The organism is Thermostichus sp. MS-CIW-36, from assembly GCF_054059035.1.
In genome coordinates, this window is the sequence record NZ_JBSSBR010000003.1 from 1 (window position 1) to 177,997 (window position 177,997).

Genomic DNA, 177,997 nt, shown 5'->3' on the forward strand with positions numbered 1-177,997 from the left:
CTACTATATCCCTCTCAATGACTTTTGCCAAACCGCCTAAAGCTCAGTAAATTCAGCAAAGTTCAGGGTTTTGGGGGTTAGAGGCATGCTCTCCGGCAGGGGGTGGAAGCCTGAACTCCTTTCCTGCTGATCTGGGAACAGTCTAGCCAGGAGTGGCGTGCCCTCAAAGGGTATCCTTATCGCGTTAGCAGGACGAAGTCTCATTGGGGTGGGGCGAAGCGCGGCGAAAGTTTTTGTTAAGCATACACCTTAGTTCCGGACTGGGAAGATTTCAAGCGCTTTTGCACAGGTTTGGGGAGGCTCTCGTTCATTACCTTGGTTGGTTAAGCAAGTGCAGGGGTGGGATCCCTTTGTCCACCTACCTGTCCCTATGCCTATTGTGGGAGCAACTTGACGATGCGAGCGCGAACGGCCTTGCCGCTGCTGTGTCTTTCTTTGCTGTTAACTGCCTGCCGAGCTGGAAGGCCGCCCCAGGAGATGGAGGGGGACGGCCAACCCCCCACGCCAGTGGGAATAGGAGTGGTGGAAGAACGGATGATTGAGGAGGCGTCGGAATTTATCGCCAGCCTCGGATCCCAGCAGGTGGCCAGCATCCGGCCCCAGGTGAGCGGACAGGTGACTCGGGTGTTGGTGCAGTTGGGATCCCAGGTGGCTGCTGGGGCACCTCTGTTTGAGATCGACAGCCGTCAGCAACAGGCGGCGGTGGCCGGCCAAACGGCGGGGATTGCCGCGGCCCAAGCCAACCTGGAGAGCAGCCGTGCTCTGCTCAGCCAGTTGCGGGCGGATCGGATGCGCCTAGAGGCAGCGGCGGAGTTTGCCCGGGATCTGCACGAACGTAACCTGCGCCTATTGGCGGAGGGGGCCATCAGCCAGTTGCAGGTGGATCAGTCCAGCCGCGATCTGCGCCAGGCGGAGGCGGCTTTGGCAGCGCAACAGGAGCAGATCCGCGCCCAGGAGGCAGCGATTTTGCGGGCAGAGCGAGAGGTGCAGCGGGCCCAGGCAGAGGCGGAGCGGCAGCAGGTGCAATTGCAGTTTTTCCAGGTCACGGCTCCCTTTGCGGGCATTGTGGGGGATGTTTTGGTGAGGCAGGGAGACTACGTGACACCGCAAACGGTTTTGACTACCCTGACCCAAAACCAGGCACTGGAGATCAACCTCAATATCCCCCTGCAGCGGGCCCCGCAACTGCGCATCGGCACCCCAGTGCAGCTCCTGGACAGCCGCGGCGAGGTGATCGGCACCAGCCAGATCTCCTTTATTGCTCCCGAGGCGGAAGCCAGCACGCAGTCGGTTTTGGCCAAGGCCCTTCTGGAGAATCCAGCCGGGCAGTTGCGCTCGGCGCAGTTTGTGCGGGCTCGTGTCATCTGGGAGGAGCGACCGGCCTTGCTGATTCCGGTGACAGCGGTGGCCCGCTTGGGAGCGCAAACCTTTGTCTACACAGTGCAAACGACGGAGCCGCCAGCAGAGGGCATGCCCCCGGGGGCGGTGGCGGTGCAAAGGCCGGTACGGCTGGGATCCATCCACGGGAACAGCTATGAGGTGCTGGAGGGCCTAGAGGCCAATGAGCCAATTGTGCTCACTGGCCTGCAAAAAATCCGCGATGGCGCACCGATTATTGATGAGGTGATCCTTCAGCAGAGGGGGCAGCAACAAGGTGGAGAGGGGGGATCCCCGCCCTAGAAGAGGCTGTGCATTCTCAGCAATTCTTATTTGCCCCAGTTTTGGCCCAGTCATCCAAGCTTCAACTTGAAGGGCGACCAGCTCAACCGGTATCTCATCGCAGCGGATCCTTAGACTTATGTTCGTTGACTTTTTCATTCGCCGTCCTGTTTTCGCTACCGTCTGCTCCATCATCATTGTGCTGGTGGGGGCGGTGAGCATTCCCCTACTGCCGGTGGACTACTACCCTCAGGTGGCGCCGCCAGCCGTAACTGTGACAGCCGTTTACCCTGGGGCCAATGCCGAGACGGTGGAGACGACGGTGACCAACGTGCTGGAGCAGGAGATCAACGGCGTCGAGGGCATACGCTACCTCTCTTCGGTGAGCAGCAGCAACGGTACCAGCCAAATCACGGTCACCTTCAGCCCCGATCGGGATCTGGACATAGCGGCTGTGGATGTGCAGAACCGAGTTGCCCGAGTTCAGGCGCGGCTGCCGGCAGAGGTGATCCAAAATGGCGTCAGCGTCCAAAAAGCCGGCGACAGTGCTTTCGTGCAGGTGGTGGCGCTGCGCTCAGAGGCGGGGGAATACGACGAGCTGTTTTTGAGCAACTACGCGGAGCTGTTTGTGCGGGATGCTTTGCGGCGCATCCGGGGCGTGAGCGATGTCATCATCTTTGGAGAGCGCACCTATGCCATGCGCATCTGGCTGGATCCGACGCGGCTGGCCAGCTATGGTCTGACAGCTCTGGATGTGGTAAACGCAGTGCGCCAGCAGAATATCCAGGTGCCCGCCGGCCAAATTGGCGGCCAGCCCAGCCCCCCGGATCAGGAGTTTCAGATCAGCGTCCAGGCAACGGGGCGGCTCTCACAGCCGGAGGAGTTCGCCCAGATTGTCCTCAGGGCCAACCCCGATGGCAGTTTGGTACGCATTGCCGATGTGGGTCGGGTGGAGCTGGGAGCGCAAAGCTATGATACGTTCTTCCGCCTCGGGGGACAGGAGGCGGTGGGGATCGCCATTACCAAGCAGCCGGATGCGAATGCCTTGGAGGTCTCGCGGCAGGTGGAGCAGACGTTGGAGGAGCTCTCCCGCAACTTTCCGCCCGGCTTGATCTACGAGATCCCCTTCGATGCCACCCTGTTCATTACCGAGTCGGTGCAGGAGGTGATTTTCACTCTGTTGCAGGCGATTGGCCTGGTGGTGTTGGTGCTGTTTATCTTTTTGCAGGATTGGCGCATCACCCTCATTCCCACCATCACCATCCCGGTAGCGCTGCTGGGTACTTTTGCTTTTGTGCGCCTGTTTGGCTTTTCCATCAACACTCTGACCATGTTTGGCCTGACTCTGGCCACCGGTCTGGTGGTGGACGATACCATCGTGGTGGTGGAAAATATCTCCCGCTATATCCGTGATCGCGGCATGCGGCCTCTGCAGGGGGCCTCGGCGGGGATGAATGAGGTGTTGGGGGCGGTGATTGCCACTACGTTGGTGCTGTTGGGGTTATTCCTGCCGATTGCCTTTTTTCCCGGCACCAGCGGTCGCATCTATCAGCAGTTTGCCGTCACCATTGCGGTGGCGGTCTCTCTGTCCACGTTCAATGCCATTACTTTGGCCCCGGCGTTGTCGGCACTGCTAATTCGCCCCCGCTCAGAGCAGATGTTTTGGCTGTTGCGCTGGTTTGACCGGTTGGTGGAAGGGATCCGAGCGGTCTACCGCCGCCTGCTGGAGCTGGTGGTGAGGCTGCGGCTGCTGGTGGTGGCTGGATTTGTCGCCTGTTTGGGCCTCACCTACTGGCTGTTCCAGGTTGTGCCGACGGGGTTTGTGCCGGATGAGGATCAGGGCTTTTTCATCACCATTGTTCAGGGGCCGCCGGGGGTTTCCCTCAACTATACCGACAGGGTGATCCGGCAGGCCGCCGCTATTTTGGAGGGGATCCCTGAGATCGAAAATCGGGTGATCGTGGGGGGGTTCAGCTTTACTGGGCCCTCGCCGGGGAATGGGCTGATCTTTGCCACCCTCAAGCCCTGGGAAGAGCGGCGGCAACCGGAGCAATCGGCGCAAGCGATTGTCAACCGGCTATTTGGGCCTTTTTTGGGCGGGATCAGCCGCGCATTGGTGATCCCGATCCTGCCGCCGGCCATTCCCAATTTGGGGGTTGCGGGCGGGTTTACTTTCCAGCTTCAGGATCGGGGGGTGAACGATTTCAACCTCTTGGAGCAGACGGCCAACACCCTGTTTTTTGTGGGCAACTCGCCGCCCCAGCCGGGCCAACCTCCCTTGGGCCTGCGGGTTAACCCGCCCACTTTCAACGCCAATTCGCCGCAGCTAGAAGTACAGGTGGATCGGGAGATGGCCCAGTTGTTGGGGATCCCTCTGTTGGATGTCTTCGGCACGCTGCAGACGCTGCTGGGGGGCACCTACGTCAATGATTTCGACCTGTTCAACCGCAACTACCGGGTCTATGTGCAGGCGGATCAAGCATTCCGAGGTAACCCGGAAAGCATCGGCCAGTTCTACGTGCGGGGTGGGCAGGGGCAGCTCTTGCCGTTGAGCACCCTGGTTCAGGTGGAGGAGACCACCAGCCCGGCCATCATCAACCACTTCAACCTCTTCCGCTCGGTGGAAATTCAGGGCAGCGCCCTGCCGGGCTTTAGCTCAGGGCAAGCGATTCGGGCTATGGAAACTCTAGCCGCCCAGTTGTTGCCGCAGGGGTTTGGCTTCGAGTGGTCGGGCCTGTCGCTGGAAGAAATCGAGTCGGGAGGACAGGCGCCGCTGATCTTTGCTTTGGGCTCGGTGTTCGTCTTCCTGGTGCTGGCGGCGCAATTTGAGAGCTATGTGGATCCCTTGATCATTTTGCTGGCGGTGCCGCTGGCGGTTTTTGGGGCTCTTTTGGCGCAACTGCTGCGGGGCTTGGCCAACGACATCTTCTGCCAAGTCGGGTTGGTGATGTTGATCGGGCTGGCCAGCAAAAACTCTATCTTGATTGTGGAGTTTGCCAACCAGTTGGTTGCCCAAGGGATCCCACTGCTCAAAGCTGCCACCCAAGCAGCCGAGACGCGCTTCCGCGCCATTCTGATGACCGCCCTGAGCACTATCCTGGGTATTTTCCCTCTGGCAGCGGCCACGGGCGCAGGGGCAGCCAGCCGTCAGTCGCTGGGCACGGCGGTGATCGGCGGTATGCTCGTTTCAACGGTGCTCAGCTTGCTGATTGTGCCGGTGCTCTACCTGGTGATCAAAGGGATCCAGGCGCAGATTTTGGGGGGATCCCCTTCGCCTGTGGATCTGGCGCATCTGCCCCCACCGGAGGATCCCAAGGATCTGCTGCCTGGTGGCGACAGCGTTGGGTAGCAAGAGGGATCTGCTTGCTTCTTCTCTTCTGGCGGAAAAGCGAGTGGGGGAAGGGGGCACCTTTCATCCACCGAGGGCCCTGTCTTCGAGCAGTTCGAGCTCGGCTCCGCCGGGCATTTTTTCCCAGAACTGAGCCAGGTGTTGCAGGCCCACAAAGCCCAACTGCCAGAGGATCAAGGCTAGAGGGCCGTGCTGCTGCCGTTGGATCTTCAGGGCCAGAGCCAGTTGTTTGGGCTTGAGGAGCTGTTGCTGCTCAGCAAACTGGCAGAACTGTCGATCCCATTGGCTAAGGGCTTGTAAATCCGGCAGGGTCGGTTCCATAGGTTTGGCCGGGCAGGAAAGGATTGAATGTCGAGGATCGGGATCCTCGTACTGATTCTGGGGATCTTCTTGCGGATCCCTTGCAACAGGTTTCTTCCAGGGTATGTGACCACCCAGGCCCTCCCAAGGCCGGTTAGGGCAGAGAGGACTGAGCTTTGTCGCAAAGCTGGCTTATAGATCCTGGCAGGACGGTCTATCCCCAGGGGTCGTCGTCGAAAGGACTATCTGACCAATAGCCACTCTGCTGGGGTGGAGGGGGCTGTTGGGGAAGGGGCGGCGTGTAAGCAGGAGGCGGTGTTGGGATGGGGGTGGGTTTTTCCAGATCCTCAAGTCGAGGCAGGTCGGCGGGCTTGGGCTCGACACCAAGGCTTCTCAGCTTGGCTTGCGTTTCTTGCACTTGCGCATTGAGCTCTTCCAGGTAGGCGCGGTAGTGGTTGGCAGCTTCCAGGTACTGCTTGGCTTTCTTTTCGTTTTCCTGGACGACCGCCTCCAGTTCTTTGGTGCGAACGGTGTAATCGGCCTCTTGGTTGGTGAGGTTTTCGATGGCTTGGTTGAGTACAGCCCGCCGTCGCTCCAGTTGGGCTACAATTTCCGACAACTGTCGTTCTCGCTCGCTAAGGCTGCGTTCCCGGTTTTGAATTTGTTCCAGTTGAAAGCTGGCCTGGCTGAGCTGCTCTCGCAAATACATCACCTGGGGCTCCGTCTCGTTGCGTTCCTGTTGCAACTCAAAGACCCGCGCTTCCAAGTGATCTTTTTCCTGCTGCAACACTTCCCGCTCGTTCAAAAGACGGGTGTAGAGCTGGTTGAGAAAGTCCACCTCCATTACCACTTGGCTAAGCTGAGTGGCGTATTCCCCAACCAAAGCCAACTCCCGAGCGAGGTTTTGGGTTTCACTGGTGGCTTGATCGGTGAAAAACTGGGGAAGTTGGGTGGTTTCTCTGAGGCGTTGGGTAAATTGCTTGAAGCGGAAAGAAAAGTTGCTCGCCATTGCCGGTGCGGTAGCCTCGAAGATCAGGGGAATGCCGATGGTTGGATTTCACAGGGCTTGGATTGCTTCCAATCTACTTGGATTGCTTCCAATCTAACATTGAGCTACAGCTTTTGCGGAAGCTTGCCTTAGGTGGGATCGGGGGGAGTTTCAGGGGCCGGCATGGCAACTTCCCCAGAGGGATCCCGCTTCTCGGATTCCGGCTGGGGGTTTTCTGTCGCTCTGTTTTTATCCTTGTCTTTTTGGTCTTTCGAGGTGCCTTCTGAATCTTGGCCGGAGATGCGGCGCAACAGCCGTTGCAGGAGTGGGCTGCGGCGATCGCCGAGGACGGAGAAGCGGCTTTCGATCTCTTCGACGGGGACGGGATCCATTTGGGCCAGCTCCGGCTCGCTGAGGAGGAGTACCCGTATCGTTGCAATGGGGATCTGCAAGAACAGGTTGGATCCCCAAAATCCAAAGGCAGCTATGGCTAGGCCTGCCAGACGGGTGCCGTTGCCAGGGGTGAGCGGGGCAAAGAGGGGGGCAAAGTCGTAGAGGCGCTCACCGACTTCCAGCATCAGGATTGCCGCCAACAGCGTCAAAATCTTATGTTCGGGGCTGAGGAAGGCGGCCAAGATGCGGCGCTGCTCGAGGGTGAGTTCTTCTGGGGGGACAGAAGCCACCCACACGCTAAAGATGTCAAACGGTTTGCGCCACTGCATAGCAAAGACCGGCCCAATGCCCACCACGGCCACCCAAGCCTGCTCCGCCCCCACCGGCAGGAGTGGATCCCCTGTGGCCAGCCCGATCAGGGTCAGCCCCACCCACAAGGGGAAGAGGAGGATGCCGGCGGCATGGATCCAGAGGAAAGGTTCCTGCCAATGGCTGCGCATGGGGAGATGCCAAAAGGGACAGGGGAGAGCAGGGCTAGGGGCGGGATTTGTCCACCACTTCCAATTCTGTGAGGCGGAAGGTGACTAATTTGTCCCAGTTGCCGCCTTCAAAGAGGACAGCGGCATGGTTGTCGGTAACCCGCTGTACCTGGCCCTCAAAGCAGTAGTAGGTGTCGTTGGGGTTGATGACCCGCACGGCAACGCCGGGGTAGATCGGGGGAAGGGCTTCGAGGAGAGTTGGGGTTGGAGTCGTGTTCACGTTTCAGCTATCCTCTTTTTTGCAGAAACTCTGCCTTACTATTATGGGGGAAAGCCCCTCTCTTGCCGAGTCTCCCCCTCGTTGAGCTTCTTCCCACAGCGGTTCGCCGAGGGTTGGGCAATGGCTGAGGTGTGGCTGCCAGCCCGCTAACGGGAAAGGAGCCTGTACTGCAACTTCGACGGTCAACCCAGCTCCCCCTCAAGGCCCCAGACCATGGCTACCGGCGCACAGTCTTCCCCCTCCCAAATCTGGCATGTGTTGGTGATCGATGATGAGCAGGGACGGCGGGCTGTGGCCCTCAGTGCTGCCACCTATTCCATCGGCAGGGATCCCAGCAATGCGATTGTCATCGATTCGGCGGCGGTTTCCCGGCAACACGCGCTGCTGCTGCGGCTACCCCAAAAAGATGGCCAGTATACCTACCGGCTGCTGGACGGCAATATCGAGGGCAAGCGCAGCACCAACGGCGTCTCGGTGAATGGGCAGAGATGTTTGAGCTGGGATCTCAAGGATGGGGATCAGATCCTGTTGGGGAATCAGGTGCGGATGCAGTACTGCATTCGCCAGTTGTCAGACGAAGATTTTCAGCGGTATCTCCAGTCTGTAAGCTTTCGCAGCGTGAAGGCGGAGGTGGTGGATCGACGCTCCACAACCATGCAGCGGTTTGATCCGCCCTCGATGCAGGCAATTTTGCCCCAAGAGGAGACGACGGAGAGAATTGACGTGAAGCCTCAACGCCGCAATCCGCTGCGGCTGCTGTTGCAGACGCTCTGGGGGCGTTTGAGGGGGAAGCTGAGATAACTTAACCCTCGGGGATGCCCACCCGTTCTGAGTCTGGGAGCGATGACGCGGTCTCGTCGGTGCTGTCTTTGCGGTCTTGCTCTGACGCTTCTGCCTGCAAGTCCAGGAGGGAGGGGGGGGAGTTGGCTTCCCCAATCAACACTCCCCGCAGCCAGAGGGGAGCGACAAAGGTGGTGGCAATCACCATGACGATGATGCTGACATCGAGGGCATCGGAGAGAACCCCACTGGCGGCCCCCACACCGGCAAACACCAGGCCCACCTCACCCCGGGGAATCATGCCCACCCCGATGGCGTAGCGGTTGATGCCCGGCTTGCCAAAGGCCCCCAAGCCCGCTGCTAGCTTGCCCACAATGGCAACTCCGATCAAGAAGACGGCAATGATCAGCCCCTCTCGGTTGACGGGGAGGGTGGGGTTGAGTACGGCAAGGTTGGTTTTGGCCCCGACGCAGACGAAGAAGATGGGCACCAATAGGTCGGAAATGGGCTTGATCTGTTCTTCCAGCTCTTGCCGTTTCTCGGTTTCGGCCAAGATCAGGCCAGCGGCAAAAGCGCCCAAAATCGCTTCTAGATGAATGATTTGCCCTACATAAGCCAGCAGAAAGGCCAGCACAAGGGCGGGCAGAAGGGGGTTACCTCGGGTCTTCAGGCTGTTGAGAAGGGCAACAAAGTAGGGGCTGAGAAGGCGCCCCAAAACAATGGAGCCGACCAAGAAGACGATGGCACTGAGGATGATGATGCCGATATCGGAAAGGTTGACTTCTCCGTTTTTGGCCAAGCCCGCCACCACGGCCAAGATGATGATGCCCAACACGTCATCCAAGACGGCGGCGCCGATGATCACCTGTCCTTCTGGGGAGGTGAGTTTTTGCAGCTCGGCCAAGACGCGGGCGGTAATGCCGATGCTGGTTGCTGTGAGGGCAGCGCCGGCAAATACGGCGGGGATAACGGGCACATGAAACAGGTAGAGTAGGCCCAGTGTTCCGGCCAGGAAGGGCACAGCAACGCCGATGATGGCTACGGCTGCGGCTTGAGGGCCAACCCGCAACAGCTCGGCCAGATCCGACTCGAGGCCGATTTCAAACAAGAGGATGATCACCCCGATCTCGGAGAGGATGTCGATGATCTGGCTTTGGGAGGAGAACACCTGTACTAGGGATCCCTCGTCGAGTCCGGCAGTGGCTTGCAGAAATTGCATCAGTGCTGAGGATTGAGCCAAGGCGTGCAGCTCTTGGCCGGAAACTTGTCCTTCCGGGAAGACCAACAACCCCAGCGCGGAGGCCCCTACCGCGACGCCCCCCAGCAGCTCTCCCAACACGGGGGGAAAACTCAGGCGGACGGCAATTTCTCCGGCGATACGGCTGGCCAGATAGATGACCACTAGAGCCATCAGCACCGCTACCAGGATCAGGGGCGAAAGATTGGCAGCTCCTTCAATGGGGGCAGCGGCTTCGACGGCAAGCAAAACGGGATCCCAGCAATTCAACAGCAAGATCTCAACCTCAGGTGGACTGCTTTTTGTCTTGGGTTGGCACAAGCAGAGCGGCTCTGTTCAGGCAATCGCTCTGCCAGAAGACTGTTACAAAGGCTAACCCTCATGGCGATCCGCTTGCAATGCCTGCATCGGCACTTTATGAGGACTCTGTCCCGCTGATGCCAACAGAATGGTTTCCGATGAAGTTGCTCTGGTTGGCAATGGCTATATTTTTATGGCGGTGCGGGTTCTCAGCTTGGGATCCCAGGTGCCGTGCACTCTGTCTCGATCTACCGCGAGGATTAACGGTGATATCTCCTCTACGCACGCTGAGTGAACGCTGGCTACCCATCCTCCTGACAGGGATCCTACTGCTGCTGGTTTGGGATCCCTTGGCGATTTGGGCGAACAGCCCGGCGGCGCAACGCCTCTTGGAGCAGGGCACTGCAGACTGCAGCACGGTCAGGGAGTGTGCTCGACTATTGCGCAACCCGATCCTGCCTTCTTTGGGTCAATTGGCGGAGGGCTTGAGAAATATGGCGTTCCCCCTCACTTCCACGAGCGCAGTTGGGTATAACGCTCTGGTCACGGCAGCAGAAACGCTGGTGGGGTTGGGGCTGGCTTTGCTGGTGGGGTGGGCAACGGCGGTGGCGTTGGTGTTTTCGCGAGCTTTTGAGCGGATGATGCTTCCCTGGATTGTTGCTTCCCAGAATGTGCCAATTGTGGCTTTGGCGCCGGTGCTGGCGGTGGTGCTGGGGCAATATGGGGTGCGGGGTCTGTTGCCGAAAGCAATCGTGGCGGCCTACATTGCTTTTTTCCCGCTGTCGATCGGCATTGCCAAGGGGTTGAGCAGTGTACCGCCTCTGCAATTGGATTTGATGCGCACTTACCATGCCCACCCGCTGCAGGTATTTCGCTGGGTGCGGATCCCGGCGGCTATGCCGATGGTGTTTACCAGCCTGAAGGTTGCGGTGGCGATGGCTCTGGTGGGGGCTATTGTGGCAGAGATTTCGATTGTTAGCTTTGCAGGGCTGGGGCCGATGTTGTTAAGCCGTTCCTATTACGGCGACATGGTGGGGTTGTGGGTGATCATGCTGGTGGCGGCAGCTTTGGGGATCCTCTTGGTGCAGGGGATTGGCCTGCTGGAGAACATCTGGACGCGGTGGCGGCGACCCACTCCGTAACCCACTCAACACTGGGGATCGACGGGGCTTTGGATCTGATTTCGCGATTGGGGTTTCGTGGGCTGCTCTGGTTCCATCGGTGGATAGTCCAGATAATTGACACTTATCTGGACTATCATCTTCACAGCCGCTCCCCTGAGCAGGACGAAGCGTTTATTGCGCCCTCTCCTGGAAGACCCCTCGGAGCCGGCAATCCAGGACAAGCTGCTCCTTAGGAGGAAGCCTCGCCTTGGCCCGGTGCAGGATTGGATCCATCCGGATCGGACGGTGGCCCAGACAGATCCAGAGGATTAAACCGGTTCATGGCCGTCATCAGTCCCTCTTGCCAGCAGCACTCCACGGCCTCTACCGCCGTATTCAACACCCGCTCCAGCACCTCTTGTTCTGCAGGCGCAAATCCCCCCAACACATGCCCGACCACATCTTGGCTGCCCCTGGGTTTGCCCACCCCCAAACGCAGCCGCGGAAACCCTTCGCTCCCCAAGTGCTGAATGATGGACTTCATGCCGTTGTGCCCACCGGCAGAACCGGATCCCCGCAGGCGCAGACGACCCAGCGGCAGATCCATATCGTCGTACACCACCAGCACAGAGGCGAGATCTAACTTGTACCAATCCAGCACCGCCCGCACCGATTGGCCGGAACGGTTCATGTAGGTTTCCGGCTTGAGCAAGCGTCGCTTTCCTCCCAGGGCAAGCCCTTCTCCGTAGCTACCTTGGAATCGCTTCTCCAAAACCAACGGGATCCCCCAGCGCTGCGCCAGCCGATCCACCACCATAAAGCCGCAATTGTGGCGGGTATTGGCGTATTGAGGGCCGGGATTGCCCAAGCCCACAACGAGCTGCAGGGAAATCTCATCGGTTCCCTTGGGCTTGACCTGGGTCACAACGTTTCTCGCCTCCTCGAGCTAAAGTAAGGCATCGCTGCTTTGAGTGGTGTTGGCGTGTTTTTGGGCTGCTGGTCGCCCCGAAGGTGTCAGATACCCAGCCGGACTGAGTCGGGACAGCGGTGAGGATCCCTGGGGGCAAATGGCTCGCCGCCCATGACTCTGCCATTGTTTATTGTCAACGCTCATTGTGAACGCTTCTGACCAACCCTGCTATGAGCCTGCCCACCCCCTTCGGTCTTCACCCCAGCACAACCGAATTCGATGCCTCGGATGCCCTGCGCCTCAGCCAGCGTCTGATTCAAGTGGGGATCGCCCTCTCCTCAGAAACAGATCTGGGGCGGCTGCTGGAGTTGATCGTTGCTCAAGCCCGAGAACTGACCCACTGTGATGGGGCCAGCCTTTTTGTCCGAGAGGGGGAGGAACTGCGGTTTTTCGTGGTCAACCGCCATGAGGAGCTGCGGGATCTGCGCTTGCCCCTCAGCCCTTCCAGCATTGTGGGCTACGTGGTGCTCACCGGGGAAAGCTTGAATTTGCCGGATGTCTACCGCCTGCCCGCCGACCGGCCCTATGCCTTTAACCCACAGGTGGATCGGCAGACCGGCTATCGCACCCGCTCCTTGCTCACTGTGCCCATGCGGGATCCCTCAGGAAAGATCCTCGGCGCCCTGCAACTGTTGAACCGCCTAAAGCCGGATCACCCCACCCCCCTAGCTCCTGACCAGGTGGCTGAGTGGAGCCAACCTTTTTCTGAGCTGGAAGTCAGCGTGGCAGAAGCCCTAGCCTCCCAGGCGGCGGTTGCCTATCAAAACGTCCAATTGCGGGAAGAGCTCAAATCTGCCCACTTCGAGACCATCTTCTGTCTGTCTGTGGCCGCAGAATACCGAGATCAAGATACCTCTTTTCACCTGAAGCGGATGAGCAACTACTCCCGCATCATCGCCAAACAGTTGGGCCTCTCCAGCCATGAGCAAGAGCTGATCTTCTACGCCAGTCCTATGCACGATGTGGGCAAAATCGGGATCCCCGATGCCATCTTGCAAAAGCCGGGGCGCCTGACCCCAGAAGAACGGCAGATCATGAACCGTCACCCTGAGATTGGTTATGAGATCCTCAGCAAGTCCGACTCCGAGCTGATGCAAAAGAGCGCCATCATCGCCCTTACCCACCACGAGAAGTTCGACGGCAGTGGGTATCCGCGCGGCCTCAAAGGAGAAGGGATCCCTCTAGAAGGGCGGATTGTGGCCTTAGCCGATGTCTTCGATGCCTTGGCCAGCCGTCGCCCCTACAAAGAAGCCTGGGCTTTGAATGAGGTCTTTCAGTTTGTAGAAGACAACAGCGGCAGCCATTTCGACCCGCAAGTGGTGGCCGCCTTTAACCGAGGACGCAGCGAAATTCTGGAAATCTACCACCGCTATCCAGAAACCCGCTAAATCCAGCTCCAGATCAATCAGGGATCCAAGATACCAACCCAGAACATTCAGCTCCAAAGGGATCCGTCCCAGCAAACCGCAAAGAAGGGATCCCAGGCCATCCTTTCCGTACAATCCCGCAGAATCTTATGGGCAAAAGGTGGGATCCCAGGGCAAACTGAAGGTGGTCGATTTTCTGCAGGAATCACCCCATCAAAGGCCGATTTAGGGCCGACTTTTTGTGTTGCTCTACACATTGGCATCCAACCCATCTGTACCCAACGTGTGCCGAGGATCCCTGTGATGGCTACCCTGACAAATCCACCCACTCCTACCCTATTGATCAACACCAAGCTGCGCGATTTGGCCTTGGTGGAGTTTCAGGTGAGCGAGTCCACCCCTTGTGAGAACGTGGTGCGCCGCCTAGAAGATGACAGCAGCCTTTCAGGAGTCATCGTGCTGGACGAGCGGTCACAGGTGCGGGGAATGTTGACCCGCCGCGCCATTCTGGAGTGGATGCTTAGCAAGCCCTACGGCCTGGATGTGTTTTTGAAGCGGCCCATCAGCTCCATGGTAGAGTTCCATAGCCGGGATTTTCTCTTGCTCCCCCTCTTGCTCCCCGGCGACTGCGATGTCATCCAAGCAGCCGACCGAGCTTTCCAACGGCCCGAAGAGACCGTCTACGACCCAGTGGTGGTTCAGCTGGGATCCCAGGACTACCGCCTTCTGGATGTGCCGGTGTTGTTGGTGGCCCAGGCCCAGGTGCATCTGGCCACCCAGCGCAAGCTACAAGAGCAGCAGGAAGAGATGAAAAGGATCTTGGCAGAGCTGGAGCAGGAAAAAAACCGCAGCCTCCAGTATGCCCGGGATCTGGAGCGACAAAAAGCCGAGATCCTCAACCAAAACCTGGCCTTAGACATGGAACGTCGCCGGGCCCAACAGCGCTCCGAGGAGTTGGCTCGCCTTAACGCCCGCATCATTGAAATCAGTTCTGTGCTCTCTGAGAGAGGCAAATCCACCTTTGCCGCCACCTTTGCTGGGGTAGAAGCGGTGCGCACCCTCTTCCAGGAAATTGCCGACAACAACCAGGAGCTATCCCGCGAACTCAAGGAGATCAACACCATCGTGGATTTGATTGTGGAGGTGGCAGGATACATTCGCCTGCTCTCCTTTAACGCGGCTGTAGAGGCCAACCGCAGCGGTGGTGCCGGTGGCTTTGGAGCCATTGCCCAGGAGATCCGCAAATTGGCCGGGCGAACCACTGAAGCCAGCAACCGCATTCGCGGCCTAGCAGATCGCATCCAGCGACAAAGCCAATTCACCCTGCAATCGGCTCAAAGCAGCGCTGAGGTGGTGCAATCCCTTTACCAGCAGGCCCAGTCGGCTCAGTTGGCCCTAGAGGAGCTGCAAACCCTGTTGGAACAGGCCCAGATCTAGCCTCCCTTTTGGGTTTGAGATTCTTTTGGATCTGTCTGATCCCTAAGGTTGCCATGGTGGCTAGGGGTCAACTTTCCCCTCTCGAATCTCATAAGTATAAAATTGCCCAGCCACGGCAAGGGTTTCAAAGTGGTAGGTGGGCAAGGAGATCCCCAGTGGGCCAAAGTTGAGCAACGACAAATCGGTGGTGTAGAGGCTGAAAAGGATAAAATTCTGCCGGCGGGTTTGGCGCATGAACAGAGCTTCTAGTTCGGGCTGGAGCTCTCGGACAAGGGCATGACATTCCTCAATCAAAGTGACCAAGAAAGACGGGATCTGAGCGCAGTATTCTCGCGTAGCGTAGGCAGCCAGTTGTTTCCCTGCATAGGTTCCGTACTCTTCTAAGGTGGGATTGGTGATGGCCAAAGCAGCCACTCCTCCCGCCAAAACCAGCCCGGAAAGCAAGGAAAAGACCTTCAGCATCGCAGCCTCCGAAACCGAATTCTTTATTCTGCTATAGGCTTGAGCCACCTCAACAGGGATCTTTCGGCAGAAGCCAAAGGACTCCGTCCTGCCTCTGGCGGGGTTGTTGCTATGGACAAGGGATCGCAATGCTGTTGCAATGGGAACGGCCAGGAACTGCCCCACAGAAGGGCTCCATCCCTTGATTGAGTTGCCGGCCCACAGGTTAGGATGGGATCCGACGCGCAAACAGCTTGCTGCTCTCTATGGAACTTGCCGATCTAAGACGCACCCTAGAATCGCTCACCTTGCGCCTGAGCAACGCTCAGGACTATCTTTGACCTGCCCCACTTGGAGCAACAGATTGCCATCCTAGAGCAAGAAGCCTCGCAGCCGCAGTTTTGGAATGATGTAGAGGCAGCCCGCCGCCACCTGCAAAAGCTCAACAGCCTCAAGGCCTCCTGGGATCAGGTGCACCGCTGGAAGGATCGCCTGGAAGATGCCGTCAGCGCCCTTGAGCTGCTCCAAGAAGAGCCCGATCCAGAACTCCTAGCCGAGACAGCGGGATCCCTGGCAGTGGTGGAGCGGGAGTTGGGCCAGTGGGAGCTACAGCAACTGCTCTCCGGCCCCTACGACAAAAACGGTGCCATCCTCACCATCACCGCCGGCGCAGGGGGAACCGACGCCCAGGACTGGGCGGAAATGCTCCTGAAAATGTACACCCGCTGGGCCGAAAACCAGGGCTACAAGGTCAGCCTCTCGGAATACTCCGAAGGTGCCGAAGCCGGCATCAAGTCCGCCACCCTGCTGATCGAAGGCCCCTACGCCTATGGTTATCTCTCTGCCGAGAAGGGTAACCACCGCATGGAGCGCATCAGCCCCTTCAACGCCAACGGCAAACGGCAAACCAGCTTCGCCGGCGTAGAGGTGATGCCGATCCTGGAAGAGGAAAGCGAGTATGAGCTGAAGATGGAAGATCTGGAGTTCGAGACCTCCCGCTCAGGTGGGGCAGGTGGCCAAAACGTGAACAAAGTGGAAACAGCGGTGCGGGTGATCCACAAGCCCACCGGCATTGCTGTGCGCTGCACCGAGGAGCGCTCCCAACTGCAAAACAAAGAGCGAGCCATCCAGATCTTGAAGGCCAAGCTGATCGAGATGGAAGAAGAAAAACGCAGACAAAAGCTGGCCGAGATCCGCGGCGAGATGGTGACTCAGGGCTTTGGGGGGCGTATTCGCACCTACACCTTCGATCCTTACAAGTTGATCAAGGATCACCGCACCAACGCCGAAACCTACAATGTCGAGGCCTTTATGAACGGTGAGCCGAGCGAGCTGATGCACTTTATTCAAGCCTACTTGCGGCAGGAAAATGCCAAGCAAGCCGCTGCCGTTTAGAGTCGGCTCCAGCGCTCCCACACTGCCTGCATCAGAGCAAGCCGCTCCTCCGGTGAGGCCATTTGGAGCTGAACGGGATCCCCTTCTGGAAAGACCCCCCCTACCCCCCACCCCACAGCTCTGGGGCAAGCCGTCTTCTCCTGCAGGGATCCCGCCCAAGCCAACCCGTGCCAGGCGCCGATGGGAGTCTCCAGCGCCGAAGAAAAGACCAGATCCAGGCCGGGATGGCGGCTGAGATACTCTCGCAGCGCAATGCAGGAGCCCACCAAAGATGGCTTCACCACCAGGATCCCTTTCCATCCTGACCGATGGATCGCTTGCAACTGTTCCAAACAGGCCACCGATTCATCCAAAGCAACGGGGGTTTGGTACTGGCGGCTGAGCTCCACCAAATGGGCGTGCTGATCCGGCGGCAGAGGCTGCTCCAAAAACTCAATCTTGCCCGGCGAGTCCTGGTTGAGCCGATCACAAACCATCAGCCACCGGTGGGCCTCCGCAAGCGTTAACCCCCCATTGGCATCCAAACGCAGATGGGATCCTGGTGGCAACCGCTCCAGCCATTGCTCCAGCTTCTCCAACTCCTGCTGCATGGGATCCCTCCCCACCTTGAGCTTGTACACCGACCGCGTGAGTGGGACGGAGTCCTTGTAGGAGTCCTTGTAAGATTCCGGCGGCAGGGTCTCCCCCAAAAGTTCACAGAAAGAGAGTAGAGAGAGATCCTTGTTCAACCAATCGGGATCCCGACAGGCCAGCCAAGCGCCTTCCAACCCAAACCGGCAGGCCGGCAGTGCTTCTGGGATCCCCAAAATATACGCCTCCGACAAAAGAGGGGGCAGCTGCCGACAAAACGCCAGAGCCTGCTCTAAGGTCTCGCTGCCAAACCAAGGGATGGGAGCAATTTCCCCATATCCCTGACAGCCTGTCTCCCGATCTGTAAGTCGGATCAGGATCCCTTCGCGCACGGACCACAGTCCGTGGTGGGTACGCAGGGGCCGCCGAAAGGGACGCCAGTAGGGGCAAAACGCAAAGGAAAACCGCTCTTCCAGCCGCCCAAGCGGCACGGATCCCTCTTTCTGGGTATCCCCTGCAGATGATCTGCTGTGCCTACCAGCCACAAAAAGCTCAAGCAAGATAAAGAAAGGAAAAACGCCAGTTTTCTCAGAGGGCTGCTATTCAGAAACGATCCCCATTGTTTTCTTGGACATCTCGAGATTGACCCACAATCGTGACCTCAATCCAGAGTTATGGTTACTTCAGGCCAGGGTGAGACACATGGGCTCCTAAAAAAGCTTTCCGGCACTGCGCATTCAACATTTTCAACATTTTTTATTTAGGTGTTTTATTGAGGTGTGGGCGCAATGTCCCCGTTTGAATCGAAATGGCCATGTTTGCCAGATCTTAGTTTTCCTCATGGTTTGCTCAGCTTAAAACACCAGCTCAACCTCTGCCAAGGCGGCTTCCGGCCCCACCAGAGCAATGGCCGGGGGGGTCAGGTAGGTCTTTGCGGCTTGGTGGAGCTGCTCTGGGGTGAGCTGCCTGACCCCCTGCAAATACTGCCGGTCAAACTCCATGCCCAAGCCCAAAATCTCGTACCAGCCCGCCAGTTGAGCCACCTGGGCATTGGTTTGTTTGCTGAGGGCATACTGGCCCAGAAGTTTGCGCTGCGCCATTTCCACCTCTGCCAGGTCGAGCGGATTGGCCTGCAGACGGTGGATTTCTGCTTGTAGGCGCTCCAGGGCCACCTGGGTGTTCTCTGCTGCAGTGCCCATGTAAACCCCAAAAGGGGCGGGATCCCGGCGGGTGGCAAAAAAAGCCGAGACCTCATAGGCCAGGCCACAGCGCTCCCGCAGTTCCACGAACAGACGGCTGGATAGACCGCTGCCCAAGTAGGTGGCCAACAGTTTCAGGGCCGGATAATCCGCAGAAGCAGCAGGGGATCCGCGAAACCCGATCAAGATCGTCGTCTGCTGAGTGGGCTGGGGCAACCTCAGCAGTTGGGGATCCCTCAGAGGGGGCAGGGGAACATCCCGATCCTCTGGAGAGGGGCCGGGAACAACCCAGTCCCCCAAAGCCGCTTCCACCTGGGCAGCCATTTGCTCCGGCGGCTCTGGGCCGATCACCACCATCACCATTCCATTGGGACGACAGTAGGCCGCGTGATAGGCCACCAAATCCTCGCGGGTCAGGGATCCCACCGTCTCCAGCCGTCCCAACCCCGGCAGGGCGTAGGGATGATCCCCATAGAGGGCCTGTCGCACCTGATCGAAAGCCAAGCTGAAAGGCCGTTCCTGCTGGGCGCGAATGGCTTGCAGCATCAACCCCTGCTCTCGCGCCACCTCCTCTTCAGGAAAACTGGGATCCCGCAGCGTCTCCGCAAGCAAATCCAGCAACTCCGGGAAATCGGCAGCCACACAGCGCAGGCTCACCTCGAAATAGTCGGCAGAACTGTCCACCGATAGCGAGGCTCCCAGCGATTCCACCGCAGCAGCAATGGCCTGGGAGTTGCGCCGATGCGTGCCTTTGGTGAGGACAGCCGCCATCAAGTGGCTCACCCCCGCCTGTTGCGGCCGCTCTGCCCGGCTACCACCGCGGAAAAAACAGTGGGCAGCCAAGATCTCCACCGTTGGGTTCTGGCCCAGCAACAGCGTGATGCCATTGGCCAAAAGGACGCGCTGTAAACGGCCACGTTGGGTGGCAAGCAGAGCAGAGTTCATGCAGGCAAGGGATCCCGTCCAAAATCCGAAAATCAAGAGTCCGGAGCGCCAAGGCGGCGCTTAACGGCAAGCCAGTTGCAGCTCCGAAGCCGCCGCTGTATCCAGGGCAGTCGGCTTGAGAACGGTGACCACATAGGCCTCCAAAGACAAGTACTGCTGGGCCAACTCCCGGATCTGAGCCGGAGTAAAGGATTGCACCAGCTCCAGGTACTCTTGAATGCGCTGCACCCCGCCCAACGTCTCGTAGTAGCCATAGATGCCCGCCAATTGGCTGGGGGACTCGGCGGAGAACAGAAACTCATGGATGAGCATACGCCGGGTGCGATCCAACTCTGCTTGGCCGATGCCATCCTGCTGCAGCTTTTCAATCTCGTGCAGGATCGTCGCCTCCACCCGCGCCACATCCTTCGGCTCCAGCTGAGCGCCGATACAAAACAGTCCCCCCTCCTTCAGCACCAGCGAAGAACAGCCAATGGCCCTCACCCAGCCCCGCTGTTCCCGCAGCAGATGCACCAGCCGCGAAGTACGGCCATCTCCCAGCACAGAAGCCAACATCTCCAGGCCACAGGCTTGTTGCCAATCGTCAATGCCAACGGTAGGCCAGGCCAATTTCAGACGGGCTTGCTCCAAGCGGGCATGGTCGCTCTCCCGGCGCAGGATCCCTTGGGGACGAGGCTGGGGCGGGATGGGGGGGCTGGCCGGTGCTGGCCCGGCGGCAGGGCCGCCAAACTGCTCCTCCACCAAGGCCAACGCCCGCTCGGGATCGATGCCACCCGTCACCACCACCGTCATGGATTCAGGCCGATACCAAGCGCGGTGGTAAGCGCGCATCACCTCAGGGGTCAGTTGCATCAAGCTTTCCGGTGTGCCCAACACCGGTCGTCCATAGGGATGCTCCCCATAGGCGGTCTGCATCAAAAGCTGATAGGCCGTGTAATCAGGGTTGTCGGCGGCGCGGCGAATTTCCTCCAGAACCACCTGCCGCTCCCGCTCAAACTCTGGATCCGGGATCCCGGCCCGCAAAACCACCTCTGCCAAGTAGGGCAAGGTATCCGCTAGGTCAGCAGCAGCCACCGTAATGTAGTAATGGGTGTAGTCTTGGCCGGTGGCAGCATTGGTAACTCCGCCCCGTCCTTCCACGGCCCAATCCAGCTCACCAGGGGCCAGCCGCTCGCTGCCCTTAAACACCATGTGTTCCAAAAAATGGGATAGGCCCAGCCACTCCGGCGGCTCATGGCGTCCACCTGTCCGTACCCAGACGTCAACGGTTACAGAATCGGCAATGGGGATGGGATGAACGATAACGCCTAGCCCGTTGCTCAGTCGGTGGGTGTAGGCGGGCAAGAGACGAGGAAAGCGGTTCAAAATTCTTAATTGATGGAGAACAGTCTTAATTGTAGATGGAGAGGGTCTCCCGGAAATAGTATCTGAGACTACTTTTCTTGGTCTTCTCTCCCCGGCTTGCGGAGGCAAAACGCTCCGCCCCTTTTGGGGAACCTTTTGTGGAAGAGGAAGAACCTAGGCGCCTTGGGCCGCCCCCTGTCCACCCATCTCCCCAACTAAGGCTCTTGATGGAAATCCGGGGATCCCTGCCAAGCCAGACTGGGGGATCCCTCTCCGGCCAGATTGTCCTCCACCTGAAATCCAGGGGGCCATTCTTCGCTATCGCGCACCCGCTGCACCACCTCTTGGGGCAGCACGACCCCCAACTGCCGGGCAGCCATGGCCACCACATCCCCCCGGTCGATCAAGCCAGCAATGGCGCCGGTGGGCGTGAAAACCAAAATGCGGCGGGGTTCTGCCTGGCGCATCATCTGAATTACCTGGGGAATGGGGGTCTCTTCTCGTACCCCCTGCAGTTGCTCCATCGGCTTGAGAATAGCCTTGAGGGTGAGGCGATCCCACTGGCTGCGCTCGATGTCGTTGAGCAATTCTGGCCTGACCAGCCCACGGTAGCGGCCATCTTCCTCAGCAAAATAAACCTCCGCCGGTTGAGTTGGGGCTTCCGGCCTGAGAGAAGAAGGCACCAGATAGCGATCCACAAACTCCCGCAGGCTCATGTTCGCGTCCAAAACCCGAAACTGGCGGGTCATCACATCTGCAGCTTTCAGGCGGGCCAGCACCTGCTGCAGTTGCGCGTACTGGCTGTAGCGGCGGGCGGTGTTCAAAATAAACAGGCCGATCAACCCCACCCAGAGGCCGTTGAGGCTCCCCCAAAATACCACCAGCAGACCTAGCCCCACCAAACCCCAGCCCACCCCCTGGCCGGCTCGGGCCGCCCACAGCATACCCTTTTGCCGATCCCCTGTCCAACCCCAGATGGCCGCCTTGAGCATTTGCCCCCCATCCAGAGGCAGGCCCGGCAGCAGGTTAAACAGGGCAATCGTCAGGTTGATGGCAGCCAAGCTGGTGAGGGTTGAGGCCAGCATCGACTCCGGCACAGCCCAAGCCCGGGCCACGCTGAAGAAAACAAACAGACCCAAGCTGAGGAGAGGGCCTGCCACCGCCACGCAAAAAGCCCCAAGGGGGCGGGGAACTTCCCGCTCAATCGCTGCCATACCCCCAAAAATAAACAGGGTGATGGAGTTAACCCGTACCCCATAGGCGCGGGCCACCAAGCTGTGGGCCAACTCATGGGCCAGCAGAGAAAGAAACAACCCCATCGCCGTCAACACCCCGTAGGAGAGCACCAGCAGGAGGGCCGCCGGGAACCAGGTGTAGTCGATGAAAAAGGGGATCCCCCACAAGCTACCGATGCGCAGGCGACTGGTCATGACGATACAACTCCTTACACAGCTCTCACTGGGGAGAAGGCCCAGGAAGGTGCCGTTGAAGACGACAAGCAGCCCCTTAACTTGGGATCCCTCTCCTCCACTGTAGCCCTTCTGCCGGGCCTTCCGTTCCCTTGCGGCTCCCCCGGCAGACAGCGGGCCTGCCCTATCCCTAGAGGCTCTTAAAGATCTTCTCAGAGCACAACACTACCTACAACACCAGATCCCCGAAGATTGTGATAACGTGGTTGGGCATTGGGTCGGCGGGGTTGCCAACCGTCGCTCAAGAGTCGGAACTACCGAGCTTTAGCAGGGGAGCTTTGCAGGAGGGGTGTGGCTATGGTGTGGACTTCGTCCCACTCAGGCGAACAGAGCAAAGAAGTACAGGGACTTGATCCCGCCCAGACGATGGGAGCCGCGCCTCCAGGCGAGTTTCCGGCCACAGCCCCGGCGGCCAGCCCGGTGTTCTACCGCACCTACAGCCGTCGCCGCCCAGATGGCAGCCGCGAGACTTGGAGCGAGGTTTGCGATCGCACCTTGGCCGATATTGCCCGGTTGGGGCGCTTCACCCCTCAGGAGCGGCAGTTGGTAGAACGTCTGCAGCGGCAGTTGAAGGCGTTGATCTCCGGTCGAGCCTTGTGGGTGATGGGCACCGACTGGATCCAGAAGCCGGAAAACTTCTCCGGCGCCTACAACTGCACCAGCACCACCGTGGTGGACTGGCAGGCTTTTGGCCTGATGATGGATTTGGCCATGATGGGCTGCGGCACAGGAGCGGTGCTGGAACCCCAGTTCATCCGCCAGTTGCCCCCCATTGTCAACCGCCTGCGGGTTCACGTGAAGGGATCCATCGGCGCCACCCCTCCCGAAGAGCGGCAGGAGCACACCCGCATCCAACGGCAGGGATCCCAGGTGCACATCCAGGTGGGGGACAGCCGCCGCGGCTGGGTGGAGTCCTACCAAGCGCTGCTGGAGCTGGCGTCGGATCCCAGCTTTGGGGGCCAGGTGGAAGTGACAGTGGACTTGAGCGATGTCCGCCCGGCTGGGGAGCGGCTGAAAGGGTTTGGGGGCGTAGCCAACCCCATTAAGCTGCCCGGCTTGTACGAGCGCTGTGCCGCCATCCTCAACAGGGCGGTAGGTCGGCAACTGAACTCGGTGGAGTGCTGTTTGCTCATCGACGAGGCGGCGGTGGTGGTGGTGGCGGGAAACATTCGTCGTAGCGCTGGCATTCGTCAGTTTGCTGCCGACGACCAGCTGGGATCCACCGCCAAAGACAACTTGTGGCAGCAGGACGAAAACGGCAACTGGAGAATTGACCCCGAGCGAGATGCCCTGCGCATGGCCAACCACACGCGGGTGTTTCACCGCAAACCAACGCGGGAAGAATGTGTTGAGGCCGTGCGGAAGCAGTTTTACTCAGGCGAGGGGGCCATCCAGTGGGCCGGGGAAGCCGTAGCACGGGCCAATTGCGACCTTATCCCACCCGACCTAAAACCCGACTTTCTCAAAGCCTATGAGGCAGGAACGGCCCGAGAATGGCTAAAGGGACGGGATCCCTCCCTAGGGGAAGAGGAACTTCAGGATCGCCTGTGGCGCTATGGGCTGAATCCCTGCGTGACAGCCGATACCTGGGTGCACACGGGCGATGGGCCGCGCCAGGTGAGAGACCTGATTGGGAAGCAGCACAGCACCTATGTCAATGGAGAACTATTCAGTACCACACCGGAGGGGTTCTTCTACTCCGGTACCAAGCCTGTGCTGAAGCTTTTGACCAAGGAAGGGTTCTCTCTGCGGCTGACAGGCAACCATCGGGTTCTCAAAGTCACCGCTCAAACCCAAAAGGCACAATACACCGAGTGGGTACCGGCAGAAAGCCTACAACCGGGCGACCGCATCCTGCTGCACAACCATCGCGATCTCACCCCGTGGGATGGGGCGGGTACCTGGGAAGAAGGCTGGCTTTTGGGGAATTTGCTGGGTGACGGTAGCCTTACGGCAACCCCGTGGAACGACACGGCTTTATTACGCTATTGGCAAGATACCCAAGCCGAAATGAGCCAGTATGCGATTCAGCTTTTGCAAACGGCAGTGGGTTACGAGCCCCGCCAGCCAGAGGCATATCACTATGCGCAGCTTGGGTTGCGGGTTATCGGCTCCAGGGGGTTGGCAAAACTGGCGGCCCAGTTCGGCATGAGGCCCGGACAAAAGCAGATGACAGAGGCGCTCGAAGCCACCAGCTTCCAGTTTCATCGAGGCTTCTTGTGCGGGCTCTTTGATGCGGATGGCAGCGTGCAAGGTAATCAGGAGAAAGGGGTTAGCGTGCGGCTCTCTCAAAGCCATCTGGGTACTCTCAAAGCGGTTCAGCGCATGCTGGCGCGGCTGGGCATCATTGCAGTTTTGTATGAGAATCGCCGTCCTGCTGGATATCGCCTGCTGCCGAACAGTGCTCGCCAACCTGCACCATACGCTTGCAAAGCCCAGCACGAATTGGTTATTGCCAACGACAACTTGCATCTGTTCCAGGAATGGGTCGGCTTTCGGGAACCGCACAAAGCCCAAAAGCTAGAGGCACTGCTGAATGGCTACAAGCGCCAGCTCAACCGAGAGCGGTTTGCTGTGACGGTTGCTGCCCTTGAGGCAGACGGGGTAGAGCCGGTGTATGACTGTACTGTCCCCGGCCCAGCGTGCTTTGATGCCAATGGGTTTGTTGTCCACAACTGTGGCGAGATTATTGGCCACACATTCCATTGCAACTTGGCCGAGATCCACCTCAACCGTTTGGATCCCCAGAACTGGCAGGAGCAGGAAGACGCCTTCACGGCGGGAGCCCTCACGGTGGCAGCCCTACTCCACCACCGCTTTGTGGAACCCCGCTTTCAGCGTTCGCGGGAATGGGATCCCATCGTCGGCGTCTCGTTCACAGGCCTGTTCGACTTTTGCGTCAAAGCCTTTGGGGTTGAATGGCTGCGCTGGTGGCAGGAAGGGAGACCCGATACCCCCATCGGGAAGGAATTCAAGCAGCAGGAGCGGGAATACCTCAGCCGCTGGAAGGAGATCGTCCACCGCGTGGTCTGGGACTACTGCGACCGCCACAGCCTGCGCCGCCCCAACCGCTGCACCACGGTTCAGCCCGCCGGCACCAAGTCGCTGCTCACCAACGCCTCTCCCGGCTGGCACCCGCCCAAAGCCCAACGCTACATCCGCCGCATCACCTTTGCCAAAAATGACCCGGTGGCGCTGGCCTGTCTGGACTATGGCTACTCGGTGGTACCTGCTCAGGCGGACAAAGATGAAAACGGGAACTTGCTCAACGACCCCTTTGATCCCCGCTGTACCGAATGGCTGGTGGAACTGCCTGTGGAAGTAGAATGGGCCAACCTGCCCGGTGCTGGCCAGATCGAGATCGAGCAATTCTCGGCCCTGGCCCAGTTTGACTTCTATATGCAGGTTCAGAAGTACTACACCACCCACAACACCTCCGCCACCATCGAGCTGCGGGAGGACGAGGTGGAAGCTCTGGGATCCCGTATCTACGAAGCCATCCGCGACGACGAGGGCTACATCAGCGCAGCGCTGCTGGCCCGCTTCGATGCCCCCTTCCCCCGCCTGCCTTTTGAGAAAATCGACAAGCCCACCTACGAACGACTGGTGGCCGAGGTCAAAAAGAGACGGCGGACAGATAACTTCTTCGCGGCCCTGGCCCGCTACGACCGCAACTTTACCTTGGCAGCAGAGGGACCGGCAGGGTGTGACGCTCTGGGGTGTCTGTTGCCAGATTCGGCGCCTCAGAGCTAGTTCCCCAAAAGGGTTCCCCCTGCTGCCGACCAACCCCATCGGATGCAAAGGCGCGACCGAGCTCCCTCCTGTGATACCTTTGTAGGGACTCCTCACAACCCCAGGGATCCCTTCTGCCCTTGGAATCGGCCCCATGCAAGACGAAAAAGACACGCTTCGCCAACAGCTTCTCACCCTGCAAAGCGAGGCCCTCGCCCAAGTGGAACAAGCTGACGGTCTGGAGGCTCTGGAGCAGATCCGCATCGACTACCTGGGCAAGAAAGGTAAGCTCTCCAAAATCTTGGGGGGAATGGGGAAGCTGCCCCCAGAAGAACGGCCTGCCATTGGCGCTTTGGCCAACACCTTTAAAGAGGCCCTCCAATCCAGTCTGGAGCAGCGCAAACAGGCCCTTGGTGAAGCTCAACTGCTGGCCCGCCTAGAAGCAGAGCGCCTGGATGTCACTATGCCCGGGCCCCGTCGGCCTCTGGGGCGGATCCATCCGCTGCAGGCCACCATCGACCGCATGCTCGATATCTTTGTGGGAATGGGCTACACCGTGGTGCATGGGCCTGAGCTCGAGACGGAGTACTACAACTTCGAGGCCCTCAACACCCCTGCCGACCATCCGGCGCGGGATATGCAGGATACCCTCTACCTGGCCAATGGCTACCTGATGCGTACCCAAACCTCCTCGGTGCAGGTGCGCTACATGGAGCAACACCAGCCGCCGCTGCGCATTGTGCATGCCGGTCGGGTGATGCGCCGCGATACCGTGGATGCCACCCACTCCGCTGTGTTTCACCAGATGGAAATTTTGGCGGTGGGCGAGAACCTCACCTTTTCCGACCTGAAGGGCACCCTCAACACGTTCATCACCCGCCTATTGGGCAAGCGAGAAACCCGCTTTCGGCCCAGCTATTTTCCCTTTACCGAGCCTTCTGCTGAGATGGACGTGCGCTTTGGCTCGAAATGGCTGGAAATCTTCGGCTGCGGCATGGTGGATCCCAATGTATTTCAAGCGGTGGGCTACGACCCGGAGCGCTACACCGGATTTGCGGCAGGGATCGGCATTGAGCGGATGGCCATGCTCCTCCACGGCATTCAGGATATCCGCCTGTTTTATACCAGCGACCTGCGCTTTCTGTCTCAGTTTTAGGTGGCTATCTTATCTGAGGAACAAAACCCTCGTCCTGAGCCCTGCAAGACCTTCAGAAAACCCTCTTTCAGGAAAAGGTTTGCTTGTAGATCAACTGCAATTGTTCTAGCTCATCTTGGCGGGCAGCACGGCGCAGCAGGCGCATTTGCTCCTCGATGAGCTGGCGAGCCTCATTACGGCTAATCGGATCGAAGACCAACTCCTCCATGGCAGCAGGATCCCCGCTGTTATCCGGCGGCCTGAAGTAAACCCGAAAAAAGAGCCTTTGGGCGTAGAGAGTGGTGAAGAGAGCCTGATTTTCGTCGACCTGACACAGGCTGTAGAGCAGACCAAATGTGGGGTGATTCAGATACAACTCATTCATGCCCAATAGCGTATCACTCTTGGGGGAGAGGAGAGACTTTTCTTCCCGGTCGGTGCCAGAGAAAGTTCTGGAAATGATGTGGCTATGGCTCTTGAGACCAAGGGCTTAAATCACAAGTTCCGCCCAGCTCGATTTTGGCCGTTGCAACTGGATTCAACATTAGCAAATTAACAAAGTTTTTAGACATGGGTCAGGCCGTTATCGCCGCTGCTGTTCCCGCACCTTCCTCTTCGTGTCATTCAATTCGTTTTCCACCTCTAGCTGACGAAATTGCTCTTCCAATTCATCCCAAGCCTCGAAAGGTTTTCCCCAAGGGCTGAAATTCCGGTCCGGGTTGTCGATGCCTTTGGCTTGTGCGGCTTTTACCTCCTGCAGCTTAGCCTTCACTTCTTGGCGGCGCTGGCGAATCTGCGGCAGCAGGGCTTCCATTTGTTGGATTTTCTCCTTTTGGGCTTTCATTTGACCCCATAGCTGGCTGCCCCTCTCCAACAGCTCAGCCTCCCGGCGTCGCGCTCCTTCGACCAGATCGGGACGATTGGCCCGCTGCGCCTTCTCAATGCGAAAGTGCCAGGTTTTAATCTCCTCGGCTAAGTTGAGAATGCTTTTTTGGAGAGCTTCCTCTTGGGCGCGGCTTTCCTGCAACAGCCGCAGGGTATCGGATTCCTGCTGGCGCAACTGCTCATCGAGGGCTTGCAGCTCGATCTCAGGGTGGGCCCTGAGAAATTCTTCCAGGCGGGTTTCCAAAAACCGGATGATATCTTCGATCAGTTTCATCGATGGATCCTCTTCCCAAGCCCTCAGTTGCGTTTAGAGTAGCCTAAGCCGGGCCGTCCTAGATAGGGTCGTTTGAGACATTCCCTTTGACCTTCACCCAAAGGGAGAGGGAAGCCAGGGATCCATCCAGCAGGCAAGTTCACTGCAACTGGGAACCGCCCAACTGCCCCCAGGCGGATCCCTCTCAATCCAGCAAACGGCCATCCCCAACCCGGATAATGCGCTGGGCGGCCTGGGCTACTTCAAGGTCATGGGTGACCACGACCAGGGTGATGCCCTGCCGGTGGAGCTCCGCAAAAAGGTTCAGCACTTCCTGGCCGGTATGGCTATCCAGAGCCCCAGTCGGCTCATCAGCCAGCAACAGTTGGGGTCGGTTGACAATGGCACGAGCAATCGCCACCCGCTGCTGCTGGCCGCCGGAGAGTTGGGCCGGACGCTGCTGCAGTTTGCTCCCCAAGCCCACTTGTTCTAGGGCTTGCTTGGCCCGCCGGCGTTGCTCCGGCTCCGGGATCCCAGCATAGGCCAAGGGCAGCATGACGTTCTCCAGCGCTGTCAGGACGGGCAGGAGATGGAACTGCTGGAAGACAAAGCCGATTTTTTGGTTGCGAATGTGGGCCAAATCGCGATCGGTCAGGGTGGAAACTTCCACCCCATCCAGCCAGTAGCGCCCTGAGCTGGGCCGATCCAAGCAGCCGATGAGGTTCATCAGGGTGGATTTGCCGGATCCAGAGGGCCCCATAATGGCGCAATACTCTCCCGGCTGGATCGCCAAGTCGATATCGTAGAGGGCCTGAAAACTGCCCTCCGGCAGTGGATAGACTTTGTTCACCCCAACCATCTGCACTACGGGCGGGCTGGCCGCAGCCAAGGCCTCGGCTGGGCGCTCCAGGGATCCGACCGGCCCACGGCGATGATTTGCCCAGGAATCTTGCTCAAGCATGGTTGGCACCGCGACTTGCCCCATTCTAGCCTTTGGGCTTCCCTGGCTTGACGGCTAACCGGAAGAGCGGATCTCCTGCGGCTGATGGTAGGGGCAGCTCCCCTGGGGATCCACCCTGAGGCGGTAGAGGGGAGAGCGTTCCTGATCGCAGCGAAAGGCTTGGGCTTGGGAAGTCAAGATCTGGCGGGCAAAGCGACAATTTTGGCACTTTTTGCCACCGTGATGACTGGATACAGAAGGCTGTTTTGGACGCGGCACGATCCCTGCTGGAGAAGGGGCAGCCTCTGCCGGGCGGATCAGCTCCCGTGGAGAAAGGCCGCGCAGCACCAGTTCGGATCCCTGCCAGCGGGCTTCCACCAGGCCGGTATCGGCCCAGGCCAGCCAACGGGGATCCTGGGTAATCTGGGGCGGCAGACGCACCTGTACCCCCGCCAAAGTCCGCGGCGACCCCTGCTCCTGCCAAACTTCTTCCACCTCCCCCTCGTAGCGCACAGCGGGATCCCTGATCTCGGCGGGGGAACCGGCCTTCAGCTCCGCGAGCCTAACTGGGGTTTGTAGGTGCCCATCGGGCAACTCCAGCCAATGCCCAGGCTGAGGGCAGTGGACATGGTAGCGATTGCACAGCTCCGGCAGATCCGCCAGATCCTGAGCCTGCTTGGGGTCGGCGTGAACCAAGACCAAATGCTGGGGGCGAAAGGTGTGGATGATCTGGGTGAGATGCCCGACATCGTTGTGGCTGTGCCAGGTTATCCATTCAACGGCAATGCGGGAGCGCAGCGGCGCCGGCCAACGCTCAAACGGGGTAGCCAGTTCCACCTCTGGCAGCCGCACCAGCAGACAGGAGCGCTGCGGTTGGGCCAGCAATCTCGACCAGATGGGATCCCAAGCCTCAGGCCCGGCATCGGCGTCGCACAGCAGCAAGCCTTGGGGCAGAGGATCCGCTTCGGTAAGGGGCTGAACCCGCGGCTGCAGGCGGTCTTCCCAGAACAAGGGCTGGTAGGTGGCGAAATTGCGCACCGGCTCCGGCAGGTAGGTGAGCAAGCGCTCGTAGAGATTGCAGCCTGCCGCCAGCCCCGGCGCCACCCATATCTTGAGCTCTTGGGGGGCTTGGGTAAAGCGGTGGTGGGCTTTGAGGAGAAAGATCAGCTCCTGCCCCAACCCCAACACTGGCAGGGGAAACAGCACCGTTTGCCCCGCTTCCAAGGCGCTGAGCAACCGCTCCACCAGGCGATTTTCCAGGTGACGACGGGGTGGATGGCGGGTGGATCCCAGCGAAGCCTCGATGAGCAACACGTCCGGCTGCCAGTGGCGCAAAGCAATGAGATCCAAGCCGGGGGCAAAGCGAGTTGAGGCCAGGGAACAGTCGCCCGTGTACACGCAGGCTTGGGCCGGAGTGGTTTGGGTATTTTGCAGCAGGGTTGCCGCCGCTCCCGGCAGATGCCCAGCCGCAAAGAAAGTGAGCATCAGATGGGGCAAAATCTCTCGCGCCCGGCCCAAAGGCAGCGCCCGAAAGGGGGGAAAGCGAATGTCCCGGTCGTAGCCTGGCCAAACGCCACACTCCCACAGACCAGCGGCCAAATGAGCAGTCACCGGCGTGGCGTAGAGAGGTACCTGAGGGTAACGACGATGAAAAGCAGGCAGCCCCTGCACATGGTCAAAGTGAGCATGGCTGCAGATTACCGCATCCGGGATCCCTGGCAGAGCCTTAAAGAGAGCAGGAGCGGGCAACCCACAATCGAGAAGCAAGCGGTGGCATCCGATCTCCACCCAATAGGCACAGCCCTGTTGACGGGGATCCGTACCCAGGGGTAGCAGTCGCAGGGGCGGTCTCTCTGACTCCACAGTTGCGTCGTTTTTACCTACAAGCCTACAAGACCACTTAAAGCCTGAAAAAACGGTTGGGAACTCAGACAGGGACTCCCCCCAGCGCTTACTAACGCACTCTCTTTTCTAGCAAATCAACTCGGCGTCGTTTTATGTTCTGGGTCTCTACAGTCCTAATGAGTCCCGATTCTAGGTCAAGCTAAGATACCAATCTAGATTCCAGCATAGCTTTTGCCATCCAACCCTTTCCACATAGCAGAGAGATAGAATCCCAACAGCCAGGTTCCGGAGAGGGTTGCCAGCTCAGGAGCAGATCGTCAGTTTGGACGCGGGCTGTCTTGGCTCTGCACCCCTAAGAATCTCCGCTCGTGCCAGCGGTGCGAAGCCCTTACAGTCGCTTCAGTCTGGGGTGAGACACCCGGACTACTGAGAAAAACCTTCTGACCCGGTGCATTATTGCTCCGCAACGTTATTGCTCCGCAACGCTGACGCGAAGACGAGACCCATGTTTCAGGTGTGAGCGCAGTGCCTTAGTTTGAATCCAGATGACCGTAATTCTCCTCTGCCCACTCGGCGGTGCGGTTGTTGAGCAGGGCAAGGCCGGCAAAATCGTGATCGTCGGGGCGCACCGTCAGGATCATCAGGTTGTAGAAGGCCCAGACCAAGCCAAACAGCAGCTCAGGCCAAGAGGGATCCCAACTGCCGGCAGAACGCAGGGATCCCACCCCCATAGCCAGAAAAGTCAGCACAATAGCCAGAGCCTGAGGCCCCAAGGAGAGCTGGGAAGGCTGCTCGGGATAGGGGGGCACTCCCTGCAGACTTTGCACCAGCGCCTGGATGGACTGAAAAAACTGGCTGCCCGTCTGCCGTTCCGACTGCCAAGCTGCCCCCCACAAATGCGGGGGAAAGGCCAAGAGCCAACTGATGCGCCCTAGGAGAGCATAAGGCAAAAACCACGCGAAGAAGACCCGGTCAAAGGCCGGCACCGGCATCCACCCCGTGCAGAGAAAGACCATCGGCACCGCCAAGTAGACCAGCTCCGCCATCCCACCGGCAGCCCAGAGGGCCAGCCACAGGTATTGAAAGCGCTGCTGCTGCGTGGTCGGCTTGCCCCAGAAGGGATTTTCCCTCAAGGCCGAAAACAAAGCCAGCAAAGCAACGCGGCGGTTGCGCAAGGGCAACAAAACACCCGTAACCTGGGTTTGGCGAACCAATTGAGATTGCCAGCCACGGCAGTGCATCTGACACCCCAACTGCACAGGGCGACGAATGTCGATCCGCGGGATCCCTTCCAAAGCCTTGCGCCGGATGAGACAGCCAGAACCCAACAGGGGTGCCGCCTGGTAGCCCTGGGATCCCACCGCCAAGAGCTGCTGCAGGGGGTGAACGGCTCTGGGCTGGCCTAGGGTGCGCAGCATTGCCTGCACAAAGCCAGTTCGGTTGACAATTGGAGCCCGCTCCGGCGAGTCGTAAAAGCGGGGCAAGGTCTGCCACAGGAAGTCCCGCTCGAGAAAATGGCCCGGCTGTACTAGGAGGAGATACTCCCCTTGGATATGAGGGGATCCCATCGCGTAAGCCAGGGGGTCGGCTGTGGGGCTAGGGCAGGCCCAGTATTCGCAGGGAATGGCCCGGGCCGCCTTGGCCATCTCCTCATCCTCTACCCGATCCACAATGTGGACAAACAACCGCTCCCAAGGGTAGTCGAGGTGCAGAGCCGAGAGCACCGTCTGCCGGGTTGCCTCTACGGAATCCCACTGGCGCATCACCAGCACATCCACTCGCGGTAACTGGAAAAACGACCGCCGCAGAACCTCCGGGGATGGGATCGTCTCTCTCGGCACCTGGGGATAGCGGCTGAGGGTAAAGCCCACCGCCGCCAGCCAAACATACAGCTCTGCCCCCCAAAACAAAAGGGATCCCAAATCCATCAACCCGGCTGTCAGTCGCCAGTAGAGGTACATCACCCCGGCAATGAGGTGAAGCAACCCTGCCCAGCGAAACAGATACACCCGCATCAGCTTTCTGCCTTCCACGCTTTTGCCATTTTCGCCCCTAAGTGGTCAGGGATCCCTAGCTCCTCTTCTCTTCCGGCTGGCCCCAATCCTCAAGAACGAAAAAAGTTCAGGAATCAGCAACAGCAAAACCCTGCCTGCTCTGGAGCAGACAGTTTTCAGCCCGGCAAGCAGCTTGGTCGACAGAAGCGAGAATCTTCTCTTGCGGAAGAAACTCTCCCAGGCAGTTTCAAAGCTGGGCCTTTCCCTACTGGGCAGCCACCTCAGCTGGGTAGACACTCACCTTTTGCCGCCACTTGCCATAGCGCTCAAAAGTCACAATGCCGGTGACCACAGAATACAAGGTGTCGTCGCCGCCGATGCGCACGTTCACCCCTGGGTGAAACTTGGTGCCCCGCTGCCTGACCAGAATGTGGCCGGGATGCACCAGCTCGCCCCCATAGCGCTTCACCCCCAGCCGCTTGGCATTGGAATCTCGACCGTTGCGAGTGCTGCCCGTTCCCTTCTTATGAGCCATAACGCCTCCTATGCAACTGCGTGATCAACAGAAACGAGATAAAAAAATCGGGATTCAGGACACGTAAACTACCCGACCCTGACTGCTTCGCAGTACAGGGCGGGCTTTCGGTAGCCCTGCAGTTGGCAAGCCAACCACGAACCTCTAGGCTGGTTTACAGCAGCCCCCAAAAGCGCAATCACATTCGCACCATTCAAATCCGCATCCCCTTCCCATCCACAGTGTCCACACTTAAACTTCTTTCCACTGCGGTAGGATTGCGCAGGGTCGGGATGGATGTGCAAACACCGGTGGCAGGTCTGCGACGTGTAGGCAGGCGGCACAAGAATCAGAGAAACCCCTGCAGCCCTCGCCTTGTATTCCAGAAACTGACGTAGTTGGTAGAACGCCCAACTGTTGGCCCTGCGCCGCTCGGCTTTGCTGCGTGGCTGTTGATTGACCCTTTCCCGAATCCCTGTCAAGTCTTCCAGAGCAATAGCGCTGTTTGTGGTCTTTGCCCTAGAGACAATAGCTTTGGAGATGCGATGATTGACCCACGTTTTTGCTACGCAACGCTGACGCGACTGAAAGCGTCTCTCCTTGCCAGACAGCCGTTGCAACAGTTCTCTGCATCTGCGCCGCGAACTGCGGGTGCCCTTACTGGCTTTGCGTTGAAGTACCGCCCTCAACCGCGAGTGATGGTCTCGGACTTTGTTCAACTGCTGTCCATTCCAGTTATCTCCTTCCGATGTATGAGCAATATCCGTCCTTCCCAAATCCACCCCCAGCACTCTATCCGTGCGTTGCGGTGGGCACGGTTCCGTTTCCACACAGATCTGAATAGAGTAGGAACCGTCTTTGCGCTTGACCAGAGTGGCAGATTTGGGATTGGAGCCTGCCAACTGTTCTCTCTGGTAACGGCCAATCGCCAGCTCAAAGCGCTCTCGACCCCCAACCGTGGTCAGCGACACCGTCCAGTCTTTCTCGCGAAACGAAAAGATACGGGCATCGTAGGTCGCAAAGCCTCTCTTGAACGCTTTGACCGGACGGTTTTTCTGTCGGGCAACTTTACGGGCACCGGCCAGCCGTCTGCAGACCTGCTGAGCCAAGTTACTGGACAAGCCAAACCGAGCGCGAATCTGGTAATAGCAAAGGGACTGGAGTTTGACTGCGTTGACTACTTTTTCTGGTGTGTTTTGGTTGACCCAGTTCAACGCCTGCACAAAGGCATCCATTGTCGCATCCAACTTTGCGGCTTGCGACTGGGACACCTTGAGCTTGCAGGGGACAGTCAGGACTTGGGTCATGGTTCTATCATAACTTCCGCATTCCTCCCGACACTGACCCTACGGGTACAGTGCGGGGCTCCTGCGATTTCTAGCTGAGTTCAGAGTTTATTCCTCATCCGCAGGGATCCCTGTCGCCGCTGCCGAAGGGGCTGCCTCTGGGTTAGACTCTGGAGCCGCTTCCGTACGGGATGGTGCCGTGGCTAGGGGCACCCCATTGAGTTCAATAGACTCGATCAGCAGACGGGTCAGCGGTTGCCGATGGCCCCTCTTTTTGCGGGTCTTTTTCTTTGGCCTCATCTTGTAGACGATGATTTTATCGCCGCGCCGATGCTGTAAAACCCGTGCCCTGACGACCGCCTCCGAAACGTAGGGATGCCCCAACGTGATTTGTCCCTCGTGGTTGATCAATAGCACACGAGACAAATCGAAGGGGCTGTTCTCCTCCACTTCCGCCAGGCGATCGACCTCGTAAAAACGCCCCGGCTCCACCCAAAGCTGCTTACCGCCGGTTTCCACAATTGCGTAAGTCATCTTTCTCCCTGCCGTACAGGTGCCCTGCGGGGGTCTTGAAACCTGATCCGAGCATTGACAGCGCTCCCAAATCCTAGCGGAAAAGGCCGCCATCTGTCAGCTAGAGTTGGGCGAGGGTGGCCATTTCCAACGGGTTTGCAACAGTTCCGACGGCGCAGTGGGACGGAATCCCCCTGCTGCTGACCCTCACCCCCAGCCCCCTTAGAGGGAGAGGGGAGTTAAGAATCAACTTCGCAGCATCTGTAGCGACCGTAGGCTAGAGGTTGAAAAATTATTCGGTCAGCTTCTCCCAAGCAGCCTGAAGGGCAGCCTGCATGCGCTGAGCGGCGCGGCTGAGGCGGTGTTGCCAGGTTTCCCACTTGTGTTGCAGAAACTCTGCCGCCTCGTCCAGTAGGGAGAGATCGAACTTGCCCCCTTTGGCCAGCTCGTCCCGCACCTGCTTCACCTTAACGCGCACCACCTCCGGCGGATCCTGGGGGCCAACCAACGCCTTGAGGCGATCCCCCATGCGCTGGATAAGCTGTTTCACCTGCCGAGATTTTTCGCTCCAAAAGTTCTTTAAGCCTTCCGCTTCCGATTTCAGCCGTTGCGGAGCATCCTCCTTAACCACCACCGCGTCCACATCAATGGCTTCCACGTCCTCAGGCAGGAGAACGGCGCGCCCCCCCCAAGGCTCGGCAATGCTGCCACCCAGAATATAAGCGGCAATCGCTCCAGTCTCCCAGTCAAAGAGAAAATCCTCAATCCAGCCGACCTCTCGATTCCCAATGCGCACTGTGCGACGGTAAAGAGAGCTGATGGGGGTTAGGGGGGTAGCAAAAACGGTAGAGTAGGTCAGCAGCGCGTCTGGCCCGATGAGAGAAATCTGCTCCAGGGGGGTGTATCCCTGCTGGCTGGTGAAGTAGCATACCCGCCCTGTTGGGTCAACCCAGACTTCTTCTACAGTGCCCAAGGCGGTAGCAGTGCTGCCATCGAGGGCCAGCAGGCCCACCACTTGGCTACGTCGGATGATCTGTTCCATAGGGTTCATCGAAGTTTATCTCCTTGATGGGTTAGCTGGGCAGCCTCAAAATCCGCGGTAATGGCGCAGTTGCCCCCTGAGCCGGGCAATTTCCTGAGCCATGTCCAAGACCATCGCTGCCCCCGTCCAGTTAAGCCCCAAGTCTCGGTGTAGGCGGCTCATTTGCAACAACCGCCTGAGCTGTTGGGGGGTCAGGTAGCTGCTCTCGGCCTCCACTAAGCCTTGGGCCAGCAGCCATTCCAGCAGGTGGGGAGGGATCCCCAGCAGTTCCGTGGCCTGCTCGAAGGTATAGAGCCGTTCTTCTACCCGCACAATGGCCAAACTCATAGACTCACCTCCTGCAAGTGGGCGCGGGGATCCCAGCTACGGCTTTGGCGCAGCTTTTCGTAGAGATCCCGCTCGGTCTGGGAAAGGGATTTGGGTGCCACCACCTTCAGCCGCACCAGCAGGTCGCTCCGCTGGCCTTGGGGATCCCGCCAGCCTTGGCCCCGCAGCCGCAGGGTTTGGCCGCTGTCTACCCCGGCAGGGATCCTCAGTTGCACGCGACCCGTGGGGGTGGGAACTTCCGCCGTCCCTCCCAAAGCCGCCTCGTCAGGAGTAATGGGCAGCTCGCAGAGCAGGTTGTCTCCGTCAAAGCGGAAGAAGGGATGGGGGGGCAGCTCCAGAGTGAGGTAGAGATCCCCTCTTGGCCCGCCAAAGGGGCTGACCTGGCCTTTGCCCTTGACGCGGATGCGACTGCCCGGCTTGGCACCGGGGGGAATGCGGATGGTTAGCGTTTCTCCATCTAGGTTCAGCCGTTTCTGGGTGCCGTGGAAAGCTTCTGCCCAGCTGAGACCCAGAGTGCCCTCCACATCCTGCCCCGGCAAATCCACCGAAACAAACGGCCCAAAGCCGCCGGCGAAGCCCTGGAACCCGCTGCGGCGGGAGCCCATACGGCCCAGCAGCTCGTTGATAAACTCCTCGAAGCTGGCGTATTGGGCGAAGCCCTCCATGCCCGGCATTCCAGCAGCAGAACCAGTACCCACCCGCTGCCAGTACTGCCCAAACTGGTCGTAGCGCCGCCGCTTCTCTGGATCAGAGAGCACCTCGTAGGCTTCGTTGATCTCCTTGAAGCGCTCCTCTGCCGCCTTATTCCCAGGGTTGACATCGGGGTGATACTGGCGGGCCAACTTGCGATAGACGCGCTTGATTTCCTCGGCAGAGGCATCTCTGCTGACGCCCAGGATCTTGTAGTAATCCTTGAAGTCACTCGCAGCCATAGGCTCACCCCTGCAAGGTTAGGTTAGAGTTTTTCGGGCTATTCTCAGGATATAAGGTTGCAGCTAAAAAATTGGAGCAGACCCAGAACACGTACAGGCAGAGCGGCGAGATGGCGCTTTACTGTGCTCTCGCTACTTCGGAAACTTTTTGGGCTAGGGCTTGCGTTTGGAGAAGATCCCTTTCTCATCTCGTGTGAAAATTTGCTTGACCTTTTCCCAAGCTTTGAGGAGTGCATGAGTGGAGTTATTGCTCTCTTGTTTGGCTTGGTTGTAGGCTTCCACAAAGGTTTGCTGCGCTTCTTCCGAGAGGTCAGCGCGGATTTCCGGCGAGATGCTCTCTGGGGTTAAGTCTCCCTCTGGCTCACCGGGCAAGTTCAAGTCGGCAATGGAAACTTCCTCTCCGCCAGCACTCTGCAGCAGCCAGTAAATTTCGCCCGACTTCTCTTCCGGTACTTGCACCACCAACAAGAACTCGCCCGCCTGTACCCGGGTTTGGTAGATGGCGGCTTTCTCCTGCGGCATACCCAAGGCAATCAGGGCGGATCCCAGGCCCGCTCCCAGTGCTCCGTACAAAGCGCCGCCCGTTGCCCCCAACAAAGCGGCTCCCAGAGGCCCAGCGGCCACCACTGCCCCCAAAAAGGGAATGAACAGCACCCCCACGCCAGTGAGCAGCCCCAGCAGGGATCCGAACAGGGATCCATAGATGGCCCCATTGGTCAGACCGTCCAGAACCACCTCTTTGCGGGTGATAAACCCGGTAATTTTGGCTTCGGTTTGAAAGTTGCGGCCAATAATGGAGATGCGATCGTTGGGAATGCCACGGTTCAAAAGCCGCTGGATACACTCTTGCAGCTTGCCCTCTTCTTTGAAGGCGGCGGAAACACACTTTTTGGGAGCTTGGGCAAAAGCGCTCATACGCAATCTCCTGCTGAGTTTTACAGTGCCAAGGCAGGTTTTTTAACCTTTTCCCTGCTACTACTCTCGTCTTACTACTCTCGTCTATTGTCTCCCCTCTTCAGCAAAGGACTCGGTCGCAGAATCGCGAACCCCCTGGAGAAATCTCCGTACTGAGGATGCCAATTCCATCCTTACCCCCAGCCTCCTTCCAGGAGAGGGGAGTTGGGATTCAACGCATGCTACTTGCTGCCGGAATGACTGGGGGGTTTGGAGGAGCTACAGCAAGCGGATCCCGGCCATCAAGCCCTGGCAGACCCCCGTCAGGAAATCTGGATCTAGGGTTTCCAAGGTATCGCTCAGCTTGTGGTAGTGAGGGTTGCGCAAGAAAGCGGTGTCGGTAACCATAACGGCGGCGTAGCCCGCATCCCAAAAGGGGGAGTGGTCGCTCAGGCGAGTGGCAGGCAGGATTAGGCCCCGCTGCCCGGCCAGCAGCCAGCAACAAGGGATCCCCGCTTTTTGAAAATCACGCTGCAGCTTGAGCAGATCCCCCCAGGTGGGCCAGTTGCCAATAAGGCCAATGTAATCTCCCCGGTTGGGGTAAAGCTTCTCAAGGCCAGCGGGATAGTCCTGGGATCCGGGGGTGGGATCCCGGTAGCCCAGCATTTCCAAAGACAGCATCAGCCGTAGGGATTGCCTCTGACGTTGAAGAAACTGGGCGTAAGCCCCACTGCCCACCATCCCCCGCTCCTCCAGGTCAAAAGCCACCAGCCACAGGGGGGAAGGGGCAGGGTTGGCGGCAAAATGGCGGGCCAATTCCAGCAACACCGCTATGCCGCTGGCGTTGTCGTCTGCTCCAGGGGTTGCCGGGGCAGCGTCAAAGTGGGCTCCGATGAGGATGGGTTGGCGGCCAGAACGGGATCCCGGCAATTTCAAGATCCAGTTGCGGTGCAGGCGGCCACCGGCCTCAAAGGGGAAGGACTCCAGGGATCCCCACTTAGAAAGCTGCTCTTGGATGTAGCGCTCCACTTGGCTATGGCCCAGGGGCGACCAGTCGGGATCCCGCGGCTGGGCCACTTGCTGCAGATGAGCCTCTAGGCGCTGCCGCAGGTCTTGGAGATCTGACGCCATCATGAGCTTCCCACTCCAGACCGGGCAACTTGAGCATGGATCTGTCGGGCCAACTCCAGGGTGAAGTAGCGGTGGGATCCCACCGTTCCCGCCAACACCCGAAACGGATCCTCAGGCTCCCCCAGGTGATCCAACACCAGAGCCGCCCCGGAAAAATCCTGATCCCGGGTATAGTCGTTTACCGTCACCACAGTGGGGACCCCCGCTTGTTGGGCAGAGCGCAGCCCATTCTCCGAGTCTTCAAAGGCCAGGCAGGCCTGGGGGGGCAGCCCCATCTGTTCCAGGGTGTAGAAGTAGATGTCGGGGGCGGGCTTTTTGGCGGGGACAATATCGCCGGCAGCGATCACTTCAAACCAGCTTAGGCTCTCCGGCAGTGTGTGCTCCAAAAGGGCTGTTACATTTTCCGGCGTGGTGGTGGTGGCAATGGCCAAGCGGATCCCAGCAGCTTGGGCCTCCTGCAGTAGCCGCTTGACACCGGGGCGCAAAGGGATCCCGCCTTTGGCCAACAGAGCCGTGTAGTGGCGGGTTTTGGCCTGGTGCAACCGGGCAATCAGAGCCACCAGATCTTCCCCAGGGAGCAGCGGCGGCTGAATGGTGTCGATAAAGTGGCGAATGCGCTCTTTACCTCCCGTAATGGCCAAGAGCTGGCCGTACAGCTCCACCGACCAGTGCCAGTCCAGCCCTGCCTCGGCAAAGGCAGCGTTAAAGGCCACGCGATGACCATCCCGCTCCGTGTCCGCCAGCGTGCCGTCCACATCGAAAATCAAAGCTTGCAGTTCCATGCGTACCCCCGCTCCCCCCCAGCTACAAGCGACCCTATGCTACCCCATGGTTTGGGTGCTCTCAGCCTGGTTTCTGGGAAGGCCGACAAGATGAGAGAATGAAGCACCGGTTATCCAATCTCGCCATGAGCTTCGATTTTGACTTGATCATCATCGGTGCCGGCGTCGGCGGTCACGGCGCTGCTTTGCATGCTGTCGAATCCGGCCTGAAAACCGCCATCGTCGAAGGTGCAGAAATGGGCGGCACCTGCATCAACCGCGGCTGCATCCCCTCCAAGGCTCTGCTGGCCGCCTCAGGACGCCTGCGGGAACTGCAACACAGCTCTGAGCTGGGCATCCAAGTGGGATCCCTTCAGGTGAACCGAGAGGCTATTGCCAATCATGCTGCCCAAGTGGTGGAGAAGATCCGCGCCGACATGACTCGCTCGCTGGAGAAGCTGGGGGTAACAATCCTGAGAGGGCGAGGCAAGTTGGTGGCACCCCAGCAGGTGGAAGTCCAGGAAGAGAAGGGATCCCACACCTACACGGCGCAGGATGTTATTCTTGCTACGGGCTCCCGCCCCTTTGTGCCCCCTGGCATCGAGGTGGATGGCCGGACGGTGTTCACCAGCGACGAGGCGGTGCGGCTGGAGTGGATCCCGGAGCGCCTAGCGATTATCGGCAGTGGCTACATTGGCCAGGAGTTTGCCGACATCTACACTGCCTTGGGATCCCAGGTCATCCTCATCGAAGCCCTAGAGACCCTGATGCCGGCTTTCGACCCAGACATTGCCCGCCTGGCCCAGCGAGTGCTGATCAAGCCCCGCTCCATTCAAACCTTTGTGGGCGTGCTGGCTCGGCAGGTGATCCCCGGCCAGCCGGTGACCATTCACCTCTCCAACGGCGAGACGCTGCAGGTGGATGGCTGCTTGGTGGCTGCCGGTCGGATCCCGGTCTCAGAGGGGCTGGGCTTGGCCGAGCTGGGCATCGACACCGGCAAACGGGGGTTCATCCCCGTCGATAGCCGCATGGCCACCGATTTGCCTCACCTCTGGGCCATTGGGGATGTGACCGGCAAAATGATGTTGGCTCACGCGGCGGCAGCTCAGGGGAGAGTGGCCGTGGAAAACATCTGTGGCCGTACTGCCTACATGGACTACCTCAGCATCCCGGCCGCGGTGTTCACCCACCCGGAAATGGGTTTTGTGGGGCTGACCGAACCTCAGGCCAAGGAGGAAGGCTACAGCGTGGGCACGGTGCGCACCTACTTTGGCGGCAACTCCAAGGCCATTGCTTCGGGAGAGACAGAGGGCATGGTCAAGCTGGTCTTTGACAAGAGCACCGGCCTACTGCTGGGATCCCACATCTTGGGGGCACATGCAGCGGATTTGATCCACGAGGCGGCTCAGGCCATTGCTCGCCGGGCCACGGTGCGAGAACTGGCCGGCTTGGTGCACGTTCACCCCACCTTGGCAGAGACGCTGGAGGAAGCCTACAAGCGGGCAACTCACGCTCTGGCAGGGCCTTAGCCAACGGCTCGGCAGAGGGTCGCCTGCCTCACTCGGTTTTGTGAGGACTCCGTCCCGCCCGCTCTGCCTCCGGCGGGGTTTACAACCAGGCTGTGAAGGGCCAGGTTCTCAGACGGGCAACCCAGCAAGATCTCCCGGCTCAAAGCGTCAAGAAGACCTTAGGATGGGGGGGAACGCGTGGGAGGAAGTGCTTTTGGTGAGCGAAGCCGAGATTACCCGGGCGGTGCAGGCCCAGTACGAGACTTTCCCCTATCCTCCTATTCCTTACGACCGGCCCTTTGAGGGCTTCTCCAGTCTGGGCAGCTATACCTTGGCGCAGTACGCCCGCACCCGCACCTTGCAAGAGCCCACAGGATCCAGGTTTTTGGTGGCCGGGTGTGGCACCGGCTGGGAAGTGCATGGCATTGCCGCCAGCAACCCCGGCTATGGGTCGGTGGTCGGGATCGACATCAGCCGCCCGGCCCTGGAGATGGCCCAGAAGCGAATTAAGCACCACGGCCTGCGCAACTGTTCGGTGCAGTACGGGGATCTGATGGATCCCTCTACTTGGCCCGAAGGCAGCTTCGACATGATCAGCTCCTACGGCGTGATTCACCACACTGCAGATCCGGTGAAGGCTTTGAGCAATCTGGCATCGCGGTTGGCTCCCGATGGGGTGATGGCGCTGATGCTCTACAACCGTTCAGGCCGTTGGCATCTGTACCGCATTCGGCGAGCCTTGGAGTTGTTGGGCATCACCCCACCTGCAACCCCAGAAAAGATCGAATTTGTGCGGCAACTGCTGAAGGGAGCCAGCCCCAATTCCCTTTTGGCCAAGCACGCCAAGGCTCACCAAGAATACTATGGACAAGATGAAAACATTGTCGATAATTTCTTCCATGCCAATGATATTCCTTTCGACATCGGCGAGATTCCCGACTTGCTTGCCCAAGCCGGGCTGGAGTTTATCGATGTAGCCCCCTACTTGGACTATTGGAATGCCAGGCCGTTGATTGCCGCCACCCACCCGGAGTTCCATCGCCGCTACGAGGCCCTTGCTCGCATCGACCAACTGCGGGTCATGGAGTATCTGGAGCCTCTGTATCACACGCAAAATCTCTTCTGGTGTTGCCATCAAGGGAAAAAGGTGGACCACTGGGATCCCTTTACAGTCGAATTTTTTAAGAGCTCCCGCTGGCAACTCAACCCCTTGTTCGTCCGCTATGGCAGCGTGCGCTACTGGGATCAAAAAATCCCCTTTTCAGATCTGTTGGGCAAGCTGGATCCGGCCCAGATCCTGACCCAGAAGATGGATATTTTCTGGCCCGTCGCCCGCATCCCGGGCAAGATGATGGCCTCTACCCGCTACCAAGTGGTGGAGCTGCTGCTGCCCTTGGCCAATCAAGCCCGTTCTGGCGCTGAGATCCTGGCTGCCCATGAAGAGAGAGCCGACCACCTTCTCAACCTATTTCGACAGTGGGAAGCAGACCGGTTAGTCCTGCGGGTTGCCTAGCTTCTGGTTATTCCAAACAGTCCAAATCACCAGGGTCAAAGTCTGTTCCATGCTAAGGTTGTATCATGCATGACCGAGGACGGTGCTTCTCCCCAGGCATGTTTGCGCCGGCGGTGCGGAGCACCTCTACTGGGACATCTTCGCCACAGCTTTCCCTGTGAATAGAGCTGGCAGATCTGGATCCCGATCAACATCCCTGACAACCCCAACGCCAGAGCATGCCTCTAACCCCCAAAACCCTGAACTTTGCTGAATTTACTGAGCTTTAGGCGGTTTGGCAAAAGTCATTGAGAGGGATATAGTAGACCAAGTTTCCCCCTGATCCTTGAGTCCACCGCAACGGTTGCCGGGAAGTGAAGGGGGAAAGCGCTCGGGGGGTATTCCTCAGGGCTTTGCGGGATACCGCCTTCCTGCTCAGAGATAGGCAGGATGCGATCGCTTCTTTCCTGAACCATGTTCAGGAGAGTTCAGCGTGAATGTATCAGCTGGTAGGAGGCAAGGATGGCTGACTACAATCGCGGCATTATGAAGTTCAAGGGGGCAGATAGCCCAATTGTCGTTTTGATCTCGGCAGGAATTGTGGCCGGTGTGGTTTCGGCCCTGATCTGGTGGGCTTTGCACTTTGCTTACGCGGCTTGAGTCTCAGCCCATATCAGAAGCCGAGGTCAGTTTTTCCTACATTGCCAGCCTTCCGAGCAAAGGAGGGGAGTGGGACGAGGCTTCTTTGCAACGCTTGCGGCAGTCTCTTCAGCGTTGGTACCGTGAACACGGGCGGGATCTGCCCTGGCGCCGCACCCGGGATCCTTACGCCATTTGGGTTTCGGAAGTGATGTTACAGCAAACCCAGGTGGCAACAGTTATCCCCTACTTTCAGCGCTGGATGCAAACCCTGCCCGGGATCCCAGCATTGGCGGCAGCCCCCCAGCAGCAGGTGCTGAAACTGTGGGAGGGCCTAGGCTACTACCGGCGGGCCCTGAACTTGCACAAAGCCGCCCAAATCCTGGTGCGGGAACGGAACGGCGAGTTCCCCAGGGATTTGGAGCAGGTGCTGGCTCTGCCGGGGATCGGGCGCACCACAGCCGGCGGCATTCTCAGCGCTGCCTTCGATCAGCCTTTGCCCATTTTGGATGGCAACGTCAAGCGGGTGCTGGCTCGCTTGGTGGCTTTGCAGCAGCCTCCGTCCCAGTGTCTGTCCCTGCTGTGGCAGCTTTCCCAGCAATTGTTGGATCCCGTGCAGCCACGGGCTTTTAACCAAGCCCTGATGGATTTGGGAGCTACCGTCTGTCGTCCCAAAAAGCCTCACTGTGGCCGGTGCCCTTGGCAAGCGGATTGCAGCGCCTACAATCGAGGTCAACACCAACAATTGCCTATGTCTGCACCCCGTGCCTCTCGTCCTCACAAGCAAATCGCGGTTGCCATTGTTCTGCGGGGAAAAGAAATCCTTATCGATCGACGACTGGAAAGCTCGATGCTCAGTGGGCTGTGGGAGTTTCCCGGAGGCAAAATCGAGCCGGGAGAAACGGCTGCCGAGTGTGTAGTACGGGAGGTAAAAGAAGAAATCGGCATCGACATCGAGGTGGTCGCACCGCTGGCCACCATCGAACATGCCTATACCCATTTCACCGTTACTCTTATTGCTTTTATCTGCCGCTACCTGGGCGGAGAAGCCCAAGCCCTGCAATGTAGTGAGGTGCGCTGGGTCAGCCCGGCGGAGCTGTCGGAATTTCCCTTCCCGGGAGCCAATCAAAAGTTGTTTCCCCACTTGCATGCTTGGCTGGCAGAGCATGGCAACCCATGATGAACCCACCCAATCCGCCAAATGGCTTAGACCCTTCTGGAACGTTTGCCCCAAGACATTCGATAGGATAGTAGATGTCCTGCTGCCGTGAGCTACGGATATGCTTGTCACTCTGGAAAAAGCGGGGGAGATTCTGGCTAAGGGATCCCATACAGCCATCACAACCACAGATGGCAAGATCGCGCTGGTGCCCAAAGGAAAAGAAACCCTCAAACTGACGGCCAACGAAGCCATTAACCTAATGTTTTATGTCGTCCGCTCCGCTGAACCGGCAGAGACGGTGATGGCCCAACTGGAGGAGGCAGTTGCCAAAGCTCAAGCCCCCGATCCAGCTGAGGAACGGGCCAGAAAATATCGAGAACTTCGTGGCGTCTAAAGGGGTGGCATTCGTGCCGGGTGGAGCCTTTCGCCAACTGGAGAGCATGCCTCTAACCCCCAAAACCCTGAACTTTGCTGAATTTACTGAGCTTTAGGCGGTTTGGCAAAAGTCATTGAGAGGGATATAGTAGACCAAGTTTCCCCCTGATCCTTGAGTCCACCGCAACGGTTGCCGGGAAGTGAAGGGGGAAAGCGCTCGGGGGGTATTCCTCAGGGCTTTGCGGGATACCGCCTTCCTGCTCAGAGATAGGCAGGATGCGATCGCTTCTTTCCTGAACCATGTTCAGGAGAGTTCAGCGTGAATGTATCAGAGACTCCAAAACTTAAAAGCAGGAGGAGCTGAGGGCGACAAACTTCCCATCGGTGGTCCACCCCAGCAACATTGGCTCCTGCGGTTGAATGGCCCGTCCGGTGAGAGCGCAGCATTGGGCTTGGTGGGCCGTGGCCGGGAAGCTGGCCCGAATATCCTCAGGACTGAGGGCAGCAGCCCCTTGGGAGTGGCGTAGGACATAGCTCCAAAGAATTTCCCGTATGAGGGCCTGGTAACCCTGATTTCCGGCCAACGCCTTCAGTCGCTGCTTCAGCTCACGTTCCAGCCGAATGCTGGTCACTTCCATCTGGGTCGTGGGAATGGGGGAATGGGCGCGAACGGGCATGCAGGGATCCTCCCTCGAAAAGCCTATACTACTCCTGTAGCATAGCTGGCTTACCGCCTGAGCGGGGATCCTGGCCTGGGTGAGATGGCCCAGGTCAAAATGGGCCTAAGCTGTGCAGCTCTAACCGCTGAGGCAACGTCAGTATCCTGATGGTATGGTTGAGTTGATCCCGTCCCGCCGTCGTGCCTTGGAGCATTTGCTGGCTCGTCTTGGATTCAGGGATCCGGCTTTGCTGGAGCAGCTGCGTTGGGATCTGCTGGATCAGGCTCTGATTCACCCTTCTCTGGATGGCCGACGGAACAACGATCGGCTGGAGTTGTTGGGGGATTCTGTCCTGCGGATTTTGGTTACGGAATTCTTGTTTCAGTCCTATCCCCATCTGTCGGTGGGAGAGCTGACCGCGATTCGCTCCGACCTGACCAGCGATGCTTACCTGGCAGAACTGGCGGATCTGCACGGCTTGGATCGCTACCTCGAGGTGGGATCCAGCTCGCAAAACGACTTGGCCGGACGGGGTCGGCGGCTGGCGGATGCTTTCGAGGCTCTGCTTGGGGCTTTTTATCTCAGTTGGGGTATTTACACGCTGCCCAGGCTGCATCCCTGGCTGGATCCCTACTTACACCGACGAGTGGAGCAGTGGTTTCAAGACCCCACTCGGCGCAACCCCAAAGCAGCCCTGCAAGAACTGACCCAACGCCTTTGGGGCAGCCTGCCGGAATACCGCCTGGTGGCCGCCCAGGAACATCCCCCCCATTTCACCATGGAAGTTTGGGGGCAAGGGCGGTGCTGGGGCCGCGGTGAAGGTCGCTCGAAAAAGGCTGCGGAAATGGCCGCCGCTGCCCAAGCCTACAAACACTTGCAGTCGGAGCAGACATGAGAGGCAGCCACCGCTACGAGTTGGCCAGTTGGTTGTTTTTGCTGGGGAGCAGCCTGTTTGCGGCGAGCGAGGTGATGACCTTGGGTAGCGACCCCCCTCCGTGGGATCCAGCAGCTCCAGCCTTTCTCAATCTCAAGGTTGTCCAAACCCTGCTGGGGATAGGAGCCAGCCTCCTGTTCGTCGTAGGTAGTGCTCTGTTCATCCTCGATGCCCGTCACCGCTGAGATGTGCACCCTACCCAAAACCACAGCAGCCCTTCTCCGAGAGCAACAGAGGCGAATAGATGAGAAGCTTGCTAATAGGGACTTCTTCCGGCTACGGGATCCGCAGGCGAGAGACTTTCTTCCTGTGGCAACCCTTCCGGCTCATTTGAAGAGCCATTCGGACGAGAGGAAAAAGATGGCTCTGGGCTGCTCGCGTCGGCAGAATCCATCCCCGGCAAAGCCAAAGAACCGGCAGCTTCGGTAGCCCGAGCGCGTAGTCTAGCTCGAACCTCTGCCTCCTGCTTGGGCTTCAGATAGAGGTTCTCCAGCAGCACCGCCATACCCGCCACCCACGGGGGGGCGATCACCGCCCCAACAATACCCAACAACTGGGTGCCCCCCAGCACCGCCAGCAACTGATACAAGGGCTTCACCCGCACCGAGGATCCCACCAACAGAGGATCCAACACATAGGTTTCCAGGTTTTGAACGGCAACATATAGGATCAGCACCCACAAAAAAGTCCAGCCCCCCTGAACGATTGCCACCACCAAGGCGGGCAGGGATCCCAGTACTGGCCCGATAAAGGGAATCAAGTTGGTAAACCCGGCGATCACCCCCAGCGCCAGAGCGAACTCCGACAGGCCCAGAAAGCGAAGCGAGACGGTGATCATCACACCCAAAATGGCAGAGACCAGCACCCGCCCCTGAATGTAGCCCCCCATGCGCTGGGCCATCGGGTGTACCTGCTGAGCCAGCCGGTCATTCCAGGGATAGGGAAACAACTCCACCAAGCCCCGCACCAAGTCAGAGCCGCTCACCAGCATGTAGCCGGAAATGAAGAGGGTCAGCACCATGGTCAGCAGACCGCCCAGCAAACCACGGGTGAAGTCGAAAGACTGCACCAGCACCCGTTGTCCCGAGCGAACCGCCCAGCTCATCAACGACTGAGGGTCGAGCAACTGGTTTAAGTAGTCCAGCGCCGCCGGATCCACCCCCGCCAGATCAGCAATCCAGGTATCCACCAACAGTTGCAACTGCTCCAGATAGAAAGGCAGCCTCGTCAGCAACCGCTGGGTCTGAGTCGCCACCGTCGGGCCAATAAGCAGAGCCAAGCCGGCAATCCCGGCAATTAAGCTCAAATACACCAGCACAACCCCCAGCCAGCGGGGGATGCGTAGTCGCTCGGCCAGATCCACCAAGGGAGCCAGCGCTGCCGCCACCACCACCGCGATCATCACCGTCAGCACCAAGCTGCGCAGTTGCCACAGCAGCAACAACAGCATCCCTGTGGCCACCACCAGGGCTACGGAGGATACGGAGATGGTCAATTGTCTTCGGCTCATCATCTGGCTGGGTTCTCTTCAGGGGGCTAGGTAACAGACGGCTCTACCATCCTGGCTTGCCCTAGCTGGACTTGCCAAACGCTCTTGGGCAAAGACCCTAGACCCAGAACTTCCCTGCCCAGTCGGCCAGACCAAAGATCCGCAGCAAAAACCCAGCCAGAATTGCAGCTACCGTAGCAGTTCCATCCGTACCGCTTCTGCATATTCCAGCAGCTCCGGGGATCCCGTGCCGGAAGCCCGCCACAACATCAAAGCGCTACCCAAATCGGAAGCGGCACCAGCCCTATCCTCTCCCTGGTAAGCGCGCGCCATACCCCGGTAGTAGTACACATCACCTTGGTAAGGCTGCAACTCAAGAGCTCGGCTGAAATCTTGAACGGCCAAATTGAAGTCGCAGATGCTGGCCCACATCAGGCCGCGATGGACATAGGCCTCGAAAAGATCGGCAGCACTTTGATTTTGCTTGGCCAGCTCAATCGCCAGATGCGACACATCAAACGCCGATTCCAGATGGCCTTGTTCGGCCCAGATGCGAGAGCGGATCAAGTGCAGTTGCGGGTTGTGATAGGCAATCCGATCCAGAGGAGACAAGGTTGCCAGAGCCTGCTCAGGTTCTTGCAAACGCTCGTGTTGGATTTTGGCCTTGAGCAAATAAGCTTCAGCCAGATAGGGATCCAAAGCAATGGCAATATCCAGATCCCGCAGAGCAGAGCGCATCAAGCGAGCAATGGCAGAAGCATGCTCAGGCTGCGGTAAAGCAGCAGGATCTTCTTGAGACTGACGCCAGAAGTATTGCGCCCGTTGCAGATAAAGCTGCGCATTTCCCGGCTCCTGTTGGATGGACTGGGTTAGCCGCGCCAGCTCATTGGGAAGATCCGCCGGAGCAGAGGATTGAGAGAGAGTGGGATCCTGACGCCGAGGCCGTGCCGGCACGGCAAGGCTTGGGTTGGAACGGCCAACAACCCCGGCGGGCTGGGGAGCTGCCTGCTGTACCAGCAACTGATGAGCCTGCTGCTGGTGAGCGAGAGAGCGCTGCTCAAGCTGTTGTACCCGTTCTTGCAGTTGGGCTTGCCGCCTGAGCCAAGATCCAGAACCTGGTTCATCTTCAAACAAGGTCTGGGATGACGGCAGAGAGTGCTCCCAAGCTTGCAGAGAAACCTCAGTGGCCGCACTCCGCCCTTTCCGAGACGAGGTCAACCAGCCACATTCGCCAATCAAAAACGGCAAAGACAGCAAACCCAACAGCGCCGAGCCGGAGAACAAAAGACTGGGCCTAAGCATGGATCCCACCCCTTGAAATAGCTTAGAAGTAAAGAGTTGCCTCTAAACTAGTTCGCCGCAGCCGCAGTGTCCAGAGTTTCGGCGATACCCGTCCTGCCCCAAGACCTGGAAACTCCCCTCTAGGGGATTTTGCCACCCGCCAGATCCACCAACTCCACGCGGCGATTCTTCGCCCGGCCTTCCTCAGTGGTGTTGCTGGCCACAGGAGCAGAGAACCCCACACCAACCGGATAGAGTCGACGTTGCTCGATACCCAGCTGAACCAACCGGTTGACAACCGCCTCGGCCCGGCGCCGCGAGAGACCTAGGTTGTAGTCGAAGCTACCGGTTGCATCAGTATGACCGACCACGAGGATGCTGAGGTCGGTGCGCTCGCGCATCAGCTTGGCGATCTCGGCAAGGGTGGGCTCGGCAGCCGCTTCAATCTGATCCGAGTCATAGGCAAAGAGAATGCCGTAGAGGGCGATCCGGCCATCGCGGCTGATGGCTTGATTGATCTCGCCGCTTGTGATGCTTTCAACCAGCTCCAGGCGTTGCTGGCGGGGCTTGACATCGACGACATCCACTCGCCCCAGAGTAATCCCGGTCGGGATCGGTCCACTGCCGCGGGTGATCTCCCAGTCATCGGTATTGACCACAAAGTAGGCGCTCACGAATCGCTCATCGCCTTCGGGGGACTTGCCACGTGCGGCTAAATAGGCAGCAGTGTTTTCTCTGGCGTTTTGAAACGGCCACTGGGCCCGTTCTTCCGGCGTGCTGTAGGTGCCCTTCATATCCAGGATCTCGTCAGCAATCTGGTTGTTGTAGCCGAGGGTCTCAATCTCCTCCCCCAACCCGGAGAAGAGGATCTCAAAGCCAGACTCTTTCAGTTCGGTTTCGTAGTTGAGCAGCGCCTCAAGAGGGGCAACCCGCTCCGGCAGTCGGTAATAGGTCGTGATGCGACGCCCTTCGACAGTTTGAGACCGGTACGGCTGCACAGCTCCCATCGCGCCACTGAAGACGATTTTTTCAAGGGCCAACTTAAAGCGGTCGTAATCGGCCCGCGATTGAAACACAATGCTGGATCCTGCGAAGCGCTTAAGCCCTGGGGGATCCGCTGTCCCTGGCAGATCGGCCCGAGCTGGCCCCGCCTGGACAAGCAGCGCTGTTAGCACAGCGAAGGCAAAACGCTGTAAATCTGCGCGAAAAGACATAGCCACTCCCTAGTTTTTCCAAAATCTTTACGGGGCCAATGCCTAGAAGCTTAGCTCAGAAATGCAAAGGGATTAAGGGCAAACCTTTCTTTTAGTGTGTTAGTTTACGAACCATTGTTAGTACTTAGGATATGAAGCACTTAAAAATTAAGAGAAAATGCTAACCCGTAGTCGAGCTGAATATTCGAGACAATGCTCTGGCGCTCCCAGCTACCAAGGCGAACTCAAAAAGCGTTCATAAGCATTCATACCCTTTGTAACAGATTGCAAGCAAACCTTCACAAACAGATCACTGCACCTGAGCCAGAGTTAGATTTTCTACAGGAGGCGAGTGACTATGAGACAAGACTACACCCACATTGCCGTCATCCTCGACCGCACCGGCTCGATGGCAGTCATCCGAGACGACACCATTGGCGGATTCAATACCTTTCTGCAGCAGCAAAAAGCAGAACCGGGAAGTGCCACCCTTACCTTGGTTCAGTTCGACTCCCAGGATCCCTATGAAGTCATTCACCGCTTCAAGCCAATTGCCGAGGTCCCTGAGCTGACCCGCGAGACCTACGTGCCGCGAGCTTCTACTCCCTTGCTGGATGCCATGGGGCGCGGCATCATCGACCTAGAAAAGAGCCTCAGCGAACTCAGCGAGGCAGATCGCCCGGCCAAGGTTGTGATGGTTGTGGTAACCGATGGGTAAGAGAATGCCAGTCGCGAGTTCCGCAAAGAGCAAATTGAGAAGATGATCAAGGAAAAAACCGAGAAGGAGAGCTGGCAGTTTGTCTTCTTAAGCGCCGATCTGGCTGCCATTGGGGATGCCCAAACCGTTGGCTTCGCTCCCAGCGCGTCCTTGCTATATCAGAAGTCTAAATTGGGCAGCGCAGGAGCGTGGACTTCTCTCTCTCGGCGCACCTCCGAGTACCGATTGGCTGTTCGCCAGAGGCTTATGTTCCTTGATGAAGACCGACAGCATCCCGACGATCCGAACAAGGGCAAGGAAGAAAGCTAATCCCTCTGCGGATAGGGCTTTGTGGGCAGGTTGACACGGGAAGCCCCTCGGATCCAGGGAAAGGGGAAGTATCGCAATGACCTCTGGGCCAGGGGGGATCCCTTCAGCGCCGTCGTCTGGAGCAGCGACGCAGTAACCAACTGGCGGCGGCCCGGTCGCCTTCATCCCATGCCAACCGCTCCACGGCCACCATCACCATCGAGGTGATCACAGCTTCACTTAAATGGCGAGAACGCAAATGCTGCACGGCTGAAGTGGCGGCCTCCAGGTCGCGTCTGCGGATGGCGCGGAGCAGCTCATCAGACATAGACCAAGCCAACGAGCCTCACTTCCTTTCTGCCCCCTTTCTACCCCAAGAGCCAGAAACTTCCCCTTTCCTTCACCTGCTTGTCAGATAATGCAAAAGTTCGTTTTACTTTCACGAAATATCTCACAAGATGTCTCATGAATTGTTACACTTTTTGCCCCTGAGCCGACTAGGCATGTCAGACAGCAGGGAGGACCGCAGGGGAGCACGGGATCCCTTTGATAAGCCGCTCCATTTCTGCTTGTAAATCTTGGGTGAGGGCTTGTACGGCTTGTCGGCGGTTGGCCTGGTAGGCGGGCCAGCGTTCGGAAACCGAGAGGGGATCCCCAATGCTGAAACGCGCCAGGCGGGGGCCCAAGCGGGGGGGAGCAGTTCCGACGGGATTTTCTCCTTTGATCCAAGCCAGCAGACTCCAGAGGCGCAGGGCGGTTTCCGCCAACTCATCCAGACTCAGACTGGGCTGCTCGGGCATGGGGCGCACCGCAAACACCATCAAGGTTTCCGCCAAGCGCATGTGCCAGAGGTGAAAACTGGCCTCAGCAGCCACTCGATTGGCCAGCCCCCTTTCCAAAGCCGAGAGAGCAGCAATATCGGCAATATCTTCGCGGTAGATCCAGGCCCAGCCCGCCTGTTCGATGCGGTGCCGCCGCTCGATGAAGTCTCCTTGAGGCTCTAGGCCGAAATGTTGCTCGGCCACCCGCAGGGCCAGATCTGACAAGCTTTGAAGACGCGCCAACAGATCCCCCTCTTTAACTTGGGCTCTATCTGCAGCAGGAAGAGCAGGGGCATAGAAGCGCTCATAGAAGGTCTGCATGACCTGGAGCAGGTGTTCTCCCAAGCGAAGGATACGGGCCAGCAAAAAGGCTTGACCGGCGTGAGCCGAGCGCGTGGGCGGCAGCTTGCAATCGGCCTCCATGCGGCTGAGCAATCTATTCAGAGCGGCACTGGGATCCCTCAGGTAAGAATAGCGAAGGCCCACCGGCAGGATCAGCACCTGCTCTGGCCGTCCCGCCTTGTGCAGATCCTCCACCGCCCAAAAGCTCATCTGGGCTACCCCCGGCTCCAACGGGTTGAGAAGACTGCTCATGCCGTTGATCGTCCCTTCTGGAGCTACCGCCAGCGGATATTGGCCCGATACAAACTGCTCACGAGAACTTTTTAGCCCTGCCCGATCCAGACGGCCTCGCAAAATCGGGATCCCGCCCAAGCGCGGCAAGCCCCAACGGGCAACGGATCCCAGCCACAGAGGTAGGCCGCGGTCGTAGACAAACAAAACGTGGGGCCGGCCCCGAAAGCGGATCCCCTGGCGTTGGGCCACCTGCGGCAGGAGATGGGCGAACAAGTACATCAAGCAGGGGGGATCATCGAGGGTCGGGTGTCGAAACGCCACCAACAGGCGAATCTTGCCCGCCTCAAACTGCTGATAAAGCTGAGCCAAACGCTCTCCCCCCTCCACTTCAACGCGAGGGATCCCTTTGGTCCATCGCAACCAAAGGGGCAAGCCTGCTTGAGCAAAACGAACGACCCAAGGCGTCAATCGCGGTGGCAAAAACTTGAGGGGTGGCTGAACCTTCTGTTGCATAGGGATCCTTATCTAGGGTCAGCAAGATCGGTGAACCTAGGCTTTGGATCCCATCTTAAAGAGGGCAAGGCAAGAAGAAAGCCACACAGTGACAGTTCGTCAACTGGATCCCTTCTCCTCACTCCCGGCCCGGCAGCGGCTCAAGCCCCAGCAGTTTTTTTCCGGCGACCGCGAGTCGCTTTGGGGGAAGCTTCTTTACTTGGGGTTGACTCCTCCACCACCTGGCCGTTTAGCACTTGCTTGAGGTGAATGTGCTTGTAACCTAGCTGAATCTCGAACTCATCCCCGGGTTTGAGATTCATTTTTTCGGTGTAGGCCGACCCAATGATCAACTGCCCATTTTTGTGAACGCTGACCCGAAAGGTTGGCTCACGACCGCGCTTGTCCCGGCTGGAACTTGGGCTGAGACTCAGACCTTTTGCCGCCAGCACCGCGTCATAGAACTCATTCAAGTTGACGCGAGGCTTGTTGGTCTTGGTCATGGTTACATAGCCACATCGCTTTGCCGTTTCTCGGCGCGGAAGATGCCCCAAAGCTTCGACCTTCTGCAGCAGAGCCTTCCCGGTTAAAGGTTGTGGTGGTATATCTGACATTTTTTAATGTCCTACATCCTTCTCTTAAGATCATACCCTTGTGATGTACTCCTGCAACCGAAAGTCGGAGGCTTTTTTGAAGACAGGTTTTTCTCCTGTTCCTTGAGCCGGCAGCTCGGAAGGAAAAGCCTCTTCTCACTCAAGAGATGTTCCCGCTCTTGCCAAAAGGTGATGGAGGCAAAAAGAACTCAAGCGCTGAAGGCTGCTGGGGTTTGCGTGGAGGGAGCTGACAAAAGATTGCCGTTGGAATAGGGGTGGTGCCGTGGCGCAGATGCAATTGACCGCCTTTGAGAGGGGAAAGCAATTGAGACTTCACCCCATGGCCGAAGGCGCGCAGGGGATAGGCATTGCTTGGAGACAACCTCATCCTCACTCGTCAGGTGCCCCGAACTCTGATCACGTCTTCTGCAACTTCCGCCAGAAAACGGGCTCGATCTTCCCAAAAACCGCCATAGAGACGGGCACGGCGATTGCCATTGCCTTGCGGAAATGGGTCGAAAAGATAGCCAGAGCGGGTGTGAAGCTGGATGCCATCACACCTGGCCCGGCGGTCACTTTCCCCTCTTGGCAAAGGCCGGTCACATCTGAGTAGTGGCTGAGGGATCCCCTCTTCGACATTTCTTTAGATAGGAGACCAGTGAGCGCGAGTTGCCCAAAGCAAGTTATTCATTCAGGATCCACTCGATTGGCCACCGCTGAGACAACGATGATCGGCAAGCTCACCAGCAGACAAAAGCCCCATTGCTCCCAAGACAGGGGTGCTGTGTCGAAGATAATGTTGAACAAGCTCCACTGGCTGAAGAGGATCTGCAGCAGGATGGCCGCCCCAATGCCGATGGCAATGGCTGCTGTATCCATGAGGCGCTCATGGTGTTCCAATTGGCTGGCACGTCCACGGCCCAACAGGGTAGGAATGGCCTGGCTGAGGCTGAGCAAGTAGAAGATGCGCCCGATCACCAACGCTTGGATGGCCATGGTGCGGGCCAGGTTAAGGTTGCCGGTGGTTTGTTCGATGTATTCAAAAACCCCGAAGATCAAGATCCAGTTGAACACGGACACCAGCAGGATGCGCTGCAGCAGCCTAGGAGAGAGCAAGTTGGCCTCCGGATCCCGCGGTGGGCGAGTCATCTCTCGGCCTGTGCTCGGCTCAAAGGCAAGAGGCACCGTCATGGTGATGGAGTTGATCATGTTGAGCCACAGCACTTGAATGGCCAGAATGGGGAGCTCGCGGTTGAGCAGCACGCTGAGGAGAATCGTCATCGATTCCCCCCCGTTCACCGGCAGGATGAAGGCAATGGCTTTGAGCAGGTTGTTGTAAACCGTGCGCCCCTCCTCAACGGCTGCCTCAATGGAGGCGAAGTTGTCATCGGTCAGGATCATGTCGGCAGCAGCTTTGGCCACTTCGGTGCCGCCTCGCCCCATGGCAATCCCCACATCTGCTTGCTTTAGGGCCGGAGCGTCGTTGACGCCATCGCCGGTCATGGCCACGATCTGCCCCCGCGCTTGCAGAGCTTCCACCAGGCGCAGCTTTTGCTCTGGCACCACCCGCGCGAAGACGGATCCCCGATTGGCAGCTTCCACAAATTCCTCCGGGCTGAGCTGCTCCAGATCTCGACCGCTGTAGGCTTGCACAGGTTTTCCACCCCCCAGGCCCATCTGCTCGGCAATGGCTTGAGCCGTGAGCACGTGGTCGCCGGTGATCATCTTCACCTGCATCCCAGCCGTTTGACAGGAACGCACGGCGGCAATGGCCTCCGGCCGCGGCGGGTCAATCATTCCCTGCAAACCGAGGAAGATTAAACCCTCCTGCAGATCTGGGTGATCCACCCGAGTTTGGCTGCTGGGGACGGTTTTTTGGGCAAAGGCCAGAACTCGCAGCCCCTGCCGTGCCAAGGCCTCCACCTGCTGGCGAATCCGCTCCTCTTCTAGAGACTGGATCTCCCCCTGGGATCCCATCTGGCTATGGCAGCAGGACAAGAGAGCCTCTACGGATCCCTTGACGTAAATGCAATGCTCCTCCGGCCCCAATCTGTGTAAGGTAGCCATGTACTGAAACTGGGATTCAAAGGGGAGGGTATCTAGGCGAGGGCGGCAGCGCTGCAGATCTTCTCGATCCAAGCCCCCTTTCTGAGCCGCCACAAGCAGAGCCGCCTCGGTCGGATCCCCTACAACTTCCCACTGGCCCTTGTCCTTGGGTTGGAGGCGGGTGTCGTTGCAGAGGCAGCCAGCTACGAGGCAAGCCTCAAGAGCAGGCAATTGATGGATTTCGATGGGGGAATCAGCCGCCTGGAACAGGATCTGGCCCTGGGGGCTGTAGCCGCTGCCGGTAACCCGGTAGAGCTGGGATCCGGCGTAGATGGCCTGCACCGTCATCTGGTTTTCCGTGAGGGTGCCGGTTTTGTCAGAGCAAATTACCGTAGCGCTGCCCAGGGTCTCCACCGCCGGCAGCTTGCGGATAATGGCGTGGCGTTTTGCCATGCGGGAAACCCCAATCGCCAAGGTTACAGTGACTACCGCCGGCAAGCCTTCGGGGATAGCACTCACCGCCAGCGCCACTGCCGCCTCAAAGACACTGGCCGCCCCCTGTCCCTGAGCCAATCCCACCAAAAAGGTGAGCCCGGCCAAGCTGAGGATGATCCTGAGCAGCATGAGGCTGAATTCCTCGAACTTGCGAGTCAGGGGGGTTTGCAGGGATCCCCTTTCCTCGATCAGCTCAGAAATGCGGCCCGTCTGGGTTTGGTTGCCGATGGCCACCACCACTCCTGCCCCTTGGCCGAAGGTGACGAAGCTGCCGGCGTAGGCCATGTTCTGGCGGTCCGCAAGAGAAGTCTCCTCTGGCAGGGATCCCAGCCGTTTTTCCACCGGCACCGACTCCCCTGTCAGGGCCGATTCATCCACCTGTAAGTTGCGCACGCTTAGCAAGCGCAGGTCGGCGGGCACCTTATCTCCCGAACTCAGCAGCACCACATCCCCCGGCACCAGCTCCCGCGAGGGCACCCGCAGTTTTTGCCCATCCCGGATGACCGTGACCTCCGTCACCACCGACCGAGCCAGAGCGGCAATCGCTTCCTCCGCTTTGGACTCCTGGATGTAGCCGATGAGAGCGTTGATTACCACCACCGCCCAGATCACGATGGCATTGCGCCAGGATCCCAAGAACGCCTTGATTGCCCCGGCCACCATCAAGATGTAGAGCAGGGATTGGTTAAACTGCTGCAGAAACTTCACCCAAGCCGGGGTAGCTGTCTTGGCTTTGAGTTCGTTGGGGCCATGTTGCTTCTGCCGTTGGATCACCTCAGCCTGAGATAGACCCCGCTCCAAAAGCGCTGCCAGAGGCAGTTCCTCTGCAACAATTTGGCGGGCAACATCCTCTTCGGGCAGAGCGTGCCAGGGAGCAACCGGCAATGAGCCAGCAGGGATGGATTTTGCCATCGTGATGAAGGTCTCCAGTTGAATCGCAACAGAACTTGAAGGCCAGCCGTGAACCCAGCGGCAAATCCTTCGTACATTCCACAGCCTAGCGGATGCTGCTCATCCTCCGAGATGCCACTGCTGCCACCAGCGTCAACAAAGCCTAAGTCCCAGGCTAAGATTTGCCTCAAATGTTCGACAACTCGAAAAAATGGCTATATTCTTATCAAGTGTTATGGTTACAATTGTTCCACACCTGCAGCGCCCTGAAGACTGGCGATCCGCAGAGTCTTCTACGGATTGCCGGTTCAAGGTTGTTGCTTGTCATTTAACAGGCTCTTCCGTATTAAACTAAACAGCTTCTTGAGCTCAAGTTCAGTTCTGTTTGAGGAAACTGCTGTGTCAACGACTACTAAGACGATGGAACTCAAAACCCAATCCCCACCCGCCTCTACCCAAACGAACGGGCGCCCCAGCGTGGAGGGATCCGTCTCCAGAACTTCACAGCCTGTCATTCACCATCAGATTGTTGTGGTGGGAGGAGGGGCTGCTGGCATCAGCGCAGCGGCCCAGTTGCTGGAGCGCAAGCGCAACCTCGACATTGCGATCATCGAGCCATCCGACAAGCATTACTATCAGCCGGGCTGGACGCTGGTGGGCGGGGGAGTTGCTCCCCTGGCCAAGTTCATCCGGGACGAAAAAACAGTGATCCCCAAGGGAGCCACCTGGATCCAAGCACGCGTGGCGGAGTTAGATCCGGATCACAACCGCGTGATCACAGAGAGCGGGCAGATCATTCAGTATGACTACCTCATCGTTGCCCCAGGGATCCAAATCGACTGGCACTTGATCGAGGGCTTGCCGGAGGCGCTGGGCAAAGGAGGAGTAACCAGCAACTACTCCAAGGACTACGCCCCCTACACTTGGGAGACCATCCGCAACTTCAAGGGGGGAACAGCCATCTTCACGTACCCGGCTACGCCAATCAAGTGCGGCGGCGCCCCCCAAAAAATCATGTACCTAGCCGACGACGTTTTCAAGAGCAAAAGCGGCGTTGGCGTCAACACCAAGGTTCTCTTTTGCACAGCCACTCCCACTCTCTTTGCCGTGCCGGAGTACAGTGCTGCCCTGGAGAAGGTGGTAGAGCGGCGAGGGATCCAGGTGAAATTCAAGCACAACCTCAAAGCCATCCGGCCTGAGACTCAGGAAGCCATCTTTGAAGTCACCACCGACAATGGCAAAGAAGAGGTGAGCCTGCACTATGACATGATCCACGTGGCTCCGCCCATGAGCGCTCCGGACTTTGTCAAGCGCAGCCCCCTGGCCGGGCCGGGAGGATGGGTGGATGTGGATAAGGCAACGCTGCAGCACACCCGCTACCCCAACGTGTTTTCCTTAGGGGATGCCTCCTCTCTGCCAACGTCCAAGACAGCGGCTGCCGCCCGCAAGCAAGCGCCGGTACTGGCCGAAAATCTCTTGGCTGCCATGCAGTCCAAGCCCCCGGTGGCCCAGTATGATGGCTACACCTGTTGTCCCCTGATCACAGGCTATAACTCCCTAATCATGGCGGAGTTTGCCTACGGGGGGAAACTGGCTCCCTCCTTCCCGCTGGATCCGACGCGGGAGCGCTACTCCATGTACCTAGCCAAGGTGCATCTATTACCCTGGCTCTATTGGAACCGCATGCTCAAGGGCAAAAAGTTTGAGGCAGACATCTTCAAGCCCATCAACAAGCTGGTGCACCGCTACTAGGGCTTTCTATCCCCTCACTCCCCAGCCCCTCTCCCTTTGGGAGGGGGGAGTTTTTTACAGGCAGGCTTTGAACTTTTTCAATACCGCCCGATCCAGCATCAGCAGCGCCGCACGTAGGCCACCTGAGTAGCCCCAAAAAAAGCCCACTGGCAGATGACCCTTGGGCGCTGCCAGACGGGTTGTGAGCTCCCCATACCCCAGCCAGCGGCCCTGCACCTGCCAGCCGACTCTTTCCCCCATGCAGTCTTCGCGGGGCAAGGCTGAGAAGGAGCCCGAACGGATCCCTCCTCTTCCCTCCGGGTCACACTCCTGCCAAAGTTGCTTCTGGACGGTAAAGCCAAAGCGCCCATGGCTGGCCCGCACCCACAGTTGGTCAATCAGCCGCAGCATGGGGCAGGGGAAGGCCTGAACATCCTTGGGATCAAAAAAGCCCACTTGCAAGCGCCCAGCAAGCTTCAGCATCAGGGCTGTCGTCCAGCGATCCGCCTCCCCCCACTGCCCCGCTCGCAGCCGATCCCACAGACCTTGCAAGGCAGGGGCTGCTTCCCCCACCCACTCTGGCCAAGAGAGAGTTCCGGGCAGGGATCCCTCTCGACTTCCCTGCCCTTCTGGACAGACTTCCGGGAAAATCAGGGATCCGGGCCCTGTCTCTCTTTTCACCGTCGGGGGGGTGGGCGGTGCCACCAGTTGCTCTAGCTCTTCCGCCGAGTGCCGGGACAGGAGCTGTTCCAGCTCGTCTTGGGGTTGTGGAGGCTGGGCCAAGATCTGCTCCAGCTCCCTCAGCTCTTGGGTGCGGATGGCCGGCTCAAAAGCAACCCGCTTTCTCTCTTCTTGAGAGGCTTCTGCCGGCAACAGTGCCAACCATTCGGCCATGGTTTGTGGGCGATCCTCTGCCTTGAGAGCCATTCCCTTGAGGATGGCCACTTCTACGGCCTCTGGAATGCTGGGGTTGAGGCTACGGGGGGGATCCAACTGGCGACCGGTGGCCCGCACCGGCGCACACAGGGGCACCATTCCCGTCAGCAGGGTGTAGAGGGTAGCTGCCAAGGCGTAGACATCGATAAAAGCGCCACGGCGGCGCAAGCTGTCGTATTGCTCCAGCGGGGCATAGCCGTCAGTGCCATAGGAAGTATGGCGTTGGATCAGACCTTGGGAGTAGCCGCGGGCCAGGCCGAAGTCGATCAACACCGCCTGCTGGGATCCCTCCCGCACCATGATGTTGGATGGCTTCACATCCCGATGCAGGATCCCCTGTTCGTGCAAGGCCATCAGGGCAGATCCCACCTCCCGCGTCAGGCGCAGGGCTTCCGGCAGGGGCAACGGCCCTTTTTGCCGCAGAAGCTGGTGCAGAGTCTGGCCGCGGATGTACTCCATCACAATACACCAGCGCTCCTGCTCCCAGATCACTTCTTCCACCTTCACCACATGGGGGTGGCGGCAGCGGGCCAGTTGCAGCGCCTCATTCATGAAGTTCTGCTGGAAGTGGGGATATTCGGGATCCCGACTGATGCTGTCGCTTAAAACTTTGATGACCACCTGGTCGGCACGGACGTTATCCCAGGCCCGGTAGGTAATGCCGAAGCCCCCCTCTCCTAAGATGGCCTCAATGCGGTAGCGCCCCCCCTGTAGTCTTTCGCCGACTGCCCAAGCCATACCTGACCCCCGCCTCTAGGGCCATTGTGTCACGGGGATCAGTAAATTGACGGCACATAAAACTGCTTAGAAGTCTACGGGCAGCACTCCCGTCTTCACCTGGAAGGTGCGTGCCTGTCCATTTCGGATGACCCGCAGCGTCAGCGTATTGCCCACCCCAGCGGCTTCCACCAACTGCTGCACCTGCTCGGCATCGCGGATGGCCTGCCCATTGATTTCAGTGATCACATCCCCCTCCCGCAAGCCAATCTCCTCAGCCGGGGATCCCGAAATCACCTGCCCGATCAAGACCCCTTCTTCCACTGTCAGCGTGGTGGGACGAGCGGGGTCGCGGTTGAGGCGCGCCACAATGTCAGGGTTGAGGGTGATCATGCGAATGCCCAAGAAAGCGTGCTCTACCCGACCATTCCGGATCAATTGCTCGGCAATTTCCATGGCGCGGTTGATGGGGATGGAAAAGCCGACGCTCTGAGCTCGCTGGAAGATGGCCGTATTCACCCCAATCACGCGGCCTTCCGCATCCAGCAACGGGCCGCCCGAGTTGCCGGGGTTAATGGCCGCATCCGTTTGCAGGAAAGTCACCCGCTTGTTGACAGCCCCAATTTGCCCGGAGGAGCGCCCAACAGCACTGATGATCCCGGCAGTTACGGTATTGTCCAGGCCCAGCGGGTTGCCAATGGCAATAGCCCAATCCCCTGGTCGCACCAAGTCAGAGTTACCCAGGGTAACCGTGGGCAGATTCTCCCCCTCAATTTTGATCACTGCGATATCGGTAACCGGATCTGAGCCCTTCACCTCCCCTTCAAAGGTGCGCCCATCCAGCAGATGAACCCTGACCCGCTCGCTGCCTTCCACCACATGGGCGTTGGTGAGGATCAGGCCACTGGCGTCGATGATAAACCCCGATCCGGTGCCTTCTTGCCGAAACTCCTGCGGCAACTGCGGTAGTTGATCCCCAAAGAAGCGGCGAAACAGGGGCTGGTTGAACAGTTCTGGGTTGACCCCCCTCGACACGGTGCGGGTGGCATCGATGCGCACCACCGCTGGGCCGACCTTTTGGGCAACGGCGGCAATAAAATTAGAAGGCCGGACGGCATCGGCGGGAGGGGCAGAATTCGCAGCCTCAGGGCGGGGCTCAGACCAGGGCAAAAGGGATCCCACTCCCTCACTGGCCCGTCGCGTCCAAGTGACCAGGGGAGTTTGCTGTAACCACTCCTGCCCCGCTCGAGACGATAGCCAGACCCCACCTGCGACGCCTCCACCAAACAGAGCCATCGCCAAAAGTGTATGCCGTAGAATCCGCGCCATGCTCCCTCCCAAAGCTAAGCCGTATCGCCAAGACTCAAAAGGCGTGAACCCGCTCCCCCGACTTACGCCATCAAGACCCAGTTCACTCCTGGTCTATTCTATCTATTCCTACTCTTTACTTTTGATTCCTACTCTTTACTTTTGGATGTTCGGGGTATGTGTGCTTACCCTAGCAAATCTTGCGGACAGAGGCAGTGCTCGAAACGCCCAAAATGATCGGGGATCCGAGTATGCTCCATTCCTCCGAGCCACAAGGGCGGGATCCGTGGCAGCGCCACCGCGCCTGGATGCAGTTGGCCTTGCGAGAAGCTAAGCAAGCGGGAGAAGCCGGAGAGGTGCCGGTGGCCGCTCTGGTGGTGGGGCCAGGGGAAAAGTTGCTGGCTTTGAGCAGCAACCGGCGGGAACGGGATCGGGATCCCACGGCCCATGCGGAGATTCTGGCCCTACGGCAGGCAGGGCAACGGCTGGGAGATTGGCAACTGCGGGGCTGTCGGCTGTATGTGACCCTGGAGCCCTGCCCCATGTGTGCCGGGGCCATCAGCCAATCGCGGCTGGCCCAGGTAATCTACGGCGCCGATGATCCCAAGGCCGGGGCTTTGCGCAGTGTACTCAATTTGCCAGCTTCTGCCGCCAGCTTCCATTGCCCGGAGATCATCGGCGGAGTTTGCGAGGTCGAGTGTCGACGCCTATTGCAGCAGTGGTTTTGCCGCCGCCGCGGGATCCCCTCTGAGCCGGCTGAATCCTGACCGAGAGACTGGGGGCGGAAAATTCTGGGTTGAAGTCGTGCATCTGCAGGATGTTTTTGATACTGTCATAACGGGTTCGGCTGGCCCTTGCCCGGGATCCCGCACCAGCCTCAAAAAAGGCTTTCCGAGTGCGGGATCTCTTGAGCCCAACGGTGGCCGCTTGGGTTGTTGAGGGTGCGTCGGCCCTATGCCTGGATTCTCAAAACCCGACTTGTCTGGGATCCCTCGCTGGCTATGCCCAGCGGCGGGTAGTCTTTCACAGAGGATTGGTGTGTGACTATTGCCCTCTCCTTTTCTCCTCTCCCATCAGCTTGGCTTAGGAGTATTGCCCTTCTGGTTTGGGCTTGGCTGTGCTTGACCTTTCCGGTGCAGGCACGGGTGCTGCTGCGGGTAGGTATTGCCGTCAACAAGCCCCAGGTCACCGTCGGCAGCTCTACCGGGGCCCGCCTATTGAATGCCCAGGGACAGCCGCTGGCAGAGGTGCAGGCCATGCAACCGCTGCAGGCCAGCCGTTCGGGTTCAGCAGTCAGTTTGGCCGGCCAACAGGGAGAACGTCTTTACCTACAGCCCACCACCTCCGATGGGTTAGTGTTTATCGACCAGAATTGGTACCGCGGCTGGGTGGAGTTGATCCCCGGCGAGCGTGGGGTGATTGCCATCAACCAAGTTGGCTTGGAGGACTACGTTTCCAGCGTGGTGGGCAGCGAGATGGGACACCGTTTTCCCATGGAGGCTCTCAAAGCCCAAGCCGTGGCCTCCCGCACCTATGCCCTCTACCACCGCAGTCGCCGTTCCCAGCAGCCTTTTGACTTAGGAAACGGGATTGATTGGCAGGTTTACAAGGGAGTGGCTGCCGAATCCAGCCGTACCCAAGCGGCTGCCCGTGAGACCGCCGGGCAGGTTCTCATCTACCAGGGGCAGTTGATCAATGCGGTTTTCCACTCCTCTGCGGGGGGACATACAGATGATGCAGGCAACGTCTGGTTAGAATCGCGGCCCTACTTGCAGGGGGTGCCCGATTTCGATCACCACTCACCCGTGTTTAGCTGGACGGCCACCGTTCCTGCCCAGCAGATTCAGCAGTTGGCTGCCGGGATCGGGGCTATTCGTTCTGTTGAGGTGCTGCGCAGCTCCCCGTGGGGACGGGCAATCACGGTGCGCTTGACGGGATCCCAAGGGATCAAAGATCTCAATGCCGGCGATTTTCGTCGGGCTCTTGGGTTGCGCAGCACAAAGATTGCCATTAGCCCGCGCGGGGAGGCCACCACTACGGCCAGCCTGGCTCCTGTGGCAGGGACATTCCCGGCTTTCTTTGAGATTCAGGGGCGGGGCTACGGGCACGGGGTGGGCATGAGCCAGTGGGGAGCTGCCGCCCTGGCCAGCCAAAACTACTCTTACCAACAGATCCTCAGCCACTACTACCGCAACACCAGTCTGGCAGTGGTGGAAGGACGTTAAGGCTCAACTTCAAGGAGAAGCCAACAAAATCATCGATTGGTAGCAAAAGTAGCTGCAGTTTTTAAGAGCTTATGAGAAGCAGCATTTTAATTAAACCGGAGGGGTTTCCCAAGGGTTCGTTGGGGTTCTGTAGATTTTGTTAACTTTGAGTTAACTCTAATGTTGCACCATCTCTTACGATAGACGGGCAGCTTCTAGACGGGCAGCTTCTGCCGGAATCGAAAGCTGGGCTGCCTGCGACCCCTGTTTTTGAAGGCTCCGCGCTGCTGTGGCAAGATCGGGAGAAGCCCTGGAAAATTTGGGTTACGTCCCCTGAAGATTTTGTAGAGATCTTGAATTCCCCCCTCAGAATCCTCAGGATCGGCTCAATAATAATTGAGATACGTTTACCAGGATCGACCTCTACCTCTTCTTTTTCGAGCCCATAACTTTAACCCCAGGTATCTGTCCTATGTCCATTGCCACCTTAGCTCCTGCTTTTCCCGAACGTTGTCCGGTGCTGCCGGAAGCGCTCACGCCCCTGTGCGAGATCGCCCGCAACTATTGGTGGACCTGGAACCCCGATCACCTCACCATTTTCCGGGAAATGGATCCCGCCCTGTGGGAAAAAACCTCCCACAACCCGGTGCGCATGCTGGAGGAGGTTTCCTACTTGCGGTTGGCAGCCTTGGCCACCGATGTGAACTACCTCAACACGTTGAACCGGATGGTGCAGTCCTATCGGAAGTACATGGCGGCTGAGGATACCTGGGCCAAGCGCACCATGAAAACCTACGACTGGCAGCGTCCCATCGCCTATTTCTGTGCCGAATACGGCTTGCACGAGTCTTTGCCCACCTACTCTGGCGGGCTGGGTATGTTGGCTGCCGATCACCTCAAGTCGGCTTCAGATTTGGGAGTGCCCCTGGTGGCCATCGGGTTGCTCTACCGTCAGGGCTACTTCCAACAGCGCCTGGACAACAATGGCTGGCAGGGGGAACTTTACGAAGACTCTGAGTTTGAGTCTCTGCCGTTGACTTTGGTGCGTCAGCCGGATGGCAGCCCTCTGTTGGTGGAAGTGGCGATGCGGCAGCGGTTGGTGAAGGCGCGTGCCTGGCGAGCAGACGTGGGCCGGGTGCCGCTCTTTCTGCTGGACACTGACCTGCCGGAGAACGACCCCATCGATCGCTGGATTACCGCCCACCTCTACGGGGGCAGCACCGATACCCGCATCGCCCAAGAGTGCATTCTAGGCATCGGTGGGGTGCGTCTGCTGCGCCAGTTGGGTTTGGATCCCATGGTCTATCACATGAATGAAGGGCACGCTGCTTTCCTAACGCTGGAGTTGCTGCGGGAGGAGGTGGCGCGGGGCACCCCCTTCGAGACGGCGGAGGCCAAGGTGCGGGAAAAATGCGTGTTTACCACCCATACACCAGTGCCGGCTGGCCACGATGCCTTTAGCCCCAATGAGATGGATGCGTTCTTTGCCTCCTTCTGGCCTCAACTGGGCCTGACGCGGGAACAATTTTTGGCCTTGGGAGCTCGGCGCACCGGGGATCCCTGGGAGCGCTTTAACATGACGGTGCTGGCTTTGCGGTACGCGCGGGCAGCCAATGGCGTAAGCAAGCTCCACGGACGGGTTTCTCGCGAAATGTGGCATGTGCTCTACCCTGAGCGATCGGTGGATGAGGTGCCCATCAGCTCCATTACCAATGGGGTTCACGCCCGTACCTGGGTTTCCCCCCTCTTCTGGAACCTCTACGACCAGTACTTGGGCCCCGATTGGCCGGAGCGGGTGTCAGACCCGGAACTGTGGGCCAAGGTGGAAGAGATCCCAGATGAAGAACTGTGGCGGCGCAAAGAGGCTCTGCGGGAGCGGCTGGTGTCTTTTACCCGTCACCGGGTGTTGCGGGCCCGGCGCAATCGCGGCGAAAGCAATGAGCGCATCCAAGCGGTCAACCAGTTGCTGGATCCCAAGGTCTTGACGATTGGGTTTGCCCGCCGCTTCAGCACCTACAAGCGAGGAGATTTGATCCTGCGAGATCTGGAGCGAATTACCCGCATCTTCACCAACAAAGAGTACCCTGTACAGATTATCTTCGCCGGCAAGGCCCATCCCCGGGACGAAGGGGGCAAGCGCCTGATTCAGCGGGTGGTGGAATGGTCCAACCGGCCTGAGGTGGCCAACCGGGTCGCCTTCATCGAAAATTACGATGCCTATGTCGCTCGCAATTTGGTGCAGGGGGTCGATGTGTGGCTGAACAACCCGCGACGCCCTCTGGAGGCCTCCGGCACCTCAGGACAAAAGGTGGGCTTCAGCGGGGGATTGAATTTGTCGGTGCTGGATGGCTGGTGGCCGGAAGGTTACAACGGTCGCAATGGCTGGGCTATTGGCCAAGAAATCGAAGGTCTGGATCCCGCTGCCCAAGACGACTTGGACGCCAACTCCCTCTACGACTTGTTGGAGTATGAGGTGATCCCCATGTTCTACGACCGGGATGAGAAAGGGATCCCGCGCCGCTGGATTGCCCGCATGAAGGAGGCCATCCGCACCCTCAACCCCGTTTTCAACACCGACCGCATGGTGGCCGAGTACGTGCTGAAAATCTACGAGCCTCAGCCCCTGGAAGCAGAGGCGAGCCGGACTTTGTTGGGTTCGGCTGTTGCCGGCTAGGGTGGACTCCCCCTCTCCCAGCGCAAATCATACAAAACATTGGGATCCCTCTCTCCTCAAGAGGAAAAGCAGGGATCCCGGGTTTGCGCTTGGGGACAAGAGACTAGGCGCTGGCGTTGACGGCCATAGGCAGAGTCAGCGGCTCTGGCTCCTCTTCGGGGGGCAGCATCACCACCTCAGAGTTGTCGATGATGGCCTGCAGCTCTTCCCCATCGATGGTTTCGGCCTCCACCAAACGACGGGCGATCCGATCCAAGAGGGCGCGGTTTTCTCGAATCAAGTAGGTAGCCCGTTGGTAGGCCTCGTTCACCAGCCGCCGCACCTCTTCGTCAATGAGGGCCGCTGTTTCCTCCGAGAAATCCCGTTCTGCGGCGATTTCCCGGCCCAGGAAAATGTTGGTGTACTGGCGACCTAGGGCTACATTTCCCAGGCGATCGCTCATACCGAAGCGGGTCACCATGTTGCGGGCGATGCGGGCCACCTGCTGCAGGTCGCTGGCTGCCCCTGTGGTGATCTCCGACTCTCCGTAGACCACTTCTTCGGCCACGCGCCCACCCAAGGCAACGGTCATCATGTTCTTCAGATGGGCACGGGTGGTTAGTCCCATGTCGTCATCGCTGGGCATGAACCAGGTGAGGCCACCTGCTTGTCCCCGGGGGATGATCGTCACTTTTTGGATGGGATCGTAGTTGGGCAAGAGGGATCCCACCAGGGCATGGCCCGCCTCATGGTAGGCCACCAATTCCTTGCGCCGCTCGCTCATCAGCCGATCCTTCTTCTCTGGGCCGGCCAACACCCGATCCACCGCGTCGTTGATCTCGTCCATGGAGATCTCGGTGAGGTTGCGGCGGGCTGCCAGAATGGCTGCTTCGTTCAGGAGGTTGGCCAAATCGGCACCGGTAAACCCAGGAGTACGGCGGGCCAACTTCTCCAGATCCACATCGGCAGACAGGGTTTTGCCGCGGGCATGCACCTTGAGGATTTCTAGCCGGCCCTGAAAATCGGGGCGATCCACCGTAACTTGGCGATCGAACCGGCCAGGCCGTAGCAGCGCTGCATCCAGCACATCCGGTCGGTTGGTGGCCGCAATGACGATGATGCCGGAGTTGCCCTCAAAACCGTCCATCTCGGTGAGCAACTGGTTCAGGGTCTGCTCCCGTTCGTCGTTGCCACCTCCCAAGCCAGCTCCCCGCTGGCGACCGACCGCATCAATTTCGTCGATGAAGACGATGCAGGGAGCATTTTGCTTGGCCTGCTCGAACAGATCCCGCACGCGAGAAGCGCCGACCCCGACAAACATCTCCACAAACTCAGAGCCAGAGATGGAGAAAAAGGGCACACCTGCTTCTCCGGCTACGGCGCGGGCCAACAGGGTCTTACCGGTGCCGGGCGGGCCCACCAGCAGCACCCCGCGGGGAATCTTGGCTCCCAAAGCGGTGAAGCGCTCTGAATTTTTCAGGAAATCCACCACCTCTGCCAGCTCCAGCTTGGCCTGATCGATGCCGGCCACATCGTTGAAGGTAATCTGGGTTTTCGGCTCCATTTGCACCCGCGCCCTGGATTTGCCAAAGTTGAGAGCTTGGCTGCCTGGGCCATTTTGAGCCCGCCGCAGCAGGAAAAAGAGCCCCAGCAAGAGCAAAACCGGCAGGAAGAAGGTGCTGAGAATGCGCCCGAGTAGCCCCTCCTCTTGGACAGGACGCACGGCCAGCTCCACCCCGTTGGCAACCAGGGTGTTCTCAAACTCGGGGGTAAGGGGGGGCAGATTCACCTGCACTTGGGTGGCGCGGTTGTTGATTTCTGCCTCGGCGATGGCAACCTGGCGACCATCCGGGGCCGTCTCCACCAAAACTTTGCTGACCTCGCCCCGTTCAACACGGCTGATCAGGTCGGAGTAGCTGATCTCCAAACGCTCAGCCGGGCGGGTACCCAAGAAGGTGGTGGCTAAAGAGATCAAGACGATGGCCAGTAGCGCATATAACCCCGCGCTTCTCCATTTCTTGTTTTTACCTTTCTGACTCACGGAAGTGTTTCCTCCCAAAGGGTGTTTTTGAATCGAACTCGCAGATGGTGACCTATGGGTAACAATCTGGGGTCGGGTGGGTTCTTGCAGCAACAGACTGTTAATTAATATTAACCTGACTGAGAGGGTTGCCGGGGATCCCTGCAATCCCGCTCTTCTGGCCGGGAGTTTGGGGATAGGATTGAGAGACCAAGGCTGGACCGTCAGTCAGAACAGGTGGTGTTTTTTCCATTCTCATTCCAGCTTGCCCAGGGATCCCTATGCTGACTCAACTGCGCGAACTGAGCATCACTGCCGACGGGCGCTATCTCAGGGATGAGGAGCTGCAGTTCATGGAGACCTACCTAGCCTCCTTTGACCTACGCCTGAGCGCCTATCGCAAGATCCAGGCGGCGGAAGCCCAGATCATCCGGGATGTGGAGATGAAAATGCGCGCGCTGGATCCCTACTTGCTCATGCGAGGGGTGGAAGACTTCAGCAACAAGTGGAAAGCTGACACCGTGCGGGTTCTGCGCCTCTCGGCCTTAGCCATGCTCTTGGATGATGAGCAGCGCTACAAAGATCGATTTCTCTACTGGTTCCAAACACTGATGCGAGCCTTCCGCACCCAACGCAGTTGCGAGGCCACCTATCGCTTCCTACAAGAAGTGATAGCCAATTACCTCACCCCCGAAGAAACCAAGTTGATCAGGCCGATTCTGGAAACCAACCGCACGCTGTTGGGCCTCAACTAGGCAGCCGTCCCGGCGGGCTCTTCAGAGTTGGCCGGCTCAACCACCTCTAGCTCATCAGCTTGGAGATGCGCACGGAACTTGTTGTCAAACTGCACCTGAAAGGGAAAGTTGGCGCTGATCGGGCGGCCATTCCAATCCCGAATCACGGCCTTCAGCTCCCCTTCCATGCCTTTGAGGTCGAAAGGTTGATTGCGATGTTCCGGGTGGTGATAGACAATCACGCTGGTACGCACCCGCACCCGATCTCCAACTTTCATGTCTTGCCCTCCTGAAAAGGCAGCATACTGCAGGAACCGACTGGAAACACTCTAACTCAATCTCTAAGCAAGCTTTCCGGATGTGGAGAAGTGTGTGGAAACTGAAACAGTAGTTTGCATTTTTCTCAAGTTCCCTCTCACTTTGGATGACCCGAGAACATTCCCTCAAACTCAAGCCATGAGCCCGACCCAAGGGATCCCCCTGACTGGCCACTGGATCCCTGCATTGTATACATCCTTCCAGAGAACTTTAGGGTGTGGCAAGGAAAATCAAATGAGGGCTTTCAACCTCATGGGATCCCTATTGGGCAGGAGATAGAGCTCAGTTTCGGAGGAAAAGGCAGCACCTATCCAATCTCAGCTTCCACCGGGATCTGGGAAAGAGAGAAGGCGACCTTTTGTTGCTCCACCAAGCGGTCGAATTCTCGCTCGAAGGTGACCAAGGCCCGGTTGGTTTTGCCCCCCAAGTAGAGCCCCGTCTCCGTTTGCAAAGCCCAGATTTGGCTGTAGCTGAAGTAGCTCATCACCACCCCCACCATCAACAGGCCAAATCCGAGATACACCGCAGGGATCCCCGGATCCGATTTAATTTGCAGTCCGGTAGCGCCGATCACCTCATCCAGATGCAGAGTGAGGGGGTTGGGGAAGCGTTGGGGAGCGACCTCGTCGAGGGCCAAGCTCATGCCTTGGCGCAGGGATCCCATCCATTGCCCTTCAGTGTCGTAGAGGAGGGCTGTCCCCTGCAGATCCGGCAGCAGCAGCGTGAGGCCCTGGCTCATGTCCGGCTGGGTGGGCACAAAAGCGCCCCAGAGTTTGTTGCCTGCCTCGGTGCGCACCGGCACCACCGGGATTTGAAAAGAGGGGCTATTGTTGATGCGGATGCGGATGCTGTCGATGCTCCAATCGGCTTGGTAAAGGGTCACACCCCGGTAGGAGAGAGGATGGTTGACGGAAATGGTCTGACGTTTGACCTCCTGACCCTGATCCAAGATCGAGAGGTCGGAATAAAACTGCTTGACACGGCCATCGGCAGCGTAGTCAATCCAGAAGCGATTGGCCCGAATTTGCCAGGTAGGCAAGTGAGCGCGAGCCAGATCCCCTGCTCCGGTCAAGTGTTGAATGGAAGCCACGCCGCCGCTGGGAATGAGTTCTTGGGCCTTGAAGCCGCTAATGCTGCCCCAAATCGCCCCCAGCAAGATCAGCAGCATGCTGACATGCACCAAGATGGGGCCGATCCTGCCGATTAACCCCTTGCGGGCGTAGAGGTAATGGCCCTCCTGAAACACCAGATAGCCCTGTCGGCGCAACCGCTCCGGCAGACCTTGTAAGGATTGCTGAGGCAGATACGTCCGAAACGGCAGGCGCTGAAAAGACTGCGGACGGGTGAGATAGCTCCAACGGCGAGCCACCTTGAGCATTGGCCACTGGCGCGTAAAGGAACAGGCGATAAGGCTGCTGCCGAACAGGATCAAAATGGCCAGAAACCAAGGGGTGCGGTAGACGTGATCCAATCCCAAGCTCAGGATCACCCGCCAGGTGAGAAAGCCAAACAGGGCCGGATGCTCTGGATAGTGGGCTTGATAAAAAGCCGCTGTTTCCTCTTGCTCAATTACCGTGCCGGTGGCGCTCAAAACCGCAATCGCCAACAAAAGGCCGATGGCCAGGCGCAGATCCGCCAGCAGCGGCAGCAGCTCATGACGAAAGTATCGCCGCAGCGAGGAAACCCAGCGGGCAAGCGGGAGAGAGTATATGACCATGAGAAGTTTGTCGGCTTAAGATTCAGACCGCTGCTCTTGCCAGGCAAGGTGCAGTCCCCAACAGGGTGCTGTAGGTGTAGCCCCATCTTAGCCTGCAGCAGCAGGGATCCCTTAGACCCAGGCCGACAGGATCGTTACGCTGCCGAACCCCACCAACATCACCCCACTGGCGTAGGTGAGCCAGCCCGACCAGCGCCGCAAGGCCAACAGTTGCTTCACCGCTCCGGTAAACACCCCCGCCAGGAGCAGAGGAAAGGCCAATCCCAGCCCGTAAGCCAGCAACAGCCCACCCCCTACCCATGGCTGCCCTGTGGTGGAAACCCAAGCCAGCAAAGCCACCAAAACCGGCGTACTGCAGGGAGAGGCCACCAGGCCAAAGGTTAACCCCAGCAACACTGCCCGACCCAGCCTGGGCCATTCTCCGGGAATCTCGAGGCGGTTAAACCCATCGGGAAAACGCAGGGGGAGCACCTCCAACAAGTTCAGCCCCATCAAGATGGCAATTCCCCCCGCCACAGTGGGCCCAAAGGATCCCGTTTGTCCGTAAACGTGACCCAGCAAAGCTGCCGACAAACCCAGCAGGGTCAGGGTAAAAGCCACGCCAGCCGCAAAACCCAAAGATTGAGCCCAAACTTGCCGCCGCCCTTCCCCAGCCGTTTCCTCAGAAGCGGGGGTGTAGCCGCCGATGTAGCCGATGGTCACCGGCAGCATAGACAACGTGCAGGGGGAAAGACTGGTGAGCAAGCCGGCCAAGCCCACTACCAGCAGACTGACGGGAGAAAGGTGCTGCAGTTGAAACTGAACCAGCTCAGTTGCCCATTGTTCCAGTTGGTAAAGCCAAAGCTGAGCCGTGCTCAACATAAGCTCAATCTGTCAACATAAGCCCAAGGTAGCATGAAGGATCCCCGAGCCCGTTCAAGATATCTTTGCTATCCATTCCCACCGCCCAGGTTGTGGAGAATTTCGCGAGGATGGTTGACCGGGAACTGCTGCCATTCCTGTTGAGTTCGTTGCAGCACCAGGAGCAATTCGTCCCACTTTTCGCCATCGATCAACCGCTCTATCTGTCGTAACTGGGCTTGGTAGCTGCTCAGGGCAGTCAGCAGCGCCTGTCGGTTGTGGCGGGCCATTTCCAAACCCAATTGCGGGATCCCTCCGCCAACACGGCTGGTATCGCGGAATCCGCTGCTGGCCAAAGTGCGGGCCAATTCCAGAATCGCGGGATCCCCTTCTTGGCTAACCGCTGCGATCAAACTGGCGCTGACCATAACTGGCAAATGGCTGATCCAGGCCACCGCTCGGTCATGGCGGGCGGGATCCGTGAGGACAGCTTCTGCGCCAACAGCAGCAATCAGTTCTTTCACCGCATCGAGAGCCTGAGGTTGGGTCTCGGCGATGGGAGTGAGCACGTAGGGCCGCCCCCGAAACAAGTCAGCTTCTGCCGCTTGGATCCCTTGCAGGCTTTTGCCGGCCATGGGGTGCCCCCCCACAAACCAGGGCCACAATTCGGTTGCCGGAGCAACGATGGGCTGCTTAACCGAGCCGACATCGCTCACCACGGTTTCTGCCGACAAATAAGGCAACAGGGCGGCTAGCGTGGTCAACACCTGCTCCAGAGGGGTACAGATCAGCACCATTTGCGGATCAAAGCGAGCCAACTGGGCCAACTCGGTTCCACAGCCTTGGACAGCACCCCGTTCCAGAGCCTGTTTGCAGGTGGCCGGGTTGCGGCTTATCCCCCAGACGGGATATCCCTTTTCGGTCAGTTTGAGGGCCAGGGATCCGCCAATCAACCCCAACCCGACAATGGCAATGCGCATAGTATCTCAGTAAGTCAGTGAAACTCCTTTTTGGACACCACCAACAACCGCTTCCAGGTGTAGTAGGAGGCTGCTCCCGTAGCTCAGCGATACTCGCCACCGGCGGGCAAGCCTAGTTCCTTCCGAAGCTCCCGCCGCAGCAGCTAAATTCTCGGCCAGGGACTGTCCACTTGCCCATTTTTAAGTCAATATAGGGGTAACATCCGGCCTTGCTTGCCCTGCGGATTCGTGGTAGCCAAACTGGCCTCCGACAGGAAAAACAAGGGCAGGCCTTGGATGTATTAGCAGGAGCTCGGCCCGCTGTGGACTGCTGTTGCGCCGAAGGGATCCCAGCCTTTCGTGCCGGCTCAGCGCAGTTCTTCTTCGCTTACTCAAGAGCAGGTGTCCCTCTTCTCAGCGATTCTCCAGAACTGTACCCATCGAGCCACTTTCACAGCGGGCTCGGCTTTTGGCCTGCGAGTTCCCGCTTTAACCCCCGTTGGGGAGCACTCTGTCGTTTAGGAGATTCTATGCCTAGTGAACCCAAAACCCGCAAGAGCCGTGAAAGCACTAACCCGCGCCCGCGCGACCGTCGTCGTGAATCGGCCAAAGGGAGCAAAGGGGCAGTCTCAGCCACCCATCTCTCCTTGCCGAAGTTAATTCAAGAGAATGCGGTGCTCCAATCTCGCAGCCAGTTGTTGTTGATGTACAGTGACTTCCAAACCGAAATGCCCAACGATGGCAAAACCGGTGTGGGCACCTGGCTACAGTCTCGACTCAAGGAGCACGGCATGCCCAGCCTGCTGCGTTTTGGCCCCCGCTCCCGCCCCCAGGTTTTCCGCCGCGATGAATTTTCCGAGTGGATTACGCTGGCTCTGGCCTCTGTTAACCCCAACAGCGATACTGCCCCCCAAGAGCACCTGAGCTAGGCCGGAAGGGGAAGTTGAGCGGTAGAAGCAGAGGTTGCTGGCCCAGGGATCCCGCCACGCCCGTTGAGGGAAGAGGGTGAACTGGGCTTTTCTGTATCCGGCAATAGCAGGTCGCGGATGAGGCGGGCTGCCGAGCGTTGCAACCAGCGGGAGGCCAATTGACGGCCCAGTTGTTGGGCTTCGGGCTTGGCAGCCACTTTGGCAACAATCGGCAGAAGCTGCAGCGGCTGAAAGCTTGGGTTGCTGCTGAGGAGTTCCCACAGACGCTGCAAATGAGCCAAGCCATCTGAGCCGCCCTGGGATCCCGAGCTGGAAAAGAGCACATCCACTAGGCGCTCCCGCAGGAAAGCGCCCCGCTCAGAAAAGATAAAATCAACGGCCTTTTCCAGGGATCCCTGCAGGTCAAAATCCTCGCTGTTGACGGCGTTGCGCAGCAGGTTCTCCAGGCGGTTCCAGCGAAATTGCCCCTGGTTAAACAGCAGCTCCCGCAGAGATACGCGCAGCTCCGGGGCCGGGTCGGTGAGCAGGCGCTGAGCCACGTAGGGATAGGCCACGCTCAACACCTTAAAGTTGGGATCCAGGCCGATGGCGATCCCTTCCAGGGTGAGCAAAGAGCGGATGATCAAGGCGTAGTAGGCGGGAACTCGAAAGGGAAAGTTGTACATCACCCCCGAGAGCCGATCGGTGATGCTCTTGAAATTCAGTTCGGAGACCGATTTGCCCATCGCTTCGGCGAAGACAGCTTCCAGAGCAGGGATGATGGGAGTCAGGTCGGTATCTGGATCCAGGAACTCCAAGTCCACGTAGTCTTGGGCCAGCCCGGCAAAGTCTCGGTTTACCAAATGCACAATCGCCTTGATCAGGCCGTAGCGCTGATGGGGCGCGATGGTGCTCATCATGCCGAAATCGATATAGGCCAGCCGCCCGTCGTACATGGCCAAGAGGTTGCCCGGGTGGGGATCGGCGTGGAAAAAGCCATTTTCCAAAAGCTGCTTGAGGGAGCAATTGACACCGATCTCGATCAAGTGCCGTCCATCCAGCCCCGCAGCAGCGATTTTGTCAACCTGAGTCAGCTTGATGCCATCAATCCACTCCATCGTCAGCACCTTGGTGCGGGTGTACTCCCAGTAAATTTTGGGAGCGTAGATGGAGGGGTGACGGTACAGCGCCAGGAACCGCTCGGCATTGCGGCCCTCCTGCGTGTAGTCCATTTCTTCGTAGAGGCGCCCGGCAAACTCATCGACGATGCCCACCAGGTCGCTGCGGATGCGGCGGAAAGTGCGTTTGGCCCAGGCGGCCAGGCTGCGGACAATATACATGTCGAGAGAGATGCGCCCAATCAAGTCGGGCCGCTGCACCTTGACGGCGACTTTCTCCCCGCTGTGCAAGTAGGCCTGGTACACTTGCCCCAAGCTGGCGGCGGCAATCGGCTCGGGGCTGATTTCTCGAAAGATTTTGTCTACGGGTTTGCCGATTTCCGACTCGATGAGGGCAAAAGCGATGGCATTGTCAAAGGGGGGCAGCTCATCCTGCAGTTTGGCCAGCTCCTCCAGAAACAGGGGCGAAACCAGATCGGGACGGGTGGAGAGGGCTTGGCCGATTTTGATGGCCGTCGGCCCCAATTCCGTGAGGATCTCCCGTAGCCGGGCCGCATGTTTCGGGCGATTCTTCAGTTCTACTCCCCGCCAGCGATCCCAAAACACCCAGGCCAACAAGCCCAAAAAGGGGGTGATCAACTGAAACAGGCGCCGCACCACCAGATCCCAGCGCCCTCGATATTGCTTGGCCAACTGTTCTGGGTCATAACGCAGGCTCAACTCCGGTGCCACTCCCAGATTTGCTGGCGGGATGGTCATAACCGGAGAGTCCGCCGCTGCGGAACCCAAGTTATGCTGCCTCGCTGCTGTTGTCACTACCGGTGTTGACGGTGTTGCGCCCATAGATGCCCCAACGGATTCCGTAACACATCTTAACTTGCTGGCTCAGCCTGGCGACTCTTGGAGGCGGCCACCGGCCTGCTCGATTGGGCTTGAAAAGGCGGGACGAACCTTCGGAATAAGGATCTTCAGTCTTCTCCCTGAGGAGTTGACAGCAGCCCACCTCTGGGGATCCCCGCCAAACCTAAAATGGGAAAACCGCGCTCTCTGCCTTTGTGTCTGGATCTCCCCCTCTACGGCCTGCCGAGCCGAGTGTGACCGGATTTGCAGCCCTTAAGGCGCGCCACGTGCTGTTGGCCTTCTTGGTGATCAACCTGGGGGTAGGCTTGGGAGCCATCGCCTTGGCCCAGCTGTTTCATCTCCCATCTGACGATCCTCTGCTGGCCGACTTTGTCTATTGCGCTACATTTGTCCTCACCTGTATCTGGAGCTGGCGACGGGGGCAGCAAGCCCATCTGCAGATGAGACGGCTGTGGGGCAACTGGCGGGCTGCTATTCCTTGGGGATCCCTGCTGCGGGTGGTGCCGGCTTTGGTAGTGCTCTCCATCGGCACAACTTTACTGATGATCTACCTGATATCTTGGCTTGCACCAGAGCTGGCGGAGTCGATGCTGCACTCACTGGGGGAAGAGGATAGGGAAACGGCCTGGCCGCAGATGTATCAGGGGTTGCGCTGGCTCTCGATTGGGGTGGTGGCCCCCATAACGGAGGAGTGGCTGTTTCGCGGCATCTTGCTACACCGCTGGGGCCTCAAGTGGGGCCTCTCCAGAGGTCTGCTGGCTTCTTCTGGGGTATTTGGCCTGCTGCACCCCAACCCCGTCGGGTTGACGGTGTTCGGCCTGGTGATGGGCCTGTTCTACCTGCAGACTCGCTCCCTGACCTTGCCTGTCTTGGCTCATGCCTTGAACAATCTCTTGGCCTTAGCGCTGGGATCCCTGGCAGGAGGAAGCCCAGAACCAGCCGCTCCGATTGGGGTCTTTCACCTCTACTTTGGCCTGTGCTGTCTGGCGATGGCTGGGCTCATTTTGGTTCCCTTCGTCCGCTTCCATTGGCCGGAGCGTGGGGCTCACTTGCCCTATTTTCTAAACCGCTGAGTACTGACTTCACCGGGCTTCTGCTCCCACTTTCCCCGTTGTCTGATAGAAGAGCGCTGCCGTGGGATCCCCCCTGGGAAGTAGCGGGGGTTTGCTAAGGAATGCAAAGAAAACGCCAAAAACTGTCACCCGATCTCGCGAAAAAGCTGTGTGGATGGGGATATCCTGAAATAGGCAGCAACAGATTCCAGTGCAAAGTTTAGCTGTGGCTCGCTGGCCGATGAGGTAGTCGTTGGGCCGGGGGTCAGCCCAGAGGGTCAACATGGAAAGGCGGTCTTTTCTGCAAAAACTCCTCCTGGTTGCTGCCGGTCTTGGCCTATCCCCTGGCTGGTTGAGGGGCCGGGCTGAGCGATATGGGCAAGCTTTGGCGGCTGGCTCCCGCAAGCTGGCTGTTCTCATCGGTATTAACCGCTACCTTGGCGAGGGATCCGCGCTACAAGGGTGTTTGACAGATGTGGAGTTGCAGCGGGAGCTACTCCTCTATCGCTTTGGTTTTGACCCGGCAGACATTCTCACCCTTACCGATGGGGCAGCCACGCCGGCTGGGATCCAATCGGCCTTTGCAGAGCACTTGGGGGGTCAAGGTCACACGGCTGAAACGGTAGTGGTGCAGTTTAGCGGCTATGGCCAGTGGCGGCTGGGATCCGCGCCCAACTGTTGGCAGCCGGTGCTGCTGTTGTCTAGCTCTGAGGGAGTGGCAGCAATGGAGCTAGACAGCTTTTTCCGGCTTTTGGAAGGCTTGGGCACTGCCCAGATCACCACCCTTCTGGACTGTGGCTTTACCTATGTCTCGCCGTCGGTGCGAGGCAACTTGCAACTGCGTTCCCGTCCCCCAGCCGCCATCCCAGACTCCTCGGAACCCCAGCGGGTTTGGCCGTCTCCGCCCAAGGGCTTGCTGATTTCGGCCACCACCCCGCAAGACTTGGCAGCAGAAGCCGCTTGGCCGGGATTCTATGCTGGGGTACTCACCTATCTGCTGACGCAGTACCTGTGGGAAACCACGCCTGCCACTCGTCTGCTGGTGGCCTTTAACCAAGTGGTTAGCCGGCGAGAGCTGGGCCTCTTCGCCTGCCAACGCCCCACCTTGGAAGGCAAAGACACTGCTCGACACATCCACCCCTATTTTCTCATGCCCACACCGGCAGGGGTCAGCGGGGTAGTTCAAGAAGTGAAGGGAAATCGGGCTCAGGTGTGGTTAGGCGGGATCCCATCGGCGGCGCTGTGTGGTTTGCAGCCAGGTACTCTCTTGGCTCCCATTCCCGCCGATCCTTCCGCCTCTTCGCCGACGCCGCTGCTGGTGCGTTCTCGAAGTGGGCTGTTGGCTCAGGTTCAGGTGGCCAGCCCGGAAGGGCAGTTTCCCCCTGTGGGCACACCTTTGCGGGAGCAGCTGCGCGGCCTCTCCAGCACGCTCAAGCTTTTGGTTGGCCTAGAAGAGAACCTGGGCCGCATCGAAAAGGTGGATCTGACCAATGCCATTGCCGGCTATAGCTGGATGGAAACGGCCAACCCCCGCGAGCGACAGGTGGACTGTTTGTTGGGCCGCATCACCCCGGAAATGGCCGCTGCTTTTAGGACTCCGTCCCGCTGGCGCGAACGGTCGGACACCCTGCTCAAGCCTCTGGAAGTGAACAGCTACAGCCTGTTCTGGCCGGGGCGAGAATTGCTCCTGAATTCTTGTGGCCCGGCAGGAGAAGCCGCAGCAATGGCCGTCCAGCGGTTAGCTCCCCGTCTTGCCCATCTGCTGGCTGCCAAACGTTTGCGCACCACTCTCAATGCTGTTTCCTCTTCCTTGGCAGTGGTGGCGGAGTTGGCCGTCAAAGGTAAAGCTGCCAATCGCGCCAGCGGGACGGAGTCCTTAGCTCCCCCGTTGGCAGCACGCCTTGTCCAGTCTGTAGCCTCTGCTCCTGCTGAGGTGGGTATGCAGCGGTTTATGCGGGGGGATCCCTTGCATCTCACCCTTCGCAACAACAGCGAGCAAGATCTCTACGGCTACCTGTTGCTGATCGATCCGACCGGACAACTGCACCTGCTTGCCCCCACGCCTCAGGACAACTTGGCCGCACCTCTTCGCCTGGAAGCCAAGGGCAGTTTAACTTTGCCACCCTTGCCGGAAGTCGATGGGGAGCTGCGCTCTGCTGTGAGCTCTGACTTGCTCACCTGTCATGCCCAAGGGCTGACGGAGCTGTTGTTTGTGGCCAGCACCCGCCCCCTGTCCGCCAGCTTGGAAGCCCTCAAGGCTATGGCCCGCAAACTGGGGGTAGCCCGTTCGCCGATGTTGCTCAATGGGCCGCTGGAATGGACGCAAACGCTCCTCGAGGAGTTGACTCAGCGTGCCTCCGATCGCGCCAGCGGGACGGAGTCCTTAGGGGATCCCGACTTGCGTTGGCTGGATCCCGCCCAATCCATCACCCTTTCCCTTACCTATTTGCTGGTTTAGCTCAGCAGCAGGGCAAACAAGCCACAGAGGGCAATACCATCGAAAACCCCGGCCCCGCCAATGCTGAGAATGCCTGAGCAATTGCGCCGCAGGACTTCTGGCAGATGCAGGAGATCTGCCCCGATCACCGTGCCCAAAACTCCACCAGCAAAGGCCACTGCCGGTGCCTGGTCCCCTGCCCAAAACAGAGCGGCCAAGGCTGCTGTAGCTGGGGCAATTAGAGGATTCATCTGAATGCCGATCCCGGGCACCACGTGGGAAGCATAGTAGCTGACCAAGGTTACCAGCGCCGTTACCGCCAGGATCAGCACGCTATCGGCCCGCCCAAATTGGTATAGGGCCAAGAGCACCGGGATCAGCCCCCCGCCCACGTTTAAGGCAATCACCGTCTCCTGGGAAAGCTTGGTCAAAGGGATCCCCCAGAACTGCCGCATCCACAAGCTAGCTAGGTCTTCTACCAGCGTCACCTCGCATTTCACCCGATAGAGGGGAATATTGACCGAGCTGCCCACCAGGATGGCCAGCAGCAGTAACAGCGCTCCCTCCCGGGAGAACCCCAGCTTTCCCACCGCCAGCGCCACCACATCCACCGCCAACCCCAACCAAACCAGCGGCAGCAGCAGCAACAGCACTACAAACAACAACAGCGAGACCGGTAAGTAGAACATGGCAGGGATCCCTGGCGCTCGGGTGTCAGCTCCAGCCTATCAAGACTGAGTGTGATTTTTTCGGGCAAGGTCTGTAACCAGTGGGATCTCTATCCTTTGAATGAGAAATAAGTCTGCAATCGGCTTTACTCAGTCTATAGGCCGAAGATTTTGTTGCGAATATCATGAGCGATTTCAAGACCGGCACGCCAATCTCCAGCAGTCTTAGACAGGGTAATCAAATAACGTCGATCCCCATAAAAGCAAATCTTGATGTGAGGGGATTCTGAAACAAGCTCAAAACCAAAATTCTGAAGCTCTTTTTCGGCACGATTACTCCATTTTCGGTAGTCACAAAACCAGTGGTCTACAAATTCTCTAATGCTTTGGCGGCAACTGTCGCCCTCACATGCATCGTTACTCTGGATTAAGTCTTTAAGGATATGCTGAACTCGACTTTCTTGGTGCACTTGGTTAATTGCCCTGCGTAGAATTTCCAGGATAAAGCTCTTAGCCTCTTATGGGTAAAAGTCTCTCTCATTTTCTAGCCTTAATACTATATCACATTCTGATAAGATCTGCTCTCTGTAACGTTTATCCCCTTTGCATTGGTACTGCACAGACAGAGTCTTTTGAAAACCTTCTACACTTAAATTAAGAAAATCTCTCTCCTCTTCAAGACTCTTGATCTTTTGGTTCCGGTCTTCTAGTTCTATCTCTAATTCTTGTAGTTTTTCATCTTTCTGTTGAAGCTGGCGTCGCAGATCTGAAAGCTGCCTTTCGTAACTTTGCCGCCACTGTTCTTTCTCCTCAATTTGCTGAAAGAGATCCCTGGCTCTTTGATCTTGGAGTTGGAGCTTCTCAATCAGGCAGTTTTGCTCAGCTACCCGAGCTTCCAGGCTTGTGACTTGCTCGTTCTTCCGCTGGAGCTGAGCTTGTAGTTCAGAGAGCTGGCTTTCGTAATTGCGTAGTTGCTGCTTCCTTTCTTCTATTTGCTGAGAGAGATCCCTGATTCTCTGCTCCTGGAGCTGAAGCTTTTCAATCGAATGAGCCTGCTGAGCCAGTTGCGCTTTCAGAGCCTGGATTTGCTCATTGCTCTGCTGAAGCCGAGCTTGTAGCTGTGCAAGTTCGTCTTGCTTACTACGCAGCAGATGCTCTTTTTCCTGAACTTGCTGAGACAAATTTGTAGCGGACTGCCGCCATTTTTGCAGATCCACTAACAGTCTTTGGATCTCTTCCTCTTTTTGTGCAGCTTGATTCCCCGGTTCCAGGTTCTCTGCCTGAGCGCTTCGTAGCTGCTCTGGTGCCTGTCTCTGGGTTTCCTCATCCTTCTGTAGAAGCTGATCCTCCGTTTCCTGAAATTGCTCAAAGGAAGGACGAGGCAGCTCTAAGACAACCTGACCTCTTTGAGCCTGGGATCCTGCCAGTGATTTGTTACGCTCTACTTTCTGAGCCGCTACACTGCCAGCTCCTGCTACAAGAGCCACCGTGAGAGCTCTCCTAAAAGCTGGCTGAGGCAGAGAGGCAATGGCGGCAGCCGCGAGAGCAGTAACGATGTGGACGTTAAAGGGCTTAGCCATGACAACAGAGAGCGTTGGGCGAGAAGGAGTTGGAACTAAGGATAACCGCTGATGCCAGAATCGTGAAAGAAATACAAAAATTCTATATAGTATAATATTTTGAGGAGGAGTCCTTTGGAGCTTTGTTAAGTTTCAAAAAATCAGAAGGAAAAACAACGAACTTCACCGTTGCCGCATTTGCGGATCCAAGGCATCTCGCAATCCATCCCCGACAAAATTGATGCTCAGCACGGTCAAAAAAATCATCAGTCCGGGGAAGAAGGCCATGTGGGGCGCTTGCTCCAGGTAATTGCGGGCATCGAAGAGCAATCTGCCCCAAGTGGGCACATCCGGCGGGAACCCCAGCCCCAAGAAGCTCAGCGTTGACTCGGTGATGATCGCCGTCCCTACTGATAGCGTCGCCGCCACAATCACAGGGCTGAGCACATTGGGGAAAATATGCACCCAGATCAGCCGACGGGCCGGAGCCCCAATGGCGCGAGCCGCCAAGACAAAATCCATTTCCCGCACGCTCAAGAAGCTGGCCCGTACCAGCCGCGCCACCGACATCCAATTCAAGCTGCCGATCACCAGCACCACCAGGATAAAAATCCCCGTTTCTGGCCCTGCCAAGCGTCGCAAGCTCTCTCGAAACAGAAAGATCACCAACAACAACAGCGGCAATTGCGGCAAGGAGAGAAACAAATCCGTAAACCGCATCAGGGCCACATCGATCCAACCCCCATAAAACCCCGATATCGCCCCGATCAAGGTGCCCATCGTAATGGCCACCAGCATTGAAGTAATGCCCACTGAAAGCGATACTCGCCCGCCGCGCAACACCCGCGCCAAGACATCTTGTCCCAGGTCGTTGGTGCCAAAGGGATGGGCCCAACTGGGGGGCAGTTGAGAACGAGAAAAGTCGATCTGGCTGGGGGAAGCTGTGTAGATCAGCGGGCCCACCACACATCCCAAGATGATGAGCAGCAAGGTGGCCGTCCCAAACAGGGCCAGCCTATCCCGACGAAAGCGCCGCCAGGCATCCCCCCACAGGGTACGCGGGGGGCGTTCCTGAACGTTGGCTTGAGGGGGAGCAGGGATCGAAGCAGACATCGGACACCTCTAGAAGTTTGAGGGTGAAAGATTGTTGAAGAGCCGGATCCCTAGCGGGTATACTGCACCCGCGGATCCAAAATGCTGTAGAGAATATCCGCCACCAAATTGAAAATCACGATCAAGATGGCGTAGATAAAGGTGATGGCCATCACCACCGGCGTATCGCCCCGGAAGATGGAATCCACCAACAAAGCGCCGATCCCAGGTACGCGAAAAATCTGCTCTGTAACCAGCGCTCCGGTAAACACGGATGGAATATCCAGGGCCACCAGGGTTACCACCGGGATCAAGGCATTGCGCAAAATGTGCCGATTCACCACCACCCATTCTTGCAAGCCTTTGGCCCTGGCCGTCCGCACGTAATCCCGGTTCATTTGCTCCAGCATTGAGGCTCGCACAAAGCGCATCAGCACCGCTGCCTGGAACAACACCAAGACTGTCACAGGCATGATCGATTGGCGCACCTGGGCCACAAAACTTGCCCAATCGGTTACCCGCAGCGTGCTGTTGTAGATGAAGGGGAACCAGCGCAGTTGCACACTGAAAATGATGATGAACAAAATACCCGTAAAAAAGGTGGGCAAGGAAAAGCCAACAAAAGCCAGCGTCGTCACCACTTGGTCGAAGAGGGTGTAGCGCTTCAGGGCAGAGATCACGCCCAAAGGCACCGCCAGCAATGCGCCGATAATATATGCAGTGCCAACTATCCAAAGAGTGGTGGGCAACCGTTGCAAAATCAAGTTCAACACGGGGCTGCGGCTGGTAAAAGAAAAGCCCATATCCCCCTGCATAAAAGCCCACAGCCACTTCACATAGCGGATGTAAATCGGCTGATCTAGCCCCAAAGAACGGCGAATGTTCTCCCGTACTTCCGCAGTGATGGCAGGATTGGTGGCAAATTCTGCCATGGGATCCCCAGGTGCCAAAGCCAAGATGGCAAACACCACGATGCTGATGGCCAGCAAGGTGGGAATGGAGATCAACAGGCGATTAATCAAGTAGCGCGTCATAAAGGCAAAGAGACAAAAATGAAAGCAATGCCATCATGGTAGGGATGTTGGCAGCAAAATGTTAGGGGAAAGCCTTTCTTGCCCAGAGAGGAAAAAAAGAGGCAAGGGATCCCTCCCTCACCCCCGCCCCTCCCCGACAGGATCCCCTAGGACTTGCGAGTCCAATCTTTGATGTTCCAAGGTTCCAGATCCCAGGGGGTGAGATCGATCCCTTCCAGGCTGTTGGCCGCTGCCGCCGGGCTGGAGCGGTCGATCAAAGGAATCACCGCCACATCTTCTACTGTCAGGAAGTTGTTCATTTTCTTGATCTGCTCCTCCCGTTCTTTGGCATCGGTCATCGCCACCAGCTCGGCAAACATGGCGTCGTAGGTGGGGTTGCAATAGCGGGAGTCGTTGGACTTGGCCCAGTTGTTTTCTTTCTGGGCAATCTCCTCGCAAAGGTAACGGCGCAGGTAACTCGTCGGATCCGGGTTATCGTTGCCAGTGGTGTACATCTGTAGGTCAGCGTAGAAGTGGCCCAGGTTGTCGGGGTTGTTGGGTTCGCTGTCGAAGAAGATGCTGGCATCGATGCTCTTCAGCTCCAGGTCGATGCCGATCTTGCTGAAGTCTTGCTTGATGATCTCCTGAGTTTTCTGGCGCACCGGGTTAACAGAGGTTTGGAAAACCATGCGCATCTCTACACCACCTTTGTCCCGAATGCCGTTGTTGTTGCTATCTACCCAACCGGCTTCATCCAGCAGCGCTGCAGCTTTCTCCAGGTTGAATTCCCAGGGAGCGTTGGCCCGCAGGTTTTCGGGAGATAACACGTAGTCATTGGTGGGGGTACCGGCCACGCCGTAGATCTGATCGGCGATGGTTTGCCGATCCACAGCCAGGCTCAGGGCTTTGCGCACGTTCAAGTCCGTCAGGAACGGATGGGGCACATCCTTGTGGGAGCGTTGCCCGTCTTTCTCTACGTTGGGGTCGGAGAAATTGATAACGATCCGCTCCATGCTCGGGCCAGGCTTGGGAATGACCCGACCAATGCCTGTAGCCTCTAGCTGAGCGAGCACTGCAGCTTCTACCTGGGTGTTCCAGGCATAGTCGGCATCGCCGGTTTGCAGCACCGCCCGTGCCGCAGAGGTGGCATCTCCACCTCCCTTCAATTCCACGCGCTTGAAGAAGGGCTTGCCCTCTTCCCGAAAGTTCTTGTTGGCCACATAGACGATCACATCCCCTGGCCTCACCTCTTCGGTAATGTAGGGGCCAGTGCCAATGGGGGCCAGGTTGGCAGGGGCCTCGCGGGAGTTAGGGCCGTTGTAGTCTTTGAAGATATGTTTGGGAATGATCATGCCGTTGCTGCCGACAAAGGGCACAAACCAAGCCACCGTCGGCTTTTTGAAGGTGATTTTCACCGTGGTCGGATCCACAGCTTCCACCGAGGCAACATCGGCATAGTATTCGGAGGTAATCGCCCCCACTTCTGGGTTGGAAACGTACTCGTAGGTGAAGACCACATCTTCAGCGGTGAAGGGTTCTCCATCCGCCCAAGTGACCCCGCTCTTCAACTTCCAGGTGACAGAGGTCAGATCTTTGGCAACGCCGCCGTTTTCAATGCTGGGGATTTCTGCTGCCAAAAAAGGCACCATTTCACCACGGGCATCAAAGCTGGCCAGAGGCTCATAGACCAAGCGGCTGGCTTCAAAGTCTTTGGTTCCTGTGGAGAGGTGAGGGTTAAGCAGAGTTGGCGCTTGCCAGTACAGCAACCGCAGGGTGTCGTCGGCTTGGGCCTGGACGGGTATCCAATGCTGGTGAACCAGCAACCCTCCCACCACAAACAGGGGAATCAACCACAGCCGCAGCTTGACCAACCGCAGTCTCAGACGTTGGAAAGGATGAAAAGACATTTACACTTACCTCTTGTAAACAGACTCAGCTAGGGGACTGGCGCTATGGCCTCCAAGTCATCCCAGAGATTTTCAGCCTTTGACTGGCAAGAACCGGGTAAGGTTCCCCCCCGGCGGTCCGATTGAGGTCAACTTTGTTGGATGAGGGTTTGCCTCAATCAAGACCTCTTTTAGGTTTAGGTTTCAGCAAGGTAGCAGATGGACGGGATTTTTCTGTAATTCGTTACACAGTATTGCCAGATCCCGCTTGCAGAGCCCTAGAGGGTTGGATTGCTGGGAATGGGGTTCCCCCGTTTGGTGCAAATGGATACGCAAATGTCTGTAGAGATGAGCAAGAATGGTGGCAGGGTTTCGTCAACCCTTAGGTGCTGCTCCTCTTTAGGGTTGGACTTGAACTCGGTCGGGATTGAGCTTGAATTGGTTTGTGTCTAAATGGTTCTAAGGGATGCTGGATTTTTCTGGAAAAATTCGCCATATAAGGGGAAATCCTTTTCCTTTGCTGTAGCGGTGACAAGGATCCCAGGAGCATGGCGCGATTGTTAGAAGTATGGCGGCTGGAAACGCGGTTCTATACCCAGGATGGAGTGGTGAAGGCCGTCAACGGTTCCAGCTTTCACGTGGACGAGGGGGAAACTCTGGGCATTGTGGGGGAATCGGGATCCGGCAAAAGTGTCACCATGCTCTCGGTGATGCGGCTGATCCCAACACCGCCGGGCAAAATTGTGGGGGGCGAGGTGCTGTTTGCCGGCCAAGACCTGCTCAAGCTGAAAGAATCGGAAATGCGGCGCATCCGGGGCAACCAGATCGCCATGATCTTTCAAGACCCCATGACCTCCTTGAACCCTGTCTTGCGAGTGGGCCAACAAATTGCCGAGGCTCTGCAGTTGCACCTGGGCATGACTCCTGCCCAAGCACGGCAGCGGACTATTGAACTGTTACAAATGGTTGGGATCCCGGCAGCAGCCGAGCGGGTGGATCACTATCCCCACCAATTCTCCGGGGGGATGCGGCAGCGGGTGATGATTGCCATGGGCCTGTCCTGCCGCCCAAAGCTGTTGATTGCCGATGAGCCCACCACCGCCTTGGATGTGACGATCCAAGCCCAGATTGTGGAGTTGATCAAAGCCTTGCGCGAGGAGATCGGCATGGCGATTATCTGGATTACCCATGATTTGGCCTTTTTGGCGGGCCTGGCCGACCGGATCTTGGTTATGTACGCCGGCCAGATTGTGGAAGAAGCTCCGTTGCACCAGCTTTACAAAAATCCCCGTCATCCCTACACCATCGGCCTGCTGCAGAGCATCCCCCGCCTGGATGAGCGCCGCCGCGAAAAGCTGCAGCCCATTGAGGGCATGCCCCCGGATTTGGTCAACTATCCCAAGGGTTGTCCGTTTGCGGCCCGTTGTCGCTTCGTCATCGACCGCTGCTGGAGCGAAAATCCAGAGCTGGAGTCCGTTGGATCCCAGCATGCGGTGGCTTGCTGGGTAAAGCCGGAAGGAAAAGCCCATCTGCGGTCAGTGGCCGGTGTCGGCGGGGACGGTGAATCGCTGGAGAGGACGGCCCATGGTTGACCCCCCTTCTTTCCCGGCCAGCGCCTCTGTCGATGCTTGCCCACCTGAGACCGGCCAAGCCACCTTGGTGCGCGTCGAAAACCTAAAAGTGCATTTTCCCATTCGGCGGGGGCTAATCCTGCAACGACAGGTGGGATCCGTCAAGGCGGTGGATGGGGTGAGTTTTGCGGTGCGGCGGGGAGAAACCCTGGGGCTGGTGGGAGAATCGGGCTGTGGCAAGAGCACCCTTGGGCGAGCCATTTTGCAGTTATATCGGCCCACCGCCGGGAACGTGTATTTTGGGGGTGTCGATCTGACCCAGCTCAGCCCGGAAGAGCTGCGCCGCATGCGGCAACGCATGCAGATGGTGTTTCAGGATCCCTATGCCGCTCTGAATCCCCGCCAGACGGTGGGGGCAATTGTGGGGGAGCCCCTGACAGTCTTTAGGGTGGCCGGGGGCAAAGCGCAGCAGGAGCGGGTCAGGGAGCTGCTGGAGGTGGTCGGCCTCAATGCCAACTTTGTCAACCGCTATCCCCACGAGTTTTCGGGCGGGCAACGGCAGCGGATTGTCATTGCCCGTGCCTTGGCTTTGAAGCCGGATTTTATTGTCTGTGATGAGCCGATCTCGGCTTTGGACGTGTCGATTCAGGCCCAGGTGATTAACTTGCTGCAGTCTTTGCAAGAGCAGTTCGGCCTCACCTATCTGTTCATCGCCCATGACCTGAGCGTGGTGCGCCACATTTCCGACCGGGTGGCGGTGATGTACTTGGGCAAGGTGGTGGAGCTGGCGGATCGCGACGAGATTTACCAAAATCCTCTCCATCCCTATACCCAGGCACTGCTCTCGGCAGTTCCCATTCCCGACCCGGAAGTGGAAGCCAGGCGCAAGCGGATCATCCTCAAGGGCGATGTGCCTAGCCCGGTCAACCCGCCCAAAGGATGCAACTTCCACACCCGCTGCCCTTGGGTAACAGAGGCGTGCCGTCAAGATCCACCCCCGGCCTCTCGCGAGGTGAGCGCGGGGCATTTTGTGGCTTGTCACCTGGTGCCCTAGGTAGCCCTCAAGGGATCCCGGCCACGCCGGTTTGGCGGGCAGCCTGGATTACCGCAGCGGCCACCTGAGGAACCACCCGCCCGTCGAAGACCGAGGGGATGATCCACTGGGGATCCAACTCTTCGGCAGGGATCAAGGCAGCAATGGCTTGAGCGGCAGCCAGGCACATCTCGGTGTTGATCTGCTTGGCGCGGCAGTCGAGGGCGCCGCGAAACACGCCCGGAAAGGCCAGCACGTTGTTGATTTGGTTGGGGTAGTCGCTGCGGCCCGTGGCCATCACTGCCACCCGATTGCCCACCAGCTCCGGCTGGATCTCGGGCACCGGGTTGGCCAGGGCAAAGACGATGGGATCCGGTGCCATTTTTTCTACCATCTCCACTGTCAGGGCATTGGCCACGCTCACCCCAATAAACACATCCGCTCCCACCAAGGCTTCCGCCAGGGATCCCTTCTCCTCGACGGCAATGGCCGCCTTCTCGGGGGTGAGATCGGAACGGGAGCGGCTGAGGATCCCTTGGCGGTCGCAGACCAGGATGTGGGCTGCCCCGGCCCGCCGCAGCAGTTGCGTCACGGCAATGCCGGCTGCCCCGGCCCCGTTGAGGACAATGCGCACCTCGTCTAGGCTCTTTTTCACCACTTTCAGGGCATTCAGCAGCGCCGCCAGCACCACAATGGCGGTGCCGTGCTGATCGTCGTGAAACACCGGCAGGTTGAGGCGGGCCTTGAGCTGAGACTCAATGGCAAAGCAGCGAGGGGCGCTGATGTCTTCCAGGTTAAAGCCGCCAAATCCCGGCGCCAGGCGCACCACCGTCTCTACAATTTCCCCCACCTCCTGAGTGGCCAGGCACAGAGGAAAGGCATCGATATCGGCAAAGCGCTTGAACAGCGCCGCCTTCCCCTCCATCACCGGCAAAGCTGCCTCCGGGCCGACATTCCCCAAGCCCAGCACCGCACTGCCATCGGTTACAATGCCTACACTGTTGCCCTTGATGGTGTACTCATAGACCGCGGCGGGGTTGGCAGCAATTTCTAGGGAAACCCGCCCCACCCCCGGCGTGTAGGCCATGGCCAGATCGGCGGCGCTCTCCAGGGGGCTTTTGGCCACCACCTGCAGCTTTCCCCCGCGGTGCAGCTCAAAGGTGCGGTCCACCGCCCGCTCCACCTTCACATTGGCCAAGGAGGCAACGGCGGCGTAAATTTGCTGAGCATGCTCGCTGCTGACGGCATCCACCGCGATCTCCCGTACCGTCTCCGCAGGGGATTGGTGGATGAGATCGATCTGGCTGAGGCTGCCTCCCACTTCCGCAATGGCCTGGGTGACGCGGGCTAGGGCTCCCGGCTGGTTGAGCAGGCGAATGCGCAGGGCAATGCTATAGCTAGAGCTGGGGGTAAGTTTTGTCATAGCTCCCTATGGTAGACGAAAAATCCGCTTCCGACTTGCACACCCTGGCCAACTGGCTGGAGGGCTACTACAGCAACCGCACCCAGGCGATGGCAGAGCCGGTGTGGTTTGTGCCGGTCAGCCTTTGGTACGTGCGCCTTCCCCACCTGTTCTCGGAGGGGATCGGCTTTTTTACCGAGCAATTTAACCAGCACACGCCGGGCCAGTTTTATCGCAGCCGGGTGCTCCAGGTATTGGGGGATCCCTTGCGGATCGAGAACTACAAATTGCGGGATCAAGCAGCTTGGGCAGGTGCCTCTCAGGATCCGCAGCGCTTGGCGCAGCTCTCCTTGGCCGACCTGGAGCATTTGCCCGGTTGTCGCATTTTGGTGGAAAAGCGCCCAGACTGCTACCACGGCGAAATGCTGCCAGGCGGAGAATGTCGTCTGAACCCCGGGGATAGCACCTATATCCACATCGAGTTCGACCTCACCCCCAGCGAATTCATCACCTGGGATCGGGGCTTTGACGCCGCCACTGGCCAACAAACCTGGGGATCCCGCGCCGGACCCTACCGCTACCAAAAAGGGATCCCACCGGCCTCTTCCCCTCGCCCTTGGGGAGAGAGGGACAGGGGGTGAGGGCCAGAAAACAGTCAGGGGAACAAAAAAGGCAACAGATCTCGAAATCCTTTGCGCAGCCTGAGCAAAAAGATCAGCCGTTCCACCTCGGGGGAGACGGATCCGGTTTTGGGCCGAGCTGCCAAGGCTTCCTGGAGTTCTAGAGCTTCGTCGGCGGTGAGGGGCTGATTATCGACCGGAGAGCGAGCCCGCAAATCTGGCTGCGCCCGCAGCACCTCTTCCGGGATCTCATCGGCAGGGGGCAGTGCCCAAGCTTCCGGCCAAAGCAGCAGCAGACCCGCGCAGCAGCCCAGTCCTGCACTCCAGAGCCGTTGGCCCATCCGACCGGTTCTCCTAGCGTTGTCCACTGAACTCCACCCCTTGAAGGGATCCCTCCCAACCTTTCCCAACCCCTCGACCTGTTGCTGGGGGAAAGGGGGGGATCCCTTTAGCTGGCCATGGCTTCCGAGCGCTCTTGGATCACCCGATCCACGATGCCGTAAGCCTGAGCTTCTGTGGCCGAGAGGTAAAAGTCTCGCTCCACATCCCGCTCGATTTTCTCCAGCGGCTGGCCGGTGGTTTGTGCCAAGATCTCGTTCATGCGCCGTTTGACCCGCAGCGTTTCGCGGGCGCGAATTTCAATGTCGCTGGCTTGGCCTTGGATTGTGCCCAGGGAAGGTTGGTGAAGCATGATACGGGAGTGGGGCAGGGCAAACCGTTTTCCCTTAGTGCCGGCAGCCAGCAAAAAGGCTCCCATTGAAGCTGCTTGGCCCACGCAAACCGTAACGATATCTGGCTTGATGTGGTTCATGGTGTCGTAGATGGCCATGCCCGCCGTCACAGAGCCACCGGGAGAATTGATGTACATCACAATGTCCTTTTGCGGATCCTGCGAGTTGAGGTAGAGCATCACCCCCACGATGGTATTGGCCAAGCTATCGTCAATGGGCTCGCCGATAAACAAAATCCGCTCTTGGTACAGGCGATCGTCAAGGCTAATCCACTGGCTATAGGGCTCGCCGGGCAAACGGTAGGGAACCCGAGGCACTCCAATCGGCATAAGTTTCTCCTGGCAAAGTATGAAACACAGAACGACGCGCTTGTAAGATATCTTCCGCGCTCAAATCCAGCTGGGGCAAAACCGAGGAAACAATGCGTCCAGATCCAGTTTTGACCTCGCCTTCGTATTCTCCGCCAACCCAGCGCACCGCGGAAACGGACTGCTTGGCTGGATCCACTGGGATCCCACGGGCAGCGTAATCTTTGCGCTTGTCTTGATCATCGTGTTTTTCATTGTCTACTCCGGGGGAAACGACTTCCACCACCAACAGCGGCAGGGGCATGTGCAGGCAAGGATTCCGCAACCGTTTCCCAGCAAGCTCACATAGCGGGATGCAAAGCCATCACCTCTGGATTGCGCAACCGAGCCTTGGCTGCGGGCACTTCGACCTCAACTTGGCCCAAGCTCAGGCGTTGGATGGGCAAAAACTTGGGCAATTCCGCAACCAGAAACAGCTCAATGAGGGTGTCCATACGCTCCTCGGCTTCCCGAATGGACCCGTCTTCAGGTTCAACCCGTCCTTCATAAAGCCCGTCCGTGAGGCGTAGGTACTCCCCCACCGTCAAAGGCTGTACGGGAACTTGAACCATCGACGGATCCCTCTGCTTTAGTTTTTGGCTGCTGCCAACCTCGGCAAGACTTTGGAACTGGTCAACACCTGATCGATGAGGCCGTAGGCTTTGGCTTCCTCTGGTGTCATGAAAAATAGCCGCTCCGTGTCCTTCTTGATGCGCTCCATAGGCTGGCCCGTGCTGCGGGACAGTTGCTCCAGCATCATGTTGCGCAAAGTCAGAATCTCGCGGGTGCGAATTTCGATGTCGCTGGCCTGTCCACGGGTGCCCCCATAGGGCTGGTGGAGCACGATCGTGGCATTGGGCAGACTGGCCCGAAATCCTTTGGCTCCTGCTGCCAATAACATGGCCGCCATCCCAATGGCATTGCCGATGCAGATAGTATGCACAGGCGGCTTGATGTAGTTCATGGTGTCCAGAATGGCAAAGGCCGCTGTGTCGTAGTTATAGGTGCCCGTCGAGTTGATGTACATCTTGATCGGCTTTTCCCGATCCTCGTACTGCAGATACAGCAGTTGCTCGATGATCAGCTTGGTGACGTTGGCATTCGACTCCTCTGCAAGGGGCAAGCCCAGGTAGACAATGCGCTCCTGCAGCAGCAGCGAAGCCAAATCTGGGGGTGGGGTACGAACCGGAGCGCCGCCATAGTAGTAGTAGGTCGATTGCACCATGCCAGAGATCTCCTACGCCTGGGTCTGTTCAACTGAAAAACACCAGAAAAACAACACTTGAGGACCACAAGGGATCCGCAGCATCCCAACGGATCCCTTGCAGTCTGAGGACCTCTCAAAGCCAGCTTTACTCCGCCCCTTGAGGCAAGAGAACCCGCTCCGGCTCCGTGACCAGCACCTTGGGCTTGCGCTCCTCATCCACATCGATGAGCACCTCCGATCCCTCCCGGACATGCCCAGTCAGGATCTCTTCCGCCAGGATGTCTTCCAGCAGGCGTTGGATGGCGCGGCGCAGCGGGCGTGCCCCGTAGCTGGGGTTATACCCCTCCTCCACCACCAAGTCTTTGAAGCGGTCGCTGACCGTAAGGCGGATTTTCTTCTCCGTCATGCGGTCAAACACTTCCTTGAGCAGAATGTCGGCGATCTGCTTCACTTCGTCCTTGGTCAGTTGGCGGAAGACGATGATCTCGTCCACGCGGTTGAGAAACTCCGGACGGAAGTACTGCTTCAGCTCTTCGTTCACCAGGTTGCGGATGCGGTTGTAGTTGGCATCCTCATCGTTGGTGTTGAACTCAAAGCCGAGGCTGCCACCACCCTTCTCGATGACCTTCGAGCCGATGTTGGAGGTCATCACCAACAAGGTGTTCTTGAAGTCCACCGTGCGGCCTTTGGCATCGGTCAGGCGGCCATCCTCCAGGATTTGCAGCAATAGGTTAAACACATCCGGGTGCGCCTTCTCGATCTCGTCGAAGAGCACCACCGTGTAGGGGCGACGGCGTACCGCCTCGGTGAGCTGACCTCCCTCGTTGTAGCCCACATAGCCCGGCGGGGATCCGATCAGCTTGCTGACCGTGTGCCGCTCCATGTATTCCGACATGTCGAGGCGGATCATGGCCGACTCAGAACCGAAGAAGTAAGCTGCCAAAGCCTTGGTCAGCTCGGTTTTGCCCACCCCCGTCGGGCCGGAGAAGATGAAGCTGGCGATGGGGCGGTTGGGATTTTTCAGCCCCACCCGAGCGCGGCGGATGGCCCGGGAGATGGCCCGCACCGCTTCGTCTTGGCCGATGATGCGCTGGTGCAGGGTTTCTTCCATGTTCAGCAGCTTCACTGACTCGCTCTCGGTCAGCTTGGCCACCGGCACCCCCGTCCAGGCGCTGACCACTTGGGCCACGTCCTCTTCGGTTACCTCAGGCATTTCGCTGCGGCTGCTCTCCTCGGCTTTTTTGGCAGCGGCAATGGCGCGGATCTGCTGCTTGATCTCCATCTCCCGATCCCGCAGCTCACCAGCCTTGTCGAAGTTCTGGGCCCGCACCGCAGCGTCTTTCTCCTTGAGCACTCGCCGCAACTCTTGATCCAGCTCCCGCGCCGCCGGGGGCAGTTGAGAGTTGATCAGGCGCACCCGCGAAGCAGCCTCGTCGATCAAATCGATGGCCTTATCTGGCAAGAACCGGTCGGAGATGTACTGGTCGGCCAGCTTGGCTGCCGCATCCAAGGCGGCATCGGAGATCTTTAGCTTGTGGTGCTGCTCGTAGCGCTCCCGCAAGCCAAACAGGATCTCGATGGTCTCGGAGACCGTCGGCTCGCCCACCATGATGGGCTGGAAGCGGCGCTCCAGAGCAGCATCCCGTTCGATGTGCTTGCGGTACTCATCCAGGGTGGTGGCGCCGATGCACTGCAGCTCGCCGCGGGCCAAAGCAGGCTTGAGGATGTTGGCGGCATCAATCGCCCCTTCCGCAGCCCCGGCCCCGATCAGGGTATGCACCTCGTCGATGACCAGGATGATGTTGCCGGCATTGCGGATCTCATCCATGATTTTCTTGAGGCGCTCTTCAAACTCGCCGCGGTACTTGGTGCCGGCCACCAGCAAACCAATATCCAGGCTGATCACCCGCTTGTCGGCCAAAATATCCGGCACATCCCCCTGCACAATGCGCTGGGCCAAGCCTTCGGCAATGGCAGTTTTGCCCACCCCTGGCTCGCCAATGAGGACGGGGTTGTTCTTGGTGCGGCGGCCCAAGATCTGGATCACCCGCTCGATCTCCCGCGTCCGACCGACCACCGGATCCAGCTTGCCCTCCTGGGCCAGTTGAGTTAGGTTGGAGCCGAATTCGTCCAGGGTGGGCGTTTTGGTGCGACTGGAGGATCCCCCCCCTGCCGTCACTTCGGCAGTCTCGCCCAACATGCGGATCACCTGGGTGCGCACCTTGGACAGATCCACCCCCAGGTTTTCCAAGACGCGGGCTGCCACCCCTTCCCCTTCTCGGATTAGGCCCAGGAGCAGGTGCTCAGTGCCAATGTAGTTGTGGCCGAGCTGGCGGGCCTCTTCTAGGGAGAGTTCCAGCACTCGCTTGGCGCGGGGAGTGAAAGGGATCTCGACGGCCACAAAACCGGATCCCCGACCGATAATTTTCTCGACTTCAATGCGGGCGTCCTTCAAGTTCACTCCCATGGACTTGAGAACTTTGGCGGCGACCCCAGTGCCCTCGCCGATTAACCCCAACAAAATTTGCTCGGTGCCAACGAAATTGTGACCTAACCGTCTGGCTTCTTCTTGGGCCAGCATGATCACCTTGATGGCTTTTTCTGTAAAGCGTTCAAACATGATCCTCGGGCTCCCTACGCCTGCATCAAGGCGGACTTGATAGGGGTAATCCTAGCACAAGTTCTGGCGAAACCAAGGGACGGTAAATACCCCAGACGGAAGCTGTCTGGGGCCAAAACGCGCCTGGAGAGATTTGAACTCCCGACACCGTGGTCCGTAGCCACGTGCTCTAGTCCACTGAGCTACAGGCGCAAAAGGGGCGGGCCAACCACGGTTGACTGTCTGTCCATACTATCTGTCCATAGTTACTCAGATACTATCCAGTACTATCCAGAGACAGAGATGGACATCTATCAATGTGGCTTAGGCATTCTAGCACAAGAGCGTTTTTTGGAAAGTCCAACGGGGGTGTAGATATCCGCCAGCGTTAACATTGCCCTTGCCAAGGTTGCCGGACTTCTCCCCCCACTTCCAGGCCGGCTTGGGGGCTGGTGGCCTTGATCACCGGCGTCCAGACTTGGCCGTTGCGCTGCCAAAGCTGCAGGTGCAGATGTCCTGCCAGGGTATCCCGACAGTTGCGCTGCATCCCTTCTGGGCCAGGGGCGAATACAGTTTGGCCAGGCCGCCGCGTGTGCCCTTCCAGCTGAATACACCAGAGGGCACTTTCTCCCCAGATTCGCCAGGATCCCCAGGGATCCACTTGCCAGGTCAGCCGAGCGGATCCGGGTCGCCATTCCAAAAAGGGCTGGGATCCCCATCCATGCAAGCTGATCAGGGCCACTTCTTCGGGGCGGGTGAGCACCTGCCGCTCAGCTCCGGCACAGGTGAGGCTAAGGCCGGGATGTTGGGGAAAGGCGTTGCACTGGATCCAAAACCAGCGGCGAGGAAAGCTTTGGCCCCAATTTTTTTCGGCGTAGGCGGGAGCCTGCTGAAATGCATAGCGCCTGCCTCTCCACTCCACCCAGCCGGTGGCCAAGCCATGGCTCATGAGGATCTGCCAGCCCGGCTCAAAGATGGGCAGATAAGACCAGGCTCCCATGGTGGCTCGGGGTGGGATCCCATAGGCAAAACGAGGTTGAATGCGGTAGAGCCAGCGAATGGGCTCAGAGCCCAAGGGATCCGGCAAAATCCCCTGATTGAGGTGGGCGGTGTATTGGTAGCCACTGGCGGTGCGCTGGAAGAAGGTGAAGGGATCCTGAAGGCCGCGACAGCCGGGGCCTGGGATCCCTGAGTGCCCCAAGGCCAGATGGGTTGAGCTGGCCCAAAAGCGGCGGGGATTGGGGAAGGTGCGCCAATGCAACTCCTCCTCCGGCCCCAACACCTGCGCCATGCCCCCGCGCTTGGGATCGATGGCGTACATGAAGGCAAAGCTGATGGGCGGATCCCCGGGCAAGGTGACGCGGCTGTACCAGCCCTCAAAAAACCGCTCTGTGCAGCCATCCCAGTGATAGCCGGCATGGGGCAGGGATCCCCAATCTGTTGAGTTGTTTTGCCCAGAGCAAGCCGCCGTTGGAGGAAACGCCATTGAGACCTAAGCCATCGCAACAATGATAAACGGAAGTCTATGCTTACCAAAATAATAATTGTATTGTTTCTATATTTATTTGCCCTTAGGATATCAACCAAGCTGAGATTTAAGGATTTCTTGAGATTTCACGAAGGAAATCCATGGGTCAGGCGACTTGAACTGGAAAGCTTCCATCTTGCCTTCACATATCCTTTCGATGAGGTGAGCATGACGTCACGTCGTAACTTTTTGCTGTCTGCGGGTGCGGCCACCGTGGGTGGACTCGTGAGTGGCAGCTTAGCACGGGCCAGCACAGGCTACTGGGTTGCCCAGGCCAGCGGCCCAGAAACCCCCAATCTCAGGTTAGGCTTTATACCGATTGTGGAGTCTGCCCCCCTGATCATCGCCAAGGAAAAGGGCTTTTTCGACAAGCATGGCATGACCGGTGTAGAGGTGTTGAAGCAGGCCAGTTGGCCGGCAGCCCGTGACAATGTGGTCATCGGCTCAGCGGGTGGGGGAATCGACGGTGGCCAGTGGCAGATGCCGATGCCTCACATGATCCACATTGGCGCCATCACCAACAATCAGCCGGTGCGCATGGCAGTTCTGTGTCAGTTGATCACCCAAGGCAACGGAATTGCCATTGCTGGAATGCATGTTGGCAAGGGTTTGGGGCTGGATATCTCGGGAGCCGCGGATTACATCAGAAATTTCAGCGCCAGCAACGGACGCAAATTCAAGGCCGCTCATACCTTCCCCAACGTCAATCAAGATTTTTGGATCCGTTACTGGTTTGCTGCTGGGGGGGTAGATCCGGATCAAGACATCGACCTGTTGGCGGTTCCCTCTGCCGAAACGGTGCAGGGGATGCGCAATGGCACCATGGATGCTTTTAGCACCGGGGATCCCTGGCCCTACCGGATTGTGGCCGATGGGATCGGGTTTATGGCGGCCCTTACCCAACAGATTTGGCCCTTTCACCCCGAAGAATACTTGGCCATTCGCGCCGATTGGGTAGAGCAAAACCCCAGGGCCACACAAGCCACTTTGATGGCGGTGATGGAAGCGCAGCAATGGTGCGACGATCCGGCCAACCGAGAAGAACTGACACGCATTCTCTCAGGGCGTGCCTACCTGAATGTGCCGGTTGAAGTTCTCACCCCTCCCTTTCAAGGCAACTACGAATTGGGAGACGGCAAGCCAGCTGTTCAAGATTTCAATGCCGGGCCCTTGTACTGGGAAGATGGCCGGGGCAGCGTCTCTTACCCCTACAAGAGCCATGACCTTTGGTTCCTGACGGAATCCCTGCGTTGGGGCTTTCACGCTCGCTTCCTTCCCGATCTGGATACTGCCCGTCGTCTGGTGGATGAAGTGAACCGTGAAGATCTCTGGCGTGAGGCCGCCCAGGCACTGGGGGTGAAGAACATCCCCAACAACACCTCGCGGGGAACAGAGCGTTTCTTTGACGGTGTGGTGTTTGACCCACAGGATCCGCAGGCTTACCTGAACAGCCTGAAAATCAAAAGGGTCTAGCTGAATAGCTTGATTGGGCCAAGTTCCTCACCTTCTTTCGCAGGAAGTCCATGGCTTACCGTTCCCTTGTTCGAATCTCTCGCGCGACAGGGATCCTGCCTACCTGTGGGATCCCACGAGGTCGAAAAAAGCGGTGCCGAGCTTTCTGCCCAAACGATGGAAAGTTGATGGATGCTATGAGCCTCGCACTTTTTGAATAACTTTAAATGCCATGTTGAGGATCGGCTATGTTGGCTCTACTTCACGTTCCGCGCGAACTCTTCAGGGATCCTCCTTTTGAGAGGCCGGCCCGGCCTCGCTGGGACAAGCTCATCCTTTCAATAGCCGTAGGAATCCTGAGTTTTCTGATTGTCGTGAGAGTTTTGTTGAGTTTGCAATCCCTGTGTTTGCCCATCCAAAGAAAAGGCAAGGCCAATCCCAGTTCATGCTCTGTTTCCAACACGGTGTAGAACCCTGCGGCTGGAATGTTCTGAGAGCGCGACAACAGAGAACCTTGTAAAACCCTATCCTCCTCTAGGAGCTATGACGACAACACTTTCTTCTCCGGCAAAATCTGCAACGGCGAAGTTCGATTTGGCGAAGTACCGAGATCAGATTCTCCCCCCTGTGGTGGGTATTGTTGGATTCCTGCTCATCTGGCAGCTCTTGGCCAGTGCCAACCTTATTCGGCTGCCGGGGCCCTGGGATGTGTGGATGGATGAGCGCAGCCGGTATCTGATCCTGCATCCTTTGTATCGCAACAGCGACCTTGACCAAGGGCTGCTGCGCCAAACCTTGGCCAGCTTACAAAGGGTGGCCATCGGCTATTGCAGTGCCGCTTTGGTGGGCATCACGTTGGGCATTTTGGTGGGAAGCAGTGTGTGGATCAACCGAGCTTTGGATCCCATTTTCCAATTTTTGCGCATGGTAGCTCCCTTGGCTTGGGTGCCCATATCTTTGGCTGCTTTGCAACGCAATGAGCCGGCTGCCCTGTTCGTTATTTTTATTACCTCAATTTGGCCCATTCTCATCAACACGGCTGTGGGGGTGAGACAGATCCCGGAAGACTACATCAACGTCTCCAAAGTGCTCAAGCTCTCCAAAGTGGACTTCTTTTTTAAGGTGTTGCTGCCCTCAGCCCTGCCCTACATGTTCACAGGTCTGCGCATCGGCATCGGCCTGTCTTGGCTGGCGATTATTGCCGCAGAGATTGTGATGTCGGGTGTGCCGGGGATCGGCTTTTTCATCTGGGATGCCTACCAGCAGAACTACGTTACGGAGATCATCGTTGCCGTCATCTACATCGGAGCGGTGGGATTGCTTTTGGATCGCCTGATGTCTGTTTTGCAAAACAAGATAGCCAACCAATGATGTGTTGGATGTTTTGTCAGTATGTGGTTGGTTTGAGGCTAGGCGGGTGATAGGTTGGGAGGTTTTCTGTGTCTGTATTGGTCAGTGTGGAGCAGGTGGAAAAATCTTTTGCTCTGCCCGGAGGGCAGGAATACCTTGCTCTGAAAGGGATCGATCTGCAAATCCATCGAGGGGAGTTTGTCTCCTTAATCGGCCACTCCGGCTGTGGCAAATCCACCCTATTGAACATGGTGGCGGGGCTGTCTTTGCCTACGGGGGGGATCGTGGCTTTGGATGGGCATACCATCACCGCTCCCGGCCCCGATCGCATGGTGGTGTTTCAGCATTACTCGCTTTTGCCTTGGCTAACGGTTCGGCAAAACATTGCGCTGGCGGTGAATGCCGTTCTTAAAAACCATTCTCCGGCGGAGCGTCAGCAGATCGTAGAAGAGCACATCGATCTGGTGGGTTTGCGCCATGCCGCAGATAAGCCCCCAGCCCAATTGTCCGGGGGGATGAAGCAGCGGGTGGCCATTGCCCGTGCCCTGGCTTTGCGGCCCAAAGTGTTGTTGTTGGATGAGCCGTTTGGCGCTTTGGACGCGCTCACGCGCGGGAACTTGCAAGAGCAGTTGATGCGCATCTGCGAAGAACATCAGATGACCACCCTCATGGTCACCCACGATGTGGACGAAGCGGTTCTTCTGTCAGATCGTGTGGTTATGCTCACCAACGGGCCGGGATCCCGAATTGGGAACATTTTAACCATTGACATTCCTAGGCCCCGCCGTCGGCTGGAGGTGGTCAACCATCCCAGCTACTACAGCTACCGCAGCGAGATCATCTACTTTTTGAACCAACAAAAACGCATCAAGCAATGGCGTGCTCGCCGCAGCACTGTGGTGGCCAGGCATGGCTTGGAAAAGATCAACCTGGAGATTGGCTTTGTGCCCCTCACTGCCTGCGCTCCCTTGGCTGTGGCCAAAGAAAAAGGGTTCTTTGCCAAACACGGCTTGGAAGAAGTGAATTTGGTGCGGGAAACCAGTTGGCGAGGGATCCAAGACGGCATTCAGGGAGGTTATCTGGATGCGGCCCAAATGCCCGCCGGTATGCCGGTGTGGATGTCCTTGGGTGGAGGGGATAACCCGCCTCAGCCGGTGGTTACTGCCCTCACCTTGACCCGCAACGGCAATGCCATCACCTTGCACAAGCGGTTCTATGAGCAAGGGATCCACACCCTCAGCCAGTTGAAGGCTTACATTCTGGATAGTCCCAGCCGTCGGCTCACCTTTGGAGTGGTGCATCCCAGCTCTATGCACAATTTGCTGTTGCGCTACTGGCTGGCAGCCGGTGGGATCCACCCGGATCATGACGTGGTGCTGAAAACGCTGCCCCCGGCTCAGATGGTGGCCAACCTAACAGCCGGCAACATCGATGGGTACTGTGTGGGAGAGCCCTGGAATTTGCGGGCAGCCTTAGAGGGCAGTGGCTTTACGGTGGCTACAGATCTGGAGATTTGGCTGGGCCATCCCGGCAAAGTGTTGGGGGTGCGAGAAGATTGGGCCAGAGCCTACCCCAACACCCACATTGCCTTGGTGAAAGCGCTGTTGGAAGCCTGCCGCTACTGTGAAGACCCGGCCCATCACGACGAGATTCGCGAGCTGCTCAGCCGCCGCGCCTACCTGAGCACCGACCCCTCCTACATTCATCTGGGGGATCCCCAGCGTCTGATCTGTGACTTGGACAGGCCGATGCGGGAATATGCCCACCACCGCTTCTTTCTGGGAGCCGGCAACCGTCCCAGCCGCACCGAGCATCTGTGGATGATGACCCAAATGGCCCGCTGGGGGGATCTGCCCTTCCCCCGCAACTGGGTGGAGATCGTGGAGCGGGTATGTCAGGTGGGGGTATTCAGTACGGCAGCCCGCGAGCTGGGGCTGGATGTGTCTTACCAGCGGCAGCCCATTCAGTTGTTCGACGGGATCCCTTTTAATGGCGAGGATCCCCTGGCCTACCTCAACAGTTTGGCGATTAAGCACGATATTTATGTAGCCGAGGTTGCCTTAGATCGTCGTCCTGTGTTGCTCTAGATACCCACTTGGGCGCCCTTGCAAAAGCACATTCCCCGTTGTGAGAAAATCATGAGTTGGAGCACCCTACGATGACTGCCCTCTTGACAACCTCTACCCCAGCGAACGTAGCCGCAGAACCCTACCTAAGCCTTGAGAATGTCAGCAAGACCTACTCAACTCCCAAGGGGGATTATCCCGTCTTGCGAGATATCAACCTCAGTGTGAACGAGGGAGAGTTTGTCTGCTTGGTTGGGCATTCCGGCTGTGGCAAAACCACCCTGCTGAATATGGTTTCCGGATTTGCCCAGCCCACCAGTGGCTCGGTGAAGCTGAAAGGGCAGCCGATTACAGCTCCTGGCCCGGAGCGCATGGTAGTGTTTCAAGGGTATGCCCTGTTGCCTTGGCTCACGGTTTATGAAAATGTTTATTTGGCCGTTCGGTCGGTATTTCCCCAAAAGAGCCAGTCGGAAAAGCATCGAATTGTGGAAGAACATTTGGATTTGGTGGGGCTGGGGGAAGCCGCTCAGAAATATCCCTCGCAAATTTCGGGAGGGATGAAACAACGAGTAGCCATTGCCCGTGCACTGGCCATCCGCCCGGAAGTGCTGATTTTGGATGAACCTTTCGGAGCCTTGGATGCCATCACCAAAGAGGAGCTGCAAGAGGAGCTGTTGCGCATTTGGGATGAACATCGCTGCACGGTTTTGATGATTACCCACGACATTGATGAGGCGCTGTTTTTGGCCGACCGCCTGGTGCTGATGACCAATGGCCCTGCAGCCACCATCGGGCAGATCGTGACCATTCCCTTCCCGCGCCCCCGGGATCGCGAGCGGATTCTTGAAGATCCGCAGTACTACCGCCTGCGCAACTCGGTTCTCAGCTATCTCTACGGCCATGAAGCCAACCCAGAGGCGGCTTACCGGTAAATCCAACCTGGAGCAGTTGACGGAGCGAGAGGGCGACAAGGCAACCCAAAACCCAAAAACCACACACCTTGGCCATCAGGTGCAGCCCCTGGGCAGGCGATCCGCAAACCTCTCTTGGAACTCGCACACAACGCCGTGCAACCGCTCGTCCAAAACGGCCAGCGTCCGGGATGCGATATATGCTGACCCGCCCCTCCAATTCTGAACCTGCAGCTCTAGTGAATGAGGCGGCGCACCGCCCGAAGCAGCTCCGCGGGGGGAGGAGAGTTGGGATCCCAGCGAATTTCCAACTCAGGTGAGTCTTTGAGCACTTGAGGAGGGCCGGGCGAGGTGTGCAGGATGGCCACACAGCGCAAATTGCCCCGGTCTCGACAAAACTCGTGCCAGAGAGGGATAGCCTCGGGATCCCGGCTGACCACCAGGTAGTGGGAGCAGGCTTCCAGGATCGGCTGCTTTTGCGGATCCACCTTGCCGCCCACATCCACAATCACCAAACTCTTTTGCCGGCGCAAAGCCAGAATGGCCTGGGCATGGAAGCTGAAAAATTCGGGGGTAAAAGAGCCCCGGTACTGGTGCTTGAGGATCTTCGCCTCTTCTGGTGGCAAGTCTAAAGTCCAATTGCCTTCCCCATCCCAATGGGCCCGTTGCAGATAAATATCGGGATGCTCCGGCAGCAGAGCTTCGAAGAGGGCGCGGGCAAGACGGCTTTTGCCACTGTCGGGGGGGCCCACCACCATCACCGCCGCTGCCAATTCTGTTCGCGTCAGCGGGCCGTAGGCCTTGCCCGGCCTTCCCTGCACCCAGGGGATGACCTGGCCCACCCGCACTTCGGGGGTATGGCTGGAGACCACCACCGCGCCCAAGCGTGGGTCATAACAGGCCACCCAACGGGTGAAGTGGCACTCATGCACCAGCCAGCCATACAGCCAAATGGGGGCCCGCCCCGTTAGAACCACCCCCAGCTGGGCATTGATCCCGGCAGGCAGCTGAAGCTGAGCCAAATCCTCTGGAAAAACCAGGCGATCCGGTCGAGTCAGCTCAATTTCGATGACCTGAAAAGACAGTTCCGAAGAATGGGATCTTCGAGGGTCCAAGGACTCCGTCCCGCTGGCGCGAGCGGCCAGACAGCCGGAAAGCAAATGCAGTGCCACAGCAGCCATGGGCAGATTTGACGAGACAGGTTGACTTCAGTATGGAAAAGATTGGAAGTGGGGGATTCCAAATCGTGGCAGAGTGGTCAGGCTCTCGTTTGCGCCTTACTTCAAAAAAATCCCTGGCCTGGAGTGCCATCAACTGGTTGACCTAAGAACCGAGGGAACTGTCGGATGAGCGGATTTGAGCTGCCTTTGACGGTAGAGGTGTTGCGCTGGCTGGCCGGCGGGCAGTTGGCGGAGCGCCTGGAGCGGGCCATGCGCCTGTGGGTACTGCTCCACTGCCTCTATGGCGAAAACCGCTGGCCAGACCTGCCGGAAACCTTTGGCTACACCCACATCCGGGATCGCTTGCTCTCACCACGGCACCCCAAGCAGGATCTGGCACAAGGGATCCCTTCACCCTGTCCTGATGTTGACTGCATTTGCTGGAAACCCTTGAGGTTTTGGCTGAAGGATCCCAACCTATTGGCCGCCTTAAAAGCAGAAGTTCCCGATCTGGAAACGCTGCTAGCTGCCCGACCCTTTCACAAGACCCATCGCACACTGCGCAAAGAGCTGGATTACCTGGCTGCCCGGGGTTGGCTGCAACAAATTCAGGCCAACTCTAGGCGGAGAGATAATTTTCGCTGCCGTGCGCCGGGGGATCGTCCCCAACTGCCCGTATCTTCATCGGCTTTGACCTTATCGGGCCATCAACTGGAACAGATCTATCACATCCTCAGCGATGTGGCCTTTGTACATCCAGATGTGCAGGTTTTGCTGGATGAAATCTGGGCCAACCAAAGGACTCCGTCCCGCTGGCGCGAAAGGACTCCGTCCCGCTGGCGCGATCAGCACTCGCAGCGGCGGCTTTTTGTCTGGTTTGAGTACATCCTCTCGGACGAACAGCAAGAACGGGTGGACGAATATCAAAACCAGCTGGAAGCCTTTTGGGCCAACCCAGAAGCAGGGGTGATCGGTTTTGACTACGCCACCCGCCAACATGGGATCCGGCGTATTCTCACCTATCCGGTCTGCCTGTTTTATGCCCGCCGCGCCAAGTATCTGGCAGCCTTTGGCCAGCTCCCCACCCCCGAGGGATCCCTGGGCTGGCACAATTTTCGGCTGGATCGGATCCAGTCTGAGCGCCTGGCGGTGATTCCCTGGGACGCTCCTTCCATTCCGCCAGAGCTGGCAACCCGCAAACGGCAGAGGAAGCTGCCCAGCCCAGAGGAAGTCCAAGCAGCATGGGAAGAAGCCTGGGGATCCGATTTTTACCTGCCCAAGGCATTGTTGATCCTTCGATTTTCCCCGGAGTTTGCCCGTCGCTATGTGGAAAGCACAGTGCGACATCCCACCTTCCAGCCCATTGCCTACGAGCGGATCCCGGCTTTGGTGCAGCAGGCAGTGGCGGATGTGCGGGAACGCCAACAGATTTTGAACATTCTCCGGCAAAGGCCAACCAGCGACCGGTACTTCCGCGCCTGGGTGCGGGTGGGAGATACCAATTTCACCATGCGTTTGCGCGACTGGCGGCCCAACGGCGAGGTGATCGCGCCACTGGCCTACCGGGAACAGATGGCTCGGGAAGCCCAGGCAGAGCTGCAGTTTTATCGCCCCGACCTGAAGCTTTCTTGACCTTCCTGCCCATGACCACCCTCTACCTAACCGAGCCGGGGACTGTGGTTCACTGCCAAAACCAAACCCTGCTCATTCGCCGCCGTGGTCAAGAGCAGCTTTGCCGCCTTGCGGAGGTGGAGCTGGTGGTGGTGTTGCCCGGGATCCAATTGACCAGCGCAGCCTTGGCCCAACTGCTGGATCGAGGCATCGAAACCATTTTTTTGCGTGCGGATGGCGGTTTTCGCGGTCGCCTGCAGGGATCCTTCTCCACCAACTCTGAGATCCGTCTGGCCCAGTATCAGCGGGCCTACTCCCCCTGGGGGCTGAGGTGGGCCAAGGTGATTGTGCGCGGCAAGATTCGCAACCAACGGGCAATTCTACAACTGCACAACCGGGCTACCCGCGGCCAAATTGCCCCCTTACAGGAGGGTATTGATGTTATCGCCGCCTACCTGCAACAGTTGGATCGCTCCACCACTCCTCCGGATCGAGAAGCGCTGATGGGCCTGGAGGGCATTTGCGCCCGCACCTACTACCAATCCCTGCAACATTGCTTTCCGCCTGAGTGGAACTTCACTGGCCGCAACCGACAGCCGCCGCTCGACCCGATCAACGCTCTGCTCAGTTGGGGCTACGGGGTGCTGCTGGCCCGCGTGTTCTCGGCAGTGGTGATGGCCGGGTTGGATCCCTATCTCGGCTTTTTCCACGCCAACTTGCCCTACCGCCCCAACCTGGTGCTGGACATGATGGAGGAGCATGCCTCTAACCCCCAAAACCCTGAACTTTGCTGAATTTACTGAGCTTTAGGCGGTTTGGCAAAAGTCATTGAGAGGGATATAGTAGACGAAGTTTCCCCCTGATCCTTGAGTCCACCGCAACGGTTGCCGGGAAGTGAAGGGGGAAAGCGCTCGGGGGGTATTCCTCAGGGCTTTGCGGGATACCGCCTTCCTGCTCAGAGACAGGCAGGATGCGATCGCTTCTTTCCTGAACCATGTTCAGGAGAGTTCAGCGTGAATGTATCAGTTGGAAAACAAGCTGGAACAGTCGTGGTTGCCCCTGCTGAATCTCAAGGAAGACAGTCTGCGGGCCTACCCTTTGGATGCCGCGGCCAAGAAGCAGGCCAAAGTCTTCGGGGGGCCTCCCCCCTATGAGCCGCCGGACTACCTGATCTTCTGAGGCTCTCCACCGGGCCGAAATTGTAAAGTTTTGTGCGCGATCTGTCGGGGCGAGCCATCACCAGCCTGACTCTGCCGGCACGAGATTTTAAGGGAAACTTTAGATCTTTTGCCCCGATTGGCCCAAAAACGTGACATGATGGCCGTAGCAAGCTCAATTTCCCCGCTTGCGCTTGGCCGCGAGGACAATGTTAATATCTGTGTCGAGGAATCTCCGTACTCCCTCGCGAACGCACCTTGAAAACCTCATGAATTCAGGCTTTTCCGAGGGTAGGGTTGATCCCTACCTTTTCCCCGCAAGGGGACGGAAACGTTCAGCACCATCATAGAATTCACTGATGGGGCCAACTAAGTTGATCCCTACCTTTTCCCCGCAAGGGGACGGAAACCTTCCCTGCGAGAAGGGAGGTATACGTACTCGCATACGTTGATCCCTACCTTTTCCCCGCAAGGGGACGGAAACACCGCATTTTTGCGGCCTTTGTCGTCACGAAACCATAGTTGATCCCTACCTTTTCCCCGCAAGGGGACGGAAACCCGCTGCGTGTTTTTGCGAGATGACGCAGGCCTGTACGTTGATCCCTACCTTTTCCCCGCAAGGGGACGGAAACCCAAGAAACCCCCGGAGGATCTTGGGATACGAGACAGCACGTTGATCCCTACCTTTTCCCCGCAAGGGGACGGAAACTACAGCTACTCCACACCCTGCATGTGCGTGTATGTGTTATGTGTGTGTTGATCCCTACCTTTTCCCCGCAAGGGGACGGAAACGTCTGCTATCGTCGATGGGGTGCCCATGTTGTGGTGGGCAGTCGGTTGATCCCTACCTTTTCCCCGCAAGGGGACGGAAACAGTCCAAAGCCCTCAATACCTCTGCGAACCTCCCTGCAGCGGTTGATCCCTACCTTTTCCCCGCAAGGGGACGGAAACATGGTTTCCCAGTCGGCTGCGTTGACGTAAACAACCTGTTGATCCCTACCTTTTCCCCGCAAGGGGACGGAAACTCCCATTGCAGGTTAGTGAGCATCCAGTTGATTTCTTCCTGGTTGATCCCTACCTTTTCCCCGCAAGGGGACGGAAACTGGGTATAGTCCAGGGAATCGACCGTGTAGTCGTCACGTTGATCCCTACCTTTTCCCCGCAAGGGGACGGAAACCTATCGGTTACTGTGTCAGGTATCCGCCAACGATCTGGTTGATCCCTACCTTTTCCCCGCAAGGGGACGGAAACGCATCATGACGAGAGAAGAAGTAGTTGTAAATCATGGTGTTGATCCCTACCTTTTCCCCGCAAGGGGACGGAAACACCATGTAATATTGCTCAGCGTAACCAGGGTAAACCGTTGATCCCTACCTTTTCCCCGCAAGGGGACGGAAACCTGACAATGAGTTTAGGCAACTCATGCAAGACTTTAGGTTGATCCCTACCTTTTCCCCGCAAGGGGACGGAAACCCAGAGGACGGAGGGTTTGGGAAGTTTTGTCCTTACGCGTTGATCCCTACCTTTTCCCCGCAAGGGGACGGAAACACTAATTCCTCTCCTCTATCAGCCAATACAGTGTCTGGTTGATCCCTACCTTTTCCCCGCAAGGGGACGGAAACGTCCATGGCGGACAGGTTAGCTTGCATATTCAATTGTCCGTTGATCCCTACCTTTTCCCCGCAAGGGGACGGAAACGAATTAGTCGGAGCCGCTTCCCGAGATTTATTACAGGTTGATCCCTACCTTTTCCCCGCAAGGGGACGGAAACGCCCCGCACGAACCAGCATGTCTTTGGGTAGAATCACTGTTGATCCCTACCTTTTCCCCGCAAGGGGACGGAAACCTCCACAGACACGTCCCTGCAAACCGCGGTGAACAACCGGTGTTGATCCCTACCTTTTCCCCGCAAGGGGACGGAAACCACACCTGGATCTGTGCGGGCTTTATCTTGGCCGACAGGCTGGTTGATCCCTACCTTTTCCCCGCAAGGGGACGGAAACGGCACATGCCAGTCGTAGCGGTCCTCAATCATCCAGAAACCGTTGATCCCTACCTTTTCCCCGCAAGGGGACGGAAACATTGTGCAGTATGGATACTGCACCGGAGGGATAGGACCGTTAGTTGATCCCTACCTTTTCCCCGCAAGGGGACGGAAACCCTTTGTAAATATTGAGCTCAGTCTGGAGCGAGACCCAGTTGATCCCTACCTTTTCCCCGCAAGGGGACGGAAACTTGTCCAGGACTCCGACTTCCTCTAGGTACCACCCGTCGTTGATCCCTACCTTTTCCCCGCAAGGGGACGGAAACGACAGCCGGACTACTGACCGATGCCAATATGGCGTCGACCATTGATCCGTTGATCCCTACCTTTTCCCCGCAAGGGGACGGAAACTAGAGAGAAGCGAGTAATGAGCAAAGAGAAGTGAGGTTGATCTCTACCTTCTCCCTGCAAGAGCATGCCTCTAACCCCCAAAACCCTGAACTTTGCTGAATTTACTGAGCTTTAGGCGGTTTGGCAAAAGTCATTGAGAGGGATATAGTAGACCAAGTTTCCCCCTGATCCTTGAGTCCACCGCAACGGTTGCCGGGAAGTGAAGGGGGAAAGCGCTCGGGGGGTATTCCTCAGGGCTTTGCGGGATACCGCCTTCCTGTTTGGACTCCGTCCCGCTGACGCGAACAGAGATAGGCAGGATGCGATCGCTTCTTTCCTGAACCATGTTCAGGAGAGTTCAGCGTGAATGTATCAGGCTCAACAAAGTACCTCAAGTCATCTAGGGAAGACTGCTCGACGAGTAGTCCTGGGATCCAGACTGGAGAGAGCGGCGGGCCAGCTTGGCATAGGTCTTCACCGTCTCGTAGGGCATCTCCAAATCAGCGGCGATCTGTTGTAAGCTCTCTCCACCTTCGCGGCGGGCCAGGATCGTCGCCCACAGTTGGGCAGTTTTTTCGGCGCGGGATCCCCCTTGTCGTTGCCGCTGGCTGAGAAAGAGGGCGCTCAGCTCCTCGATCCGCTGGGCCACCTGCTCTTCCCGGGAAGGGACAGGGGAGGCGGGTAGCTCTTCGGCCAACCAACCCAGGCGGGTTTGCCCTAGCCCAAAGGGGGTTTTGTGGCCGGTGCCGCAGTAGGGGGCAAGGTGGATCAGGGCTTGGAGCTGCTGCTGCAACAGCTCAGGCGCACGGGAGGAGACAGCCAACTGCACACAGCCGATGAATCCCGTCACGGATCCCTGGCGACCTGCGGTGGTTTTGACCGATTCCAGACGGTGCCGCTGGATGATCACTTCCCCATCCACCCAATCCAGAAAAGGCTCCGCCTCGATGGGCAGACCGGAAAAATCGTTCCAACGGCGCAGATAGCTGTGGAACAGGTTGCGAGGGATCGGCAGCGGCAGATGGTGGCCCCGGTGGCGAAAGCTGGTGGGCGAGACGAAGGAAAGGCTCCAGGAGCGGGGGGAAAGAGGCTGCTCCAACAGTTGACGATAGGTGCGCGGGGGGATCGAGATCTGCCATCCCAGGATCTGCAGCGGGGATCCCCGCAATTCCAGCCAGGTGGGCAGCCGTTGGCACCACCCTCGCAGCCACTCCACCACCGGCGGGTTGAGGCCGGTGATCCACCAGCGGAAGGGGAGATGAGGCGGGATCAGCGGTCGCCCCCCCTGCTCGCGGAACGGCCCCATCAGCCGGGAGAGGGTAAAAGGTTTCTCCGATTCTCCATCGTGCAAATAGGCCGATAGCTGCGGGTCTGTCTCTTGCACCTGGCTCAAGAACCAGGCGTGCAGCCCTTTGGCATAGTGGGGATCCAGCAGGTAAGACCGAGGAGCCTGAACTTCCAAGGTGATCCCCACCAACTCGGATCCCGTCGGCCACTTGCCGTTCGCTTCTCTATCAGCAGATAGCTCTGAGAAACTCAGCATAGGCACAGCCCATTCCCAGTCCACAGCAACAATCAACACAAAACCCAACTTTCCATTGAGAAAATTTTAGAAGGGATCCCTTCTTATTGGGTTTACTCTCGAATTGCCCGTTGTACAGGCAGAAAAAATCTCACAATCTGAAGAAAGCCTTGAAATCGTCTGCAACCCATCGCACTCGATCTATACTGCTAGCAAGCTAGAGGACTGAAAACCATGAGGCGAGAGCGTTTATCGGATATGGCTGAAACAATCGGTAACCTCAATGGCATCTCTCGGCTTGATTCGATTGGTTACCCACCCAACCGGCAAACCCTTTTTTGAAGGGCTTTGGTCTTCCGCGAAGGATTAAAAATCGAGGCCAATTGCCCCCAGCCTTTAGGGATCTGTCCGTCGCAGCCGATGGAAGCCCTGTCCAAGACTTGTCTTCCTTTTTCGCATTCCGCAGGTGCTGCTCATGACCCCTACTTCTGCTCCCTCTCCCGTTCCTGTTGCCTTGGCCTGGTGCCTGGCGTGGGGAGAACAGCGGGATCCCCAGTTTGCCCTGGAGACCTTGCAGCAGATGCGGGCCGCCGTTCGCGCCGACAACGAGGCCGGGATCCCAGAAGAGCTACGGCCCATTTTGGCTCAGGTGCGCCAATTTCAGGAGAGCATGGCGGCGAAGACCTTTCCCAGAACCCCGGCGGAGCTGCAATCCCGCTACCCGGAGCTGTGGCAGCAGACAACCCGCATCGGCTTGGTTTACGGGGGGGCCACCAAGATCAAGAGCTATGTCTTCGAGTCGGCCAAGCTGTCGGAAATCCGCGGGGCCTCCGCTTTGTTGGATCGCATTAACCTGGTGGATCTGCCCGCCTTTTTCGGGGATCCCGAGCAAACCTACCTGGGATGGGAAGGTTTGGGGAAAGAGTCTCAAGCAGAGCTGAGGGCCTATGTGGCCGAGCAGATCCGGCCTTGGCTGCAGCAGCACTACCCGGCTTTGGCGCAAGCCCTGATCCCGGAGCTCATCATCTACTCCACCGGGGGCAATCTCCTGGCCTTTTGCCCGGCGGCCCATGTGGACGATCTCTGTGAGGCCATCGAGCGGCGCTACACCGAAGAAACCCTCACCGCTAACGCCTGCGCCGTGGGATCCGCCTTTCGGCTGCTGGAACTGCGCTACGGCCTGTTGCGGGATCCCATCGAACGCACCCCCTGGCTGGATTGGCTGGCGCAACACAAAACCCATCCCCTGGTGAGAGCCTATTTTGGGGATGGCAGCGAAGCCAGATTTCAAGACCGCAAAAGTTTCAACGAGTTGGTGGGTTACCTGGCCGCCCGCTTCAACCACCGCCGCAACGGCAATCCGGATCCCGGTCGCCCCAGCCGCGCCCATCCCGCCTTTTTTGAAACCCATCCCTACCTGCGCCGCGACAGCACCGACCGTCGCCCTGCCATCGCCAAAGCCGACCTGGTCGATCAGCCCTGGCTCTCGGAAGCCACCGCTCGCAAAGCCCTGGTGGGTCGCCAGGCCAAGCGCATTGAAACAGGCAAGCAAGGGTGGTTCCGCAAGTTCCCCACCTGGGATCCCGGCTTTGTGGAAAGCTGGGTAACGCGATTTGCCCGCTTTCTCAACTCTCCCGCCGGCGAGCCCTACCGGGAGCGCTATTTGCAGCCCCATCAGGGATTTGTCCAGGGGATCGGCGAGGCCCAATCTCTACGGGAAGTGGCCAACGCCAGCCTGGGCAGCCAGGGCTTTGTGGCTTACCTTTACGCCGATGGCAACGACATGGGGGGCTATGTGCAGCAGATCCAAACCCCAGAAGCCTACCGACAATTTAGCCGGGATGTTTCCGAGGCAACGGAAAAAGCCGTTTACCACGCCCTCGCCCAGCACCTGCAGGCCCATCGGCTGCACGGCCTATCCCCAGATCCGGAAACCGGCAGAGACCGCAACGGCGAGTGGATCCACCCCTTCGAGATCCTGACCATCGGCGGAGACGATGTGTTGGTGGTGGTGCCTGCCCACAAAGCCCTGGAAATTGCCGCCACCTTCTGTGAGCAGTTTGAGCAGCTCCTGCTGGACACCTCGGCAACCTATGCAGCTCAATCTTCCGGCAAGGTGCCTCACCGCTACCCGGCGGCAGATCGGAAGCTCTGTCGGCTCTCCGCCTCGGTGGGGGTGCTGATCGCCTCGGAAGACACCCCCATTTACTACGCCGAAAAGCTCACCGAACAACTGTTGAAATCCGCCAAGAGCTACGCGAAAAAGCTGAAGCCCAAAGACAAGGACTGCTCTGTGGCCACCATCGACTTTCTCTCGTTGAAGTCGGTCGCCCTGGTTGCCTCCAGCATCCAGGATTTTCGTCGGGAAGCTCTGGAGATCCGCCAGAACAGCCACACCCTCAAGCTCTACGCCGGCCCCTATACCGTCCCGGAAATCCACGGGTTGCTGAGAACGGTACAAGCCCTGCAGGAGGCCAATTTTCCTCGCTCCCAGCTTTATCAGATTCGCAGCTTCTTGGAAAAAGGCAAACGCACCGCCACCCTCAACTATCTCTATTTCCGCAGCCGCCTGGGCAAAAAGGGGCAGCCGCTGATGGAGGCTTTTGAGCGCACCTGGTGCAAGGCCAAAACCAACGACGGCCACCTTCCCCCCTGGATGTATGTTGAGCCACAGGTATCCTCGTCAACGCCAACCTATGAAACCATCTGGCGGGATCTGGTGGATTTGTACGCCTTTGTGCAAAAACAGCCCCAGGCCGAGGGTCGGCCCGTTCTGGCGGAGGTGGAGTGATGGTGAGACTGGCAGAGCTGCCCCAAGCGGGGCGAACGATCACCTCTATCCCTTTGAGGGCCACCCTCGCCTCTGCCCTGGCGGTGGGAGCCGGCGGCTCCAGCGGCTCCCTGGCGGATAAGCCCCTGCTCAAAGATGCCTTTGGCAGGCTGATCATTCCCGGCTCCCAACTGAAGGGGCGGCTGCGCCACGAGTGCGAGAAACTGGCCCGTGGCCTGGGCTGGGCCATTTGCCGCTCTCCCGACCCAGAGCGCATGTGTCCGCAGCGGGAGGGCAGCGCAGGAAATTTCCACCGCCCCGAATACCAGGTGGAGGGCTACGCCGGATCCCATTGTCTGGTCTGCCAGATATTCGGCAATCCGGCCCTGCCTGCCCGCCTGTGGGTGGAGGATCTCGTCTGCGAGGTGCCGCCAGCAGCTCTGGAACCAACCCTTCGCCCTGGGGTCACCCTCAACCGCCGCCGCCGCACCGCCGAGGATCAGCGGCTCTACCTCATTGAGACCTCTCCCGCGGCTGAGCTGACTTTTTCCGGATCCCTGCAGCTTTTGCCCGATTGCCCTTCCTGGGGCAAAACTCTCCTGTTGGCGGCCCTGCACCACCTGATCGCGCTGGGGGGCAGCAAATCCGCAGGTTTGGGCTGGCTGCACTGGGATCCTGGATCCCTGCAGGCTCTCCAGCCCACCGCAGCCGATTGGGCTTTCTTGGCCCAGGGAGGGAGCTGATGGAAGCCATTCAACTCACCCTAACGGCTCAGTCTCCCTTGGCCATCGGTCGGCAAAAGCCGGGCGGCTCCATCAGCGAGGCCCAGGATTACATTCCCGGCAGCGTGATTCGCGGTGCTCTGGCCGACCTCATGCTCAGCCAAACCCAACATCGCCCTGCCGAGGCGCTGCAAGGAGATTTGGCCGCCCTGTTTACGGCAGCTCGGCCTGCTGTGTTTACCCACGCCTATCCGGGATCCGGCAGCAAGGTCTTGCCGGCCACGGCCTTCAGCTCGAAAAACAATCCCGGCTTCCGCTCAGAGGCGGGCAAAACGGGGGTGTTCGACACGCTCCTGGATCGCTTCTGCTCACAGCGGCTGGGGATCCCGTTCGATCCCACAGAGCCGGACGGTTCCGGGGGAAGAGTGGAGCCCTTCGGGGGGTTCTACAGCCAGCAGGAGTCTGACCTGGGGCCCCGCTACGAACGAGCTGCTGTGTCCAAACGCCTGCTCACGCGGGTGGGGATCAACCGTCGCCGCGCCACTGCTGCCGACCAAATCTTCTACAGCCTAGAGGTGATGAACGAGGGCAAAGCCCGCCCCAATGGGCATCTGGAGCGCTCCCTTTTCAGCGGCTACATCTACCTGCGGGATCCCGAGCTGGCCAAGACCCTCACCCGCTACCTCAACGCCCACGCCCACCTGCTGCGCTTGGGAGGAGGGGTGTCGCGGGGATTGGGCCGGGTCAACGTCACGGCTCGGCGTCTGGCTGCTCCCCGGCCTTCCCTGGCCCAGCGGGTGGAAGCCTTCAACCAAAAGCTGCGGCAGCGCTGGCAACAATGGCAGGTGTTCGGGGATCCCTGGCAGCCCCTTCCGCCGGAGCGGCAGTATTTCTCCATTGGGCTGCAGTCGGGGGCCATTCTCAAAGAGCGCTGGCAACGCACCACCGTGCTCACCCCCCAGATGCTCCAGGAAGAGGCCAACTGCGAAGATGGATCCCTGGCTTTGGAGCTGGCCTTCAGCAGCTACGCCTATGTCTCCGGCTGGAACGCTGCCTGGGGTCTGTTCAAAGATGTAGAATTGGTAACCACGCAGGGCAGCGTCTTTCTGCTGAGCACCACGCAACTGGAGCGTTGGATCCCGATTTTGGCGGAGATGGAATACTGGGGGATTGGCGAACGCACTGCTGAAGGATTCGGCCAAATCGAAGTTTGCAGTCCGTTCCATCATCATTTCTGGGAGAACCCGCTATGACCTTCGCCACCAGCGAGATCACATCGGAACAAGAGCTCAAGATCCAACGGCAAATCCGGCTGGCCGAAGATGATCTGGTCGCCAGAATTCAAGCCGCCTTGGATAACTTCAGAGGTCTCAACAGATTGGAAGAGGCCCAATATCGCAACCTATTGCACGTGGCAGCTTCCACCGAAAGCTCAGAGGTGATCAAGAACTTTTTGCGCTACCAGGTGGGGCGCGATGACAAGTGGGGGCGGGGCAAAGACTCTTTGGCAGAAGCCATCATCAAAGACATCGACAACTGGATTCATCAAAGGGCTATAGCCATCGCCAGGGAAGCCGGAATTGAAAGAGCATCCCCCAAAGTCAACGAGATCAAAATTGACTTGATTCGGCGCTACCTGGGCTATGGGGCCCGCTACCTCAAGTACAAGCGAGAGGGAGGAGGATCCTAGACCGTGACCTACAGCAGTTTTACCCTTGAGAGAGCCATTTCGACCTTTCAGCTCAGGTCAAGAATCATCCATGGCCTGTTTGCAGAGGTTCCACCGACTGAGTGCTCCGATTACTTGAAAATAACCCTAGATCGCTATCTCGGCTTGGCCACCTCGGTCAACAGCGAAAAAGCCCGCTCCGAGTTTATCATCGCCCCTGTGCTGGGAGAGGTGAAGTACCTATGTCGGGATCAAATCTCGCTGTTTTCCGGCAAGGAATTCAACGTGGATCCCGAGAGGGGGTTGGTGGGCCTATGCGACTACATCATTTGCCTATCCCCTCTCCAACTCTACATTCAAGATCCGGTGGTGATTATCGTTGAGGCCAAAAAAGAAGACTTGATCGGGGGTCTGGGCCAGTGCGTTGCCGGTATGGTGGGGGCACAGGTCTTTAACAAGAACTCCAATTCTCAAGTAGACAGTGTCTATGGAGCAGTAACCTCAGGAACCAACTGGCGATTTGCAAAACTCGAGGGTGACCAACTCTTTATCGATGACAGGGAGTACTTTATCTCAGAAATTGCTCAGATCCTAGGGATCCTCTTGAGTTTTATTAAGGGCTCCGTCTCGCTTCGGGAATGGCAAACCTCTGCAGTACAAGCCTTAACTTGAGCAGCCATTTGAGGGAACAATGTTCGACGTTTTCAAAAACCGCTTGGAAATCACCGGCACCCTCACCACCGTGACCGCTCTGCACATCGGGGTGGGCCGCTCCACCGAACCCATCGGCTCGGATTTGCCGGTTCTCAAGGATGCGCTGGGCCGTCCGCTCATTCCCGGCTCCAGTTTGAAGGGGGCGATGCGCTCTCGCCTGGAAAGTTTCTTGCGGGGCATCAACCCAGAGCTGGCCAGGGATCCCGGCGAATTGACCAGCAGCGAGCAATTTCAGATCATCAACCAAATTAAAAATGACTACAAAGGGGACGATGCGGCTCTGACTCAAAAGCTCATTGAGGCCACCGACTGGGTCTCGCAGGTGTTTGGATCCCCTTGGTTGGCCGGCAAGGTGCAGATCCGAGATTTGCCCGTGGTGCCGGAAGCCTGGTTTGGCCAGTACCAAGAGCGGGATGGCGTGGCCATCGATCGGGATACGGAAACGGCGGCAGATGGCAAGCTGTACGACTTGCAAGTGGTGCCTGCCAGCACCCCCTTCCGGTTTCATGCCGTCGTCGAAAATGCCGAGGAATGGGAACTGGGCCTCTTGGCCATTGGCTTGCACCAATTGGAAACGGAACAGATCCCCCTGGGAGGGGGGCGCTCCCGTGGCTTGGGGGTTGTCCGCCTGCAGATCTCGGCAATCTATTGGTTCGACTCGGAAGGGGATCCAAGACGGCTGCTGGCCTACCTTCAAGAGCTGGTGGCCGGATCCCGACAGCCGCTCAGCCCGGAGCAGGCTGCCGCCTTGCGCCAAGACTGGGTGGAAGCCCTGGTTGCCAAATTAACAACGGCCTCTCAACGGCAATCGGTCGGCCCCCGCCGCTAGCCCTATTTCATGTCAGGAGGGATCCCGATGGTCTTCATGGACTCTACAACGGTTGGCGATACGGTCAGCGTTTTCCACCCCTATCGGTTGACAAACTGGACAGACTGCTTGCCGCCCCAAGCCCCTCAACCAAAAGCTCCTGTTCTGGTGTGAAGGATCCCAGGCTATGCACAAACGCTACGTTAACCATTGCACCCTCTGCCTCACCCTCAAGCCCGATGGCCCTGTTCTCATCAAGGCGGGCAAAGAAGGGGCTGACCCGACGAAGCCGGATATGGAGTTCGTCGAAACCTATCACGGCGGCGGGCGAACGGTCTATTTTCCCGGCAGCTCCCTCAAAGGGGCAATTCGCGCCCATGCGGAGCGCATCGTCCGAACGGTGGGCAGCGACAGACGTCCTGAGGGGGGAGGCTTCAAACTCTGGGCCAGCGATCCCCTCGACCAAAAGGCCAATCAATGGCTGGAAAAAATTGAAGAGCCCCACCAGGTTTACGCCCTTTCTTCCTTTACGGATCAGATGTTCGGCAACACAGCCATCGCCAGCCGGGTCCGCATCGAAGATGCCTATCCCAAGCCGGGAACCCCTCTGCGCCTGGAGGAACGTAATGGGGTGGCCATCGACCGCGTCTTCGGCTCAGTGGCGGTGGGGCCGTTCAGCTATCAAGTGTGCGTAGAGGGATCCTTTCAAACCAAGATCCACCTGAAAAACTTTACCCTGGCCCAACTGGGTCTGCTGGGACTGGCGTTGCGGGATCTGGATGAAGGCTGGTTTGGCATCGGCTTTGCCAAGTCCCGCGGCATGGGCACCGTTCGGGTTGAGTACGAGTGGGCGGTGGTGGACTATCCGGGCTGCCTGGTGGATGAGGCAAACAAGCAGATTCGACTGCTGGGATCCCCCCTGACCTGGCCACAGGGATCCCTGTTGGGGGCGGGCGAATTTTTAACCCCCGAAGAGGCAGGCAAATACGGCTTCCCCAAACCCGATTGCCAAGCGGTGCCGGTGGGAGCGGAGCCAATGCCTTTGGGATTTGGGGCGCGGCTGACCTGGGATCAGACGTCTGAGGCCAAGGTGGAACATCTGCTCGCCACCGCCGTAAACAGTTGGGCCAAACTCCTGCAAGCGGAGGCCAAAGCCGTATGAAACCAGCCTACGTCGCCTCCCTCAAGATTCAAGATGGGGCAGAGTCCTCGCTTTCCCAAGTGCTCTCGGCTTGTTTTTCCACTTCTGAAAAAACCTACTCCTTTCTGCGCTGGCCCCATCGAGTCAGCGGCATTCAGGTGGGGATCCCGGCGGATCCCGTCTGTCCAGAGGGGCAAGTTTTCTCCCAACAAGGGGAACTGCGCTGGAAAAGCACCCCCCACGGCTGGGATCTGCTGTATCTGGGGATCCAAGCTCCCCCGGACTCCTTTATCCCTCTGCCGGGAGAGTGGCGGTGGGAGGATCACGCAGCCGACCTGTACGGATCCCAAAATCGAGAAACCCGCTTTCCCAAGCCCCTCAGCCATCCCCAAGATCTCAAGGTGGGCCAGCGCTACTTCCGAGATGAGCGAACTGCCCGCGTTCACTTTATTGCCCTGATTCCGAGGTGACCATGACCCCCCAAGGCCCTCGCCCATTGCCCAACCAGGCCGCATCTGCAAGATCGTCTGCCGGCAACAGCAGTCCAGGTGGAGGCAAACCAACCGTGTTTCCCAAACCCTACGAGCTGATCCCGTTTCCCACCCAGCGCCCCACGCTGGAGCGGCCCGCCGGCCACGCCCAGTTCCATCCCGATAGGTTGCACGGCACCCTCTTCCTCACCCTAACGGTGCAGACTGCCGTCCACATCTCCACCGGCCACTTGGCCTTGGGCAGCGATGTCGGGGTGAAAAGGATCCCGGTGCTCAAAACCATGACCACCACTCCCAACGGAAGGCTTAAAATCCAGGGCAGCTCCCTCAAGGGGGCCATCCGGGCCATGTATGAGGCGATCACCAACAGCACCCTGGCGGTGATGATGAGCCAGTACCGAAATCGGATCCCCCCAGAGCGGCACCCCTGCCGCAACAAAGAGCAGCTTTGTCCGGCCAGCCGCGTTTTTGGTGCTCTCAACTGGCAGGGATTGGTGGAGTTCAGGGATGCCATTGCCACCGGCACCGGATCGGGTGGCGGATCCCTGCCCCCCCTGTACCGTCCACGCCCGGATCAGTGCAAAGCTTATTTTCAGAGGGAAAACGGCAGAGTCATCGGGCGCAAGTTCTACTACACCCACAGAAACGCATTGCAGAACAGTTCAAGGGGAACGCCCACCCAGCAAGCGATACAAAACACAGTTTTCAAAACCCAAATCCACTTCAAAAACCTCACCCCTGCCGAGCTGGGCACCTTGCTCACGGTTTTGGGGCAGGATCCCAACCATCCCATGCTGCTGAAGGTGGGGGGCGGTAAGCCCGTGGGCCTGGGATCCCTGCAGGTCACCCTCGACAAGATCGAGCGGCCCGGCAACCTAAAAGATCGCTACAGCCGCTACGATCCCCCAGAAGCCGATACCCTGGAAGGAAAACGCCTCCAAGCCTTTGTGCAAGAGCAAATTCAAGCTGCCCAGGGCTACATCTTGCCCGAACAACTCAAGCGATTGGCCGCCATCCTGAGTCCCACTGCTCTGCGCGAGCCGCCCCCCGGCGTGTATTGAGGGTTCCCCTATGCTGTCAGACTCTGTCGATCTCAGCCCCCAATCTTGGGATCTCGCCCACGGCATCGCCCTGACCTTGGCCAAGGAAAGGGTGGATGTCAACGAGTTGAGCAAATGCGTCGCCTATCTACGCTCGGTTGCCCATCACCCTGACGCGGGATCCCGCTTTTTCCGATTCACCGGCGAGCTGGTGCGGGAAAATGGCCTATGCCGTACCCAACAAACCAGAAGGTACCATCAGCTCATTGACGAAACCTGCAAAAGGTACTTGCAACCTCTGCAAGACAGGCCGGCGGAGATGCTGCAGATCCTGGGCTGGGCAGCCCGGCTGGCCCGCTACTACAAGGATGGAGGGATCCCCATTGGCGAGATTCCACCACCTCAGGGATCCCGACCCAACGACAACTCCGGTCGCAAGGACTCCGTTCCCCAAGGGGCGGGAAACAAATCCCAGGACGACAGACAACAACAAAACCATCAACACCAACAAGACCAGGCCCAGCATCAGGCCCGCAAAGCCCGCTTCCAGACCGGGCAAAAGCTGAAGGCCACCATCACCAACATCAAGGGCAACGAAGTCACCTTCCAGATTCTGGACACAGACACCAAGCTCACCCAGAAGAAGCCCAAACAGGCGGGATCCCTCTCGGTGGGGCAAGAGGTGCAGGTGGAAGTTCTGGATCTAAAGGAAGATGGCAGAATCCGCAAGGCCAAGCTGCTCTGAGCACAAAGCGGAACAGAGCCCTCGAAAAGTTTGAGTTAACCGGCCATCCATGCAGACCATCATCATGACGGTGGGCACTTCCTTGCTCACCAATCCCGACAAGAACCTAGAGCCGCAGCGCCCCTGGGTGGGACAAAAAACCATTGGGGATCCCCAGCGTGCTCTGGCTTGGATGAAAAAAGTAGACCTGGAATTGATCAGTGCCGAAACCAACACCTACTTGCGACTGGATCCCACCTCGAATGATGCCTTGATTTTGCTGCACTCAGAAACCCCCGACGGATTGGAGTGTGCCCAGATTTTGAAGCTCTTTTTTGAGCAAGAGCTGGGTCAGCAGCAGGTCTCTTTGGTTCCCCTTCCCGGCATCAACTACGAGCTAGAGGGATCCTCACTGGAGCGGATGGCCGAGCTGTTGAAACAGTTGGCAGAGAGCGCCAGGGGGATCGTCACCTTTGCCGCTACCGGCGGGTTTAAAGCCCAAGCCATGATCATGGCCGTGGTGGGCAGCCAATTGGGGGTCCCGGTTTGCTACATCCATGAGCAATACAAATCCCTGGTCTACTTGCCCTACCTACAGCCGCAAGTTCAGCCCCGGATCCCACGGGCAGATCTCCCCGATTCAGGCCGAGATCGCTCCCAGATCATCCAAATCCGAAGCGATGCCAGCCATCACCGACCCCGCAGTTGGGCCAAAGTGGAAAGACTCCTGCGAGACATTCCCTGGGTGGATCTGGTTCGATACGATCCACACGCCTACGCTGCCCCCAAAAACAGCGTCAAAGCCTCAAACCGCAAAACCGAAGATGGCCGCCACATTCTGTGGATCCACCTCCACGAGAGCCAGGACACCCACCTCGCTGTCAGAGTAGAAACCACCGGCTACACCCCCGAGCACCTAGAGCTGGCTGCCACCGAATTGCGGCAACGCTTGGGCCGTCTGCTTTGAGTGTTTCCATGTTTCCATTAATTCCACTTCCCCGAAGGGAAGCGACTTTTGTAGTCCTCGCACTCACAAGTGCAGGCTTTGTCGTTTCCATTAATTCCACTTCCCCGAAGGAAAGCGACGGATTTCTCTCGCCTTTCTCGAGGGCGACACTCTTAGTTTCCATTAATTCCACTTCCCCGAAGGAAAGCGACTACGCGATATGGATTGGAAGAAGACTTTGTAGTCCAGTTTCCATTAATTCCACTTCCCCGAAGGAAAGCGACTCACTACTACTGCACCACTACATCAGGCTACTCAATTGTTTCCATTAATTCCACTTCCCCGAAGGAAAGCGACACGCTTTCGCCGGCGAGCACTCACTCCCGTACCCCAAGTTTCCATTAATTCCACTTCCCCGAAGGAAAGCGACATCACTTTCCAAGCGCCCAACTGCTCCTACCAAGGTTTCCATTAATTCCACTTCCCCGAAGGAAAGCGACTACTGCTATCCCGTTACATCAAGCTTTTGAATTGGGTGTTTCCATTAATTCCACTTCCCCGAAGGAAAGCGACTCAGAAGTTTCCTGTACCAAAACCCCCAGTGGGTTGTTTCCATTAATTCCACTTCCCCGAAGGAAAGCGACACAGGCGGCAGGTTTAAAGGTTGTGGGAGCCTATCGCCGTTTCCATTAATTCCACTTCCCCGAAGGAAAGCGACCCTGCGGAATAGGCGCGGCGGCATAGTTACCTCCAGACTCGTTTCCATTAATTCCACTTCCCCGAAGGAAAGCGACTTCGTTTCGCGGGCGTCTAGCCCGGACGGCCCCATGTTTCCATTAATTCCACTTCCCCGAAGGAAAGCGACCAGAAGTTTGTCTTCATTTAGATAGGAAGGAGACTAGTTTCCATTAATTCCACTTCCCCGAAGGAAAGCGACTGTCGTAAATAAGGCGGATCCTATTTTAGGAAAGTGTTTCCATTAATTCCACTTCCCCGAAGGAAAGCGACACAGATCACCCAAGGCTTAGAGCTGATCGAGGGACAGTTTCCATTAATTCCACTTCCCCGAAGGAAAGCGACCAGGCTAACCTGTTCTATCGGCTCTGGAAGGGGATAGGTTTCCATTAATTCCACTTCCCCGAAGGAAAGCGACCAGGAAACTGGCAGCTTCCAAATGGGGCAAAGTCAGAGTTTCCATTAATTCCACTTCCCCGAAGGAAAGCGACTATGGCATCACTGTTGTTGAACCACTACGTCAGGTTAGTTTCCATTAATTCCACTTCCCCGAAGGAAAGCGACTACTAGTGAACTAGGGGTGAGGGTGAATCCAGCAGTGTTTCCATTAATTCCACTTCCCCGAAGGAAAGCGACATGAAGTCTTCCACCACATTATAAAGGAAGATAACGTTTCCATTAATTCCACTTCCCCGAAGGAAAGCGACATCTTAAGGAGATCATGTGGTACAAAGAGCAGGCGCTTCTAAAAGTTTCCATTAATTCCACTTCCCCGAAGGAAAGCGACTAGGCAGCAACTGCAGTGACTGCAGTGAATGCGGGGTTTCCATTAATTCCACTTCCCCGAAGGAAAGCGACTGGTTACAGCGTTGACGAAATCTACGCAGAATTCTTTGTTTCCATTAATTCCACTTCCCCGAAGGAAAGCGACTGGGAGTGACGGGGCCGCGGAAACTGACCAAAGAACAGGGTTTCCATTAATTCCACTTCCCCGAAGGAAAGCGACGTTGGATCAGATTGCAACCGTCCTGGAAGTCTCCCCGTTTCCATTAATTCCACTTCCCCGAAGGAAAGCGACCTTTGCTCGTATTCTGTTCCTGCTGCTGTTCCTGCCAGTTTCCATTAATTCCACTTCCCCGAAGGAAAGCGACTGTCAATAGCCTGACCAAAAAAGCTTGATAAACTAAGCAGTTTCCATTAATTCCACTTCCCCGAAGGAAAGCGACACTAGGCCGTGGCTACTTCACTGAAGGGGCTCGCTCGTTTCCATTAATTCCACTTCCCCGAAGGAAAGCGACGCCAACAAAGGAAGAAGACTCCCGTATCTCCATCAAAGTTTCCATTAATTCCACTTCCCCGAAGGAAAGCGACTATTCGAGAGAGCCAAGGTGCTATTGGATGCAGAGTGTTTCCATTAATTCCACTTCCCCGAAGGAAAGCGACAACCTTTGGGGATGCCATCTGCAATGCTGAAGCCCAAGTTTCCATTAATTCCACTTCCCCGAAGGAAAGCGACTCTGCCAATCGAGGATCCTCACTCCTAGAGATCTTGGTTTCCATTAATTCCACTTCCCCGAAGGAAAGCGACAGTAAAGACCGTTGGTAAAACATTTGGTGTTCTCAAGTTTCCATTAATTCCACTTCCCCGAAGGAAAGCGACAAGGCCATGCAAATAGAGACGTTGCCTTATACCTATTGTTTCCATTAATTCCACTTCCCCGAAGGAAAGCGACTTTAGGAAAGTTGTACACCGACCTACTTACGCGAACTGTTTCCATTAATTCCACTTCCCCGAAGGAAAGCGACGCGGGGACTGCCCGCGGGAACACTGGCCTACCACCAAGAGTTTCCATTAATTCCACTTCCCCGAAGGAAAGCGACTGAGCTATGGAAATGTGTTTGGGCTGTATGCCCAAAAGTTTCCATTAATTCCACTTCCCCGAAGGAAAGCGACTATCCATACGTTCTCCCTACTGCCCTATATTTGCCCTGTTTCCATTAATTCCACTTCCCCGAAGGAAAGCGACCTGGATAGGATGGGAGTAGTGCAGCAATTTTGCTGGGTTTCCATTAATTCCACTTCCCCGAAGGAAAGCGACCAGGAAGCCAAGGAGCTTTATCTATCGGGGCTATTCGTTTCCATTAATTCCACTTCCCCGAAGGAAAGCGACTAAGAAGGGAGAAACCATGTCCATCTTCCAGCAATGTTTCCATTAATTCCACTTCCCCGAAGGAAAGCGACGAGAAAGCTAGAAGCCTAGTCTCACGAATAAACGCAGTTTCCATTAATTCCACTTCCCCGAAGGAAAGCGACTAGTAAGTCCTTTGCACTTTGCCGGCGAAACTCGACAGTTTCCATTAATTCCACTTCCCCGAAGGAAAGCGACTTAAAGGGCTTTGGGTGTTTTGGTTCCGCAAGTAAGGGTTTCCATTAATTCCACTTCCCCGAAGGAAAGCGACGAGTATCCTCAATGTCTTGCATTAGTTGAGGAAATAGTTTCCATTAATTCCACTTCCCCGAAGGAAAGCGACTTTATCCCAATAGAAGGGAGGGTTGTATGGTGAAATGTTTCCATTAATTCCACTTCCCCGAAGGAAAGCGACGCCTTCATAGATGACTCCGGTAGGTTATACTCCTAAGTTTCCATTAATTCCACTTCCCCGAAGGAAAGCGACTGTCGAGTTTCGCCGGGAAGCAGCACGCAGCCTACTGGTGTTTCCATTAATTCCACTTCCCCGAAGGAAAGCGACTTCAAAAGAATTATTAGCGACCCTTGCGAATTCGAGTTTCCATTAATTCCACTTCCCCGAAGGAAAGCGACCCCGGGGATCGCGATCCTGATCCCAACCATGCCGAGTTTCCATTAATTCCACTTCCCCGAAGGAAAGCGACGACTAGTAGCCGGCACGAGACGGGGATCCGCAACGGAGTTTCCATTAATTCCACTTCCCCGAAGGAAAGCGACGTGATATTTTTGCAATTGTCCAGCAGCGATTTGCTGGTTTCCATTAATTCCACTTCCCCGAAGGAAAGCGACCAGTTTCTCCTACCAGACCACCCCATAGAATTGGGGTTTCCATTAATTCCACTTCCCCGAAGGAAAGCGACGCAGTGATTATCTGGGGCCAAGGAAAGTGGACGATTAAGTTTCCATTAATTCCACTTCCCCGAAGGAAAGCGACCCAAAATAAGAAGGATCCTATTCTAGGAAAATTGTACGGTTTCCATTAATTCCACTTCCCCGAAGGAAAGCGACTGGCAAAGCTGGTTAGTCTAGCATGACTCTGGCACTGTTTCCATTAATTCCACTTCCCCGAAGGAAAGCGACTGCGCATCCCCACTTCCATGTGCTCATGCTCATGAGGTTTCCATTAATTCCACTTCCCCGAAGGAAAGCGACACTACAGCCCCAAAGACAAGCCGTGGGACATCCACCGTGTTTCCATTAATTCCACTTCCCCGAAGGAAAGCGACCTATCTTTGTGCGTCACCCGTCCGTCAGCATCGTGGGGTTTCCATTAATTCCACTTCCCCGAAGGAAAGCGACGTGGATAGAAGAAGCCACCAACGAGGATGTCCACAGTTTCCATTAATTCCACTTCCCCGAAGGAAAGCGACCTGAAATACTCGACCAAGCCAGAGGATCTGATGGATCGTTTCCATTAATTCCACTTCCCCGAAGGAAAGCGACGATCCCTCCACCGGTAGAGCCGGCTAGCGCTTCCTTAGTTTCCATTAATTCCACTTCCCCGAAGGAAAGCGACTCAGGGAATCGCGCTTACTTCCCACTCCGCCCCCAGGTTTCCATTAATTCCACTTCCCCGAAGGAAAGCGACGTGGGCGTTGTCCCTGCACAGGCTGCATCCAAGTAGTGGTTTCCATTAATTCCACTTCCCCGAAGGAAAGCGACTGGTAGTAAACCAACCGAAATATATACCCATCAGTAGTTTCCATTAATTCCACTTCCCCGAAGGAAAGCGACCCGTGGGACATCCACCGTGCCCAGGCGCAGCAGGTTGTTTCCATTAATTCCACTTCCCCGAAGGAAAGCGACACCTTTTCAATGCAAGGTACAGTTCTGGAGTCCATTAGTTTCCATTAATTCCACTTCCCCGAAGGAAAGCGACTTTGAAGTAGTGAGTTCAAAATCCTTTTGAAGTGGAGTTTCCATTAATTCCACTTCCCCGAAGGAAAGCGACGAGTCAACTAGCAAACTGACTCAAGAATGTGGTCCCAAGTTTCCATTAATTCCACTTCCCCGAAGGAAAGCGACACGGCCCAGACTCCTACGGGAGGCAGCAGTGGGGAAGTTTCCATTAATTCCACTTCCCCGAAGGAAAGCGACTCCCCCCCATTATAACCCTTACCCAGAGCGGGATCCAGGGGCCTAGATCGACAGGGTCTCGTTTTCGGCTGCAATTTCCCCTTGTTTTTCCCCGCCGAGGGGCCTGAAACCCTTGCCCAGAGCGGGATCGACCGGGTCAACGGAAGAATCAGGGTTTGAGGCTTGTCGCCGACCCTGTCGCTGAGACTGTTAATGTAGGGCCTCATAGGGATCCTTTCGCCTCCGCCTGAACAGGTAGGGATCCGCCGGGGGCTCTGGGTCTGACCTAAACCACTGGTAGCAGATGAGCTGCACATCCTCTTGGGTGAAAAATGTCGGGCTCCGGTGGCGGGAAGAGGACCCCTTATACAATCCCTCATCGATGAACAACTCATCCAACGAGTGAATTAGATTGGCAACATCCCGATTCTTCTGATAGTTTTTCCAGAATTCCTTACAGTCTCTCTCGTAAGTGCGAATGCTTTTAGTATGTATAACCAAATCAAGAACCCGTTGTCGGGCCTCTTCAGTCACCGCATCAAGTTCAATAGCATCCTCTACCTCAGTGAGGACGAGATAGATTCGTCTCAACCATTGAGGCAAACTAGGTTGCAATAAAGAGCTACCCTGGCTTCGATTCAGCAGATTCAACAGATTTTGGATCGCAGGTTGTAACACCTCGAAGATCTCACCATCAAAAGGCGCAGGCGGTAGATCATCGGGCTTTGGAAAATCTTCTGGTCGGCAATAGAGAAGCTGAAAGATTGATCCCCAATCACTCTGGAGATGGTCGATACTTACAGAGATTCGACTTTCTATTCGAGGGTAGAAATGCCAGAAGTGCCGATCTTTGACTTGAAAAGCTAAAAATAGTCCATCCTGCGGAGCTTGGTAGCGTGTGCTGTGGATCCCAAGTGGGATCTCCTCGACAGCTTGCAACCCCGATTGCTGGATAAACTCCAACAACGGAAACCGCATTTCATCCATAGAGACTAAGTCAACTTTCTTCTCCAGAGCCTGCAGTATCTCACTCTGAGCACTGGGAGTTTGAGCTTCCTTCAGGAGTCGGATCTCCTCTAATGAACGCTCCGAGATCACCTCTCCCAGCACACTGGCATCCAGACCCACCTGCTGATCGATCAGGGCAATCCGCTGTTGCAACTTGCGCACCAATCCCAACAGCAGTTCCAGTCCTTGCTCGGGAAAGCCATTAACGATCGTCAACTCCTCGAATGGGGATCCCAGTCGATCGATGCGGCCTGCCCGTTGGATCATTCGCACCGGATTCCAATGCAGATCGTAATTCACAAGGACTGCTGCTTCTTGAAGATTTTGTCCTTCAGACAACACATCGGTGCAGATAAGCAGATCGATTTGCTCTTCAGGCGAACACCCGACTTCCTGATAATCCTCTCCACAAACCGAAGGATTACTAAATGGCCGATTGACCCGTGGCGCGAATCTTCTCACCAGCATTTCCCGTTCCCGGCTTGGGGTTTTTCCGGTTAATAACCCCACCCGCAAACCTGAGGAGAAATTGCGATATCTGCTCCGCTTCTCAGCCATTGCCTCAAGCCATTGTTTATCTTCCAGCAACTGCTGGTATAAGTATTCGGCTGTGTCTTTAAAGTAGGTGAAGACAAGCACCTTGTCCTGTTCCAAGCTGAGCATCATTCGTTTAAAAGCCATCAGCTTAAGATCAGAGTCTTCTCCTGCCTGCACCCTTGCCTGGATACGGGTGAGATCTTGAATAATCTGAGCCAGTGTTTTTTGATCGGCCTGGATTGCCTGGGTCAGCTTGTCCAAATCATAGTCTTCAGGGTTGACCTCAGGCAGAGATACCAGCACCTGCTCCACTGAATCCTCTTGCTCCTCAGCTTCCAGAGCCATCAGGCGTCGATAGCTGGATCCATCTAACAAGTGACCCTGCTGCAGCAAGTCCAAAAATCGTCCCTGGAAGTCAGATTGCCAGCAGATGCTGACCTCAAAAGCCTTGATTGAACTCTCTAGCCGCTTGAGATAGAGGGTTTTCATCAAGCTGCCGATCACTTCATTGCGTAACTGACGGTCGGTTAGCTTATCATTCTTCTGGCGCACATAGTTTTCCAGGTTATAGGGAGCCAGGTTCAGATTCTCAATGTAGGCAACCCAACGGCTATAGAGACCTTGGAAGCTACTCTCGAAGTTATAGGTAAATTGCTTCAAAATCCTGCGCGGAAAGCGGATCTCTTGGCCACCGATGATAATCTTCTCTCCTGCCTGTTGACGTTTCAGCACATCCAGGCGGGATCGACGCACCATGGTCTGAAACAACAACTCGGTGATCTGCCCCTCACCTTTGTCCAGCTTCTTAAACAGCGCGGATAGATTAGGGATCCCCCAGCTACTGTAGTAGTGATCATCGTTGCGGGTGAGCAGCAGCACCTGATGATAGAGGTCAAAAATTGTGTTGTTGATGGGAGTAGCCGTGAGCAGCACCACCCATTTGTTGCGGCGTCCCCCACAGATCAGGCGTTGCAAGTTGGCATATCGAGCGGTTAAGTTATTCCGGAAATTGTGGGATTCGTCCACAAGGACAATGTCGCAGTGGCTGTAGCGTCGGCTGTTGAAGTCAGATCGCCCTAGCTCCTCTTGAGACAACAAATCGGCCACCAAACCGAACTCTCTCAGCTTCGGCTCCCAGACGAGATTGCGAACTTGAGCCGGGCTGATCACCAAGGCCCGAGGCAGGTACCCCGGTTTTCGTCGCTCCGCTAGAAGATGGTCGATCAGCCGCAGTCCGATATAGGTTTTGCCCAAGCCTACCGCATCTGCAACGATGACCCCCCCATGGCGCTCCAGCAATTCTAGGGCTCGTTCAAACCCTTCCTGCTGGAAATCAGCCAATTCTAGGGTTGTGGCCTGCCCCTTGACCACTGGATCCTGCTTCGGCTGGAACAGGGTGTAGAGGCAGCGCATCAAGATTTGATGAGGAGTGTAGGCACGGCTGCCAAATTTGGATCGATCCAGCTCAGCAATGAGCTTAGATTTGTAATCTTTGTCCACACTGGGATGCTCCCAAAACTCTGTAAACCAAGTCTTGCGCATCTCCTGAGCTGCCTGAGCATTATCGAGCAACACGTTTAACTCGGTGTTGCCTTCCAAACCGGGAACAGTAAAATTGCTGGATCCCACAATGCTGTAGTTGGGGAATAGATAAGCTTTGGCATGCAGGAAGGGCGTGCGTTCCCCAATGGCCCCATATAACCGAACTTCCACATGATCTTGCTTGAGAAAGGCAATCAGGCGATCAATACATTTCTTGTATTCCAACCCGAAATTAGAATTCTCTAGCTGCCCCTGCAGCTCACGGCGAAGATAATCTTGGAGATCAATTCGATGGGGTTCTGCCGGTTTGATGGTGGGATCCCGGCCAATTAGCAAACGCAGGCGGGTGAGCTTATTAAAAGCTCGCTCCAATTTGATCCAAGCCTCGATACGGAAGAAGCCGGTAGCAATATCCAACTCGGTCTGCTTTTCCAGAAGGATCAGCCTCTGGATAACATTTGTTAACTTATGTCTCTGGTTATCAATATACGCCGGTAGCGACATATAGATCACCCTCCTTTCAATGCTTATTTAGGCCAATTTCTGCAACAAGTACGCAGAGACTGAAGTGCCTTTCTCTCGATCTGCCGCACCCGCTCGCGACTGAGGTTCCAAAGCCGACCAATCTCGGCCAGAGAATGAGGTTTATTGCCCTCTAATCCAAAGCGAAGGGCGAGCACCTGTCGCTCTCTTGGCGTAAGCAAGGCGAAGGCTCTCTCTACTATTTCTCGACGTTCCGTCTCCTCCCAAATAGATTCTGGGATCCGAGACCGATCCGCGAGGCTATCCACCAGCAAAACATCCCCAAATAGAGGTGCATCCAGAAAGCCGATCCCACGATTCCAATCCAGTAATTGTCGGATTTCTTCAGGAGAAAAGTCGCAGACCGAAGCCAGATCCGCCACAGTGGGAGTCCGCCCCAAATCTTGCGACAACTGGCAAGCCACTTTCTTCAGGCGCCGGATCTTTTCCCAGACATGACTGGGCAGCCGGATCAGACGAGCTTGAGTGTCTATTGCTCGAGTGATGGACTGTCGGATCCACCAGGTGGCATGGGTAGACAGACGAGTTCCACGGGTATAGTCAAACTTCTCGATGGCCCGAATCAAACCTAAGTTGCCCTGCTGGATCAGATCCAATAGATCAAGCCCCTGCTCTTGATAGCGCTTGGCAATGAACACCACAAGGCGCAAGTTGTGCGCAATCAACTTCTCCCGTGCCCGCGTCGCCTGCTCGGTGCCGGGGAAGGTGGCCATCTGGCGAAATAGAGTCGTTTCCTCTGCCCGATTCAGGAGGGGGTAGCGGCCAATCTCGCGCAGGTAAGACTTTACGCTGTCCTGCAAATCCCGCCTTTTGATCTGTGTCGCCTCTTTTTGTTGGACTGCGGCATGACGTATTACCTGCTGCTGGTGCTGTTGGGCGGCCCGTAGCGACCGACCCTGCAAGACCAAGTTGCGGATCCAGTTGCGCTCTTGGTAAGAAGGATCCTGGCAGTTGACCTGGAAGCTGTAGACCTTCCCAGCTTGGCTGCTGCTGGTGATGTGCAGACAGTGGTAACCATCGGCTGTGGCCAGCAACAGGTAGGATTCTGGGCGTTGGGCCAGACGTCGGGCCAGCTTGTGCATCAGCACACCCAACTCTGGAGAGCCGGGCCTCACTTCAAACAGCAGCACCACCTGCCGGAAATATCCCTGCCGATATTCCGCCAGGACATATCCAGCCCGAAGTCTGTCAAAATAAGCCGGCAGCTCCAGCACCGTTATATCCAACGGTTGCCCCACCAGAGCGTACCCCAAGGATGCAAAGAGATCGGCCACCTCGGCGACCGATCGGATCCCTCGAATGTCTTCCACATCCAGTTGAGCAACCACTGCCCTACTCCGGTGACCTGTTGTTACTTTAGTTGGGCTCCCGTGCTCAGCCCTAACCACACAAAGTATTAGAGAGTTCTGCTTAAAACCTGGAAAACCTTTGCCGGACAAATGTTTTGGGCGTTAGAGAAGAAAGTGGCCAATACTTTCTTTTACGAGCTTTCTTGCTCCTGATCGGCTAAGGGATCCCTGTACAAAACCGAGATCGCCTGCCCCGCGTCCTGAATCATTTGCCGAAGGGGCTCTGGGCTGACCACCAACACCTCTCCCCCAAAGCCCAAGATCCAGCGCTTGAGGTCGACATCCTCTAGGGACCAAAGGGGCAAGACCACCTTGAGCCGGTGGGGAAACCGACTGTCTCCCGTGGGGGGCAAGTTGAAGATAGATCTAGGCCGCGAAGATCCGGAAATACGGGGGGACATACGCTGGTGCTTAAAGCGTCGGGTGCCCTCGCTCACGAAGGGGAAGATCCGGTCGCTAAACCAAAGTTCCAGAGTTACTTCTGCTTGGCGGCGCTCATTGGGATCCCGGCTGAGGATCTGTTTCTGCAGATGCGGGTCATTGCCCAAAAAGATCCCAGCACTGACATCGTAGAGCTTGTGCAGGCGTTCCAGAGCAGCCAACTGCTCTTGGCGGGAGCGCGTTGCACAATGCCGCCGGTTAAGAAAGAGCCGATCCATCCGCTCAAACCGCATCAGTCCCTGCCTCTTCGGGCTGTGATACTCGCAGCCCAGGTACCACGCGATTTGATGAAAGACCAGTTGCAGGGGCCAGATGCGAAAGCTCTCCACAGCCTCTCCGGGGAAAGTGGCTCCCGGCAAACGCTTTACCTCTAGCAGCTCCCCCGTCTCCATCGCTTCCTCGACCACCTGCAAGCCACGGCGATCCGCCAAGGTACCGGAAGGAGCCAAGGCGGGATCCACAATGGGTTGATTGCCCAGCCGACGAGTGGGGTAGATCTCAGAAGTATCGATGTGGCTGAGGCGCATACGCTGCTCCACCATTTCATAAACCGCCTGCTCCCAAGGGTTTTCTAGAGCGCGAGTGCTCACCTGCAAAAGCCGGTAGATCTGCTTGAGTTCATGGCGACTGAAGATCCCAGAGTGAGTGAAGTAGCCTCGCTTCATGGGAAAAGACGGCAAAATCTGGTAGGGCCTCAAGACCTTTTCGATGTCCTTACGGATGGCATCTCTGTTTTGCCCTTTCACCCAACCCTGTTGCTGGAGCTCACGGTTCAAGCTTTCCAAGCTGCCCAGCTCGGGATCAAAGTGGAAGGGTTGGGTCAAAATCAGGCGAATGGTATAAATCAAGCGGCTGAAGCTATCCCAGTCAGAATAAGCGTGGGTGGCAAAGGTCAGAGGCTGCCGGCTTTCGGGTTGAACCAAGAGCTGGTGCTGCTCCCCTGCACTGTTCTCGCCGGCGTGACAGAGCAAACCACTCTGCTTCAGCCAGATGAGATCTTCAGACAGCAGTTCAGGATCGGCGTACACGGATCCCTTTTCAGAGGCTATTCGGTGGGTGATTTCCTCCAGAGTACTGCCGGGATGATGGATCAAAATAGCCAGAAGATGGAGCAAGCGCTCAAAGTCAAGCAGCCGAGAGTAGCCGTGTAGCGTCGCCTTTCGAGTGGCGTTCTGACGGTTAATCAAGGTGCGAGGAATACCACTGACTTTCTCGAGAATTTGTTCTTGGGTAGGCAGGGATCCAGATAAATCTAAGGTCAGTACATCCAGGAATCCCTCTGCGGGTATGGGCGGAAAAGTCTTTAATGCCTGAGCCATTGCTTCCATCGAAGAGACTGGCACTTGACGATCCCGCTGCTGATTTCTCTGCTTACAGACCTCTAGGGGAGTGGTCAGATGCCACCCAATCCAATTTGCGCCGGGCAACTTTTGCAGCAGATCCAGCCGCCAGGAACGGTAGGCATTGGTAGCATCGTAGATAATGACTTGGCCCTGCTGATAAGCCTTGTGAATCCGAGCAAGAGCCAAATCCTCAATTTCCGACCAGTTGCCCTGGATTAAGGGATCCCCGTACAACTCTTGACGAATATTATCGGTGCTAACAACTTGAGAACCTTGCCAAGTTGCGGCTAAGACTTTTGCCAGTGTTGACTTGCCGCTAGCGGGAATCCCGATAAGAATGTGGTTGTAGTAGGAAGAGCTTACAGTCATCAGTTTGTTCTCCTTCAGGAAGAACGCAAGTCTCGAAGAAGTCTCTCCCTCGCCCAGGTCTTTAGGTCGGTATAGAGGTAGAGATCATCATCTGTAATAAGGCGCTGCTTATCGATATTGGGCAGCTTCAAAAGAGGAGATATAAGAATATCAGCCAAAACTTTCAAGATATTTTCGTAAGGACAGGCTCCTTTCTGTTTCGCCTCTTTATTTAATTCAGAGATGCGGTTGCTAGAGAATCCCTGACTGTCATGGATCATCTCATTGCGCTTGCGGATCCAAAATTCTAGGCTATCAATTTTTTCTTTTAGATCTGACAAGGATTTATCCTCACAGGCTCCATTCTTTCCTACATTCTTGCGGATGGCAAGAAGGATGGCCAAAAAACTAAGCTTACTCGCACGATAGAGAATCTTTGCATATTCTCCATCTTTGAAATAATCTAAAGAGTCCAGCAAGCCAAGCTGATCTTGAGGCAGCAGTCGCTTAATTTCACGAATCTCAACTCGGGATCCCACAGTAGCTGACTTCAGGTACTGACGACCGCCAAGCTTTTCGATAACTTCATCGAGAATTTCCTCACAAAGTGAAGACATTCTTGAAAGAAAATGGGAGATCTGCTGATTCTGTTTGTATATCTTGCATTGGGAATATAAGTTAAGCAAAATACTGTGGTTTCCAATGGCCTGATTGATTCGAGTGTCTAGATCCAAACTTATATCCAGATTCATCTCTTTCTTGGAAGCTCTGGCAGCCTCGATATCTAAGTTCATGAGTGAGTCTGCCACTTGTAACCCTCTGATTGCATCATCAACCAGTTTCCTGCTGGAATGTAGCTGGGATTTGCTTACTACGCCCTGCTCAATTTGAAAAGACAGAATGGATTGCCAGCTCTTGAGAACTTGACAAGCTCCCGCAAAGTCAAAACGTTCTAGCAGTTGCATGACAACGCGATATTTCTGTGTCCGCTGGTATTGCCAATATGAAGTCCGAGTGCAAGGCGAGGGCTCCCCTCGAAGCACCTTCTGCTTTGAAAGAACCGGATCCAGAAACAGCAGCTTGGGGATGTCAGCAGTGATTGATTGCAGACGAAGGGCTGTCTGCATTTGAGGGGTTCCACCTTTAGTACTGACAAGAACCACCTCGTTTGAATCAATCTCGTCAACAAAGAAGCGATAATACTCGTTGAGGACAAGATCCTGTTGGTTAGGTTTGACGTTCTGAGGGATCACTCGCTTTAGAAAGAGAATATCCTCCCGCTGTAAATGTCTCTCAATCCACCTTTTAATGATCTCGAACAAGAAGCAAGTATCCTGATGCTGAGGGGGATTTTGATTGGTAACAAAAATGTTGATTTTTTTAACTGAAAACTCCTCAATGGCGGTATGGATTACCCCCCAGATTCTTCCAGGTCGAATGCGCTCCTGCCAAAAATCGGGCTCCCGTTGATAGGCAGCAAGAAGTTTCTCTGTTAGTTCGCGGAAGCTGTAGGCATTCCTGCCTTGACCTCTAACCTCTACGCCCAGCTCTTTACAGAGTCCATTGGCAATAAAGTCTTCTCGACTATTTCTTTCCCATATCACTTTTTCGTCTTCTGTTAGATCCTCGGCAACTTCGTTTGGTTCATCTCGGTCAAAGCCCACAGGAATGTAGTACTCAAAGCCTTGAATTTTTACTGTCAGATCAGAGGTGCCAATGTTAGCAATCAGAGTAGCCATAGTTCCTCACTTAGGATCAAAGTTCACCTTCTCATAGATGTCTTTCAGGGCAAGTTGACAGAAGCTTCGGAGAAGTTGACAGAAGCTTCGGAGCGAGAATGGGCAATCATAGCTTTTGCTCCTGGATCCAGTTGCGTAGATTCTGTTCAGCCTGAATCTCATTCTCTCGAGCCTCTGATAAGAATTGGTAGAGTCTGTCTTTGGGAACCCCTGGAAAACTAGGACTGATTTCTAACTCTTGGTAGCCTTGCGCAGTAAGTTGATAGATTCGCAGTTCCTCACCATTGAACCGCCACAACTCAGGGATCCCTATGGCAGCATAGAGGGCTAACTTGTTGATAGTACTGTGGGTTATGTCAACTTCCACCACCAGATCTGGAGGCGGATCTTGGCTAAAATCTACAGTGCGTCCCTTGACTTTAGGTTGATTCTGTAAGTAGTAGGCATTGTCAGGTTCTGCTCCTCGCTCTATATGGGGATAATTAAGAGTTGTAGAGCCCATAGTTTTAATCTGTCCTAAGTATGCAGTAGCCAGGATGCGTACGAAGAGATCAATCATCCTGACCAAAAACTCGTGATCTTCGAGTGGCATGGTGATTTCCAGAGTACCCCGGTCGTAGATCAAGCGAGAAGAACGGTGCTCTCCCAGTGCCTGAAGGATCTGCTGGTAGCGATCCCAGGTAAGGTGATGGAAAATGACCCGTTGTTCGGGAAGATGTGAGCGAGTGGGAATGATGAGCATATCAGACTTCATCTCCTCGAGATCAGTCTAGAAGGAGCAAAAAGATCATCTTTTCAAGGCTGTTCAGGCTTCAGACCAAAGAGATGGAGACTGCCTTGTATTCGAGATAAGTCATCGAGAAACTGGGAACGGACATGCTGGCAGCCAGCTTGGACACCTCCCATGAATAAGCAGACCACTTCCTGGCATTGAGTACCAGCTTGTTTGTGCTTAATCTTGTGTCTCCTAATCGTCACCCAAGAGCAATGGGCACTGCCTCGCGCAGCATCTCCGCCAAGATCGGGGTTTCGCTTGTAGTTTCTGCGTTGATCTTGTTGATAAACCAGCCCCATACCATCTCCTCGCGTACTTTCTGCATCATTGGGATCAACCCAACTTAAATCTGAAGCATTAACCGGATCCTGTTCAGGGCCAGGGACGGCGAATACGGCACAACTGCTGGGTGAAAATGCCTCACAGTTGGGATTCTGGGATCCACTGAGCAAACGTTCCGGCCAGATTTGTCCAACTTTTTGATACCACTCTTCGTATACTTGCCTCCATTTTTCTGGTTCAAGAGGTATTCCAAACACCCTGTACTCACCCTTAATTTTGATATCAAGCGTCAGGTGACTGCCTCGGGCTGCAGGAACCGGAGAGTTGTCTCTTCTTTCCATCATGAAAATGTGAAGTGGTCTTCTCCAACCTCGCCCTACTCCTCCGGTCATCACTGCAACTCGCACAATGGGGAGAAGGATTCCCATGAGGATCTCTTTGGGAGCTTCAATTCTAAGTTCTCCCTGCCATGAGTAGAAGGTTGGGAAGTTTTTTGACTTGCGTGCCCAGGGATCCCCTTGGATCATTTCCAGCCTTATGCACCCTTTTTGAGACTTAGGTTCTAGGGTTCCAAAAAGCTCGCTTGCTGTCTTCTCTGCATTCTCTTGGCTCATAACTCCCAAGAAAAATCGCAGTGCCCAGGAGCGGAGCCAGCCTCGCCAGTGAGAAGGTCGCAGCTCCAGGGTTTTCATGTCAGGGCCTGCATTACCCTGGCTGGAGAGACGGAATCTAAAGAGCACACTTGATATGCTTTCATTTGAGTGTCTGGATCCCTTGTGATCAGGAACCAGAATCCGACCATATCCAGAAGCAGTGCGCCCGCCTATCCCCAGGACTTTTAGGGCTTGCTGAACCCACGACCAAACTTCATCAACTTCTTCTTCAGTTGTGCCGGGAACGCCTTGGATGGCCACGAGAAAATCAACAGGTCTCTGACCATCACCCAGTGTGTAGAGCGATAAAGGAGTGCCCTGACCTTGGTGAAACACCTGGAAGTTCTGTTGAGGATTGACGATATCCAGGCTTAAACGGGTAGGCTCTAGGGGCCAAGCGTCGAGAAATTGAATTTTTCCTGCCGAGATGACAGTCCCTTTTTGAAATCCAAGGAGGGCTTCCATCTTGGGGATCCGCTCCGGTTGTTGTTTTGCCCAGGCCCGGACGATCCCTCGGATTGAAGAACCCGGGATGTACCCATTGAGAGGCAAGTCGGGCATAAGTTCCCAGTTTTCGCCAACATTGCGCTTATCCTCTGGCCGACCTTTTTGGGGCCGCCATGGCCTACAGGGTTCCCCTGCTGAAACAAGAGTTTCCACATCGGGATGAGGATAGGATCCCACTTTTGCTCGCCAACGCAAGGTAAAGGTTCCCTGGCGAAAAAGGTTTGTGGCTCGCTTTTGATGTTGCTGAGCTATTAGCTTAATTAGACGCGGCCCCGTGTACATCAGTGTTTTCTCCATTCGTGTCTCCTGAAAGATAAGCTTTGGCCCAAAAGTTCCAGTGATTTGCCAAGATTAAAGATCGTCTCCAAAGGGCGAGGTATTCTACAGGTTGGTCGCTTGCCAGAGCTTGGATCCTCTGCATTAATGCTTTGGGCTCTAGAGAATTATCTTCGGTAACCAGTTGCCCCAATAAAGAAGTCCAGACAGGAACTGTTCTCTGTCTCACCTTACCTTCTTGAGCATTGGACTGGTTAACGTATCCTATGGCCGAGAGCAGGCCGAAAACTCTCAGGTGTTGAGAAAGTCGGAGTACCGCATTAAGATCCTCCTGAGAAAGAAACTCTTTCCCTTGGGATCTCATGTACTGTTGAATGTGTTTATAGGCCAGTAAGCTGGTATGCTCTGGGCGTACGCTTGCTGATCGCTGCTCAGATGGTGCAGAGTCGGAAGAGCTGTTGATCTCCCTCCGCTGGTGAGAAGGCACAGCTTTGTTTTCCAATTTGGAGTTTGGAGTAACAGGCTTAGAAAAGCTCTTCATGTCCTTGTTCTTCGACATTCTTAACTCCTAACAGTGTTCTCAGATTTAGCTTGTGGGGTGGGATCAGAGGCATTGGAGACCCATCCTTGAACCCAGCCTCGCCCAACATTGGCTTGCCCCCCCACCTGGAACAAACCTTGGAGAACATTGATCAAAATCTCATGCTCTTGGGTGAGGTTTTCCTGGTTGGGCAGGGGGCTATATCCCCAGGCGAAGTAGAGAATGGTGTCACGAGGAATGCACACATCTGTCCAGAACACCTCTGCTGAGCCTACCTGGTTGGCTCCTTCCGAATCTTCCTGGATCTTGTTGCGGATCTGTGTCCAAAGGGAGTGCTCCATGAGGATCTGGAAGTCGCTATCGGGAAGAATGATCCGATTATTTTTCCAGGTTGCTTGGGTATCCCCCTGTAAAACAGCGGGCCATTCCCCGGCCAGTGAGAAGGTCTGCCCTTCAGGGAGTTTCTCAACACGCACTTCTGCGTCTGCCACAACATAAACGCCAGGTTTTGTTCCTACAGGGGCTTTGGGCAGAACTGGAAGAGGCTGACGGCACAGCAAGGCGTGATCTCGCAGTAGAGAATGACAACTTACCCAACAGAAAACGGAATCGGATCCTTTTAGAGACATGGTGCGCATCGGCACCCACAATAAACGGGCATCTCCAAACCAGACTTGGTGAACCCCCATTTGGCCATCTTTTTGGAGTTCTCGTCCAAAGAGAGTATCGGCAATTGTCGGATCTTGAAGTGTTACCTCGTTCCGCAGGCTTCCTCGCAAAGAAGAACCTGGGATGTAAGGAAAGTTGGTGTGAGATTCACGGGCAATTTCCAGGATGTTGCCTAGGTCGCCTTCTCCACCGCAATGGATGGGGGCAAGGCTGTAAAGATAGCCAACGCGAAAGTCAGGTTGAATCATTTCACAATCCCCCACAAAAGTGTGCCGTAATTCAACGATGCAAAAGTCTGCAACTGGGCGCATGGGTTACCCACAAGCTGCCTTGGCGGTGGCGGATCCCCCTTAAAGTGATACACCGTACCGGCGGGAATGAAGGCCCGTTGGGGTAGCAGCGCAAAGTCCAATCGCTCACTGCCCTGCCGCCGAACCGCAGAAATTCCACCCCAAAGCAAGGCCCGATCCGTAGCGCATCCTGCCAGATAAGGCTGCCACTGGGAAGGGTAAGCCTGATAGATACGGGGATCCGCTTCAGGCTGCGCTAGGCCCGGAGTGAGGAGATAAGCCACCCGACCCGTCCCCTGCCGAAATCGCTCCCAATCGATGCCAGGATCCCAATCTTCCAGAGGCGTGACCAAGGCGCGATGTCCCTCTCCCCCCAGGCGAACGGTGGTGGTCGGGATCCGAGCACTGATGGCTGCCGCCAATCGCCATCCCCACCGCAGTCGGGTTGCCACCTCGGTGAAGTAGCCAGCTTCATCTTTCACCTGGCGGGTATCGGGTTTGATGTCGATGTGAGGTAACACCTGGGTATCCCAGGGATCCTCATGAAAGTCGCCGGCCTGGGGTAGGGATCCTTGGAGATAAGCACTCAGTGCCGAGGCCCGCATCCAGGGGTGGGGACGGCCTTTGATGTACTCCCCTTTTTTGAGAGAGGGGGGCACCAGGGGCGGGAGTTTTTGATCATCCCAGCCGATAGGTTTCCAAGGATCCCCCTCAGCCGGCTGTAGGCGAGAGTATTGGTCTCCCCGGACTTTCTCTTCGAAGTTGTCTTCTGGGGTCGTGTCTGGATCGGCATGGGGATCCGATTGACCCGTAGCCAACAGATCTTTGGGAGAGGGCACGAGGCTCCCACAAGAGAGGCAGATTTCCCCCTATCCGAGGCTAACTAGGAGGTGCTGCACCTAGCTACGGCAGGACCGGTGGGCCCCTCGAGCGTTAGCCGGGCGCCTGAAGTCGCCGAGAGTTTGGCCAGCGACAGGCTTTGGCGGTCGGAGCGGATGGAGTTGCTGGTGAAGCAGGGCTCGAGCTATCTAGCCACCAAATAGCCTCTTCCAGAGCCGGCCTAAAAGACCTGGGACACGTGGCTCGGCCTTGCGTGCTTGCGCCTCAATGTTCAATCCTTGGTTGATTGTCTATAAGACAATGCCCGCTGAGCCCAAGGGATCCCTGAACATCGACAATCCATCAAACTTCCCGAGTTTGGGCAAGTGTACTGCCGATGATGCGGAAGTCCTCATTTTCTAGCTGCTTAACAGTAGAGCGAGTGATGATCTTGCCCTGCTCCACCAAAACCTTCCCCGTCCGTGGGTGCAGCAGGTCTTGTTCAGCCCGCCGACCGATGAGCACTTCGATATCTTTCAGAGAGTTCACGCCCGGCGGCAGCTCCACCACCACCTCTGGGACACGTGGCTCGGCCTTGCGTGCTTGCGCCTCAATCTCTGGGACACGTGGCTCGGCCTTGCGTGCTTGCGCCTCAATCTCTGGTGTACAGAGCTGAAGCTTACCAGCTTTGAGCGCCCTAGCGAGATCTTTTTGTCGTTCAAGGGCCTCTGTGAAAGCTCCCTTAACCAGGGTATCGCGGGCGCGCGTGAAGGCCACATAGGTCAGGTTGGCCTCCTCTGGGTACAGCTTCACACACCGATGTGTAGGGTTCTCCTGGGCTAAGGTCACCCCTGTGAAGTCTTCTGCCAGAGTCACCCGATCCCACTCGCGGCCCTTGGAGCGGTGAGCGGTGGAGACTACCACCTCAGCATGTTCTTCGTCCACCAAACTGTTGCTCAAGGTACGGCACACCTTGGGAATCGTGTCCTTGTACTCCTCGACAAGGCGCTCGTAGGGCCTGTACTGTGCGGCTATAGAGGGAAAGCGCTCGATGAGGTACTTCAGTTGCTCCCAGCTTCTGAAGAGCGAGAACTCTGGGTGGCGGGGCTCCTGCCCCTGGTAAAGGCGGTAGGCAGCTTCCAGGGCATCGGTGAGCTCCTTTATCTTATTCACCAGAGCTACTTTTTTGCCCTGATCTAATAGTACCAGCACCTCCCGAAGGGCCCCGACGTTGGTGCGGCTGAGGATGGCGGTAGAACCGTCCTGTTTTGGGTAAGGGTTGCCCCGCACCCGGCGGGTCTCCCCTTTGAAGAGATAGAGCAGCTCGCTGGCCTCGTCTGCAATGTGTTCCTTGAAACGAAAAGACTGAGAGAGGGGGAGCTCCTGCCCGTCAAGGCGTTCCATAGCGTTCACCGCGCCCCGCCAGGCGTAGATCTGCTGGTGGGGGTCACCCACGAAGATACGCCGAGCAGCCTGGGGCAGCAGGATGCCCAGCATGGCAGGATTGGCATCCTGCGCTTCGTCAAAGAGAATCACATCATAGGGGAGCTGAGGGCGGGAGAGCTGGTAGAGCTTGAGGTAGACATCGTGGCTGACCGGATAGCTGGCCTCTGGATCTACTAAAAGCTCCCAGGCCCGCTGGGCCAGGGGCACCAGGCAGGCCGCAAAGTCATCAAATCTCTCATCTTCCGCCTCGATCTCCAGGCGCAGGATTTCAGGGATGTGTTCAGCTGTAACAGTCTCAACCTCCGACTGGGTGAAGCGATTTACGGTCTCAAGCACCGGGAACAGGGCTTCTTCCCGGTCGCGGAAGCCCCACTCCAGAAGGCAATCGAGGTCGGGCATGTCCTCTTTCAGCTGGTAGCGGGCCTTGAAGAGGCTGCCCCCCAAGCATTTTTTCTCTGCAAAGAGTTTGCCCGTCTCCTTGTAGGCCAGGGCGTGGTTGGTCATCACGTCGGCCAGGCTGCCGAACTTCTGCTTGGCCTCTTTTGCCAAGGCCTTGCTAAAGGTCAGGTAGAGGATGCGCTTGCCTGCCAGCGCCTTGGCGACCTCTACCAGGGTGAAAGTCTTGCCCGCTCCGGCGAAGGCCACCACCTTGAGGTGACTACCAGTCTTTGCGGCTTCTACGACCGCTTTTTGTTCATCCGTTAGCGTTGCCATTAATTTGGATTATAGGCTGTCGTAAAAGTCCTCCACGGGCAGTTACGCGGCCTTGGCTAGCCGCTTCACCAACAATCGTAGCATGCCCAGGTAGACCCAGGCCTCGCTTACCCGAGGGTTCTCCTCATAGTCCTTGGCAAAAGGAATAGAAAGACGCAGCGGCATTATGACAAGCATCTGTATCAAGAGAGGCATTTAATCGAATGCTTTTTTCATAAGTTAAAGCAGTACCGGCATCTATGTTCTCGTTTTGACAAATTGGCCAGGAACCTCTTGAGTTTTCTCTATCTCGTCAGTGCTCTCTTTTGGCTCAAATGAAAGATCAACACAACCTAGCACCATGACCGAAGTGGAGTTCAACGCCGCCCTCAGCGAGGGGATCCCAAAGCCCAAGAGGTCTTTCAGGCCCAAAAGCCGCGGTTCGGTTGACGCAGACGAGACAGAGCAAATCAGGGCACTGAAGGTCTCACTCTGGCAAACGAGCAAAGCTGACCCCTCGGTAGTAGTAGGCCAAAATTTGGCGGTAAGTCCAGCCTCGGCGGGCCAATTCTTGGGCGCCCCACTGGCTCATGCCAATGCCATGCCCAAACTTGGGGTAGAGGCTGACATCCGGCAAGCTCATCAAATAAGGGATCCCACTCACGCCGACGGTTTGGCCGCCGCTGCTGGCGCTGTACATGGCATTGACAAACTGACCCCCATATACCATGACCACACCACGGGTGGCTTGTGTTGCTTCCAGGGCGGCTGCCGACCGCTGGGAAAGCCCTCGGTACACCTGGGAGCGAGTATCGCTAAACACATCAAACCAACCGCGGGAATTGCGATGGTAAAGAACGTAGCTGCGGGCTGCCACCGCTTGCGCCTTCAGGGCTTCTGGGAAGAACCGGGATCCCATTTCTGCATCCACCACACTGGCCACATAGTCTTCCAGATCCACGTAGTTGATGGCCATCACCATGTTGTAGCCAGTCAAGAGCACCTTGCCGGAGTACCAGCGGCCATTCACTGCCACCAGGCCACCCTCCTGAGGTTCGATGAACAGCACCGGGTCAACCACCCCATGCAGACGCACCCCTTGAGGGCTGGGCTGAGCCAAAAACCCTTGCATAGGGGGCAACTCCGCCAGCACCTCTCCCCGACCGTTGATCAGTTGGGCAGGGAGAGAAACTCCCACCACCAGAGGGGCAGTGGTATCGGCCAATTGCACTCGCACCGTCACCCCCCAGACGGCTTCCACCCATCCCCAGAAGGCACTGACCACCAGGGATCCCATCAGGGCCAGCCAATGCCGCGCTTCCATAGCCCGTGCCCAGAGTTGCTTTTTGTACACCAACTCCAGCTTAGGATAAGGCAAGTTTCCAGAAATGGGCCGGTTGGTTGGCAGCAACTGCAGAGGGCTTGAGCCTCAGTTCTTGACGGGGTGTGGGGGATCTGAGTGTGGAACTATCTATGAACGGGATCCCGTTTCCAGCGGAGCGGGCCGATCCGGCGGCTCCAGAGGGTCGGGTTCTTGCGACCCAAGCCGATTGCGGCCGCCCTCTAGATGGACCGAAGAGCTATCCGGCCCCAGGCCCAAGGCAAAGCGCAGCGAGTCCCCCGGTCGTCCATTGGAGAAGAAGAGAAAAGAACCTAAGGAAGCCAGGGAAAGAAGAGCCGCATAGCCAAACATGGCTCGATAGCCGGATCCCGCTGCTAAGGTGCCCAAAAGGGGCCCCGCCAGGCCAATGCCCAAATCAAACCCGCACATCACCAAGCTAAACAGGCGACCCCGCTCCGCCGGCTCCGAGCGATCGGCCACGAGGGCAGAAATGAGAGGGATCAAAGTACCAAAACCGCAACCCACCACGATCCCAGCAGCCAGAAAAGCGCCGCTGCTATTGGCAACAATCAGGATCCCCATTGCCAAGGCATAGGTGGCCAAGCTGAGGGAGATAAATGGCCCCCGCCCATAGCGATCGGAAGCGCGACCGGTGAGCAGGCGCACTCCAAAGCTGGCAAAGGCCACTGCCGTATAAAAAAGACCTGGATTCAGGGGAGCTCCGGCTTCTTGGATTAACAAGGCCACAAAGGTGGTCTGGGTGCCGAAGGCCAACCCCACCAAAAACATCACCCAAGCGAGGGAGCGCACCTTCGGGCTGCCCAGAAAGCTCCAGAAGGCCCCATCCATCGGCAGGGATCCCCAATGCTCACGCCGCTGTTCTCGAACCAGTTGGGTACAAAGAAAGCCCACCAACCCCAGCAGAGCAGAGAAGAGAAACGAAGGGCCATAGCCGGCAAACTCCTGCAAAAAGCCGCCCAAAGCAGGGCCAATGGCTGCGCCGATCGGATTGACCAAACTCATGTAGCCCAGGATCTCACCCCGTTTTTCTTCTGGGGCAAAATCCACCACCAAAGTCACATAGGCCGTGGCAAAAGCGGCGATGCTAACCCCATGAAAGGCTCGCACCAGCGCTACCCATGGGATCCAATCGGAGAGCCAGTATCCTATGGGGGCCATCCCCACCACCCCCATGCCGATAAGCAGCACGATCTGCCGGCTGTGGCCATCCGCCAGGCGACCCAACGCAGGGCGAAAGGCCAGCAACCCAATCGAAAAGGCCCCCATTACCCAGCCCACTTGCTGGCTGGTGCCACCGGCATCCCTGACGTAGAGAGGCAACGTGGGCAGCAGCGAGGATAAACTGGCCCAAAAGAGCAGCCCAGCCACAAACAAAATGCCCAAGTTGCGCCGCTGTGCCGGCTGCAGCTGCCCGAATACCCTCACGCCAACTCCTTATGCAAAATGGAACTCAAAGCGTGCTCCCAGAACCGCGCCCTAGGATAAGCCCACCTTCGCCGGATCCCTCAGCCCGAAATATTTAGGTGCTAACCTTTCTGATTGTAACCGTATGGCCTGAGGCTGTGAACCGGCCCTGCTCAGCTTTGAAGGTGCTTCCGGTTTGGGACAACAGCGAACCCAATTGACATTCTCCCCACAGCTATAGCTTGCTTCTGCGAAGCAGTAGCCGGGGGATTCTTTCTCAGCCAGCAGAACAACCCCCACTGACTGAGCTACATCGGGCGTGAGGTTGGTACCGCAACCCAATGGGAGATGCCAAAGCGCTCCGCACCGCCGCAGGCGTTCGCGAAAGCGTCGCGTAGCGATAAAGCAAAAGCCGCCCTTGAGGGCGGGGCTTGCAACCCAGTTTTCTTGGTCACTGCAAATTGGTTTGAAACAGCCCAAGTGTAAGGACTCCGTCCCGCTGGCGCGGTCAGCACCGCCCCAGCCCCTCTCCCAGGGGAAAAGGGGAGTTCGCAACCTAGGTTGAGAGGTTTACCCCCATTGACAACAACCCTGCTGTGTCGCTGGGGTCTGGTTGATACTTGAGGGGCGGTCAACCATGCCCAATCAGCCTCCGCTCGGAACCGGGAAAGAGCCCGTTACCGCCCGGATCTTCTGTCGTCGCCCGGCTCGCTCGATCTCCAGCTCCAGGGTGCTGCCCACCTCAGTGCGCTCCACCTCCTGTTGCACCTGATCGGCTGTGGTTACGGCACGACCATTGATGGAGAGAATGACATCCCCAGACCGCAGCCCTGCCCGTTCCGCCGGGGATCCCTGGATGACTTCGCCAATCAGTACACCCTGATCCACCGTTATCAAAATGCGGCTATTGGGATCCTGGTTGAGGCGCTCCTTCAGATCTGGAGTCAGCGTGAGCATGCGGATGCCCAGGTAGGGGTGATCCACCTTGCCGCGAGTAATCAACTGATTGGCCACCCGCTGGGCCGTCTCAATGGGGATGGCGAAGCCCAACCCTTGCGCTCCCTGGATGATGGCGGTGTTCACCCCTATCACCTCCCCTTGAGCGTTGAGCAGCGGGCCGCCGGAGTTGCCGGGGTTAATGGCCGCATCCGTTTGGATAAAAGATACCCGCTTGTCAGGCACCCGAATCTCCCCGCTGGAACGGCCCAAAGCGCTGATGATCCCAGCCGTAACGGTGTTATCCAAACCCAGGGGGTTGCCGATGGCAATGGCCCACTGGCCCGGCTCCAGGGTTTCCGAGCGCCCCAGCTTCACGGTCGGCAGGTTCTGGGCGTTGATCTTCACCACGGCGATGTCCGTAACCGGATCCGAACCGATTACCTGCCCATCAAAGCTGCGGGTATCCTTGAGCGTCACCGTTACCTTGTCGGATCCCTCGACCACATGGGCATTGGTGATGATCTGGCCGTCTGGGCTGATGATGAACCCAGAGCCGGTTCCCTGCTGTCGCCGCTGCCGAGGGATGGAAGGGATCGCTTGGCCAAAGAAATCCCGGAAAAAGGGATCGCTGAAAAACTCCTCCGGAAAAGGGGCAGGGGCGCGCACCGTCCGCTCAGCATCGATGCGAACCACCGCCGGCCCTACCTTTTGCGCCACATCGGCGATGAAATTCAGGTTCAGTTGGGGCGGGGTTGCCGTCGTCTGGGCAGATACCCCCTTGCCCCCCACCAGAGCTGCTCCCAGCCCAATGCCCAGCAGCACCAGCAGCACTGACGAGAGAAGAGACTTCCAAGTGGAGATGGCAAAAGGCTGGAAAGAGGATTGAGCAGGTTGGGCGGAAGCTTCTGACCCGGGAGAGGGCTGGCCCGGCATGGATGTGCTGCGCTTCATAGCTACAAGAAGAGGGTTGGGATGCTGCAAGACTTCGGCCCCACGCAGGGGGAGAAACCTAGGGCCTAATCTAACATGGACAGCAGGGATCCCAGAGTGGGCAACCCTAGCGTTTTTCCGTACTTCTATCTGGAGCGAAGAGCAGCGGAATCTGCTCACCTGAGGTAGCCCATTTCCATTCAGTTGGCTTTGATCAAGATAGGTAAAAGATAGGTAAGGCCCGAAAGGCTCCCGGTTTTGTCCGGTTTGCAGCTAGCGTAGGAATGATGAATGGGGGTAAGACCATGACCAACCCAGCCAGCCGCCTGTTGGCTCCTCTGCTTGGCGGATTGCTCTCAGCGCAGATGGCCGCCCCAGTTTTGGCCCAAATGGGGCCCTTGCCACCACCGCCTGCCGGTGAGGGATGGCGTCCTGTGAATCCTCGCCCCCTTCCCCCTGGCCCTCAACCCCTGCAACCTGGCCAGCCCTTTCAACTGCAAACCACGTTGCTATTGCGCTCTGGGGATCTGATCCAGGCGGTGCATCGCTCCCCAGAAACCCTCTTGATTGCCCCTGGGGAAACCCGCGCCGTCAGCCTTAGCTTGGATACCCCTCTGCGGGACATCTACGGCAACATGGTCGTCCCGGCGGGGGCTGTTTTGGAAGGCCAATTTCAGCCGGTGAGCGGCGGCACCCAGTTTGTCTCGCGGGCCCTGATTTTCAACGGCCAATCCTACCCCCTCTATGCCCAGAGCCAGGTTATCCCGCTGCGTAAGGATCCCCGCCACACTTCCGGGGAAGCGATTGTGCAAGATGCCTTGATTGGGGCAGCTGCGGGGGCCATCTTGGGAGGCTTGTTCGGCGACCGCGTGATCTCGACGGAGAAAGTGCTGGGTGGAGCGGCGGCAGGGGCTGTCATCGGCAATGTAACGGCGCCGGAAGTGGCGGTGATCGACGCCAATGCCAACTTGACTCTGACGGTCACCCAAGATTTTCAGCCCTACCTGCCCTAGCGAGCCCCTGAAAACAGCTCTGGCCCTAGGGACTGGCCGTGAGCCGATCCAAAATCTCGTCGTGGGAGAGGCCCTTGCGCACCCATTCCTCGCAGTGGTGCAGCCGCTGAGCCGTGCCGATGAGGAAGCGGTTGAGATCGGCCCCCAGGGATTCGCAGGTGGTCTGTACGCAGATGAGATCCCGCCCCGAAAGCAAGGAGAAGAGGCTGGCCAGCATTCCCGCCTCCAAATATCCGGCAGGCTCTCGCCGTGCAGAAGGTTCCTCCGGGTTGAAGCTGGCGCGAGCGGCAAGGGCAAACCCGGAATGGCGGATCCCGGCCTGAACCAAGCCGTGGTCAGCAGCGGAAAAGTCCAGCTCCAGGCGTCCCCAGCCGTGGGTAGCCCAGAGATCGCTGAGGGCATCCAGGAAGATCCCCATCGGCAATTCCTGCAGCGGCTGCTGGTAGTAGCCGGAAAGCTCGTCTTCAACACGGCGGAAAAATGCCTCTCCCCAATCGCGGCCACAGTTGTAGAGAATGACGCGGGTGGCTTGGCCAGTTTCATAGCGCAGGCCGGAGTAGAGAGCTTCCAGCAGGGGCATGGGAAAGGCCGCCAAGCGGTATCCTCCGCGGCTGTACAGCAGTCCGGTGTGGATGTCAGGGCGGATGTAGTAGGCAGGGCTAAAGCAGTGCCCAGGCAAGATCTGGTCTTGCAGAATCTCTTGCAGGGTAGTCATGGCTATCTCACAGGGGGATGGACGGATTTGAGGGCGGCTGGAACTTGGCCTTTTGGAGTGAAGGGATGAATGTCCGGTGGATTGGCAAAACTAGGGAATCCATTGAGGGCGAATGGACCTAGTTAACCAGCATGGATTTGGCCAAAAGCAGATAAGGACGGATCATCTCGCTCTCTTCTGCCCCAAAGATGTAGGTCAGGGAGTCGAGCATTAACTTGTAGGCAGGCTGGCATTGGTCGCGCATCTTGAACGATTTCAGGATCGTCTCCAGCCAGTAGAGCAATTTATCCCTCAGGTAGTCTTCGTCGTTGAGCAGCATAGCCATGCAGCAGTAGCGCCACACCATGCTCAGATCCCGGCGGCAGCGCTCCCAGGCCAGGTGACCATGCTGGCGGATTAAATTCGGCATCATCGGCTGAAACTTCTCCATCACCCGATCCAGCAGCTCTTGTTCTTTGGCCTGCAGAACCTGGTAAAGGCGTACCCGCCTCGGGATCCCTTCCACGTAGGCGTGTAGAGTTTTCAACTCGTCCGGGCGCAGATAGCGGCCCTCGCTTTGTTGCATCAGCTCGGCAACCCTTGAATTCATAGATAGAGCCTCCTTCAGTGGGCTTCACACAAACATTTCCGCCAAGGTGAGAGCCCTCTCCGGCGGAACTGTGGGCAGGTCAACCTCGGCCTCAGACCTAGAAGAAGAGGGGGAAGGGAACTGGGCCTGAGAAGTGGCGCAGACAGCTTGTAGCTCTTGCCAGTAGGGGGCAAGCAAACCCTGCTGATCCGCCGGCAGGGATCCCTGAACCACTGCCCGTAGCTGAGCGAGCGCTTGCGGCAACCCTAGGTACTGTTCCATCGCACCAAGAGTTACCTGCTGCACAGGGGTGGGATCCCCCAGCAACAGGCTCAGGCCCAGGGAGCGCAAGCAAAAGGCCAATTGACGAGCCAAGAGGCGCTGAGCCGGGGTTAGAGAAGGTTCTGCCCCCTCTCTGGCGGGATTGCTGCTGGGCAACGCTGTCGCGACGGGGGTTGGCCCCTGCTGTTGCAAAACCTTTTGGATCCAGGTCAGCTCCTGCTGTTGTAAGACTTGGTAGAGCTCCAGCCGTTCTTCAAAAGAGAGCGAGTAACGAATCAGGTCTTGCAGATCGTCGGGTGTTAGGTAACCCCCTTCTCGATCGGCAATCCGTTCTGGCCAAGAGTGAAGGTCATCCATGGGTGAAGTCTCCTTAGAGCACGGATCGAGAGAGCACAACTGAGAGCCCTGAACAAACCAGAGCTAGAGCAAAGCTCCGCCAAACAAGGCGGCAAAATCCTCAAGAGTAAAGGGATCCTCTGCCGGCAATTCCGGCAGCGGCTCTGAGCGTGGGCAGATGCCCGACCAATTGAAGCCGGCAAAAAACTGTCCCACCGATTGGGCAAAGAGCATGGGGGACTGCGGCGGCGGCTCTTGAGCAAAGGGAGCCTTGGCCGGGGGTCGGTTATCCCAGTTCAACCCCTGCAAAAAGACCGCCAGCGGCTGGGTTAAGTCCAGATCGGTGTCTAAGTTGAAGGTGACCATGGGCGTTTCTCCAAAGTGTCGAGGGATCCCAGAGAGCCTTCAAAAGCCACAAGCAAGCCTCACAACTGGTGCAAACGCTGCTCGATCTCGCGGGCGCTGGCCCCTTCGGTGATCCAAAAATTGGCGGCATCAATGCGTTCTTGCCCGCCCAACAGGAATTTGCAGTAGGTTTCCCCCATGGCGTAGCACTGGATCTCAATGCAGCCCAGTTCTCGCGAGGTCATGGCGGTGAAAAATCCGGCAAACAAACCGGCATAGAGATGGCAAACCGGCTTGCCCACATCCCCTAGGGTGCGAGCCACCATCGAGTCAAACAAGTTGATAAACAGGAAGCCTTTTTGTTTGGATTCGGTTTCCACCTCCCACTTGCCCCAGCCCTGAGCCGTAAAAGGCCACCACCAAGTCTCCAGCAAAAACAAAAGGTTGGACTGTTTTACGCCAATCCCATACTCCCGCTCGTACCACTCGGAGAAGTGCTTGGCATCGCGGATGCCCCAATCTCTGCCAATGGTGTACATCACCGCCGCCGAAGCATCTCCCACTTCCCGTTCCAGGCCTGTTTGCAAGCCCACAATAAAGTCTTCGCTGAGCAGGAGATTTTGTGTGTTGTTCCAGTCGATGATCGTGCCCTGATCTCGGTTGAAGCGGAAGAAATCGCGGTAACTGTAGTGGGCATGCTTGTCGCGGCCCACAGGCATGGTGACTGCAGGACGGGGATCCGGTCGAGATGTGGTGGCCATGGCGCTCTCCTGATAAAAAATGGATGAGTCTAGATCGCGATGCAACAGGATTCGGTGGGATTTAAGGGATCGATAATCGAGTCAGACGATGCAAATGGGCCAATGAGCCAATGAAATGAATAGCTAAACATTTGATAAACTTAGTCGGCTATTCGAGGGATCCAACATTGTTCAATCCTTGGTTGATTGTCTATAAGACAATGCCCGCTGAGCCCAAGGGATCCCTGAACATCGACAATCCATCAAACTTCCCGAGTTTGGGCCAGCGTATTGCCAATGATGCGGAAGTCCTCATTTTCTAGCTGCTTAACAGTAGAGCGAGTGATGATCTTGCCCTGCTCCACCAAAACCTTCCCCGTCCGTGGGTGCAGCAGGTCTTGTTCGGCCCGCCGACCGATGAGCACTTCGATATCCCTCAGCGAGTTCACGTACATCCCCGGCGGCAGCTCCACCACCACGCCATCGGAAACCACCCGCGCCTGACAGGCCAGCCGGGAATTGCTGCGGGCGCTGGTAATGGTCTCCAGAGTCTTGGCCTCGCGGGGGGTGATGGGAGTGAGGCTTTCCATTCCCTCTTTGACGTAAACATGACAGGTGGCGCAGAGGCCGCGACCGTTACATTCCCGCGAAACCTGCAGCTCCTCCGACAAAATGGCCGACAGCAGATTGCTGTAGGTATCGACCTCCGAGACACGAGATAAAGGCTCTAGCCGGATTTGTTTAACCATAGACGGGATCCACATTAAGGGCAGACAAAAAACCCCGGCGGGCAGGATCTACTGCATAAGCAACGCAAACCAATCACAAAAATTGATTGATCCCTTCCCCTGCAGCCCCCTTGCAGGTCTACAGCAACACCTGAGTCCCCAGTCAATCAAACCAGAGCACTTCACCAGAGCACTTCAAATGATGAGCCCTGCACCTGTGACCCTGGGAGAGGCTGCATTCTTTACTTAACTTGTATTCTGGATCTGGAGCAGGTTATTCTGGATGGAAGTGTCATAATACTTAACTACGAATAAACACGGAATTTTTTTATCGGCTAGAAAGTTACAAAGTGAAATCACGTAAATTGGAGAAAATGACGATCCTTTCGTAAATATTTATCGCAGATCTCCCCCGGTCGTTCTGTCGGCAAGGTAAATCTTAAGTAGAACCTTCACGGTCTTTTATTGGCAATTTTGTTACAGAAGGATGTGCTGAAGTCCGCCGTAAAAGCGTATCGAGCCATTTGCTATTCCCTTCATAATTTCTTTAAAGTAGTCCCCCATTTTGTCTGTAAATCGATCTTTTCTGTTTTTGTTGGCTTCGTCGATTGGGAGCTAGGGTTATGGAATCGCGCCAGCGCCGGCAGGATCCGCAAACGTTGCAAAACCTGTTGCGGGCTGCCTACCAACAGCTTTTGGAACGCCAGCCCTACCAGCACGAGAAAGCGGGAGAACTGGAGAAAATCGAGCAGGACTTTCTCCGCGGGCGGATTGGGATCAAACGTTTGGTTCGTCAAATCGGGGGATCCCGGCTCTACCGGCAACTCTTTTTCAGTGCCGGCTGCAACACCCGCTGTGTGGAGCAGGGTTTCAAGCACTTTTTGGGGCGGGCCCCGGCCAGCAAAGCTGAGGTGGCCACCTACCACGACATTTTGGTGCACCAGGGCTTGCAGGCCATGGTCAATGCCTTTATCGACTCGGAGGAGTACCGCCACCAGTTCGGCAACGACCATCTGCCCCACCCCCGTCAACGGCTAAGCGGCCACCCCCCCTTGGCCTACTTGCTGACAAACCAAATGCACCGGCGCCATGAGCTGGGGATACAGGGATCCCCGCTTTTGCACAGTTTGGCGGCGATGGAAGTGGGGATCCCTTAGGCGCTCCTGCTGGGGAGAAAGTCGAGGGTGTAGGCTTGGCCCACATCCAGGTTGGCTTCCACCGTTCCCAGGGCAACCATCTCCCGGAAGTAGGTTTGCCAGCGCTGGCGGGTCATGGCCCCGATCCCCAAAGTGGCTGCATCTCCTGAGGTAAGGATGCCGTAGTCTTTCAAGGCTTGGTGGGCGTAGGCCAGGAGGGCCTCGCTCATGTTGGGGTTGTCTTGGCGGATGAGGCGATTGCCGGGGCGGGGATCCTCTAGGTAGCTCTGCCAGCCCTGGATGGAGGCAGCGACGAATTTTCGCACCTGCTCCGGGTGCTGTTCGGCAAAGGGGCGGGTAGTCTCCAGGGTGGTGGCGTAGGGGGAATAGCCGTAGTCGGCCAGCAGAAAAACGACGGGATCAAAGCCCCCCTCCTGGCGCACGCGGAAGGGCTCGGAGGTCACATAGCCCTGCTGGGCAGAAGACTTGTCCAGCAAGAAGGGCGTGAGGCTGAGGTTGTAGGGGCGCTTCTGCTCGTCGGTAAAGCCAAATTTGGCCCGCAAAAAAGGCCAGTAGGTGAGGTTGGCCCCCGGTGACACCCAGATGGGCTTGCCCCGCAGGTCTTCCAGGCGCTCGATGCCCACCCCTGGATGGGCCAAGAGACACTGGGGATCCTTCTGGAAAAAGGCGGCCACGGTGAGAACAGGGATCCCAGCTTGCAGAGCCGCCAGAGCGTCGGGGCTGCCGCCGAGCACAAAATCTGCCGCTCCCCCGGCTAGCAGTTGCAGCACGTTAACCGCCGTTCCCCCCATGCGGATTTCCACCTGCAGACCGTAGTCGGCGTAGATGCCGGTGGCCAGGGCTTGGTAAAAGCCGCCGTGTTCGGCCTGGGCGTACCAGTTGGTGACCAGTCGCAAGGGCCGGGATCTGGCCGAAGAGGGGCGGGAGCCCGCTCCTACTGCTAGCAGAGCAGCTCCACTGGCCAAAAAACGCCGCCGCGGCCAAGGCTCTGGAGTTACACCGGACATAGGCAGGGATCCTCAGGCCCACGCTTTCAGTATCTCGCAAGTAGACCAGTTTTTCCTCAGGCTGACCACCCCTTGGAAGAGGAGCTGTTGGGAGGCGTCTTCGATTTATATTTGCAAAGCAAGCGGGATCCCCTTCTTACAAGGGGCAAGATCGACATTCCAAGGGGTAGGGCATGGGCAAGGTGTATCTAGTGGGGGCAGGGCTGGGCGGGCGGGCGGGCCTGACGCAGGGAGCACTGGAGATCCTACGGCAGGCTGAGGCTATCTGGATCGACGAGCTGGTGGATGAGCGCTTGTTGGCAGAGTTGCCGCCGCAGGCGCAGGTGTGGCGACGCTCTGGGCCAGGAAGCCTCCAGGAGGGCATCCACTGGCTCATCCAGCGCTGCCGAGAAGGCAAACAGGTGGTTCACCTCAAGTCAGGGGATCCGCTGATTTTTGGCCGCGCCCGCGAAGAGATCCAAGCCCTCAGGGAGGCGGGCTGTCCCTTTGAGATTTGGCCGGGGTTGTCGTCGGCCCTGGCTGGCCCCCTCTGGGCAGGGATCCCCCTGACCGATAAGCACTTAAGCCGCGTTTTTGCCGTGCTGACTGCCCACGATCTAGAGGCCTTGCCCTGGAGCGCCCTGGCCCAGTTGGATACTTTGGTGATTTTGATGGGATCCCGGCAGCGACAGCACATTGGCGCACGGCTGGTGGAGTCTGGGATCCCGGCAGACCGACCGGTGGCCTTGATCTGGGGGGCGGGGCAAGCAGAGCAGCAGGTGTGGGTGGGCACCTTGGCCGAGCTGCAGCAGGGGGAGAGTCAGGCAAAGTTGCCGGGCCTACTGGTGGTTGGGGAGGTGGTGCGGCTGCGGCAGGACTTTTTGCCGGGGATCCCACCCTTGCCGCCACCGGCTCCTTTGGCAGGCAAGACGGTGCTGGTTACCCGTTCTGAGGGGCAATCGCCAGCTTTTTGTGAGTTGCTGCAGGCCCAGGGGGCGCGGGTGCTGGAGATGCCCACCCTGGTGATCCAGCCGCCCACGAGCTGGGATCCCTTGGATACAGCCATTGCCAACCTGGAACAATTCGACTGGCTGCTGCTGACCTCTGCCAATGGAGTGCAGGCTTTCTTTGAGCGGCTGCAGCGGCAGGGGCGAGATAGCCGAGCACTCCACTCCCTGCAAGTGGCGGTGGTGGGATCCAAAACCGCTTCCGTGCTGGCCCAGTACGGCATTCGCCCGGATCTGATGCCCTCCGAGTTTGTGGCCGAAGCCCTGCTACCCATTTGGCCGCAGCCAGTGCAGGGGCAGCGCATCCTCTTTCCCCGCGTTGAGTCAGGAGGGCGGGAGGAGCTGGTACAGGGGTTGCGGCAGCGAGGAGCAGAGGTGGTGGAGGTGGCCGCCTATCAGTCCGCCTGTCCAGCAGCAGCGGATCCCCAGGTCCTGGAAGCTCTTAAAGCCCACCAGGTGGACATCCTCACCTTTGCCAGCTCCAAGACGGTGCAGCATTTTGCCCACTTGATCCGGCAGGCAGGGCTGGGCCCAGAGGTGTGGGATCCACCGGTGCAGATTGCCGCCATCGGCCCCAAAACCGCCGAAACCTGCAAGGCTGCATTTGGTCGAGTGGACATCGCAGCCCAGCAGTATACTTTGGAAGGATTGGTGGAAGCCCTCATCCAAGCGACCAACCGTTCTACCTAGCCTTTTCAGGCCGTTCGCGGTAGCGGTGCAGAGTACCCAGGTGCTCCTCATAGTGAGCCCCCATCAGCCAAACGGAACTCTCCTGGCCCGGCATCCCAATAGATACACCCAGACACCATGTGGCAGACGGCCAAGCTCTACGAAGACATTCTTTACGAAAAAACGGATGGCATTGCCAAGATCACCATCAACCGTCCCCACAAGCGCAACGCCTTCCGCCCCAAAACTGTTGCCGAGCTGATTGATGCGTTTGCCGATGTGCGAGAGGATCCCCGTATCGGGGTGGTGTTGTTGACCGGGGCAGGGCCCCACAGCGACGGCAAGTATGCCTTTTGTGCCGGTGGGGATCAAAGCGTGCGGGGCGAGGCTGGCTATCTGGATGAGGCCGGGATCCCTCGCTTAAACGTGTTGGATTTGCAGCGCATCATTCGCTCCTTGCCCAAGGTGGTGATTGCCCTGGTGGCAGGCTACGCCATCGGGGGTGGCCATGTTTTGCACCTCATCTGCGACCTGACCATTGCCGCCGACAACGCCATCTTTGGGCAAACCGGCCCCAGAGTAGGCAGCTTCGACGGAGGCTTTGGGGCCGCCTACCTGGCGCGGGTGGTGGGGCAAAAAAAAGCCCGCGAGATTTGGTTCCTCTGCCGCCAATACACCGCAGCCCAAGCCCTGGAGATGGGTCTGGTGAATGCGGTGGTGCCGGTGGAAGAGCTGGAAGCTGAAGGGATCCGCTGGGCGCAAGAAATTCTCCAGCACAGCCCCTTAGCCATCCGCTGCCTCAAAGCCGCCTTCAACGCCGACTGCGATGGGCAGGTGGGGCTGCAGGAGCTGGCCGGAGATGCGACGTTGCTGTTCTACATGACCGAAGAAGCTGCTGAGGGCAAACGCGCCTTTTTGGAAAAGCGCCCACCTAACTTTCGCCAGTTTCCCTGGCTGCCATAGTTTGTTTGTTTTCATTAATTCCACTTCCCCGAAGGGAAGCGACTGCCTATCTACTCTTTTTACTCCTGCTCTTAGCCTTCCCGTTTCTCTGGTTGGTGGTTACCCTAGATGCGGTTCAAGTTGCTGTTGCAAAGCTCGGATTTTCTCCTAACCTATCTCTTGTGCTGCTGACCCTAGTAATTATTGGGAGTACGATTAATATCCCCCTTTATGAGAGAGTTTCCAAAGTAGCTATGGTACCTGATTCGGATCGATTGTGGACGATGCGCTTCTTTTGGGGTATTCCCTTAAGGCGAATTGAACAGAAAACGATTGTGGCGTTGAATGTCGGGGGTGGTCTGATTCCAACCCTATTGGCCATTTATCAGTTTACCCGTGTTTCGCCAATTTTGATTGTGCTTGTCACGGCTGTGGTGACAATAGTTAGTTATTATTCTGCCCAGGTGGTGCCGAGGATTGGGATTCAAATGAATGCCTTGATTGCTCCCCTAACGGCGGCGATGACTTCTGTGCTATTAACGGCGGGGTCTGATGTTGTGGCAGCACCGATTGCCTTTGCTGGCGGTGTATTGGGAACACTAATTGGGGCTGACCTGTTACACCTGCCCCAAATTGAGCGGATGACTCCAGGCATTCTTAGTATTAGTGGGGCTGGGGTTTTTGATGGTATTGCGCTGTGCGGTTTATTCGCCGTTTTGCTGACTTAGAAATTACTCAGAAATTCCAACAATTCACTTAATTGGTACATTCGGTTGGCTCGTAATTTATTCTGAAAAACGTTCTGAACAACACGACTTATCCCTAAAATTGATCCCCCATTAAGGTGGTTTTTCTACCCACTCGTACAGTTCTAAATCCGTTGAGGCGCAGGAGTGACAGCCCCCACACTTCCGCTGGTGTACGGGGCGCACCCGCCCTTTGCGAATTAATACATCCAGGATCGGACGGAGGGCATCGGCATCCATTTGCCAGTGTTGACATAATTTGGTCAACGAAACTTGCCGGTGCGTTTGCAGATAACGTTGTAGGTCTTGCAAGAGCATCCCTTACCTCCCGGAGGGTACCCGCCGCAAACGGGGGCTACTGACGGCACGCAATCCCCACAAAACCCCCAACTGTACCAGCATGAGTCCCAATACCCACAACAGGGAACGTGCGGGGTGTTCATTAAAAGTCATGAACTGGTAATAAAAGGTGGCAACCCAATAGGCTAGCCCGGTTGTCCAGCCAGCAACAAACACCGTCCAGCCCAGATTGGTTTCCCGATAAACCGCCGCCGTTGCCGACACACAGGGGAAATACAGCAGGACAAACAGCAAAAACGCAATCGCCGCCGTGGTACTGCCAAAGCGGGAAGCCATCTGCCCAAAGATGGTTGTATGCACGCCTAATTCTGCGGCCACTGCCTCCTGATCCCCACTGTCAGCAACCACCCCCAACCCGATTGGGTCCAGCAACTGTTGCCCCAAGGCCGCCATATTGCGGGGAATGCTGGTCACTGCTTCCTGGAGACCCCCCCACAGGTCAAACTCTGCCGGTGGTTCCCCAACCTCTGCCGCTTCCGCCTGCGCCAACTGCCCATAGAGGGAATTCATCGTCCCCACCATCACCTCCTTGGCAAACGTCCCGGTAAATATCCCCACCGTTGCGGGCCAATTCTCCGGTCGCACCCCCATCGGTGCAAATACTGGCGTAATCTGCCGACCAACCGCACTGAGCAGGGAATCGGTACTGTCCTGTTTCCCAAAGGAACCATCCGTTCCCACCGAATTTAACAAGCCCAAAATCATCACCATCACGATAATCATCCGCCCCGCTTTGGTAATAAACGCTTGCAACCGTCCCCAGGCGTGGATGGCTACCCCCTTGAGCGTGGGCAAATGGTAGGGCGGCAATTCCATAATGAAGGGAGCCGCTATCCCCTGTAGCAGGGTGCTTTTCATCACCAAACCCGTAAACACCGCCGCCCCAATCCCAATCAGGTAGAGCAGAAACACCACATTTTGGGCATTTTTCGGAAAAAACGCCGCCCCAAACAGGGCATACACGGACAGCCGCGCCCCGCAGGACATAAACGGGTTCATCAGAATCGTCATCAACCGATCCCGCCGATTTTCCAGGGTACGGGTCGCCATAATGGCGGGGATATTGCACCCAAACCCCACCAGCATCGGCACAAAGGACTTCCCCGGCAAGCCAATCCACCGCATCAGCCGGTCCATCACAAACGCCGCCCGCGCTAAATACCCCGAATCCTCCAACACCGATAACAAAACAAACAACAAGCCAATTTGGGGAATAAACGTCGCCGTTGTCTGAATGCCACCCCCCACCCCATCTGCCAACAGCCCAATCAGCCAGCCGGGAGCGTGGAGTTGTTGCAACACATGCGCCGTGCCGTCCACCGCAATCGTGCCCACCCCTATATCAAAAAAATCAATAAACACACCCCCCACGTTAATAGCGATGAAAAACATGACATACATAATCACTAGGAAGATGGGAATTCCTAACCAACGGTGCAACACCCAGCGGTCAATCCGCTCCGAAATGGTTTGGCTGACCTGCCCAGGCAGAGTAACTGTCGCCGTCACCACCTCCCGAATCCAGGTGTAACGGACATCAGCAATCAATAGGTCAATCTCTTCCCCCAGGGTTTGGAGCATCTCCTGCCGGTACTGCTGGAAACGGCTTGGTAATGCCGGTGAGTCGTTCGCCCTATCCGCCGATTGCAACCAGTACAGCACTGCCCAAGGGGAACCCAGCCCTTCCTCGTGGGACAGTTCGGTAAACGCCTGCTCTATCAGCGGGGGATAAACGGGGCGCACCCCCGACCCCTGCGGCTGGGTCAATGCCTGCCGGATGACTGCCTTAAGTTCTGCCACCCCCCGCCCCCGATGGGCGCACAAAGGCACCACCGGACAGCCCAACCGCCGTTGCAACCCGGCGAGGTCAATCCGCATCCCCCGCCCCGCCGCCTGGTCCATCATGTTCAGGGCAAGCACCAGCGGCACCCCCATCTCCAAAAGCTGGGTGGTCAGGTAAAGATTCCGCTCCAGATTGCTGGCATCCAGGATATTCACCACCAGGTTGGCTTCACCGCTGAGCAGGTAATCCCGTGCCACCTGTTCATCCAGCCCCGTGCCCCCCGCTGCCACATCCAGGGAATAAATCCCCGGCAAATCCACCACCGTCACCGTTTGCCCCTGATCCCGGTAGGTGCCCTCCTTGCGTTCCACCGTCACCCCTGCCCAGTTGCCCACCCGTTGGCGTGCCCCCGTCAAGGCATTGAATAGGGTCGTTTTCCCACAGTTGGGATTTCCCAGTAAGGCAATCGTCCGCTTGCTCATTGCCCATCGCTCCCTAAATTTGCTTCTCCCTCCACCGGCACCACCTGCAACACCGCCGCTTCCCCTTTCCGCAGACTCAGGGCAAACCCCCGCACCTCAATTTCCGTCGGGTCTCCCAAGGGCGCATGGCGTTTCACCTGCAGGATCGTCCCCGGCGTTAAGCCCATCCCCAGCAATTTCCGCTTGTAATCCCCCGCTCCCGGCGCATAGCCCACCACCCGCACCCGACTGCCAATAGTCGCCTCCCCCAAGGTCATCCTGGGCATTGCCGCCTCCCATCGCTCGACACCAATCCGTTCCGCCATACCCGCCCCCAACCCCCACCGCTGACCTTGACATTCCACCAGCACCGACCCGGAATCCAGATGGCTCAGCACCGTCAGCACCGCCCCCTGGGTGATGCCCATGCCCACCAACCGGGGATTCGCCTCGCCGCAATCCACCCGCACCACCCGCACCCGTTCCCCTGCCCGCATTTGAGATAGGGGCATTATTTGCAAATTACCTTCACTAGCAATTCCCGGCTTAGCCCGGCTCACTGCCGCCTCGTTGACATAGGTAAAACCCAGTTTTTGACCGTTATTTCCCGGCTGACTCCCTGAATGTGGCACCAGAACCTCCTTGATTATTAGTGGCGTTTGTAATAACTTTAGACCTGAACATAATAAATATTATTCTCAATTAAAACTAATGAATATTATTCTCAATTAAAACACAAAGGCAACCCGACGGCGCCCCTGCCTTAAGCAAGTTTTAATGCTCAGGACGCCAAATTGTTATCAAATATTACGGATGGGATGGATTATAACTGGGAGGATTCTTGGGAGCGATTGTTTTGCAATGTACTGCCAATACCCTGCAAAATCCCCCGCCCAATCAAGCCCAAGCCCCGCCCAATGATCCGGGTGAGCAGATAGGCGCTGGTACGACCAATGTAGTTTGCCACCGCCCGCAGTACGGGTGCCACCGCATCCTGAAACTCCAACCAGAGGGTGACCAGCCAGGGAATGCCCCCGAGTTGCGCCAGTTCCGCCGTGCGCCCCGCATACACCGGGTACTGGACAATCGTTTGGTCTTGGATACGCAACAGTTGATAACAACTCTCAAAAATCGCCCGGGGTTCGTCCCAGTAGCGTTGCCAGCGGTAGCGTTGGGAAAGTTGGTTGCGGAGCCGTTCGGTTTCCCGGGTAGAGAGCAGGTTGCGGCGATAAAACCGTTGCTTCACCGATTCATGGTGGGGAAAGCAGTTGAGCAGGGGTTGCACCACCCCGTTGGCGACCTGGATCACCAGATTTTCCAGGAGGATGGCGGCAAAGTTACTGCAGGAGCTGGGATCCCAATTTGGGAAGCTTGCGAACCCTAAATGCCTGGGGACTTGCTGGGTGGGCTTTCTTCGGCTACTGCTTGCCTGCGTCGATCCCCGATGCCGCAATCACCACAGCATTCCGGTCGCTTGAAGTCGTCCCAATGGATGCAAGCCCGGCAGCCTTTCAGCATTTCCGGCCAGCGCTCCCGAATCAACAGTTGCCGCAGTTTGACTTCCCGTGACTCCTGAAAGGGGTGTTGGAATTGATCCATAGCTATTGGGTTTCCCAGCTCTCTTATCTGGTATAAAAGCAGATTTGAGTTTGGGATCGAGAAATATCAGTATAGCTTAAGGTTTGGGTGACCCAATCTTTTCTGCTGGTTCTAAGACAGCCGAGATAAATCAATCCACTTTTATCCATCACCTTAGGAAAAGATTTACCAAAAAAATGTAAACAGTTTACACAAAACTTAGCCCATTTTTTCTCCGCTCAAAACAAAGGTGGGATCCAGTGCCAGCAGCATTTGAGTCCGACCGCGGTGTTCCAGGCGGTTCACCGCCGATTGAATCACCTCCACATGATGAGCCCGCACAGCGGCCAGGCCGGCAGAAAGGCCGTAGAGCCCATCCAAAGAGTTGGTCGTCGCCACGACCCGCCCGTTGGGGCTGAGATGGCTCCAGCAGGCTTCCAAGATCTCGCGTAGGGGGTGGCCTCCCTCAATGCAGATGCGATCCGGTGCCGGAGAAAGGTGTTGCAGACAATCGGGGGCAGTACCTTGAATCACCTGCACGTTGGCGAGGCCAAATTTCCGGCAATTGCTCTCGATCAGGCTGACCACCTCTGCATCTCGCTCGATGGCGATCACGCGAGCTTTGGGGCACAGAATGGCTGCTTCAATGGCAATGGTGCCGGTTCCGGCGCCGATATCCCATAGGCAGTGGTTCTCTCCCAGGCGCAACTGGCTTAGCACCAACACGCGCACCTCACGAGGGCTCATCGGGATCCCTGGGATGCGTTCAAAGGCAGAGTCTGGGATCCCTGGGGTGCGGTAGGGCCAAGAGAAGGCGGCTGACATGGGTAAAGTACCGTTGCAGAGGAAGTTTGTCTATACATATCCCTCAGGATAGAGCGAATGCTCAACAGGCCATCTCCAACCTGATAGGGGTGCCGCTTCTCCCGCCCAATCATTGCCCAGATGGGCACCACAAACGCCCTCTGAGCTCAACGGAGTGGTTGGAGCAATTCCCAACCGGCAAAGCTGCAGTCCAAAACCAAAATGATCCTGCCCCCTTGAGGAATCGAGTTGGACACTAGGGAAGTTCTGGAGATAAGCGGGATCCCTTTTACCCAAGAGCTCATTTTGCGCCGGATGTAGCTGGTGCTGCCGGAAAAAGTTGTAGTTGGGGCAATGTTCAGTACAAGAGGATCTTAAGAACGTTTCCTTGAACTGGAGCCTATCAAACCATCCATCCAAAGAATAAGCTTTGCTCGCAGATACAGCCAAATCTCATCATTTGCCCGCAACAGGAATAGAACATATAGGCTCAATACGACGAAAACACACAGGTTCCCTAAAAAAGTGTAGGTTTGGATAATTCGATCGGTGCTCCAGCCAAAGTCGTAGTTTAGGCGGTTCATATCCCCCCTGGCATCTCCTTGGCCGCCCAACAAAGTTCCCCAGGGAACCTCGGCCAATCCCAGTCTGATGCTGTGCCATTCCCAAAAGCTTCTCCACAGGCTGCTGCTCGCGATCCCCAGCACGACAAATCGCAAAGAGTCCCATCGCCAACGATCTGGCAAGGGAAAATAAAAGCTGGCCATCAGAAAGGTGCTGAGATAAAATTCTCCTCCAACGCCGCTAAAGACAAACAACATCTCCCAGGTGCGATTGGGCATCAGCCAGGTCATGTAAAACTGCAATAGAGCAAGAAAGATGGCCAGCACCTGCAGCCACCCAATCCGCTCCTTGCGGGCTGACCAGAAGAGTAGAATCAGTAAAAAGAGGATTCCAAAATACACAAAGGGATCCCTCTGCGAGCTAACGCTTGTCCAGCCGATGGGCAGAGGCAAAGCCCGATACCCGCTCCACCAGGCGACGGTGGCATGGCCAAGTTCGTGGATCCAAATGTGAAGAGGCAAATGCAACAACTGCAACAAGCCTATGTTGTTCACCATCAGGGCCACCGCAAACGCAGCCGGGTAAGCCCAAGCGTTCACCGACCAGTTGCCAAAAGAAAACCGATCCCAACGCCGCCGGGATCCCAGCTTTAGGCTCTGCCGCCAGAGCAAACGTGAGCCGCGGAAAGCGCAAATTTCCACTTGCTCCAGCCGTGGGATCCGCAGTTGCTTCAAGATCAGAAACAGTTGGGCAGCGGCAACTTGGGGGGAGAGCGCAGGCTGGTACAGGGATCCCAGCAGGTGGACGTGCAGGGTCTCGTCGGCAAAGTCTACTCGAGCACACCAGCGACGCCGCAGCAGCTCCATCCGCACAACCTGCACAATCGACTGGGCGTGTCCAGCTCGGGCCAGGGTTAGGAGATCCGGTGGTTTGGGCATCCCAAGATACCTCGCCGGAGAACAAGCAGGAAGAAGAAGGGGCGAGCCTCTACCCATCATCCCCCAGCCCTGCAGGCAAGAGCGGAATTGCGCTCCTTCCCAGGCTGCTCCGAGGGCAGGTTGGTATAGTTGAGGGCAGCAGGTGTGGGGAGTGGATGGAAGGTCATGCCTGAATTCGGCAAGCCGAGGTCAAGGCGGATATGGGGGGCGATGCTGCTGTTGAGCTTGGCGGGAGCAGGACTGTTTCCCCCTCCCTCTGTCCAGGCCCAGACGACCACAATCCCAGGGTTATCTCGCATCGACCGCTGGCACTACGACCCTCAGCAGGGGCGGCTGGAAGTCAATACACAGGGAGAGGTGCGGCCTTTCCTGTTTGTTCTGCAAAACCCCCCCAGAGTGGTGCTGGATTTTCCCAACACCCGCTTCGGACGGGAGCCCCAGACCCAGACCTTTGCAGGCCGTGTCGCCTCTGTGCAGATTAGCCAGCTTACGGATACCATCACCCGTTTTGTGCTCTATCTGCAGCCGGATCAGCCCCTCAGCCTTAACCACCTGCAACTGCTCACCGCCGGCCCCTCCCGCTGGGCCGTTCAATTCACCCAGGCCGCTCCCCCTTCGCCGCTGTTTCCCCCCTCATCTGCCGGCTCATCAGCTCCCATCCCACTGCCCCAGAGCCAAGCTGTCGGATCCCCCCCACCCCTGCCTGTCTCCCGCTCCGGCCATCAAATTTTAGAGGTATCCCCGCAAGCAGAAGGCTTTTTTATCCGTACCCAAGGCAGCCCCTCCACTACGGTGCGGCGCATCCTCGATCCGGATCGGGTAGTGGTGGATTTTCTCAACACCACCCTCAGCCCTGCCCTCACCCAGCGAGCTTATGTCATCAACCGTCTGGGGGTTTCGCGGCTGCGTATCGGGCAGTTTGAGCCCACCGTTGCTCGGGTAGTGCTGGATGTGGATTCCTCCGGTGGCGACTGGGAAGCCCGCTACGACCCACAGCGAGGTGGGATCTGGATCCAGCCTGCCGGCGGTGCTGCCCAGGCCAGCCTTTTGCCCGAGGTCAGCTCTGTCAACAGCAGTGGGCCGCTGGCCACGTTGCAATCGGTTCAGCTCCAGGGCAACCGGTTGATCATCAGCGCCGATGGATTCATGTTCTACCGGGCCGGCTGGGATCCCGAGAGTGGTGGCTACCGCATCAACGTGGCGCCCGCTCGCCTGCCCCAGTCTATGCCGGATCCCGGCTTGCCGGTTGGAGGGCCGGTGGAGCGGATCCGCTTTGTCCAGGAAGATGCCCGCACGGTCAGCATTCTGGTGCAGCCCGCCGAGGAGTTCAATGTCTTCGAGCCCAACCCCGGCCAGGGATCCCGCCGCATTACCTTGGAGCTGCGACCTCTGAATGCTCCTCCACCAATACCTCAGCCGCAGACGCCCGGCCCTGCCTCCCCTTCCACCCCCCAATCTCTGAACCGGACGGTCATTGCCATCGACCCCGGCCACGGGGGACGGGATCCCGGTGCCATCGGGGTGGATGGGATCCAGGAGAAGGACATCGTGCTCTCTATTTCCCACCAGGTACGACGACTGTTGCAGGAGCGGGGGTACGGGGTGGTGATGACCCGCACCGATGACCGGGAAGTGCTGCTGCAACCGCGGGTGGATATGGCCGTTCAGGCCAACGCTGCCCTCCTGGTGAGCATTCATGCCAACGCCCTGGATCGCTCCGGCATTCACGGCATCGAGACCTATTACCTGCGACCCGATAGCGCCGAGCTGGCCGCCATCTTACACCGCAGCTTGGTCAGGGCTACCGGCGCTGCTGACCGGGGGGTGAGACGGGCCCGCTTTTTTATGGTGCGGGAAACACCTGTGGGTATGCCCTCCGTGCTGCTGGAGTTGGGATATGTAACCAACCCAACCGAAGGGCGAAAATTGGCTACTGCCGAATATCAGGCTATTTTGGCGCGGGCTATTGCCGATGGTATTGAGACCTTCTTGCGCAGCCGCTAGCCGTTGGCTGAGCTTGTTCATGTCTATCGGATCTCTCAATTGATCCTTAACTGATCGAATTGACGATCCAGTTGGCCCAGTTGATCTCAGAGGGAAGGCAGGAAATCTGTCGCCGAGATTCTCGAAAGCAGGGTAGGATACAGCAGCTTAGGCCAAGGTGTTGAGGAGAATGGAGCATGCAGTGGGAGTGGAAATCAGAGCCAGATCCCAGTTGGCCAATTGGGGTGTTTGACAGCGGCTTGGGCGGGCTGACGGTTTGGCGAGCCTTACGCCGCCGACTCCCCCAGGAACGGCTCATCTACTTCGGCGACACAGCGCGGTTGCCCTATGGGGAACGCTCGCCAGAGGAGATCCTGGCCTTTGTGCGGCAAATTCTGACATGGATGCAGGCGCAGCCGGTGAAGCTGGTGGTGATGGCCTGCAATACCAGCTCGGCCTTGGCTCTGGACCACGTGCGGCAGGAGTTTGCCCTGCCCGTTCTGGGGTTGATCCTGCCCGGCGCCCAGGCAGCACTGGCCCAAGGATCCCGCATTGGGGTGCTCGCCACGGTGGCCACGGTCAAGAGTCGCGCTTACTCAAGAGCCATTCAAGAGTACAGCGCTCTGGATCCCAAACGTTTTCCGTACCCCGTTTACTGTTGGGAGCAGGCCTGCCCTGAGTTCGTCCCTCTCATTGAAGCCGGATGGCTGGATAGCCCTGCTCTGCGACAGGCGGCTGAACGCTACCTGCAACCGCTGTTGCAACAGGGGATCGATACTCTTGTCTATGGCTGTACTCACTACCCCCTGCTGGATCCAATCCTGAAGCCTTTGCTGCCGTCCTCGGTCAAACGGGTAGATCCAGGGATGGCGCTGGTGGGATCCCTGGCCCGCGAATTGAGCTTGTGGGGCTTGCGCCGCCCCTCGACCGCTGCCCAGGAGGAACCCCACCGTTTCTGTGTGAGCGGGGATCCAGAGCGGTTTGCCCAGTTGGCCGCCCCTTGGTTGGGCTTTCGGCCCCAGGTGGAGCGGGTGGAATTGCCGGCTTTGGATGTCAGCAACTCCCTCCGCCCCTGAGCGCCCTTCTCCTCGGGGATAAAGATTGGGGGCCCCTCAACGGGTCATCACCTGCAAGGGGAAACGTTCCGCCAACTCCCCTTCCACCTTGGGTAGCCATTCCTCTTGGAACACCCACACCTGCCCCTGCTGTACACGGCCATCGGGGTTTTGCGTCAGCTCCAGCCAGTACACAAATTGGTTTCCCCGCAGCACCACCCCTTGGATGGCAAGGGCCAAGGTATAGCCCGGACTGCCTGCCAGAGCTTCTGGGGATGGGTAGCGAATCACCTCCACTGCCTGATCCAGATCGGCGGCGATCTCCGGCCCATAGACATCGCGAATGGCTTGAAAGAGATCCTCTGCTGTCAGTCCTTGGGGGCGAAAGAACGTCATCCGTTCCGAGCGAATCGTCTCCCGATCCAGCGGGTTGATGATCCGTCCCGGCGGAGCCACCGAAGCCAAGAACGTAAAGCGGGATCCATCTGGCTCCACTCGGTTGATGTTCAGGGTTTCGCCCGGACGGGGCCGCAGCACAGGATTGTCCCTCACCCAGGCTGCCGCTTGATCCGGAGATTGCCCAGGGATCCCCCAAGCTGCCGACCGAAGGCCCGCCACTGCCCAGCAGGCCATTGCCAAACCGGTTCCTCGCACCCAGCGCAGCCTTTTGCCCCAGCAGGACAGAGCCCTTGTTGGCTTTGCACCCAAGACCGGCCAGCGATCGCAACGCACGTTCCCATTCCTCCGGGCGAACAACACAAAACTGAAAGAGATCAATTGAGGTAAGAGATCAATTAGGCGGGCATGGGCAGAACCATCCTCGATGCAAGCGCCCAACAGTCTTGCCCCTCCCCACTGTATCTGAAGATGTCGGTGCGCCTGTTGCGCCTGAGCGCGAGCATCACGGCCAATAGCTGCAAGGATCCCTCGGCAAGATGCGCAGATCCCCGGCGGCTTATCCGCCAAAACGTAAAAAGTATCTTAAGATCAACGGTAAGCAAATCTCATACGCACTAGGTCAGCACCTCAGGAGGTAACCGATGGCTCTCGTTGCAATGCGGACGCTGCTGGATCATGCCGCCGAACATGGCTACGGCATTCCTGCCTTCAACGTCAACAACATGGAGCAGATCCAAGCAATCATGCAGGCAGCCCATGAAACCAACAGCCCCGTTATCCTGCAAGCCTCTCGAGGGGCACGCAAGTATGCGGGCGAGAACTTTCTGCGGCACCTGATCCTGGCGGCAGTGGAGACCTACCCCCACATCCCCGTCGCCATGCACCAAGACCACGGCAACAGCCCGGCTACCTGCTATTCCGCCATCCGCAATGGCTTCACCAGCGTCATGATGGATGGATCCCTCAAGGAAGATGCCAAGACCCCGGCCAGCTACGAGTACAACGTGGCCGTTACCTCCGAGGTGGTGAAAGTGGCTCATGCAATCGGGGTGAGTGTGGAAGGGGAACTGGGCTGCCTGGGATCCCTGGAGACGGGCCGTGGGGAAGCGGAAGATGGCCACGGTGCGGAAGAGGCGCTCAGCCATGACCAACTCCTCACCGACCCCGACCAAGCGGTGGACTTTGTGGAGCGAACTCAGGTGGATGCGCTGGCCGTAGCCATTGGTACCAGCCACGGCGCCTACAAGTTCTCCCGTAAGCCCACCGGCGACATTCTGGACATGGAGCGCATCGCCGAGATCCACCGCCGCCTGCCCAACACTCACCTGGTGATGCACGGTTCCTCCTCCGTGCCCAAGGAGCTGATCGACATCATCAACGAATACGGCGGCTCCATTCCCGAGACCTACGGTGTGCCGCTGGAAGAAATTCAGCGGGGCATCCAAAATGGGGTGCGCAAAGTGAACATCGACACCGACAACCGCCTGGCCATCACGGCTGCCGTGCGTCGCGCCCTGGCCGAGAATCCGAAAGAGTTTGACCCCCGCCACTTCCTCAAGCCTTCCATCAAGGAAATGCAAAAAGTCTGTGCTGAGCGCTACATTGCCTTCGGCTGTGCTGGCCATGGCACCAAAGTTCCGGTGGTTACCTTGGATGAGATGGCAGCCAAGTATGCTTCTGGAGCTTTGGCGGCTCAGGTGAAGAAGACCGTTGCGGTCTAGTCCCCACATCCTGCAAGAACTCTGGAATGCTTGCCGGGGCGCTTCCAGGGTTTTCCTTGGAGATCAGCTAGGTCACTGGACTCAGATTGGACAAATAAGGGGATCCAGCTGGGATCCCCTTTTGCTTTGGAGGAACTTGATGCGTTTTGGGTGTCAGGCAGCTTTTGCCGCAGAACGTTTTTCCGTCTCAATTTGATGGTTCAGCAACGCCAAGCTTAGGCAGTCCAACAGTTCCAGGTCAGCCTCAGAGTAGCGCCGCTGAAAGAGCAGCTCATTGATGCGGTTCTCTTGGCCCAAGCTGAGGAAGCTGCTGCGGAACACCTGCTCCACGATTTCTTGGATGCTGGAGGGCAGAGTAACAGAGTCAAGACTTGTATTCATGTCTGGTTCTGTTTGAGAGATGGTTTTTGAAGGGAGAAGACTATCTTTGCCAAGAGGTGAGGTAGCGCTGCTCGATGTCCTGCAGGGAAAGATGGGAAGCCCTGGGCCGCGGCTCATTCACGGAGGAGACATCGTTCTGCCACTTGAGGGATACTCCCAGCAGTGCTCCCAAAGAGAAGCTCTCGCTCAATAGGGCTGCTATGCGGTAAGTACGGTAGTCCAGGGTTAGATCTTCACTGACTTGCATCTGTGTTTCCTCCGTATTTCTAACGTTCACGCCCCTATCATAGCCTCGAGATCAGTGGAAGTACAGAGAAACATCGAGGATTTGCGTAGGCAATTTGTACGTTTCTTCTACGCGATTTGGCGGATATCGGTGGGATCCCAGGGGTTTTTGGGGCGGGTTCAGGGTTGAGTCAGGGATCCCAGCCCAGCAGAGCACAGATGTCCGCAGCCAGGGTGGCCGCGTTGAAGGGTTTGCTGATGAAGCCATTGGCTCCAAGCTGAGCAAGAGAGGCATCCTGGGGATCCCGGACTTTGGCGGTTAGAAGGATCACGGGGATCCTTTGGGTTTCCGGCAAAGCTCGTAAATGGGCCAAGGTGGTGGGGCCATCCATCCCCGGCATCGTCACATCCAGCAGGATGGCCTCGGGTTGCTCTCGGATAGCGATTTGGATCCCTTCTGGGCCGGATCCCGCCGTTAAGATCTGCCAGCCGACCAAGTTTTCCAGGATCAGTTGGGTCATTTCCCAAATATCGGGTTCGTCGTCGATGATCAGCAGACGATGGGTCATGTTGTTTCAGCCAAGAGTTGGTGTACCCGTTCTTGGAGTTCTGTCGGACTGATGCGCCCTTTGACGTAGATTTCGGTAACTTGAGATTGCCAGCGGATACGCTCTGGGTGCTCCACATCGCGGGCTGTGTAGATCAAGACGGGAATGGGCTTGGCGGGAGGATTCCTGTTCAGCCAATCCAGCAGGGCAAACCCCTCGTCGCCAACCAGTTCCAAATCCAGAATGATGAGATCCGGTCGTGAGGCTTGGCAGTGACTGATGGCACCGGGAACCGAAGCAACCACCACAAACTCTGTATTCTCTCGCTCCAGCAACAGGCTGAGAACATAAGCAAGACTGGGATCATCCTCAACGATCAACACCTGCTGCGACATCGTTTGCTCCTGGGCAGAGCTGGGAAACCAACAATCTGCGCAAGCCTTGAAAGGCTTTTGCCCAGGGTAGCGAGGGAGAAGGGTAAAACTGGGGAAAGTTAGTCGGTGTTTTCGTTGCTCACAAAAGCCGACCCATCAGCCTGGGGTTCGGGGGATTCCAGCGCGTATTTGAGTGCATGCCAGGCCAGGTTGGCGCATTTGATGCGTACCGGGAATTGGGCTACCCCTTTCATGGCGTTCAAAGCCCGTTGCTCCCGCGGGAACTCTTCGCCACCGCGCATCATGGCTTGGAAACGCTCCACCAACTGCAGAGCTTCGGGGATGGTGCGCCCCCGCACCGCATCCGCCATGAGATCGGCAGAGGCCAGGGCAATGGCACAGCCTGCCCCCTCGAATTTGATATCGACAATCCGCTCCTGGCTGGGATCCAGTTGCAAGGTGAGGTCGATGGTGTCGCCGCAGGAGGGGTTGTGGCCGCGCTGGTGGCGGTGGACGGGATCCACTCTGCCGAAGTTGTGGGGCTTTTTGTACCGCTCCAGAATGACTTGCTGATAGAGTCCGCGCAGGTTATCTAGAGGCATTGTTGCTCCTGGTTGGTCGCTGCTCTGGCCGGTCGGCAAAAGTCGATCCGCTCATAGCCCATTGCCGCCGGGAGTAGCCATAGTTCTCAGATATTCAGGATTTGGGAAGCGAGCCCGACCTGGCCCATCTGGTTTTGATCTTAACCCCGTTCTTGGTAGAGCTCGAGTCAGTAGAAAAACTCCTGCCAGCGCAGGGGCTTGAGTTTGCGCATGTACAGCCAATCAAAAAAGTTCTTCAGCACCGTGGCTGCATAGCCGCGCCAGACCAGCTCGCCTTTCTCAGCAACAGCAACGCGGTTCCCCACCGTTACACAAACAAAAACCGTGGCCTGCGGTCGGTAGGGGATCAGAGGTTGGCCGCGGATGAGCCGCAGTAGGTTTTGGGCTGCAATCGGCCCCTGGCGCACCGCGTACACGCCGATCTTGGGCAAGAGGCGGGATCCCCAAACAAAGTCGGCGCAGTCCCCCACCGCCAAGATGTGCTCTGAGCCTTGCACCCGCAGGTATTGATCCACAAGCAGGGATCCCGTCGGCCCTGTCGGCAAGCCGCAGGTGCTCAACCAGGCCGGCGCCTGGAAGCCACCTGCCCACAGGCGAGTCTGAGCCATCAACTCGGTGCCATCCGAGAGCCACACCTGCTCCGGCCCAAAGGCTTTCACCTGACATCCGGCCCAGATTTCCACCCCCAGACGGCGGATTTCCCTTTCCACCGCCCGGCGGAAGGGTTCCGAGAAGCCCTCGACCAGATGGGCCTGGCGATGGATCAAGATCAGCCGGGCTTGAGCCGAGGGGATCCCTGTTTTTGCGCTCATCTGCCGACAAAGATCGTAGAGTTCCCCCATCAGCTCTGTGCCGGTACAGCCTCCTCCCGCCACCACAAAGGTCAGCAGGCCCGGCGTCCGATCCCCCTGGGCTGCCCGTTGCCAGCACTGCCGGATCCAGGTTTGGGCGGCCACCAATTGTTCTGCCGGTCGAATGGTAAAGGCATGTTGGATCCCATCGATGGGGCGCAACTCCCGGCCCACATTCACCAACAGATAGTCGTAGGCAAGAGTTTGGATCCCGACTTCACTCTCCAGGGTCAGGGTTCGAGCTTCGGGTTGGATGTGGGTGACTCGCCCCGGCAAAAACTGGGCGCCGTTGGCTTGAATATGCTCCAGCAAAGGGATCCGCACCAGCTCCAGAGAAAACCGACCACTCAGCAGCCGCGTGGACATGCCTGAATTAACACTGTAGGGATAGGGGTTGATGGCGATCACCCGTGCCTGCCCTTTGAGCGCCCGCAAGGCGTCGATGGCTCCATAGCCACATCCGGCCAAGATTACGGTGGGCAGGGATCCCCTCATGGCTGGAGCGGGAACCGCTGGGGATCCCCGGCCGCCCATTCCAGGATGGAACCGGAATAGCTTTTGGCCTGCCGGCCCAAATGGGTTAAAACCACCGTGACCCAAGCGGAGCGAACCCCAGCTGTGCAGTAGGCAATGATCTCGGCTTCTGGAGGGATCCCGGCTTTTTGCAGGCGGGCGTGAATTTCATCGGGCGGCAATAGGGATCCCGCCGCATCCATCAGCTCCTTGTAGTAGAGATGCACAGCGCCGGGGATGTGCCCACCGCGCGCCTCACCATAGGGGGTGGCTCCCTCGTATTCTTGGGCTTCGCGACTGTCGAGGATGGCCACACGGTTGGAGCCAAGGCTGGCCCGCAGGGTGTCCCGGTCGATCTCCCACCGGTCGGTTCGCTGCACTACAAAGTCGCCCCGTTGCAGTTCGTCGGCGCTTTGTCGGGCTGTGGTCGGCACTCCCTCATTCACCAGGGCCGGATAGCCCCCATCCACCATAACCGCCTGGGGATGACCCAAGCTGCGCAACATCCAAACCATTCGGCCATCTTCTCCCCAGCCCCGCAGCGGATCGGCCACCACCACCACCGGACGCCCCTGAAACACGCCAAGGCCCTGCAGCTTTTCGGTGAGAAGGGCATCATCTGCCAACAGCTTGCCGCTGTTTGCAGCCTCTGGTTGAGTAAACTCCGTCCAGTTCACCGGAATTGAACCCTTGAGGATCCCGTCGGCTTGCAATTCCGCACTGCGTGCATCCAGAAGCGTTGCCCCTTGTTCGATGAGCTGGCTGGCGGCTGCAGGGCTGACCACCCAACCTGGCGTTGGTGTCATGGGTTGAGCTTGGATTGAAAGAACCTCAACCGCAAGATCCTATCCCACCTCTACAGGGGGAGTAGGTCGGTATGCGCTTCTTCCGTTTGCTTGGAGAGAAGCCGTTGCAGGCTCACTCTGGCTTCGGAGAAGTTGGGAGCGATTTCCAAAGCCGAGCGAAAGTGTTCAATGGCCTGCTCCAGCTTGCCTTGGCGGGCAAGGATGGATCCCAGACGATAGTGAGCTGCTCCATAGCTGCCATTGCTGCGAATGGCCCGTCGATAGCTGGCCTCCGCCGAGGTTAGATCCCCCTTGATGCGCGCCACTTCGCCCAGGCCAAAGTGAGCTTCCGGCAACTCTGAATCTCCTTGGAGGGCCTGTTCAAACTGCTGCATAGCCTGCTGCAACTGTTGGGGCTGGATGAACTTGCGCCCAGAGGCATCCCGTTGTTTGGGCCCCAAGTAGGCTAGGCCAGTGGCGGCCATCGCTGCGTGCAGATCGGGGGCCAGCTCCAAAGCCCGCCGGTAGTTCTTGATGGCTTCGCTGTATTGCTCTTGGCCTGCCAACACCAGACCCAAACCGTAGTAGGCGCGAGCCTGCTGTCTTTTGAACTGACCATTGAAGACCACCTGGCTGAACTCTTGGCTGGCTTGAGCCAGATGGCCTGCATGTACCATTGCCAAACCCAGATCCACCCGCACAGCGGCTGCCAACTCAGGAGCGAGATCCAGGTTGAGAGCAGTTCGGAAGGCTGCTATTGCCGCTTTTAGCTGTCCTTTGCGCATCAGCGCTTGTCCCATCACGGCGTGGCCCAGGCCCAGGCGATCATTCAACTCCAAAGCAGCCCAACAGGAATCGATGGCCTCGTCCCATTGCCCCAGCTTGAGGCGAACTTGAGCAATGCAGAGATGAGCCTCGCTGAAGTGGGGATCCAGCCCCAGGGCCTTTTGTTGCTGAGCTAACGCTTCTGCCCAGTTGCCCTTCTCTGCCCAGGCTTGGCCGAGCAGGCTATAGATCTCAGCTTGGGCGGATCCCTGGGTGAGGGGGAATGCTTCGGGTAAGTGGGCCAGAACTTCATCCGGCTGATGCTGGGCCAGCCACTGCCGTGCTAGAGCCTTCAGAGTTTCCACCAGGTGGGTGTTGATGCCGCTCCAGTTCGGGTTCAGGTGTTTGGCCTGTTGGTAGTGGCTCAATGCCTCCTGCAGTCGGTTGGTTTTTGCCAACAGATGGGCCAGTTCAATGTGGGCCTCTACGTGATCTGGCTGTCGCCGCACAGCCTCCTGAAACCGCTCCACTGCCTCAGGAATTGGATTGGCCTGTAAAAAGGACAGCCCTTCTGTAAAGGGATCCTGGGATCCCTCCCGCTCAAAGGTGTTGATGGCACGCCGGCCTTGCCAACCCAGCCAGCCCCCCCCTGCGGCCAAGATCAACAGCGGGATCCCCAGCCCCAGCGATCTGGCTCGGGCAGGAACATCGGCTCGCCCAAAAGAGCGCACCACCAACCCAGCCCCCAGCAGGAGAGACAAAGCCAGAGCTCCCCCCAAGAAGGGCCTTAGAGCAGGCCTGTGCAACCATTGATCAAGTGTCGGAAAGTTGGCCGGAACGTCGATAGGAGAACTGGGGCGAGCAGTTGTAGGCAGAGGGGTCGGGATCTCGGTCTGGGAAGGGGCGTGAGCAACCGAGGGCTGGCTTAAAGCCGGTTCTGGCCGGCGCTCTTTCTGAATTTTGGGAACCGGCGCCTCTAGGGTTTTAACTTTGCGAAAATCGGATTTGCCGTCGGGATCCACAACAGGTTTTTGGGCCTCCAGCACCTTGATCTCAGAAATCTTGGTGCCCGGTAATACAATCTGCGTGGCATCGGCACTGCTTTCCCCAGAGGACAAGTAGAAGACTTTTTTCCACTGCGGCTGTGTTTCCCCCTGAAGCCGACCGTACACCACCAGTTGGCTAACTCCCTGCACAGGCAAGCCCCCCAATTGGCTGGCAACTCGATGCAACACCATAGAGCGGCTAAACATCCCCTGCCGTGGGAGATCCACCATGAGGTAAAGGACATCTTGCTTCAGGGCCGAACGGGTTGGCAGGGGGGCCAGGGCCTTCTGCAGAGCCTTGATCAGGGTTTCCACGCTGCGAGCAGCAGATGAGTCAGCCATAAAGTTAGAGTTCGCAAAGTTAAGTTAGAGAGTGAAAAAATGGTCTTGTAACAACTCCAATCCAAAAGGGCTCCACTTCTCTCGGCAAAAACGAGTACCCCCTCGCCAGAAGTCCAGGCCTCTGACCTCATCTTGCTGCCTCATTGTGCTCAATCTGCCAGAGTCCGTCAATATACTGAAAGAGCCTGTTACAAACGGGGCTGCTGGCCCATTTTGCGACGGAAAAGGTGGGTGTGGTCAGGGCTGTAGAGCCGCGAGCGGGCAGATCTGGAGCTTGACAAGCCTTTCAAGGCAGGGCTGACGAGATAGAGCACTGTGCGTTCTAAGCCGGCTTGCCGGGTGAGGGCGGCCATCTCGGCCAGGGATCCCAGCCAGATCTGTTCGTCCGGCCAACCCAAGCGATAACAAACGGCAACCGGGGTATCGGCGGGGTAGTGAGCCAGCAGATCTGCCTGCGCTTGTTCTACGTGGCGGGCGCTCAGATATAGACACAAAGAGGCGCGGTGGGCTGCCAGACTGGCCAGGGCTTCTGCTTCCGGTACCTGGGTGCGACCGCTGGCGCGGGTGAGGATAATCGTCTGTACCAACTTGGGTATGGTCAACTCCACCTGCAAACGGGCGGCTGCCAATTGAAAGGCGCTGACTCCCGGCACGATCTCAAAAGGGATCCCTGCCTCCGCCAGCCGGATCAGCAGCTCGTGCAGAGCGCCGTAAAGGCAGGGATCCCCATCCTGCAGCCGCACCACCCGCCGCCCCGCCTTGACCCGTTCCACAATTTGCGGCAGCAGCGTTTCCAGCGTGAAGGAGCGGGTGTCAATGGCCTCAACCCCAGGGCGACAATGGGCCAGCACTCCCTCTGGCACCAAAGAACCTGTGTAGAACACTACATCGGCTTCCGCCAGCAGTCTTTGCCCCCGCAGGGTAATCAGCTCCGGATCCCCGGGGCCAGCCCCGACAATGTGGACAGGCCAACAGGGCGCAGTCTGTTCGCTCATTCAGTCTCTTCCTACCCCAGCAGCGTGCATCCTAGCAGCAGGGAACCACTTCAGAGAGGATAGAGCTAATCACTCCGTCCATGAGGGGATTCGAAGGTCTCTTTTTTTGAAGATCCCTTTTCTAAAGTCTTTACAAACAAGTCTTGACAAAAAACAGGTCTTGACAAATAAGAAGAGTATCAATCAGCTTAGAGTACAGACTTTGGAACTGCGCTTCAATGGCGATGCCGACATCTGGGTTTGGAGACCACAGCCCGCTGACGCGAGCAAAGCGGTTAATCACTCTGAACCTCTGGCAAAGCCCTAGGGCAGCCTTGAAAGCTGTTAGGGTCAAGAAAATGACTTTAGACCTAAATCTCTCGGTAAAGCGCAACGAAGTGCAATGCGAGACTTCTAGAAAGCTCACCTGAAAGCTCAAGCTAAGAACATGGAAGTCCAAGGTAGGCATTTGTATTCGATCTTAAGGTACGTTCGGAAAGACTATTATCCCTACGTTGTTTTACCCCAGCCGATTGCTCTCCTCTTGAGGGGGCCAGATCTCCCACCTTGCCCGCCGGAGCCTGAGCCGCCACAGATGCCTGCCCGTCCGCTGGAGCCGGAGCCGCCACAGATGCCGGAGCGCCCAACGGAACCTGAACTACCTCGAATGCCGGAACGCCCTGTTAGGCCAAATCTACCCGAGCTACCCCAGCCTTTGATGGGCAAGCTGCAATCGGCATGGGCAACTGGTGCTGGTGCATAGAGCAGTCTAGTGTCCGGTGCTATACCCCTGATATCGCAATGCAGGTATCTAGAGATGGAAAAAGATCACTCGTTTTACTCATTGACATTGAAATTGATGAGCCATGGTTTCTTGAAGGTACAGCCTGTTAAGGGCTCAAGGGGTACAATAGCAGCACTTAGCAAACCAACTTCGGAAGGAGGATGGATTGATCAGTAGTAAAGAAGTCTTCAC

The 177,997-nt window shown here is 57.4% G+C and carries 148 protein-coding genes, 1 tRNA gene, 2 pseudogenes and 2 CRISPR repeat arrays; of the genes and pseudogenes, 56 read left to right on the forward strand and 95 right to left on the reverse strand.

Annotation, left to right across the window (positions count from 1 at the left end; translation table 11 throughout):
- Window positions 1-396: 396 nt before the first annotated feature.
- Window positions 397-1,680, forward strand: a complete 1,284-nt coding sequence (locus tag ACVWVQ_RS02340; RefSeq protein WP_414375006.1) for an efflux RND transporter periplasmic adaptor subunit — start codon at window positions 397-399, stop codon at window positions 1,678-1,680.
- A 118-nt stretch (window positions 1,681-1,798) separates the two neighbouring features.
- Window positions 1,799-5,008 carry an efflux RND transporter permease subunit gene (locus ACVWVQ_RS02345; protein WP_457506681.1) on the forward strand — a complete coding sequence of 1,070 codons (3,210 nt, stop codon included), beginning with the start codon at window positions 1,799-1,801 and terminating at the stop codon, window positions 5,006-5,008.
- A gap of 63 nt (window positions 5,009-5,071) precedes the next feature.
- On the opposite strand, the gene ACVWVQ_RS02350 is transcribed toward ACVWVQ_RS02345, so the two are convergent.
- The 4 genes from ACVWVQ_RS02350 to ACVWVQ_RS02365 all read right to left on the reverse strand — a co-directional run bounded on the left by ACVWVQ_RS02350 (window position 5,072) and on the right by ACVWVQ_RS02365 (window position 7,448).
- Window positions 5,072-5,329, reverse strand: a complete 258-nt coding sequence (locus ACVWVQ_RS02350) for a DUF2949 domain-containing protein (protein ID WP_414355602.1) — start codon at window positions 5,327-5,329, stop codon at window positions 5,072-5,074.
- A gap of 193 nt (window positions 5,330-5,522) precedes the next feature.
- A complete protein-coding gene (locus ACVWVQ_RS02355; protein WP_457506683.1) occupies window positions 5,523-6,317 on the reverse strand; it encodes a hypothetical protein in 795 nt (264 codons plus the stop codon).
- Between the two features lie 128 nt (window positions 6,318-6,445).
- Window positions 6,446-7,189 (reverse strand): low-complexity tail membrane protein, encoded by a 744-nt coding sequence (locus ACVWVQ_RS02360; RefSeq protein WP_457506684.1) that lies wholly within the window; start codon window positions 7,187-7,189, stop codon window positions 6,446-6,448.
- A 34-nt stretch (window positions 7,190-7,223) separates the two neighbouring features.
- On the reverse strand, window positions 7,224-7,448 hold the full coding sequence (locus ACVWVQ_RS02365; RefSeq protein ID WP_011432364.1) for an NAD(P)H dehydrogenase subunit NdhS: 225 nt from the start codon (window positions 7,446-7,448) through the stop codon (window positions 7,224-7,226).
- Window positions 7,449-7,661: 213 nt separating this feature from the next.
- Here ACVWVQ_RS02365 and ACVWVQ_RS02370 point away from each other — a divergent pair, with 213 nt between their 5' ends.
- Window positions 7,662-8,249 (forward strand): FHA domain-containing protein, encoded by a 588-nt coding sequence (locus ACVWVQ_RS02370; protein WP_414350303.1) that lies wholly within the window; start codon window positions 7,662-7,664, stop codon window positions 8,247-8,249.
- 1 nt (window position 8,250) lies between these two features.
- Here ACVWVQ_RS02370 and ACVWVQ_RS02375 read toward each other — a convergent pair whose 3' ends face one another.
- Window positions 8,251-9,735: a cation:proton antiporter gene (locus tag ACVWVQ_RS02375; protein ID WP_457506810.1), complete on the reverse strand. Its 1,485-nt coding sequence runs from the start codon at window positions 9,733-9,735 to the stop codon at window positions 8,251-8,253.
- Window positions 9,736-10,031: 296 nt separating this feature from the next.
- On the opposite strand from ACVWVQ_RS02375, the gene ACVWVQ_RS02380 reads away from it, so the two are divergent.
- Window positions 10,032-10,907 (forward strand): ABC transporter permease, encoded by an 876-nt coding sequence (locus ACVWVQ_RS02380; RefSeq protein WP_414355607.1) that lies wholly within the window; start codon window positions 10,032-10,034, stop codon window positions 10,905-10,907.
- A gap of 211 nt (window positions 10,908-11,118) precedes the next feature.
- Here the strand turns inward: ACVWVQ_RS02380 and pth are convergent, their stop codons facing one another.
- Window positions 11,119-11,793, reverse strand: a complete 675-nt coding sequence (pth, locus tag ACVWVQ_RS02385; RefSeq protein WP_457506686.1) for an aminoacyl-tRNA hydrolase — start codon at window positions 11,791-11,793, stop codon at window positions 11,119-11,121.
- Window positions 11,794-12,008: 215 nt separating this feature from the next.
- On the opposite strand from pth, the gene ACVWVQ_RS02390 reads away from it, so the two are divergent.
- Complete coding sequence (locus tag ACVWVQ_RS02390; RefSeq protein ID WP_457506688.1) at window positions 12,009-13,226, forward strand: HD domain-containing phosphohydrolase; 1,218 nt, start codon at window positions 12,009-12,011, stop codon at window positions 13,224-13,226.
- Window positions 13,227-13,508: 282 nt separating this feature from the next.
- On the forward strand, window positions 13,509-14,642 hold the full coding sequence (locus tag ACVWVQ_RS02395; protein ID WP_457506689.1) for a methyl-accepting chemotaxis protein: 1,134 nt from the start codon (window positions 13,509-13,511) through the stop codon (window positions 14,640-14,642).
- 60 nt (window positions 14,643-14,702) lie between these two features.
- Here ACVWVQ_RS02395 and ACVWVQ_RS02400 read toward each other — a convergent pair whose 3' ends face one another.
- Window positions 14,703-15,104, reverse strand: a complete 402-nt coding sequence (locus ACVWVQ_RS02400; RefSeq protein ID WP_457506691.1) for a DUF4359 domain-containing protein — start codon at window positions 15,102-15,104, stop codon at window positions 14,703-14,705.
- A gap of 245 nt (window positions 15,105-15,349) precedes the next feature.
- On the opposite strand from ACVWVQ_RS02400, the gene prfB reads away from it, so the two are divergent.
- Window positions 15,350-16,478, forward strand: a protein-coding gene (gene prfB / locus ACVWVQ_RS02405; RefSeq protein WP_457506693.1) for a peptide chain release factor 2 whose coding sequence is annotated in 2 segments (ribosomal slippage) — window positions 15,350-15,421 and window positions 15,423-16,478 — 1,128 coding nt in all. Because the reading frame shifts where the segments join, the coding sequence is not laid out codon by codon here.
- Here the strand turns inward: prfB and ACVWVQ_RS02410 are convergent.
- The 4 genes from ACVWVQ_RS02410 to ACVWVQ_RS02425 form a co-directional block, all read right to left on the reverse strand.
- Complete coding sequence (locus tag ACVWVQ_RS02410) at window positions 16,475-17,539, reverse strand: o-succinylbenzoate synthase (RefSeq protein WP_457506696.1); 1,065 nt, start codon at window positions 17,537-17,539, stop codon at window positions 16,475-16,477. The two genes, prfB and ACVWVQ_RS02410, sit on opposite strands and share 4 nt — an antisense overlap.
- 363 nt (window positions 17,540-17,902) lie before the next feature.
- The gene (locus ACVWVQ_RS02415; protein WP_457506698.1) at window positions 17,903-19,192 is read right to left on the reverse strand and encodes a M16 family metallopeptidase; all 1,290 of its coding nucleotides are present in this window, start codon (window positions 19,190-19,192) and stop codon (window positions 17,903-17,905) included.
- A gap of 60 nt (window positions 19,193-19,252) precedes the next feature.
- Window positions 19,253-20,557, reverse strand: coding sequence for a M16 family metallopeptidase (locus tag ACVWVQ_RS02420; protein ID WP_457506699.1), 1,305 nt, complete (start codon window positions 20,555-20,557; stop codon window positions 19,253-19,255).
- A 194-nt stretch (window positions 20,558-20,751) separates the two neighbouring features.
- Complete coding sequence (locus ACVWVQ_RS02425) at window positions 20,752-21,966, reverse strand: site-2 protease family protein (RefSeq protein WP_457466389.1); 1,215 nt, start codon at window positions 21,964-21,966, stop codon at window positions 20,752-20,754.
- A 405-nt stretch (window positions 21,967-22,371) separates the two neighbouring features.
- Between ACVWVQ_RS02425 and nrdJ the strand changes: the two genes are divergently transcribed.
- Both nrdJ and pheS read left to right on the forward strand, forming a co-directional pair.
- Window positions 22,372-25,758, forward strand: coding sequence for a ribonucleoside-triphosphate reductase, adenosylcobalamin-dependent (gene nrdJ / locus ACVWVQ_RS02430; protein ID WP_457506701.1), 3,387 nt, complete (start codon window positions 22,372-22,374; stop codon window positions 25,756-25,758).
- 133 nt (window positions 25,759-25,891) lie between these two features.
- Window positions 25,892-26,893 (forward strand): phenylalanine--tRNA ligase subunit alpha, encoded by a 1,002-nt coding sequence (pheS, locus tag ACVWVQ_RS02435; RefSeq protein ID WP_011432376.1) that lies wholly within the window; start codon window positions 25,892-25,894, stop codon window positions 26,891-26,893.
- A gap of 67 nt (window positions 26,894-26,960) precedes the next feature.
- Here pheS and ACVWVQ_RS02440 read toward each other — a convergent pair whose 3' ends face one another.
- The 14 genes from ACVWVQ_RS02440 to ACVWVQ_RS02505 form a co-directional block, all read right to left on the reverse strand.
- Entirely contained in the window at window positions 26,961-27,257 is a 297-nt protein-coding gene (locus ACVWVQ_RS02440) for a PipX family protein (protein ID WP_011432377.1), read from the reverse strand.
- Window positions 27,258-27,455: 198 nt separating this feature from the next.
- Window positions 27,456-28,031 (reverse strand): TIGR04376 family protein, encoded by a 576-nt coding sequence (locus ACVWVQ_RS02445; RefSeq protein ID WP_457506703.1) that lies wholly within the window; start codon window positions 28,029-28,031, stop codon window positions 27,456-27,458.
- A 184-nt stretch (window positions 28,032-28,215) separates the two neighbouring features.
- Complete coding sequence (locus ACVWVQ_RS02450; RefSeq protein ID WP_011432379.1) at window positions 28,216-28,971, reverse strand: ABC transporter ATP-binding protein; 756 nt, start codon at window positions 28,969-28,971, stop codon at window positions 28,216-28,218.
- Between the two features lie 54 nt (window positions 28,972-29,025).
- The gene (locus tag ACVWVQ_RS02455) at window positions 29,026-30,813 is read right to left on the reverse strand and encodes an MBL fold metallo-hydrolase (protein WP_457506705.1); all 1,788 of its coding nucleotides are present in this window, start codon (window positions 30,811-30,813) and stop codon (window positions 29,026-29,028) included.
- 512 nt (window positions 30,814-31,325) lie between these two features.
- Window positions 31,326-32,828 carry a cellulose synthase gene (locus ACVWVQ_RS02460; RefSeq protein WP_457506707.1) on the reverse strand — a complete coding sequence of 501 codons (1,503 nt, stop codon included), beginning with the start codon at window positions 32,826-32,828 and terminating at the stop codon, window positions 31,326-31,328.
- 226 nt (window positions 32,829-33,054) lie between these two features.
- Window positions 33,055-33,324 (reverse strand): 50S ribosomal protein L27, encoded by a 270-nt coding sequence (gene rpmA / locus ACVWVQ_RS02465; protein ID WP_011432382.1) that lies wholly within the window; start codon window positions 33,322-33,324, stop codon window positions 33,055-33,057.
- A 68-nt stretch (window positions 33,325-33,392) separates the two neighbouring features.
- Window positions 33,393-34,610 (reverse strand): RNA-guided endonuclease InsQ/TnpB family protein, encoded by a 1,218-nt coding sequence (locus ACVWVQ_RS02470; RefSeq protein ID WP_457506709.1) that lies wholly within the window; start codon window positions 34,608-34,610, stop codon window positions 33,393-33,395.
- Between the two features lie 87 nt (window positions 34,611-34,697).
- Window positions 34,698-35,123, reverse strand: coding sequence for a 50S ribosomal protein L21 (gene rplU / locus ACVWVQ_RS02475; RefSeq protein ID WP_011432383.1), 426 nt, complete (start codon window positions 35,121-35,123; stop codon window positions 34,698-34,700).
- 271 nt (window positions 35,124-35,394) lie between these two features.
- Entirely contained in the window at window positions 35,395-36,144 is a 750-nt protein-coding gene (locus ACVWVQ_RS02480; RefSeq protein WP_457402464.1) for a PRC-barrel domain-containing protein, read from the reverse strand.
- Between the two features lie 45 nt (window positions 36,145-36,189).
- Window positions 36,190-36,471, reverse strand: coding sequence for a chaperone modulator CbpM (locus tag ACVWVQ_RS02485; protein WP_011432385.1), 282 nt, complete (start codon window positions 36,469-36,471; stop codon window positions 36,190-36,192).
- Window positions 36,468-37,403 (reverse strand): DnaJ C-terminal domain-containing protein, encoded by a 936-nt coding sequence (locus ACVWVQ_RS02490; RefSeq protein ID WP_011432386.1) that lies wholly within the window; start codon window positions 37,401-37,403, stop codon window positions 36,468-36,470. Before ACVWVQ_RS02490 ends, ACVWVQ_RS02485 begins: the two co-directional genes overlap by 4 nt.
- Window positions 37,404-37,556: 153 nt before the next feature.
- Window positions 37,557-38,318 carry a ChaB family protein gene (locus tag ACVWVQ_RS02495; RefSeq protein ID WP_414355624.1) on the reverse strand — a complete coding sequence of 254 codons (762 nt, stop codon included), beginning with the start codon at window positions 38,316-38,318 and terminating at the stop codon, window positions 37,557-37,559.
- Between the two features lie 258 nt (window positions 38,319-38,576).
- Complete coding sequence (locus ACVWVQ_RS02500) at window positions 38,577-39,431, reverse strand: M28 family peptidase (protein ID WP_457506711.1); 855 nt, start codon at window positions 39,429-39,431, stop codon at window positions 38,577-38,579.
- On the reverse strand, window positions 39,428-40,210 hold the full coding sequence (locus ACVWVQ_RS02505) for an HAD family hydrolase (RefSeq protein WP_457506713.1): 783 nt from the start codon (window positions 40,208-40,210) through the stop codon (window positions 39,428-39,430). Before ACVWVQ_RS02505 ends, ACVWVQ_RS02500 begins: the two co-directional genes overlap by 4 nt.
- A 125-nt stretch (window positions 40,211-40,335) precedes the next feature.
- On the opposite strand from ACVWVQ_RS02505, the gene lpdA reads away from it, so the two are divergent.
- The 5 genes from lpdA (at window position 40,336) to ACVWVQ_RS02530 (ending at window position 45,384) form a co-directional block, all read left to right on the forward strand.
- Entirely contained in the window at window positions 40,336-41,718 is a 1,383-nt protein-coding gene (gene lpdA, locus ACVWVQ_RS02510; RefSeq protein WP_457506812.1) for a dihydrolipoyl dehydrogenase, read from the forward strand.
- A gap of 163 nt (window positions 41,719-41,881) precedes the next feature.
- Window positions 41,882-43,210 carry a class I SAM-dependent methyltransferase gene (locus ACVWVQ_RS02515; RefSeq protein ID WP_457506715.1) on the forward strand — a complete coding sequence of 443 codons (1,329 nt, stop codon included), beginning with the start codon at window positions 41,882-41,884 and terminating at the stop codon, window positions 43,208-43,210.
- Window positions 43,211-43,711: 501 nt separating this feature from the next.
- Window positions 43,712-43,849 (forward strand): hypothetical protein, encoded by a 138-nt coding sequence (locus ACVWVQ_RS02520; protein WP_011432392.1) that lies wholly within the window; start codon window positions 43,712-43,714, stop codon window positions 43,847-43,849.
- Between the two features lie 94 nt (window positions 43,850-43,943).
- Entirely contained in the window at window positions 43,944-45,008 is a 1,065-nt protein-coding gene (gene mutY, locus ACVWVQ_RS02525; RefSeq protein WP_457506717.1) for an A/G-specific adenine glycosylase, read from the forward strand.
- A gap of 100 nt (window positions 45,009-45,108) precedes the next feature.
- Entirely contained in the window at window positions 45,109-45,384 is a 276-nt protein-coding gene (locus ACVWVQ_RS02530) for a hypothetical protein (RefSeq protein WP_099812344.1), read from the forward strand.
- Between the two features lie 325 nt (window positions 45,385-45,709).
- On the opposite strand, the gene ACVWVQ_RS02535 is transcribed toward ACVWVQ_RS02530, so the two are convergent.
- The gene (locus ACVWVQ_RS02535; protein ID WP_457473331.1) at window positions 45,710-46,042 is read right to left on the reverse strand and encodes a hypothetical protein; all 333 of its coding nucleotides are present in this window, start codon (window positions 46,040-46,042) and stop codon (window positions 45,710-45,712) included.
- A gap of 154 nt (window positions 46,043-46,196) precedes the next feature.
- On the opposite strand from ACVWVQ_RS02535, the gene rnc reads away from it, so the two are divergent.
- Both rnc and ACVWVQ_RS02545 read left to right on the forward strand, forming a co-directional pair.
- Window positions 46,197-46,919, forward strand: a complete 723-nt coding sequence (rnc, locus tag ACVWVQ_RS02540; protein ID WP_457473330.1) for a ribonuclease III — start codon at window positions 46,197-46,199, stop codon at window positions 46,917-46,919.
- Window positions 46,916-47,143: a hypothetical protein gene (locus ACVWVQ_RS02545; protein ID WP_457394684.1), complete on the forward strand. Its 228-nt coding sequence runs from the start codon at window positions 46,916-46,918 to the stop codon at window positions 47,141-47,143. The genes rnc and ACVWVQ_RS02545 overlap by 4 nt, the downstream gene beginning before the upstream one ends.
- A gap of 71 nt (window positions 47,144-47,214) precedes the next feature.
- Here the strand turns inward: ACVWVQ_RS02545 and ACVWVQ_RS02550 are convergent, their stop codons facing one another.
- The 3 genes from ACVWVQ_RS02550 to ACVWVQ_RS02560 form a co-directional block, all read right to left on the reverse strand.
- Window positions 47,215-48,468, reverse strand: a complete 1,254-nt coding sequence (locus ACVWVQ_RS02550; RefSeq protein ID WP_457506814.1) for an AI-2E family transporter — start codon at window positions 48,466-48,468, stop codon at window positions 47,215-47,217.
- Between the two features lie 168 nt (window positions 48,469-48,636).
- A complete protein-coding gene (locus ACVWVQ_RS02555) occupies window positions 48,637-49,749 on the reverse strand; it encodes a hypothetical protein (RefSeq protein ID WP_457506719.1) in 1,113 nt (370 codons plus the stop codon).
- Window positions 49,750-49,868: 119 nt separating this feature from the next.
- Window positions 49,869-50,942, reverse strand: a complete 1,074-nt coding sequence (locus tag ACVWVQ_RS02560) for an OmpA family protein (protein WP_457490592.1) — start codon at window positions 50,940-50,942, stop codon at window positions 49,869-49,871.
- A 337-nt stretch (window positions 50,943-51,279) separates the two neighbouring features.
- On the opposite strand from ACVWVQ_RS02560, the gene ACVWVQ_RS02565 reads away from it, so the two are divergent.
- On the forward strand, window positions 51,280-51,639 hold the full coding sequence (locus tag ACVWVQ_RS02565; protein ID WP_457506721.1) for a hypothetical protein: 360 nt from the start codon (window positions 51,280-51,282) through the stop codon (window positions 51,637-51,639).
- 42 nt (window positions 51,640-51,681) lie between these two features.
- Window positions 51,682-51,948 carry a hypothetical protein gene (locus tag ACVWVQ_RS02570; protein ID WP_457506723.1) on the forward strand — a complete coding sequence of 89 codons (267 nt, stop codon included), beginning with the start codon at window positions 51,682-51,684 and terminating at the stop codon, window positions 51,946-51,948.
- 103 nt (window positions 51,949-52,051) lie between these two features.
- Here ACVWVQ_RS02570 and ACVWVQ_RS02575 read toward each other — a convergent pair whose 3' ends face one another.
- From ACVWVQ_RS02575 to ACVWVQ_RS02595, 5 genes are all read right to left on the reverse strand, one after another.
- Entirely contained in the window at window positions 52,052-52,255 is a 204-nt protein-coding gene (locus tag ACVWVQ_RS02575) for a hypothetical protein (RefSeq protein ID WP_041436260.1), read from the reverse strand.
- A gap of 178 nt (window positions 52,256-52,433) precedes the next feature.
- Complete coding sequence (locus ACVWVQ_RS02580) at window positions 52,434-53,837, reverse strand: 1-acyl-sn-glycerol-3-phosphate acyltransferase (RefSeq protein ID WP_457506725.1); 1,404 nt, start codon at window positions 53,835-53,837, stop codon at window positions 52,434-52,436.
- A gap of 140 nt (window positions 53,838-53,977) precedes the next feature.
- Window positions 53,978-54,430, reverse strand: a complete 453-nt coding sequence (locus tag ACVWVQ_RS02585; RefSeq protein ID WP_011432404.1) for an AbrB family transcriptional regulator — start codon at window positions 54,428-54,430, stop codon at window positions 53,978-53,980.
- Window positions 54,431-54,806: 376 nt separating this feature from the next.
- Window positions 54,807-55,001, reverse strand: a complete 195-nt coding sequence (locus tag ACVWVQ_RS02590; protein ID WP_414343797.1) for an oxidoreductase — start codon at window positions 54,999-55,001, stop codon at window positions 54,807-54,809.
- A gap of 95 nt (window positions 55,002-55,096) precedes the next feature.
- On the reverse strand, window positions 55,097-57,862 hold the full coding sequence (locus tag ACVWVQ_RS02595) for a cation-transporting P-type ATPase (protein WP_457506727.1): 2,766 nt from the start codon (window positions 57,860-57,862) through the stop codon (window positions 55,097-55,099).
- A gap of 399 nt (window positions 57,863-58,261) precedes the next feature.
- Here ACVWVQ_RS02595 and ACVWVQ_RS02600 point away from each other — a divergent pair, with 399 nt between their 5' ends.
- Window positions 58,262-59,593, forward strand: a complete 1,332-nt coding sequence (locus ACVWVQ_RS02600) for an NAD(P)/FAD-dependent oxidoreductase (protein WP_457506815.1) — start codon at window positions 58,262-58,264, stop codon at window positions 59,591-59,593.
- Between the two features lie 54 nt (window positions 59,594-59,647).
- On the opposite strand, the gene ACVWVQ_RS02605 is transcribed toward ACVWVQ_RS02600, so the two are convergent.
- Both ACVWVQ_RS02605 and ACVWVQ_RS02610 read right to left on the reverse strand, forming a co-directional pair.
- Window positions 59,648-61,246 (reverse strand): protein kinase domain-containing protein, encoded by a 1,599-nt coding sequence (locus ACVWVQ_RS02605; protein WP_457506729.1) that lies wholly within the window; start codon window positions 61,244-61,246, stop codon window positions 59,648-59,650.
- Between the two features lie 66 nt (window positions 61,247-61,312).
- The gene (locus ACVWVQ_RS02610; RefSeq protein WP_457506731.1) at window positions 61,313-62,554 is read right to left on the reverse strand and encodes an HhoA/HhoB/HtrA family serine endopeptidase; all 1,242 of its coding nucleotides are present in this window, start codon (window positions 62,552-62,554) and stop codon (window positions 61,313-61,315) included.
- A 230-nt stretch (window positions 62,555-62,784) separates the two neighbouring features.
- On the opposite strand from ACVWVQ_RS02610, the gene ACVWVQ_RS02615 reads away from it, so the two are divergent.
- The 3 genes from ACVWVQ_RS02615 (at window position 62,785) to glgP (ending at window position 67,411) form a co-directional block, all read left to right on the forward strand.
- Window positions 62,785-63,300: a nucleoside deaminase gene (locus tag ACVWVQ_RS02615; protein WP_457402867.1), complete on the forward strand. Its 516-nt coding sequence runs from the start codon at window positions 62,785-62,787 to the stop codon at window positions 63,298-63,300.
- 273 nt (window positions 63,301-63,573) lie between these two features.
- A complete protein-coding gene (locus tag ACVWVQ_RS02620) occupies window positions 63,574-64,758 on the forward strand; it encodes a SpoIID/LytB domain-containing protein (protein WP_457491887.1) in 1,185 nt (394 codons plus the stop codon).
- 451 nt (window positions 64,759-65,209) lie between these two features.
- The gene (gene glgP / locus ACVWVQ_RS02625; protein ID WP_457473321.1) at window positions 65,210-67,411 is read left to right on the forward strand and encodes an alpha-glucan family phosphorylase; all 2,202 of its coding nucleotides are present in this window, start codon (window positions 65,210-65,212) and stop codon (window positions 67,409-67,411) included.
- Window positions 67,412-67,514: 103 nt separating this feature from the next.
- On the opposite strand, the gene ftsH is transcribed toward glgP, so the two are convergent.
- The gene (gene ftsH, locus ACVWVQ_RS02630; protein ID WP_414349995.1) at window positions 67,515-69,431 is read right to left on the reverse strand and encodes an ATP-dependent zinc metalloprotease FtsH; all 1,917 of its coding nucleotides are present in this window, start codon (window positions 69,429-69,431) and stop codon (window positions 67,515-67,517) included.
- 260 nt (window positions 69,432-69,691) lie between these two features.
- Between ftsH and ACVWVQ_RS02635 the strand changes: the two genes are divergently transcribed.
- Window positions 69,692-70,165: a globin family protein gene (locus ACVWVQ_RS02635; RefSeq protein WP_414349996.1), complete on the forward strand. Its 474-nt coding sequence runs from the start codon at window positions 69,692-69,694 to the stop codon at window positions 70,163-70,165.
- Here the strand turns inward: ACVWVQ_RS02635 and ACVWVQ_RS02640 are convergent.
- The 4 genes from ACVWVQ_RS02640 to ACVWVQ_RS02655 form a co-directional block, all read right to left on the reverse strand.
- Window positions 70,162-70,422, reverse strand: a complete 261-nt coding sequence (locus ACVWVQ_RS02640; RefSeq protein ID WP_457506733.1) for a ferredoxin-thioredoxin reductase variable chain — start codon at window positions 70,420-70,422, stop codon at window positions 70,162-70,164. The two genes, ACVWVQ_RS02635 and ACVWVQ_RS02640, sit on opposite strands and share 4 nt — an antisense overlap.
- Before the next feature lie 347 nt (window positions 70,423-70,769).
- Window positions 70,770-72,179 carry a cytochrome c biogenesis protein gene (locus ACVWVQ_RS02645; protein WP_457506735.1) on the reverse strand — a complete coding sequence of 470 codons (1,410 nt, stop codon included), beginning with the start codon at window positions 72,177-72,179 and terminating at the stop codon, window positions 70,770-70,772.
- Between the two features lie 111 nt (window positions 72,180-72,290).
- The gene (locus ACVWVQ_RS02650; protein WP_457506737.1) at window positions 72,291-73,040 is read right to left on the reverse strand and encodes a cytochrome c biogenesis protein CcdA; all 750 of its coding nucleotides are present in this window, start codon (window positions 73,038-73,040) and stop codon (window positions 72,291-72,293) included.
- 68 nt (window positions 73,041-73,108) lie between these two features.
- A complete protein-coding gene (locus tag ACVWVQ_RS02655; protein WP_457506739.1) occupies window positions 73,109-73,999 on the reverse strand; it encodes a prephenate/arogenate dehydrogenase in 891 nt (296 codons plus the stop codon).
- Window positions 74,000-74,508: 509 nt separating this feature from the next.
- Here ACVWVQ_RS02655 and ACVWVQ_RS02660 point away from each other — a divergent pair.
- The gene (locus tag ACVWVQ_RS02660; protein WP_414330450.1) at window positions 74,509-74,907 is read left to right on the forward strand and encodes a hypothetical protein; all 399 of its coding nucleotides are present in this window, start codon (window positions 74,509-74,511) and stop codon (window positions 74,905-74,907) included.
- Here ACVWVQ_RS02660 and ACVWVQ_RS02665 read toward each other — a convergent pair.
- Window positions 74,904-76,763 carry an ABC1 kinase family protein gene (locus ACVWVQ_RS02665; protein ID WP_457506741.1) on the reverse strand — a complete coding sequence of 620 codons (1,860 nt, stop codon included), beginning with the start codon at window positions 76,761-76,763 and terminating at the stop codon, window positions 74,904-74,906. The genes ACVWVQ_RS02660 and ACVWVQ_RS02665 overlap by 4 nt on opposite strands.
- 335 nt (window positions 76,764-77,098) lie before the next feature.
- Here ACVWVQ_RS02665 and ACVWVQ_RS02670 point away from each other — a divergent pair, with 335 nt between their 5' ends.
- A complete protein-coding gene (locus tag ACVWVQ_RS02670; RefSeq protein ID WP_457506743.1) occupies window positions 77,099-77,938 on the forward strand; it encodes a CPBP family intramembrane glutamic endopeptidase in 840 nt (279 codons plus the stop codon).
- Window positions 77,939-78,200: 262 nt separating this feature from the next.
- Window positions 78,201-80,375 carry a caspase family protein gene (locus ACVWVQ_RS02675; protein ID WP_457506745.1) on the forward strand — a complete coding sequence of 725 codons (2,175 nt, stop codon included), beginning with the start codon at window positions 78,201-78,203 and terminating at the stop codon, window positions 80,373-80,375.
- Here ACVWVQ_RS02675 and ACVWVQ_RS02680 read toward each other — a convergent pair.
- From ACVWVQ_RS02680 to ACVWVQ_RS02700, 5 genes are all read right to left on the reverse strand, one after another.
- A complete protein-coding gene (locus ACVWVQ_RS02680; protein ID WP_457506747.1) occupies window positions 80,372-81,043 on the reverse strand; it encodes a DUF1614 domain-containing protein in 672 nt (223 codons plus the stop codon). The genes ACVWVQ_RS02675 and ACVWVQ_RS02680 overlap by 4 nt on opposite strands.
- 497 nt (window positions 81,044-81,540) lie before the next feature.
- On the reverse strand, window positions 81,541-82,509 hold the full coding sequence (locus tag ACVWVQ_RS02685; RefSeq protein WP_457506749.1) for a hypothetical protein: 969 nt from the start codon (window positions 82,507-82,509) through the stop codon (window positions 81,541-81,543).
- 255 nt (window positions 82,510-82,764) lie between these two features.
- The gene (locus ACVWVQ_RS02690; protein WP_414358445.1) at window positions 82,765-83,694 is read right to left on the reverse strand and encodes an ABC transporter permease; all 930 of its coding nucleotides are present in this window, start codon (window positions 83,692-83,694) and stop codon (window positions 82,765-82,767) included.
- A gap of 50 nt (window positions 83,695-83,744) precedes the next feature.
- A complete protein-coding gene (locus ACVWVQ_RS02695; protein WP_414358333.1) occupies window positions 83,745-84,707 on the reverse strand; it encodes an ABC transporter permease in 963 nt (320 codons plus the stop codon).
- Between the two features lie 146 nt (window positions 84,708-84,853).
- On the reverse strand, window positions 84,854-86,593 hold the full coding sequence (locus ACVWVQ_RS02700) for a peptide ABC transporter substrate-binding protein (RefSeq protein ID WP_457466918.1): 1,740 nt from the start codon (window positions 86,591-86,593) through the stop codon (window positions 84,854-84,856).
- Between the two features lie 527 nt (window positions 86,594-87,120).
- Here ACVWVQ_RS02700 and ACVWVQ_RS02705 point away from each other — a divergent pair.
- Together ACVWVQ_RS02705 and ACVWVQ_RS02710 are read left to right on the forward strand one after the other, a co-directional pair.
- On the forward strand, window positions 87,121-88,164 hold the full coding sequence (locus ACVWVQ_RS02705; protein WP_414358329.1) for an ABC transporter ATP-binding protein: 1,044 nt from the start codon (window positions 87,121-87,123) through the stop codon (window positions 88,162-88,164).
- On the forward strand, window positions 88,157-89,197 hold the full coding sequence (locus ACVWVQ_RS02710; protein ID WP_457506751.1) for an ABC transporter ATP-binding protein: 1,041 nt from the start codon (window positions 88,157-88,159) through the stop codon (window positions 89,195-89,197). The genes ACVWVQ_RS02705 and ACVWVQ_RS02710 overlap by 8 nt, the downstream gene beginning before the upstream one ends.
- A 7-nt stretch (window positions 89,198-89,204) precedes the next feature.
- Here the strand turns inward: ACVWVQ_RS02710 and ACVWVQ_RS02715 are convergent, their stop codons facing one another.
- Window positions 89,205-90,599, reverse strand: coding sequence for a malic enzyme-like NAD(P)-binding protein (locus tag ACVWVQ_RS02715; RefSeq protein WP_457506753.1), 1,395 nt, complete (start codon window positions 90,597-90,599; stop codon window positions 89,205-89,207).
- A gap of 8 nt (window positions 90,600-90,607) precedes the next feature.
- Between ACVWVQ_RS02715 and ACVWVQ_RS02720 the strand changes: the two genes are divergently transcribed.
- Complete coding sequence (locus ACVWVQ_RS02720; protein ID WP_414400142.1) at window positions 90,608-91,219, forward strand: chromophore lyase CpcT/CpeT; 612 nt, start codon at window positions 90,608-90,610, stop codon at window positions 91,217-91,219.
- A gap of 14 nt (window positions 91,220-91,233) precedes the next feature.
- Here the strand turns inward: ACVWVQ_RS02720 and ACVWVQ_RS02725 are convergent, their stop codons facing one another.
- The 8 genes from ACVWVQ_RS02725 to ACVWVQ_RS02760 all read right to left on the reverse strand — a co-directional run bounded on the left by ACVWVQ_RS02725 (window position 91,234) and on the right by ACVWVQ_RS02760 (window position 97,568).
- Window positions 91,234-91,539, reverse strand: coding sequence for a hypothetical protein (locus ACVWVQ_RS02725; protein WP_457466922.1), 306 nt, complete (start codon window positions 91,537-91,539; stop codon window positions 91,234-91,236).
- A gap of 107 nt (window positions 91,540-91,646) precedes the next feature.
- The gene (locus ACVWVQ_RS02730) at window positions 91,647-92,258 is read right to left on the reverse strand and encodes an ATP-dependent Clp protease proteolytic subunit (RefSeq protein WP_011432257.1); all 612 of its coding nucleotides are present in this window, start codon (window positions 92,256-92,258) and stop codon (window positions 91,647-91,649) included.
- Entirely contained in the window at window positions 92,206-92,541 is a 336-nt protein-coding gene (locus ACVWVQ_RS02735) for a Uma2 family endonuclease (protein WP_414406671.1), read from the reverse strand. The genes ACVWVQ_RS02730 and ACVWVQ_RS02735 overlap by 53 nt, the downstream gene beginning before the upstream one ends.
- Before the next feature lie 37 nt (window positions 92,542-92,578).
- On the reverse strand, window positions 92,579-92,848 hold the full coding sequence (locus ACVWVQ_RS02740; RefSeq protein ID WP_457506755.1) for a hypothetical protein: 270 nt from the start codon (window positions 92,846-92,848) through the stop codon (window positions 92,579-92,581).
- A gap of 17 nt (window positions 92,849-92,865) precedes the next feature.
- Complete coding sequence (locus tag ACVWVQ_RS02745) at window positions 92,866-93,501, reverse strand: ATP-dependent Clp protease proteolytic subunit (protein WP_414381174.1); 636 nt, start codon at window positions 93,499-93,501, stop codon at window positions 92,866-92,868.
- A gap of 127 nt (window positions 93,502-93,628) precedes the next feature.
- Window positions 93,629-96,103: an ATP-dependent Clp protease ATP-binding subunit gene (locus ACVWVQ_RS02750; protein WP_414407833.1), complete on the reverse strand. Its 2,475-nt coding sequence runs from the start codon at window positions 96,101-96,103 to the stop codon at window positions 93,629-93,631.
- Between the two features lie 118 nt (window positions 96,104-96,221).
- Window positions 96,222-96,295, reverse strand: a tRNA-Arg gene (locus tag ACVWVQ_RS02755).
- Window positions 96,296-96,470: 175 nt separating this feature from the next.
- Window positions 96,471-97,568 carry a tocopherol cyclase family protein gene (locus tag ACVWVQ_RS02760; RefSeq protein ID WP_457506757.1) on the reverse strand — a complete coding sequence of 366 codons (1,098 nt, stop codon included), beginning with the start codon at window positions 97,566-97,568 and terminating at the stop codon, window positions 96,471-96,473.
- A gap of 204 nt (window positions 97,569-97,772) precedes the next feature.
- Between ACVWVQ_RS02760 and ACVWVQ_RS02765 the strand changes: the two genes are divergently transcribed.
- The 4 genes from ACVWVQ_RS02765 to ACVWVQ_RS02780 all read left to right on the forward strand — a co-directional run bounded on the left by ACVWVQ_RS02765 (window position 97,773) and on the right by ACVWVQ_RS02780 (window position 103,410).
- Window positions 97,773-99,083 carry a CmpA/NrtA family ABC transporter substrate-binding protein gene (locus ACVWVQ_RS02765; RefSeq protein WP_457506759.1) on the forward strand — a complete coding sequence of 437 codons (1,311 nt, stop codon included), beginning with the start codon at window positions 97,773-97,775 and terminating at the stop codon, window positions 99,081-99,083.
- 522 nt (window positions 99,084-99,605) lie between these two features.
- A complete protein-coding gene (ntrB, locus tag ACVWVQ_RS02770; RefSeq protein WP_414357643.1) occupies window positions 99,606-100,433 on the forward strand; it encodes a nitrate ABC transporter permease in 828 nt (275 codons plus the stop codon).
- A 68-nt stretch (window positions 100,434-100,501) separates the two neighbouring features.
- Window positions 100,502-102,499: an ABC transporter ATP-binding/substrate-binding protein gene (locus ACVWVQ_RS02775; protein ID WP_414357644.1), complete on the forward strand. Its 1,998-nt coding sequence runs from the start codon at window positions 100,502-100,504 to the stop codon at window positions 102,497-102,499.
- A gap of 71 nt (window positions 102,500-102,570) precedes the next feature.
- Window positions 102,571-103,410 carry a nitrate ABC transporter ATP-binding protein gene (locus ACVWVQ_RS02780; RefSeq protein WP_414344143.1) on the forward strand — a complete coding sequence of 280 codons (840 nt, stop codon included), beginning with the start codon at window positions 102,571-102,573 and terminating at the stop codon, window positions 103,408-103,410.
- 215 nt (window positions 103,411-103,625) lie between these two features.
- Here the strand turns inward: ACVWVQ_RS02780 and crn3 are convergent, their stop codons facing one another.
- Entirely contained in the window at window positions 103,626-104,570 is a 945-nt protein-coding gene (gene crn3, locus ACVWVQ_RS02785) for a CRISPR-associated ring nuclease Crn3/Csx3 (protein ID WP_414419712.1), read from the reverse strand.
- Window positions 104,571-104,735: 165 nt separating this feature from the next.
- On the opposite strand from crn3, the gene ACVWVQ_RS02790 reads away from it, so the two are divergent.
- The 3 genes and pseudogenes from ACVWVQ_RS02790 to ACVWVQ_RS02800 all read left to right on the forward strand — a co-directional run bounded on the left by ACVWVQ_RS02790 (window position 104,736) and on the right by ACVWVQ_RS02800 (window position 107,339).
- On the forward strand, window positions 104,736-106,181 hold the full coding sequence (locus ACVWVQ_RS02790; protein ID WP_457466924.1) for a TIGR03985 family CRISPR-associated protein: 1,446 nt from the start codon (window positions 104,736-104,738) through the stop codon (window positions 106,179-106,181).
- An 11-nt stretch (window positions 106,182-106,192) separates the two neighbouring features.
- Window positions 106,193-106,918 (forward strand): annotated as a pseudogene (gene cas1, locus ACVWVQ_RS02795) (CRISPR-associated endonuclease Cas1); the annotation flags it as partial.
- Between the two features lie 259 nt (window positions 106,919-107,177).
- Window positions 107,178-107,339: a hypothetical protein gene (locus ACVWVQ_RS02800; protein WP_457506762.1), complete on the forward strand. Its 162-nt coding sequence runs from the start codon at window positions 107,178-107,180 to the stop codon at window positions 107,337-107,339.
- A 274-nt stretch (window positions 107,340-107,613) separates the two neighbouring features.
- A CRISPR array of direct repeats spans window positions 107,614-109,712; the repeat unit is 37 nt; unit sequence GTTGATCCCTACCTTTTCCCCGCAAGGGGACGGAAAC.
- Window positions 109,713-110,091: 379 nt separating this feature from the next.
- Here the strand turns inward: ACVWVQ_RS02800 and cas6 are convergent.
- Window positions 110,092-111,234, reverse strand: a complete 1,143-nt coding sequence (gene cas6 / locus ACVWVQ_RS02805) for a CRISPR-associated endoribonuclease Cas6 (RefSeq protein ID WP_457506817.1) — start codon at window positions 111,232-111,234, stop codon at window positions 110,092-110,094.
- 559 nt (window positions 111,235-111,793) lie between these two features.
- Between cas6 and cas10 the strand changes: the two genes are divergently transcribed.
- From cas10 to ACVWVQ_RS02860, 11 genes are all read left to right on the forward strand, one after another.
- Complete coding sequence (gene cas10 / locus ACVWVQ_RS02810; RefSeq protein ID WP_457506819.1) at window positions 111,794-114,004, forward strand: type III-B CRISPR-associated protein Cas10/Cmr2; 2,211 nt, start codon at window positions 111,794-111,796, stop codon at window positions 114,002-114,004.
- Window positions 114,004-114,726: an RAMP superfamily CRISPR-associated protein gene (locus tag ACVWVQ_RS02815; protein ID WP_011432243.1), complete on the forward strand. Its 723-nt coding sequence runs from the start codon at window positions 114,004-114,006 to the stop codon at window positions 114,724-114,726. Before cas10 ends, ACVWVQ_RS02815 begins: the two co-directional genes overlap by 1 nt.
- A complete protein-coding gene (csx10, locus tag ACVWVQ_RS02820) occupies window positions 114,726-115,958 on the forward strand; it encodes a type III-D CRISPR-associated RAMP protein Csx10 (RefSeq protein WP_457506764.1) in 1,233 nt (410 codons plus the stop codon). The genes ACVWVQ_RS02815 and csx10 overlap by 1 nt, the downstream gene beginning before the upstream one ends.
- Entirely contained in the window at window positions 115,955-116,395 is a 441-nt protein-coding gene (locus ACVWVQ_RS02825) for a hypothetical protein (RefSeq protein WP_414344023.1), read from the forward strand. Before csx10 ends, ACVWVQ_RS02825 begins: the two co-directional genes overlap by 4 nt.
- A gap of 3 nt (window positions 116,396-116,398) precedes the next feature.
- Window positions 116,399-117,046: a hypothetical protein gene (locus tag ACVWVQ_RS02830; RefSeq protein WP_414329367.1), complete on the forward strand. Its 648-nt coding sequence runs from the start codon at window positions 116,399-116,401 to the stop codon at window positions 117,044-117,046.
- Between the two features lie 19 nt (window positions 117,047-117,065).
- Window positions 117,066-117,917 carry a type III CRISPR-associated RAMP protein Csx7 gene (csx7, locus tag ACVWVQ_RS02835; protein ID WP_011432239.1) on the forward strand — a complete coding sequence of 284 codons (852 nt, stop codon included), beginning with the start codon at window positions 117,066-117,068 and terminating at the stop codon, window positions 117,915-117,917.
- Between the two features lie 166 nt (window positions 117,918-118,083).
- Window positions 118,084-119,058 carry an RAMP superfamily CRISPR-associated protein gene (locus tag ACVWVQ_RS02840; protein WP_414356026.1) on the forward strand — a complete coding sequence of 325 codons (975 nt, stop codon included), beginning with the start codon at window positions 118,084-118,086 and terminating at the stop codon, window positions 119,056-119,058.
- Entirely contained in the window at window positions 119,055-119,507 is a 453-nt protein-coding gene (locus ACVWVQ_RS02845; protein WP_011432237.1) for a hypothetical protein, read from the forward strand. Before ACVWVQ_RS02840 ends, ACVWVQ_RS02845 begins: the two co-directional genes overlap by 4 nt.
- Before the next feature lie 95 nt (window positions 119,508-119,602).
- A complete protein-coding gene (locus tag ACVWVQ_RS02850; RefSeq protein ID WP_457506766.1) occupies window positions 119,603-120,589 on the forward strand; it encodes an RAMP superfamily CRISPR-associated protein in 987 nt (328 codons plus the stop codon).
- A 10-nt stretch (window positions 120,590-120,599) separates the two neighbouring features.
- Window positions 120,600-121,313, forward strand: a complete 714-nt coding sequence (locus tag ACVWVQ_RS02855) for a hypothetical protein (RefSeq protein ID WP_457506768.1) — start codon at window positions 120,600-120,602, stop codon at window positions 121,311-121,313.
- A gap of 49 nt (window positions 121,314-121,362) precedes the next feature.
- The gene (locus tag ACVWVQ_RS02860; protein WP_457506770.1) at window positions 121,363-122,259 is read left to right on the forward strand and encodes a putative CRISPR-associated protein; all 897 of its coding nucleotides are present in this window, start codon (window positions 121,363-121,365) and stop codon (window positions 122,257-122,259) included.
- Between the two features lie 10 nt (window positions 122,260-122,269).
- A CRISPR array of direct repeats spans window positions 122,270-127,319; the repeat unit is 36 nt; unit sequence GTTTCCATTAATTCCACTTCCCCGAAGGAAAGCGAC.
- A gap of 189 nt (window positions 127,320-127,508) precedes the next feature.
- Here ACVWVQ_RS02860 and ACVWVQ_RS02865 read toward each other — a convergent pair.
- The 10 genes from ACVWVQ_RS02865 to ACVWVQ_RS02910 form a co-directional block, all read right to left on the reverse strand.
- A complete protein-coding gene (locus tag ACVWVQ_RS02865; protein WP_457506772.1) occupies window positions 127,509-130,802 on the reverse strand; it encodes a helicase-related protein in 3,294 nt (1,097 codons plus the stop codon).
- A 110-nt stretch (window positions 130,803-130,912) separates the two neighbouring features.
- Window positions 130,913-132,256, reverse strand: a complete 1,344-nt coding sequence (locus ACVWVQ_RS02870) for a sigma-70 family RNA polymerase sigma factor (RefSeq protein ID WP_457506774.1) — start codon at window positions 132,254-132,256, stop codon at window positions 130,913-130,915.
- A gap of 152 nt (window positions 132,257-132,408) precedes the next feature.
- The gene (locus ACVWVQ_RS02875) at window positions 132,409-134,430 is read right to left on the reverse strand and encodes an AAA family ATPase (protein WP_457506776.1); all 2,022 of its coding nucleotides are present in this window, start codon (window positions 134,428-134,430) and stop codon (window positions 132,409-132,411) included.
- A 14-nt stretch (window positions 134,431-134,444) separates the two neighbouring features.
- A complete protein-coding gene (locus tag ACVWVQ_RS02880; protein ID WP_457506777.1) occupies window positions 134,445-136,148 on the reverse strand; it encodes a hypothetical protein in 1,704 nt (567 codons plus the stop codon).
- A 106-nt stretch (window positions 136,149-136,254) separates the two neighbouring features.
- Window positions 136,255-136,890, reverse strand: coding sequence for a Uma2 family endonuclease (locus ACVWVQ_RS02885; RefSeq protein WP_414356012.1), 636 nt, complete (start codon window positions 136,888-136,890; stop codon window positions 136,255-136,257).
- 53 nt (window positions 136,891-136,943) lie between these two features.
- Window positions 136,944-138,662, reverse strand: coding sequence for an RAMP superfamily CRISPR-associated protein (locus ACVWVQ_RS02890; RefSeq protein ID WP_457506779.1), 1,719 nt, complete (start codon window positions 138,660-138,662; stop codon window positions 136,944-136,946).
- The gene (locus tag ACVWVQ_RS02895) at window positions 138,622-139,200 is read right to left on the reverse strand and encodes a hypothetical protein (protein ID WP_457506781.1); all 579 of its coding nucleotides are present in this window, start codon (window positions 139,198-139,200) and stop codon (window positions 138,622-138,624) included. Before ACVWVQ_RS02895 ends, ACVWVQ_RS02890 begins: the two co-directional genes overlap by 41 nt.
- A gap of 2 nt (window positions 139,201-139,202) precedes the next feature.
- On the reverse strand, window positions 139,203-140,099 hold the full coding sequence (locus ACVWVQ_RS02900) for an RAMP superfamily CRISPR-associated protein (protein WP_414417457.1): 897 nt from the start codon (window positions 140,097-140,099) through the stop codon (window positions 139,203-139,205).
- Entirely contained in the window at window positions 140,096-140,980 is an 885-nt protein-coding gene (locus ACVWVQ_RS02905; RefSeq protein WP_457506783.1) for a type III-B CRISPR module-associated Cmr3 family protein, read from the reverse strand. The genes ACVWVQ_RS02900 and ACVWVQ_RS02905 overlap by 4 nt, the downstream gene beginning before the upstream one ends.
- A 343-nt stretch (window positions 140,981-141,323) precedes the next feature.
- Window positions 141,324-143,120 (reverse strand): UvrD-helicase domain-containing protein, encoded by a 1,797-nt coding sequence (locus tag ACVWVQ_RS02910; RefSeq protein ID WP_457506785.1) that lies wholly within the window; start codon window positions 143,118-143,120, stop codon window positions 141,324-141,326.
- Between the two features lie 126 nt (window positions 143,121-143,246).
- On the opposite strand from ACVWVQ_RS02910, the pseudogene ACVWVQ_RS02915 reads away from it, so the two are divergent.
- Window positions 143,247-143,438 (forward strand): annotated as a pseudogene (locus tag ACVWVQ_RS02915) (IS5-like element ISSoc13 family transposase); the annotation flags it as partial.
- 148 nt (window positions 143,439-143,586) lie between these two features.
- Here the strand turns inward: ACVWVQ_RS02915 and ACVWVQ_RS02920 are convergent.
- The 3 genes from ACVWVQ_RS02920 to ACVWVQ_RS02930 all read right to left on the reverse strand — a co-directional run bounded on the left by ACVWVQ_RS02920 (window position 143,587) and on the right by ACVWVQ_RS02930 (window position 147,756).
- Window positions 143,587-144,477, reverse strand: coding sequence for a SpoIID/LytB domain-containing protein (locus ACVWVQ_RS02920; protein WP_457506787.1), 891 nt, complete (start codon window positions 144,475-144,477; stop codon window positions 143,587-143,589).
- Window positions 144,478-144,570: 93 nt separating this feature from the next.
- On the reverse strand, window positions 144,571-145,887 hold the full coding sequence (locus ACVWVQ_RS02925) for an MFS transporter (protein WP_457506789.1): 1,317 nt from the start codon (window positions 145,885-145,887) through the stop codon (window positions 144,571-144,573).
- Window positions 145,888-146,511: 624 nt separating this feature from the next.
- Entirely contained in the window at window positions 146,512-147,756 is a 1,245-nt protein-coding gene (locus ACVWVQ_RS02930) for an HhoA/HhoB/HtrA family serine endopeptidase (protein ID WP_457506791.1), read from the reverse strand.
- A 284-nt stretch (window positions 147,757-148,040) separates the two neighbouring features.
- On the opposite strand from ACVWVQ_RS02930, the gene ACVWVQ_RS02935 reads away from it, so the two are divergent.
- On the forward strand, window positions 148,041-148,748 hold the full coding sequence (locus tag ACVWVQ_RS02935; protein ID WP_011432227.1) for a hypothetical protein: 708 nt from the start codon (window positions 148,041-148,043) through the stop codon (window positions 148,746-148,748).
- 25 nt (window positions 148,749-148,773) lie between these two features.
- On the opposite strand, the gene ACVWVQ_RS02940 is transcribed toward ACVWVQ_RS02935, so the two are convergent.
- From ACVWVQ_RS02940 to ACVWVQ_RS02965, 6 genes are all read right to left on the reverse strand, one after another.
- Complete coding sequence (locus tag ACVWVQ_RS02940) at window positions 148,774-149,463, reverse strand: V4R domain-containing protein (protein ID WP_414381204.1); 690 nt, start codon at window positions 149,461-149,463, stop codon at window positions 148,774-148,776.
- Between the two features lie 118 nt (window positions 149,464-149,581).
- Window positions 149,582-150,052 carry a globin family protein gene (locus tag ACVWVQ_RS02945; protein ID WP_414331876.1) on the reverse strand — a complete coding sequence of 157 codons (471 nt, stop codon included), beginning with the start codon at window positions 150,050-150,052 and terminating at the stop codon, window positions 149,582-149,584.
- A 24-nt stretch (window positions 150,053-150,076) separates the two neighbouring features.
- The gene (locus tag ACVWVQ_RS02950) at window positions 150,077-150,670 is read right to left on the reverse strand and encodes a globin family protein (RefSeq protein WP_414406981.1); all 594 of its coding nucleotides are present in this window, start codon (window positions 150,668-150,670) and stop codon (window positions 150,077-150,079) included.
- 63 nt (window positions 150,671-150,733) lie between these two features.
- Window positions 150,734-151,015 carry a hypothetical protein gene (locus tag ACVWVQ_RS02955; RefSeq protein WP_414331880.1) on the reverse strand — a complete coding sequence of 94 codons (282 nt, stop codon included), beginning with the start codon at window positions 151,013-151,015 and terminating at the stop codon, window positions 150,734-150,736.
- 59 nt (window positions 151,016-151,074) lie between these two features.
- Complete coding sequence (locus tag ACVWVQ_RS02960; protein ID WP_457466734.1) at window positions 151,075-151,755, reverse strand: V4R domain-containing protein; 681 nt, start codon at window positions 151,753-151,755, stop codon at window positions 151,075-151,077.
- A 242-nt stretch (window positions 151,756-151,997) separates the two neighbouring features.
- Entirely contained in the window at window positions 151,998-152,483 is a 486-nt protein-coding gene (locus ACVWVQ_RS02965) for a 2Fe-2S iron-sulfur cluster-binding protein (protein WP_414331883.1), read from the reverse strand.
- 602 nt (window positions 152,484-153,085) lie between these two features.
- Here ACVWVQ_RS02965 and ACVWVQ_RS02970 point away from each other — a divergent pair.
- Window positions 153,086-153,619 carry a phycobilisome rod-core linker polypeptide gene (locus ACVWVQ_RS02970; RefSeq protein WP_457506793.1) on the forward strand — a complete coding sequence of 178 codons (534 nt, stop codon included), beginning with the start codon at window positions 153,086-153,088 and terminating at the stop codon, window positions 153,617-153,619.
- Here the strand turns inward: ACVWVQ_RS02970 and ACVWVQ_RS02975 are convergent.
- On the reverse strand, window positions 153,616-154,626 hold the full coding sequence (locus tag ACVWVQ_RS02975; protein ID WP_457506795.1) for an ABC transporter substrate-binding protein: 1,011 nt from the start codon (window positions 154,624-154,626) through the stop codon (window positions 153,616-153,618). The two genes, ACVWVQ_RS02970 and ACVWVQ_RS02975, sit on opposite strands and share 4 nt — an antisense overlap.
- A 173-nt stretch (window positions 154,627-154,799) precedes the next feature.
- Here ACVWVQ_RS02975 and cobA point away from each other — a divergent pair, with 173 nt between their 5' ends.
- The 3 genes from cobA to ACVWVQ_RS02990 all read left to right on the forward strand — a co-directional run bounded on the left by cobA (window position 154,800) and on the right by ACVWVQ_RS02990 (window position 157,951).
- Window positions 154,800-156,302 (forward strand): uroporphyrinogen-III C-methyltransferase, encoded by a 1,503-nt coding sequence (gene cobA, locus ACVWVQ_RS02980; protein ID WP_457506797.1) that lies wholly within the window; start codon window positions 154,800-154,802, stop codon window positions 156,300-156,302.
- 117 nt (window positions 156,303-156,419) lie between these two features.
- Window positions 156,420-157,244 carry a 1,4-dihydroxy-2-naphthoyl-CoA synthase gene (gene menB, locus ACVWVQ_RS02985; RefSeq protein ID WP_414400718.1) on the forward strand — a complete coding sequence of 275 codons (825 nt, stop codon included), beginning with the start codon at window positions 156,420-156,422 and terminating at the stop codon, window positions 157,242-157,244.
- A gap of 5 nt (window positions 157,245-157,249) precedes the next feature.
- Entirely contained in the window at window positions 157,250-157,951 is a 702-nt protein-coding gene (locus ACVWVQ_RS02990; RefSeq protein WP_457506799.1) for a DUF1614 domain-containing protein, read from the forward strand.
- 111 nt (window positions 157,952-158,062) lie between these two features.
- Here the strand turns inward: ACVWVQ_RS02990 and ACVWVQ_RS02995 are convergent, their stop codons facing one another.
- The 7 genes from ACVWVQ_RS02995 to ACVWVQ_RS03025 all read right to left on the reverse strand — a co-directional run bounded on the left by ACVWVQ_RS02995 (window position 158,063) and on the right by ACVWVQ_RS03025 (window position 164,457).
- Entirely contained in the window at window positions 158,063-158,287 is a 225-nt protein-coding gene (locus ACVWVQ_RS02995) for a FeoC-like transcriptional regulator (protein ID WP_457402926.1), read from the reverse strand.
- A gap of 3 nt (window positions 158,288-158,290) precedes the next feature.
- Window positions 158,291-160,594 (reverse strand): Fe(2+) transporter permease subunit FeoB, encoded by a 2,304-nt coding sequence (gene feoB, locus ACVWVQ_RS03000; protein ID WP_457466737.1) that lies wholly within the window; start codon window positions 160,592-160,594, stop codon window positions 158,291-158,293.
- Entirely contained in the window at window positions 160,591-161,085 is a 495-nt protein-coding gene (locus tag ACVWVQ_RS03005) for a ferrous iron transport protein A (protein WP_457506801.1), read from the reverse strand. Before ACVWVQ_RS03005 ends, feoB begins: the two co-directional genes overlap by 4 nt.
- 311 nt (window positions 161,086-161,396) lie before the next feature.
- On the reverse strand, window positions 161,397-162,026 hold the full coding sequence (locus ACVWVQ_RS03010) for a DUF3685 domain-containing protein (RefSeq protein ID WP_457466739.1): 630 nt from the start codon (window positions 162,024-162,026) through the stop codon (window positions 161,397-161,399).
- On the reverse strand, window positions 161,954-162,172 hold the full coding sequence (locus tag ACVWVQ_RS03015; protein ID WP_011432028.1) for a hypothetical protein: 219 nt from the start codon (window positions 162,170-162,172) through the stop codon (window positions 161,954-161,956). The genes ACVWVQ_RS03010 and ACVWVQ_RS03015 overlap by 73 nt, the downstream gene beginning before the upstream one ends.
- A gap of 198 nt (window positions 162,173-162,370) precedes the next feature.
- Entirely contained in the window at window positions 162,371-162,976 is a 606-nt protein-coding gene (gene cbiT, locus ACVWVQ_RS03020) for a precorrin-6Y C5,15-methyltransferase subunit CbiT (RefSeq protein WP_457466740.1), read from the reverse strand.
- Window positions 162,977-163,329: 353 nt separating this feature from the next.
- Complete coding sequence (locus ACVWVQ_RS03025; RefSeq protein ID WP_457466741.1) at window positions 163,330-164,457, reverse strand: hypothetical protein; 1,128 nt, start codon at window positions 164,455-164,457, stop codon at window positions 163,330-163,332.
- A gap of 210 nt (window positions 164,458-164,667) precedes the next feature.
- On the opposite strand from ACVWVQ_RS03025, the gene ACVWVQ_RS03030 reads away from it, so the two are divergent.
- Both ACVWVQ_RS03030 and murI read left to right on the forward strand, forming a co-directional pair.
- Entirely contained in the window at window positions 164,668-166,461 is a 1,794-nt protein-coding gene (locus ACVWVQ_RS03030; RefSeq protein WP_457466742.1) for an N-acetylmuramoyl-L-alanine amidase, read from the forward strand.
- 176 nt (window positions 166,462-166,637) lie between these two features.
- Window positions 166,638-167,516, forward strand: a complete 879-nt coding sequence (gene murI / locus ACVWVQ_RS03035; protein ID WP_457466743.1) for a glutamate racemase — start codon at window positions 166,638-166,640, stop codon at window positions 167,514-167,516.
- A gap of 36 nt (window positions 167,517-167,552) precedes the next feature.
- Here murI and ACVWVQ_RS03040 read toward each other — a convergent pair whose 3' ends face one another.
- Window positions 167,553-168,128, reverse strand: a complete 576-nt coding sequence (locus tag ACVWVQ_RS03040; protein ID WP_457466757.1) for a hypothetical protein — start codon at window positions 168,126-168,128, stop codon at window positions 167,553-167,555.
- Between the two features lie 407 nt (window positions 168,129-168,535).
- On the opposite strand from ACVWVQ_RS03040, the gene fba reads away from it, so the two are divergent.
- Window positions 168,536-169,615: a class II fructose-bisphosphate aldolase gene (fba, locus tag ACVWVQ_RS03045; RefSeq protein WP_011432022.1), complete on the forward strand. Its 1,080-nt coding sequence runs from the start codon at window positions 168,536-168,538 to the stop codon at window positions 169,613-169,615.
- 153 nt (window positions 169,616-169,768) lie between these two features.
- On the opposite strand, the gene ACVWVQ_RS03050 is transcribed toward fba, so the two are convergent.
- The 9 genes from ACVWVQ_RS03050 to cobM all read right to left on the reverse strand — a co-directional run bounded on the left by ACVWVQ_RS03050 (window position 169,769) and on the right by cobM (window position 177,042).
- Complete coding sequence (locus ACVWVQ_RS03050) at window positions 169,769-169,996, reverse strand: hypothetical protein (RefSeq protein ID WP_011432021.1); 228 nt, start codon at window positions 169,994-169,996, stop codon at window positions 169,769-169,771.
- Between the two features lie 40 nt (window positions 169,997-170,036).
- Window positions 170,037-170,243 carry a hypothetical protein gene (locus ACVWVQ_RS03055; protein WP_011432020.1) on the reverse strand — a complete coding sequence of 69 codons (207 nt, stop codon included), beginning with the start codon at window positions 170,241-170,243 and terminating at the stop codon, window positions 170,037-170,039.
- Window positions 170,244-170,412: 169 nt separating this feature from the next.
- On the reverse strand, window positions 170,413-170,790 hold the full coding sequence (locus ACVWVQ_RS03060; RefSeq protein ID WP_414399406.1) for a response regulator: 378 nt from the start codon (window positions 170,788-170,790) through the stop codon (window positions 170,413-170,415).
- Window positions 170,787-171,164: a response regulator gene (locus tag ACVWVQ_RS03065; protein WP_414357168.1), complete on the reverse strand. Its 378-nt coding sequence runs from the start codon at window positions 171,162-171,164 to the stop codon at window positions 170,787-170,789. Before ACVWVQ_RS03065 ends, ACVWVQ_RS03060 begins: the two co-directional genes overlap by 4 nt.
- A 98-nt stretch (window positions 171,165-171,262) precedes the next feature.
- On the reverse strand, window positions 171,263-171,745 hold the full coding sequence (sufU, locus tag ACVWVQ_RS03070) for a Fe-S cluster assembly sulfur transfer protein SufU (protein WP_414399405.1): 483 nt from the start codon (window positions 171,743-171,745) through the stop codon (window positions 171,263-171,265).
- Between the two features lie 167 nt (window positions 171,746-171,912).
- Window positions 171,913-173,091 carry an NAD(P)/FAD-dependent oxidoreductase gene (locus tag ACVWVQ_RS03075; protein ID WP_457506803.1) on the reverse strand — a complete coding sequence of 393 codons (1,179 nt, stop codon included), beginning with the start codon at window positions 173,089-173,091 and terminating at the stop codon, window positions 171,913-171,915.
- Window positions 173,088-173,915, reverse strand: coding sequence for a sulfurtransferase (locus ACVWVQ_RS03080; RefSeq protein ID WP_457506805.1), 828 nt, complete (start codon window positions 173,913-173,915; stop codon window positions 173,088-173,090). Before ACVWVQ_RS03080 ends, ACVWVQ_RS03075 begins: the two co-directional genes overlap by 4 nt.
- Before the next feature lie 50 nt (window positions 173,916-173,965).
- Window positions 173,966-176,047 (reverse strand): tetratricopeptide repeat protein, encoded by a 2,082-nt coding sequence (locus ACVWVQ_RS03085; RefSeq protein WP_457506807.1) that lies wholly within the window; start codon window positions 176,045-176,047, stop codon window positions 173,966-173,968.
- A 188-nt stretch (window positions 176,048-176,235) separates the two neighbouring features.
- Complete coding sequence (gene cobM, locus ACVWVQ_RS03090) at window positions 176,236-177,042, reverse strand: precorrin-4 C(11)-methyltransferase (protein WP_457506808.1); 807 nt, start codon at window positions 177,040-177,042, stop codon at window positions 176,236-176,238.
- Window positions 177,043-177,997 lie beyond the last annotated feature (955 nt).

Excerpts from the sequence above, each read along its gene's own strand:
- ACVWVQ_RS02800 (WP_457506762.1), top strand. The coding sequence starts at position 107,178 with ATGTATCAGTTGGAAAACAAGCTGGAACAGTCGTGGTTGCCCCTGCTG.
- ACVWVQ_RS02705 (WP_414358329.1), top strand. The coding sequence starts at position 87,121 with ATGGCGCGATTGTTAGAAGTATGGCGGCTGGAAACGCGGTTCTATACC.
- ACVWVQ_RS02880 (WP_457506777.1), bottom strand. The coding sequence starts at position 136,148 with ATGGCTACTCTGATTGCTAACATTGGCACCTCTGATCTGACAGTAAAA.
- ACVWVQ_RS02895 (WP_457506781.1), bottom strand. The coding sequence starts at position 139,200 with ATGTCGAAGAACAAGGACATGAAGAGCTTTTCTAAGCCTGTTACTCCA.
- ACVWVQ_RS02740 (WP_457506755.1), bottom strand. The coding sequence starts at position 92,848 with ATGGTTCAAGTTCCCGTACAGCCTTTGACGGTGGGGGAGTACCTACGC.
- ACVWVQ_RS03050 (WP_011432021.1), bottom strand. The coding sequence starts at position 169,996 with ATGAATACAAGTCTTGACTCTGTTACTCTGCCCTCCAGCATCCAAGAA.
- ACVWVQ_RS03005 (WP_457506801.1), bottom strand. The coding sequence starts at position 161,085 with ATGCCCCTATCTCAAATGCGGGCAGGGGAACGGGTGCGGGTGGTGCGG.
- ACVWVQ_RS02975 (WP_457506795.1), bottom strand. The coding sequence starts at position 154,626 with ATGTCCGGTGTAACTCCAGAGCCTTGGCCGCGGCGGCGTTTTTTGGCC.
- csx7 (WP_011432239.1), top strand. The coding sequence starts at position 117,066 with ATGTTCGACGTTTTCAAAAACCGCTTGGAAATCACCGGCACCCTCACC.
- ACVWVQ_RS02595 (WP_457506727.1), bottom strand. The coding sequence starts at position 57,862 with ATGGCAAAATCCATCCCTGCTGGCTCATTGCCGGTTGCTCCCTGGCAC.
- ACVWVQ_RS02955 (WP_414331880.1), bottom strand. The coding sequence starts at position 151,015 with ATGGTCACCTTCAACTTAGACACCGATCTGGACTTAACCCAGCCGCTG.
- ACVWVQ_RS02890 (WP_457506779.1), bottom strand. The coding sequence starts at position 138,662 with ATGGAGAAAACACTGATGTACACGGGGCCGCGTCTAATTAAGCTAATA.
- ACVWVQ_RS02395 (WP_457506689.1), top strand. The coding sequence starts at position 13,509 with ATGGCTACCCTGACAAATCCACCCACTCCTACCCTATTGATCAACACC.
- fba (WP_011432022.1), top strand. The coding sequence starts at position 168,536 with ATGGCTCTCGTTGCAATGCGGACGCTGCTGGATCATGCCGCCGAACAT.
- ACVWVQ_RS02450 (WP_011432379.1), bottom strand. The coding sequence starts at position 28,971 with ATGCTTGAGCAAGATTCCTGGGCAAATCATCGCCGTGGGCCGGTCGGA.
- ACVWVQ_RS02570 (WP_457506723.1), top strand. The coding sequence starts at position 51,682 with ATGATCAAGGAAAAAACCGAGAAGGAGAGCTGGCAGTTTGTCTTCTTA.
- nrdJ (WP_457506701.1), top strand. The coding sequence starts at position 22,372 with ATGGGAGCCGCGCCTCCAGGCGAGTTTCCGGCCACAGCCCCGGCGGCC.
- ACVWVQ_RS02930 (WP_457506791.1), bottom strand. The coding sequence starts at position 147,756 with ATGAAGCGCAGCACATCCATGCCGGGCCAGCCCTCTCCCGGGTCAGAA.
- rpmA (WP_011432382.1), bottom strand. The coding sequence starts at position 33,324 with ATGGCTCATAAGAAGGGAACGGGCAGCACTCGCAACGGTCGAGATTCC.
- ACVWVQ_RS02565 (WP_457506721.1), top strand. The coding sequence starts at position 51,280 with ATGAGACAAGACTACACCCACATTGCCGTCATCCTCGACCGCACCGGC.
- ACVWVQ_RS02790 (WP_457466924.1), top strand. The coding sequence starts at position 104,736 with ATGAGCGGATTTGAGCTGCCTTTGACGGTAGAGGTGTTGCGCTGGCTG.
- rnc (WP_457473330.1), top strand. The coding sequence starts at position 46,197 with ATGGTTGAGTTGATCCCGTCCCGCCGTCGTGCCTTGGAGCATTTGCTG.
- ACVWVQ_RS02720 (WP_414400142.1), top strand. The coding sequence starts at position 90,608 with ATGGTAGACGAAAAATCCGCTTCCGACTTGCACACCCTGGCCAACTGG.
- cobA (WP_457506797.1), top strand. The coding sequence starts at position 154,800 with ATGGGCAAGGTGTATCTAGTGGGGGCAGGGCTGGGCGGGCGGGCGGGC.
- feoB (WP_457466737.1), bottom strand. The coding sequence starts at position 160,594 with ATGAGCAAGCGGACGATTGCCTTACTGGGAAATCCCAACTGTGGGAAA.
- ACVWVQ_RS02845 (WP_011432237.1), top strand. The coding sequence starts at position 119,055 with ATGAAACCAGCCTACGTCGCCTCCCTCAAGATTCAAGATGGGGCAGAG.
- ACVWVQ_RS03075 (WP_457506803.1), bottom strand. The coding sequence starts at position 173,091 with ATGAGGGGATCCCTGCCCACCGTAATCTTGGCCGGATGTGGCTATGGA.
- ACVWVQ_RS03060 (WP_414399406.1), bottom strand. The coding sequence starts at position 170,790 with ATGACCCATCGTCTGCTGATCATCGACGACGAACCCGATATTTGGGAA.
- ACVWVQ_RS02645 (WP_457506735.1), bottom strand. The coding sequence starts at position 72,179 with ATGGTCATATACTCTCTCCCGCTTGCCCGCTGGGTTTCCTCGCTGCGG.
- ACVWVQ_RS02960 (WP_457466734.1), bottom strand. The coding sequence starts at position 151,755 with ATGGCCACCACATCTCGACCGGATCCCCGTCCTGCAGTCACCATGCCT.
- cas6 (WP_457506817.1), bottom strand. The coding sequence starts at position 111,234 with ATGCTGAGTTTCTCAGAGCTATCTGCTGATAGAGAAGCGAACGGCAAG.
- ACVWVQ_RS03055 (WP_011432020.1), bottom strand. The coding sequence starts at position 170,243 with ATGCAAGTCAGTGAAGATCTAACCCTGGACTACCGTACTTACCGCATA.
- ACVWVQ_RS02860 (WP_457506770.1), top strand. The coding sequence starts at position 121,363 with ATGCAGACCATCATCATGACGGTGGGCACTTCCTTGCTCACCAATCCC.
- ACVWVQ_RS02995 (WP_457402926.1), bottom strand. The coding sequence starts at position 158,287 with ATGCTCTTGCAAGACCTACAACGTTATCTGCAAACGCACCGGCAAGTT.
- ACVWVQ_RS02780 (WP_414344143.1), top strand. The coding sequence starts at position 102,571 with ATGACTGCCCTCTTGACAACCTCTACCCCAGCGAACGTAGCCGCAGAA.
- ACVWVQ_RS02840 (WP_414356026.1), top strand. The coding sequence starts at position 118,084 with ATGCACAAACGCTACGTTAACCATTGCACCCTCTGCCTCACCCTCAAG.
- sufU (WP_414399405.1), bottom strand. The coding sequence starts at position 171,745 with ATGCCTCTAGATAACCTGCGCGGACTCTATCAGCAAGTCATTCTGGAG.
- ACVWVQ_RS02680 (WP_457506747.1), bottom strand. The coding sequence starts at position 81,043 with ATGTTCTACTTACCGGTCTCGCTGTTGTTGTTTGTAGTGCTGTTGCTG.
- ntrB (WP_414357643.1), top strand. The coding sequence starts at position 99,606 with ATGACGACAACACTTTCTTCTCCGGCAAAATCTGCAACGGCGAAGTTC.
- ACVWVQ_RS02815 (WP_011432243.1), top strand. The coding sequence starts at position 114,004 with ATGGTGAGACTGGCAGAGCTGCCCCAAGCGGGGCGAACGATCACCTCT.
- ACVWVQ_RS02760 (WP_457506757.1), bottom strand. The coding sequence starts at position 97,568 with ATGGCGTTTCCTCCAACGGCGGCTTGCTCTGGGCAAAACAACTCAACA.
- rplU (WP_011432383.1), bottom strand. The coding sequence starts at position 35,123 with ATGACTTACGCAATTGTGGAAACCGGCGGTAAGCAGCTTTGGGTGGAG.
- ACVWVQ_RS02555 (WP_457506719.1), bottom strand. The coding sequence starts at position 49,749 with ATGCTTAGGCCCAGTCTTTTGTTCTCCGGCTCGGCGCTGTTGGGTTTG.
- ACVWVQ_RS02855 (WP_457506768.1), top strand. The coding sequence starts at position 120,600 with ATGCTGTCAGACTCTGTCGATCTCAGCCCCCAATCTTGGGATCTCGCC.
- ACVWVQ_RS02425 (WP_457466389.1), bottom strand. The coding sequence starts at position 21,966 with ATGACCAGTCGCCTGCGCATCGGTAGCTTGTGGGGGATCCCCTTTTTC.
- ACVWVQ_RS03040 (WP_457466757.1), bottom strand. The coding sequence starts at position 168,128 with ATGGCCTGCTGGGCAGTGGCGGGCCTTCGGTCGGCAGCTTGGGGGATC.
- ACVWVQ_RS02340 (WP_414375006.1), top strand. The coding sequence starts at position 397 with ATGCGAGCGCGAACGGCCTTGCCGCTGCTGTGTCTTTCTTTGCTGTTA.
- menB (WP_414400718.1), top strand. The coding sequence starts at position 156,420 with ATGTGGCAGACGGCCAAGCTCTACGAAGACATTCTTTACGAAAAAACG.
- ACVWVQ_RS02655 (WP_457506739.1), bottom strand. The coding sequence starts at position 73,999 with ATGCGCATTGCCATTGTCGGGTTGGGGTTGATTGGCGGATCCCTGGCC.
- ACVWVQ_RS03085 (WP_457506807.1), bottom strand. The coding sequence starts at position 176,047 with ATGGCTGACTCATCTGCTGCTCGCAGCGTGGAAACCCTGATCAAGGCT.
- ACVWVQ_RS02970 (WP_457506793.1), top strand. The coding sequence starts at position 153,086 with ATGGAATCGCGCCAGCGCCGGCAGGATCCGCAAACGTTGCAAAACCTG.
- ACVWVQ_RS02490 (WP_011432386.1), bottom strand. The coding sequence starts at position 37,403 with ATGGCTGCGAGTGACTTCAAGGATTACTACAAGATCCTGGGCGTCAGC.
- ACVWVQ_RS02635 (WP_414349996.1), top strand. The coding sequence starts at position 69,692 with ATGCTGACTCAACTGCGCGAACTGAGCATCACTGCCGACGGGCGCTAT.
- ACVWVQ_RS02580 (WP_457506725.1), bottom strand. The coding sequence starts at position 53,837 with ATGCAACAGAAGGTTCAGCCACCCCTCAAGTTTTTGCCACCGCGATTG.
- ACVWVQ_RS02550 (WP_457506814.1), bottom strand. The coding sequence starts at position 48,468 with ATGAGCCGAAGACAATTGACCATCTCCGTATCCTCCGTAGCCCTGGTG.
- ACVWVQ_RS02415 (WP_457506698.1), bottom strand. The coding sequence starts at position 19,192 with ATGAACTCTGCTCTGCTTGCCACCCAACGTGGCCGTTTACAGCGCGTC.
- ACVWVQ_RS03080 (WP_457506805.1), bottom strand. The coding sequence starts at position 173,915 with ATGACACCAACGCCAGGTTGGGTGGTCAGCCCTGCAGCCGCCAGCCAG.
- ACVWVQ_RS03030 (WP_457466742.1), top strand. The coding sequence starts at position 164,668 with ATGCTGCTGTTGAGCTTGGCGGGAGCAGGACTGTTTCCCCCTCCCTCT.
- ACVWVQ_RS02535 (WP_457473331.1), bottom strand. The coding sequence starts at position 46,042 with ATGCCCGTTCGCGCCCATTCCCCCATTCCCACGACCCAGATGGAAGTG.
- ACVWVQ_RS02615 (WP_457402867.1), top strand. The coding sequence starts at position 62,785 with ATGCTCCATTCCTCCGAGCCACAAGGGCGGGATCCGTGGCAGCGCCAC.
- ACVWVQ_RS02400 (WP_457506691.1), bottom strand. The coding sequence starts at position 15,104 with ATGCTGAAGGTCTTTTCCTTGCTTTCCGGGCTGGTTTTGGCGGGAGGA.
- ACVWVQ_RS02390 (WP_457506688.1), top strand. The coding sequence starts at position 12,009 with ATGAGCCTGCCCACCCCCTTCGGTCTTCACCCCAGCACAACCGAATTC.
- ACVWVQ_RS02690 (WP_414358445.1), bottom strand. The coding sequence starts at position 83,694 with ATGTCTGCTTCGATCCCTGCTCCCCCTCAAGCCAACGTTCAGGAACGC.
- ACVWVQ_RS02495 (WP_414355624.1), bottom strand. The coding sequence starts at position 38,318 with ATGAGCGCTTTTGCCCAAGCTCCCAAAAAGTGTGTTTCCGCCGCCTTC.
- csx10 (WP_457506764.1), top strand. The coding sequence starts at position 114,726 with ATGGAAGCCATTCAACTCACCCTAACGGCTCAGTCTCCCTTGGCCATC.
- ACVWVQ_RS02660 (WP_414330450.1), top strand. The coding sequence starts at position 74,509 with ATGCCTAGTGAACCCAAAACCCGCAAGAGCCGTGAAAGCACTAACCCG.
- ACVWVQ_RS02470 (WP_457506709.1), bottom strand. The coding sequence starts at position 34,610 with ATGACCCAAGTCCTGACTGTCCCCTGCAAGCTCAAGGTGTCCCAGTCG.
- ACVWVQ_RS02945 (WP_414331876.1), bottom strand. The coding sequence starts at position 150,052 with ATGAATTCAAGGGTTGCCGAGCTGATGCAACAAAGCGAGGGCCGCTAT.
- ACVWVQ_RS02370 (WP_414350303.1), top strand. The coding sequence starts at position 7,662 with ATGGCTACCGGCGCACAGTCTTCCCCCTCCCAAATCTGGCATGTGTTG.
- ACVWVQ_RS02825 (WP_414344023.1), top strand. The coding sequence starts at position 115,955 with ATGACCTTCGCCACCAGCGAGATCACATCGGAACAAGAGCTCAAGATC.
- ACVWVQ_RS02515 (WP_457506715.1), top strand. The coding sequence starts at position 41,882 with ATGGGGGGGAACGCGTGGGAGGAAGTGCTTTTGGTGAGCGAAGCCGAG.
- ACVWVQ_RS02530 (WP_099812344.1), top strand. The coding sequence starts at position 45,109 with ATGCTTGTCACTCTGGAAAAAGCGGGGGAGATTCTGGCTAAGGGATCC.
- murI (WP_457466743.1), top strand. The coding sequence starts at position 166,638 with ATGCAGTGGGAGTGGAAATCAGAGCCAGATCCCAGTTGGCCAATTGGG.
- ACVWVQ_RS02745 (WP_414381174.1), bottom strand. The coding sequence starts at position 93,501 with ATGGTGCAATCGACCTACTACTACTATGGCGGCGCTCCGGTTCGTACC.
- ACVWVQ_RS02910 (WP_457506785.1), bottom strand. The coding sequence starts at position 143,120 with ATGGCAACGCTAACGGATGAACAAAAAGCGGTCGTAGAAGCCGCAAAG.
- ACVWVQ_RS02710 (WP_457506751.1), top strand. The coding sequence starts at position 88,157 with ATGGTTGACCCCCCTTCTTTCCCGGCCAGCGCCTCTGTCGATGCTTGC.
- ACVWVQ_RS02675 (WP_457506745.1), top strand. The coding sequence starts at position 78,201 with ATGGAAAGGCGGTCTTTTCTGCAAAAACTCCTCCTGGTTGCTGCCGGT.
- ACVWVQ_RS03015 (WP_011432028.1), bottom strand. The coding sequence starts at position 162,172 with ATGGATCAATTCCAACACCCCTTTCAGGAGTCACGGGAAGTCAAACTG.
- lpdA (WP_457506812.1), top strand. The coding sequence starts at position 40,336 with ATGAGCTTCGATTTTGACTTGATCATCATCGGTGCCGGCGTCGGCGGT.
- ACVWVQ_RS02715 (WP_457506753.1), bottom strand. The coding sequence starts at position 90,599 with ATGACAAAACTTACCCCCAGCTCTAGCTATAGCATTGCCCTGCGCATT.
- ACVWVQ_RS02345 (WP_457506681.1), top strand. The coding sequence starts at position 1,799 with ATGTTCGTTGACTTTTTCATTCGCCGTCCTGTTTTCGCTACCGTCTGC.
- ACVWVQ_RS02600 (WP_457506815.1), top strand. The coding sequence starts at position 58,262 with ATGGAACTCAAAACCCAATCCCCACCCGCCTCTACCCAAACGAACGGG.
- pheS (WP_011432376.1), top strand. The coding sequence starts at position 25,892 with ATGCAAGACGAAAAAGACACGCTTCGCCAACAGCTTCTCACCCTGCAA.
- ACVWVQ_RS02900 (WP_414417457.1), bottom strand. The coding sequence starts at position 140,099 with ATGATTCAACCTGACTTTCGCGTTGGCTATCTTTACAGCCTTGCCCCC.
- ACVWVQ_RS03025 (WP_457466741.1), bottom strand. The coding sequence starts at position 164,457 with ATGCCCAAACCACCGGATCTCCTAACCCTGGCCCGAGCTGGACACGCC.
- ACVWVQ_RS02875 (WP_457506776.1), bottom strand. The coding sequence starts at position 134,430 with ATGACTGTAAGCTCTTCCTACTACAACCACATTCTTATCGGGATTCCC.
- ACVWVQ_RS02355 (WP_457506683.1), bottom strand. The coding sequence starts at position 6,317 with ATGGCGAGCAACTTTTCTTTCCGCTTCAAGCAATTTACCCAACGCCTC.
- ACVWVQ_RS02650 (WP_457506737.1), bottom strand. The coding sequence starts at position 73,040 with ATGTTGAGCACGGCTCAGCTTTGGCTTTACCAACTGGAACAATGGGCA.
- ACVWVQ_RS02935 (WP_011432227.1), top strand. The coding sequence starts at position 148,041 with ATGACCAACCCAGCCAGCCGCCTGTTGGCTCCTCTGCTTGGCGGATTG.
- ACVWVQ_RS02350 (WP_414355602.1), bottom strand. The coding sequence starts at position 5,329 with ATGGAACCGACCCTGCCGGATTTACAAGCCCTTAGCCAATGGGATCGA.
- cobM (WP_457506808.1), bottom strand. The coding sequence starts at position 177,042 with ATGAGCGAACAGACTGCGCCCTGTTGGCCTGTCCACATTGTCGGGGCT.
- ACVWVQ_RS02730 (WP_011432257.1), bottom strand. The coding sequence starts at position 92,258 with ATGCCGATTGGAGTGCCTCGGGTTCCCTACCGTTTGCCCGGCGAGCCC.
- ACVWVQ_RS03065 (WP_414357168.1), bottom strand. The coding sequence starts at position 171,164 with ATGTCGCAGCAGGTGTTGATCGTTGAGGATGATCCCAGTCTTGCTTAT.
- ACVWVQ_RS02610 (WP_457506731.1), bottom strand. The coding sequence starts at position 62,554 with ATGGCGCGGATTCTACGGCATACACTTTTGGCGATGGCTCTGTTTGGT.
- ACVWVQ_RS02695 (WP_414358333.1), bottom strand. The coding sequence starts at position 84,707 with ATGACGCGCTACTTGATTAATCGCCTGTTGATCTCCATTCCCACCTTG.
- ACVWVQ_RS02440 (WP_011432377.1), bottom strand. The coding sequence starts at position 27,257 with ATGAATGAGTTGTATCTGAATCACCCCACATTTGGTCTGCTCTACAGC.
- glgP (WP_457473321.1), top strand. The coding sequence starts at position 65,210 with ATGTCCATTGCCACCTTAGCTCCTGCTTTTCCCGAACGTTGTCCGGTG.
- ACVWVQ_RS02485 (WP_011432385.1), bottom strand. The coding sequence starts at position 36,471 with ATGAGTTTGGCCATTGTGCGGGTAGAAGAACGGCTCTATACCTTCGAG.
- ACVWVQ_RS02750 (WP_414407833.1), bottom strand. The coding sequence starts at position 96,103 with ATGTTTGAACGCTTTACAGAAAAAGCCATCAAGGTGATCATGCTGGCC.
- ACVWVQ_RS02725 (WP_457466922.1), bottom strand. The coding sequence starts at position 91,539 with ATGGGCCAACGGCTCTGGAGTGCAGGACTGGGCTGCTGCGCGGGTCTG.
- ACVWVQ_RS02950 (WP_414406981.1), bottom strand. The coding sequence starts at position 150,670 with ATGGATGACCTTCACTCTTGGCCAGAACGGATTGCCGATCGAGAAGGG.
- ACVWVQ_RS02605 (WP_457506729.1), bottom strand. The coding sequence starts at position 61,246 with ATGGCTTGGGCAGTCGGCGAAAGACTACAGGGGGGGCGCTACCGCATT.
- ACVWVQ_RS02585 (WP_011432404.1), bottom strand. The coding sequence starts at position 54,430 with ATGTCAGATATACCACCACAACCTTTAACCGGGAAGGCTCTGCTGCAG.
- ACVWVQ_RS02560 (WP_457490592.1), bottom strand. The coding sequence starts at position 50,942 with ATGTCTTTTCGCGCAGATTTACAGCGTTTTGCCTTCGCTGTGCTAACA.
- ACVWVQ_RS02520 (WP_011432392.1), top strand. The coding sequence starts at position 43,712 with ATGGCTGACTACAATCGCGGCATTATGAAGTTCAAGGGGGCAGATAGC.
- crn3 (WP_414419712.1), bottom strand. The coding sequence starts at position 104,570 with ATGGCTGCTGTGGCACTGCATTTGCTTTCCGGCTGTCTGGCCGCTCGC.
- ACVWVQ_RS02885 (WP_414356012.1), bottom strand. The coding sequence starts at position 136,890 with ATGCTCATCATTCCCACTCGCTCACATCTTCCCGAACAACGGGTCATT.
- ACVWVQ_RS02700 (WP_457466918.1), bottom strand. The coding sequence starts at position 86,593 with ATGTCTTTTCATCCTTTCCAACGTCTGAGACTGCGGTTGGTCAAGCTG.
- ACVWVQ_RS02575 (WP_041436260.1), bottom strand. The coding sequence starts at position 52,255 with ATGTCTGATGAGCTGCTCCGCGCCATCCGCAGACGCGACCTGGAGGCC.
- ACVWVQ_RS02735 (WP_414406671.1), bottom strand. The coding sequence starts at position 92,541 with ATGCCCCTGCCGCTGTTGGTGGTGGAAGTCGTTTCCCCCGGAGTAGAC.
- cbiT (WP_457466740.1), bottom strand. The coding sequence starts at position 162,976 with ATGTCAGCCGCCTTCTCTTGGCCCTACCGCACCCCAGGGATCCCAGAC.
- ACVWVQ_RS02505 (WP_457506713.1), bottom strand. The coding sequence starts at position 40,210 with ATGGAACTGCAAGCTTTGATTTTCGATGTGGACGGCACGCTGGCGGAC.
- ACVWVQ_RS02965 (WP_414331883.1), bottom strand. The coding sequence starts at position 152,483 with ATGGTTAAACAAATCCGGCTAGAGCCTTTATCTCGTGTCTCGGAGGTC.
- ACVWVQ_RS02480 (WP_457402464.1), bottom strand. The coding sequence starts at position 36,144 with ATGGAACAGATCATCCGACGTAGCCAAGTGGTGGGCCTGCTGGCCCTC.
- ACVWVQ_RS02640 (WP_457506733.1), bottom strand. The coding sequence starts at position 70,422 with ATGAAAGTTGGAGATCGGGTGCGGGTGCGTACCAGCGTGATTGTCTAT.
- ACVWVQ_RS02665 (WP_457506741.1), bottom strand. The coding sequence starts at position 76,763 with ATGACCATCCCGCCAGCAAATCTGGGAGTGGCACCGGAGTTGAGCCTG.
- ACVWVQ_RS02360 (WP_457506684.1), bottom strand. The coding sequence starts at position 7,189 with ATGCGCAGCCATTGGCAGGAACCTTTCCTCTGGATCCATGCCGCCGGC.
- ACVWVQ_RS02940 (WP_414381204.1), bottom strand. The coding sequence starts at position 149,463 with ATGACTACCCTGCAAGAGATTCTGCAAGACCAGATCTTGCCTGGGCAC.
- ACVWVQ_RS02445 (WP_457506703.1), bottom strand. The coding sequence starts at position 28,031 with ATGAAACTGATCGAAGATATCATCCGGTTTTTGGAAACCCGCCTGGAA.
- cas10 (WP_457506819.1), top strand. The coding sequence starts at position 111,794 with ATGCGGGCCGCCGTTCGCGCCGACAACGAGGCCGGGATCCCAGAAGAG.
- ACVWVQ_RS02545 (WP_457394684.1), top strand. The coding sequence starts at position 46,916 with ATGAGAGGCAGCCACCGCTACGAGTTGGCCAGTTGGTTGTTTTTGCTG.
- ACVWVQ_RS02500 (WP_457506711.1), bottom strand. The coding sequence starts at position 39,431 with ATGATGGCGTCAGATCTCCAAGACCTGCGGCAGCGCCTAGAGGCTCAT.